Source organism: Streptomyces sp. NRRL S-646, from assembly GCF_000720765.1.
Lineage (GTDB): Bacteria > Actinomycetota > Actinomycetes > Streptomycetales > Streptomycetaceae > Streptomyces.
Genome location: NZ_JODC01000004.1, coordinates 1 through 227512 on the forward strand (window position 1 = coordinate 1; position 227512 = coordinate 227512).

The 227512-nt window shown below is 71.1% G+C and carries 204 protein-coding genes, 5 pseudogenes and 1 riboswitch (1 of these 210 cut by a window edge); of the genes and pseudogenes, 109 read left to right on the top strand and 100 right to left on the bottom strand.

Features of this window, described 5'->3' with window-relative positions; translation table 11 throughout:
• Positions 1–93: 93 nt before the first annotated feature.
• Positions 94–1032: a substrate-binding periplasmic protein gene (locus IH68_RS0108260; RefSeq protein WP_234341275.1), complete on the bottom strand. Its 939-nt coding sequence runs from the start codon at positions 1030–1032 to the stop codon at positions 94–96.
• Positions 1033–1232: 200 nt separating this feature from the next.
• Between IH68_RS0108260 and IH68_RS0108265 the strand changes: the two genes are divergently transcribed.
• On the top strand, positions 1233–2414 hold the full coding sequence (locus tag IH68_RS0108265) for a CdaR family transcriptional regulator (protein ID WP_037884660.1): 1182 nt from the start codon (positions 1233–1235) through the stop codon (positions 2412–2414).
• Between the two features lie 104 nt (positions 2415–2518).
• Positions 2519–3691: a flavin-dependent monooxygenase gene (locus IH68_RS0108270; protein WP_030930717.1), complete on the top strand. Its 1173-nt coding sequence runs from the start codon at positions 2519–2521 to the stop codon at positions 3689–3691.
• An 18-nt stretch (positions 3692–3709) separates the two neighbouring features.
• On the opposite strand, the gene IH68_RS0108275 is transcribed toward IH68_RS0108270, so the two are convergent.
• Together IH68_RS0108275 and IH68_RS0108280 are read right to left on the bottom strand one after the other, a co-directional pair.
• Positions 3710–4552 (bottom strand): SMP-30/gluconolactonase/LRE family protein, encoded by an 843-nt coding sequence (locus IH68_RS0108275; RefSeq protein ID WP_030930720.1) that lies wholly within the window; start codon positions 4550–4552, stop codon positions 3710–3712.
• 117 nt (positions 4553–4669) lie between these two features.
• Positions 4670–5482, bottom strand: coding sequence for an SAM-dependent methyltransferase (locus IH68_RS0108280; RefSeq protein WP_030930723.1), 813 nt, complete (start codon positions 5480–5482; stop codon positions 4670–4672).
• Positions 5483–5527: 45 nt separating this feature from the next.
• Between IH68_RS0108280 and IH68_RS0108285 the strand changes: the two genes are divergently transcribed.
• Entirely contained in the window at positions 5528–6970 is a 1443-nt protein-coding gene (locus tag IH68_RS0108285; RefSeq protein WP_030930727.1) for a SpoIIE family protein phosphatase, read from the top strand.
• A 21-nt stretch (positions 6971–6991) separates the two neighbouring features.
• On the opposite strand, the gene IH68_RS0108290 is transcribed toward IH68_RS0108285, so the two are convergent.
• Positions 6992–7432: an ATP-binding protein gene (locus IH68_RS0108290; RefSeq protein ID WP_030930730.1), complete on the bottom strand. Its 441-nt coding sequence runs from the start codon at positions 7430–7432 to the stop codon at positions 6992–6994.
• 191 nt (positions 7433–7623) lie between these two features.
• On the opposite strand from IH68_RS0108290, the gene IH68_RS0108295 reads away from it, so the two are divergent.
• Genes IH68_RS0108295 through IH68_RS0108305 form a run of 3 tightly spaced genes read left to right on the top strand, consistent with a single transcriptional unit; the run spans position 7624 to position 9595 of the window.
• Positions 7624–8502, top strand: coding sequence for a helix-turn-helix domain-containing protein (locus IH68_RS0108295; protein WP_030930733.1), 879 nt, complete (start codon positions 7624–7626; stop codon positions 8500–8502).
• The gene (locus IH68_RS0108300; RefSeq protein ID WP_037884663.1) at positions 8499–8792 is read left to right on the top strand and encodes a DUF397 domain-containing protein; all 294 of its coding nucleotides are present in this window, start codon (positions 8499–8501) and stop codon (positions 8790–8792) included. The genes IH68_RS0108295 and IH68_RS0108300 overlap by 4 nt, the downstream gene beginning before the upstream one ends.
• The gene (locus IH68_RS0108305) at positions 8789–9595 is read left to right on the top strand and encodes an SAM-dependent methyltransferase (RefSeq protein ID WP_030930739.1); all 807 of its coding nucleotides are present in this window, start codon (positions 8789–8791) and stop codon (positions 9593–9595) included. The genes IH68_RS0108300 and IH68_RS0108305 overlap by 4 nt, the downstream gene beginning before the upstream one ends.
• A 73-nt stretch (positions 9596–9668) precedes the next feature.
• On the opposite strand, the gene IH68_RS0108310 is transcribed toward IH68_RS0108305, so the two are convergent.
• Positions 9669–10721 carry a glycoside hydrolase family 5 protein gene (locus tag IH68_RS0108310; protein ID WP_030930743.1) on the bottom strand — a complete coding sequence of 351 codons (1053 nt, stop codon included), beginning with the start codon at positions 10719–10721 and terminating at the stop codon, positions 9669–9671.
• Positions 10722–10913: 192 nt separating this feature from the next.
• Between IH68_RS0108310 and IH68_RS0108315 the strand changes: the two genes are divergently transcribed.
• Both IH68_RS0108315 and IH68_RS0108320 read left to right on the top strand, forming a co-directional pair.
• Positions 10914–11969: a LacI family DNA-binding transcriptional regulator gene (locus IH68_RS0108315; RefSeq protein ID WP_030930745.1), complete on the top strand. Its 1056-nt coding sequence runs from the start codon at positions 10914–10916 to the stop codon at positions 11967–11969.
• Between the two features lie 80 nt (positions 11970–12049).
• A complete protein-coding gene (locus IH68_RS0108320) occupies positions 12050–12784 on the top strand; it encodes a YqjF family protein (RefSeq protein WP_030930748.1) in 735 nt (244 codons plus the stop codon).
• A 43-nt stretch (positions 12785–12827) separates the two neighbouring features.
• On the opposite strand, the gene IH68_RS0108325 is transcribed toward IH68_RS0108320, so the two are convergent.
• Positions 12828–13331 carry a hypothetical protein gene (locus IH68_RS0108325; protein ID WP_030930751.1) on the bottom strand — a complete coding sequence of 168 codons (504 nt, stop codon included), beginning with the start codon at positions 13329–13331 and terminating at the stop codon, positions 12828–12830.
• Between the two features lie 160 nt (positions 13332–13491).
• Here IH68_RS0108325 and IH68_RS0108330 point away from each other — a divergent pair, with 160 nt between their 5' ends.
• The 7 genes from IH68_RS0108330 (at position 13492) to IH68_RS0108360 (ending at position 23446) form a co-directional block, all read left to right on the top strand.
• Positions 13492–14754, top strand: a complete 1263-nt coding sequence (locus tag IH68_RS0108330) for an MFS transporter (RefSeq protein ID WP_234341277.1) — start codon at positions 13492–13494, stop codon at positions 14752–14754.
• A gap of 54 nt (positions 14755–14808) precedes the next feature.
• Positions 14809–17190 (top strand): ATP-binding cassette domain-containing protein, encoded by a 2382-nt coding sequence (locus IH68_RS0108335; protein ID WP_030930757.1) that lies wholly within the window; start codon positions 14809–14811, stop codon positions 17188–17190.
• Between the two features lie 63 nt (positions 17191–17253).
• The gene (locus IH68_RS0108340; RefSeq protein WP_030930760.1) at positions 17254–17898 is read left to right on the top strand and encodes a class I SAM-dependent methyltransferase; all 645 of its coding nucleotides are present in this window, start codon (positions 17254–17256) and stop codon (positions 17896–17898) included.
• A gap of 140 nt (positions 17899–18038) precedes the next feature.
• Positions 18039–20321 carry a glycosyl hydrolase family 95 catalytic domain-containing protein gene (locus IH68_RS0108345; protein WP_030930762.1) on the top strand — a complete coding sequence of 761 codons (2283 nt, stop codon included), beginning with the start codon at positions 18039–18041 and terminating at the stop codon, positions 20319–20321.
• A 92-nt stretch (positions 20322–20413) separates the two neighbouring features.
• Positions 20414–21268 (top strand): AraC family transcriptional regulator, encoded by an 855-nt coding sequence (locus tag IH68_RS0108350; RefSeq protein WP_030930765.1) that lies wholly within the window; start codon positions 20414–20416, stop codon positions 21266–21268.
• Between the two features lie 64 nt (positions 21269–21332).
• The gene (locus tag IH68_RS0108355) at positions 21333–21761 is read left to right on the top strand and encodes a VOC family protein (RefSeq protein ID WP_030930772.1); all 429 of its coding nucleotides are present in this window, start codon (positions 21333–21335) and stop codon (positions 21759–21761) included.
• A gap of 128 nt (positions 21762–21889) precedes the next feature.
• On the top strand, positions 21890–23446 hold the full coding sequence (locus IH68_RS0108360) for a purple acid phosphatase family protein (RefSeq protein WP_051833299.1): 1557 nt from the start codon (positions 21890–21892) through the stop codon (positions 23444–23446).
• Positions 23447–23555: 109 nt separating this feature from the next.
• Here the strand turns inward: IH68_RS0108360 and IH68_RS0108365 are convergent, their stop codons facing one another.
• The 5 genes from IH68_RS0108365 to IH68_RS0108385 are packed head-to-tail and all read right to left on the bottom strand — an operon-like array spanning position 23556 to position 28226.
• Complete coding sequence (locus tag IH68_RS0108365) at positions 23556–24149, bottom strand: hypothetical protein (protein WP_030930777.1); 594 nt, start codon at positions 24147–24149, stop codon at positions 23556–23558.
• A 5-nt stretch (positions 24150–24154) separates the two neighbouring features.
• Positions 24155–25015 carry a carbohydrate ABC transporter permease gene (locus tag IH68_RS0108370; protein ID WP_030930779.1) on the bottom strand — a complete coding sequence of 287 codons (861 nt, stop codon included), beginning with the start codon at positions 25013–25015 and terminating at the stop codon, positions 24155–24157.
• Entirely contained in the window at positions 25012–25956 is a 945-nt protein-coding gene (locus IH68_RS0108375; protein WP_030930782.1) for a carbohydrate ABC transporter permease, read from the bottom strand. Before IH68_RS0108375 ends, IH68_RS0108370 begins: the two co-directional genes overlap by 4 nt.
• Positions 25953–27236, bottom strand: a complete 1284-nt coding sequence (locus IH68_RS0108380; RefSeq protein WP_030930784.1) for an ABC transporter substrate-binding protein — start codon at positions 27234–27236, stop codon at positions 25953–25955. The genes IH68_RS0108375 and IH68_RS0108380 overlap by 4 nt, the downstream gene beginning before the upstream one ends.
• A gap of 54 nt (positions 27237–27290) precedes the next feature.
• Positions 27291–28226, bottom strand: coding sequence for a PmoA family protein (locus IH68_RS0108385; protein ID WP_030930786.1), 936 nt, complete (start codon positions 28224–28226; stop codon positions 27291–27293).
• 308 nt (positions 28227–28534) lie between these two features.
• Between IH68_RS0108385 and IH68_RS0108390 the strand changes: the two genes are divergently transcribed.
• Positions 28535–29668, top strand: coding sequence for a S1 family peptidase (locus tag IH68_RS0108390; protein ID WP_078912371.1), 1134 nt, complete (start codon positions 28535–28537; stop codon positions 29666–29668).
• A 78-nt stretch (positions 29669–29746) separates the two neighbouring features.
• Here IH68_RS0108390 and IH68_RS0108395 read toward each other — a convergent pair whose 3' ends face one another.
• A complete protein-coding gene (locus tag IH68_RS0108395) occupies positions 29747–30592 on the bottom strand; it encodes an NAD(P)H-binding protein (protein WP_030930792.1) in 846 nt (281 codons plus the stop codon).
• A gap of 147 nt (positions 30593–30739) precedes the next feature.
• Here IH68_RS0108395 and IH68_RS0108400 point away from each other — a divergent pair, with 147 nt between their 5' ends.
• Entirely contained in the window at positions 30740–31129 is a 390-nt protein-coding gene (locus tag IH68_RS0108400; RefSeq protein WP_037884684.1) for a winged helix-turn-helix transcriptional regulator, read from the top strand.
• A 25-nt stretch (positions 31130–31154) separates the two neighbouring features.
• On the opposite strand, the gene IH68_RS0108405 is transcribed toward IH68_RS0108400, so the two are convergent.
• Entirely contained in the window at positions 31155–31595 is a 441-nt protein-coding gene (locus IH68_RS0108405) for a helix-turn-helix domain-containing protein (protein WP_030930797.1), read from the bottom strand.
• A gap of 74 nt (positions 31596–31669) precedes the next feature.
• Between IH68_RS0108405 and IH68_RS0108410 the strand changes: the two genes are divergently transcribed.
• From IH68_RS0108410 to IH68_RS0108420, 3 genes are all read left to right on the top strand, one after another.
• Positions 31670–32533, top strand: coding sequence for a class I SAM-dependent methyltransferase (locus IH68_RS0108410; protein WP_030930800.1), 864 nt, complete (start codon positions 31670–31672; stop codon positions 32531–32533).
• A gap of 123 nt (positions 32534–32656) precedes the next feature.
• Positions 32657–33367, top strand: coding sequence for a ThuA domain-containing protein (locus tag IH68_RS0108415; protein WP_030930802.1), 711 nt, complete (start codon positions 32657–32659; stop codon positions 33365–33367).
• Positions 33337–34464: a Gfo/Idh/MocA family protein gene (locus IH68_RS0108420; protein ID WP_030930805.1), complete on the top strand. Its 1128-nt coding sequence runs from the start codon at positions 33337–33339 to the stop codon at positions 34462–34464. Before IH68_RS0108415 ends, IH68_RS0108420 begins: the two co-directional genes overlap by 31 nt.
• Before the next feature lie 24 nt (positions 34465–34488).
• On the opposite strand, the gene IH68_RS0108425 is transcribed toward IH68_RS0108420, so the two are convergent.
• Positions 34489–35649, bottom strand: coding sequence for a PP2C family protein-serine/threonine phosphatase (locus IH68_RS0108425; RefSeq protein ID WP_078912372.1), 1161 nt, complete (start codon positions 35647–35649; stop codon positions 34489–34491).
• A gap of 114 nt (positions 35650–35763) precedes the next feature.
• Positions 35764–36522 carry an IclR family transcriptional regulator gene (locus IH68_RS0108430; protein ID WP_030930811.1) on the bottom strand — a complete coding sequence of 253 codons (759 nt, stop codon included), beginning with the start codon at positions 36520–36522 and terminating at the stop codon, positions 35764–35766.
• Between the two features lie 254 nt (positions 36523–36776).
• Here IH68_RS0108430 and IH68_RS0108435 point away from each other — a divergent pair, with 254 nt between their 5' ends.
• A complete protein-coding gene (locus IH68_RS0108435; RefSeq protein WP_030930814.1) occupies positions 36777–37058 on the top strand; it encodes a hypothetical protein in 282 nt (93 codons plus the stop codon).
• Between the two features lie 402 nt (positions 37059–37460).
• Here the strand turns inward: IH68_RS0108435 and IH68_RS0108440 are convergent, their stop codons facing one another.
• From IH68_RS0108440 to IH68_RS0108475, 7 genes are all read right to left on the bottom strand, one after another.
• A complete protein-coding gene (locus IH68_RS0108440; protein WP_030930816.1) occupies positions 37461–37724 on the bottom strand; it encodes a hypothetical protein in 264 nt (87 codons plus the stop codon).
• A gap of 207 nt (positions 37725–37931) precedes the next feature.
• Positions 37932–39899, bottom strand: a complete 1968-nt coding sequence (locus tag IH68_RS0108445) for a collagenase (protein WP_037884666.1) — start codon at positions 39897–39899, stop codon at positions 37932–37934.
• Between the two features lie 158 nt (positions 39900–40057).
• Positions 40058–41017, bottom strand: a complete 960-nt coding sequence (locus tag IH68_RS0108450; RefSeq protein WP_030930822.1) for a LysR family transcriptional regulator — start codon at positions 41015–41017, stop codon at positions 40058–40060.
• 297 nt (positions 41018–41314) lie between these two features.
• Entirely contained in the window at positions 41315–41596 is a 282-nt protein-coding gene (locus IH68_RS59705) for a hypothetical protein (protein WP_030930825.1), read from the bottom strand.
• Between the two features lie 53 nt (positions 41597–41649).
• Positions 41650–42561, bottom strand: a complete 912-nt coding sequence (locus IH68_RS0108465) for a YceI family protein (RefSeq protein ID WP_030930828.1) — start codon at positions 42559–42561, stop codon at positions 41650–41652.
• Positions 42562–42566: 5 nt separating this feature from the next.
• Positions 42567–43466, bottom strand: a complete 900-nt coding sequence (locus IH68_RS0108470; protein WP_030930831.1) for an intradiol ring-cleavage dioxygenase — start codon at positions 43464–43466, stop codon at positions 42567–42569.
• 16 nt (positions 43467–43482) lie between these two features.
• On the bottom strand, positions 43483–45240 hold the full coding sequence (locus tag IH68_RS0108475; protein WP_030930834.1) for an FAD-dependent oxidoreductase: 1758 nt from the start codon (positions 45238–45240) through the stop codon (positions 43483–43485).
• A 159-nt stretch (positions 45241–45399) separates the two neighbouring features.
• On the opposite strand from IH68_RS0108475, the gene IH68_RS0108480 reads away from it, so the two are divergent.
• Both IH68_RS0108480 and IH68_RS52850 read left to right on the top strand, forming a co-directional pair.
• A complete protein-coding gene (locus IH68_RS0108480) occupies positions 45400–47202 on the top strand; it encodes a helix-turn-helix domain-containing protein (protein WP_030930837.1) in 1803 nt (600 codons plus the stop codon).
• Between the two features lie 120 nt (positions 47203–47322).
• Positions 47323–47463 (top strand): annotated as a pseudogene (locus IH68_RS52850) (NAD(P)-binding protein); the annotation flags it as partial.
• Positions 47464–47577: 114 nt separating this feature from the next.
• Here the strand turns inward: IH68_RS52850 and IH68_RS0108485 are convergent.
• Complete coding sequence (locus tag IH68_RS0108485; protein WP_030930840.1) at positions 47578–49056, bottom strand: glutamate-cysteine ligase family protein; 1479 nt, start codon at positions 49054–49056, stop codon at positions 47578–47580.
• Positions 49057–49227: 171 nt separating this feature from the next.
• Between IH68_RS0108485 and IH68_RS0108490 the strand changes: the two genes are divergently transcribed.
• Positions 49228–49569: a cupin domain-containing protein gene (locus IH68_RS0108490; RefSeq protein WP_030930843.1), complete on the top strand. Its 342-nt coding sequence runs from the start codon at positions 49228–49230 to the stop codon at positions 49567–49569.
• 118 nt (positions 49570–49687) lie between these two features.
• Entirely contained in the window at positions 49688–50707 is a 1020-nt protein-coding gene (locus tag IH68_RS0108495; RefSeq protein WP_030930846.1) for a LacI family DNA-binding transcriptional regulator, read from the top strand.
• Here IH68_RS0108495 and IH68_RS0108500 read toward each other — a convergent pair.
• The gene (locus tag IH68_RS0108500) at positions 50690–54652 is read right to left on the bottom strand and encodes a glycosyl hydrolase (RefSeq protein ID WP_030930849.1); all 3963 of its coding nucleotides are present in this window, start codon (positions 54650–54652) and stop codon (positions 50690–50692) included. The two genes, IH68_RS0108495 and IH68_RS0108500, sit on opposite strands and share 18 nt — an antisense overlap.
• Positions 54653–54900: 248 nt before the next feature.
• Between IH68_RS0108500 and IH68_RS0108505 the strand changes: the two genes are divergently transcribed.
• From IH68_RS0108505 to IH68_RS0108515, 3 genes are all read left to right on the top strand, one after another.
• Complete coding sequence (locus IH68_RS0108505; RefSeq protein ID WP_030930852.1) at positions 54901–56199, top strand: MFS transporter; 1299 nt, start codon at positions 54901–54903, stop codon at positions 56197–56199.
• 59 nt (positions 56200–56258) lie between these two features.
• Positions 56259–57707: an L-fucose/L-arabinose isomerase family protein gene (locus IH68_RS0108510; protein WP_030930855.1), complete on the top strand. Its 1449-nt coding sequence runs from the start codon at positions 56259–56261 to the stop codon at positions 57705–57707.
• Between the two features lie 164 nt (positions 57708–57871).
• The gene (locus IH68_RS0108515) at positions 57872–60043 is read left to right on the top strand and encodes a GH92 family glycosyl hydrolase (protein WP_030930858.1); all 2172 of its coding nucleotides are present in this window, start codon (positions 57872–57874) and stop codon (positions 60041–60043) included.
• Positions 60044–60047: 4 nt separating this feature from the next.
• Here the strand turns inward: IH68_RS0108515 and IH68_RS0108520 are convergent, their stop codons facing one another.
• Together IH68_RS0108520 and IH68_RS0108525 are read right to left on the bottom strand one after the other, a co-directional pair.
• Positions 60048–61331 (bottom strand): cytochrome P450, encoded by a 1284-nt coding sequence (locus tag IH68_RS0108520; protein ID WP_030930861.1) that lies wholly within the window; start codon positions 61329–61331, stop codon positions 60048–60050.
• Between the two features lie 16 nt (positions 61332–61347).
• Positions 61348–62703 carry a glutamine synthetase family protein gene (locus tag IH68_RS0108525; protein ID WP_030930864.1) on the bottom strand — a complete coding sequence of 452 codons (1356 nt, stop codon included), beginning with the start codon at positions 62701–62703 and terminating at the stop codon, positions 61348–61350.
• Positions 62704–62873: 170 nt separating this feature from the next.
• Here IH68_RS0108525 and IH68_RS0108530 point away from each other — a divergent pair, with 170 nt between their 5' ends.
• The 10 genes from IH68_RS0108530 to IH68_RS0108575 all read left to right on the top strand — a co-directional run bounded on the left by IH68_RS0108530 (position 62874) and on the right by IH68_RS0108575 (position 72863).
• The gene (locus IH68_RS0108530) at positions 62874–63062 is read left to right on the top strand and encodes a ferredoxin (RefSeq protein ID WP_030930867.1); all 189 of its coding nucleotides are present in this window, start codon (positions 62874–62876) and stop codon (positions 63060–63062) included.
• 2 nt (positions 63063–63064) lie between these two features.
• The gene (locus tag IH68_RS0108535; RefSeq protein ID WP_030930870.1) at positions 63065–64285 is read left to right on the top strand and encodes an NAD(P)/FAD-dependent oxidoreductase; all 1221 of its coding nucleotides are present in this window, start codon (positions 63065–63067) and stop codon (positions 64283–64285) included.
• Between the two features lie 2 nt (positions 64286–64287).
• Positions 64288–65094, top strand: coding sequence for an acetoacetate decarboxylase family protein (locus IH68_RS0108540; protein ID WP_030930873.1), 807 nt, complete (start codon positions 64288–64290; stop codon positions 65092–65094).
• 34 nt (positions 65095–65128) lie between these two features.
• Entirely contained in the window at positions 65129–66592 is a 1464-nt protein-coding gene (locus IH68_RS0108545) for an aldehyde dehydrogenase (protein WP_030930876.1), read from the top strand.
• Complete coding sequence (locus IH68_RS0108550; protein WP_030930879.1) at positions 66585–67520, top strand: 3,4-dihydroxyphenylacetate 2,3-dioxygenase; 936 nt, start codon at positions 66585–66587, stop codon at positions 67518–67520. Before IH68_RS0108545 ends, IH68_RS0108550 begins: the two co-directional genes overlap by 8 nt.
• 10 nt (positions 67521–67530) lie before the next feature.
• A complete protein-coding gene (locus IH68_RS0108555) occupies positions 67531–68376 on the top strand; it encodes a fumarylacetoacetate hydrolase family protein (RefSeq protein WP_030930882.1) in 846 nt (281 codons plus the stop codon).
• A gap of 41 nt (positions 68377–68417) precedes the next feature.
• Positions 68418–69020, top strand: a complete 603-nt coding sequence (locus IH68_RS0108560; RefSeq protein ID WP_030930885.1) for a TetR/AcrR family transcriptional regulator — start codon at positions 68418–68420, stop codon at positions 69018–69020.
• 164 nt (positions 69021–69184) lie between these two features.
• The gene (locus IH68_RS0108565; RefSeq protein WP_037884669.1) at positions 69185–70675 is read left to right on the top strand and encodes an APC family permease; all 1491 of its coding nucleotides are present in this window, start codon (positions 69185–69187) and stop codon (positions 70673–70675) included.
• Positions 70675–72165 (top strand): aldehyde dehydrogenase, encoded by a 1491-nt coding sequence (locus tag IH68_RS0108570; RefSeq protein ID WP_030930891.1) that lies wholly within the window; start codon positions 70675–70677, stop codon positions 72163–72165. Before IH68_RS0108565 ends, IH68_RS0108570 begins: the two co-directional genes overlap by 1 nt.
• The gene (locus IH68_RS0108575; protein ID WP_030930894.1) at positions 72162–72863 is read left to right on the top strand and encodes a gamma-glutamyl-gamma-aminobutyrate hydrolase family protein; all 702 of its coding nucleotides are present in this window, start codon (positions 72162–72164) and stop codon (positions 72861–72863) included. The genes IH68_RS0108570 and IH68_RS0108575 overlap by 4 nt, the downstream gene beginning before the upstream one ends.
• Before the next feature lie 2 nt (positions 72864–72865).
• On the opposite strand, the gene IH68_RS0108580 is transcribed toward IH68_RS0108575, so the two are convergent.
• The 5 genes from IH68_RS0108580 to IH68_RS0108600 form a co-directional block, all read right to left on the bottom strand.
• Entirely contained in the window at positions 72866–73693 is an 828-nt protein-coding gene (locus tag IH68_RS0108580) for a carbohydrate ABC transporter permease (RefSeq protein ID WP_030930897.1), read from the bottom strand.
• Positions 73694–73709: 16 nt separating this feature from the next.
• Complete coding sequence (locus tag IH68_RS0108585; RefSeq protein WP_030930900.1) at positions 73710–74630, bottom strand: carbohydrate ABC transporter permease; 921 nt, start codon at positions 74628–74630, stop codon at positions 73710–73712.
• Entirely contained in the window at positions 74627–75871 is a 1245-nt protein-coding gene (locus tag IH68_RS0108590) for an ABC transporter substrate-binding protein (RefSeq protein WP_030930902.1), read from the bottom strand. The genes IH68_RS0108585 and IH68_RS0108590 overlap by 4 nt, the downstream gene beginning before the upstream one ends.
• A 67-nt stretch (positions 75872–75938) precedes the next feature.
• Positions 75939–76883, bottom strand: coding sequence for a LacI family DNA-binding transcriptional regulator (locus IH68_RS0108595; protein WP_051833300.1), 945 nt, complete (start codon positions 76881–76883; stop codon positions 75939–75941).
• Between the two features lie 2 nt (positions 76884–76885).
• Complete coding sequence (locus tag IH68_RS0108600) at positions 76886–79312, bottom strand: ATP-binding SpoIIE family protein phosphatase (RefSeq protein ID WP_030930907.1); 2427 nt, start codon at positions 79310–79312, stop codon at positions 76886–76888.
• 58 nt (positions 79313–79370) lie between these two features.
• Here IH68_RS0108600 and IH68_RS52855 point away from each other — a divergent pair.
• Positions 79371–79616, top strand: a pseudogene (locus IH68_RS52855) (LysR family transcriptional regulator); the annotation flags it as partial.
• A gap of 12 nt (positions 79617–79628) precedes the next feature.
• Here the strand turns inward: IH68_RS52855 and IH68_RS0108610 are convergent.
• The gene (locus IH68_RS0108610) at positions 79629–81044 is read right to left on the bottom strand and encodes a phytoene desaturase family protein (RefSeq protein ID WP_030930911.1); all 1416 of its coding nucleotides are present in this window, start codon (positions 81042–81044) and stop codon (positions 79629–79631) included.
• A gap of 200 nt (positions 81045–81244) precedes the next feature.
• Here IH68_RS0108610 and IH68_RS0108615 point away from each other — a divergent pair, with 200 nt between their 5' ends.
• On the top strand, positions 81245–86458 hold the full coding sequence (locus tag IH68_RS0108615) for a family 43 glycosylhydrolase (RefSeq protein WP_030930913.1): 5214 nt from the start codon (positions 81245–81247) through the stop codon (positions 86456–86458).
• A 202-nt stretch (positions 86459–86660) separates the two neighbouring features.
• Positions 86661–87785, top strand: coding sequence for a glycoside hydrolase family 53 protein (locus tag IH68_RS0108620; RefSeq protein WP_234341278.1), 1125 nt, complete (start codon positions 86661–86663; stop codon positions 87783–87785).
• Between the two features lie 23 nt (positions 87786–87808).
• Here IH68_RS0108620 and IH68_RS0108625 read toward each other — a convergent pair whose 3' ends face one another.
• Both IH68_RS0108625 and IH68_RS0108630 read right to left on the bottom strand, forming a co-directional pair.
• Complete coding sequence (locus IH68_RS0108625; RefSeq protein WP_030930927.1) at positions 87809–88891, bottom strand: sugar ABC transporter substrate-binding protein; 1083 nt, start codon at positions 88889–88891, stop codon at positions 87809–87811.
• The gene (locus IH68_RS0108630) at positions 88888–91422 is read right to left on the bottom strand and encodes a SpoIIE family protein phosphatase (protein WP_037884671.1); all 2535 of its coding nucleotides are present in this window, start codon (positions 91420–91422) and stop codon (positions 88888–88890) included. Before IH68_RS0108630 ends, IH68_RS0108625 begins: the two co-directional genes overlap by 4 nt.
• A 252-nt stretch (positions 91423–91674) precedes the next feature.
• Between IH68_RS0108630 and IH68_RS0108635 the strand changes: the two genes are divergently transcribed.
• The 4 genes and pseudogenes from IH68_RS0108635 to IH68_RS57890 form a co-directional block, all read left to right on the top strand.
• Positions 91675–92763, top strand: a complete 1089-nt coding sequence (locus IH68_RS0108635) for a substrate-binding domain-containing protein (RefSeq protein ID WP_030930930.1) — start codon at positions 91675–91677, stop codon at positions 92761–92763.
• A 38-nt stretch (positions 92764–92801) separates the two neighbouring features.
• Positions 92802–93581: an ATP-binding cassette domain-containing protein gene (locus IH68_RS0108640; RefSeq protein WP_030930931.1), complete on the top strand. Its 780-nt coding sequence runs from the start codon at positions 92802–92804 to the stop codon at positions 93579–93581.
• A 5-nt stretch (positions 93582–93586) separates the two neighbouring features.
• Positions 93587–94855, top strand: a complete 1269-nt coding sequence (locus IH68_RS0108645) for a sugar ABC transporter permease (protein WP_030930934.1) — start codon at positions 93587–93589, stop codon at positions 94853–94855.
• 152 nt (positions 94856–95007) lie between these two features.
• Positions 95008–95103, top strand: a pseudogene (locus IH68_RS57890) (IS5/IS1182 family transposase); the annotation flags it as partial.
• A gap of 234 nt (positions 95104–95337) precedes the next feature.
• Here IH68_RS57890 and IH68_RS0108650 read toward each other — a convergent pair.
• Together IH68_RS0108650 and IH68_RS0108655 are read right to left on the bottom strand one after the other, a co-directional pair.
• Complete coding sequence (locus IH68_RS0108650; protein ID WP_030930937.1) at positions 95338–96120, bottom strand: VOC family protein; 783 nt, start codon at positions 96118–96120, stop codon at positions 95338–95340.
• A gap of 144 nt (positions 96121–96264) precedes the next feature.
• Complete coding sequence (locus tag IH68_RS0108655) at positions 96265–97803, bottom strand: CYTH and CHAD domain-containing protein (protein WP_030930940.1); 1539 nt, start codon at positions 97801–97803, stop codon at positions 96265–96267.
• 167 nt (positions 97804–97970) lie between these two features.
• Between IH68_RS0108655 and IH68_RS0108660 the strand changes: the two genes are divergently transcribed.
• Entirely contained in the window at positions 97971–99152 is a 1182-nt protein-coding gene (locus IH68_RS0108660; RefSeq protein WP_030930945.1) for an MFS transporter, read from the top strand.
• A gap of 29 nt (positions 99153–99181) precedes the next feature.
• Here the strand turns inward: IH68_RS0108660 and IH68_RS0108665 are convergent, their stop codons facing one another.
• Complete coding sequence (locus IH68_RS0108665) at positions 99182–100234, bottom strand: alpha-hydroxy acid oxidase (RefSeq protein ID WP_030930948.1); 1053 nt, start codon at positions 100232–100234, stop codon at positions 99182–99184.
• Positions 100235–100407: 173 nt separating this feature from the next.
• Here IH68_RS0108665 and IH68_RS0108670 point away from each other — a divergent pair, with 173 nt between their 5' ends.
• The 3 genes from IH68_RS0108670 to IH68_RS0108680 all read left to right on the top strand — a co-directional run bounded on the left by IH68_RS0108670 (position 100408) and on the right by IH68_RS0108680 (position 103699).
• Positions 100408–101598 (top strand): L,D-transpeptidase, encoded by a 1191-nt coding sequence (locus IH68_RS0108670; protein ID WP_051833303.1) that lies wholly within the window; start codon positions 100408–100410, stop codon positions 101596–101598.
• A gap of 92 nt (positions 101599–101690) precedes the next feature.
• Entirely contained in the window at positions 101691–102239 is a 549-nt protein-coding gene (locus tag IH68_RS57895) for a hypothetical protein (RefSeq protein ID WP_234341279.1), read from the top strand.
• A 119-nt stretch (positions 102240–102358) separates the two neighbouring features.
• The gene (locus IH68_RS0108680; RefSeq protein WP_030930957.1) at positions 102359–103699 is read left to right on the top strand and encodes a jacalin-like lectin; all 1341 of its coding nucleotides are present in this window, start codon (positions 102359–102361) and stop codon (positions 103697–103699) included.
• An 80-nt stretch (positions 103700–103779) separates the two neighbouring features.
• Here IH68_RS0108680 and IH68_RS0108685 read toward each other — a convergent pair whose 3' ends face one another.
• On the bottom strand, positions 103780–104541 hold the full coding sequence (locus IH68_RS0108685) for an SDR family NAD(P)-dependent oxidoreductase (RefSeq protein WP_030930960.1): 762 nt from the start codon (positions 104539–104541) through the stop codon (positions 103780–103782).
• Between the two features lie 134 nt (positions 104542–104675).
• On the opposite strand from IH68_RS0108685, the gene IH68_RS0108690 reads away from it, so the two are divergent.
• Both IH68_RS0108690 and IH68_RS0108695 read left to right on the top strand, forming a co-directional pair.
• A complete protein-coding gene (locus IH68_RS0108690) occupies positions 104676–105284 on the top strand; it encodes a TetR/AcrR family transcriptional regulator (protein ID WP_078912373.1) in 609 nt (202 codons plus the stop codon).
• A 528-nt stretch (positions 105285–105812) separates the two neighbouring features.
• A complete protein-coding gene (locus tag IH68_RS0108695) occupies positions 105813–106553 on the top strand; it encodes a maleylpyruvate isomerase family mycothiol-dependent enzyme (protein WP_030930966.1) in 741 nt (246 codons plus the stop codon).
• On the opposite strand, the gene IH68_RS0108700 is transcribed toward IH68_RS0108695, so the two are convergent.
• A complete protein-coding gene (locus IH68_RS0108700; RefSeq protein WP_030930969.1) occupies positions 106540–106932 on the bottom strand; it encodes a MarR family winged helix-turn-helix transcriptional regulator in 393 nt (130 codons plus the stop codon). The genes IH68_RS0108695 and IH68_RS0108700 overlap by 14 nt on opposite strands.
• 86 nt (positions 106933–107018) lie before the next feature.
• Here IH68_RS0108700 and IH68_RS0108705 point away from each other — a divergent pair, with 86 nt between their 5' ends.
• Positions 107019–108503 carry an MFS transporter gene (locus IH68_RS0108705; protein ID WP_030930972.1) on the top strand — a complete coding sequence of 495 codons (1485 nt, stop codon included), beginning with the start codon at positions 107019–107021 and terminating at the stop codon, positions 108501–108503.
• 201 nt (positions 108504–108704) lie between these two features.
• Positions 108705–108989 carry a DUF6332 family protein gene (locus IH68_RS0108710; RefSeq protein WP_030930975.1) on the top strand — a complete coding sequence of 95 codons (285 nt, stop codon included), beginning with the start codon at positions 108705–108707 and terminating at the stop codon, positions 108987–108989.
• Here the strand turns inward: IH68_RS0108710 and IH68_RS0108715 are convergent.
• The 3 genes from IH68_RS0108715 to IH68_RS0108725 form a co-directional block, all read right to left on the bottom strand.
• Entirely contained in the window at positions 108950–109615 is a 666-nt protein-coding gene (locus IH68_RS0108715) for a response regulator (RefSeq protein ID WP_030930976.1), read from the bottom strand. The two genes, IH68_RS0108710 and IH68_RS0108715, sit on opposite strands and share 40 nt — an antisense overlap.
• Entirely contained in the window at positions 109612–110847 is a 1236-nt protein-coding gene (locus IH68_RS0108720; protein ID WP_107057428.1) for a sensor histidine kinase, read from the bottom strand. The genes IH68_RS0108715 and IH68_RS0108720 overlap by 4 nt, the downstream gene beginning before the upstream one ends.
• 93 nt (positions 110848–110940) lie before the next feature.
• Entirely contained in the window at positions 110941–111627 is a 687-nt protein-coding gene (locus IH68_RS0108725) for a TetR/AcrR family transcriptional regulator (protein ID WP_030930982.1), read from the bottom strand.
• A gap of 170 nt (positions 111628–111797) precedes the next feature.
• Here IH68_RS0108725 and IH68_RS0108730 point away from each other — a divergent pair, with 170 nt between their 5' ends.
• Positions 111798–112247, top strand: coding sequence for a nitroreductase family deazaflavin-dependent oxidoreductase (locus IH68_RS0108730; RefSeq protein ID WP_030930985.1), 450 nt, complete (start codon positions 111798–111800; stop codon positions 112245–112247).
• Here IH68_RS0108730 and IH68_RS0108735 read toward each other — a convergent pair.
• Positions 112237–113472 (bottom strand): geranylgeranyl reductase family protein, encoded by a 1236-nt coding sequence (locus IH68_RS0108735; protein ID WP_030930988.1) that lies wholly within the window; start codon positions 113470–113472, stop codon positions 112237–112239. The two genes, IH68_RS0108730 and IH68_RS0108735, sit on opposite strands and share 11 nt — an antisense overlap.
• A 132-nt stretch (positions 113473–113604) precedes the next feature.
• On the opposite strand from IH68_RS0108735, the gene IH68_RS0108740 reads away from it, so the two are divergent.
• The gene (locus IH68_RS0108740) at positions 113605–114960 is read left to right on the top strand and encodes a dipeptidase (protein WP_030930991.1); all 1356 of its coding nucleotides are present in this window, start codon (positions 113605–113607) and stop codon (positions 114958–114960) included.
• Positions 114961–115090: 130 nt separating this feature from the next.
• On the opposite strand, the gene IH68_RS0108745 is transcribed toward IH68_RS0108740, so the two are convergent.
• Both IH68_RS0108745 and IH68_RS0108750 read right to left on the bottom strand, forming a co-directional pair.
• Positions 115091–115666 carry a HutD family protein gene (locus IH68_RS0108745; RefSeq protein ID WP_030930994.1) on the bottom strand — a complete coding sequence of 192 codons (576 nt, stop codon included), beginning with the start codon at positions 115664–115666 and terminating at the stop codon, positions 115091–115093.
• Between the two features lie 191 nt (positions 115667–115857).
• Complete coding sequence (locus IH68_RS0108750; protein WP_234341281.1) at positions 115858–116184, bottom strand: hypothetical protein; 327 nt, start codon at positions 116182–116184, stop codon at positions 115858–115860.
• Positions 116185–116564: 380 nt separating this feature from the next.
• Between IH68_RS0108750 and IH68_RS0108760 the strand changes: the two genes are divergently transcribed.
• Positions 116565–117620: a hypothetical protein gene (locus IH68_RS0108760; RefSeq protein WP_030931002.1), complete on the top strand. Its 1056-nt coding sequence runs from the start codon at positions 116565–116567 to the stop codon at positions 117618–117620.
• Here the strand turns inward: IH68_RS0108760 and IH68_RS59110 are convergent.
• From IH68_RS59110 to IH68_RS0108780, 4 genes are all read right to left on the bottom strand, one after another.
• Positions 117593–117721, bottom strand: a complete 129-nt coding sequence (locus tag IH68_RS59110) for a hypothetical protein (protein WP_267883722.1) — start codon at positions 117719–117721, stop codon at positions 117593–117595. The genes IH68_RS0108760 and IH68_RS59110 overlap by 28 nt on opposite strands.
• 64 nt (positions 117722–117785) lie before the next feature.
• Complete coding sequence (locus tag IH68_RS0108770) at positions 117786–118829, bottom strand: NUDIX hydrolase (RefSeq protein ID WP_030931006.1); 1044 nt, start codon at positions 118827–118829, stop codon at positions 117786–117788.
• A 147-nt stretch (positions 118830–118976) separates the two neighbouring features.
• Positions 118977–119183 carry a hypothetical protein gene (locus IH68_RS0108775; RefSeq protein WP_030931008.1) on the bottom strand — a complete coding sequence of 69 codons (207 nt, stop codon included), beginning with the start codon at positions 119181–119183 and terminating at the stop codon, positions 118977–118979.
• Entirely contained in the window at positions 119180–120163 is a 984-nt protein-coding gene (locus IH68_RS0108780) for a TIGR01777 family oxidoreductase (RefSeq protein ID WP_030931011.1), read from the bottom strand. Before IH68_RS0108780 ends, IH68_RS0108775 begins: the two co-directional genes overlap by 4 nt.
• A 280-nt stretch (positions 120164–120443) precedes the next feature.
• On the opposite strand from IH68_RS0108780, the gene IH68_RS0108785 reads away from it, so the two are divergent.
• Positions 120444–122465 (top strand): NPCBM/NEW2 domain-containing protein, encoded by a 2022-nt coding sequence (locus IH68_RS0108785; RefSeq protein ID WP_199931859.1) that lies wholly within the window; start codon positions 120444–120446, stop codon positions 122463–122465.
• A 54-nt stretch (positions 122466–122519) separates the two neighbouring features.
• On the opposite strand, the gene IH68_RS0108790 is transcribed toward IH68_RS0108785, so the two are convergent.
• Positions 122520–123467, bottom strand: a complete 948-nt coding sequence (locus tag IH68_RS0108790; protein ID WP_030931018.1) for an ROK family protein — start codon at positions 123465–123467, stop codon at positions 122520–122522.
• 262 nt (positions 123468–123729) lie between these two features.
• Here IH68_RS0108790 and IH68_RS0108795 point away from each other — a divergent pair, with 262 nt between their 5' ends.
• Together IH68_RS0108795 and IH68_RS0108800 are read left to right on the top strand one after the other, a co-directional pair.
• The gene (locus IH68_RS0108795) at positions 123730–124779 is read left to right on the top strand and encodes a LacI family DNA-binding transcriptional regulator (RefSeq protein WP_030931020.1); all 1050 of its coding nucleotides are present in this window, start codon (positions 123730–123732) and stop codon (positions 124777–124779) included.
• A 7-nt stretch (positions 124780–124786) separates the two neighbouring features.
• Positions 124787–125542, top strand: a complete 756-nt coding sequence (locus tag IH68_RS0108800) for a hypothetical protein (protein ID WP_030931022.1) — start codon at positions 124787–124789, stop codon at positions 125540–125542.
• Positions 125543–125554: 12 nt separating this feature from the next.
• Here IH68_RS0108800 and IH68_RS0108805 read toward each other — a convergent pair whose 3' ends face one another.
• Positions 125555–127450 carry a serine/threonine-protein kinase gene (locus tag IH68_RS0108805; protein WP_030931024.1) on the bottom strand — a complete coding sequence of 632 codons (1896 nt, stop codon included), beginning with the start codon at positions 127448–127450 and terminating at the stop codon, positions 125555–125557.
• A 96-nt stretch (positions 127451–127546) separates the two neighbouring features.
• Positions 127547–128851, bottom strand: a complete 1305-nt coding sequence (locus IH68_RS0108810; protein ID WP_030931027.1) for a DUF6986 family protein — start codon at positions 128849–128851, stop codon at positions 127547–127549.
• A gap of 210 nt (positions 128852–129061) precedes the next feature.
• Here IH68_RS0108810 and IH68_RS0108815 point away from each other — a divergent pair, with 210 nt between their 5' ends.
• Entirely contained in the window at positions 129062–129991 is a 930-nt protein-coding gene (locus IH68_RS0108815; protein ID WP_030931030.1) for an endonuclease/exonuclease/phosphatase family protein, read from the top strand.
• A gap of 58 nt (positions 129992–130049) precedes the next feature.
• Here the strand turns inward: IH68_RS0108815 and IH68_RS0108820 are convergent, their stop codons facing one another.
• From IH68_RS0108820 to IH68_RS49680, 4 genes are all read right to left on the bottom strand, one after another.
• Complete coding sequence (locus IH68_RS0108820; RefSeq protein ID WP_030931033.1) at positions 130050–131012, bottom strand: electron transfer flavoprotein subunit alpha/FixB family protein; 963 nt, start codon at positions 131010–131012, stop codon at positions 130050–130052.
• A 73-nt stretch (positions 131013–131085) separates the two neighbouring features.
• A complete protein-coding gene (locus tag IH68_RS0108825; protein WP_030931036.1) occupies positions 131086–131874 on the bottom strand; it encodes an electron transfer flavoprotein subunit beta/FixA family protein in 789 nt (262 codons plus the stop codon).
• A gap of 220 nt (positions 131875–132094) precedes the next feature.
• Positions 132095–132610, bottom strand: a complete 516-nt coding sequence (locus tag IH68_RS0108830; protein ID WP_030931039.1) for a flavin reductase family protein — start codon at positions 132608–132610, stop codon at positions 132095–132097.
• Between the two features lie 208 nt (positions 132611–132818).
• Entirely contained in the window at positions 132819–133232 is a 414-nt protein-coding gene (locus IH68_RS49680; RefSeq protein WP_030931043.1) for a thioredoxin family protein, read from the bottom strand.
• A gap of 75 nt (positions 133233–133307) precedes the next feature.
• On the opposite strand from IH68_RS49680, the gene IH68_RS0108840 reads away from it, so the two are divergent.
• Both IH68_RS0108840 and IH68_RS0108845 read left to right on the top strand, forming a co-directional pair.
• Positions 133308–133724: a DUF4395 domain-containing protein gene (locus IH68_RS0108840; RefSeq protein WP_030931046.1), complete on the top strand. Its 417-nt coding sequence runs from the start codon at positions 133308–133310 to the stop codon at positions 133722–133724.
• A gap of 184 nt (positions 133725–133908) precedes the next feature.
• On the top strand, positions 133909–134637 hold the full coding sequence (locus tag IH68_RS0108845) for a lysophospholipid acyltransferase family protein (RefSeq protein ID WP_030931049.1): 729 nt from the start codon (positions 133909–133911) through the stop codon (positions 134635–134637).
• 213 nt (positions 134638–134850) lie between these two features.
• Here the strand turns inward: IH68_RS0108845 and IH68_RS0108850 are convergent, their stop codons facing one another.
• The 6 genes from IH68_RS0108850 to IH68_RS0108875 all read right to left on the bottom strand — a co-directional run bounded on the left by IH68_RS0108850 (position 134851) and on the right by IH68_RS0108875 (position 139978).
• Positions 134851–135543: a B3/4 domain-containing protein gene (locus IH68_RS0108850; RefSeq protein WP_030931051.1), complete on the bottom strand. Its 693-nt coding sequence runs from the start codon at positions 135541–135543 to the stop codon at positions 134851–134853.
• A gap of 8 nt (positions 135544–135551) precedes the next feature.
• Complete coding sequence (locus IH68_RS0108855) at positions 135552–136145, bottom strand: transglutaminase-like domain-containing protein (RefSeq protein WP_030931054.1); 594 nt, start codon at positions 136143–136145, stop codon at positions 135552–135554.
• Between the two features lie 86 nt (positions 136146–136231).
• On the bottom strand, positions 136232–136660 hold the full coding sequence (locus IH68_RS0108860) for a PH domain-containing protein (protein ID WP_030931057.1): 429 nt from the start codon (positions 136658–136660) through the stop codon (positions 136232–136234).
• Positions 136661–136722: 62 nt separating this feature from the next.
• Positions 136723–137793 carry a threonine aldolase family protein gene (locus IH68_RS0108865; protein WP_030931060.1) on the bottom strand — a complete coding sequence of 357 codons (1071 nt, stop codon included), beginning with the start codon at positions 137791–137793 and terminating at the stop codon, positions 136723–136725.
• Positions 137790–138539 (bottom strand): SDR family NAD(P)-dependent oxidoreductase, encoded by a 750-nt coding sequence (locus IH68_RS0108870; protein ID WP_037884691.1) that lies wholly within the window; start codon positions 138537–138539, stop codon positions 137790–137792. The genes IH68_RS0108865 and IH68_RS0108870 overlap by 4 nt, the downstream gene beginning before the upstream one ends.
• 41 nt (positions 138540–138580) lie before the next feature.
• Positions 138581–139978, bottom strand: coding sequence for a DUF6421 family protein (locus IH68_RS0108875; RefSeq protein ID WP_030931066.1), 1398 nt, complete (start codon positions 139976–139978; stop codon positions 138581–138583).
• Positions 139979–140372: 394 nt separating this feature from the next.
• On the opposite strand from IH68_RS0108875, the gene IH68_RS0108880 reads away from it, so the two are divergent.
• On the top strand, positions 140373–141056 hold the full coding sequence (locus IH68_RS0108880) for a glycerophosphodiester phosphodiesterase (RefSeq protein WP_030931069.1): 684 nt from the start codon (positions 140373–140375) through the stop codon (positions 141054–141056).
• A 3-nt stretch (positions 141057–141059) separates the two neighbouring features.
• On the opposite strand, the gene IH68_RS0108885 is transcribed toward IH68_RS0108880, so the two are convergent.
• Positions 141060–141599 carry a GNAT family N-acetyltransferase gene (locus IH68_RS0108885; protein ID WP_030931073.1) on the bottom strand — a complete coding sequence of 180 codons (540 nt, stop codon included), beginning with the start codon at positions 141597–141599 and terminating at the stop codon, positions 141060–141062.
• A gap of 70 nt (positions 141600–141669) precedes the next feature.
• Between IH68_RS0108885 and IH68_RS0108890 the strand changes: the two genes are divergently transcribed.
• The 5 genes from IH68_RS0108890 (at position 141670) to IH68_RS0108910 (ending at position 148640) form a co-directional block, all read left to right on the top strand.
• Positions 141670–142062, top strand: coding sequence for a VOC family protein (locus IH68_RS0108890; protein ID WP_030931075.1), 393 nt, complete (start codon positions 141670–141672; stop codon positions 142060–142062).
• A gap of 205 nt (positions 142063–142267) precedes the next feature.
• A complete protein-coding gene (gene lanKC, locus IH68_RS0108895) occupies positions 142268–144895 on the top strand; it encodes a class III lanthionine synthetase LanKC (RefSeq protein ID WP_324607670.1) in 2628 nt (875 codons plus the stop codon).
• Positions 144882–145022, top strand: coding sequence for a SapB/AmfS family lanthipeptide (locus IH68_RS55125; protein ID WP_107057424.1), 141 nt, complete (start codon positions 144882–144884; stop codon positions 145020–145022). Before lanKC ends, IH68_RS55125 begins: the two co-directional genes overlap by 14 nt.
• Positions 145023–145083: 61 nt before the next feature.
• Entirely contained in the window at positions 145084–146808 is a 1725-nt protein-coding gene (locus IH68_RS0108905; protein ID WP_030931079.1) for an ABC transporter ATP-binding protein, read from the top strand.
• Positions 146805–148640 carry an ATP-binding cassette domain-containing protein gene (locus tag IH68_RS0108910; RefSeq protein ID WP_078912374.1) on the top strand — a complete coding sequence of 612 codons (1836 nt, stop codon included), beginning with the start codon at positions 146805–146807 and terminating at the stop codon, positions 148638–148640. Before IH68_RS0108905 ends, IH68_RS0108910 begins: the two co-directional genes overlap by 4 nt.
• Here the strand turns inward: IH68_RS0108910 and IH68_RS0108915 are convergent.
• Together IH68_RS0108915 and IH68_RS0108920 are read right to left on the bottom strand one after the other, a co-directional pair.
• Entirely contained in the window at positions 148570–149166 is a 597-nt protein-coding gene (locus IH68_RS0108915; RefSeq protein WP_234341283.1) for a response regulator transcription factor, read from the bottom strand. The two genes, IH68_RS0108910 and IH68_RS0108915, sit on opposite strands and share 71 nt — an antisense overlap.
• A 94-nt stretch (positions 149167–149260) precedes the next feature.
• Positions 149261–150175, bottom strand: coding sequence for a GNAT family N-acetyltransferase (locus IH68_RS0108920; protein WP_030931096.1), 915 nt, complete (start codon positions 150173–150175; stop codon positions 149261–149263).
• Between the two features lie 178 nt (positions 150176–150353).
• On the opposite strand from IH68_RS0108920, the gene IH68_RS0108925 reads away from it, so the two are divergent.
• Positions 150354–151118: a VOC family protein gene (locus IH68_RS0108925; RefSeq protein WP_030931099.1), complete on the top strand. Its 765-nt coding sequence runs from the start codon at positions 150354–150356 to the stop codon at positions 151116–151118.
• Here the strand turns inward: IH68_RS0108925 and IH68_RS0108930 are convergent, their stop codons facing one another.
• The 4 genes from IH68_RS0108930 to IH68_RS0108945 form a co-directional block, all read right to left on the bottom strand.
• Positions 151119–151412: a DUF1905 domain-containing protein gene (locus tag IH68_RS0108930; RefSeq protein ID WP_030931102.1), complete on the bottom strand. Its 294-nt coding sequence runs from the start codon at positions 151410–151412 to the stop codon at positions 151119–151121. It lies immediately after the preceding gene.
• Between the two features lie 24 nt (positions 151413–151436).
• Positions 151437–154001, bottom strand: a complete 2565-nt coding sequence (locus tag IH68_RS0108935) for a cellulosome protein (RefSeq protein WP_030931105.1) — start codon at positions 153999–154001, stop codon at positions 151437–151439.
• A 127-nt stretch (positions 154002–154128) separates the two neighbouring features.
• The gene (locus tag IH68_RS0108940) at positions 154129–154671 is read right to left on the bottom strand and encodes a MarR family winged helix-turn-helix transcriptional regulator (protein WP_030931107.1); all 543 of its coding nucleotides are present in this window, start codon (positions 154669–154671) and stop codon (positions 154129–154131) included.
• A 137-nt stretch (positions 154672–154808) separates the two neighbouring features.
• Positions 154809–156434, bottom strand: a complete 1626-nt coding sequence (locus tag IH68_RS0108945; RefSeq protein WP_030931109.1) for an FUSC family protein — start codon at positions 156432–156434, stop codon at positions 154809–154811.
• A 165-nt stretch (positions 156435–156599) separates the two neighbouring features.
• Between IH68_RS0108945 and IH68_RS0108950 the strand changes: the two genes are divergently transcribed.
• The 3 genes from IH68_RS0108950 to IH68_RS0108960 all read left to right on the top strand — a co-directional run bounded on the left by IH68_RS0108950 (position 156600) and on the right by IH68_RS0108960 (position 158590).
• Positions 156600–157148: a DUF5134 domain-containing protein gene (locus IH68_RS0108950; protein WP_030931111.1), complete on the top strand. Its 549-nt coding sequence runs from the start codon at positions 156600–156602 to the stop codon at positions 157146–157148.
• A gap of 81 nt (positions 157149–157229) precedes the next feature.
• On the top strand, positions 157230–157904 hold the full coding sequence (locus tag IH68_RS0108955; RefSeq protein ID WP_030931114.1) for a phosphatase PAP2 family protein: 675 nt from the start codon (positions 157230–157232) through the stop codon (positions 157902–157904).
• Positions 157901–158590 carry an HAD family hydrolase gene (locus IH68_RS0108960; protein WP_030931117.1) on the top strand — a complete coding sequence of 230 codons (690 nt, stop codon included), beginning with the start codon at positions 157901–157903 and terminating at the stop codon, positions 158588–158590. The genes IH68_RS0108955 and IH68_RS0108960 overlap by 4 nt, the downstream gene beginning before the upstream one ends.
• A gap of 18 nt (positions 158591–158608) precedes the next feature.
• On the opposite strand, the pseudogene IH68_RS52860 reads toward IH68_RS0108960, so the two are convergent.
• Positions 158609–158746: pseudogene (locus IH68_RS52860) on the bottom strand (DUF2630 family protein); the annotation flags it as partial.
• A gap of 171 nt (positions 158747–158917) precedes the next feature.
• Between IH68_RS52860 and IH68_RS0108970 the strand changes: the two are divergent.
• A complete protein-coding gene (locus IH68_RS0108970) occupies positions 158918–159574 on the top strand; it encodes a TetR/AcrR family transcriptional regulator (RefSeq protein ID WP_030931120.1) in 657 nt (218 codons plus the stop codon).
• 17 nt (positions 159575–159591) lie between these two features.
• Here the strand turns inward: IH68_RS0108970 and IH68_RS0108975 are convergent, their stop codons facing one another.
• Entirely contained in the window at positions 159592–160059 is a 468-nt protein-coding gene (locus IH68_RS0108975) for a DUF6214 family protein (protein WP_030931123.1), read from the bottom strand.
• Positions 160060–160249: 190 nt separating this feature from the next.
• Between IH68_RS0108975 and IH68_RS0108980 the strand changes: the two genes are divergently transcribed.
• Both IH68_RS0108980 and IH68_RS0108985 read left to right on the top strand, forming a co-directional pair.
• Entirely contained in the window at positions 160250–161605 is a 1356-nt protein-coding gene (locus IH68_RS0108980; protein ID WP_030931126.1) for an FAD-dependent oxidoreductase, read from the top strand.
• Positions 161606–161734: 129 nt separating this feature from the next.
• The gene (locus IH68_RS0108985) at positions 161735–163132 is read left to right on the top strand and encodes a nucleobase:cation symporter-2 family protein (protein WP_030931129.1); all 1398 of its coding nucleotides are present in this window, start codon (positions 161735–161737) and stop codon (positions 163130–163132) included.
• Here IH68_RS0108985 and IH68_RS0108990 read toward each other — a convergent pair.
• On the bottom strand, positions 163055–163420 hold the full coding sequence (locus IH68_RS0108990; protein WP_030931131.1) for an ArsR/SmtB family transcription factor: 366 nt from the start codon (positions 163418–163420) through the stop codon (positions 163055–163057). The two genes, IH68_RS0108985 and IH68_RS0108990, sit on opposite strands and share 78 nt — an antisense overlap.
• A 92-nt stretch (positions 163421–163512) precedes the next feature.
• On the opposite strand from IH68_RS0108990, the gene IH68_RS0108995 reads away from it, so the two are divergent.
• Positions 163513–164592 (top strand): NADH:flavin oxidoreductase/NADH oxidase, encoded by a 1080-nt coding sequence (locus tag IH68_RS0108995; protein WP_030931134.1) that lies wholly within the window; start codon positions 163513–163515, stop codon positions 164590–164592.
• 9 nt (positions 164593–164601) lie between these two features.
• Here IH68_RS0108995 and IH68_RS0109000 read toward each other — a convergent pair whose 3' ends face one another.
• Positions 164602–164979, bottom strand: coding sequence for a cation transporting ATPase C-terminal domain-containing protein (locus IH68_RS0109000; RefSeq protein WP_030931137.1), 378 nt, complete (start codon positions 164977–164979; stop codon positions 164602–164604).
• Positions 164980–165273: 294 nt separating this feature from the next.
• The gene (locus IH68_RS0109005; protein WP_030931140.1) at positions 165274–166587 is read right to left on the bottom strand and encodes a PHB depolymerase family esterase; all 1314 of its coding nucleotides are present in this window, start codon (positions 166585–166587) and stop codon (positions 165274–165276) included.
• 344 nt (positions 166588–166931) lie between these two features.
• On the opposite strand from IH68_RS0109005, the gene IH68_RS0109010 reads away from it, so the two are divergent.
• Together IH68_RS0109010 and IH68_RS0109015 are read left to right on the top strand one after the other, a co-directional pair.
• Positions 166932–167909 (top strand): pectate lyase family protein, encoded by a 978-nt coding sequence (locus IH68_RS0109010; protein ID WP_030931143.1) that lies wholly within the window; start codon positions 166932–166934, stop codon positions 167907–167909.
• A 32-nt stretch (positions 167910–167941) separates the two neighbouring features.
• Positions 167942–168745 carry a pectate lyase gene (locus IH68_RS0109015; protein WP_030931146.1) on the top strand — a complete coding sequence of 268 codons (804 nt, stop codon included), beginning with the start codon at positions 167942–167944 and terminating at the stop codon, positions 168743–168745.
• Between the two features lie 82 nt (positions 168746–168827).
• Here IH68_RS0109015 and IH68_RS0109020 read toward each other — a convergent pair whose 3' ends face one another.
• Positions 168828–169571, bottom strand: coding sequence for a PaaX family transcriptional regulator C-terminal domain-containing protein (locus tag IH68_RS0109020; RefSeq protein ID WP_030931151.1), 744 nt, complete (start codon positions 169569–169571; stop codon positions 168828–168830).
• A 72-nt stretch (positions 169572–169643) separates the two neighbouring features.
• Here IH68_RS0109020 and IH68_RS0109025 point away from each other — a divergent pair, with 72 nt between their 5' ends.
• The 5 genes from IH68_RS0109025 (at position 169644) to IH68_RS0109045 (ending at position 176196) form a co-directional block, all read left to right on the top strand.
• Positions 169644–171311: a DNA alkylation response protein gene (locus tag IH68_RS0109025; protein ID WP_030931154.1), complete on the top strand. Its 1668-nt coding sequence runs from the start codon at positions 169644–169646 to the stop codon at positions 171309–171311.
• 212 nt (positions 171312–171523) lie between these two features.
• A complete protein-coding gene (locus tag IH68_RS0109030) occupies positions 171524–172753 on the top strand; it encodes an EfeM/EfeO family lipoprotein (RefSeq protein WP_030931157.1) in 1230 nt (409 codons plus the stop codon).
• Positions 172750–172887 (top strand): hypothetical protein, encoded by a 138-nt coding sequence (locus IH68_RS56310; RefSeq protein WP_159403656.1) that lies wholly within the window; start codon positions 172750–172752, stop codon positions 172885–172887. Before IH68_RS0109030 ends, IH68_RS56310 begins: the two co-directional genes overlap by 4 nt.
• Positions 172884–174107: an iron uptake transporter deferrochelatase/peroxidase subunit gene (gene efeB / locus IH68_RS0109040; protein WP_030931160.1), complete on the top strand. Its 1224-nt coding sequence runs from the start codon at positions 172884–172886 to the stop codon at positions 174105–174107. Before IH68_RS56310 ends, efeB begins: the two co-directional genes overlap by 4 nt.
• 205 nt (positions 174108–174312) lie before the next feature.
• On the top strand, positions 174313–176196 hold the full coding sequence (locus IH68_RS0109045) for a phospholipase C (protein WP_030931163.1): 1884 nt from the start codon (positions 174313–174315) through the stop codon (positions 176194–176196).
• 52 nt (positions 176197–176248) lie between these two features.
• Here the strand turns inward: IH68_RS0109045 and IH68_RS0109050 are convergent, their stop codons facing one another.
• The 3 genes from IH68_RS0109050 to IH68_RS0109060 all read right to left on the bottom strand — a co-directional run bounded on the left by IH68_RS0109050 (position 176249) and on the right by IH68_RS0109060 (position 179263).
• Positions 176249–177472 carry an MFS transporter gene (locus tag IH68_RS0109050; protein ID WP_078912377.1) on the bottom strand — a complete coding sequence of 408 codons (1224 nt, stop codon included), beginning with the start codon at positions 177470–177472 and terminating at the stop codon, positions 176249–176251.
• Between the two features lie 160 nt (positions 177473–177632).
• Positions 177633–178460 carry an MIP/aquaporin family protein gene (locus tag IH68_RS0109055; RefSeq protein ID WP_030931169.1) on the bottom strand — a complete coding sequence of 276 codons (828 nt, stop codon included), beginning with the start codon at positions 178458–178460 and terminating at the stop codon, positions 177633–177635.
• Positions 178461–178678: 218 nt separating this feature from the next.
• On the bottom strand, positions 178679–179263 hold the full coding sequence (locus IH68_RS0109060; RefSeq protein ID WP_030931172.1) for a hypothetical protein: 585 nt from the start codon (positions 179261–179263) through the stop codon (positions 178679–178681).
• A 281-nt stretch (positions 179264–179544) separates the two neighbouring features.
• On the opposite strand from IH68_RS0109060, the gene IH68_RS0109065 reads away from it, so the two are divergent.
• The 4 genes from IH68_RS0109065 to IH68_RS0109080 all read left to right on the top strand — a co-directional run bounded on the left by IH68_RS0109065 (position 179545) and on the right by IH68_RS0109080 (position 183449).
• Positions 179545–180627, top strand: a complete 1083-nt coding sequence (locus IH68_RS0109065) for a WD40/YVTN/BNR-like repeat-containing protein (RefSeq protein WP_030931175.1) — start codon at positions 179545–179547, stop codon at positions 180625–180627.
• Positions 180628–180703: 76 nt separating this feature from the next.
• Positions 180704–181381 carry a uracil-DNA glycosylase gene (locus IH68_RS0109070; protein ID WP_030931178.1) on the top strand — a complete coding sequence of 226 codons (678 nt, stop codon included), beginning with the start codon at positions 180704–180706 and terminating at the stop codon, positions 181379–181381.
• The gene (locus IH68_RS0109075; RefSeq protein ID WP_078912378.1) at positions 181378–182406 is read left to right on the top strand and encodes a BadF/BadG/BcrA/BcrD ATPase family protein; all 1029 of its coding nucleotides are present in this window, start codon (positions 181378–181380) and stop codon (positions 182404–182406) included. The genes IH68_RS0109070 and IH68_RS0109075 overlap by 4 nt, the downstream gene beginning before the upstream one ends.
• 119 nt (positions 182407–182525) lie before the next feature.
• A complete protein-coding gene (locus tag IH68_RS0109080) occupies positions 182526–183449 on the top strand; it encodes a sirohydrochlorin chelatase (RefSeq protein WP_030931184.1) in 924 nt (307 codons plus the stop codon).
• A 174-nt stretch (positions 183450–183623) separates the two neighbouring features.
• On the opposite strand, the gene IH68_RS0109085 is transcribed toward IH68_RS0109080, so the two are convergent.
• On the bottom strand, positions 183624–184658 hold the full coding sequence (locus IH68_RS0109085) for a lactonase family protein (RefSeq protein WP_030931187.1): 1035 nt from the start codon (positions 184656–184658) through the stop codon (positions 183624–183626).
• Positions 184659–184810: 152 nt separating this feature from the next.
• Entirely contained in the window at positions 184811–186304 is a 1494-nt protein-coding gene (locus tag IH68_RS0109090) for an FUSC family protein (RefSeq protein WP_030931190.1), read from the bottom strand.
• Between the two features lie 195 nt (positions 186305–186499).
• Here IH68_RS0109090 and IH68_RS0109095 point away from each other — a divergent pair, with 195 nt between their 5' ends.
• Complete coding sequence (locus tag IH68_RS0109095) at positions 186500–186976, top strand: Lrp/AsnC family transcriptional regulator (RefSeq protein WP_030931193.1); 477 nt, start codon at positions 186500–186502, stop codon at positions 186974–186976.
• A gap of 31 nt (positions 186977–187007) precedes the next feature.
• Positions 187008–187703 carry an HAD family hydrolase gene (locus IH68_RS0109100; protein ID WP_030931196.1) on the top strand — a complete coding sequence of 232 codons (696 nt, stop codon included), beginning with the start codon at positions 187008–187010 and terminating at the stop codon, positions 187701–187703.
• Here IH68_RS0109100 and IH68_RS0109105 read toward each other — a convergent pair.
• From IH68_RS0109105 to IH68_RS0109110, 3 genes are read right to left on the bottom strand one after another with little or no spacing between them, the layout of a single operon-like run.
• Complete coding sequence (locus IH68_RS0109105; protein WP_030931198.1) at positions 187651–187896, bottom strand: AMP-binding enzyme; 246 nt, start codon at positions 187894–187896, stop codon at positions 187651–187653. The genes IH68_RS0109100 and IH68_RS0109105 overlap by 53 nt on opposite strands.
• The gene (locus IH68_RS59710; RefSeq protein WP_078912379.1) at positions 187806–188171 is read right to left on the bottom strand and encodes an AMP-binding protein; all 366 of its coding nucleotides are present in this window, start codon (positions 188169–188171) and stop codon (positions 187806–187808) included. Before IH68_RS59710 ends, IH68_RS0109105 begins: the two co-directional genes overlap by 91 nt.
• A 7-nt stretch (positions 188172–188178) precedes the next feature.
• Entirely contained in the window at positions 188179–188811 is a 633-nt protein-coding gene (locus IH68_RS0109110; RefSeq protein ID WP_030931200.1) for a TetR/AcrR family transcriptional regulator, read from the bottom strand.
• A 92-nt stretch (positions 188812–188903) separates the two neighbouring features.
• Between IH68_RS0109110 and IH68_RS0109115 the strand changes: the two genes are divergently transcribed.
• Positions 188904–192005 carry an acetyl-CoA carboxylase family protein gene (locus tag IH68_RS0109115; RefSeq protein WP_030931202.1) on the top strand — a complete coding sequence of 1034 codons (3102 nt, stop codon included), beginning with the start codon at positions 188904–188906 and terminating at the stop codon, positions 192003–192005.
• A 61-nt stretch (positions 192006–192066) separates the two neighbouring features.
• On the opposite strand, the gene IH68_RS0109120 is transcribed toward IH68_RS0109115, so the two are convergent.
• Together IH68_RS0109120 and IH68_RS0109125 are read right to left on the bottom strand one after the other, a co-directional pair.
• Positions 192067–193455, bottom strand: a complete 1389-nt coding sequence (locus IH68_RS0109120) for an FAD-binding oxidoreductase (RefSeq protein ID WP_030931204.1) — start codon at positions 193453–193455, stop codon at positions 192067–192069.
• 106 nt (positions 193456–193561) lie between these two features.
• Complete coding sequence (locus tag IH68_RS0109125) at positions 193562–196162, bottom strand: helix-turn-helix transcriptional regulator (RefSeq protein WP_030931206.1); 2601 nt, start codon at positions 196160–196162, stop codon at positions 193562–193564.
• Between the two features lie 120 nt (positions 196163–196282).
• On the opposite strand from IH68_RS0109125, the gene IH68_RS0109130 reads away from it, so the two are divergent.
• From IH68_RS0109130 to IH68_RS56315, 3 genes are read left to right on the top strand one after another with little or no spacing between them, the layout of a single operon-like run.
• Positions 196283–197161 carry an alpha/beta fold hydrolase gene (locus IH68_RS0109130; protein ID WP_030931208.1) on the top strand — a complete coding sequence of 293 codons (879 nt, stop codon included), beginning with the start codon at positions 196283–196285 and terminating at the stop codon, positions 197159–197161.
• Positions 197162–197208: 47 nt separating this feature from the next.
• Positions 197209–197442, top strand: a complete 234-nt coding sequence (locus tag IH68_RS59715; RefSeq protein WP_420718979.1) for a hypothetical protein — start codon at positions 197209–197211, stop codon at positions 197440–197442.
• A 5-nt stretch (positions 197443–197447) separates the two neighbouring features.
• On the top strand, positions 197448–197597 hold the full coding sequence (locus IH68_RS56315; protein WP_159403657.1) for a hypothetical protein: 150 nt from the start codon (positions 197448–197450) through the stop codon (positions 197595–197597).
• A gap of 13 nt (positions 197598–197610) precedes the next feature.
• Here the strand turns inward: IH68_RS56315 and IH68_RS0109140 are convergent, their stop codons facing one another.
• Positions 197611–198339, bottom strand: coding sequence for a TIGR03943 family putative permease subunit (locus IH68_RS0109140; RefSeq protein WP_030931210.1), 729 nt, complete (start codon positions 198337–198339; stop codon positions 197611–197613).
• The gene (locus tag IH68_RS0109145) at positions 198336–199370 is read right to left on the bottom strand and encodes a permease (RefSeq protein ID WP_030931213.1); all 1035 of its coding nucleotides are present in this window, start codon (positions 199368–199370) and stop codon (positions 198336–198338) included. The genes IH68_RS0109140 and IH68_RS0109145 overlap by 4 nt, the downstream gene beginning before the upstream one ends.
• Before the next feature lie 127 nt (positions 199371–199497).
• On the opposite strand from IH68_RS0109145, the gene IH68_RS0109150 reads away from it, so the two are divergent.
• Positions 199498–200070, top strand: coding sequence for a TerD family protein (locus tag IH68_RS0109150; protein ID WP_037884695.1), 573 nt, complete (start codon positions 199498–199500; stop codon positions 200068–200070).
• A gap of 27 nt (positions 200071–200097) precedes the next feature.
• Here IH68_RS0109150 and IH68_RS0109155 read toward each other — a convergent pair whose 3' ends face one another.
• The gene (locus IH68_RS0109155) at positions 200098–200925 is read right to left on the bottom strand and encodes a hypothetical protein (protein WP_420718977.1); all 828 of its coding nucleotides are present in this window, start codon (positions 200923–200925) and stop codon (positions 200098–200100) included.
• 105 nt (positions 200926–201030) lie between these two features.
• Entirely contained in the window at positions 201031–201828 is a 798-nt protein-coding gene (locus tag IH68_RS0109160; RefSeq protein ID WP_030931222.1) for a LysR family transcriptional regulator substrate-binding protein, read from the bottom strand.
• A gap of 58 nt (positions 201829–201886) precedes the next feature.
• Between IH68_RS0109160 and IH68_RS0109165 the strand changes: the two genes are divergently transcribed.
• From IH68_RS0109165 to IH68_RS59395, 4 genes are all read left to right on the top strand, one after another.
• Positions 201887–202291, top strand: coding sequence for a DUF5997 family protein (locus IH68_RS0109165; protein WP_030931224.1), 405 nt, complete (start codon positions 201887–201889; stop codon positions 202289–202291).
• 191 nt (positions 202292–202482) lie between these two features.
• Positions 202483–202657, top strand: a riboswitch (cyclic di-AMP (ydaO/yuaA leader).
• Between the two features lie 56 nt (positions 202658–202713).
• On the top strand, positions 202714–204168 hold the full coding sequence (locus IH68_RS57905; protein ID WP_030931228.1) for a C40 family peptidase: 1455 nt from the start codon (positions 202714–202716) through the stop codon (positions 204166–204168).
• 353 nt (positions 204169–204521) lie between these two features.
• Positions 204522–205043, top strand: coding sequence for an extracellular solute-binding protein (locus IH68_RS57910; protein ID WP_234341285.1), 522 nt, complete (start codon positions 204522–204524; stop codon positions 205041–205043).
• A gap of 54 nt (positions 205044–205097) precedes the next feature.
• Positions 205098–206723 carry a LuxR C-terminal-related transcriptional regulator gene (locus IH68_RS59395; RefSeq protein WP_324607665.1) on the top strand — a complete coding sequence of 542 codons (1626 nt, stop codon included), beginning with the start codon at positions 205098–205100 and terminating at the stop codon, positions 206721–206723.
• Here the strand turns inward: IH68_RS59395 and IH68_RS49695 are convergent.
• Positions 206645–207166 (bottom strand): hypothetical protein, encoded by a 522-nt coding sequence (locus IH68_RS49695; RefSeq protein WP_234341287.1) that lies wholly within the window; start codon positions 207164–207166, stop codon positions 206645–206647. The two genes, IH68_RS59395 and IH68_RS49695, sit on opposite strands and share 79 nt — an antisense overlap.
• A 264-nt stretch (positions 207167–207430) precedes the next feature.
• Between IH68_RS49695 and IH68_RS0109190 the strand changes: the two genes are divergently transcribed.
• Positions 207431–207862 (top strand): VOC family protein, encoded by a 432-nt coding sequence (locus tag IH68_RS0109190; protein ID WP_030931230.1) that lies wholly within the window; start codon positions 207431–207433, stop codon positions 207860–207862.
• A gap of 24 nt (positions 207863–207886) precedes the next feature.
• On the opposite strand, the gene IH68_RS0109195 is transcribed toward IH68_RS0109190, so the two are convergent.
• The 3 genes from IH68_RS0109195 to IH68_RS0109205 form a co-directional block, all read right to left on the bottom strand.
• Positions 207887–209440 carry an MFS transporter gene (locus IH68_RS0109195; RefSeq protein WP_030931233.1) on the bottom strand — a complete coding sequence of 518 codons (1554 nt, stop codon included), beginning with the start codon at positions 209438–209440 and terminating at the stop codon, positions 207887–207889.
• Positions 209441–209576: 136 nt separating this feature from the next.
• Positions 209577–210506: a carbohydrate kinase family protein gene (locus IH68_RS0109200; protein WP_030931235.1), complete on the bottom strand. Its 930-nt coding sequence runs from the start codon at positions 210504–210506 to the stop codon at positions 209577–209579.
• Positions 210503–211189 (bottom strand): class II aldolase/adducin family protein, encoded by a 687-nt coding sequence (locus IH68_RS0109205; RefSeq protein ID WP_030931238.1) that lies wholly within the window; start codon positions 211187–211189, stop codon positions 210503–210505. The genes IH68_RS0109200 and IH68_RS0109205 overlap by 4 nt, the downstream gene beginning before the upstream one ends.
• Positions 211190–211246: 57 nt before the next feature.
• Between IH68_RS0109205 and IH68_RS0109210 the strand changes: the two genes are divergently transcribed.
• A complete protein-coding gene (locus tag IH68_RS0109210; RefSeq protein ID WP_030931241.1) occupies positions 211247–211897 on the top strand; it encodes a TetR/AcrR family transcriptional regulator in 651 nt (216 codons plus the stop codon).
• Positions 211898–212193: 296 nt separating this feature from the next.
• Positions 212194–212553 (top strand): annotated as a pseudogene (locus IH68_RS0109215) (EamA family transporter); the annotation flags it as partial.
• Positions 212554–212557: 4 nt separating this feature from the next.
• Here the strand turns inward: IH68_RS0109215 and IH68_RS0109220 are convergent.
• From IH68_RS0109220 to IH68_RS0109230, 3 genes are read right to left on the bottom strand one after another with little or no spacing between them, the layout of a single operon-like run.
• A complete protein-coding gene (locus tag IH68_RS0109220; RefSeq protein ID WP_030931246.1) occupies positions 212558–214087 on the bottom strand; it encodes an aldehyde dehydrogenase family protein in 1530 nt (509 codons plus the stop codon).
• Between the two features lie 37 nt (positions 214088–214124).
• Positions 214125–214526, bottom strand: coding sequence for a 2-oxoadipate dioxygenase/decarboxylase family protein (locus IH68_RS0109225; RefSeq protein WP_420718978.1), 402 nt, complete (start codon positions 214524–214526; stop codon positions 214125–214127).
• Positions 214527–214547: 21 nt separating this feature from the next.
• Positions 214548–215723 carry an NAD(P)/FAD-dependent oxidoreductase gene (locus IH68_RS0109230; RefSeq protein WP_030931252.1) on the bottom strand — a complete coding sequence of 392 codons (1176 nt, stop codon included), beginning with the start codon at positions 215721–215723 and terminating at the stop codon, positions 214548–214550.
• A gap of 133 nt (positions 215724–215856) precedes the next feature.
• Between IH68_RS0109230 and IH68_RS0109235 the strand changes: the two genes are divergently transcribed.
• The gene (locus IH68_RS0109235) at positions 215857–216768 is read left to right on the top strand and encodes a LysR family transcriptional regulator (RefSeq protein ID WP_030931255.1); all 912 of its coding nucleotides are present in this window, start codon (positions 215857–215859) and stop codon (positions 216766–216768) included.
• Positions 216769–216934: 166 nt separating this feature from the next.
• Positions 216935–217825 (top strand): ornithine cyclodeaminase family protein, encoded by an 891-nt coding sequence (locus tag IH68_RS0109240; RefSeq protein WP_030931257.1) that lies wholly within the window; start codon positions 216935–216937, stop codon positions 217823–217825.
• Between the two features lie 211 nt (positions 217826–218036).
• Here the strand turns inward: IH68_RS0109240 and IH68_RS0109245 are convergent, their stop codons facing one another.
• Complete coding sequence (locus tag IH68_RS0109245; RefSeq protein WP_030931260.1) at positions 218037–218633, bottom strand: short chain dehydrogenase; 597 nt, start codon at positions 218631–218633, stop codon at positions 218037–218039.
• 70 nt (positions 218634–218703) lie between these two features.
• On the opposite strand from IH68_RS0109245, the gene IH68_RS0109250 reads away from it, so the two are divergent.
• The 4 genes from IH68_RS0109250 to IH68_RS0109265 all read left to right on the top strand — a co-directional run bounded on the left by IH68_RS0109250 (position 218704) and on the right by IH68_RS0109265 (position 222992).
• Positions 218704–219567 (top strand): LysR family transcriptional regulator, encoded by an 864-nt coding sequence (locus IH68_RS0109250; RefSeq protein ID WP_030931263.1) that lies wholly within the window; start codon positions 218704–218706, stop codon positions 219565–219567.
• A 226-nt stretch (positions 219568–219793) separates the two neighbouring features.
• Positions 219794–220684 carry an alkaline phosphatase family protein gene (locus tag IH68_RS0109255; protein WP_030931266.1) on the top strand — a complete coding sequence of 297 codons (891 nt, stop codon included), beginning with the start codon at positions 219794–219796 and terminating at the stop codon, positions 220682–220684.
• A gap of 5 nt (positions 220685–220689) precedes the next feature.
• Positions 220690–221973, top strand: a complete 1284-nt coding sequence (locus tag IH68_RS0109260; RefSeq protein WP_030931269.1) for an MFS transporter — start codon at positions 220690–220692, stop codon at positions 221971–221973.
• Positions 221970–222992 (top strand): TolB family protein, encoded by a 1023-nt coding sequence (locus IH68_RS0109265; RefSeq protein WP_030931272.1) that lies wholly within the window; start codon positions 221970–221972, stop codon positions 222990–222992. Before IH68_RS0109260 ends, IH68_RS0109265 begins: the two co-directional genes overlap by 4 nt.
• Before the next feature lie 7 nt (positions 222993–222999).
• Here IH68_RS0109265 and IH68_RS0109270 read toward each other — a convergent pair whose 3' ends face one another.
• Positions 223000–223548: a GNAT family protein gene (locus IH68_RS0109270; RefSeq protein WP_324607666.1), complete on the bottom strand. Its 549-nt coding sequence runs from the start codon at positions 223546–223548 to the stop codon at positions 223000–223002.
• Between the two features lie 175 nt (positions 223549–223723).
• Here IH68_RS0109270 and IH68_RS0109275 point away from each other — a divergent pair, with 175 nt between their 5' ends.
• Positions 223724–224524, top strand: a complete 801-nt coding sequence (locus tag IH68_RS0109275) for a transglutaminase domain-containing protein (protein ID WP_030931278.1) — start codon at positions 223724–223726, stop codon at positions 224522–224524.
• An 8-nt stretch (positions 224525–224532) separates the two neighbouring features.
• On the opposite strand, the gene IH68_RS0109280 is transcribed toward IH68_RS0109275, so the two are convergent.
• Positions 224533–225354 carry a TIGR01777 family oxidoreductase gene (locus tag IH68_RS0109280; RefSeq protein WP_234341289.1) on the bottom strand — a complete coding sequence of 274 codons (822 nt, stop codon included), beginning with the start codon at positions 225352–225354 and terminating at the stop codon, positions 224533–224535.
• A 159-nt stretch (positions 225355–225513) separates the two neighbouring features.
• Positions 225514–226719: a cysteine desulfurase-like protein gene (locus IH68_RS0109290; RefSeq protein ID WP_030931284.1), complete on the bottom strand. Its 1206-nt coding sequence runs from the start codon at positions 226717–226719 to the stop codon at positions 225514–225516.
• 85 nt (positions 226720–226804) lie between these two features.
• Between IH68_RS0109290 and dmpG the strand changes: the two genes are divergently transcribed.
• Positions 226805–227512, top strand: the 5' portion of a protein-coding gene (gene dmpG / locus IH68_RS0109295; protein ID WP_030931287.1) for a 4-hydroxy-2-oxovalerate aldolase. It continues 294 nt past the right edge of the window; 708 of the gene's 1002 nt are visible here — the first part of the coding sequence; its start codon is at positions 226805–226807; its stop codon lies beyond the right edge, outside the window.

Below are 227512 nucleotides of genomic sequence, written 5' to 3' on the forward strand. Positions count from 1 at the left end.
GGGTGTAGGAGACGGTGCGCCAGAGCGCGTCGAGGAGGTCGGACCGGTAGTCGGACCAGGGGACTTGGAAGAGGCCGGACATGTTCGCTCCCCTCACTGTCCGATGGACGGCGGCGTCCAGTTGCCCGGCCGGTCGACGCCACGGCGCGCGGTGGCGACGTCGGCGGCCGGCTTGAGGAACTGCTCCGGGTCGCCGCCGTACTTCTTCACGAGCCCGGCCATCTCGCCGTTGGTGTACATGGCGTCGATCTGTGCGGAGATCGCCTTCTCCAGCCTGGTGGCCTTCTTGGGGAGGTAGAAGCCGGTCTGGTACGGCTGGAAGTACGCGTAGGCGGGCCTGGCCTTGACCTCGGCGGCGGTCGGCGGTGTCAGGTACTCCGTCTTGATCTTCAGTTCCGGGCGTTGTTTCTGCGCCGCGATGATGATCAGCGGGTCGAGGAAGCCGACGTCGACGCGGCCCGCGCCGAGGTCGTCGAAGACGCCGGTGGCGTCCGGGTAGGCGTGCAGCTTGGCGCCGGGCACGGACTGGATGGACTTGACCCAGACGTAGCCCTCGACGGTGCCGAGGCTGAGGCCCTTGAGGTCGTCGACGGTCCTGTAGGTCTTTCCGCTGCCCACGGCCATCGCCGGGGGCGAGTAGTAGGGCGGATCGGTGAACAGACCCTGCTTCTGCCGGTCGGCGGTCCAGGCGACGCCGCCGATGGTGATGTCCACCCGGCGGGACTGCACTCCGGCGAGCATGCCGGCGAAGTCGGTCACCTGCGGCCTGATTTGGAGGCCGAGCTTCTTGGCCACGTAGGTGAGGATGTCGCCGTCCAGGCCGACGACTTTCCCGCCCTGGACGGTGGTGTAGGGCGCGTACGGCTGGACGGCGACCTTGATGACGCCGGGGGTGAGCGTGCCCAGGGCGGCGGTCTTGGCGGACACGTTCTTCGGGGTGTCGTCGCCGTCCGAACCGCAGGCGGCGACCGTGGAAATCATCAGCATCGTGGTCAGGGTGACGGCGAGTGAGCGCACACGGATCATCGGCATGGGCCTTCCGTATCGGCACTGAAGGAGCCCGCCGTTCACCGCGCTGTGCCCTCGGCGGGGCTATCGATTGGGCCCATACGCTAGAGATCGGCCCAGCCGGTCGTCACCGTTCACTTCGTACGAAGTTATGGCCGGAATCCTGCGATGCCCTGTACGGTGCGTCCAGCCCGCGACCCGTTCGCTCGACGGGAGGAACAGTCGTGCTCAGCCCGTCACTCGCCCAGGAGATCGCCGGGGACACCTCCGCCGTCATCGGCTTCAACGTGCTGATCACCGATGCGGAGGGCATGGTCATCGGCAGCGGCGACAGCAGCCGGGTGGGGTCCTTCCACGAGGCGTCGGTGGAGGTCGTGCGCACCCAGGAACCCGCCACGCACAACGCCTCGCAGGCCCAGCAGCTGCGCGGGGTACGCCCCGGCGTCACCCTGCCGCTGGTCGCGGGCGGCCAGGCGGTCGGCACCGTCGGGATCACCGGCACCCCTGCCCAAGTGCGCCGCTTCGGACTGCTGGTGAAGCGCCAGACGGAGATCCTGCTGAGGGAGTCCGTGATGCTGCGCTCCCGGCTGCTCTCGGAGCGGGCGGCGGAGAAGCTGCTCGCCGACATCGCCTCCTACGATCCCCAGGTCGTCGAGGGCGACTTCCTCGTGTTCCGTGCCGCCGAACTCGGCTTCGACCTGCGGCTGCAGCGGGTCGCGGTGGCCATCGAGGTGACCGTGCCCGAGGGGACCGCCCGGCGCCGGGGCGGCGGGCCCGCTCAGGATGTGGCACTGGTCCGCACGGAACTGCTGCGCACCGTCCGCGAGGTCTTTGCCGACCCGCAGGACATCGTCGCCGGCGCGGCGCCCGGGTGGATCGGTGTCCTGCACCGTGTTCCGGCCCGCCGCCGCACGGAGTCCCTGGTCGGCGACTGCCGGCGGGTCGTCGACGTCATCGCCGCGCAGGACGGTCTCATCGCCCGGGTGGGCATCGGCGAGCCCGCCTCCTCGGTGGGTGGTCTGCACGACTCGTACCAGGACGCCTGCGACGCGCTGCGCCTGGGCGGGCGTTCGGCAGGGGACTCCCCCGTCCAGCTGATCGCCGATCTGCGGGTCCACCAGGTCCTGGCCGCGGTGAACCAGTCCGCCCGCAACCGCCTGGTCGACCTCACCACCGCGGATCTGCGCGCCCAGCCGGACTGGCCGGCGCTCCGCGACACGATCACCGCCTGGTGCGAGAGCGGATTCAACCTCGTACGGGCCTCCGCGGCCCTGCACATCCACCGCAACACAGTCGTCTACCGCATGAACAAGATCGAGCAGCTCACCGGCCGGCCGCTGCGCGACCACCGCACCACCATGGCCCTCTACCTCGCCTGTCTGGCCGACCAGATGGGCAGTGGCTGACGCGCCGTTCCGTTCAACTCCACTCCCCACAGGCGCCGTTGACAGTGCACACGATCCGGGTCACGGTGAGGACCCGTCGTGCCCGGAGTGCCCGGAGGTCGTCCATGGCTCCGTCGTCAGCACCACGTTCCGATGCCGGCATCGTCGAACGCGCACGCGCGATCGCTCCGCTCATCCGCGAGCACGCACTCCGTACCGAGCAGGAGAGGAGCGTGCCGAGCGAGGTCGTCGCGGCGCTGACGGACGCCGGGATCTACCGGATGAACGTCCCCCGACGCTACGGCGGTTACCAGACCCCGCTGCGCACCCAGGTCGACACGCTGACCGAGATCGCCGCCGCGTGCGGCTCGACCGCCTTCACGGCCCTGATCCAGGCCGGCTGCGCATTCATCGCGGCGCTCTTCCCCGACGAGGCCCAGGACGAGATCTTCACCAGTCCCGACGTACGGGTCGGCGGCACCCTGATCCCGGACGCCACCGCCCTCGCCACGGCCGGCGGCTATGTCGTCAACGGCACCTCAGGCTTCGCCACCGGCTGCCGGCACGCCGACTGGCACCTGCTGACCGTTCGCGTGGAATCCGGCGAGGGGCCGCCCGAGGTGCTGTGGACCGCCGTACCGATGGCCGAGCTGGAGATCCTCGACGACTGGCATGTCTCCGGACTGGCGGGAAGCGGCAGCAACAGCCTGGTCGCCCGTGACGTGTTCGTGCCCGCGCACCGGGTGCTGCCGGTCGGGCCCCTGCTCAACGGCGAGTTCCCCTCCAAGTCCAACGCCGACGACCCCTTCTACCGGATGCCCGTCCTGCTGATGTTCTGCGCCTGGACGGCACCGAACGCACTGGGCCTGGCGCGGGCGGCGCTGGAGGAGTTCACCGGGCGGATCCATCGGCGGGGCATCACCTACACGTTCCACCAGCGGCAGAACGAGGCGACCGTCACTCATCTCCAGGCGGCCGAAGCGGCGCTGAAGATCTCCTGTGCCGAGTTGCTGACCAGCGACTTCGTCGCCCGTATCGAGGCCGGTGAACCGTACACACTCGAGGAGCGCGCCAGGATACGCGCACAGAGCGGCTATGTGGCCCGGCTGTGCAAGGAGGCCGTCGACCTGATCGCCTCCGCCTCCGGGGCGTCCTCGCTGCACCGGGAGGTGCCCATCCAGCGGGCGGTGCGCGATGTGCAGGCCCTGAATCTGCACTCCTTCGTCAATCCCGCGACCAATCTGGAGATCTACGGCCGGGTCCTGTCGGGGCTCGATGCGGGCACGCCGTTCCTGTGAGGCGCAGTCGGCACGCTTCTACGGCCGGCCTGCTCCCGGTACCTCGACCGGCACCGCGAGTACCTGGCCGCTTCCCGGTGCCACCATCTCGGTCTCGGTCATGCCCTGCCAGCGTGCCGCGGTGATGAACAGCGTGCTGCGGTCGGGTCCGCCGAGCACGCAGGCGAAGGCTCCGCGGTCCAGCGGCACGGTCTGCAGGACGGTCCCGCCTTCCGCGACGCGCACGCACCGCCGGTTGGGCACGTCCGCGTACCAGACGGCGTTCTCCGCGTCGATGCAGATTCCGTCGGGGGTGCCCTCGCCCAGCTCGGCCCAGACCCGTCGGTGCGAAAGGGTGCCGTCGGCCTCGATGTCGAAGGCGAGCAGTTGGTGGCGGTAGGAGTCGGCGACGATCAGGGTGGAGTCGTCGGCGGTCACCGCCATGCCGTTGGGAAAGGCGATGTCGTCGGCCACCTCGCGCACCGAGCCGTCGGGCGCGGCCAGGTGGACGGAACCGGGTTTGGCGTCCTCTCCTGCCATCGGGTCGAAGTGGGCGCGGTTGACGTAGGTGTTGCCGCGGCCGTCCGACACGATGTCGTTCCAGCCCGGGATGCCTAGATCCGCGTACTCGACCAGGCTGCCGTCGGGCTCGCGGCGCAGCAGCCGCCCTTCCCCGGACGAGACGACCAGCAGCCGGCCGTCGGGCAGCCAGGCAGTGCACAGGGGCAGCGACGGCACTCGCGCGACGACCTCGCTGCGGCCGTCCCGGTCGACGGCGAGGACCTCGCCCGCGGTCCAGTCGGAGAAGTACAGCCGGTCGCCGTGCCAGCGGGGTGACTCGACCAGGCCTCGGCCGGTGAGCAGCGTGGATACGTGGGTCATCGTCCTCACAGCCCTGCGCTCGGGCCGGCCCGGTGCCGGCCTCTCGACCTCTACACGAACGAGGGCCCGCCGAATCGACAGCGCGCGGCGACTGGTGTCGGGACACTGCGGGCCCGGCTATGCGCCCTTGCGGCCGACTCCCGCATACACCCAGTACTCCGACGGCTTGTCCGGGATCCGGTCGCCGGGGTCCGGGCGCCACAGGGGGAGGTAGACCAGGCCTGGTTCTACGAGGTCGAAGCCGGTGAAGAGTTCGAGGATCTCGTCATGGGAGCGGGTGATGACCGGCGAGGTGGCCCTGGACCGGTACAACTGGCCCACCGCGGCGGCCGTGTCCGGGCGGTCCTGGTTCGTGCCGTGCGACATCGCCAGATAGCTGCCCTCCGGCAGCACGTCCCAGAAGGCGGCCACAAGACCGACGGGGTCCTCCTCTGCTGTGACGAAGTGCAGGATCGCATTCATGAGTACGGCGACCGGCTGCTCGAAGTCGATCAGCTTGCGCACCTGCGGCGAGGCCAGGATGTCGGCCGGCCGCCGGATGTCGGCGTCGACGATGTCCGCGTCCGGGTTGTTGGCGAGCAGCGACGTGCTGTGCGCCACGGCCACCGGGTCGTTGTCCACGTAGACCACCCGGGCTCCCGGGCTGACCGCCTGCGCCACCTCGTGGACATTGCCCTGGGTGGGGATGCCCGAGCCGAGGTCGAGGAACTGCCGTACCCCGGACTCGACCAGGAAGCGCACGGCCCGGCCGAGGAAAGCGCGGTTGGCCCGGGCCAGGGTGCGCGCCTGGGGCTCGATGGCCGTGATGGCCGCCACCGCCTCCCGGTCAATGGCGAAGTGGTGTTCCCCGCCCAGCAAGGCGTCGTACACACGGGCGACGCTCGCCCTGTCCGGATCGGTCCCCGGCGGGAAACCTTCACTCTCGGGCACTACAACTCCCTTTCCGACCAGGGGTCTTGACGCGACATCATATAGTTGCCGACGACGCACGGCGAGCCACCCTCATCGCCGTGCGCCCGGAGCCCCCCACCCGGAAAGGCACGACCCCTGCGGAACGAACCGCGCAGCCGCACCGACGCACCCCCCGCCGCACTGCCCTCGCCCCGCCGGTCGGCCTTCTCCCCCGCCGCCGACGCCATCGGCTCGGAACTCGACCTGGGGCTGACCGGCACTCATGTCGTGCACGCGCTGACCCCCGGCTTCTGCGATGCGGCATCGATCTATCTGCTGGAGCGCTGGCTGCGCGACGAGAACGCGTACGCCGTCGCGGACCCGCCCCAGATAGAGGCGCGCCGTCTGGCGCTGCGTATCGGCACGGACGCGGTCGAGGACTGGGAGGGTGTGCTGCCGGTCGGCGAGGTGATCGTCTTCCCGCGCGAGACGCCGTACGCGCGTGCGCTCGCCGCCGGGCACGCGCAGTTGCTCGACACGGTCGACCCGCACACCTCCCAGCGGCTGGTGGCCTCCGCGGGCGGCGACGCGCGGATCGAGGACCTGCTGCGCGTGTCGTCCTTCCTCGTCGTCCCGCTTCAACTGCGGGGCACCGCGGTCGGCTTCGTCGCCTGCTCACGCGGGCCGGACCGGGCCCCGTTCCGGCCCGCGGACGTCGTGGCCGCGGACGCGCTGGCTGCACGAGCCGCCACGGCCCTGGACAACGCGCGCCGTTACGAGCGCGAGCGCCGCACCGCCCTGGCCATCCGGAACAGCCTGCTGCCCGGCACGGCACAGGAGGTCGAGGGCTGCCGCATCGCCCACGGCTGCCTGCCCGCCGGGCAGGGCAGCATCATCGGCGGGGACTGGTTCGACGTGCTGAGACGGCCGGGTGACCGGGTCAGTCTCGTCGTCGGGGACGCCATGGGGCACGGCCCGGAGTCCGCCGTCGCGATGATCCAGCTGCGCACCGCCGTCCGCACCCTGGCCACCCTCGACATCCCTCCGGCCGAACTCATACGCCGCCTCGACGCACTCGCCTGCGACACCCCGGGAGCCTCGTTCGCGACCTGTATCTACGCCGAGTGGGACGCCCGGCAGCGCACCTGCACCCTGGTGGGGGCCGGTCACCCGCCCCCGCTGCTGCGCGGCGCCGACGGCCGGACCGCGCCGGTCGCTCTCACCAGTCCGGGCCTGCCCCTGGGGCTGGGCACGGGCAGCTACGAGGCGACCGTGCTGACCCTGGACGAACCCGCTCTGCTCGTGCTCTACAGCGACGGCCTGGTCGAGTCCCGGGACGCCGACATCGACCAGGAGATCACCCGCCTCGCCCGCGCCCTGGACACGGCAGCCGTCGACCCCGCGGCCGCCGGCGCACAGGACCCGCTGCAGTCCCTGTGCCGACGGCTGCTGAGCTCCCCTTCCGCCGCGGCCGCCGCCGACGACCGCACCCTGCTGCTCGCCCAGTTGACGCCCCGGAAGGACTGAACGGCCCTCCCCGGCAGGTTCTCAGGCCGTCAGGTGCGCCCACACGGCGTTGCCGCCGGTGAGTCTGGACCGGTCGACTCCCCAGCTGTCCGCGATCTCCTCCACGATGAGCAGTCCGCGGCCGCTCTCGTCGTCGGGGTCCGGCTCGCAGCGGGGCAGGCCGCGGTCCGTGCGGTCGTGGTCGTGGACCTCGAGGCGCAGGCACTGGTCGGTGATGAGCCCGATGCCGCACAGAATCCGGGCGCTCAGCGTGTGCCGTACGGCGTTGGTGGCCAGTTCGGACACGAGCAGGACGGCGTCCGCGCACAGGTCGCCCGGCAGGCGCCAGGCGCTCAGCCGCGCACCGATGGAGCGGCGGGCGACTCTGATGCTGGAGCGGTGCGGCGGCAGTTCGAGCCAGTGGGTTCGCTCCTGGTTCGGGGCGTCTAACAGCTGCGGGGAGGAAGTCGTGTGGGGGGACACGCAGTTGCCTTCCGTGGGGAACGGGACGCGCAGTGAACGTCGAAACGATTCACACAAGTAACTATGCTCACAGGGCAGTTCAAGCTGCAACCAGCTGCCTGATAATTTCATGGAGCCGGTATCTGTCCGTCCGCTCAGCCAAGTCGCTTCCGTCGGCTGTGCGGTGACGGCCATTCAGGAGGTAGTGCGTGGTGAACGAAGGTCGGTCGGGCGCGGGCAACAACCCCAGCGCACCCACCGTTCTCCGCATGATCCTCGGCCGGCGGCTGCAGGAGCGGCGCCAGGATGCGGGTCTGACGCTGGACGACGCGGCCAGGGCCCTGCGGGTGACCTCCTTGACCATCCGCCGACTGGAGAAGGCGGAGGTCGGCCTCAAGCCCCTCTACGTGGACAAGCTGCTCGAGACGTACGGAGCCGACCGGCAGGAGATCGACGAGTTCGTCACCCTGGCCGAGCGGGCCAACGAGCCCGGCTGGTGGCATGTGTACCGCGATGTGCTGCCGAGCTGGTTCAGCGGCTACGTGAGCCTGGAGGCCGGGGCGACGACGCTGCGCACCTACGAGCCGCACTACGTGACGGGACTGCTGCAGACCCACGACTACGCGCGCGAGGTCCTGCGCGGCGGTTTCCCGGGCGGCAGCGAGGAGGAGCTGGAGCGGCGGGTGGATCTGCGGCTGCGCCGCCAGAGCCTGCTGGAGAGACCCGACGCGCCCACGCTGTGGGTGGTGCTCGAGGAAACGGTGCTGCACCGGGTGGTGGGCGGCACCGAGGTGATGCGGGAGCAGATCGACCGGCTCCTGGAGGTCTCCGAGCTGGAGCACGTCAGCGTCGACGTCGTGCCGTTCTCCGCGGGCGCCCACGTCGGCGCGTGCGCCCCCTTCACCTACTTCCGGTTCAAGGAGCCGGAGCTGCCCGACATCGTCTACAGCGAGATCCTCTCCGGCGCCATGTACCTGGACCAGCGCTCGGACGTCGCGGCCCATCTCGAGGCCCACAACCGCATGTCCCTGCTGACCTCGGACACGGACAGCAGGGCACTCCTGAACCGCATGCGAAAGGAGTACTCATGACCAGCGCCGACAGCGTTGTCAGCGGCGTCTACAACGGCATGCCGGCGTCGGACCTCGGTGAACAGGGCTGGGAGTCTCCGTGGAGCGGCCCCAACGGGGGCCAGTGCGTGCAGACGAAACAGCTCTCCGACGGCCGTGTGGCCCTGCGGCAGTCGACCGATCCGGCCGGCCCCGCGCTGATCTACACCCCGGAGGAGATCACCGCGTTCGTCGCGGGAGTCAAACGAGGTCTCGCCGATCATCTGACGGCCCTTTACCCCCCACGCACCCCACCGAAAGGGACAGCATGACCAACTCGCACGCGGCTCGGGACATCGACACCAGCCGGCCCCACTCCGCCCGGATGTACGACTACTACCTCGGCGGCAAGGACCACTTCGAGGTGGACAAGCTGGCCGCGGAGACCGTCGCTTCGGCCTACCCGGCCATCTTCGTGTGCGCCCGTGAGAACCGGGCGTTCATGCATCGCGCCACCCGCGTGCTCGCCCAGGAGCACGGCATCCGCCAGTGGCTGGACATCGGCACCGGCATCCCCACCGAGCCGAACCTGCACCAGGTGGCCCAGTCCGTGGTTCCCGAAGCCAGGGTGGTCTACGCGGACAACGACCCGCTCGTCCTCAAGTACGCCGAGCGCCTGATGCGCAGCACGGCTCAGGGCCGCACCACGTACATCGAGGCGGATGTCAACGACCCGGCCGCGCTGCTGGAGTCCCCCGCACTGGCCGAGGTCCTGAACCTGGACCAGCCCGTGGCCCTGTCCCTCAACGCCCTGATGCACTTCGTGACGGACGCGCAGGACCCGTACGGCATCGTGGACCGTCTGCTGGCCGTCCTCCCCTCGGGCAGCGCGCTGGCCCTGAGTCACTGCACGCCCGACTTCGACCCGGCCACCTGGCAGAAGGTCACCGACATCTACACCAGTGCGGGCACGCCGGTGCAGTTCCGCTCGAAGGACGACGTCGCCCGGTTCTTCAGCGGACTCGACCTGCTCGACCCCGGAATCGCGGTCGGGCACCGCTGGCGCCCGGACGGCGACTGCGACGCCACGGACGCCGAGGTCAGCCTCTGGACCGGGGTGGGCATCAAGCCCTAGCCGCTGCTTCGTGGGGTGCCGGACGGCCCCGGGCCCGAGTGGCTCCGGGGCCGTCCGGCGGCTGTGGCACGGGTCAGGGCTGGACGGGCCGGCCGCGTCCCCAGGCCCAGGCGAGGCGGTCGGCGCCGGACTGGTTGGTGGTGGCCAGCCAGGGGCGGGAGGCGTCGCCGACGAGCTTCTGCATCGAGTAGATGTCGTCGGTGCGCAGGCCCGGCCAGTACACCGAGCCCATCTTCAGCTCGCGGGCGGTGTCGGTCTCGGCCTGGATGAAGTTGACGTAGTTGTCGTCGGGCGCCGGCTTGTTGTAGTTCAGTCCGGTGGTCATGGGGGCGCCGAACTCGTCGATGACCGTACGGCTCGCGCAGTCGCCGATGCGCTCCTTGAGGTCGGCGGTCCACTGGTCGTAGGTGGCGTAGGACTTCCAGAAGCCGTAGTGGTGCAGGGACAGATAGGTGCCCTTCAGCCGCGGGTCGGCGCAGACCGAGGTGACGTGGTCGTTGTAGCCGGCGCCGCTGACGAAGACGCGGCCCCGCGGGACGGACCCGTACGTCGAAAGCCACTTGGCGGCTATGTCGGCCCACTGGGTGTCGGTGTAGCCGTGCGGCTCGTTCATCGGCTCGAAGTAGACCTTCGAGTTGCCCTTGTAGGCCTTGACGACAGTGTTCCACATCGGCCAGTAGGTGGCCTCGTCGTCGATGAAGCCGTCCTTCTGGGCGTCCGTGCCCTCCCAGTACGACAGGATCACCTTGAAGCCCTTGTCCGTCGCCGCGTCGATCACGCCGCGGTACGACTTCCAGTAGGAGCCGTTGACGGTGTACGGGTTGATGGGCAGACGGACGGTGTTGGCGCCGAGGTTGGCGCGGAAGGCGGAAATGACCCGGCTCGCCTTGGTGTACGTCTGGGCGTAGGTGTCGGAGAGCGACAGTCCGGACAGGACGACGGGGTCGTTGGCGTAGTTGTCGCGGGGGTCGGCCCAGTTGACGCCCTTGAACTGGGTCGTGTCCGTTTTCGGCGAGGCAGAGGCGGGGCTGCCGGTGAGGGAGGCGCCGCCGACCGCGGCGATCGCGACCGCCGCACAGGCGGCACGCAGCCGGGGAGCGAGGCGGTTGGTGGGGGTCTTGCGCATCGACGTGGCCTTTCAGGAGGTGGCGGCTCGGCGCCCCGCATGTTTACGTAAACATGCGCTGTCGTCGCAACGGATGTTTACGTAAACTCGGCGGCGCCGGAATCGTGGCATCCGCCTCAGCGGCCGTCAAGGCTCCTCACGCGTAACATCCGGTGCGTCGCGCAACAGGTCGGGCACCCGAGGGAGGCACCAGTGGTGGAACGGGGCAGCACCGGCGTTCCGGGCGGACGCCGCAAGCAGCGGGTCTCCATGGCCGATGTCGCCAAGCTCGCCGGAGTCTCGTCCCAGACGGTCTCGCGGGTCTCCAACGGCTACCCCGGAGTGATCGGCGCGACCCGGGAGCAGGTGCTCACGGCGATGCGGGAACTGGGCTACCGGCCCAACAGCGCGGCGCGCGCCCTGCGCTACGGCCAGTTCAACACCATCGGCGTGATCCTCTTCAGCCTGTCCTCCACGGGCAACAGCCGCACCGTGGAGGCGATCGCCACCCATGCCGCGGCCGAGGGCTACGCGATCACCCTGATCCCCATCGACGTACCCACCCAGGACAACGTGCTGGGGGCGTTCACGCGGATGGGAGAGCTGGCCGTCGACGCCGTCATCGTCATCATGGAGATCCATCTGCTGGACACCGGCACGGTGCAGCTGCCGCCCGGCGTGCACGTCGTCGTCGTGGACTCCGACGCCGGCGACCGCTACAGCGTGGTCGACACCGACCAGGCCGACGGCACCCGCAAGGCCGTCAGCCACCTGCTCGACCTGGGGCACCGCACCGTGTGGCACGTGACCGGCCCGGAGACGTCCTTCGCCGGGCAGCGCCGCACCCAGGCCTGGCGCGCCGTCCTCCAGGAGGCGGGACGCCCGGTGCCGCCGCCGTTGCACGGCGACTGGTCGGCCGAGTCCGGCTACGCGGCCGGTCTCGCGCTCGCCGAACAGCCGGACTGCACCGCCGTGTTCGCCTCCAACGACCAGATGGCGCTCGGGCTGCTGCGCGCCTTCCACGAGCGCGGCCTGAGGGTGCCCGCGGACATCAGCGTCGTCGGCTTCGACGACATCCCCGACGCCGCCTTCTTCGTCCCGCCGCTGACCACGGTCCACCAGGACTTCGCGGAGGTCGGCCGCCGCTGTGTGCAGGACGCCCTCCAGCAGATCCGCACCCGCGGCGACTCGAAGCCCGGCACCGATCTCGTCCCGACCAGTCTGGTGGTCAGGCACAGCACCGCGCCCCCGCCGGACCGTCACCGATGACTGTGCCGTTGCGCACAACGCCGGCGAACCCGGGCCCGTTCGAGCAGCCCGGCCGCTGCTCGCGTGCTACAAGGCTGGGCATGGAGATCGAACCGGTCACGGCGTCCACCCCGCGGCCCGTACGCCGGCCGACGCTGGTGCAGGGCTGGCATGAACTGACCTTCCTGCACTGGCCGGTGGAGCCGGAGCGGGTGGCCGCTCTGCTGCCTTCCGGGACCCGACCGGACACTCTCGACGGGGTCACCTACGTCGGCCTGGTGCCGTTCCTGATGCGCGGCGTGGGCCTCGGCCCGGGGCCCGGTCTGCCGTATCTCGGAACGTTCTGCGAGACGAACGTACGGCTGTACTCGGTGGACGAGCGGGGCCGCCGCGGTGTCGTGTTCCGCTCCCTGGACGCGACCCGTCTGCTGCCCGTGCTGGTGGGGCGGCTGGGCGTGCGGCTGCCCTATGTGTGGTCCGCGATGCACCTGCACCGCGAGGGCGGCAGGCTCACCTACACCTGCCGTCGCGGACGGTCCGCAGGCCGCGGCCCCAGCAGCCGGGTCGTGGTGCGCCCTGGCGCGCCCATAGCGCAGCCCACACCGCTGGAGCTGTTCCTCACCGCCCGCTGGGGCATGCACGTCCCGTGGCACGGCCGCACGGTGCACCTCCCGAACGAGCACGCACCCTGGCCGCTGCACCGGGCCGAACTGCTCGATCTGGACGACGAGTTGATCACGGCGGCCGGACTGCCACGGATGACGGACCCGCCGGTCAGCGTGCTCTACTCACCCGGCGTCTCGGTCCGGTTCGGGACACCGTCCGCCGCCCGCTGAAGGCCCCGGGAACAGCCGCCCGCCAGAGGACCGGGGGCAGGCGTCACGACGAACCCGGCTGCGGTGTCGGTCCCGCAACGCCCAGTTGCCTGATGGTCCCGCCGAGCCTGGGCCGGAACCGCTCCAGCATCTTCGGCTGCGCGCTGACCACCCAGCGGGTGCCCACGAGGTACTTGCCCCCGTACATGGCGGCGCTGTCGAGCCAGACCTGCTGGAACTCGTCCTGGGGGAAGGTGGTGATGAGGTAGTCGGCCTTCTTTGTGTGGCAGACACCCTGGCGCAGTTCCTCCGCCTCCACCCGGATCCTGGCCTTGCAGCCGGTCAGTGCGGCGATGACCTCGACCTTCGCCGGTGCGACAACTCCGGCCTCCGGGGCTGCAGTTACGGCCGTCCTGGTGGCCCTTGACCGTTCGGAGGTGTCGTCCTCTCCCCCGCTGCAGGCCGCGGCCAGGGGAAGGAGTGCCAGAGTGCCGGCCAGTGTCGCGCCGCGTACGAGCCGGGTCGTGGGCGGGACGCGTGTAGTGCGTCCTCGCGTCGGGTGCGGCAACACGTGCGTCTCCCTCTCGGCGCTGTTCAACCCCGCCCCGGACTGGCGGGCGTACCACAGGGGTACGCATGATCACCGGCCGCTGTTCAGCGACGACCGCTGCCAGAGCGATCAGGAATCGAGAAGCGCCGCCCCACCGGCCCCGCCTAGCGTGTCCGGGGTGATCCGACGCTTCGTTCCCTCCACGTACCGGCCGGTCCTCGCCCACCGGCTGTTCCGGCGGCTGATCCTCGGCTTCGCGGTCTCCTGCCTCGGCGACGGCATGAGCTTCGTCGCGGTGGCGTGGCTCGCCATCGAGCTCGCGCCGCAGGCCGGGGCGGGGCTGTGGGTCGGCGGCGCGGTCGCCGCATACACCCTGCCGGGCGTGGTCGGCGCGCTCGTGCTCGGCCGCCGGCTGCGCCGGGTTCCGGCCAGACGGCTGCTGATCGCCGACAGCGTGGTGCGCGGTGTGTTCCTGGGTGCCGTGCCGCTCGCCTGGTTCGCCGGGGCTCTTTCGCCGTCGCTGTACATCGTGCTGCTCGCGGTCTCGTCACTGCTGCACGCCTGGGGCAGCGCGGGCAAGTACACCCTGCTCGCCGAGCTGCTGCCGGACGAGCAGCGGCTCGGCGCGAACACCCTCGTCGGCTCGCTCGACTTCGCCGCCACGATCGCCGGGCCCGCCCTCGCGGGAGTGCTGGTCACGTACGCGAGCTCCGCGCTCGTACTGGGCCTGGACGCGCTCACCTATGCCTTCCTCGCCGTGCTCGTCGCACGCACGCGGCTGCCGGAGTCGGGGCAGGTCTCCCCCGTCGACGGGGCGGCGGCCCGCGGCGGGCTCGCGCTGCTGCGGTCGCGTCCCGAGCTGCTCGGGCTGCTGGCCCTCACCTGGCTCTTCAACCTGCTCTACGGTCCGGTCGAGGTCGCCCTGCCGCTGCACGTGACCGAGGACCTGCACGCACCCGGCACCCTGCTCGGCCTGTACTGGATGCTGTTCGGCTTCGGAGCTGTGCTCGGCTCGCTGGCGGTCGGCGCGCTGCGGCGGCTGCCGCTGTGGCCCGTGACGGTCGGCATCGTGACGGCCTGGGGGCTCATGCTGATGCCGTTCGGGGCCGGCGCACCGACGGCCGTGACCGTCGCGTGCTTCACGCTCGGCGGCGCGATCTACGGCCCGTTCGTGGCGCTCTCGGTGACGCTGGTGCAGGCGAAGTCGCCCCCGCAGCACCTGGCCGCGATGCTCGCGGCCCGCAGCGCGGTGCTGCTCACCGCATCGCCTCTCGGCACGGCGCTCGGCGGACCGCTCACCACGGCGCTGGGCCCGCGCGCGACGCTCGGCGGCTCGGGGCTCGCCACCGTGGCGCTCGGCGCGCTCGCATGCGTCCTGCTGCTGGTCCGGCGCAGCAACCGATCAGGAATCGAGAAGCGCGCTCTCGTGAGCCGCGGCTAACGTGACCGCAGAACGACGACTCCCGCACCCGCCGGCCCGACCCATGGAGAGACGATGACCACGGCGAAGAGGACGAACGCGCAGGTGCCCGCGCTGCATGCCGCCGACAGCCACGACATGATCCGCGTGCACGGAGCGCGCGAGAACAACCTCAAGGACGTCAGCATCGAGATCCCGAAGCGCCGGCTGACGGTCTTCACGGGTGTCTCCGGCTCGGGCAAGAGCTCGCTGGTCTTCGACACGATCGCCGCGGAGTCGCAGCGCCTGATCAACGAGACCTACAGCGCCTTCGTACAGGGCTTCATGCCCAGCCTGTCGCGGCCGGAGGTCGACGTCCTGGACGGTCTGACCACCGCGATCAGCGTCGACCAGCAGCGGATGGGCGCCGACCCGCGCTCCACGGTCGGCACCGCCACCGACGCCAACGCGATGCTGCGGATCCTGTTCAGCCGGCTCGGCAAGCCCTACGTCGGGCCGCCCGGGGCGTTCGCCTTCAACGTGCCCTCGGTCTCGGCGGCCGGTGCGATCTCGGTGGGCGGCGGCGCCAAGCAGAAGGTCACCTTCAACAAGGTGGGCGGCATGTGCCCGCGCTGCGAGGGCCGCGGGTCGGTCTCCGACCTGGACCTGACCCAGCTCTACGACGACAGCAAGTCGATCAACGAGGGTGCGTTCACCATCCCCGGCTACACCGGCGGCGGCTGGAACTCCCGGCTGTACGCGGAGTCCGGCTTCTTCGACCCGGACAAGCCGATCAGCAGGTTCACGAAGAAGGAGCTGCACGACCTTCTGCACCGCGAGCCGACCCGGATGAAGATCGCAGGCATCAACATGACCTACGAGGGTCTGATCCCGCGTCTCCAGAAGTCGATGCTGTCCAAGGACAAGGAGGCGATGCAGCCGCACATCCGGGCCTTCGTGGAGCGTGCGGTCACCTTCACCGTCTGTCCCGAGTGCGAGGGCACCCGGCTCGCCGAGCACGCCCGCTCCTCGAAGATCAAGAAGATCTCGATCGCGGACGCCTGCGCGATGGAGATCAGGGACCTGGCCGACTGGGTGCGCGCACTCGCGGAGCCGTCGGTGGCGCCGCTGCTCACCTCGCTGCAGCAGACCCTCGACTCGTTCGTCGAGATCGGTCTCGGCTACCTCTCGCTGAACCGGCCCGCCGGCACGCTCTCCGGTGGTGAGGCGCAGCGCGTCAAGATGATCCGCCACCTCGGCTCCTCGCTCACCGACGTCACGTACGTCTTCGACGAGCCGACCGCGGGCCTGCACCCGCACGACATCCAGCGGATGAACGGTCTGCTGCTGCGGCTGCGGGACAAGGGCAACACGGTGCTCGTCGTGGAGCACAAGCCGGAGGTCATCGCGATCGCCGACCACGTGGTCGACCTCGGCCCCGGCGCCGGCACGGCGGGCGGCACCGTCTGCTACGAGGGCACGCTCGACGGGCTGCGCGGCAGCGACACCGTCACCGGGCGCCACCTCGACGACCGCTCGAAGCTCAAGGACGGGGTGCGCAGGTCCACCGGCACCCTGGAGATCCGCGGCGCCACGGCGAACAACCTGCGGGACGTCGACGTGGACATCCCGCTCGGTGTGCTCGCCGTGATCACCGGTGTCGCGGGGTCCGGCAAGAGCTCGCTCGTGCACGGGTCGGTCCCCGAGGAACTCGGGGTCGTCTCCGTCGACCAGAGCCCGATCCGGGGTTCGCGTCGCAGCAACCCGGCGACCTACACCGGTCTCCTCGAACCGATCCGCAAGGCGTTCGCCAAGGCCAACGGCGTCAAGCCGGCGCTGTTCAGCGCGAACTCCGAGGGTGCCTGCCCGACGTGCAACGGTGCGGGCGTCATCTACACCGACCTGGGGATGATGGCCGGGGTCGCCAGCACCTGCGAGGACTGCGAGGGCAAGCGGTTCGACGCCTCGGTCCTGGAGTACCGGCTCGGCGGCCGGGACATCTCCGAGGTGCTCGCGATGCCGGTCTCGGAGGCCCTGGAGTTCTTCGCCGACGGGGAGGCCCGCACCCCGGCCGCGCACAAGATCCTGGAGCGCCTGGCGGACGTCGGGCTCGGCTATCTCACCCTCGGCCAGCCGCTGACCACGCTCTCCGGCGGTGAGCGCCAGCGCCTGAAGCTGGCCACGCACATGGGGGACAAGGGCGGCGTCTACGTCCTCGACGAGCCGACCACCGGCCTCCACCTCGCCGACGTGGAGCAACTCCTCGGTCTGCTGGACCGGTTGGTCGACTCCGGCAAGTCCGTGATCGTCATCGAGCACCACCAGGCGGTCATGGCGCACGCCGACTGGATCATCGACCTCGGCCCCGGCGCAGGCCACGACGGCGGCCGCATCGTCTTCGAGGGCACCCCGGCCGATCTGGTCGCCGCCCGCTCCACCCTCACCGGCGAGCACCTCGCGCAGTACGTCGGCGCCTGACCGGGGCGCCCCACGTCCGGTCGGCCTTGACCCTGCCCAAGGGGCAGGGCCGACCGTGGCGGTATGGATGACGACGCACTGCTGGCCGAGCAGTTGGCCTACTACCGGGCGGGCGCGGCCGAGTACGACCGGCCCTATTCGGAGCTCGCGGACCTGCGGGAACTGCCGGCCTGCGTCGACGGTCTCCCGATTGCCGGAGATGTACTGGAGTTGGCCTGCGGAACGGGCCGGTGGACCCGGCTGCTCGGCGCGCGGGCGCGCTCGGTGACGGCCGTCGACGCAGCAGCCGAGGTGCTGGCCCTCGCTCGTGCGCGCACTGCCGCCTCCACCGTCGAGTTCGTCGAGGCCGACCTGTTCGCGTGGCAGCCGCCGCGGCGCTACGACACCGTGTTCTTCGCCTTCTGGCTCTCGCATGTCCCGCCCGCGCGCCTGCCCCGCTTCTGGAGCACCGTCGCCGACGCACTCGCCCCGGGCGGCAAAGTGGTCTTCATCGACGACGGGCCTGCCGGGGCCGCGTCGGAGGAAGTGCTCGCGGATCATCCCGTCCCGGCGGCGGTGCGGCGGCTCGACGACGGCAGCAAGTACCGCATCGTGAAGGTCTTCCACGACGCCCGGACGCTCACGAGCGACCTCAGCGCGCTGGGGTGGTCGGCCCGCATCCGCACGGTGGCCGGGCAGTTCATCGGGATCGCAGAACGGGCGAATTGACGCCCGCACATCGGATCAATCTTCAGCATGTTGAGGCCGTTGACGTCTAATCACGCCAGATCTACGCTTCGCCGGGAACATAGATCCGATGAATCGAACCCGTCAGAAACCGTCCGTTCGCATCGTGGAGGCACCCCGCAATGACCTCTAGACGAACCGTGCTCGGCTCAGCGCTCGGCGCCACGACGGCCGCGGCCTTACCCGGCGTTGCCGCTGCCGCCACCGCTCCCCCGGAAGGCTCCGAGCCCGGCGGCCGCTGGCGGCTCCGCAACCGGATGGACTCCGACGGCGCGTGGGCCGGTTTCCTGCGTGGGCAGGATCTGGTGTGGCACCGGATGCCCACGGTCTGGTACGAGGGCCCGTTCCTCGGCGACGGGCGCCTGGGCAGCATGGTCTACCGGGAGCCGGGCGCGAACAGCATCCGCTTCACCGTGCAACACGGCGAAGTGCAGGACCACCGGCCCGAGTTCGGCAGCGGCTGGGGCACCGCCCGGCTGCCCGTGGGGCACCTGACCCTCGACCCGGCCGGCACCATCGCCTCCGTCGACTGGCGACTGAGCCTGTGGAACGCCGAGCTCACCGGCACGGTCACCACGGACAAAGGCACCCTGACGCTCTCCGCACTCGTCCACGACGGGATCCTCGCCGCACGCGTGACGGCCGACGGCGAGGAGCAGGTCCGCTGGACCTTCCACCCCGAGGAGGCCATCAGCCCCCGCAAGATCCAGGAGGAGCCACCGGCGGGATACGTCGCCAACCCGCCCTGGACCACCCAGACCACCGGCGACGTCGAACAGATCCTCCAGCCGCTCGTCGGCGGCGGCCAGACCGCGACGGCCCACCGCCGCTCGGGCGACACCCTCCTCCTCAGCGTGGCCCACAGCCACCCCTCCGACACCCGGGCCGGAGAGATCTCGCTCGGGAAGATCCAGCGCGCCGGTTCCTATGGTGAGCTCCGCTCGCAGCACACCCGTTGGTGGCACGCGTTCTACCGCAAGAGCTTTGTCTCGATCCCCGACCAGCGGCTGCAGAGCTTCCACTGGATCCAGCTGTACAAGGTCGCGTCGGCGAGCCGCGCCGGCGGACCCGTGATGGCCACCTCCGGGCCGTGGCTGGAACCGACGCCCTGGCCCGCCGTGTGGTGGAACCTCAACGTCCAGCTCGAGTACTGGCTCATCCACGGCTCCAACCACCTCGAACTCGACTCGCTCGCCAGCACGTTGAGGCAGAGCCAGGAGCAGCTGGTCGCCAACGTGCCCTCCGCCTACCGCCCGGACAGTGCCGGCATCGGCCGCAGCTCCGACATGTTCGGCGACCGCAGCGTCGGCACGCCCGGCACCGGTGCCGAAGCGGGCGACCTGACCTGGGCGTTGCACAACGCATGGCTGAGCTACCGGCACACCATGGACGAGTCCCTGCTGCGCGACACCATCTACCCGCTGCTGCGCCGCACGATCAACTACTACTGGCACTTCCTCCAGCCCGGCGACGACGGCAGGCTCCACCTGCCGTCGACACTCTCGCCTGAGTACCCGGTGGTCCCCCCGCGGGACACCAACTACGACCTGGCGCTGATCCGTTGGGGCTGCGCCACACTCCTGGACGCGACCGCACAGCTCGGGGTCGACGACCCGCTGAAGCAGCGCTGGCAGGAGATACTGGCCAAACTGACCCCGTACCCGGTCGACGAGAACGGCTTCATGATCGGCGCGGAGACTCCGTACGCCCAGTCCCACCGCCACTACTCGCATCTGCTCATGGTCTATCCGCTCTACCTCGTCAACTGGGACCAGCCCGAGCAGCGGGAGCTGATAGAGAAGACGGTGGTGCGTTGGCACGCGCTGACCGGGGCGCACCGCGGCTACAGCTACACGGGCGCCGCGTCGATGTACGCGATGATGGGCCGCGGCGACACGGCGCTGACGTATCTGAAGAAGTTCTTCGACCCCACCACGCGCTACCCCTGCCGGGCCAACACCCACTACACCGAGGCCGGTCCGGTCATCGAGACACCGCTGTCGGCCTCGCAGTCCCTGCACGACATGCTGTGCCAGAGCTGGGGCGGCGTCGTCCGGGTCTTCCCTGCCGTCCCCTCCTCCTGGCCGGACGTCACCCTGCACGACTTCCGCACCCAGGGCGCCTTCCTGGTCAGCGCGGTCCGCACCAACGGGGTCACCCGCTTCGTGCGCGTCCGCAGCCTGGCGGGCGAACCGCTCGAACTGCGCCACGGGCTGCCCGCCGGCCGGCTGACCGCCGTCCTCGACGACGGCCGCCCCGCGCACACCCGGACCACCTCCGACGGCACCCTCGCCGTGGACCTCCCCAAGGGCCGCGAGGTCCTGCTGTACACCGGCGAACGGCCCGATCTCGTCATCGCTCCCGTGACTGCGAGCGAGCCCGGCGAGGCGTGGGGCCTGCCGTAGCGCTCCGCCGGTGGCACGGTGATGCGTCCCTTACGGGGTGCGCTTCCGAGGCCGTGTGGCGCTACCCGTGTCCGGCGCAGGACAATGACCGCATGGGCGGCGAGCTCGTGGACGAGGCGGTGCGGGCGGTGCCTGCGCCGCCGCTGCGCGGGCTGGTCGGCCGGTACTCCGGCTACCGTCAGCGCGGCATCCCGCACGGCCGGCACCGGGGGCTGCCCTCGCCGTGGCTGACCCTGATCATCACCCTGGACGAGCCGCTCAGCATGGCCGCCCATCCCGATCCGGGCGCCGCCCCCGGCGACTACCCCACCCTGCTGGGCGGCCTGCACCTGACGCCCGCGCTGATCGACATCCCGGGGCGGCAGTCCGGCATCCAGGTCGCGATCAGCCCGCTCGGCGCCCGCGTCCTGCTGGGGCTGCCCGCGGGAGAGCTGGCCGGGACCGATGTGCACGCCGACGACGTGCTGGGCGCGGGCGTACGCGAGGTCCACGACAAGGTGCGCGAGGCACCGGACTGGGCCGCCCGGTTCGCCGCCGTCGACGCCTGGCTGCTGCACCTCATGGTCCAGCGCGACGGTGTGGGGACGGTCCCCGCCTCCCCGGTGGCGGACGCCTGGCAGCGGCTGCTGTCCGCCGGCGGTCGCCTGCGCATCGACAAGCTGGCCGCCGACACCGGATTCAGCGAGCGGCACCTGCGCAACCGCTTCCGCGCCGAGATCGGTCTCACCCCCAAGGCCGCCGCCCGGGTCATCCGCTTCGACCTGGCACGACGCCGCCTGGCCATGCGCCCCGGCCTGCCCGATCTCGCGGGACTGGCCGCCGACTGCGGCTATGCGGACCAGTCCCACCTCGACCGCGAGTTCGCCGCGCTGGCCTCCTGCACGCCGAGCGCCTGGCTGGCGCAGGAGTTCCGAAACATCCAATCCGGGCACCATCCGCCCGCGTGACCCTGGTGAGACCCGCCGGGCACTCCGGCAGGCTCCCGGTTCCGCGAAACGGAGGCACATCGCCATGACGACCAGTACGCCCGACACCGCCAAGCAGCCGCCCGCTCCGCAGGTCTGGCCCACGCTGCGCGCCCACGACGCCCGCGCGCTCATCCGGTTCCTCGTCGACGCCTTCGGCTTCGAGGAGACCGTGGTCCACGGAGACGGCGACCTGGTCCAGCACGCCCAGCTCAGCTGGCCCGAGGGCGGCGGCGTCATGCTGGGCTCCGTGCGCGAGGAAAAGGAGCCCGGCACCGGTCCGACGCCGCCCGGTGCCTTCAGCGCCTACGTCGTCACCGCCGACCCGGACGCCGTCCACGCCCGCGCCAAGGCCGCCGGCGCCGAGATCACCGCGGATCTGCACGTCACCGACTACGGCTCCCGCGACTTCGCCGCCCGCGACCCCGAAGGCAACCGGTGGTACTTCGGTACATATCGGGGCGAACCTCGCTGATCATCATGAGGTGAGCATTCTCACCCGGACCGGTCGCAGGCGGGCCGACCTGGGAATTGTCGCCTTCCGTCCCCTGTCCCGCCGTCCACATCACTGTCGTCGTTCACTGCGGGCGGGCACACTTGGGCATGCGCTGCTGCCTGTCCGCTCCCCTCGCCGCTCTCTCGGCCCTGCCCGACCCCTGTCAGATCCTGCGTTCCGGCGCCCTTCTCACCCCCGCCCTGCTGCGGACCGCCGCCGATGCCCTGCGCGGCCCCGCGGGCAGGAGCAGGCACAGCCACCGCGACGGCCTGGCCGCCGTCCATCTGGAACTGGTCACCCTGACCGAGGACCGCGCCGTCATCACCTGGTACACCGGCGTGCCCGGCACCGACGACGGCTTCGGCCACATGCTCCCCGCGGCCACGGAGGGCGAGGTCGTCTACGGGACCCATCCCGGCCGCCTCACCCGCGTCGCGGCGGAGGACGGTCCGGTGGCGCACCACTACGTGGAGCTCACGGACCTGGAGCCCGGGCAGACGTACTACTACCAGGCCCGCTCTCGGGGCGTGGCCGCGACGCCGACGCCGCTGCATCTCGTGCGCGGCAACGCCGTCGGCACCAATCGCCACGGGCTCGGCTCGGCCGGAGGCCCGTACTCCTTCACGACGCCGCAGCCGCCGCCGGGGCGGCACCTGCTGTCGATCGCGCTCTGCAACGACCTGCACCTGGGCGAGACCACCGCCGGCCTGGTGACCGGCATGCCCCTGATGCGCGGGATCACGCAGGAACACGGCCGCGCGCCGTATCCCGAGATCATGAGCCGGGCCGTGGTCGAGGAGGCCCGACGGCGAGGAGCGGACGTGCTGCTGGCCGCCGGCGACATCTCGGCCGGCGGGGCGGCCAAGGACCTGGCCGAGGCCAAGCAGATCCTGGACGGTTTCGGCACCCACGGTCAGGACTACTTCGTCGTACGTGGAAACCACGACCGGCCCGGGCATGGCAACTGCCGCTCCTGTGACGGCGGTTGCGGGGACTCCTTCCGGGACGGGTTCCTCGGCGGTGACGGGCCCGCGTACTTCGCGCGCGACCTCGGAGGGCTGCGGATCGTCGGACTCGACACCTACGAGAAGGACGGCAACGGCGCCGACTCCGGGGGCCTCGGCGCCGAGCAACTGGCGTGGTTCCGGGCCCGGTTGAGGGAGAACAAGGACCAGCCCACGGTGGTGTTCGGGCACCATCCGCTGGCCGTGCGGGACTCCGTTTTCCCGGTGACCGGCGGGCAGCGCCTCGGCCGCCGTCAGGCCCGCTCCATCCTCGACGCCTACGCGAACGCACCCGGCGTCTTCCTCCATCACGCGGGCCACACCCACCGCAACAAGCGCACGGTGCTGCCGCAGGCCCCGCACGTCACGATGCAGGAGGTCAGCGCGGTCAAGGACTATCCCGGCGGCTTCTGTCTGCTGCGGATCCACTCGGGCGGGTACGCCGTGAACCACTACAAGGCCGGCAGCGCCGCGGCCCGCGAATGGACCGAGCGCAGCCGCCGGGTGGCCGCAGGACTGTGGCCGCACCACGCCCTGGGCCGCTCGGTCACGGACCGCAACAGCATGACCGCCCGCGACCTGTCCGGCATCACCCGCCCGGCACCGGCGATCCCCTCCCAGCGCCGGCCCGAGGCGTATGCGGTGCGTCCACAGCAGTAACACAGCTGGAGCCGGCGGGCCGGAGGCCGGGTATGCGAGCCCGGGCATCCACGCATGCCCACTCCCCGGCCTGCTACCGCGCCCGGCTCATCACAGTCCACGTATCCGATCAGGGACGGGCGGCCCACCGCACATCAACGGCAGTGAGCGCCAACGCCAACGGCCCCGGCGCCAGAAACGCCAGCGGCACCAGCACCCAGGCACACACGGCGGCCGTCGCCACCGCGAGCAGCACCAGGCCGCTGCCGCCCACGTCCCGTACCGCGTCCCGGGCGGCCTCGCGCAGGGCGGCCGGCCAGTCGTCGAGGGACTCAGGGCGCGCGCAGGCCCTGAGGGCGACCACGGTGGCGCAGGCGCCGATCGCGGCGGCGGTCACCGCGAACAACGGTGCCCCCGGCAGTCCCGCACCTGCCAGCGCCAGGTCCGCGGCGAACAGCAGCGCACCCGCCAGGGCGGCGGCACCCACGACCAGGTCGCCCGCCCGCAGGCGCCACCGCAGCAGGGCGAAGTAGCGGCCGGCGGTGACGGGTTGGTCCTCCCTCGCGCCTCGCAGCACCGCGCAGGCCGTCGACAGCGCGGCCGGGGCGGTCAACAGCGGCAGGCAGGCCGCGGCCGTGGCGAGGCCGACGCTCAGCATGTCGGCGAACAGGGTCATGCGCGGCCCGAAGACCTCGCCCGGCTCCCGCGTACGCGCATCGCTCATCCCGCTCACCCCTTCAGTCCGGAGCTGGCCATGCCCTCCACCAGGAACCGCTGGAAGGCGAGGAAGAACAGCACGATCGGCAGCAGCGCGATCACCGACATCGCGAACATCGGGCCGAACGCCGACTGGCTGGAGGCGTCCACGAACGAGCGCAGCGCGAGCGTGAGTGTGAACTTGTCCGGGTCGAAGAGGTAGATCAGCTGGGTGAAGAAGTCGTTCCACGTCCAGATGAACGTGAAGATCGCCGTGGTGATCAGCGCGGGGCGGGTGAGCGGCAGGATCACCTGGAAGAAGCTGCGGAACGGGCCACAGCCGTCGATGCGCGCCGCCTCCTCCAGCTCCCTCGGCAGTCCGCGCATGAACTGCACGATCAGGAAGACGAAGAACGCCTCGGTCGCTAGGAACTTCGGCAGGATCAGCGGCCAGTACGTGTTCACCATGCCGAGCTTGTTGAAGATGATGTACTGCGGGATCAGCACCGCATGGTGCGGCAGCATGATCGTCGCGATCATGAAGGCGAACATCGGCCCGCGGAAGCGGAAGCGCAGCCGGGCGAAGGCATAGGCCGCGAGCGAGCAGCTGATGACGTTGCCGACGACCGCACCGCCCGCGATCAGCAGCGAGTTGCCGAGCAGCCGCCAGACGGACACGTCGTTCACGCCGTCCAGGGCGGTCTTGTAGTTCGACCACTCCAGGTGGCTGGGCAGGAGGTTGAGGCTCGCGATGACCTCGTCCGCCGGTTTCAGGGACGTGGCGAGCAGCCAGGCCAGCGGGTAGAGCATGACCAGCAGGGCGGCCAGACAGCCGAGGTGCACGGCGATGCGGCCCCAGCGAACCGGCTTGCGGGCTACGGCAGTTGTGGTCATCGCTCCCCCTCGGAGGCGTAGAAGACCCAGGAGCGCGAGGTGCGGAACAGCACCGCGGTGACGGCGCCGATGACGAGCAGCAGCACCCAGGCCATGGCGGAGGCGTAGCCCATGTGGGAGGCGACGAAGCCACGGTCGTAGAGGTAGAGGGTGTAGACGAGGGTCGAGTCGGCGGGACCGCCCTTGCCGCCGCTCACCGCGAAGGCGGGAGTGAACACCTGGAACGCCTGGATGGTCTGCAGCACCAGGTTGAAGAAGAGCACCGGCGACAGCATCGGCACGGTGACGGACCGGAACTGCCGCCACCTGCCCGCCCCGTCCACGGCGGCCGCCTCGTACAGCTCGGCCGGTATCTGCTGCAGGCCCGCCAGGAAGATGACCATCGGCGCGCCGAACTGCCACACCGTCAGCAGTGCTACGGCGACCAGTGCCCAGCCGGGTTTGTTGACCCAGCCGCCGGTGCCGAAGAGGTTGTCCACGGTTCCGCCGTCGTTGAAGACCGCACGCCAGACAAGGGCGACGGACATGGACGCGCCGAGCAGCGAGGGGGCGTAGAAGGCGGAGCGGTAGAAGCCCTTGCCGCGCTTCATGGTCTTCAGGGCCAGCGCGACCACGAGGGCGAGAGCCAGTTGCAGGGGCACCGCGATCACGACGTACGTCAGGGTCGTGGTGACCGACCGCCAGTAGCGCGGGTCCTCGGTGAACATCTGCGTGTAGTTGCGCAGGCCAACCCAGTGCGGCGGGTTGAACAGGTCGTAGTCGGTGAAGGAGAGATACAGCGACACCGCCATCGGCAGCAGCGTGAGGACCGTCGCGCCGAGCACCCACGGGGACAGGAACACCCAGGCGGCGCCCTCGCGTTCGCGTTTCGGGCGGCGCCCGGCGGCGGGCGCGGAACGGGGCGGGCGTGCGGTGGGTGCGGGGATGTCTGTGGTGGTCATGACCTCAGCTCCGCCTTCGCCTCGGTGACATAGTTCTCGGCCGCCTGGCGCGGCGACATGCGCTCGTACGACACCTGGTCGTAGTCGCGCTGGAAGGTGGTCTGCAGGGCGTTGTCGCCGGAGGGCGGGGCCTGCGGCGGGTCCTTGAGGGAGCCTTCGAGCGAGGACTGGTAGTCGGCGACGGTCTTGTCGAAGTCCTTGAGCTGCCCGGCGGTCTGCTCTCGGACGGTCTCGTTGACGGGGATGCCGCGGGTCGCGCCGAGGATCTTCGCCGCCTGCTGGTCGTTGAGGAGGAAGTCGATCAGTGCGGCGGCCTCCTTGCGGTGGCCGGTGTGCGCTCCTATGCCGAGGAACATGGACGGTTTGAAGTACTGGCCGGGTGTGCCGTCCTCGCCGGACGGCATCGGCGCCGGCGCGACGCCGCCCTTGACGAGCGCGAGGTAACCACTGGAGGGGGCGTCCCAGTTGAAGTCGGCGGTGGCCTTGCCCCGGCCGAGCGGGGTGTTCTCGACGGAGCCGTCGAGCTGGGTGGTCTGTTCCGCCGGGGAGACGGCGCCCTCCCGGCGGAGCCCGTCGGTGAAGGTCCACCAGCGGGCGAGGTCGTCGGCGGTGAAGCCGAGGCCGCCGGACTTGGTGTAGAGGGCCTTGCCCTGCCCGCGCAGCCACACCTCGAAGGCGTCCTCGCTCTGGCCGGGGTCGGTGGAGCCCGGCTTGCCGGTCTTCTTGGCCAACGCCCGCATGTCGTCGGCCCATTGGCTCCAGGTCCAGCCCTTGCCCGGGAGGGTCACCCCGGACGCCTTCCAGGCCTTGACGTCGTAGACGACGGTCTCGGTGCCGCGGCCCTGCGGGATGGCGTACTGGGCGCCGTTCACCCGGCCGGTGGCCAGCAGACCCGGGTCGATCTCGGCCGTGCCCAGGACGTCCTCGACCTTGCCGAGGTCGAGCAGGACATGTCCGGAGGCGTACTGATCGATCTGGCGGTAGTCGAGCTGCATCACATCGGGTGCGTCACCGCCCGTGGCCTGGATGGCGAGCTTCTGCTTGTAGGCGTCGTAACCCGAGAACGACGTCTGCACCCGCACGTTCGGATGCTGTTTCTCGAACAGGGCGACGGCCTGCTCGGTACGTGCCGCGCGGTCGGGGTTGCCCCACCACGTGTAGCGCAGCACGACCTTGCCGCCGCCGGCCGACTCCCCGGATCCCCCGCAGCCGGCCAGCACCGCACTGAGCGCAAGTGCGGCGGCCGCTGCGCAGAACCCCTTTGTCCTGTGTCCGGGCATGCCGAGGTCACCTCTTTTCCTTCCTCACAGCTGCTTGCTCTCAGGGCCGGTCGGTCACCACGCCAGACCCGCCAGGTGGCCGGCGACGCGGTCGCGGTCCCAGGCGCCGTCGGCGACGACAAGCCGGTAGCGGTAGGCGAAGGACTCGCCGGGCGGCAGCTCGAACTCCTCGAAGAACGCCCAGGAGAACGCGACCGTGGGAATCGGTTCCGAGCGCACGAACCAGTGCGAGTCGTGGATCGCGGACTGCGCGTCGAGGTTCTCGGGTGCGTGGGCGAAGACGAGTGTGGAGTGCGCGTCGATGTCGTCGTGCTCGGTGGTGAAGGCCAGCCAAGGGCTCTGGGTGCCCATCAGCTTGCCGGCGTCCGCGCCCGCTCCTCCGTCGAGGTCGGCGGCGAAGGCGGTGCCGCCGGTGAAGTCGCGGGGGCCGCGCCACTGCAGCCCGGTGTAGCCGGCCAGCTCGCGGCCCTCGGTGGTGGGCGAGCCGAAGGCCAGGGGTTCGTCGCGGAGGTTGGTCAGGTGGATCGACCAGTCCAGTGCCCAGGCGCCGGCTTCCTCGTCGACCGAGTGGACGGTGAGGCCGCGCTCCTCGCGCGCCCACTCGGCGCCGCCGTTCTCCACCCAGGTGAGGGCCTCGGTGAAGGCGAGCCGGTCGTCCTCGACCGTGAACTCGGGGAAGCCGTCGTGTCGCATCGAGCCGATGCGGTCGGGCAGCGGCAGATAACCGCGGCCGTGGACATAGCAGTTGCCGCCCCAGAAGTTCTGCCCGGAGAGATGACTCGCCGTCATCTGCAGGCCCTTGTGCCAGCGGTGGTCGCTGGGGCGGTAGCCGGTGACGGTGCGTCCGGAGAGGGTGCGCACCGGGTGCGCGTAGGGCTTGCGCGCCTCGAAGGCCTCGGGGTCGGCACGGTAGACGTAGCGGAGGATCTCGGTGCCGTCGGCCGCCACGGCGATGTGGTCGCCGTATGCGTGGCTGACTCGGATGCTCATGCGTGCTCCTTGCAGGCCAGTGGGGTGGTCGCCGGGCATGACCGGGCACAAGGAGTGGGGAAAGCGCTTGCACCCGAAGGCGACCCTAGGGGCGGGGGAATGTCAGGACAACCCCCATGCAGCGAAGTCCCGCAGCTCAGGAGCAGCCAAGGCGCACCGCCAGCCTTCCGCCGATTGGTATGGACCTGCCAAGGAGGTTTCGCTATGCTCTGCCGCGCATGAAGTGAGAGCGCTCTCAACGTTCTGCTGTTCCACCCCCACCCCGTTGGAACAACGAAGGGACCACTCCCTTGAGACGCACAACAGCCATGCGCACCGGCCTGTCCGCACTCCTCCTGCTGGGCAGCTGGGCCACCGCGAGTGCCGTGCCGGCCTCCGCCGCCGACTCCCCCTCGCGCTCCACCGAAGCACCGGCCTCCGCCCCCCTCCTCTCCGCCATGCAGCACGACCTGGGCCTGACGAAGAGTCAGGCGGAAGCGCGGCTGGCCGCCGAGAAGAAGGCGACGGCCGTGGAACGGAAGGCGAAGCGTGCCGCCGGGTCGTCGTACGGCGGCTCCTGGTTCGACGCCGCAAGCGGCAGACTGACCGTCGCCGTCACCCGTGGCGCGGACACGGAGGCCGTGCGGGCGACCGGCGCGACCGTACGCCTCGTGCAGCGCAGCGCGCGGCAGCTGGACGCGGCGAAGGCACGCATCGACGCACTCTCCGCGCCCGCAGGTATCGGCAGTTGGTACGTCGACGCGAAGACCAACAAGGTCGTCGTGAACGTCGTCGCCGCACACCGCCATGACAACGATGTCCGCACCTTCCTGGCCCGGGCCAGCCAGACCGGCCCGGTCACGGTGCAGCAGACCGCCGAAGCACCGCAGACCTTCGCCGCCGGCACCGTGGGCGGCGACCCGTACTACACCGGCAACGTCCGCTGCTCCATAGGTTTCTCGGTGTACGGCGGCTTCGTCACCGCCGGGCACTGCGACCAGCACACGGGCGCGGTGTACGGCTGGGACGGCTCCTACGTCGGCAACTTCCAGGGCTCGTCGTTCCCGGACAACGACTACGCCTGGGTGAACGTCGGCAGCGGCTGGTGGACCGTGCCGGTGGTGCTCGGCTGGGGCACGGTCTCGGACCAGCTCGTGCGCGGTTCCGCCGAAGCCCCCGTCGGTGCCTCCATCTGCCGCTCCGGCTCCACCTCGCACTGGCACTGCGGCACCGTCCTGGCCAAGAACGAGACCGTCAACTACAGCCAGGGCGCCGTCCATGAGCTGACGAAGACGAGCGTCTGCGCCGAGCCCGGCGACTCCGGCGGCTCCTTCATCAGCGGCGACCAGGCACAGGGCGTCACCTCCGGCGGCTGGGGCAACTGCAGCTCCGGGGGCGAGACTTGGTACCAGCCGGTCAACGAGATCCTCAACCGGTACGGGCTGACGCTGCAGACGGCCTGAGTCTGCGCTGCCGTGGCCGAGCGGGCTTCGCCGGGAACCAGCCGGCGGAGCCCGCTCGGGCAGCCTGGGGCGAAAGGCTTATCGGAACGCGGCGACGTGGCTCTGCGCCCAGTCGGCGAACGTGCGGGGCGCGCGGCCGAGAACCTGCTCGACGTCGGGGCTGATGCGCTGCTCGGCAGGTGTGGGCTCGCCGAGAATGTCGAGCGTCGTGTCGACCACGGGCTCGGGCAGGAACTGCAGCATCTGTGCGCGGGCCTCGTCCCGGGTCTGCTCGATGAAACGCACCGGTTCGCCGAGCGCTGCGCCGATCTCCTCGGCCTGCTGCCGGGGGGTGGTGAGGGCGGGCCCGGTCAGCTCGTAGGTCTGTCCGGCGTGGCGGTCCTCGCGCAGTGCCGCGGCGGCGACCTCGGCGATGTCGTCGGGGTCGATGGTGGGCAGGCCGATGTCGGCGAACGGCGCGGCGATCGCCCGTCGGGTGCGGACCGACTCGGCCCAGGCGTAGGTGTTGGAGTTGAAGCCGCCGGGTCGCAGGATCGTCCAGTCCAGACCCGACTGTCGTACGGCGTCCTCGATGGCGCGTGCAACACCCCCGTGCGCGGCCGACTCCGGCCGGGTCGCGACCCCTTGGGTGGACAGCAGCACCACGCGTCCGATGCCGTCGGCCTTGGCGACGTCGAGGATGTCCTGCGGGCTGAGCAGGTGCGCGCTGGGGCCTCCGTTCTGCAGGAAGAGCGCCTCGGCGCCGTCGAACACGGGCCGCAGGCTCTCCGGATCGGTCAGGTCCGCCTGTCGGTGCCGGACGCCGTGCGGGGCGTCCGCGGCCGAGACGGCCCGGGATGTCGCGGTCACCTGCGTACCCGTGGCTGCGAGGGTCTGCACGAGCGATCGGCCGACGTTGCCAGTCGCCCCCGTTACTACGATCACGGTCAACTCCCCTGTTGATGCGGTGTGTTGTCGATTCCCGAGCGGGCGAGAACGCCGCGGAGTGCTGTTCTCCGGGCGCCTTGTGGACGCTAACACCGCCGGTATAGTAGGTACCTAGAGGAAAGTGACTATCCCGGAGGGATGCGCATGGCGGTCAAGGGCATGCGGGCGGCAACTGCCGGGACCGACCCGGAAGTCGCCTGTCCGATCGGCCCGGTCGTGGACATCGTGTTCAGCCGGTGGACCACACCGATCCTGTGGAGCCTGCACACGCACGGCCGCCAGCGGTTCGTCGAGTTGGAGCGGCGCATCGCCCGGATCACGCCGAAGGTCCTGACCCAGCGGCTGAGGCAGCTGGAACGCGACGGTCTCGTGGTGCGCACATACCACCCGGAGGTCCCGCCTCGCGTCGAGTACGAGATCAGCGAACTCGGCCGCAGCCTCGCCCCGCTCTTCGCGCATCTCGCCGAATGGTCCGCCGACAACCTGGAAAAGGTCGAGCAGTCCCGGCACGACTACGACGCCGATTCGGCCTGAGGGCGCTGTCGGGCCGCAGAATCCGTCAGCGCTCCTTCGGTGACCGCGGGGCCCGCTTCCTCGGTGCGGCGACAGTGCCGGAGGCGGCGGCCTTGAGGAGGCGGCGGAAGGTGGGGCATTCCATGTGGCTCGGCGCGGGGCAGGCGGCGGCGTGCCGCAGGGAGTCGCGCAGGACGCCGAGTTCGCGGATCGTGCGGTCCAGCTCCTCCGCCTTGGCCGCCAGCACCTGACGGTCGATGCGCGGCTGCCCGTCCGGCGCGAACATGCGCGCGATCTCGTCGAGCGAGAACCCGGCGGTGCGCCCCATCGCGATCAGCGCCAGGCGCTCCAGTACGGCGGGGTCGTACTGACGGCGCAGACCCCGTCGGCCACTCGCGGCGATCAGCCCCTTCTCCTCGTAGAACCGCAGTGTGGAGGCGGGGACTCCGGCGCGCTGCACCACCTCGGCGATGTCCAGGTCTGTCATCCTCTTTACCTCAACTCGACTTGAAGTGGCACGGTGTCATCTCGACCGGACGAAGGCAAGCGGAGGAGGCGTTCATGGACGTCACGCGCAGGAGCGATGACGATCAGGCGGCCCGTTGGAAGGGGCCCGGCGGCAATGCCTGGGTCGAGCTGCAGGCGGTGCTGGACGAGATGTTCAAGCCCTTCGAAGACCTGCTGGTCGATGCCGTGGCCCCCGGACACGCGGGCCGTGTGCTCGATGTCGGCTGCGGTACCGGCGCCATCACGCGGGCCGTCGCGCGCCGGCTCGGTCCGGGGGGCCGCAGTGTCGGCGTCGACATCTCCGAACCGGTGATCGCGGCCGCCCGGGCGGGCGCCGAACGGGAGGGCACACCGGCGTCCTTCGTCCTCGGCGACGCCCAGGACCACTCCTTCGAGCCCGCCACCTTCGACGCCGTCATCTCACGCTTCGGCGTCATGTTCTTCAGCGACTCCGTGCGGGCGTTCGCGAACCTCCGGCGTGCCGCGACGGACGAGGCCCGGCTGCGGTTCGTCGCTTGGCGCGGCCCTGCGGAGAACCCGTTCATGACGACGGCCGAACGTGCCGCGGCACCGCTGCTGCCCGACCTGCCCGTCCGCCGCCCGGACGAGCCGGGCCAGTTCGCCTTCGCGGACCCGGACCGGATCCGCCGCATCCTGGCGGACAGCGGCTGGACCGGGATCGGCATCCGGCCGGTCGACGTGGCCTGCGCCCTGCCCGAGAGCGAGTTGGTGCACTACCTCACCCGGCTCGGTCCGGTCGGTCTGGCCCTGGGCGGAGTCGACGAGCAGACCCGCGCCCGCGTCATCGACACGGTCCGCGCCGCGTTCGACCCCTTTGTGCAGGGCACGGAGGTCCGCTTCACCGCCGCCTGCTGGCTGGTCGACGCCCACGCGCCGGCCGCATCGGCCGCCCGCTGACCCGGGAGGAAGTTGCGGTCGGCGGGTAGGGGACGGCTGCGAAACTTTCGCGCATCCGGCAGCCCGTTGCCGGGCGCGGGTGACTGGCGCATAGTGAGGGCTCCGAACGGGTGAAGGAACGCGATGCAGCCGAAGAAAGCCCTGGTGGTCCGAGGCGGATGGGAGGGGCACCGGCCGGTCCAGGCCACGGAGTTGTTCCTGCCCTTCCTCGAAAGCAGCGGTTTCACGGTCCGGGTCGAGGAGTCGACCGATGTCTACGCCGATGCCGGTGAGATGGCGCGCACCGACCTGGTGGTGCAGTGCATCTCGATGTCGGAGATCAGCGCCGAGCAGGTGGCGGGACTGAGCGCGGCGGTCGCGGCCGGCACCGGTTTCACCGGCTGGCACGGCGGCATCGCCGACTCGTTCCGTGCCTCCTCCGACTATCTCCAGCTGGTGGGAGGCCAGTTCGCGTGCCACCCGGGCAAGGAGCCGTGCGAGCGTCGAGGCGAGGCGGAGGACAACTTCCTGCCGCACACCATCGACATCACCGACCTCGGGCGCAAGCACCCCGTCACCGAGGGACTCGACGACTTCGAGCTGTGCACCGAGCAGTACTGGGTGCTCCACGACGACCTGATCGACGTCCTGGCCACCACCACGCACCCCGCCCGCTCCTGGCAGCCCTGGCAGCGGCCCGTCACCTCTCCGGCGATCTGGACCCGGCAGTGGGGCGCCGGGCGGATCGTGGTGACGACGCCGGGGCACAGCCTGGACGTACTGGAGAACCCGAACGTCCGCACCGTCATCGAGAGGGGCATGCTGTGGGCGACGCGCACCGCATCGGCGTCGTAGGTCTCGGCGTCATCTCCCGCGCGTATCTGGACACGCTCCTCGGCCATCCCGCCGTGCGCGTCACCGCGGTCGCCGACCTCGACGCCGCGCGGTCGGCCGCGGTCGCCGCCGAGCTGCCCGCCGCCCGGGCGCTGACCGTCGAGGAGTTGCTGAGCAGCCCGGACGTGGACACGGTGCTGAACCTGACCGTCCCCGCCGCCCACGCCGAGATCGCCCTCGGCGCCATCGGCCACGGGAAGAACGTCTACGGGGAGAAGCCACTGGCCGCCACCCTCGGCGACGCCCAGGCCGTCATGGAAGCCGCCGGGAAAGCGGGAGTCGGCGTGGGATGCGCCCCGGACACCGTCCTGGGCACCGGAGTCCAGACGGCACGGGCGGCCGTGGAGGCGGGGAGCATCGGGCGCCCCCAGTTCGCCTCGGCCGTCATGGTCACCCCCGGGCACGAGCGCTGGCATCCCCACCCCGACTTCTACTACACCGCCGGGGGCGGCCCGCTGCTCGACATGGGGCCGTACTACCTCGCGTCCCTGGTGCATCTGCTGGGTCCGGTGCGTGCCGTGATCGGGGCGGCCGGCCGGCTGCGCACCGAGCGCGTGATCGGTTCCGGCCCGCGTGCGGGCGAGCGGATTCCGGTCGAGGTGGACAGCCACGTCTCCGGTGTGCTCGAGCACGTGGGCGGCGCCCTGACCACGATCACGACGAGCTTCGACGGCGTGGCCACCACGGCCGCCCCGATCGAGGTCCACGGTGAGAGCGGCACGCTCACGGTGCCGGATCCGAACCACTTCGACGGCGAGGTGCGGCTCTTCGAACTCGGCGGCACCCAGTGGCGAACACTCCCGCCGTCGGCGGGGTACGTCGACGGCGCCCGCGGCCTCGGTCTGCTCGACTTCATCACCGCCGACGGGCGGCGGGCGCCCCGCGCGAGCGGCGATCTCGCCCTGCACGTCCTGGAGACGATGACCGCCCTCCTCCGCTCGTCGGCCGAGGGACGCCGCATCGAACTGACGACCTCGGCCCTGCCACCGGACCTGGTTCCGCTCACTGCCGCCGAGGCGTGGAGAGCACCGGCCGCCGACCGAACCGCCGCACGGTGAAGCCGGCAGCGGGCCACACACTCGTCACGCAGCTTCGGAGGCGAGGTCCCGGCCGCCCGGCTCGGCCTCGGCGGCGGGCTCACTGAGGGCCGGTTTGCGGATCAGGAGCAGAGCCGCGTCGTCGTGGAGGCGGCCGCCGACATGTGCCAGCAGCTCGTCATGGAGCGCCCCGAGGGTACGGGCCGGGTCGTCGGACACATGGCGTGCCAGGCCCTCGTCGAGCGGATAGAACGCGCGGCCGCGGTCGCGGGCCTCGGTGACGCCGTCGGTGTAGAGCAGCAACTGGTCCCTGTCGGCGAAGGGCAGCACCTGGAGGCCGGGGGTGTGATCGGTGAGCGCGCGCAGTCCGAGGGGCGGGGCGGGGTGCGTGGACTCCACCGCCGTGACGCTGCCGTCCCCGCGCACCAGCAGCGGTGGCGCGTGTCCGCAGTTCACCACCTCCAGCTGTCCGGCCCTCGGGTATCCGGCGACCACGGCGGTGACGAAGTCGTCGCTGCCGAGATTGCGCGCGAGGCTCCGCTCGATCCGGTCGACGACGGCGAGGAGATCGGGCTCGTCGTAAGCGGCCTCGCGGAAGATTCCGAGTACCAGCGCGGCGGTTCCCACGGCCGGAAGCCCCTTGCCGCGCACGTCGCCGACGATCAGCCGTACCCCGTACGGGGTGGGAATCAGCGCATAGAGATCGCCGCCGATACGGGCCTCGGCCGCCGCGGCGCTGTAGCGGACGGCCACCTGGAACGGGCCGACGGTCGCCGGGACGGGCGTGAGCAGCGCGTGCTGGGCGGTCTCCGCGACGGAGCGGACGGCGGCGAGCACCCGTTCACGGCGTCCCCGCAGCGCGCTGGCCAGACTGCTGGCCAGGGTGACGGCGGCCAGAGCGGACAGTACGGCCGCCAGCTCGCTGCCCGGGACGCCGTTGCGGGTGCCGAGCGTGGCGCCCAGCGCCGCGGCGAGGAGGCCGACGCACAGGACACCGCGCGGGCCGTTGGTGGTGGCGGCCAGGGCGGGCCCGGCCGCGAGCATCGGCAGCCAGGTGATCCCCGCGCCGCCGGCCAGGTCGGCGAGCACGATCACGGAGACGATCAGTACGGGCAGAACGCATGCCCCCGCGGCCAGTTGCGCGCAGGCACGCCTGAACGACCGTATAGGCCAGTGGCCGCCGCCATGGTCTCGGGCCTGACTCATCTTGTGTCTGCATTCCTCACCTGTGTGGGGCACATCGGTCCGGGAGCCCACCGATGAAATGTCTGTTTCATCCAGGAAACGCGGTCGAGCCGGGCCGTCACAAGCAGAGGATTTTCAGATAGTGAGCGACAGGCCCCTGGTCACGCGGTCCGCCGTCGGGAGCAGCCGTGCCAGGATCTCCGGCAGCCGGGAGAGCCGATCCGCCGACATCGAGACGCCGAGCGAGCCGAGGGTGTCGCCGCTGTAGACGGGGACGGCGACGCAGACCGTGCCCAGGGTGTACTCCTCCAGGTCCGTGACGGCCGGGGCCACGGGTGAGGCGTCCAGTCGCCGCAGCAGCTCCGGCCGGCTGGTGATCGTCCGGGGGGTGAGGTCCGCGAGGTGATGCCGGGAGAGGTAGTCCTTGCGGGCCTCGTCGTCCAGTTCCCGCAGCACGGACTTGCCGAGCGCGGTGGCGTGCCCCGCGTCCTCGAACCCCACCCACAGGTCGACGCGGGGTGCCCGGGCGCTGTCGACGATCTCGGCGACCCGGATCTCGCCGTCCTCGTAGAAGGTGAGGTAGGCGGCGGTCGCGAATTCGTCCCGCAGTGCCGCGAGCGTGGGGCGGACGCGGCTGAGCAGTGCCTGTCCTCGGCCCGTGGTCTGCAGCGTCTGCAGTCTGTCGCCGAGCACGAAGCTGCCGTCGCCCAGCTTGCGCAGGTATCCGTCGTGGACCAGCGTCCGCAGCAGGTGATAGGCGGTGGCCAGGGGCAGCCCCGTCTCACGTGCCAGCTGTTTCGCCGGCGCGCCGTTCTCGTGCGCGCTCGCCACCTCCAGCAGCCGGAAGGCCCGCTGGACGGAAGTGATCAGCGTGGGGCCGTCGCGCTCACCCATGTGACCAGCGTGCGTCAGGCGCACAAGGCACGCAACAACTCGCCCGGCGTCCGGCCAAGTTGGCGGGCCCCCAATATCTGCCTGCCTGGCGATTCACTCACAGGGCTCAATTCCCGGCCATCGACCAGGGTAGTGAGTGATTCCCCGAATTCGGCGCGCCGCCGGATGTTCCGGGGATATTTCTTATTAACCTCCACAACTGCACGAAGTCGATCTATCGCAGGTCGCGTCCACTTCACTCCACCGGAGATGACATGCACCAGCTTCGCAAGGCTGCCGTCCTGGTCGCCGCCGTCAGCGTCGGCCTCCTGGGTGCCGGCACCGCTCAGGCCCACGATGGCGGAGACAAGGGCGGCAGCACCGTCCTGCAGAGCACCACCTGCAGGTCACACGACCTGAACCTGGACATCCTCGGCCAGGTCGGCCTGCTCAACGGCCTGCTGGGCGGCGCTCTGAACGGCGAGGGCAACGAGGGCGCACAGTCGACCTCGCTCGGCTCGTCGATGGGCTGCAACAACAGCGTCGGCGGTAAGTAGGACAAAAGCTCACCCCGGTGCCCCGGCCGCAAGCCGGGGCACCGGGGTTTTCGCATGCCCGGAAAACCCGGTCGACCGCCGGACCTCAGAAAGCCGAAATGCCGGAACGGGAACCAGGACCGGCCCGGCATTCGTGAATACAGATGATTGTTTTCCCTTGACGGAGGTCTTTATATGACGGCTCTCCCACCGACAGGACGTGTGCTTGTTCCGCGCACGATCGAGGCCCGGCTGCCGCGCCGTCGACCGGCGCGCACCCGGGCCTTGGAGAAAGCGGAAATGGCAGCAGCCCAGCCGCGCACCCTGAAGGGTCTCTGCGCGTCCGGGCTGCCTGTGCTGCTCTGACGGATGTGGGCCGGCCGGGGTGCGGACTACGGAGCCGCTCGCCCCCTTGGCGCCTGGCTACTTCTCGGTCGATTCCTTGGAGGCCGGGGCGACGAACGCATCGATGAACCGATTGAGATCCAACTCCGGCACGGTGTATCTGGGCGTCTGCTCCGGCGTCGCCTTCTTGGAAGTGTCCGGCGCGAAGTGCCACTGCGGGGAAACCACCTCGGCGCCTCCCCGCGGCCCGTCGCCGGCGTCGGCGAAACCGACGCCGACACCGGCGATGGACAGCCCCGCCACCGCTGCGGCTACGACCGCAGCGCGCTGAAACTTGCGCATGGTTGACCCTTTCTCACCTGGGCGCGAAGCCCTGGATTGACTACTTAATGTGAGCATATACATGCACTAAGTAGTAATTTGGGATCTAGGGCGCGCCTATACTCCATTTCGGCCCGCAACGCATCCGCAGGAGTCCGGCGCCACGACCCGGGTTCCGCGTCCGGCACGGCCGCTCGCGCTCCAGCACAGGCCTCAGCCCCGTCCGGCTTACCACACCGATGCGCTACGCCTTCCGGGGGCGGGCGTGTCGGAGCAGGCGCCGGCGGCGCATGCCGTGAGCCACTGGTCGAAGTCGGCGTCGTAGCGGGTACCGATGTCGGAGTTGTAGACGGCGTATCCGCCCGCGTAGTCGCCGGCCCGGAAGCGGGCGAGCATGCGCTGGATGTCCGCCGGGTGGTTCTCGAACATGTAGCGGACGGCGAGATAGCCCCAGGGGTAGGTGCGGATCACGTCGCTGTTCGCGTAGGTGTTCTGGAACAGCGTGCTCAGCCGGTAGGTGTGTTTGCCCGCCTCGCCGACCGCCTGCTCGTCGGTGATGCCTCGGTAGCCGTAGGAGACGTATTCGGCCAGGCCCTCGATCCACCAGACGTCCGGCACCGACGTCTGCCGGGTGAAGTCGCCCTTCATGTCGTAGCGGGCGTCGAGGATGTGCGTGTACTCGTGGTTGAGGTTCCAGATGCGGGCCGTGAAGCCGTCGTCGGAGGCCTTCTGGTACATGATCGAGAGCGGCTGGTTGGCGGGATCGGCCGGGTCCCCGGTCAGCGTGATGCCGCCGTTGTCCGTACTGACGCCGTAGATCGCCCCGGCGTAGGTCTGGTAGTCCGCGCGGGTGGCGAAGACGACGAACTGCGCCGTCGACAGGTGCTGGCCCGGTATGGGGCCGTCGTCCTTGACGAGGTCGTCGAAGTAGGGGTCCTGGGCGCTGAGGTTGGCGCATACGGCGTCGAGCTCGGCGGAGGTGAGCGCCTGGGCCCGTACGGTGTGGGTCGCGTCGCAGGTGTGGGTGAGGGGCAGGGCCGCGTCGGTCAGGCGGGCGGGCAGGTCGCAGATGTCGTAGTACGAGCAGTCGGGGCGGTCGTAGTAGTCGGCCTGTGTCGCCACGGCGACCCAGAGTCCAGCTGTGGGACCGGTGATCTTCGAGGCGTTCAGCAGGTCCTTGGCCAGCGGCTGGACCGTGGCGCGCAGCGCGGTGTGTTCGACGTAACGGGCAACGTTCATCCCGGCGTTGGAGTCCAGGTAGGCACGGTCGGTGCCGAGCAGGTCCAGGTGCTTGAGGGCGAACCCGTGCAGGGTCCGGACGACGCCCGGGTCGGCGGTCACCGCGTTGACATAGTCGGGGTTCCAGTTGCCGCGCCAGAGCGGGGTGTAGACGTCGTTGACGGCGGCGACCATGCTGGGGACCGCGTCGTAGGAGCTGTCGTAGGCGTTGAGCAGGCGCTGATAGGCCGTCAGGTAGCGGGCCTGCTGGTCGGCACTGTCGGTGAGGACGACGGTCTCGCCCAGCACGTCTCCGTTCGCCGCGGCGACGTCCCGGGAGTGCGGGTTGGCGAAGAAGGCGTCCAGGCCGCGGGTGGTGGCCTGGGCCAGGGGTGCGCCGTAGGGGCCGACGTCGGACGGGTTGTTGAACTGGACGTAGTAGCCGGCCCGCAGGAACAGAACGAGCTGCCACACCCCGGAGGAGTTGTCGCCCCGATAGCGTTGCGCCTCTCGGGTGAAGGCCTTCGCCACGGTGACCATCTGGGACTGGCGGAAGATGTCGCGGGCGTTGGTGCCGGTCACTGCGAACAGGGTGTTGATGCAGCCTGTGGTCGAGGCTTCGACGAAGGCGACGAGCGCGGGGCCGGTCCTGCGGGCGAAGTCGGCCGGGGTGCACGAGACCGGCTTCGGTCCGGTCGCCGTGGCGGGCCGGGTCCGGGAGGGGGTCGGCTTCAACGGGGGCAGCTGGGACGTGGTGAACGGGCGGGCCTGCACGGCCGGTTGGTCTGTGGCGGTGGCAGTGGCGGTCGAGCCGGAAGGCGGCGGGGGTGGCGTCGCCTTCCGCGCCACTGTCGTGGGGGTGGCGCCGTGCCGAGCGGAGGGTGCCGCGAGCGCCGGCACCGACAGCAGGCCCGCGAGGGTGATGCAGACGGCGAGGGTGACGGCGGCGCGTCTGGGCAGCGCGAAGAGGTAGCGCATCTCTGGACTCCTCTGCGGAGGGATGCGCCTCGGTACGAGTGTTGAGGCGCGTGAGGCACCATCTCAGCGCCGGATGCCTCCAACAATGGAATGTGACATAGCACTGAGCGCCGCCCGCCCATAACACCCGGCCGACCTGGGACCCTGCCCGATCCCGCCTACACCCCACTCCCCTTCCAAGTGCGCGCGGCCCATGCCCTCAAGTGCGGTGATCGCCCGGCGAGTTCGCGATATGCGGAAGCGGCGGACTGGAACAGTTCCTCCACCACCTCCTCGGCAACTGCGTCCCGCCGCCAGGCCAGCACATAACGGCACCACAGCGGCGTACCGATCAGCGGTTTGATGACCACGTCCGGGATCGGCCGCAGCGTCGCCTGTACGACGGACACTCCGAGGCCGTCGGCGATCATGCTCTGCAACTGCAGCTGGTCACCCAGGAATTCATGGACGGCGACCGGCGAGAAACCGGCCGCCGCGCAGGCCGTGTAGAAGACCCCCGGCCAGCCCGCTCCGTCGTCCGGCGTCAGGAACCAGGCATCCTCGGCCAGGTCGGCGAGCGAGACCTGAGCGCGGCGTCCGAGGCGATGACGGATGGGCAGCGCCACGAATGTGGGCTCGGTGACGATTCCTCGGTGGGTCACCGTGTCGGCATGTTTCAGTTCCATCCCGGGGTAGTCCGCGGCGACGGCCGCGTCCACCTCGCCGTCCTCCAGCAGTTCGACGATCCGCGAGGAGGCGTACACGCTGCTGACTGCGAGCGTGACGTCCGGCAGCCGGGCCCGGATCCGCGAGACCATGCCGGACAGCACCGGCGAGTTGGTGGCCGCGACGCGCAGGGTCCTACGGGTGCCCGTGGCGCCGGCGGCCGTACGGCACCCGATCGCTGCGGCGCGGGCCAGGACGTCGCGGGCCTGGGCGACGACCTCGACGCCGTACCGTGTCGGTCTGACTCCTGTCGCCCCGCGCTCGAACAGCGGCTGGCCGAAGTAGCGCTCGATCCGCCGGAGTTGGGTGCTCATGGCGGGTTGCGAGTAGCCGAGGTCCGCGGCGGCGCGGCCCACGCTCCCGGCATCCGAGATCGCGCACAGGACACGCAGATGCCGAAGCTCCAGGTCCATGCGTACGCCCCCCTGCCGCCGTGGACAGGAAGCGTTCCATCACGCCGCCCCGTACACAAGGTCGCAGGTCAGCCACCCTCCGCGCCAGGGAGGGCGACCGGCGCGCTACGTCGGCGGCGGCTGCGTTCCAGCAGTCGCATCCTCCTCGCCGGCGCCAGGAGCCGTCGGGGCCTCCTCACGCTGCTTCTTCAGGGCGAGTTCCCTGGCCGTCTTTTCCGAGTGCAGCCTCATCTCCGCCTCTGTCCGAAGATCGAACACCGCCGCCTCCTTTGCCGTACCGCGAATGTTTCTTTGCCTTTAGATTACCCTATGGATGAGGTCGGAGTCACGGTCGAATTGGCGTTGTGCCGTTGGTGGTTGAGCCGTCACCAGCTGACCCTGCAGGCCGATGTGGACGAAGGTCAGATGGCGCAGGAGTTGTTCCACCGCACCCGGCACCAGGTGCTCGCCGGCGCGCAGCGCGGCCGGCTGGTCGCGGGGGCGCAGGAGTGCGACGACGCCGAGGGAGAGCATGCTCGCGGTCGTCTCGCCGTGGCTGCCGCGGATGCCGGAGGGGTTCAAGGGCGCGTCCTCGCTCATCTTGGTATCCGGCAGATGGAGTGCGTGTCGACGCTCGGGTGCGCGGCCCGCCGCTACTCCGGGGGCGTCGGTGTGTCATGCGTGCGGTACATCGCCTGGACGTCCAGTTCCAGTTGGACCGTGGGGCCGACCACCGCGATGCCGCGGGCCAGCATGGTCCGCCAGTTGAGGGTGTAGTCCTCACGGTGCAGTTCCGCCTTGGCGAGGGCGGCGCAGCGCAACTCCTCGCCGTAGCCGCCGTTGACCATGCCCAGGTACGTCGTGTCCAGCGACACCGAGCGGCTCACTCCGTGCATGGTCAGCGTGCCCAGCAGCGACCACTTGCTGCCGCCGCGGTAGGCGAAGCGGGTGCTCCTGAAGTCGATGTACGGAAAGCGGTCGACGTCCAGGAAGTCGGCGGAACGCAGGTGCGTGTCCCGGGTGTTGTTGCCAGTGGTGATGCTCGATGCGTCGATGCGCACGTGGACCCGGGAGTCGGACACGTCCGGGGTGACCTGGATACCGCCCTCGAAACGCTCGAAACGGCCGTGCACATGAGCCATGCCGACGTGCTTGGCGATGAAGCGGATCGCCGTGTGCGGCGGGTCGAAGAGCCAGGTTCCGGGGACCGGGAGGTCGGCCTGCCGGGCCGGCTGCAGCCACACCCGCTGCGAGGACGGGCCGGCGTCGGCGACCACCTCGACGGTCTCACGGTGCGGTTCCAGCCCTTCGGCCGACACCATCAGGCTGTAAGTGCCCGGCGGCAGAGCTGCCATGAACAGTCCGTACGGATCCGTGGTGCCGCGCACCGCAACCTGGTGGCTGCGCAGCTCCGTCACCGTCACATCGGCGGCGCCCAGGGGCTGGTTCACCGGATCCAGGACCTCGCGGACGACGACGCCCGCGCCGGCCGGGACGGGAAGCGTGAGGCCCGCGGCGCTTCCGGGGGCGTTCCTGAATCGCCGCCGGAGCAGTCCGAGGGGCATGGATTTCACCTTTCAGTTCGGTCTTCGGGCCGGGTTCGGGCCGGGTTGAGTACGAGGTCAAAGCGGGCGTGGCGGAACGGGTTCGGGATGCCGAACTCCCGTGCCAGGGACGGGTCGTCGCTCTCGGTGAAGTCCTTCACGAGGCTTGCCTTGACCGCGAACACGGCGTCCGAGTCGAGATGGTCGCTGCCCGCCACGAAGATGTGCGTGGTGACCGGCGTATGCTCCACGGCGGAGGCGATGAAGTGGATGTGGGCCGGGCGGTAGGGGTGCCGTCCGGTCGCGCGCAGAAGGTCGCCGACCGGGCCGTCCGTGGGGATCGGGTAGGGGCTCGGCACACAGGTGCGGAACCAGAAGCGGCCCTCCGCGTCCGTGGTGAACAGCCCGCGCCCGTTGCCTGCCGGCTGGACCTCGGGCTGCTGGACGTCGTAGTAGCCCTCGGCGTTCGCCTGCCAGACGTCGAGGACCGCGCCGGGCAACGAGGTGCCGTCCCGGGACAGGACCCGGCCGCTGACCACGCACGGCTCCCCGCCGCCCACCAGGTCGATGTCCGCGCCGAGTTCACGGATCGGGGACTCGGTCATGTGGAAGGGGCCGAGCACCGTGGACTCGGTCGACGTTCCGCGGCCGTCGCTGTTGATCGTCTCCACGAGCATCGAGACGCCGAGCACGTCCGACAGGAGGACGAACTCCTGCCGGGTGCCCGTACACGTCTGACCGGTCGCCGTCAGGAAGCCGATCGCCTGCTCCCACTCCTCCTGAGTCAGCCGCGTCTCGCGCGCAAAGGCATGCAGGTGGCGGGTGAGGGCGGCGAGCAGCTCGCGCAGCCGGGGTTCGGTGGTGCCCTCGAGGCTGTCGACGACGGCCTCGGTGAGACGGGTGGTGGAGGTGGATTCGATGGTCATGTCCTGCGCCTTCCGGTCAGGCATGCCCGAGGATCCGCCGCACCGCCCCGTTCAGCAGCCCCTCGGCGTCCTCGCCGGAGGCAGCCGCCGTGGGGTGCCGGAAAGCGACGTAGCCGTCCGGCCGTACGAGGAGGGCTCCCCCGTCGGCCACCTCGCTCAGGCGCGCCCAGTCGCCGTACGGGTCCTCGTACTCCTGGCCGGGGCCGATGACGACGGTGGCGATCTCCAGGGGCTGGGCCTCGGCCGCGCGTATCCAGTCCGCGCCGCCGATACCGGTGATCAGGGTGAACCGGCCCTGGCCGACGGTGTCGAGGGTGGACAGGGTGCGGCTGCCCGAGGTGATCCAGGCGTGCGGGAGCTTGGCGCCGGGGCGGGAGGTGGGCTGGTGGTACAGCTCGGGGTCGCGGTCGAAACCGGGGTCGGGGGTGCCGTCGGGGACGATGGCCGCGGAGGTGTAGCGCTGGTTGAGGTCGACGCCGTGTGCGTTGAACTCGTACACCTTGAAGGCGATCGCCTCACGGAGCTTCGCGCGCTGCTTCTGCGCGGCCTCGCTGTCGTCCTTGCGGGCGGCGATGTTCGCCCACAGCTGCTCGGGGGTCTGCGGCGACAGGCCGTCGAGTGCCTCGAAGACGGGGGCCGTCTCACCGATGGACTTGTTGGCCCGCGTGACGATCTGCCGGCCGATCGGGGCGCGTTCCGCGGTGTAGGTGTCCAGGAGCCTGGGTGACGCGGTGCCGTCGAGGACCAGCTTGAGCTTCCAGGCCAGGTTGTAGGAGTCCTGGATGGAGGTGTTGGAGCCGAGGCCGTTGGACGGCGGGTGGCGGTGCGTGGCGTCGCCGGCGCAGAACACGCGGCCGTTGGAGTAGGTCTCCGCGTACATCTCGTTGACGGTCCAGGCCGAGGACGACCTGATGGTCACCGGGATGTCGTCGTCGCCGATCAGTTGGCGTACAACGGACTCGGCGTACTCGGTGGTCAGGTCGGGGGCGCCGGCGGTGACGTCGTAGCCCCAGACGATCAGCCACTCGTTCCAGGGCCGGACGCAGCGCACCAGGCCCGCGCCGATGCCGCCGACGGTGGCGCCGGGCGCCAGCACCCAGTAAAGGGTGGAGGGGCGATGCGCGGTGTACTTGCTCAGATCCGCGTCGAAGACGATGTTGATGCTTCCGGCGACCCCCATCTGGCCGCCCATCGGCAGCCCGGCGTCCTCGGCCACCTGGCTGCGGCCGCCGTCGGCACCGATCAGGTACTTGGCGCGGATGGTGTATTCGTCGCCGCGCAGCCGGTCCTCGACGGTGACCGTCACGCCGAAGGCGTCCTGGACGAAGGACTTGTAGACGGTGCTGAAGCGCAGCTGCGTGCCGCGTGCGACGGCGGCGTCGATGAGCACGGGCTCCATGAGGTGCTGCGGCATGTCGCACATGCGGGTCGGGCTGGCGAGTTCGTGCGCGGCCTGTACGAGGGGGTCGTTGCCCCAGGAGCGGACCCGGCCGAGTTCCTCGCCGGCGAGGCTGGTGCAGAAGGTCGTGTTGCCCATGAGGTGCTGCGGGGTGGCCTTGGCGACGACCTCCTGTTCCACGCCGAGGTCACGCAGCACCTCCATGGTGCGCTGGTTGGTGATGTGCGCGCGGGGCGTGTCGGCGAGGCTCGCGTAGCGGGTGACGACGATGTTCGGTACGCCATAGGTGCTCAGGGCGAGCGCGGCCGAGGCGCCCGCTGGGCCACTGCCGACGATCAGTACGTCGGTCACGACATCGGGCTCGACGGTGTGCACGGGGAAACGCTCCAGGAAATCCAGAATGAGGACAGGCGTCGACTGCTCATGATCATGTAGGGAGACGAGTGAAGCCGGGTGTCTCAATACGAGACAGTTCCCCGGCCGACACCACAGGTTGTTGCGCGTTCAACCGTCCCCGATAGGGTGAGTCGTGCCGTGACCACCGCAGAACGCCCCGCCGTCCACCCTGCTCTCGCCTCGCTGCGCAGGGCCCGCGAGCTGTTCCTGCTGGGGCGGCAACTGCCGGACGGGGTGCCGCAGGACGTCGTCGCCGCCTGGAAGCGAGCCCGTTTCTTCGGCGTACGGCACGACGCGAAGACCCCGGCGCCGGAGGTGCCCCGCCTTTCCGTACGGGCACCGGAGCCCCCTCTGCTCACCGCGGCACGGCCCGTACTCGAACGGATCGCCCCCGCGCTCGGCACCGGGCAGACCTCGTTGGTGCTGACGGACGAGCGACTGCGGGTGCTGTGGGCAGCCGGGCTCGGGCCCGGCGACCCCTGCCACGACCTCTCCGAACAGGTCGTCGGCCACAACAGCGCGGCCCTCGCGCTGCACACCCGGCGCCGTGCCGAGGTGCACGGCCCCGAGCACTTCCTCGACCTGTGGCAGGACGTCTGCGCGGTCAGTGTGCCGGTGCGGGAGCCGGAGACGGGACGGGTGCTGGGCACGGTGACGGCCTCCTGCGGACTGTGCGCCGAGTGCGGGCCGCATCCGGGCGCCCCGCTGGCCGAGGCCACGGCGGTCGCGGTCGAGGCGGAACTCCTGTCCCGGTCGCGAGCGGCCGAACGGGTGCTGCTGGACGCGTACTTGAAAGTCGCGGGCGAGCTGGGGCGCACCGTGGTCGCCCTCGACGGTCGTAACCGGCTCGTCAGTGAGGCGGCCGGACAGCTGCTGTCGCCGGAGGCGCTGGAGGTGCTGGAGCGGGAGGTGGTGGCCCTGCTGTGGGAGGGGGGCCGTCGCCGTGGCGCGCAGGAGGAGCCCGACTCGGCCTCCGGCGCCGCCGGCGTCTCCGAGGCGTCGACCGCTGCGGCGTCTTCGGTCTCGTACCGCCTCCGGCTTCCGGTCGGGACGGGGTGTACGGCGATGCTCATCCCTGTGACGCACGAGGGCTCGGTCGTCGGGGCGGTTGCCGTGCTTGAGCCGGTGGGGAACACAGGGGCGGCGTCCACCGCGCGGCCCGCGGTGGGACTGGCCGGGCGTTCGGCGCCGTGGCGGCATGCGGTCGGCCGCGCCGTCGAGCTGGCGGCAACTCCGGAGCCGCTGCTCCTCGTGGGCGAGCGCGGCACGGGGAAGTCCTCGCTCGCACGGCACCTCGCACGGCAACACCTGGTGACCATGGATGCGGCCGAGGGGGAACTCACCCTTCAGCGCGATGAGTTGGCGAATGGCCGTCCTCTGCTCATCCGGCATGCCGAGCGTCTCACGCAGCCCGGCACGGCGGTCCTCAACTCGCTGCTCGAATCGCACCCGGGCGCGCGTCTGCTGATCACCTACACGCCCGGAGTGCCGCCGGGGCCGTGTCTCCAACGGCTCCTGGACACCCTGGCCGCACGCTCGGTCACCCTGCCGGCCTTGCGGGAACGGCCCGATGACATCAGGGAGTTGCTCACCGCCCTGGCTCCCCGCCCGGCGCCGGGACGACCCCCGCTCACCTGGACGCTGGACGCGTTGCGTGCTCTGGAACAGCACCCTTGGCCCGGCAATGTCACCGAACTCGCACATCTGGTACGAGCGTTGGCCGAGCAGCGCCGTGCCGCCGGCCCGGTCCGGCGCAGTGAGCTGCCGGACCCCGTGCGCGAGGGTCCCGCAAACCGCCGGCTGAGCCCGATGGAGCACGCCGAGCGCGCCGCCATCCTGGAGGCCCTGCGCCTGCACGACGGCAACAAGGCCCGGGCAGCGGCGGCCCTGGGCATCGCCCGCGCCACGCTGTACCGGAAGCTGCGGGGTTACCGAGGCTGACCTCGGCATCGGCGGCCGACCCCCGTCTTACCGGAAAGGCCTTGTACAGCGGCGGAGTTCTGCTCGATAGCCTGTTGCGACCATGCAGGGCCCGCGAGTCCGTCGAAGTGAGGTCGTGCCATGAGAGCGATCGTCGTGGGGGCGGGCATCGGGGGCCTCGCCGCGACGCTGAGTCTGCGCCACGCCGGTCACGAGGTCACGCTCCTCGAACAGACACCGCAGTTCACCGGGGTCGGAGCCGGGATCCAGCTCGCCCCCAACGAACGCCCGGATGGCGGCGTACGCGGCCGAGCACAGGTTCATGCCCGTGGCGACCGCGTGGGGGGGTCGACGTCCTCGACGAGCAGTATTGACAGCACAACGAACGTCGACCGGTCAGTCCACGGGCCATGTGTGCACGGGTGCGTTCAGGTGCATGTAGTCCATGTACGTGGTGGTCATCCGGCGCAGCGCCTCCTGGCGGTCGGAGACACCGGACTTCTCCAGGTGGTGCACCGTCTCCGCCTGCCACAGGGCGCCGTTGCGGGCCGTGACGCAGCGCTGCTCGATGATGCCGAGCAGGGGTTCGCGCCAGGTCGCATCCATGCCGGCCAGTTCGAGGCCCCGGTGGGCCAGAGGCAGCAGGCGCCGCAACACCAGTTCCGTGACCGGGACTTCGCCCACGCCGGGCCAGTACAGGCGGGCGTCGATGCCGTCGCGAGCGGCGGCGTGCAGATTCTCCTCGGCGACCGCGAAGGACATCCGCGTCCACACCGGCCGGTCCTCGTCGACCAGGGCGCGGGTCAGGCCGTAGTAGAGGGCGCCGTTGGCGATGATGTCGGCCACGGTGGGGCCCGCGGGCAGGACACGGTTCTCGATGCGCAGGTGCGGGCCGCTGTCGGTGACGGCGTACACGGGGCGGTTCCAGCGGTAGATCGTGCCGTTGTGCAGCGTCAGTTCGCCCAGCTGCGGGACGCCGCCGCTGTCGAGCGTCGCCTGCGGGTCCTCCTCGTCGCACAGCGGCAGCAGGGCCGGGAAGTAGCGCACGTTCTCCTCGAAGAGGTCGAAGACGCTGGTGATCCACCGCTCGCCGAACCACACCCGCGGCCGTACGCCTTGAGCCTTGATCTCCTGCGGGCGAGTGTCGGTGGCCTGCTCGAACAGGGGGATGCGGGTCTCGCGCCACAGCTCCCGGCCGAAGAGGAAGGGCGAGTTGGCGGCCAGGGCGATCTGTACGCCCGCGACGGCCTGGGCTGCGTTCCAGTAGGGCGCGAACTCCTTCGGGTCGACCTGCAGATGGAACTGGGTGCTGGTGCAGGCCGCCTCGGGGGTGATGGCGTCGGCGTACATGGAAAGGCGCTCCACGCCGTCCACCCGGATCCGCAGGTCCTCGCCGCGTGCCGCGAAGATCTGCTCGTTGAGCAGCTTGTACCGCGGATCGCCGGACAGGGCGGACTCGCCCACGTCCGACTCCCCCAGCGTGGGCAGGATGCCGATCATGATCATGTGTGCGCCCACGGCGGAGGCGCGTTCCTCGGCGTGGTTGAGGGCATCGCGGATGGCCTGCTCCCAGGCACCGGGACCGCCGGCCGTCAGCTGCCGGGGCGGGATGTTGATCTCCAGGTTGAAGCGGCCGAGCTCGCTCGACCAGGCGGGGTCGGCGATCGCCTGGAGCACCTCGGTGTTCCGCATCGCGGGCCGTCCGTCGCCGTCCACCAGGTTGAGCTCGATCTCCAGCCCGACCTGGGGGCGCTCGCTCTCGAAGCCCGACTCGCGCAGCATCTGCGCCAGCACGTCGAGACAGGTGTGCATCTTGTCCCGGTAGCGGCGGCGGTCCTCCCGTGTGAACACCAGGGCAGGTACGTCACGTCCCATCGGGCCCTCCCGAGTGCCCTCGGCGGATACCTCTCGTCCCAGCGTCCCACCTCGAGGGGGTCCAGCACAGTCGGCGACCTGCCGATCACGGGAAGTGCCGGACGGTACGACAGAGGGTGAATGGCGCGGCGCCTGTGCTGAACTCGGTCGACACAGTGAGGAGCGTCGCCGATGAGCAGACCGCAGTCCGAGTTCCATCCTCCCGAAGCACCCTGGCTGCGGCCGCCCGGGTCGGCAGACGGCGTGTGGGAGCAGGTGCTGGCCGAGGATCCGCAGACCGGGGACGCCACCGTGCTGCAACGGTACGAGCCGGGGACGGACACCAGCGCGCAGGGCAGCGTCCGGCACGACTACTTCGAGGAGGTGTACCTCCTCGAAGGCTCGCTGACCGACCTGCGCCTCGGCGAGACGTTCACCGCAGGGATGTACGCCTACCGGCATCCGGGCATGGAGCACGGGCCGTGGACGAGCGCGGAGGGCGTGCTGATGCTCGTCGGACGACGGCTCGTATGAGGGTGCCGAACCGGCGGTCCTCCGGACTGAAAAACGTTTTAGCCACCGTCGGGGTAGACTTGCGTCGCCCATTGAGGACCACGTCGTGCCTGGTCGCACGGCTGTCACAGCGAGGGGGGTGGACGCCATTCCGGTTCGCCCCGCCCGGATCCAGGACGTCGCAGCCGCCGCCGGAGTCTCGGTGTCGACGGTGTCGAACGTGCTGAACCGCCCGGAGCGCGTCAACGCGGCCACGGCCGAGCGGGTCCGCGACGCCGTCGCGGCGCTCGACTACGTGCCCCACCCGGGCGCCGCGGGACTGCGCACGGGCCACACGTCCTCGATCGGTCTGGTCCTGCCCGACGTGACCAACTCCTTCTACGCACGCATCGCGCGGGGCGCCGCCGACGCCGCGTACGACCACGGCTATTCGCTGGTGCTCTGTCACAGCGGGGACGCCCCGGAGCGCGAGCAGGGCTACTTCACCATGCTCGTCGAACAGCGGTCCGTCGGCGCCGTCGTCGTCCCGCTCAGCGCCGACCCCACCCGGCTCACACGGCTGCGCGAGCGGGGCATCCCGCTGGTGCTGGCGGACCGTGCGATGCCCGCTCAGGACGGCTGCTCCGTCTCCGTGGACGACATCGCCGGCGGCCGTATCGCCGTGCAGCACCTCCTGGAGTGCGGGGCGCGCGACATCCTCGTCGTGAACGGGGAACGCTCGATACGGCAGTGCGCCGACCGCTACCAGGGCGCCCGGCAGGCCGTGCGGACCCGGCGCGAGGCACGGCTGGGCCAGGTGCTCGCCGAGGAGATGACGGTGGCGTACGGCACGCAGATCGCCCAGGGGCTCGACGAGCTGCCCGACGGGGTGTTCTGCACCAACGACTTCCTCGCCGCCGGACTGTGCCGGGGCCTGGCCGAGCGGGGTGTGAAGGTCCCCGAGGACGTGCAGGTGGTGGGGTACGGCGACCTCGACATCGCAAGCTTCGTCGGGACGACCCTGACGACGGTCCGGCAGCCCGTCGAGGACCTCGGCCGGGCCGCCGTGGAGATGCTGCTCGACGAGGTGGAGGCCCGCGCCGAACACGCCCACGAGACAAGGGTGTTCGCCCCCGGCCTCGTCCTGCGGGACTCCACCCGGTCACTCACCGGAGGCTGACTCCCGGACCCGCAGCGTCACCGGTCCCAGCAGCCCGGACGTCAACTGGGAGGGGAAGGCCCAGGCGGTCGGGGTGGCTTCGGCGAGATACGGGGCAAGGGTGTTGTGGACGGTCACGTCAATGCGTACGGTGCGCCCGGCGGCACCGCGCAGCTCGAAACGGTACGGCGCGCAGAACGCCTCGCCGACCGGCTCCCCGTCGAGAAGTACGGCGACGCTCCCCCGCACCCGCCCCAGGTCGAGCACCGGGTCCGGCCCGGCAGGCACCTCCACGTCACGCGAGTACGTCACACCGCCGCTCCAACCGCCAAGGCCCAGCGACCCCCAGTCCCCGAGGGGCAGCGGCGCCGGCACGGTACGGACGCGCACCGGCCCGCACCAGGCGGAGCCGCCCCGCAGCACGGCAGTCGGTTCGGTGACCACCTCGAACTCCGTTGGCTCAAGGAGAGGTTGAGTCAGCGTCAGCACCCGTCCGTCGAACCGGAATTCCGCACCGTCTTCTGTCCTCACCCGTGCGGCCGGCGCCAGCGGCAGGTCGAGCGACACTGTGCCCGGCGGAGCGGTGAAGCGGAAACGCTGTGCGCACGCGCGTACTTCGTCGGTGGACCGCAGCGGCAGTACGGCGGTCCCGAGTACCGGTTTGCCGGTCAGCCACTCGGTGTCCGGCAGGGGGTGCGGTCGTACGGCGGCGTGGCAGTGCTGCAGCTCCCCCCACCTGCCCTCGTGTTCGACGGTGCGCCCGCGCCACTGTCCCGTCTCGGCCTCCCAGCCGGCTCCGCTGACCAGCGCGGTGACACCGGTTCCCGCGACGAGGTCGACGAACACGGCATCCCGTGCGCGGACGCCGTCGGCCACCACGTCGAGCACGTGATCGCCCGCCGAGAGGGTCAGTTCGTGGCGGAAGAACATCGGTACCGCGCCCCAGTCGGACTCGTAGTACTCGACCTTCTCCTGCCGCGCCACGACCGCGCCGTCGAGCAGCACGGTGACTCCCGCCGCGGCGCCCACCACGAGCACCGCCCGCGCCCCGCCGTCGGAGAGACTCAGACGGCCCCGGTAGGTGACCCCACCGTCCGGCCGTACACCGTCGGGCAGACACATGAACTGCGGACGCGGCACGAACCCGTCCGGAGGAGCCAGACAGAAGTAACTGCCCAACGGTGCCTGGGACTTCGCCGAGATCATCGAGGGGCGGTCCTCCGCGTCCGACAGCTCGTACTCCAGGACGTTGCGGGGCCGGTCCACCTCCACCGGGGCGGACGCAAGGTATCCGCGGCCCGTGGGCAGCCTCTCGCCGTTCCACCACACCCGCTTGGCCGCTGCCGCGCCGACGTGCAGCTCGGCGGGACCGCGGTGGTCGGTCTCGACGATGGACCGGACCCGGGCGACGCTTCCGGGGCCCGGCACCGGGACGCGTACGAACTCCTCGGTCACCAGACCCTTGTTGCCCAGCAGCCCGTCCGGATCAGGGATCCCGCGGCTCGACGAGAACAGCGCCACGGCCCAGCTCTCGTCCCAGGGCACAAGGGGCAGTTCTCCGGCCAGGACCCGTGCGACGCAGGCCTGGTCGAGCGGGTCGGGGGCCTTCGCGGCGGGCACCGGGGGCAGGACGCGTGCCCGGTTGCCGTACGTCGCCCGGATCTGCTCCCAGCGTGCGGCGCGGGCGTCGCTCTCGGTCCACCGCATGGTCCAGATCTGCGGTTCCTCGACGGACGCCCCGGCGGGCAGCGCAAGGTCGCCCCACGTGTTGTCCATGGTGGGCGCCAGGCGGCCCTCCCAGCCGCCGGATACGTCGATGGTCCGGGCCGGCTCGGGCGGTGGTGCGGGTGCCGGGGTCGCCGGGGTGCCTTCCCGCCATACGACGAGGGCGGCGGGGGCGCCTTCCAGCGGCACCTCGATGGTCGAGACGCCGTCGGTGACGGTGACGCGCACGGCGCGTCGGGCACCGTTCGCCGGGTTCCAGACCTCGGCCTCGGCGACCGGGGCGCGCACGGTGAGGGACCTGGCGGGGGCGTAGCGGGCCGGGTCGACGTCATGGTTGCCCCTGGGCGGATGCGCGCGGGCGTCGGGGAAGGCCCCCGTCACCAGGGCGACCGCGTCCTTGCCCTGCCGGCGCACGAGCAGCGGCACGTCACCGGTCGCGTACCCGGCAGAGTCCGCCACGGCCGCCGCGCCTGCCTCGGCGTCACTCGCCCGCTCCAGCCTGGGATGAGCGCACAGCGCCGCTACGACGGCGTCGTCACCGGCAAGGCCTGCCGCAGCCACCGGCGGGCGGCCCACGGCCACCACCCGTCCGCCGGCGTCGAGCAGTTCGGTCAGGCGTCGTGCCGTCTCCTGCTCCAGGACGCTCGCCGAGGGCAGCAGCACCGCCGTGTACGCCAGGTCTGCGACTCGCAGGGCACCGTCGGCGGGCGTGGCCCGCTGCACCGAGGCGTCGTCGATGACGTCGTAGGAGACGCCGTGCCGGTCCAGTGCGCCGATGTGGGGCCGCAGCCAGTTGTTGGTGCCGCACAGGTCGAGGTAGTGGCGCTGGGTCTCGTCGGCCTCGGCGTGGCTCTCGCCGAGGCGGCCGTCGCCGAAGTGCTTGACGGGGGCGTCGAGTGGGATGAGGGACTGCATGGTGGTGGTGGGGTGCAGGACCGCGACGTCGGCGCTGTAGGTGCCCCAGGAGAGGATCGAGCAGATGCGGGCGACGGCCCGGGAGAAGGCCGGGTACTGCGGCCAGTAGGGCTGGCGCCAGTCGGTGGACGGCGGCGCCCACTCGAACCAGCCGCCCGCGGTGCCGAAGTAGCTGGCGTGCGGGTTGTACAGGTTGGCGCCGCTGCGCAGGAACGGCAGGAGCCAGTCGTAGGTGTCCTCCAGGGTGCCGCCCCAGCCGGAGGAGTGGAACGCCTCGATCCAGACACGCTCGTGGCCGTAGAGGTGCGCCATGGAGGAGTGGACCTTGGAGTCCCCGTGGTGGTCGCTGCCCGCGGCGCCGTACCAGCGGTGGGTGCGGAAGTAGTCCGTGTAGATCTGCGTGGACTGGGCCGGGAAGCCGGAGCGGGCGGGGTGGCTCTGGTCGCAGCCCAGCAGCATGCCGCGTTCGTCGTGCCAGGCGGCGAGGGGTTGGAACAGGGCCTCTTCGGTGAGTTCGGCGCGGATCGCGTAGTAGTCGGCGCGGATCTTCGCGGCCTGCTTGTCGTCGGGGGTGTCGTGGAAGAGGGCAGGCAGGTGGTCGAGCAGGTCGTAGCCGCGACGGGCGAGGAACTCCTCTGGGAAACGGTGGCTCCAGGCGTTGGTGCCGGGCAGTTCGTCCTGGAAGCTTCCGGCGATGACATTGCCCAGGTACTCGGGGACGCGGCGGTCGTACTCGTGGTGCACGGCGTCCAGGAGCAGGCCGACGGCGCCGGGGTCCAGGTAGTCGAAGGCCGTGGGCACGGCGGTCACGAGCCGCACCTGGCTGCCGTCGGCGGCCGCGATCCGCGCCGTGCCGGTGACGGGCAGGCGCCCGCCCTCCGCGGAGTACGCGCCCATCAGGGTCTCCGAACTCCGCAGGGAGACGGCCCCGTTGGAGACGCTCGCGGTCCGGCAGCGCAGGGCGAGGCCGGCCGCCTCGGGATGCCGGCGGGTCACTCCGCCCTGGATGTTGGCGCCGGAGAACCCGATCTGGTCGTAGAACCACAGGCGCATGCCCAGGTCCCGGGCGATCTCGCAGGCGTCTGTGAAGCGTGCCCACCACTCCTCGCCGAACCACGGCGGTTCGTCGGCGCGGGCGCCGAAGCTCGGGCCGGCCGGCGCCAGGTTGATCACCACGAGGTTGTGGAGGCCGCCGTCCGCGAACCTGCGCATCTGCCAGGCGAGGCGCTCACGGGTGACCCTCGCACCCGACCACCACCACAGCGGAGTGGGGCCGAAGTCCCGGGGCGGCTCGTCGAACAGCTGCTGCAGCGCGGAGGAGATCACGGACACGGTCCTTCCGGGAACGGCTGGGCACCCTCGCGGATCAAAACGTTTTACATGGGTCTGGTCGCCGACAACCTGGAATGTTGGCACCGGATCCCCGAGGCGGGAAGGACGTAGGCGCGTCTTCCTGCAAATGGGCGCATGAGGGGTTGTTGGAACGTTTTTCCGACCCTATATTCACTGCACTCGGCCTCAGAGCCGCGACGTCCCCCTCCGCTCGGCCCATCCCCAGACGACGGAGTCGCATCATGGTCCGAACCCCGACCGCTCCCGAACGCTCGGAACAACCCATCCCCTGGCGGCTGTGGAAGGTGGCGGCCCTGTCGGGCATGGCCTCCTACCTCGACGCCGCTCTCATCGTCAGCATCGCCGTCAACCTGGCCATCTACCGTGACAGTTACGACATGGGCGTGTGGATGGCGGGCGCGATCAGCGCGATCGTCACCGGCTGCATCGCGGTCGGCTCCCTGGTCGGCGGGCGGCTGGCCGACATGTTCGGGCGCCGCCGTGTCTACAACTGGGACATCTTCTGCTTCGCGCTGGGCGCGGTCGTCATCACGCTCGCGCCGAACGACATCGTGCTCTTCACCGGTGTGCTCGTGGCAGGGCTTGCGGCCGGTGCCGATCTGCCGACCTCCCTGGCCGTGGTCTCGGACGCCGCACCCGCCGACGGCCGGGCGCGTCTGGTGTCCTTCACACAGGTCATGTGGGTGGCGGGCATCGTCGTCGTCATCTTCCTCGGCTATCTGCTGTCGGACACGGGCATGACCGGGGCGCGACTGATCACCGGTCATCTGGCCGTCGCCGCGCTGGTCACCTGGCAGCTGCGCTCCCGGCTCGACCTGGCCGACGAGCCGTCGGACACGGAGCTGGCCCAGGAGGCGGCCGCGCTGGCCGCCCCGCGCGGCATCGAGCTGAAGAACGTGTGGACCCGTGCCGCGCTGCTGCCGATGGCCGCGACCTTCGCCTACTACGTCACCTGGGGCATCGGCGCCAACACGTTCGGCCAGTTCGGCACGTATCTGCTGGTCACGGTCAGCGGCGCCTCGCAGAGCCTGGCCACCGGGATCAACCTGGCCTTCCTCCCCATCGCGCTGGTGCTGACCTTCGTCTTCGTCCGACTCGCCGACACTGCCTGGCGCGACCGGCTGTTCTATGTGTTCACCGTCGTGCAGATCGTCGCGTTCTGCATCGCTTCCCTCACCGCCGGCGCCCTGGTCGGGATGCTGGTCTTCTTCGTGCTCTACCAGATCTCCAACCCCTTCGCGGGGGAGGCCAGCTACAAGGTGTGGTCGCAGCTCACGCTGCCGCCGGACACCCGCGGTACCACCCAGGGGCTCACCTACGCCGTGTCGCGGGGAGTCTTCGCGGGCGTCGCCTTCGTCACGCCCGCCCTGATGGAGTACAGCGCCTCCGTGCTGCTCTGGTCGATCACCGCCTGCATGGCGGCGTCGGCGGTCGCGGGCGTGTACATCGTCCGTGTCCTCATCCAGCGCTCGCCAGGTGCCGCCGCCGCTCCTGCGGATCTGGGAGTGGCCCGGGCGTAGGGAGTGGCCCGGCCACGCGCTGAATCCGACCGTGACCTCCGAAGGAGCTGTCCCAAGCCATGGCAACTGCCGAACACTCCATGTCCCTGCAGGAGTTGCTGCCGCCAGTGCACCGGCGCCGTCCCCGTATCGGCCTGGTCTCGGGTGGACTCGGCACCTACTGGCCCCAGTTTCCCGGGCTGCTGCCGCAGTTGAAGGAGTCGGCCGCCCATGTCGCCGAGCGGCTCGGACAGCTGGACGCGGAGGTCACGGACGTCGGTTTCATCTCCGACGCGCAGGAGGGCGCCGTTGCCGCCGAGGAGCTGCGCCGGGCCGACTGCGACCTGATCGTGCTGTTCCTGACGACGTATCTGACCTCGTCGATGGTGCTGCCGATCGCCCGGCGCTCGCACACCCCGGTACTGGTCGTCGACCTCCAGCCGTCCGAGCGGATGGACCACGCCACCTTCGACACGGGCGCCTGGCTGGGGTACTGCGCGCAGTGCTCGGTGCCCGAGGTCGGCAATGTCTTCCGCCGGGCCGGCATCCCCTTCCGGTCGGTGTCGGGCTGGCTGCGCCAGGAGTCCGCCTGGCGGCGCATCGAGCAGTGGATCCGTGCGGCCCATGTCCGCGCGGCGCTGCGGTACGCCCGGCACGGCCTGATGGGGCATCTGTATCCCGGCATGCTGGACGTGTCGACGGATCTGACCCTGCTGCCCGCGACGTTCGGCTCGCACGTGGAGGTACTGGAGTTCGACGACCTGCGGCATCGGGTGGAGCAGGTGAGCGAGGCGGAGACCCGCGACCGCATGGCGCTGGCCCGCCAGGTCTTCACCCTCGACGGCAGCGTGGCGGACGAGGACTTCTCCTGGGGCGCGAAGGTGTCCGTCGCGCTGGACCGGCTGGTCGAGGACTTCGGCCTCGACACACTCGCCTACTACCACCGCGGCCTCGACGGCGAACTGCACGAACGGCTCGGCGCGGGCATGATCCTGGGCGCCTCCCTGCTCACCGCCCGCGGCGTGCCCGCGGCCGGCGAGTACGAACTGCGCACCAGCGTCGCCCAGTTGGCCTCGCAGAGCGTCGGCGCCGGAGGCTCCTTCACCGAGATCCAGGCCCTCGACTTCGAGGACGGCGTGGTGGAGATGGGCCACGACGGGCCCGCCCACCTCGCCGTGAGCGCCCGGGACCCGCTGCTGAGGGGGCTGGGCGTCTACCACGGAAAGCGCGGCTGGGGCGTCAGCGTGGAGTTCGACGTCCGGCACGGCCCGGTCACCCTCCTGGGCCTCGGCCAGGACGCCGACCGCAGCCTGTCGTTCATCACCTCCGAGGGCACCGTCGTGCCCGGGCCGCTGCTGGAGATCGGCAACACCACCAGCCGTGTCGACTTCGGCCGCGACCCCGGCGAATGGGTCGACGCATGGAGCGCGACGGGCGTCGGCCATCACTGGTCCCTCGCCGTCGGCAGGCACAGCGCCGATTTCCGGGCCGCGGCGAGCCTGCTGGGCATCGACCACCGGGAGGTGTGAGCTCTCCTCCTGCGCGCCCTTGTTCACTCCGGTGCATTGCGCCGTGAGCCTGATCCGCGCGCGTTCCACGGCAAGGCGCCGCGCAACCACGCCGTTAGGCCGGGAAGGTGGGCAGTCCGTCGTCGTACGCCACCGCGACGTCCCACCGTCTCGAGGAGAGCTTCTTGCGCCTGCACCCTGTCGCGGCTGCCCTGACCTCGGCCGTGCTGCTGGCCTCGCCGCTCCCGGCGGCGTCCGCCACCCCGGCCACGGCCGATGCCGCACGCGCCACGGACGATCCCGCCGGCTACGTCAATCCGTTCGTCGGCACCGCTCCGGGCGGCACCGACTTCGGCCACGGCGGAGGCGCCGGGAACACCTTCCCCGGCGCCACGGCCGCGTTGGGCGGGATCCAGTGGAGCCCCGACACGGTCACCCGCCAGCACGGCGGGTACGCGTACAAGGACAACCGGATCCGGGGCTTCAGCCTGACCCACATCTCCGGCGCGGGCTGCAGCGACTACGGCAACGTGCCGTTCATGCCGCTCACCGGCCGCCCGGACCCGGACCCCGCCGCGCGCCACGCCACCTTCTCCCACGCCAACGAAGAGGCGTCGCCCGGCAGTTACGGGGTCCGGTTCGACAACGGCATCCGTACGCAGATCTCCGTCACCCAGCGCTCCGGCATCGCCCGCTTCACCTACCCCGCCAACGACGCGCGGCCCGCCGGGCTGACGGTGGACGCGGGACGGGCCTTCAACAAGGCCACCGGGAAGATCAGCATCGGGTCGCGCACCCTGTCCGGCTACACCGACAGCGGTGGCTTCTGCCACTCCTCGAACCGCTACCGGCTCTACTTCCACGCCGTCTTCGACCGCCCCTTCGCACACACCGAGCCCCTGGACGGAAAGACCTCCGGGGCGTACGTCTCCTTCGCGCCCGGGACCCGTGCGGTGACCGCGCGGGTCGGGGTGTCCTTCGTGGACGTCGCCGCCGCCCGCCAGAACGCCACCGTGGAGCAGGGCGGCCGCGCCTACGGCCTGCTCCACCGTGCCGCCCGTGACCGCTGGAACGAGTGGCTGGGCAGGATCGCCGTGCGCGGCGGCACCGAGAGCCAGCGCCGGGTGTTCTACACGGCGCTGTATCACGCGCTGCTGCACCCCAGCGCCTTCAGCGACACCGACGGCCGCTACCGGGGGATGGACGGCCGGGTCCACCGCACCCGGCCGGGGCATGTGCAGTACGCGGACTTCTCCGGCTGGGACGTCTACCGTTCGCAGGGCCAGCTGCTGGCTCTGATCGCGCCGCACGAGGCGTCCGACGTCGCCCAGTCGATCCTCAACCAGGGCCGCCAGGCAGGCTATTTCGACCGCTGGACAGTGGCCAACGGCGGCACCCGTGTCATGGTCGGCGACCCCCTGCCGGCCATGGCCGCCTCGATCCACGCCTTCGGCGGCACCGACTTCGACGCCCGGGGACTGCTGCGGGCGGCCGTGGCGGGGCGGCAGGACGACCGGCAGCGACCGGGGCACCGGCAGTACGACACCCTGGGCTACATCCCGGCCGGCACCAAGGGCGTCTGGGGCAGCGCGGCCACCACACTGGAGTACGCCATCGCCGACGCCGCACTGGCGCACCTGGCCGGACGCCTCGGCGACACGAAAACCCAGGCGGTCCTCACCCGCGCCTCCGGCAACTGGCGCAATCTGTTCAACCCGGTGAGCGGCTACATCCAGCCCCGCAATGCCGACGGAAGCTGGCCGTCCTTCTCCCCCACCCAGCACGGGGAGTACGTGGAGGGCAACGCCGCGCAGTACACCTGGCTGGTGCCGCACGACCTGCCCGGTCTGTTCACCGCCATGGGCGGCGACGCCGCGGCCGCCTCCCGTCTCGACACCTTCTTCACCCAGCTCAACGCGGGCGCCGACAAGCCGTACGCCTATCTCGGCAACGAACCGTCCTTCAACATCCCCTGGGCGTACGACTACGCGGGCCGCCCCGACCGCACGGAGGACATCGTGCGGCGGGCCCTCACCACTCTGTTCACCGACCGGCCCGACGGTCTCGTCGGCAACGACGACCTGGGCGAGATGTCGTCGTGGGCGGTCTGGGCATGTCTGGGCATGTATCCCCAGGTGCCGGGCAGCCCCCAACTCGCCCTGGCCGGCCCGCTGTTCCCGTCCGCCACCGTGCGCCGCGGCAACGGGGTCACCCTCACTCTCCTCGCCCCGGACGCATCGGCCACGAACACCCACGTACGGTCACTGAGACTGAACGGGCTGCCCGTCAACGGCCCCTTCCTTCCGGAAGGGGTCCTGACCTCGGGTGGTGTGCTCCACTACGGGATGACGTCGTGATCTCTCAGGCCAGGGTCACCTCGACGGGCAGCTTCTTGATGCCGTTGACGAAGTTGGACCGTACGCGCGGCACATCGCCGGTCAGGCGGATGTCCGCCAGGCGGGGGATCAGTTCCTCGAACATGATGCGGATCTCGGTGCGGGCGAGCAGGTTGCCCAGGCAGAGATGAGGGCTGCCCTTGCCGAAGGTGACGTGGTCGTTGTGGGGCCGGGTGACGTCGAAGTCGTACGGGTTGCCGAAGATTTCCTCGTCGCGGTTGCCGGAGGCGAACCACATGACGACCTTGTCGCCCTCCCTGACCTGCTTGCCGCCCAGCTCCACGTCCCGGGTCGCCGTGCGGCGGAAGTGGTAGACGGGGGACGCCCAGCGCAGGAACTCCTCGACGGCGACCGGGATCAGGGATGGGTCCTGCTGCAGGCGGGCGAGCTGTTCGGGGTGCTGCAGCAGGGCCAGCATCGAGTGGGTGATGGTGTGCCGGGTGGTCTCGTTTCCGGCCACCACCAGCAGCAGGAAGTAGTTGTCGAAGTCCCGCTCGGAGAGCGGGATCCCGTCACGCGGTGTGGTGTTGACGAGTCGTGAGACCAGGTCGGTGCCGTCGCCGCCGCGCCGCTGCCGGGCCAGCTCGCGGCCGTAGTCGAAGACTTCGAGCGAGGCGGGTGAGCGGAAGGGCAGGTCGCGGTACTTCTCGCTCTCCGCGCTGTGCAGCAGCACGTCCGCGTAGTCGGGGTCGGTGTTGCCGATGATCCGGTTGCCCCAGTCGATGAGCTTCTGGTTGTCCTCCGGCGGCACGTCCAGCAGCCGGGCGAGGACGTTGATGGGGAAGTCGGCGGAGACGTCGGCGACGAAGTCGAAGCTGCCCTTCGCCAGGGCCGCGTCCAGCGTGGTGGCTGTCAGACCGCGCAGGAAGTCCGTGTAACCGTTGATCACGCTCGCGCCGAACTGCCGCTGGATCACGCTGCGCAGGGCCCGGTGCCGTACACCGTCCATTTCCAGGATGGAGGCCCGCTTCTTGATCTGGTCGTCGTCGACCTCCTCCAGGTTGACGAACCTGGTCGAGGTGAAGGTCTCCGCGTCGCGGTCGACGCGGGCGATGTCCGCGTGCCGGGTCACCGCCCAGAAACCGGAGTTGGGCGCCTCCTCCGGCTGCCAGTGCACCGGGTCCTGGTGGCGCAGGGTGTGGAACATCCGCCAGGGCGTCACCCCGTCGGTGAAGTTGTCGAGGTCGGCGAGGTCGACGTCCGCGAGCGGCATCGGTTCGTTCGAGGCGGCGGTCAGGGTCTCGGTCATGGGTGGCTCCCAAACGTCACAGGTGGTAGGCGTACTCGGTGAACTCCCAGTCGGTGACGTGCCGTCCGAAGCGTTCGACCTCGTTGCGCTTGTAGCTGAGGTATGAGGTGGTGAAGTCCTTGCCGAGCACCTCGGCCAGGGCGGTGTCCGCCTCCAGCGCGTCGAGGGCGGCGGGCAGGCTCGTCGGCAGCACGGCGGCGCGTGCGGTGTCGTAGCCGTAGCCCTCCAGCGGGGCGGGCGGCTCCTCCCCCGCCCGGACGCCGAGCAGTGCGGCGGCGATCGTGCCGGCCAGCAGCAGGTAGGGGTTGGCGCTCGCGTCGCCGAGCCGCAGTTCCAGGCGGGCGCCGGAGCCGCGCTCGGGCGGGATGCGGACCATGGCGCTGCGGTTGTCGAGGCCCCAGTCGATCAGCCAGGGCGCGAGGGTGTCCGGGCCGAAGCGTTTGTACGAGTTGATGGTCGGGTTGGCCAGGGCGGCGAGGGCCGGGGCGTGGGCGAGGACGCCGGCGAGGGCGTGGCGGGCGGTGGCCGAGAGGCCATGGGCGCCCGCCGGGTCGTCGAAGGCGTTGCGTCCACGGTCGTCCTCGCAGGAGAGGTGGAGGTGGAAGCCGGAGCCGCCGGCGTCGTTGAAGGGTTTGGCCATGAAGGTGGCGAGTCGGCCCTCCTTGCGTGCGAGTTCCTTGACGGCGGCCTTGAAGCGGAAGGCGCGGTCGGCGGCCGACAGGGCCTCGGAGTGGGTGAGGTTGATCTCGAACTGCCCGCCGTCGAATTCGTGGTTGCCGTTGGTGACGCCGATGCGGAGGTCGCGGAGCAGGCGCAGGGTGCGCAGCAGATGGTTGTCGGGGTCGGCGCGCAGGCCGGCCGTGTAGACGACTCCGGGGGCTGCGGAGTACCGCTTCCAGCCGCTCGGGGATCCCGGGTCCTCATCGCAGAGGAAGTACTCGAGTTCGGGTCCGGCGACAGGGCTCAGTCCCTGCTCGGCGCACCGGGCGAGGACCGAGCGCAGCAGGTCACGGGGCGATTCGGGTGCTGGTGCCCCGGTCGCCGGGTCGATGACGTCCCCCAGGCACGCGGCGACCCCCGGCTCCCAGGGCAGCGCGACCAGGGTGTCGAGGTCCGGGCGCACGGTGATGTCGGGCAGGCCCGCGTCGAGGCCGCCGGTCACGGGGACCACGTCCCCCTGGGGTGAGGTGTGGTACACGGCCCGGCAGAAGGCGAGCCCGTGCTCGCACGCGGTCGGCAACTGGTCGAGCAGGACGTCGCGGGCCCGGTCGGTACCGATGAGATCGGGATAGGTCACCCGGACCACGTCGATGCCCTCGGCGGCGAGCCGCTCCTGGTACTGACGGACGTCCGGTGTTTCGGATGCGCTCACCGTTGTCTCCTCGGCGGCCGGCATGTTGTTTGATGCCAAACGATAAGAACGGTTCCAACCGCCCACAAGGGGGTGGCACCAAAAAATTATCCACCTGGACAGGTATTGACCAGGGGTGGGCGGCTTCCTATGTTGTTTGACATCAAACGAGCTCATCGGGAGGACCGGCCATGAAGGTCGTCGTCGACATGAACAAGTGCCAGGACCACGGCCAGTGCGTTTTCGCGGCCCCCGACGTCTTCCAGCTCGACGGGAACGGGCGGCTGGGCTACGTCAGCGACCCCGACGACGCGCTGCGCGACGAGGTCGAGGAAGCCGCCGACGTCTGCCCGCTGCAGGCCATCCGGATCGAGGCCTGAGCATGAAAGCACGCATCGTCGTGGCCGGGGCCTCCATGGCCGGTCTGCGTGCCGCGGAACAGCTGCGCGCCGCCGGATGGACCGGGACGATCACGCTCGTCGGCGACGAACCGCACATGCCCTACAACCGGCCCCCGCTCTCCAAGGAGGTACTGGCCGGCAAGGCACCCTTCGCATCGCTGGCCTTCCGCCCCCGCGCGAGCGTGGCCGACGTGGAATGGCGCCTCGGCACGAAGATCGTCGCCTCCCGGCTCTCCGAGCGGAGCGTCGAGCTCGACGACGGTTCGACTCTCTCGTACGACGGGCTCGTCGTCGCCACCGGCATGCGGCCCCGTCGGCTGCGCTGCCCCGGCCCGCTCGCCGGCCGCCACACGGTCCGCACACTGGCCGACGCCCAGGCCCTGCGGGACGAACTGACCCGGCCCGGCGCCCGGTTGGTCGTGGTCGGCGCCGGGTTCATCGGCTGCGAGGTGGCCGCCACCGCCGTAGGACTCGGGGTCCGCGAGGTGACGGTCGTCGATCCGCTGCCGTTGCCCATGGTCGGCCCGCTCGGTGAATTGCTCGGGCGGGCACTGCTGCAACGGCACGAAGAGCGCGGGGTGCGTTTCGCACTCGGCACGACAGTCGCCGGTTTCGAGGGCGGGGACCGGGTCTCGGGCGTGGTGCTCGGCGACGGAACCGTGCTGCCCGCCGATGTGGTGGTGGAGTCGGTCGGTTCGCTCGCCAACACCGAATGGCTGGAGGGCAACGGCCTCGACCTGACCGACGGGGTGCTCACGGACGAGCATCTGCGGGTCGGCGGCCGGCCGGAGGTGGTCGCGGTGGGCGACGTGGCACGTTTCCCCAACGCCCGCTACGACGGCGTACCGCGCCGGGTCGAGCACTGGTGCATTCCCACCGACACGGCCAAGCACGCGGCGAAGGTGCTGGTGGGCCAGCTCACCGGCGCCGACGCCGAGCCCGCTCCCTTCGCTCCGCTGCCCACCTTCTGGAGCGACCAGCACGACTTCCGGCTGCAGTCCTTCGGCGCGCCCGCGCTCGGCGTCGGCGACGTGCGGGTCCTGGACGGCGACCCGGCCGAGGACGTCCTGGTCGGCTACCACCACGACGGCCGACTGGTCGGTGTCGTGGCGCTCGGCGGCCCGGCCGCCGGGGCCGCCGCAGCCCGCCACCGCGCCGAACTGCTCAAGCAGCCCGCCCTCACCGCCCAAGGAAGCTCCTGACCATGACCACCGTCCGTGGATACCTCCACCCCAAGACGGCGACGGGCACCTCGTCGCTGATCCCCTCCCCACCCTGGCGCTACTCCGGTGACCTGCTCACCGTCGAGTACCGCACCGATCCCGCACGCATCCGCGAACTGCTGCCCGAACCACTGGAGTTGGCGGACGAGGACCCGGGCGCGGTCGCGTTGATCTGGGCCGACTGGCAGTCCTGCTCGGCCTCGGGCGCGGAGCTGCTCGACCCGGTGCTGTCCCAGTACAAGGAGGCCTTCGCGGTCGTCCGCTGCCAGTACCGCGGGCAGACGTACTCGCGCTGCGTGTACATCTGGGTCGACAAGGACTTCGCAATCGCCCGCGGCCTGCACCAGGGCTACCCCAAGAAGCTCGGCTCGATCCACCAGACCCGCCCGCACCCGTACGGTCCCGCGCCGCGGATCGAGGCGGGCGCACGGTTCGGGGCGACCCTTGCCGCGGCCGACCGGAGGCTGGCGCAGGCCGTGGTGACGCTGCGAGAGCCGTCGGAGACGAACGGGTTCGTCAACGGCCACCCCATGGCGCACCACCGCTGGCTGCCGTCCATCGAGAAGGGCAAGGGCCTGGCGCTGGACGAGCTGATCGAGACGGGGGCCGCGTCCTTCGAGGCCGGGCAGCCATGGATCGGGGACGCCGAGCTGGAGCTGTTCGAGGCGCCCACCGAGGAGCTGGCCCGCCTGGAGATCCACGAGCCGATCGCCGCCTACTACCGCCAGGTCGGCGTCGTCTGGGACGGCGGGCGACTGCTGGAGTCCGGCACGTCCGGAGCCGAGTAACCACCGTACACATCAAGGGACTTGGAGACCGGACATGAACGAGCACCGCATCACTGTCGCCGGGGTCGCCGTCGACACCCGGCACTGGATCGGCGGTGAGCGCATCGCCTCTGCCGGCACCTTCACCGACGTATCGCCGATCGACGGCAGTGCACTCGGCGAGATCGCGCGCGGCGGACCCGCCGAGGCCGCCGCCGCAGTCGCCGCCGCCAAGGCCGCCTTCCCCGGCTGGGCCGCCACCCCCCGCGCCGAACGCGCCCGCATACTGCATGCCATCGCCGACGGCGTCGAGAAGCGCATCGAAGAGCTCGCCATCGTCGAGACCACCGACAACGGCGCCCTGCTGCGCTCGCACCGCCGGGGCGTGATGCCCCGCGTGGCACACAACTTCCGTTTCTTCGCCGACTGGCTGCTGACGCTGGATCACGAGGACTTCGGGACGCGCGGCCACACGAACCATGTGAGCTGGGACCCGGCGGGTCCCTGTGTCCTGATCACCCCGTGGAACGCGCCGCTGATGCTGGCGACCTGGAAGGTGGCGCCCGCGCTGGCCGCGGGCAACACCGTGGTGCTGAAGCCCGCCGAGTGGTCTCCGCTGACCGCCTCGCTGCTGGCCGACATCGCGGCCGAGGCGGGGCTGCCGGCGGGCGTCCTCAACGTCGTGCAGGGCCACGGCTCGGAGATCGGCGACGCTCTCACGTCGAACCCGGACGTGCGCCGGATCAGCTTCACCGGTTCCGTTCCCACCGCCCGGCGCATCGCGGAGTCGGCTGCCGCCAACCTCACTCCGCTCAGCCTCGAACTGGGCGGCAAATCACCGCTGCTGGTGTTCGCCGACACCGATCTCGACCTCGCCGTCGACCTCGCGGTGGAGCAGTACGACAACGCCGGGCAGGTGTGTCTGGCAGCGACGCGCCTCCTCGTCGAGGAGTCGGTGGCCGAGGAGTTCACCCGCCGTTTTGTCGACAGGGCCACCGCACTGAAGCAGGGCGACCCGCGCGACGAGGCCACCGACATCGGGCCCAACATCCACTCCCGCCAGCTGGAGAAGATCGACGGATTCGTGCAGCGGGCGCTCGCATCGGGAGCCCGCGCGGTCATCGGCGGACACCGGGGGGACGGCCGGTACTACGCGCCGACCCTGCTCACCGATGTCCGGCAGGACAGCGAGATCGTCCAGGAGGAGGTCTTCGGGCCGGTCCTGACGCTCCAGACCTTCACCGACGAGGACGAGGCGATCCGGCTCGCCAATGACACCCGCTTCGGGCTGGCCGCCACCGTGGCCACCGGTTCGCGCGAGCGCGCCGAGCGCGTCACCGCCCGGCTCGTCGCGGGCACGGTGTGGGTGAACTGCTTCTTCGTACGCGATCTGCAGGCCCCGTTCGGCGGCTCGCGCCTCTCCGGCGTCGGCCGCGAGGGCGGCACCTGGAGCTTCGATTTCTACTGCGACCTGAAGAACACCGTGACCGCCCCGAACGGATGGAAGAACCATGGGTGAGATCGTCGGGGCGGGCCTGCTCGCCCACGTCCCCACCATCGTGCTCCCCGAGGCCGACCGGCTGGAGCTCAACGAGGGCAAGGAGATCACCCTCGTCACCGGCCTGCAGCAGCTGCGCAGGGACGTCTTCGAGCGCGACGACTACGACACCGTCGTCGTCCTCGACTCCCACTGGGCGACCACGGTCGAGTTCGTCGTCACCGCGCAGACGCGCCGGGCGGGGCTCTTCACCTCCGAAGAGCTGCCGCGCGGCATGTGCCGGATGCCGTACGACTTTCCCGGAGACCCCGAACTCGCCCGCAGCATCGAGAAGTTCGCCGACAGGCACGGTACCTGGATCACCGCGATCGACGACGACCACCTGCCGATCTACTACGCCACCACCAACCTCTGGAAGTTCCTCGGCGAAGGGCTGCCGGACAAGCGGTGGGTGACCATCGGCGTCTGCCAGACCGGCGACATGGAGGATCACCTGCGGCTCGGGCGCGCCCTCGCGGACGGGATCGCCGCCACGCCCGGCCGGCGCGTCCTGCTGATCGCCTCCGGTGCTCTGTCGCACACCTTCTGGCCGCTGCGCGAGATCCGCGACCACGAGGCCAGCGACCCCGCGCACATCTTCACGCCCGAGGCCCGCGCCGCCGACCTCGAGCGCATCGGCTGGTTCAAGGAGGGCCGGCACGACAAGGTCCTCGACACCATGGACGAGTTCTGGAAGTTCAAGCCGGAGGCGAAGTTCTTCCACTACCTGATGATGGCGGGCGCGCTCGGCGAGCAGGCCTGCACCGCCAGGGCCCGCCAGTACGGCGAGTACGAGAACGCCGTCGGCACCGGCCAGGTCCACCTGTGGTTCGACCGCCCGGCCGACGGCTGGACGGGCACGGGAGCACCCGTGACAGCCGCGCCCCACCACCCGCACCGTCGCCCTTAGGAAGGCCGCCATGCCCGAATACCGCCGCATCCTCCTCGACGGCGCCGCCGTCCAGGTCACCGTCGACGGGGACGAACTCGTCGCCGGGGACGGCCGCCGCATCAAGACCGAGGAGGCGCAGCACCTGCCGCCGGTCGTGCCGTCGAAGGTGATCGCCGTCCACCTCAACCACCGCAGCCGCGTCGACGAGTTCCAGATCGACCTCCCGGACACGCCCACGTACTTCCACAAGCCGACCTCGGCCCTCAACTCCCACCAGGGCGCGATCGTCCGGCCCGAGGGCTGCAAGTGGCTCAACTACGAGGGCGAGGTCGCCATCGTCATCGGCAGGACCGCCCGCAACATCTCCCCGGCCGAGGCGGGCGAGTACATCGCCGGCTACACCGTCGCCAACGACTACGGCCTGCACGACTTCCGCGACACCGACGCCGGTTCCATGCTCCGCGTCAAGGGCTCCGACACGCTGTGCCCGCTCGGCCCCGGGCTGGTCACCGACTGGGACTTCCACGGCAAGAGCCTGCGGACGTACGTCAACGGCGAGGTCGTACAGGACGGTTCGACCGACGAGATGAAGTGGGACATGCACTATCTCGTCGCCGACATCGCCCGCACCATCACCCTGTGTCCGGGGGATGTGCTGCTGTCCGGCACCCCGGCCAACTCCCGCCCCGTACAGCCCGGCGACGTCGTCGAGGTCGAGGTCGAGGGCCTGGGCCGACTCACCAACCACATCGTCACCGGGCCGGCCCCGATCCGCTCCGACGTAGGCGCCCAGCCCACCGAATCGGAGGAGGTGCTGTCCACCGCGCTCGGCGGCGACTGGGAGTTCCGCGGCATCCGGCCGCCCCGGCGCTGATGCCGAAGGGCCTGCTCAGCGATACCGGTAGGGTCACCGGCATGACCGAGTCCGCAGACGCCCCGAAGGGCCGACAGCCACGCAAGCGCCTGCAGTACGGCGAGGGGCGCGAGGCCCTGCTGAACGCGGCCGTACGCGTGGTGGCGAGGGGCGGTCTGCGCAAGCTCACCTACCGGGCCGTCGCGGAGGAGGCCGGGGTCACCCACGGGCTCGTCGTGCACCACTTCGGTTCGCGCGACACGCTGATCGAGGAGGCCCTCGCCCACACGATCCGCACCTCGCTGAGCACCAGCGCCCTCGAACCGGGCACCGGCAAGGTCGCGGACTTCTCGACCGGGCTCTCCGACATGGTCACGGCGGATCCGGGCACCCAGGCGTTCCAGTACGAGCTGCTGCTCGAGGCGCGCCGCAGGCCGGAGCTGCTGCCGCAGCTGCGCGCGCTGTACGACGAGTACTTCGATGCCACCCGGCGCGAGCTGAACCGTATGCTGCCGGCCGGCGCGGACCAGGCGATGACCCGGTTGGTCTTCGCCGCGCTCGACGGCCTGGTGCTGCACCAGCTCGTCTTCGGCGAGCCGGAGGTCACGGACGCCGCCCTGGAGCAGTTGCGCGCCCTGCTGAGACTCCTCGACGCGGACTCCTGAGCTGCAGTTTTTCAAGGCCCCGGGGCGTTTCCCGGGGCCTTTTCCGGTTGCGGAGAAAACTCCGGCCACCCCCTTGCCAAACGGATAGTTCCAGCACACCATGAAGCAACTCGTTTGGCCCTAAACGAACCACCATCCCTCCCCGTCCCCGACAGGTGATCCGAGTGGACAGTCAGACGGCGGTATCCCCGCACAGCGCGCAGGATTCATCCATGACCGGCAGGCTCAAGCCCGATTCCCTCGGTGTCCTGGGCATCCTCTTCTTCGTCCTTTCCGCCCAGGCACCGCTGACCGGCATCGCCGGAGCCGTCCCCATCGCCGTCGCCATCGGCAACGGCGCCGGCACCCCCGCCGCGTATCTCGCGGCCGGGCTCGTGGTCCTGCTGTTCTCCATCGGCTTCGTCGCCATGGGCCGCCACGTCGTGGACGCCGGCGCCTTCTACATGTACATCGGCAAGGGCCTGGGCCGCTCGACCGGTTCCGGCAGCGCCGGCGTCGCCCTCCTCGCCTACTGCTCCGTCCAGGCCGCCATGTACGGGCTCTACGGCGCGACGGTGAGCGGACTCATCCAGCACTACGCGGACGTACACGTCGCCTGGTGGGTCTGCACGCTGGTCACCATGGCGCTCGTCCAGGTCCTCGGTGCCGCCGGGATCGAGATGGGCGCCAAGGTCCTGGCCGTGTTCGTCCTGGCGGAGTTCAGCATCCTGACCGTCTTCGCCCTCGTCACCTTCTTCAAGGGCGGCGGCCCCGAGGGGCTCGGCTTCGGTGACAGCTTCTCTCCGCACGCCGCGCTCCAGGGCGCCCCCGGCGTGGCGCTGATGTTCGCCGTGGCGTCGATGATCGGCTTCGAAGCCACCGCCATCTACGGCGAGGAGGCCCGGGAGCCCCGGAAGACGGTCCCACGCGCCACCTACCTGGCGGTCGCGGTGATCACCTGCTTCTTCACCTTCACCTCGTGGATGCTGATCTCCGCGCACGGCGCGTCCAGGGCGACCGCCGAGGCCGGCAAGGCGCTGGCATCGGGCGACGCCACGTCCTTCGTCTTCGCGCCCATCTCCGCGCAGTTCGGCGCGTGGACCGGCGATGTGCTGCCCGTCCTGCTGGCCACCTCGCTGTTCGCCGGCATCCTGGCGTTCCACAACTCCGCCAACCGCTACCTGTTCTCCCTGGGCCGCGAAGGACTGCTGCCGCACCGGCTGACCTCGCTGAACCGGCGCCACTCCCCCTGGGCGGCCGGGATCGTCCAGACGGTGGTCGCGGTGGCCCTGGTCATGCCGTTCGCAGCGCTGGGCAAGGACCCGGTGCTGACGCTCTTCTCCTGGTTCAGCGGCGTCGCCGTCCTGGGGATCATGCTCCTGTACTTCCTGACCTCCGTCTCCGTGGTCGTCTTCTTCCGTCGCTCACGGGCCGACACCCGGACCTGGAACACCCTGGTCGCACCGGTTCTGGGCGCACTCGGCATCGCCGGCGGTATCTGGCTGATCATCGCGAACTTCACCACGCTCATCGGCGGCGACCAGGCCACCGCCGTCTGGCTCCAGCTCACCGTCCCGGCAGTGCTGGTCCTGGGGCTGGTCGCAGCGCACCTGACCCGGCACCGGCATCGATCCGAACCATCCGGAAACCTCCAGGACCAGGGAGCGGACAGCTGATGCCGGCCCTCGCCCACGACGATCTGCTGCGTCGCGCCAAGGTTCTGGAGCTGCCCACCCGGCACCACATCGACGGGGTGGACGAACCGGGCGGCGGCCCCGCATTCGCCGTCGTCTCGCCTCGCGACGGACAGGTCCTCGCCGAGATCGCCGACGCCCGGCCCGCCGAGGTCGACCTGGCCGTGGCCGCCGCGCGCCGGGCCTTCGACTCCGGCCCCTGGCCACGTCTCGCGCCCGCCGACCGCGGCCGGATTCTGCTGCGCATCGCCGAACTCCTCGAAGAGCAGCGGGAGAAGCTCGCGCTGACCATCAGCCTGGAGATGGGCAAGCCGATCACGGACGCGCACGACATCGAACTGCGCGCCGCCATCAACACCTTCCGCTGGTACGGGCAGCTGGCGGACAAACTCACCGACGAGTCCCCGCACACCGCCCCGGACGCCCTCGCCCTGGTCACCCGTGAGCCGGCGGGCGTCGTGGGCGCCGTCGTGCCGTGGAACTTCCCCCTGACACTGGCGAGTTGGAAGGTCGCCCCGGCGCTGGCCGCGGGCTGCACGGTCGTACTGAAGCCGTCCGAGAACTCACCCCTGTCAGCCCTGCTGCTGGGGCGGCTCGCCACCGAGGCCGGGTTGCCGCCGGGCGTGCTCAACGTCGTGACCGGCGACGGGCCGGTGGCCGGCCGGGCGCTCGGCCTGCACCCCGACGTGGACGTCCTGGCGTTCACCGGATCCACGGCGGTGGGCCGCCACTTCCTGCGCTACGCGGCCGACTCCAACCTCAAGCGGGTCTGGCTGGAACTGGGCGGCAAGTCACCGAACATCATCCTCCCCGACGCCCCCGACCTGGAGAAGGCCGCCGCCACCGCCGCCTGGGGCATCTTCTTCAACCAGGGCGAGATGTGCACCGCACCCTCCCGGCTGCTGGTGCACTCCTCCGTCGCCGAACGCGTCACCGATGCGATCGTGGCCCGGGCCCGCGCACTGCGGGTCGGCGACCCCCTGGACCCGGCGACCGAGATGGGCGCCCTGGTCGGCGAAGGCCATCTGGAGCGCGTCCTCGACCACATCGCCACCGGCCGCGAGGAAGGCGCGCGACTGCGCACGGGCGGCTCCCGCACCCTCACCGACACCGGCGGCAGCTTCCTGGAACCGACCGTCTTCGAGCAGGTGGCCCCCGGCATGCGACTGGCCCGCGAGGAGATCTTCGGCCCGGTCCTGTCCGTCCTCACCTTCGACGACCTGGACGAGGCGGTACGACTCGCCAACGCCACGGAGTACGGCCTGGCAGCCGGTCTGTGGACCTCCGACCTGCCCACCGCCCACAAGGCCTCCCGGGCGCTGAAGGCCGGCACGGTCTGGGTCAACTGCTATGAGGAGGGCGACCTGACCGTGCCCTTCGGCGGCATGAAGCAGTCGGGCAACGGGCGTGACAAGTCCGTGCACGCCATCGAGAAGTACACCGAGCTCAAGACGACCTGGATCCAGCTGTGACGCGGCCCTTGATAGCGATCCCCGCGCGCTTCTCCGCCACGACCTCAGCCCTGCGGTACGCCGCCGAGGTCAACGCCCGCGCGCTCATCGAGGCGGTGTGGCGCGCGGGCGGCGAACCGGTCGGCATCCACCCCGCGCACTCCGAGGTCGCCGCCCGTCTCGCCCGCTTCGACGGCGTCCTGCTCCCCGGAGGCGGCGATCTGGCCCCGCACCGCTATGGCGCCACCGACATCCACGACACCGTGTACGACGTCGACGACCTCCAGGACGCCTTCGACCTCGAACTCGCCCGTACGACCCTGGACTCGGGCCTGCCCCTGCTGGCGGTCTGCCGCGGCCTCCAGGTCGTCAACGTCGCCCTCGGCGGCACCCTGCACCAGGACATGGGCGGTCCGGAACGCGCGCACCGGCACGTCGTGCACCCGGTGGCCGTCCAGGCCGGCACCCTTTTGGAGCGGGCCACGAGCGTGCAGAAGGTGGAGGCGTCCTGCTACCACCACCAGCGGGTGGACCGCCCCGGCACGGGGCTCACGGTCACCGCGCGCGCCGCGGACGGCACGGTGGAGGGACTCGAACTCACCGGTTCCTACGGTTGGTTCACGGCCGTTCAATGGCACCCGGAGGACACCGCCCACGAGGACGCCGCGCAGCAGGGCCTCTTCGACGCCCTGGTACGAGCGGCCCGGAACGGGCACTGACGTCAGCCCCGCACGCTGCCCGCGGTCAGTCCGCCGACGATGAAGCGCTGGAAGAGGGAGAAAACGCAGACCACCGGGATGCTGACGAGCGTGGCCGTGGCCATCAGGGCACCCCAAGACGTTCCGTGCTGCCCGACGAAGGAGTTGAGCAGGACGGTGACGGGCTGGACGTCGGGTCCCTGGGTGAGCGTGAGGCCGAACAGGAACTCGCCCCAGGCGATCAGGAAGGACAGCCCCGCCGCCGCGACCACTCCGGGCACCATGAGCGGAAGGACGACACGGAGCAGTACGCCCGGCAGTCCGCAGCCGTCGATCTGGGCGGCCTCCTCCAACTCTGGCGGCACACTGCGCAGTACGGGACGCAGCACGATCACCGTGAAGGGGAGTGTGAGCGTCGTGTCGGCGAGGATCAGGCCCAGGTAGGTGTCGGCGAGACCGGCCCGGCGTTCCAGGATGAACAGGGGTGCCGCCAGCACGATGGCGGGCGGGAGTTGGGCGACCAGGAGCGCGAGCACCATCGCCCCCGAACCGCGCATCCGGATCCGGGCGAGCGCGTAGGCGAGCGGAACGCCCAGCAGCAGGGTCAGCGCCACCACCCCGCAGGAGATGACCAGGCTGTTGAGCAGGGCCCGGGTCAACCCCGAATAGCCCAGTGCCGTCGAGTAGTTCTCGCCGGTGACGGGAGCGGGCACCCACTGCGGGGTGGGCGCCTCGATGCGGTCCGGCCGGGTGAGGCTGGTCTTCGCCATCCAGTACACCGGCAGCAGGAAGGCCGCCGTGATCACCGTGGCGATCGCGGTGAACAGCCAAGGGTGGCGTGGCGGCTTCATACGGCGCCCGCCGCGTTCATACGGCACCGCCCGCCGACGCCGCTTCCTCGCGCCGCAGCCGTCGTACGTAGAACACGCCCGCGAGCAGCGGTACGACGAGCAGCAGCAGACCGGCGGCAGCGCCCCGGCCGAACCGGAAGAACGTGAAGAAGACCTCGTAGACGTAGAGGGAGAGCACGCGGGTGGCGTCGACGGGGCCGCCGCCCGTCATCACGAAGACGAGGTCGAAGACCTTGAAGGTGTAGACGAGGCCGAGGAGCAGGACGGTCACCGCGACCGGCCGCATCAGCGGGAGCGTGATGTGACGGAAGCGCCGCCCGGCACCCGCGCCGTCGAGGGCGGCGGCCTCATGGAGTTCGGGGTCGATGGTGTGCAGTCCGACCAGGAGCAGCAGCATGTTGAAGGGCACCCCGACCCAGATGTTGGCGAACACGACACCGGCCAGGGAGGTGGAGGGGTCGGTGAGCCAGTCGTGGGACAGGGCGCCCAGGCCGACCGCTTCTAGCAGGGCGTTGTAGGCGCCGGACTCCGCGTCCAGCAGCCAGCGGAAGAGGGTGCCGCTGACCACGGGCGGAAGCAGCCAGGCCACCAGCAGGAGCGACCGCAGCAGCCCGCCCAGCGGGAAGGGGCGGGCGAAGAGCAGGGCCAGGGCGAAGCCGATGCTGAACTGGAGCAGCAGCGAGCCCCCTGTGAAGATCAGCGAGAGGCGTACGGAGTGCCAGAAGGCCGGGTCGCGGGCCACGGTCCGGTAGTTGTCGAGGCCATTGAACCGCGCGGCCCCGCCCAGCAGTTGGCCCAGGTCGACGTCGTGGACGGACGTCCACACGTTGTAGAGGAGCGGGTAGGCCAGGAAGAGGGCGAGGAAGGCCATTCCCGGGAGGCAGAACAGGTAGCCCTCGCGTCGGAGGCGTGCGGAGGGAGACGGGGTCCGGCTCATCGGTTGCCCAGCGCCTTGTCGATCTTGGCGGCCGCGGTCCTGGCCGCGGCGGAGGGGGACGCGGACCCGGCGAGCACCGCCTGCTCCGCCTCCGCGACCGCCTGCGAGGCCTCTGCGTAGTGCGCGCCGTACTGGCGCGGGCGGGCCAGCGGCAGCTGGCTGAGGAAGAGCCGCAGAGCGGGGTCGGATGCCCAAGTGCCCTGGTCGGCAAGGTCCTTGCGGGAGGGCAGGTCGCCGAACGACACCAGGTAGGGCACCAGCACCGACGGGCGCTGCGTGTACTGAAGGACCTCCCATGCCTTGTCCACGTGTTTGCTGCTCGCCATCACGACCCAGTTCTCCCCGCCCAGGCAGGTGGCGGCCGCCTTGTCCCGGGGCAGGGCGACCACGTTCCAGTCGAAGGCGGCCTTCTTCAGGGTGGGGACCTGCCAGGGGCCGTTGATCTGCATGGCGGCGCGCTGGTTGAGAAACCGGGTGTTGGCGTCCTGCTGGGTCCAGCCCACGCACTGTTCGGACAGGGACCCCTTGGTGATCAGTTCGTCGAGGAACGACAGCGCGGTGGCACCGTATGTGCTGAAGGTGTCCAGGTCGCCGCCCGCCTGCCACAGGAACGGCAGGAACTGGAAGACGCCTTCCTCGGTCTTGATCGCGCTCAGGGCCAGGCCGTAGCGGTCGCCGCTGGTCAGCCGGTGGGCGGCGGAGGCCAGTTCGTCCCAGGTGGTGGGGGGTTTCACACCGGCGGACTTGAGCATCGCGGTGTTGCAGTACAGGGCGAGGCAGTTGCTGTTGTTGGGGATGCCGAGGGTCTTGCCGCCGACCTGACAGCCGGACCAGGGGCCCTTGTAGTACCGGTCGGCCTGTCCCCATTTCTCGACCATGGTGGTGAGGTCGGCGAGCAGATGGCTGCCGCCGAGGGTGTTCATGGCGACGTTGTCGACGATGGCGATGTCCGGCAGGTCGCCGGAGATGGCGGCCAGGGCGATCTGCCGGTCGAGTTCGGCGAACGGGAAGGTCCGCCGCTCGATCTTCACGTCGGGGACGCCGGCCTCGATGTCCTTGATCAGGCGGTTCATTCCGGGCTGGAAGTTGTCCAGGGTGAAGTAGTCCCACCAGGTGAGGGTGACCGGGCCCGAGGTGCCCGGGCTGCAGGAGGTCAGGGCGCCGCCGAGGCCGAGGGCAGCCGCCGTTGCTGCGGTGCCCGAGGTGCGCAGAAAACCGCGGCGGTCGAGGGGGTACGACATGGACAGCTCCCGGAGATGGTCGGACGTCGGTTTCTGGCACGAAGCCGACGTGCCGGAAACCGACGTATCAGAATTCCATGCCGAATTCGGGGAAATCGGGGAATTCCGCCTCGGGTTCCGAGCCCGGCACCGGACGGCACCGTCCTGTGCTGGCACGCAGGGTGATCAGGGGTTTCAGCAGGACGTGCCGGGGCGGCGAGTCGGGTGAGCGCAGCCGCTGCATCATCAGGTCGACGGCGACCCTGGTCATCTCCTTGGCGGGGATCCCCGCGGCGGTGAGCGCCGGGGTCACCTGCTCGGCCCAGGGGCTGGCCGCCACGCCGACGACGGAGAAGTCGCGCGGCACGCTGCGGCCGTGCCGGGTGAGGCCGCGGTAGACGCCCTCCAGGGCCGCCTCGTTCAGGGTGACCAGGGAAGTGGTCAGCGGGTCGTCCAGCAGGATTCTTTCCACGACCTGCTCCCCCGAGGCGAGGTCGTCGCCGCAGAGGTATGCGCGCGGGGTGAGCAGGAGTTTCTTCATCGCTTCGGTGTAGCCCTCGTCGCCGAACCGCGCGAACCCGTACCCGCTGTCGAACAACTGCTCGGACCGGTTGGCGAAGGCGATCCTGGTGTGGCCCAGGTCGGCGAGGTGCTGGACACAGGCCCCGGCCAGACCGGCGAAGTCCAGGTCGACCCAGCCGGACACGTCGGTCCGGTGGTTGCGCCCGATGGCCACGAAGGGGAAACCCTCCTCGGCCAGCCGCTCGACGCGGTCGTCCTCCCGGCGGATCTCCATGACGATCACGCCGTCGACCCGCCGGTCGCTGATCATCCGCAGGAACGAGGGGTCGTCGTGCCGGTCGGCCGGCGACAGCAGCAGGTCGTAGCCGTGGGCGGTGGCCGCTTCGGCGATCCCTCCGACGAAGGCGAGCTGCATGGTGGTGTAGTCGCGGTGGCGTCCGGCCGGCGGGTACAGCAGTCCGAGCGTGCGGGTTCCGCCGCCGCGACCCTCGTCTGTGACGGGCGCGGCCATGGTCAGCCGGCCGGGAGGGTTTGCTCGGCCCAGATGGTCTTGCCCACGGAGGTCTGCCGGGTGCCCCAGCCCTGAGTGAGCTGGGCGACCATGTGCAGCCCCCGCCCGCCCTCGTCGTAGGTGCGGGCCCGGCGCAGGTGCGGGGCGGTGTTGCTGGCGTCGGACACCTCGCAGATCAGGGTCCGGTCCCGGATCAGCCGCAGGCCGATCGGTACGGCCCCGTAGCGGATGGCGTTGGTGACCAGTTCGCTGACCACCAGCTCGGTGACGAACGCGGCGTCCTCCAGCCCCCAGGCGGCGAGCTGGCGGGAGGTCTGGGCACGGGCGTCGGCCACGATCGCAGGGTCGGACGGCAGGGACCAGGCGGCGACCTGGTCGGCGTGCAGGGCACGGGTGCGGGCCAGGAGCAGGGCCACGTCGTCGGCGGGAGACTCCGGCAGCAGGGCCTTGAGGATGGTGTCGCAGGTGACCTCCAGGGAGGGGACGGGAGCAGCCAGCGCCTCGCAGAGCCGTTCGAGCCCGAGGCCGACATCGCGGTCGCGCGCCTCGATCAGACCGTCGGTGCAGAAGGCGAGCAGGCTGCCCTCGGGCAGCTCCAGTTCGGTGGCCTCGAAGGGCAGCCCGCCGACGCCGAGCAGCGGACCGGGGGTGAGGCGGACGACGCTGACCGTGCCGTCGGGGAGCAGCACGGCGGGCGGGACATGGCCCGCGCTGGCGAAGGTGCAGATACGGGAGACGGGGTCGTAGACGGCGTAGAGGCAGGTCGCACCGATCTCGCCACTGGCCACGTACGACTCGCCCGGGGAAATGTCCTCCCTGTCCGTGGAGAGATGGATGACCAGGTCGTCGAGGTGGGTGAGGAGTTCGTCCGGCGGCAGGTCCACGTCGGCGAGGGTGCGCACCGCGGTGCGCAGCCGTCCCATGGTGGCGGAGGCGTGGATGCCGTGCCCGACCACATCGCCGACGACGAGGGCGACACGGGTGCCGGACAGGGGCACGACGTCGAACCAGTCGCCACCCACTCCCGCACCTCGGCCGGCCGGCAGATACCGGTACGCCACCTCGACGGCCGCCTGTTTGGGCAGGTCGCGGGGGAGCAGACTGCGCTGGAGGGTGAGGGCGTTGGTGCGCTCCCGGGTGTAGCGGCGCGCGTTGTCGACGCCGACGGCCGCCCGGCCGGCGAGTTCCTCGGCGAGCATCAGATCGTCCTGTTCGAAGGGTGGCGAGCCTTCGGTCCGGACGAAGACCGCGACGCCGAGGGTGCTGCCGCGGGCGCGCAGCGGGGTCGCGATGGCGGAGTGGATTCCGTACGTCTCGACCGCCGCGGTGCGCGACTCACGCCCGGCGGTCCAGCGGACGAAGTCGGGATCGTCGGCCCCGCTCAGCAGCGGTCGCCCGCTGGTCAGGCAGCGGGCGGGGGGCGAGAACGGCGGGTAGTCGTCGATCTCGCCGAGGTCGACGGCGGCGTCGGGCACCACGTCGCCGCGGGTGGCGGACCGGTGGGCGACCCTGCGCAGCACCACGGTCGCGTCGACCGGGCCGGGTACCGGTTCCTCCCCGCGCAGCACGGAGTCGAGCAGGTCCACGCTGGCGAAGTCGGCGAGCCGCGGCACGGCGAGAGCGGCGAGCTCCTTGGCGGTGCGGGTCACATTGAGGGTGGTGCCGATACTGGTGCCGGCCTCTTGCAGCAGGGCCAGCCGCTGCCGCGCGGAATGCTGGTCACTGCTGTCGAACGCGGCGGTGCCCACACCGACGACCTCGCCGCTGGCGGGATCCCGCACCGGCCACAGCTCGATGATCCAGGCCGGCTGACGAGCCGGGACGGGTGCGGAGGACGGCTGCGGGGCGGAGCGCTCATAGCGCATCGGCGTGGCCTCGTCGGCGACCCGCCCGACGCAGCGGAGGAAGCCTTCCTCTGCGAGGGCTGACCCGGGCTGCTCCGGGCCCGCGTCGGAGATGGGCTCGCCGCGCTCGGCGGCCGCGTTGAGATGCCATGAGCGGGAGGCGGTGGAATAGGCGGCGAGCGCGATCGAGGACTGCGCGAAGGCCCACTCCACCATCGCCCGGTCGGGCCGGGAATCGGCGGAAGGGACGGTGACGGCGACGACGAACCCCTGGGGTGTGCCGTCGCCGCCCAGCGACGGATGGGCGTGCAGGGTCACTTCGACGCGGTGACCGTCCCGATGCTGCAGCGCCGCCGTGCCGCTCCATTCCTGGGAGCCGGTGAGGGCGAACCCCGCCGCCTGGGGAGCCTCGCGGCCGAGGAGCAGATCGGCCGCGGCACGTCCTACGACGTCCGGGGCGCGGTGGCCGAGCAGCCGCCGAGCGCCCTCGCTCCATCCCGTGACGATGCCGTCCATGCTGACGGTGACCGTCGCGACCTCGGCTGACCACCCGCGGTGACCGTCTCCCTGATCGTAAGTGGCCATTCTTGCTCTATTCGCGCGGTGAGGGTCCTCACAGACCCAGGGTGCGCGTCGGGCAGGAATCGGACAAGTCAGATCGGGCCACCGCGGCACCCTCGCGGCCGTCGCCGCCGCCCTGTCCTACGCCCCCTCGTCGGTCTCCCAGCAGCTGTCCCAGCTGGAAGCCGAAGTGGGTGTCCCGCTGCTGGAACCGGTCGGACGGCGGGTGCGGCCGACCGCACAGGCCGAGATCCTCGTTGCCCACACCGAAGCGGTCCTCGAACGCCTGGAGCGTGCGGAGGCGGACATCGCCACCTCCCTGACCGAGGCCGTCGAGGCGTCACGCGCGCAGCCGCCGCAGGGCTCGGGCCGCGGCATGGGCTCCGCACATTCCATGGGCGCCGGCGCCGGGCGGGGTGGCCGCGGAGCACAGATAGTGGCCGGGGACTCCGGTGTCGTAGGGCTGCAGGGTGGGGCGTGTTCCGAGGAGGAGCTGGGGGATGTCCGTGGCGCCGGTCATGATGTTGCCGCCGACGTAGTTGGGGTTGTACTCGGCGAAGCCGGGCGTGGTGCGCACCGCGGTGCCGATGATGCGGTCCCGGAAGCCGGGTGCGAACCGCTCGATCTGGGCGGTGATCGCCTCGGTGGCGTCGCCGGTGTAGCCGTTCGGGACGTGGGCGTACGACCACACGGGGTGGATGTCGCCGGCCGACCGTGACGGGTCGGCCAGGTACTGCTGCCCGACCAGGACGAACGGCCGCCGAGGCATCCGCCCGGCGTGGATGTCCCGCTCCGTCGCCGCGATCTCGGCGTAGGTGCCGCCGACATGCACCGTGCCGGCCCGCCGTGCCGCCTCCGCCCGCCAGGGGACGCCGCCCTCGACCGCGAAGTCGACCTTGAACGCTCCCGGTCCGTAGCGGTAGCGCCGGTAGGCGCGGGCGATCCGGGGCGGCAGCAGATCGCCGAGGATGTCGGCCAGGGCGGTGGGCGCCACGTCCCACAAGGTCACGTCCGCGTGCGGGAGTTGGGCGACCGACCGCACCCGTACCCCGGTCGCGATCGTCCCCCCGAGTTCACGCAGCAGCGCCGCCATGGCGTCGGTGATGCGGCGCGATCCCCCTTCGGCCACGGCCCAGCCGTAGCAGTGGCCGGCGGTGACGATGCCCAGCCCGATGCTTGCGGTCAGCGGCCGTTCCAGGGGGTGGAAGGCGTGCGCGGCGACCCCGCCCCACAGGCCCCTGGCCTCCTCGGTCCTGAACGCCTTCGCCAGCAGGGAGGCGGGGGCGAGCGCGGGAGCACCGAAGCGGGCGAGGCGGATCGGGTGCCGGGGCAGGCGCAGGAGCGGGCCCATGATGTCGTCGCCGAAGGTGTCGTACGCCGCCGACGGCCCCTCGAACAGCCGCCGCCAGGTCCGGCCGTCGGCGCCGAGACCGGCGGCGGTCGCGGTCACCGAGCGGTGCAGCACCCCGGCCGTGCCGCCGTCGAGCGGATGCACGCAGTCGATCTCCGGCCACGCCCACCGCAACCCGTACCGATCGAGGCCGAGTTCGTTCAGGAACGACGAGCCGACGGCCATGGGGTGGATGGCGGAGCAGAAATCGTGCAGCAGCCCCGGCACGATCGCCTCGCCGGAGCGGGTGCCGCCGCCGATCCGGTCGGCCGCCTCCAGCACCGTGACCCGCAGGCCGGCCCGGGCCAGGGCGACGGCGGCGGCCAGACCGTTGGGCCCGGCACCGACGACGGTCGCCGTACTCATCCCGACTCCTTTCGTTCGACCTGTCGCACATCGTTCGAAACCTCTTGACGCCCCACAGGACGCCGATTGAAACTCTCGCAACACGACGTCACCTCCACGTAACACCAGGCCTGCGGCGAACGCGCTGTCGGCCGGCTCCCGCTTGCTCGCATCCCGCCTTTCTCCCCGTCATCAGCCATGTCTCAGCAGGGAATCCCGACATGACGCACAGCGCACGACTTCCCGGCCGCGCGAGACGCCTGGCGGGCCATCTCGCCGGACTGACCGCCGCCGCGATGCTCCTGACCCTCGCCGGTCCCGCCCTCCCCGCACAGGCGGCCCAGACGGCCGAAGCCTCGGACCTCACCGACGGTCTGGCCCTGTGGTACAAACTCGACGCCGGATCCGGGACCACCGTGAGCGACGCCTCCGGCAACGGCCGCGACGGCACGGTGAGCGGCACCGCCGACTGGTCGGCGTCCGGTAAGGGGCTCGCCTTCAACGGGTCCGACACCTACATCAAGGTGCCGGACGACGTCATGAAGGGCATGGACTCGATCACCGTCTCCCTGGACGTGCTCCTCGACTCCGCGCAGACCACGCCGTACTTCCTCTACGGCTTCGGCAACTCCAGCGGCGGCAACGGCAACGGCTACCTGTTCACCACCGGCAACTCCCTGCGCACCTCGGTGGCGACCGGCAACTGGTCGACGGAACAGACCACGAAGCCGTCCGACTCCCACAACCTCACCCGCGCGGTCTGGAAGCACCTCGCCTACACCCAGACCGGCACCACGGGCGTGCTCTACGAGGACGGCGTCGAGGTGGGCCGCAACACGTCGGTGACCATCACCCCCGGCGCGATCGGCTCCGGCACCACCACCGCCAACTACATAGGCAAGTCCGTGTACTCCGGCGACAAGCTCTTCAAGGGCCGGATCCGCGACTTCCGCGTATACGACCGCGCACTGGCCGGCTCGGAGGTCGAGCAACTCGCCCTCCCCGTCGACACACAGGGCGTCGCGGACGACAAGGCGGCCCTGAACCTCGGTGACACCAGCGCCGTCACCGCCGACCTGGACCTGCCGAAGACCGGTACGGCCGGCGGCTCCACGATCAGCTGGGCCAGCGACAACACCGCGGTCGTCTCGGACTCCGGCAAGGTCGCCCGCCCCGCCGCCGGTTCACCGGACGGCCACGCCACGCTGACGGCGACCCTGAAGAAGGGCACGGTCACCGACACCCGGACCTTCGAAGTGACGGTCCTGCCCGACTTCGACGACGCCACCGCCACCCGGCAGGCCGCCGACGCGCTGACCGTCCACAACCTCGACGACGCACGCGGCAACCTCACCCTCCCGGCAAGCGGTTCCTACGACACGAAGGTCGCCTGGTCCTCCGCGAAGGCGGACGTCGTCTCCGCCGATGGTGTGGTCCACCGCCCCGCGCACGGCGACGGCGCCGCCACCGTCGAGCTGACCGCCACCGTGACCAAGGGCGAGGCGACCGCCACCCGCACCTTCACCGCGCACGTGCCCGAACTGCCCGCCAAGGCAGCCCTCAAGGGCTACATGTTCAGCTACTTCACCGGCGAGGGCACCGCGGACGGCGAACAGATCTACAACGCCCTCAGCAAGGGCAACGACCCCCTGCACTGGCGGGAGTTGAACGACGGCAAGCCCGTCCTCACCTCCACGCTCGGCGAGAAGGGCCTGCGCGACCCGTTCATCATCCGCTCCCCCGAGGGCGACAAGTTCTACCAGATCGCCACCGACCTCAGGATCTACGGCAACGGCGACTGGGATGCCGCCCAGCGCACCGGCAGCAAGTCGATCATGATCTGGGAGTCCACCGACCTGGTGCACTGGACGAACCAGCGGCTGGTGAAGATCTCCCCCGACAGCGCCGGCAACACCTGGGCACCTGAAGCGTTCTACGACGCGAAGCGCGGCGAGTACGTGGTCTTCTGGGCGTCGAAGCTGTACGACAACGCCGACCACGGCGGCGACACGTACAACCGCATGATGTACGCCACCACCCGCGATTTCTACACCTTCAGCGAGCCCAAGGTGTGGATCGACCGCGGCTACTCGGTCATCGACTCCACGATGATCCAGCACGACGGGACGTACTACCGCCTGTCCAAGGACGAGCGGAACAACACCTCCTCCACCCCCAACAGCAAGTTCATCTTCGAGGAGAAGAGCGACTCGATCCTGGGCTCCTGGGACCCGGTCGCCGAGGGCATCGGCAAGGGCGCGATGAGCGCGGCCGAGGGGCCGCTGGTGTTCAAGTCCAACACCGAGGACAAGTGGTACGCCTTCCTCGACGAGTTCGGCGGCCGCGGCTACATCCCCTTCGAGACGACGGACCTGGCCTCCGGCAACTGGACCCCGTCCACCGGCTACGACCTGCCGGCCAGGCCCCGCCACGGCACCGTTCTGCCCGTCACCCAGGCCGAGTACGACCGTCTGCTGCGCGCCTACCAGCCCGACCAGCTGGTGGAGAGCGTCGAGGGCGTGAAGGTGAGGACGAAGACCGGTCAGGCGCCGGTCCTGCCGGCCACCGTGATCGCCAAGTACGCCGACGGGGTCGACCGGCCCACCGCCGTCACCTGGGACGACGTCCCGGCCTCGGCCTACGCGGCCCCCGGAACCTTCACCGTGACCGGCAGTCTGCCGGACGGCTCGGCCCTCCCCGTCCAGGCCGAGGTCACGGTGTCGGAGGAGGGCGCCGACGTCCCGGCCGACCTGCTCCTGCACTACGACTTCGACGAGACGGGCGGCAACATCGCCCGCGACTCCAGCGGCCACGGCTACCATGGCACCTACGTCCACACGCCCGACTTCGGCACGGGTGTGCAGGGCGGCTCGTTCAAGATGTCGGGGGACGCGTCGAGTTCGCCGTATGTGAAGATCCCGAACGGGGTGCTGAAGAACGCCGACAGCGTGACCGTGTCGACGTACGCGAAGTGGAAGGGCGGCAGCAGCTTCCAGTGGCTGTTCGGGCTGGGCCCCGACAGCAACAAGTACCTCTTCGCCACCCCCTCCAACGGCGGCTCCAGCCTCTACTCGGCGATCACGAAGGCCAGTTGGTCGGCGGAGTCGAAGCTGACGGCCGGCTCGCAGCTCACGCCCGGTGAGTGGCGGCACGTCACCGTCACCCTCGACGGCTCGACCGGCACGATGGTCCTCTACGTCGACGGCATCGAGGCGGCGCGCACCACTACCACCATCAAGCCGTCCGAGCTGTACGACGCGAACAAGGACTACAGCGGCTACATCGGCCGTTCCCTGTACTCGGCCGACCCGTACTTCGGCGGCGAGGTCGACGACTTCCGGATCTATGACCGGGCCCTGTCGGCCGCGGAGGTCATGGAGCTCAGCGGCAACACGGCGGGCATCGCGAAGGCCACGCACCCTGATCTGAAGGTCGACGCCATCATCGACAACGCCGACAGCAAGATCACCCTCCCGCTCGAGGAAGGCACCGATCTCACCTCACTGGCACCGGAGTTCACCCTGGCCCACGGCGCGGCGATCAGCCCCGCCTCCGGCAGCGTCCAGGACTTCAGCAAGCCGGTGACGTACGAGGTGACGGGCTCCGACGGCAAGAAGCGCACCTGGACCGTGTCGGCGCTCATCATGAAGAGCCCGGTGCTGCCCGGCCTGAACGCCGACCCGAACATCGTCCGATTCGGCGACACCTTCTACATGTACCCGACGACCGACGGCTTCGAGGGCTGGAGCGGTACGCAGTTCAAGGCGTACTCCTCGACCGATCTGGTCCACTGGAAGGACCACGGCGTCATCCTCGACCTGGGCCCGGACGTCTCCTGGGCGGACAGCAGGGCCTGGGCGCCGACCATCGCCGAGAAGGACGGGAAGTACTACTTCTACTTCTGCGCCGACGCGAACATCGGTGTCGCGGTCTCAGACTCGCCGACGGGCCCGTTCAAGGACGCGCTCGGCAAGCCGCTCCTGAAGGCGGGGGCCTTCAGCGGCCAGATGATCGACCCCGCGGTCTTCACCGACGACGACGGCCAGTCGTACCTGTACTTCGGCAACGGCCACGCGTACGTGGTGCCATTGGGCGCCGACATGACCTCCATCGACACCTCGAAGGTCAAGGACATCACCCCGAGCGGTTACAACGAGGGCTCCTTCGTCATCAAGCGCAAGGGCACCTACTACTTCATGTGGTCGGAGAACGACACCCGGGACGAGAACTACCGGGTCGCCTACGCCACCGGCCCTTCCCCCACCGGCCCCTGGACCAAGCGGGGCGTGATCCTCTCGAAGGACCTCTCCCAGGGCATCAAGGGCACCGGCCACCACAGCGTCGTACACGTGCCCGACACCGACGACTGGTACATCGCCTACCACCGCTTCGCCATCCCCGGCGGAGACGGCACCCACCGTGAAACCACCATCGACAAGATGGAGTTCGACTCCGACGGCCTGATCGAGAGGGTCGTCCCGACGCTCACGAGCATCGACCCGGTCACCATCGTCCACGCGGGTCCGGACGCCACCGGCACCGAGGGCGAGGCCATTCCGCTCGCCGGCACGATCTCCGGCGCCGGTACGCCCAGGTGGACGGTCGAGGAAGGTGCCCCGTGCACCGTCACCGACGCCAACTCGGCCCGGACCACGGTCACTTGCACCGACAACGGCACCTTCAAGCTGACCCTGACCGGCGGCCGCAGCACCGACACCACCACGGTCACGGTTTCCAACGCCGCCCCGTCGATCACCTCGGCGACAGGCCCGGTGACCCCGACTCCCGTTGGGAAAGCGGTGGTTGTCACCGCTGCCTTCACCGATCCGGGCACGTCCGACAGCCACACCTGCACGATCGACTGGAAGGACGGCACCAAACCGACATCGGGCCGACTCACCGGCTCCGGCGACGCCTGCCGTGCCGAGCACGTCTACGGCGCCGCAGGCATCCACCGCCCGGTGATCACCGTCTCGGACGACGACGGGGGCACGGACAGCACAACGCTGCCCGAGGTGATCGTCTACGACCGTGCCGCCGGTCCGGCGTTCGGCGCCGGCACGATCACGTCACCGGCCGGCGCCTACCCGGCCAGGCCGGAGCTGACCGGCAAGGCGGCGTTCACCTTCGGCGCCCGCTACCACAAGGGGGCCGCCACCCCCACCGGGGAGGCCGTGTTCGTCTTCGGCGCCGCCCGGCTCAACTTCCGCTCCACCGGCTCCGACTGGCTCGTGATCACCGGCTCCCGGGCCGTCTACCAGGGCTCCGGCACGGTCGACGGCCACGGCGGCTACGGGTTCCGTCTCACCGCCACCGACAGGCCGGACACGTACCGCATCAGGATCTGGAAGAAGACCACCGGCGACGTCGTCTACGACAACCAGGACGGTACGAGGACCACCGGCACCGTCACCGTCGGAAGCCACCGGCACTAGAACCCCCACCACGCACACCGCTGAGCCGTGCCCGGCACACCCCGGGCACGGCTCTCTGCTGACGGGCACCCATGTGTGCACGTTCCCAGTTCGTCCCATCCGCCTTGCGCTTTGCATTGCCCATGACAACAACGTCCCTTACTGTGCACGTTCTCAGCAGTTGGCGTCTCGTCAACTCGACGCCGGGTCAAAGGAGATCGGGATGTCCGTGCACGGCTCCAGGCGCACCATGAAGGTCGCCGCCCTGCTCGCAGTGGCCGCCGCGCTGCCGGCGGCCATGCTCACCACGCCGACGAGCGCCTCCGCCGCGGGCTCGCTCAGCATGCTCGGCGCCGATGTCTCGACGGCACAGCGGGCACTCGACCTGGGCGCCAAGTACTACGACGCGAACGGCAACGCCAAGGACCCGCTGGACATCCTCAAGGGCGCCGGCGTGAACTACGTCCGCCTGCGGATCTGGAACAACCCGGCCGGCGGCTACAACAACAAGGCCAAGGTCCTGGCGTACGCGAAGACGGTCAAGGCGAAGGGCCTCAAACTGCTGGTGGACTTCCACTACTCGGACACCTGGGCGGATCCGGGCAAGCAGTACAAGCCCGCGGCCTGGTCCGGGCACGGCATCAGCCGGTTGCAGACCGACGTCTACAACTACACGTACGACGTCTGCAACAGCCTCAAGGCCCAGGGCACGACTCCGGACAGCGTGCAGATCGGCAACGAGATCAACGTCGGCATGCTGTGGGACGACGGCAAGGTGATCAACAACGACTTCACCAACCTCAGCCTCCTGCTCAAGTCCGGCTACAACGCGACCAAGGCATGCAACAGCGGTACCAAGGTGGTCATTCACACGGCGGACGCGGACAGCGACGCTCACGCCCGCTGGTTCTACGACGGCATCAGGGCCAAGGGCGTCAACTGGGACATCACCGGGCTGTCCTACTACTGCATGTGGCACGGCACGCCGGCCAACATGGGCAGCGTCGTGTCCGACATGAAGTCCCGGTACGGCAAGGACGTGATCATCGCCGAGACGGCGTACCCGTTCACCGCGGGCAACGCGGACGGCACGGCCAACTCGGTCACCTCCGGCTGCTCGGGCTACCCCCTCACCTGGCAGGGCCAGGCGGCCAACTTCACGGCCGTGCAGAACACGGCCCGCACTGCGGGCGCGATCGGCGTCTTCTACTGGGAGCCGACCTGGTACGCGGTCCCCGGCAACGGATGGGATCCCGCCGACATCAACAACAGCGGAGACGGCTGGGACAACATGGCCGCCTTCAACTGGACCGGCCACGTGAACCCGAACATCAAGTGGACTCCGTGACGAGGACCGCGCGTTGACGGTGCCTAGCCCGCGAGCCCGGCCTTGCGGCAGGCGGGCCGGAGCGCGCGGGTGCAGATCTCGTCGATGGTGTACACGCCGTCCTTGACGAGCGTCTGCTCGATGGTGCGGGCCGTCACAGGCCTCGGTGTGAGCAGCACTGACGGGATACGGCTGGTGGTGGGGCTGTCGGTCGTCGTGGGGGCGACGTTGCGGGGATCGTCGCCACGCCCCAGCGCCACGGCCATGGCGGCGGCCGCATCCGCCTCCGCGCGGAACGGTTTGTAGACCGTCATGTACTGCTCTCCCACGACGATCCGCCGTACGGCGTCGAGGTCCGCGTCCTGACCGGTGACCGGGGGAAGTGGCCTGACGCCGGCGCGCTTGAGGGCGGAGACGGCGCCCGCGGCTATCGCGTCGTTGGCCGCCAGGACCCCGCCGATCCGGTCCGGGCCCAGGGCCGCGACGGCGGCGGACATCTGGGCGTGGGCGTCGTCCGTGCTCCAGCCCTGGATGGCGTACGACCTGCCGATCCTGACCTTGCCCGCCAGGACGGACAGGGCGCCCTTTCTGAACCAGGCCGCGTTGGGGCTGGTCGGATCGCCGTTCAGCATGACGACCTGCCTGCTCTTCGCCCGCCCGTCCATCGCCTTCAGGAGCGCCTCGCCCTGGAGCCTGCCGACCTGCCCTCCGTCGAAGCTGACGTAGCCGGAGACCGGGCCTTCCGCGAGCCGGTCGTAGGCGACGACCGGTACGTCCGCCCGGTGGGCTTCGAGGATGGAGGAACGGAGCGCCCTCGCGTCGGCGGCGTCGAGGATCAGGACCCGGACCCCCTTGGTGATCATGGAGGTCAGCTGTTGCCGCTGTCGGTCCGCGTCGTCCTCGGCGTTGGCGTACTCCACGCTGCAGCGCGGACACAGCTCCTTCAGCCGCTTCTCGATCAGCGGTCTGTCGGAGTGCTCCCAGCGGGGGACCGACCGGCTCGGGAGCAGCAGGCCGACGGTGAAGCTGTCCGAGCCCGTCCCCTTGTCGCCTCCGCAGGCGGTCTGGGGCATCGTCATGAGTCCCACCACGAGGGCGGCGGCCACGTGCCACAGGCGGGTTCTCACCGTCGGCCCCCTCGTTCCGTCCCCGGATCCGAGGCGGTCGGCGCCGGTGCTCGTCCCGGCAGGACGATTTCGCTCCACACCTGTTTGCCGCCGGCCACCGGCATCGAGCCGAACGACTCCGACATCGCCTCGACCAGGAGCAGGCCCCTGCCGCCGGTCGACTCCCAGTCCACGATCACCGGCTTGGCGGGGGCGCGGGGCGAGGAGTCCCCCACACAGACCCGTACCCGGTCACCCCGGAGCATGAGGTCGAGGCGGACCGGGCCCTGTGTGTGGACCAGGGCGTTGGTGACGAGTTCGGACACGACCAGCAGGACCGCGTCGGCCACGTCGTCGGCCTGCCAGTTGCGCAGCGTGCGGGCGGTGAAGCGGCGGGCGTGCATGACGGCGTCGGGCAGCCGCCACACCACCCAGCCGGCCCTGATCGGCCGGGTCCCCATGCCGTCGTAGCGCAGCAGCAGCACCGCGACGTCGTCCTCGCGGCGGCCGACGTCGCCGAGGAGTTGGTCGGCCATGCGCCCCAGATCCGCCGGATCGGCCGCGGCGAGCGCCGTGCGTGTCTGGCGCATGCCCTCGTCGAGGGGCAGCCCGGCGGCCTCGACCAGGCCGTCGGTGACCAGGGCGAGGACCGTGCCGGGAGACAGCTCCACCGCCGTCATGGGGAATTCCGCCTCTTGGAGGATGCCCAGCGGGAGCCCGCCCTCGACCTCGATCTCCTCGGTGCTGCCGTCGGGGTGGCGCACCAGGGGGGCGAGGTGCCCGGCCCGCACGAAGAGGGTGTTGCCCTGCTCCAGGTCCAGTTCGGCGTAGCAGCAGGTGGCGAAGAGGTCGGTCTCCATGCCGACGAGCAGGCGGTTGGCGTGGGAGACGACCACGTCGGGCGGGTGGCCCTCCACGGCGTAGGCCCTGACGGCGGTACGCATCTGGCCCATGATGGTCGCGGCTCCCGCGCTGTGCCCCTGCACGTCGCCGATCACCAGGGCCACCCGGTCCTCGGACAGGGCGATGACGTCGTACCAGTCGCCGCCCACCTGCAGGCCACGCCTGGCGGGCAGATACCGGGCCACGGCCGTTCCGCCGGGCAGGTTCGGGAGACGCCGGGGCAGCAGGCTGCGCTGCAGCATCGTGGCGAGTTCCTGCTCGGCGTCGTGCTCGTGCGCCCGTTTGAGGGCCTGTCCGACCAGCGCCGCGGTGGCGGTCAGCAGGGACCGTTCGTCGGGGGCGAACTCGTGCGGCTGGTCCCAGCCGACCAGGCAGACGCCGGTGACCCGGCCCCTGGCGGGCAGCGGCAGGACGGCCAGGCCTCCGTTGCCGATGCCCGCGAGGTTCGGTTCGAAGGCCGTGCCGGCCGGCCACAGGTCCAACCGCCCGTCGCGCAGGGCAAGTTGAAGAGTGGGCAGGGCGCTGACGGGTGCGTCGGGCCACTCGGTACGCCACTCGGCACGCCAGGCCTCCGGCCAGGCGGCGGGCTGCGGCGGATCGAGCACGGTCACCATCAGCCGGTCGCCCTGCAGCTCCGCAAGGGCCACCCGGTCGGCGCCCAGCGGCTCCCGCAGCGCGGTGACCACGACGCGGCCGACGTCACGGACCGTGGTGGCGTCGTCGAGTGCGGCGGTCAGCCACTGGATCCTGGAGACGTCGTCGGGGCCCCGGCGCAGCACCGAGGTCGCCGTCACCACGCCCAGAACCTGCTCGGGACGGTCGTCGGTGCCCGCCACGACCCGGCAGCTCAGCCTCAGCCAGCGCATCTCCCCCGTCGGTCCGCGCACCCGGAACTCCAGCTCCCGCCGGCCGAACGCCTGAGGGGCCGGCTCCAGGACCGACACCAGCGCGTGCATGTCCTCGGGCAGGGCGTGCGCAAGCAGGGTGTCCGCCTTGCCGTCGAAGTCGGCCGGCGTGATACCGAGGAGTTCGAGCAGGGCGTCGTCCGCGTCGATCAGGCCGGTGTCGGGCACCAGCACGAACGAGCCGACGCGCAGGCTCCGCAGGGCGGGACCCAGCAGCGGCGACGGCGGGGACCGGCCGGCAGCGGCCAGCAGAAGACCCGCGACGGCATCGGCGTACCGCTCCAGGAAGCGGCGCTGCTCGTCCTCGAAGCCGTCCGCGGAGCCCCCCAGGACGACCAGGCAGCCGAGCCGGCTGCCGTCCGCCTCCAGCGGCAGGGCGCCGAGCGAGGCCTCCGTGTGCGGCGGTGTGGGCGCGCCCTCGGAGTAGGCGGCCAGTTCCGCGGGACTGAGCCACAGCGACCGGTCGGTGCGGAAGGCGTGCGCGGCGGGTGAGCCCCCCGACAGGGACAGACACTCGGGCAGCCGGTAGTCGGAAACGGCCCAGCGGGCCGTCTCCGCCAGTCGGAGCTCGTCCTTGTCCCCGGCGGGCACATAGACGGCTGCCATGGCCGCTCCGGCGAAGGTCAGAGCGCGCTCGTCCGCTGCCGCCTCCGGCACCGCGGGCAGCCCACCCGCGTCCGCGGCATCGGCTCCGGATGCCCGCAGCTGAGAGACTCCGGCCCGGGCACCGCCGTCTTCAGGCATGTCCGCAACCTACCTCCCGTCCGTGCCGCGGATGCGGCTGAGATCGGGCGTCCCCACAACAGAATCGCATATCGGAGCAAAGCGCCACTGCATTCGCAGATCGCCGTAGCCGGTGCCACACTGACGGCATGGTCGTCTTGCCGCTCACGTGAGAGGGCCAGGTGTCGCCGCGTGCGGGCAGCGACCAGTGCTCTTGTGGATCTCCATGCCAGGCGTGACCGCCCGACCCGCGCACGGAGGGAGGTCTCGCACATGAAGGCCTGCATACGGGGCGCGGCCATCGTCATGACCGCGGTCTCGACGGCCGTTGCTGTGCCGGCCTGCGGGGCGGGCACCGGAAGCGACTCCGACGGGGGGAACTCACCGAAGATCGCGCTGCTGCTGCCGGACGCCACCACGGCCCGCTGGGAGACACAGGACAGGCCCTTGCTCGAGAAGAAGATCATGCAGCTGTGCCGGCACTGCACGATCGAGTACGCCAACGCCAAGGGCGATGTGGCCTTCCAGCAGGAGCAGATGGACTCGATGATCACCAAGGGCGTCGATGCGATCTTGCTGGTGGCGGTGGACGCCAGATCGCTCGGCGCGTCAGTGCAGGAGGCGGCCCGGGCGGACATCCCGGTGATCGCCTACGACCGCCTCGCGCAGGGCCCGATCTCGGGTTACGTCTCGTTCGACGGCGAGGAGGTCGGCAGGCTCCAGGGCAGGGCACTGCTGAAGGCCATGGGCAACCACGGCCCCACGCCCCAGATCGTCATGATGAACGGCGATCCCAGCGACCCCAATGCGGTGTCGTTCAAGAAGGGCGCACTGTCCGTGCTCACGGGGAGGGTGAAGATCGGCAAGGCGTACGACACGCCGCAGTGGCGGCCGGAGATCGCGAACACGAACATGTCCGGCGCGATCGCCGCCCTGGGCGTGGCCCATATCCAGGGGGTCTACTCCGCCAACGACGGCCTCGCCGGGGCCAGCATCTCCGCCCTCAAGGCGAACAAGGTCGACCCGCTGCCCCCGGTCACCGGGCAGGACGCCGAACTCGGAGCCGTGCAGCGCATCGTCGCCGGCGATCAGTACATGACCGTCTACAAGCCCTTCGGCCCCGAGGCGTCCGCCGGCGCCGCCATGACCGTGGCCGCGGCGCGCCGGACCGCCCTCGAGAAGGTCGCCAAGGACAAGGTGAGGCCCGGCGGTGGGAAGACCGTTCCGGCCGTTCTGCTCACCCCCGTGTCCGTGACCGCCGCCAACATCAAGGACACCTTGGTCAAGGACGGCTTCTACACCGTCCAACAGATCTGCGTCCCCCGACTCGAGGCCGCCTGCAGCAGGTCCGGACTGACCTGAAGAACCGGCTTCGACCGAGTCCGAGCCCCGGGAAGGAGATGGTCTTCGTGCCGGATTCTCCCTTGCTGGCGCTGCACGGCGTGTGCAGACGCTTCGGTGCCGTCGAGGTCCTCAAAGACGTCGAGCTGGAGATCCATGCCGGCCAGGTCGTCGCCCTGCTCGGCGACAACGGTGCCGGCAAGTCCACCCTCGTCAAAGTGATCTCCGGCGTCGCCCCCGCGGACAAGGGCGTCATCGAGTGGGAGGGCCGCACGGTGCACATCAGGCGCCCGCACGACGCCCGGGACCTCGGCATCGCCACCGTCTACCAGGACCTCTCGCTGTGCGGGAACCTCGACGTGGTCGGCAATCTCTTCCTCGGCCGGGAGATCCGCAGGTTCGGGTTCCTCGACGAGATGGCGATGGAGAGCCGCACCATCGAGCTGCTCAAACGCCTCACCAGGAACGTCCCCGAACTGCGCGCCCCGGTCGTCTCCCTGTCCAGCGGCCAGCGCCAGACGGTCGCCATCGCACGGTCGCTCCTCGGCGAGCCCCGGGTCCTCCTCCTGGACGAACCGACCGCGGCGCTGGGCTTCGAGCAGACCACCGAGGTCCTGGACCTCGTCGACGCGCTGCGCGACCGCGGCATGGGAGTGCTGCTCATCAGCCACAACATGGGGGACGTCAAAGCACTCGCGGACCGGGCCGCGGTGCTGCGGCTCGGCCGCAACAACGGCTTCTTCAACGTGAACACCGCGTCCCAGGAACAGATCATCTCCTCCATCACCGGTGCCACGGAGAACGTGCCCCGCCGGCCGGCCACCCACGAGGCGTGGTGAAAGGGATGCGCCGTATGACGGACAACACGCGGGCCGAAGAGGCCACCGCCGCAGATTCCCGTGGGCCGCACGGCCGGGAGGCTGTCGCCCTCGCCCTGAAGGACGGGGCCGATCTCCTGCGGCGCAGGTTCCGCGCCGGTGAACTGGGCTCGCTGCCCGTGGCCCTCGTTCTCGCCACGGTCTGGATCATCTTCCAGTCCCTCAACGACAACTTCCTCTCACCCCGGAACCTGTCGAATCTCAGCGTGGACATCGTGGGGACCGGCCTGATCGCGGTCGGCATCGTCTTCGTGCTGCTGCTCGGTGAACTCGACCTGTCGGTGGGCTCGATCAGCGGCTTCGCCGCGGCCATCTTCGCCGTGCTGAACGTGAACAACGGCGTGCCCGAATGGATCGCCCTCATCCTCGCGGTGCTCGCGGGCACCGCGGCGGGAGCCGTCCAGGGCTTCTCCTGCGCCAAGACCCGGGTACCGGCCTTCGTCGTCACACTGGCGGGGCTGCTCACCTGGAACGGCCTGATGCTCTACGTCCTCGGCACCAGCGGCACGGTCAACCTCGACGAGAACGGGCTGGTCGCCGAGTTGACCAGTTACTACTTCACCAATGACGCCGTCGCCTACGGCCTGGCGGCGCTCTGCGCCGGCATCGTCTTCCTGATGTCGTACCTGGACCGGCGCCGCCGCGTGGCCGCCGGCATGCCGCACCGCTCGCTGCGGGAGATCGCCGTGCGCACGGGAGGACTCGCGGTGGTCGCGTTCACCACGGCGTATCTGCTCAACCGGTTCCAGGGCCTGCCGCTGGCCCTTCTGATCTTCCTCGTGGTGGTGGCCGGCCTCGACATCGTCCTGCGCCACACGCACTACGGCCGGCAGGTCTACGCGCTGGGCGGCGGCGTCGAGGCGGCCCGTCGCGCCAGCCTCAATGTGACGGGCATCCAGACCGCGGTGCTCGCGGTCTCCGGGACGATGGCCGCGATCGGCGGCCTGTTCCTCGCCTCGCGCATCACCTCGGTCAGCCAGAGCTCGGGATCGGGAGTCCTGCTGCTCAACGCCATCGCGGCGGCCGTCATCGGCGGCACCAGCCTGTTCGGAGGACGCGGTACGACCTGGTCCGCGGTGCTCGGCATGCTGGTCATCCAGTCGATCGCCTCCGGCATGGCGATCACGGACACCCCCACGGCCATCCAGTTCGTCATCACGGGCGGGGTGCTCTTCGCGGCCGTGGTCATCGACGCACTGTCGCGGCGCTCGCAGGAGGCGCACGGGCGGGCCTGACACATCGACCTTCTTGTCGATACGTCCTGACAAACTGGTGACCACTCGCGAAGTGGCGTCCTGACCTCAGCAAAGGCATCAACCATCCGCACTGTCACGGGTGTTCACGGGACGGCCGCTCGGCCGCCGAAACCAGGTGCGCGGCGGGACGACACAAGATCCTTCGCGACTGCCGACAGCACGGCGACGGCCTCCACCACGCAGTCCAGGCCGTCGCGGACCTGCACAACCTCGCCCCGGCCGCGTGATCAGCACAGCCGTAAGCGGGCCCTGACCTGCAAACTCACGGCCTTCTGCAACGCACTTTACGGACAGAACAGCATCTCGGCGCCGCCGGGCGTGACGGTGCGACCGGTGGCGCGGGAGGGATCCCCCACCACCGGCCAGGACGCCTTTCGACCGTCGGCACGCTCAGCGTGATCTGCAGAGTGGAGCAGCCTCCGGCGGCCTCTGCACACCTCCGACACCCGACCGAGACTCTGTCATGCCTGCCGCGGGTTCGGCTTCAGCACGGCGAACACCGCCTGGCCCGGGTCGGCCAGCCAGGCGATCCGGCCGACGTCCGGCACATCCGAGGCAGGCATGAGCACCGACCCGCCGTTCTCCTGCACCTTCGTCGCGATGACATCGGCGTCGGCCACGGCGAAGTACGGCACCCAGCGCGTCTCCTCGCCTTCGCCCTGGAGTGGGGCAACACCGCCGAAGGAGCCCTCCTGCTGGTCTCCGTCCTTGATGCTGAGCACCCGGTACGTCATCCCGGGTGCCTGCATCTCCTGGGAACGCCAGCCGAACAGCCCGGCGTAGAAGAGGATCGCCGCCTCCGGGTCCCCGACGTGCAGTTCCACCCACACCAGCGTGTTGTCCTCCGAGGCCTTCTCCAGGCCCTTCGTCCTCGCGGGCTGCCATACGGCGAACTGCGCACCCTGGGGATCGGTGAACTGGGCCATCCAGCCCTCACCCATGACGTCCATGGGCTCGACGCGCACGGCGCCCCCGCCGGCCACCACGTCGCGGGCGGTGGCCTGGATGTCGTCGCTCTGGAAGTACGTCGTCCAGGCCGAACCGGCGCCCTCCTCGCTCAGCGGTCCGACGGCTCCGACGGTCTTCCCGTCCTTCTGGAAGAACCCGTACCCGCCGGCGTCGGGCCCGGCGGACGCGAACTGCCACCCGAAGACGGCGCCGTAGAAGGCGGCGGCCGCGCCCGTGTCGGGGCTGCCGAGGTCGATCCAGTTGGGTGATCCGGTGCGGAAGTCGGTGCCGAGCATGCGTGTCCTCCTACGAAGTCCAGTGTCGAGACTCCGCCACGATGCCGCCCCCATGGACGGGGCTCGGTGCACCCGCCCGGAGACCCAGGGGGTTTCACCCGGGCGGGCGTCCCGCATCCGTCCGGACCCTGCGCAGGGCAGATGTCAGGAGACGAGCGACTTCCGCAGGCCGGGCTTCGACGCATCGGCCCATGCGGCCGGCAGTTCCCGTTCGCGCTCCCTGGCCACGCCCTGTTCCTGCCCGTAGAACAGGCCCCAGGTGAAACCGGGCTCCCCCGCGGCGTGCGCCGCCAGGGCCAGCTTCCGCAGGGCGTCCCGGGCCACGACGCTGTCCTGATGGTCCCCGAGCACCTTCTGTACGGCCTTCACACGCTTCCCGAGCCGTTTCGCCGGCTTGCCGAGCGAGGCACGCGCCGGTTCGGTGGCGTAGCGCGTCTTCTTGGCCGACTTGCGGGCCTCGTGGAGGGCCGTGTCGCGTTCCGGTCCGGGCGAGAGCTCCAGTGCGTGTGCCACCCGACCGGCCAACCGGTCGTACTCCTTGAAGATCCCCTTGGTCATCACCTTGTCCGGTTTGCGGGTGGCCTTGCGACGGAGAGGCGGCTGCTCGGTCAGCGCGGCCAGGGAATCCAGCAGAGCCAGATAGCGAGGTGTGTGCAGTGCCTCCAGGGTGCGCCGGCGCGCCTCGTCGGTGTTGGCGACGTTCCACGCCTTCAACCGGGCCGCGACAGGCCCGAGGACGAGCTCTCCGGGCAGGGCCTCGATATGCGAACCGAGCCGTTCCATGAGGACCTCCTGGTCGCGTTCCGCACCCAGCTCGCCGCCCAGCCACTTGAGGTCGTCGCGGATCGGATCGGTGACCTCACGATCCAGCACCGACCGGTAGGAACGCAGGATGCTGCGCAGTCGGCGGCAGGTGACGCGCATCTGGTGCACGGAGTCGGGCACGTCACGGCGCACCGCGGGATCCAGACGCACCAGGGCGTGCACCTGTTCGTCCACGTACCTGAGGACATCGTCGCCGGCCGAGCCGGGTACGACGGCCTCGGCACGGGAATCCGGCAGGCGCGGCCCGCCCACTCCTGTCTCCTCCAGGGCCCGGGCCAGCTTGGACGGATTGGCCGCACGGTCGATGCCGTTCTTGCGCAGCGTCTTGTCCACGACATCCAGAAGTGCCGGATCGGCGTCGTCGGCGAGCTCGACCTCCATCTCCGTCCAGGCAGCCAGTCTGGTCGTACCGCGCAGGGATTCGGCGCGGACCTCGTCGACGGTCAGCTCGGCGAGGACCGCGCCTTGGGAATCGACGAGGTGCCGCGTGGCGCGGGTGGACCTGATGCGGACGACCGGCGTCAGTTCTGCCCCGCGAGTACGGGAAAGGGCGAGGTCACGCAGGGTGTCCGGAATCGTCTCGGACAGCGGGGACTGCACCTCCTCCCGACTGTCCTGCGACAGGGGCAGCTTCAGGTGCCATCCGGCATCGGGCCCGCCCCTCCTGCGCCGTAGCGTGGCCGACGCGCCGGCCAGCCGCAGGTCCTCGGTGTCGTGGTACACCGCATCCAGCTCATCGGTGCCCTGCTCCACGACCGACACGATGCCGTCCACGCCGGTGAGCTCCGGGAGCCACGAGGTGTCATCGGCCGACGGAGCATCGTACTTTCGCTCTGTCTCACGCTTCGACTGGGTCATACCGGTCGCGTACACGCCTCAGCGCGGCTCAAACACAGGTGGGGCCCCCAAACAGGCCCTTGCCACCGAGCCACCCGTGCGGGCGGGGCAAATCCCTTGCCCTGCTCCCTGCATCCCCCTAGCGTGGTTTTGTGCCGCAAATAAACAAACCCCGAACGCACAACGTCGTGCCGGGCAGCAACAACACCGACCTCACCCGGCTCCGCATCGCTCTCACCGTCTTCTTCGCCCTCGACGGCTTCATCTTCGCCGGCTGGGTCGTCCGCATCCCGGCGATCAAGGAACAGACCGGCGCCTCCGCCAGCGCCCTCGGGCTCGCCCTGCTGGGTGTGTCCGCCGGCGCGGTGATCACGATGATGCTCACCGGACGCCTGTGCCGCCGCTACGGGAGCCACGCCGTCACCGTGATCTGCGGCATCCTGCTGTCGCTGAGTGTCGCCCTGCCGCCGCTGACCCACTCCGTGGTCGCACTGGGCGCCGTCCTCCTGGTCTTCGGCGCCGCCTACGGCGGCATCAACGTCGCCTTCAACAGCGCGGCAGTCGACCTCGTCGCCGCCCTGCGGCGGCCGGTCATGCCGAGCTTCCACGCCGCTTTCAGCCTGGGCGGCATGCTCGGTGCCGGGCTCGGCGGGATGGTCGCCGGGCAGCTCTCCCCCACCCGGCATCTCCTCGGCCTGACCTTCGTCGGGCTTGTCGTGACGGCCGTGGCGGGACGTTCGCTGCTGCGTCAGCAGCCACCGAAGCCGCCCGTGCCCGCAGCCGGAGCCGGAACCGGGCAGGACGGTCCACACCGCCTCGACGGTCGTCGCCGCGGGCTTGTTGCCGTCTTCGGGCTGATCGCCCTGTGCACGGCATACGGTGAGGGGGCCATGGCCGACTGGGGTGCACTGCACCTCGAACAGGACCTGGGCGCCTCCGCCGGAGCCGCGGCCCTGGGGTACTCCTGTTTCGCGCTCGCCATGACCGTCGGCCGGCTGATGGGAACAACCCTGCTCGAACGTCTCGGCCGTACCCGCACCGTGATCGCGGGCGGCACGACCGCCGCACTCGGCATGCTGGCCGGCTCCCTGGCGCCCTCGCTGTGGTTGGCTCTGATCGGCTTCGCCGTCACGGGACTTGGCCTCGCCAACCTCTTCCCGGTCGCCGTCGAACGCGCCGGGATGCTCGCCGGCCCGAGCGGTGTCGCGACCGCCTCCACCCTCGGTTACGGCGGCATGCTCCTCGGCCCGCCCGCGATCGGTTTCATGGCCGACTGGTTCTCCCTGCCCACCGCCCTCACCAGCGTCGCGGTGCTGGCAGCGATCGCCGCGCTCGTCGGGCTGGTGACGCGCCGTGCGACCACCGGATGACCCGGCCCGGCGCGCGCCGCACTCTCAGCTCAGAGGTGGGGCCCCGTCCAGAGCAGATCGCGTGCCACCCGGTCCATGGACGACGTGCCGGTCAGGCGCATCGCCTCGGCGAGCTCGCCGGTGAGTTCGTCGAGCAACCGGGCGACTCCGGCGTCCCCGGCGACCGTCAGTGCCCACAGCACCGGCCGTCCGACGAACACCGCGCGGGCGCCGAGCGCGAGAGCGGCCAGGATGTGCGTGCCACGGCGCAGCCCGCCGTCGACGTAGACCTCCGTGCCGGTGCCGGCCACCGCCTCGACGACTTCCGGGAGCGCCCAGGCGGTCGGCACCAGCCCGTCCAGCTGCCGGCCGCCGTGGTTGGAGACCAGCAGGCCCGAGGCCCCGGCTGCCGCGAACTCGCGCGCGTCGTCGCCGCGTAGCACGCCTTTGACCACGACGGGCAGCCCTGTCTGCTCGCGCAGCCAGCCGATCACGTGCGGGGTGAGGTCGGGCGCGTGCTCGGCCGCCTCCCGGGCGGGGATGCCGGTGATGTTGCCGTAAAGGTCCTCCGGTCCGACGAAGTCCGCCACATGGGCTCCGGGCCTACCGTGCGAGCCGATGACCGGGGTGTCGACCGTGAGCACGACCGCCCGGGCTCCGGCGGACTTGGCCCGCTCCAGCACCTCCACGGTCAAGGACCGGTCCCGAGCCACATAGACCTGCACCCACCACGGTGCCCCACTCGCCCGCAGGGCGGAGAAGGGGATCGCCGTGTTGGAGGTGACCGCCAGCAGCGATCCGGCGCGGGCAACACCGCGCGCGGTGGCCGCCTCGCCCTCCGCATCCGCGCGGCGCTGCAGGGTACTCGGGGCGACAAGGACGGGCGTGCCGACCGGTGTGCCCAGCACTGTGGTCGAGGTGTCGCAGACGGAGACGTCGCGCAGCACATGGGGCCGCAGTCGCAGCCGGTCCCAACTGGTGGCCGCCTCGGCCGCGCTGAGGCCCTGACCGGCGCCTCTGCGGAAGTAGCCGTAGATCTCAGGTGGCAGAGCGCGGGCGGCCTGTTCCTCCAGTCCGTCGGTCCAGCGGCCGATCTCCGTCACAACGCCCCCCGAATCACGGCCCACGGAGGGCGCAGGTGGCGCCCACCTTAAGCGGTCGCCTTGGGCAGTCACCCGATGGGCCGGTCGGCGGGGTGCCTTCCCGGGGTACCAGGAAAGCGACAAAGCAACGCACCAAGAAACGCAAGTAAGCCCTTGGGGAAGGGGAGAGTCCCATGCCACAGCGCCTGCCGGCACCGTGGGGCCGCCGGACCGCGCCTCCGCTCGCGTTCGCTTCGGCCGCCGCCGTCCTTCTCGCCGCGTGCAGCTCCGGTGGCGATGCGGACGGTGGGGACAAGGGGGGACCGCCCGCGATAGTCGTGCAGCCCGACGCCGGCAGTGCGAAGGTGCCGGTCGGGCGGAAGGTGACGGTGCACGCGCGGGGCGGATCCCTGATCTCCGTCGAGGTCGGTTCCCCCGGCCCGGGCCGGATCTCCGGCACCTGGTCCGAGGACAGGTCCGTGTGGACCTCGACCACGCCGCTCGCCCCGGGCGCCACCTACACGGTGAAGGCGCACGGCAAGGCGGACGGCGGGTCGGCTCTCGACAGGACCGCCTCCTTCACCACCGAGACGCCGAAGAACGCCTTCGTCGGCGAGTACCACCCCGACAGGGGCACGACGGTCGGCATCGCCATGCCGGTCTCGATCACCTTCAACAAGCCGATCCGCGACAAGGCGGCGGTCGAGCGGAAGCTCCAGGTCACCGCCTCCCCCGCAGTCCAGGGCGCCTGGAGCTGGATGCGGGACCGCGACGGCAAGGACCGTATCGACTACCGCCCGGCGAACTACTGGCAGCCGGGCACCCGTGTCACGCTGCGCATGGACCTGGCAGGCGTGAACGCGGGCAACGGGCTCTACGGCACCCAGGAACGCGTCGTGAGCTTCCGCATCGGGGACGCCGTGACCAGCACGGTGAACGTCACGACGAAAACGATGACGGTGAGGAAGAACGGGCGGACGCTGCGGACCCTGAAGGTCTCCAGCGGCAAGAAGGGCTACGAGACCTGGAACGGCACCATGGTCGTCCTGGGCAAGGTGCCGACCATCCGCATGAACTCCTCGACCGTGCGGATCTTCGGCCCCGAGGCGTACGACCTGGGCGCGGTCAAGTGGGACGTCCAGCTCACCCCGTCCGGCACCTACGTGCACGCGGCACCCTGGAACGCGGGCAAGTTCGGCGTGGTCAACGGCAGCCACGGCTGCATCGGCATGAGCACCGCCGACGCGCAGTGGTTCTACGGCCGGGTCCACCTCGGCGACCCGGTCACGGTCGTCCACTCCGTCGACACCGTGGCGACCAACAACGGCTACGGCGACTGGAACGTCCCCTGGGCCACCTGGAAGAAGGGCAGCGCTCTCAACTAGAACCCTGCTGTGAAACCTGGCGGCGGCCCGCTGCTGTCGGGCGGGTTCCGCGGGATGCTGTGTTCGGTACGAGCGGGTCGGGAGGTGCTGGGATGCGGTGGTGGTCCGGGGTGTGGATGATCGCCGGGATGGTCGTCCTGGCGGCGTGCGGCACATCGGCGGGCGGCGGATCCACGGGACCGGCGTCGCCGTCCGGGAGCGGCTCGGCGCGACCGTCCTCCACCGCACCGACGGGCGCGCCCGCGTCCCCTTCCGGAGGGAGCCCGAGCACGTCGGCCACGGCACCCTCGACTCCGGCACGCCACTGCGCCGCCGGACATACGGAGATCAGCGTCGCCCCCGGTGACGCGGTCGAGCAGCGGCTGTGCGTGCGGCCGGGGACTGTGGTGTCCCTGGTCCTGCGGCCCCGGGCGGACGACAAGCGGTGGAAGGCCGTGCACACTTCCGCACCGGCCCTCGTCCTGGCCTCCGGATGGCGGCTGGACGCCGACGGAACGGCCCACGCCGCACTGCGGTGCGCCGGCACCCGCGGCGGCGAGGCCGAGGTCACCGCGCTGGCGAAGGTCCCGGACGTGGCGGGCGCGGCACGCGCTGTCTTCACGCTGCACGTGAGCGTGGTGCCGTACACCACGCAGGGATGAGTCCGAAGCGACAACTCCTGTGAAAGAGCGCCCAAACACTCGACAGGGCTGTAGTAACCGGCGGTAACTTCTGTCACGCTCACGCCGAAACCGCTTTCCCTCCACAGGAGACACACCCCATGCGCAGACTCCTCGCCTGCCTGGCGGCGGCCACCGCCGTCCTCGGCGGGCTCACCGCCGCCGCGCCCTCCGCGGCGGCGGCCGACTCGGGCAGCTTCAACGTCCTCAGCTACAACGTGGCCGGCCTGCCCGCGGCGGTCAACAGCGCGCCGACGCCCCGCGAGTCCAGCACCACGGCGATCGGGCAGCGGATAGCCCCGTACGACATCGTCCACGTCGAGGAGGACTTCAACTACCACTCCTACCTCTACGCCGCCGACACCGCGCACGCCTATCGCACCCCCACCAGCGGCGGCGCGGGCATCGGCAGCGGCCTCAACACCCTGTCGAAAATCCCCTATGACACGGACGACTTCGAGCGCGTCCACTGGAACTCCTGCCAGGTCGACTCCGGTGACTGCCTGACCCCCAAGGGCTTCACCTTCATGCGCGAGCGCCTCGCCGAGGGCGTCTACGTCGACTTCTACAACCTGCACACCAACGCGGGCACCAACGACGGCGACGAGGCCTCCCGCGCCGACAACCTCAACCAGCTCACCGCCTTCATCAACACCCACTCCGCGGGCAACGCCGTCGTGGTCATGGGTGACACCAACACCCGCTACACCCGCTCGGCCGACACCATCGCCGAGTTCGCGGCGGCCAACGGACTCACCGACGCCTGGGTGCAGCTGATACGGGGCGGCACCCCGCCGGCGAAGGGCAGCGACGCCCTGGTCTGCGACCAGTCCGGGGCGACCGTGCCCAACACCTGCGAGGTCGTCGACAAGGTCCTCTACCGCAGCAGCAGGCTCGTCTCGCTCAACGCGACCTCGTACAACAACGAGCACGCCAAGTTCCTCACCGACGACGGGAAGATGCTCTCCGACCACGACCCGATCACCGTCGGCTTCAACTGGTCGCGCAACTCGGCCTACCAGTTCAGCGACCAGTTCGGCGGCCCGCACCGCGACTACTACAACGACATCAACAGCGTGCCCGCCGGCGCCCGCGCCACCACCGTTGCGTTGCGCTCCGGCTCCCGGGTCGACCAGATGAGCCTCAGCCTCGCGAACGGCACCACGCTCACGCACGGCGGGACGGGCGGCACCGCGTCCTCCCTCACCCTCGGCAGCGGCGAGTACGTCACCGCCGCCTCCCTCTGCCAGGGCGTGAAGGACGACCACACGCGGATCTTCTACGCCAAGTTCACGACCAACCTGGGCCGCACCCTCGCCGGCGGCACCACGACCTCCGACTGCGTGACCCGCACCGCCCCCTCCGGCTGGCAGATCGCGGGCTTCCACGGGCGCACGGGCGACGAAGTCGACAAGGTGGGCTTCATCTACACCCAGCGATAAGGCAGTTGACGCACACTCAGGGGCGGCTTCACGCCGGCCGCCCCTGAGCAGGGCCCTCTCGGAGTCGGCCTCGGGTCCGGTCAGGCCTGCTCGGTGGGCCGTACGAGGAGCTCGGCCACGGCGACATGGCGAGGGCGGGTGACGATGTAGCCGACGGTGTCGGCGATGTCCTGGCTCTGCAGCCGCTCGATGTCGCCCAGGGCGGCGACGATGTGCTGCTGGATGACGTCCGGGTTGTGCGTGCGCAGTTCGGTGTCGACGCTTCCCGGTTCGACGACGGACACGCGGACGTGACGGCCGGCCAGTTCCTGGCGCAGAGCCTCACTGAACGCGCCGACGCCGAACTTGGTGGCGCTGTACACGGCGGACATGGCGTAGGCGTTGCGGCCGGCCAGCGAGCCGATGTTGACGATGTCGGCGACCCGCCGCGGCTCCTCGGCCGCGGCCTTGACCAGGTGCGGGACGGCCGCATGCGCCGTGTACATCAGGCCCATCAGATTGATGTCGATCATGCGCCGCCAGTCGTTCAGGTCCGCGGCGGGGGCGGGCCCGAGGAGCATGAGACCGGCATTGTTGACCAGGGTGTCCAGGCGGCCCAGGTTCTCGACGGTCCGATCGACCGCCTCCGCGGCGGCCTCGGCCGTGGTGATGTCGGCAGGCACCACCAGGGCCTTGCCGTCGGCCTTGGAGATCTCGGTGGCGAGCTCGGTGAGCCGGTCCTCGCGCCGGCCGACCAGGGCCACGGCCGCGCCCTCGCGGGCCAGCTCCAGGGCGGTGGCACGGCCGATGCCGCTGGAGGCCCCGGTGACCAGGGCGACGGTTCCTTCAAGACGACGAGTCATCGTTCAAGCCTTTCGATACACAGCACGGCCGCCCTTGCTGCGGGCCGTGCGGGACAGGGGGGTACGGTCCTGCTGATGGAGGGCCGTACGGGGGTGGAGGCCGCTCAGGGCCGGGCCGCGGGCACAATGGCCGAGTGAGCATCACTGGGCAGAAGACGACCGACACCGCACGTCACGGCACCGGGGCCGAAAAGGACCTGCCGCCTCGCGAACGCCTGGTGCGGGCCGCGTCGCGGCTGTTCTACTACGAGGGCGTGCGCGCGATCGGCGTGGAGCGGCTGATCGCCGAGGCCGGAGTGACCAAGGCGACCTTCTACCGGCACTTCGCCGCCAAGGACGACCTGGTCGTGGCCTATCTGCAGACCAAGGACGCCTACTACCGGCAAGTGGCCGAGCCGCTGGCCGCCGCGCACCCGCCCGCCGAGGCGATCGACCTGATCTTCGAGGCGATCGCCGAGCACGCCCGCGAGCGCGGCTTTCGCGGATCGCCGTTCATGAACGCGGCCGCCGAGTACCCGGACGCCGACCACCCGGTCCGCGCCCTGGTGACCTCCCACCGGGACTGGATCCGCGGCCTCTTCCGGGAGCAGCTGACCCGGCTCGGCCACGCCGATCCTGCATCGGCCGCCGGTGCGCTGCTGATGCTGTACGACGGCGCGATGGCCGCCGGCTACCTCGACGACCAGGCCGCCGCCCACAAGACCCTGCTGGACGCCGTCCGGCTGATCCGGTCGGAAGGCTGATCCTGCCTCCGTGGAGGCCGCCCTTCCTCTGGAACGCATTGGCTTCATGGAGCTCTTTCATCCCTGTTCGACTTGCCGGAGAAACGCCGAAAGGCCCCCGCCAGGGAGGTAGGAAGACCGGTCGGTCTACCTGGCGACAATAGCCCCGCCGACGCGCTCGCGCCAGCGGGGGGCTCGTTTGTGGGGTGCCTCACCGACCGTCGGCGGCAGGCATTCGCCCTCAGGCGAACACCGACAACAGCAGCGCCATGACCAGCCCCAGAACGACTCCTTCACCAGCAAGAACCCGGCATGGTTGACGCGGTTGAGGCCGAGGGATGCGGCGCCGATCACCACCTTCCGCCGCCAAGCAGGCGATCAGAGCGGTCGACGAGCCGCGGCCCGACCTGGTCCTGCTGGACCTGTATCTGCCGGACATGTTCGGCCTGGAGGTCATCCAACCGCCGGCCGCCCGGAACGCCGTTACAGCCGGCGGGCGTAGCCGCCCGCTCTTGTCTTCGACCGCACTCCATCAGGCACACTCGCCCCATGGAGACAGCCGAGTTCGTGGAGATCCTGGAGCGGGAGGGCAGATTGCTGGCCGCGGCCGCCGAGGAGGCCGGGACCGGTGCCAAGGTGCCGACCTGCCCGGACTGGCAGGTGAGGGACCTGGTGCGGCACATCGGGATGGTGCACCGGTGGGCGGCCGCCTTCGTCGCCGAGGGGCACACGTCCTATCACCCCGACGGCGGGCTGCCCGACCTCGACGGCGACGAACTGCTGGCCTGGTTCCGCGACGGGCACCGGTATCTCGTCGACACCCTCGCCTCCGCCCCGCCCGACGTGCAGTGCTGGCACTTCCTGCCGGCGCCGTCACCGCTCGCGTTCTGGAGCCGGCGGCAGGCGCACGAGACCACCGTGCACCGGATCGACGCGGAGTCGGCGAGGGGCGGAGTGCCGAGCGGGATCGACCCCGCCTTCGCGGCGGACGGTATCGACGAGTTGCTGCGCGGCTTCCACGCCCGTCCCAGGAGCAAGGTCCGCAGCGACGAGCCCCGGGTGCTGCGGGTACGGGCGACGGACAGGGACGGCGCGGTGTGGACCGTACGGCTGTCTCAGCAGCCGCCGGTGGCCGTGCGGGACGCGGCGGGCGATGCCGACTGCGAAGTGGCCGGGCCCGCCGCACAGTTGCACTCGGCGCTGTGGAACCGGCTGCCGTTCCCGTCCGTGACCGGGGACAGCGCGGTCGCCGCGCTGTGGCACGAGAAGTCGGCCGTCACCTGGAGCTGAGGTCGCCCGCCAGCATCCGGGCCAGCACGGCACGCTGCACCGGCAGTACCTCGCCGTGCAGCGTGCGCCCCTTCGCCGTGAGGGCCACGCGGACACCCCGCCGGTCCTCCGCGCACATGGCGCGCTCGACGAGGCCGTCCTTCTCCAGCCGGGCGATCAGCCGCGACAGCGCGCTCTGACTGAGATGGACCCGCTCGGAGATCTCCTGCACGCGGTAGTTGCACGAGTCGCCGGACAGCACATCCAGCACCTCGAAGTCGCTGGCACACAGGCCGTGTTGATGCAGTGCGCGGTCGAGTTCGCACTGGGTGCGGGCATGCAGGGCGAGCATGTCCCGCCACTGGTCCACGAGCGCCTGTTCGGCCTTCTTCGCCACCATCCGCGCACCGTAGCAGAGGCACCGTTTTTTTGCATCGGAATTAAATGCATTTGCATTCGATGCATGCGCATGTAGTGTCTGTGTCCATGACCTCTCCGCTCTCCACCCCTGCGGCCCCGTCCTCGGCCGCTCGCTGGACTCCCCGGCTGTGGGGCACCCTGCTGGTGCTGTGCGCCGCGATGTTCCTGGACGCGCTCGATGTGTCGATGGTCGGCGTCGCGCTGCCGTCCATCGGCTCCGACCTCGATCTGTCCACCTCGGCGCTGCAATGGATCGTCAGCGGCTACATCCTGGGCTACGGCGGTCTGCTGCTGCTCGGCGGACGCACCGCCGACCTGCTCGGCAGGCGCCAGGTCTTCCTGATCGCCCTGGGCGTGTTCGCGCTCGCCTCACTGCTCGGCGGGCTCGTCGACTCGGGTCCGCTGCTGATCGCCAGCCGCTTCATCAAGGGCCTGAGCGCCGCCTTCACCGCGCCCGCCGGCCTGTCCATCATCACCACGACCTTCGCCGAGGGCCCGCTGCGCAACCGGGCCCTGTCCATCTACACCACCTGCGCGGCCACCGGTTTCTCGATGGGTCTGGTGCTCTCCGGCCTGCTCACCGAGGCCAGCTGGCGCCTGACCATGCTGCTGCCCGCGCCGATCGCCCTGATCGCCCTGGTGGCGGGCCTGAAGCTGCTGCCGCGCAGCGAACGCGAGAAGGACCACAACGGCTACGACATCCCCGGCGCCGTCATCGGCACCGCCTCGATGCTGCTGCTCGTCTTCACCGTCGTACAGGCACCGCAGGTCGGCTGGGCGTCGGCCCGCACGCTGCTGTCCTTCCTGGCCGTCGCCGTACTGCTGACCGTGTTCGTACTCGTCGAACGGCGCTCGGCGGGTCCGCTGATCCGGCTCGGCGTGCTCCGTTCCGGCAGCCAGATCCGCGCCCAGCTCGGCGCGATGGCCTTCTTCGGGTCCTACGTAGGCTTCCAGTTCTTGGTCACCCTGTACATGCAGTCGCTGCTCGGCTGGTCGGCGCTGCACACGGCGCTCGCCTTCCTGCCGGCCGGCGCGCTGGTGGCGGTGTCCTCGACGAAGGTCGGCTCGATCGTCGACCGGTTCGGCACCCAGCGGCTGATCGCGGCGGGCTTCGCGCTGATGGTCGTCGGGTACGCGCTGTTCTTGCGCGTGAGCCTCGACCCCGTGTACGCCGCCGTCATCCTGCCGTCGATGCTGCTGATCGGCGCGGCCTGCGCGCTGGTCTTCCCCTCGCTCAACATCCAGGCCACCAACGGTGTCGAGGACCACGAGCAGGGCATGGTCTCCGGTCTGCTGAACACCTCGGTGCAGGTGGGCGGCGCGATCTTCCTGGCCGTCGTGACCGCGGTGGTGACCGCCGGAGCCCCCGAACACGCCACCCCGCAGGCCGTGCTGGACAGCTACCGGCCCGGGCTGGTGGTGGTGACGGGCATCGCCGTCGCCGGGCTGCTGATCACGCTCACGGGTCTGCGGACGCAACGTACGCAGCAGTCCGTCGTGGTCGCCAAGTCCACCTCGCTGGAGGCGGAGCGCGTACCGGTGCGCGACTAGGCGCTCCGCGGGCTGCATTCGATCTACGGCTCCGCCGCGGGGCCGCGATGGACCGTCGATCGTCTGGCGGCCCGTCGTGGCTGATCGCGCCCACGCGGCGGAGCCGCATGTGTCACAGCGCCGCGCCCCTTTGGGGCGCGGCCGCGCGCGCCCGGCGGGGCCTGCTTGTCCCGCCGGGCGCATCGCCGTGAGACTGGGTGCATGGACGGATACGGGGGTCGGCGCCACAAGGCCGAGCAGGACGCGATGACCGTCGAGATCGGTTACGCGCTCGTCAGTGCGATGTTCGCGGCCGCGGTGGTCTTCGGGGCCGTCGCCGGACCGGCGTTGCTCTTCGACCTGCCGGACCTACTGTCCAGGCTGATGCTGTGGGTGGGCCTGACGCTCGCCCCGATCGTGTTCGTCGTGCGGGCCGTGAGCGTCGTGGTGCGCTTCCGGCGGGGAGCTCAGCCCAGCCAGCCCGGCCGCACCAGCCCCGACTCGTAGGCCAGGACGACCAGTTGAGCCCGGTCCCGGGCGCCCAGTTTGACCATGGTGCGGCTGACGTGGGTCTTCGCAGTGAGGGGGCTGACGACCAGACGCCGGGCGATCTCCTCGTTGGACAGGCCGATGCCGACCAGGGCCATCACCTCCCGTTCCCGCTCGGTGAGTTCGGCGAGGGCGTCGGCGGCCGCGGGCTCCTTGGAGCGGGCGGCGAACTCGGCGATCAGACGGCGGGTCACGCCGGGTGAGAGCAGTGCGTCGCCCTCGACCACCGCCCTGACGGCGCGCAGGAGTTCGTCCGGTTCGGTGTCCTTGACCAGAAAGCCTGAAGCGCCGGAACGGATCGCCTCGAAGACGTACTCGTCGAGCTCGAAGGTGGTGAGCATGACCACCTTGACGCCCTGCAGGGCCTCGTCGTCGGTGATCCGGCGGGTCGCCGCCAGGCCGTCCAGCAGCGGCATGCGGATGTCCATCAGCACGACGTCCGGGCGCAGTTCGCGCACCTTGCGCACTGCCTCCTCACCGTCTGCCGCCTCCCCGGCCACCTCGATGTCCGGCTGCGCGTCGAGCAGCGCCTTGAAGCCGGCCCGCACCAGTGACTGATCGTCGGCGAGCAGTACACGGATCACCGGTCGTCCTCCTTGGCCTTGACCTTGAGCGGCAGTACGGCGAGCACCCGGAAGCCGCCGTCCGTGCGCGTACCCGCCTCGATCGTGCCACCCAGCGCCGCGGCACGCTCCCGCATTCCGGCCAGACCGTTGCCGCTGCCGCCCGCGTCGGCGCCGGTCGCGGGCCCGTCGTCGTCGATGCGCAGCCGTAGCGTCTGCTCGTCGTGGTCGAGGTGCACGCGCGCGTGGCGTGAGCCCGAGTGCCGTACGACGTTGGTGAGGGCCTCCTGGACGATACGGAAGGCGGCGAGGTCGGTGCCGGGCGCGAGGAGGGGAGGTTCGCCTTCGACGTCCACCGTGAGGCCCGCGCTCGCCGCCTGTTCCACCAGCTCGGGCAGCCGGTCGAGACCGGGTGCCGGAGCGCGCGGGGCGTCTCCTGGTGTGCGGAGCGTGTCGAGGACCTGGCGGACCTCGCCGAGCGCCTCCTTGCTGGCGGCCTTGATGGTGGTGAGCGCGGTGCGCGCCTGTTCGGGGTCGGTGTCGAGGAGGGCGAGGCCGACGCCCGCCTGCACATTGATCACCGAGATGCTGTGGGCGAGGACGTCGTGCAGCTCCCGGGCGATCCGCAGCCGCTCCTCGTCGGCCCGCCGCCGCGCCGCCTGCGCCCGCTCGGCGCGCTCTCTGGCCCACTGCTCGCGCCGGATCCGGGCCAGCTCCGCCACCGCCACGATCGCCGCGACCCATGCGGCGATCACGGCCTCCTGCGCCCAGGGGGCCGCCGGGTCCCGCGACGGCGGCAGCCAGCGGTAGAGCCAGTGGGCCACCAGCATGTGCCCGGCCCACAGCATCGCCACCGCGCCCCAGGCGGCCCGCCGATGTCCCGAGACGATCGCACTGAAGCAGGCCACCACCACGGTGAAGAAGACCGGCCCGTACGCGTACCCGGCCCCCAGGTAGACCATCGCGGCGGCCGCGGTGCCGTACACGACGAGCACCGGATGGCGCCGCCGCCACAGCAGCAGTCCCGAGCCCACCAGCAGCAGCACGCGCGCGAAGACGTCGAGGGCGGCCCGCTTGCCCTCCTGCTGATGCGCCGCGTAGTGGGAGCCGGCGAGCACGAAGACGGTGAGCAGCACGGTGGAACGCCACGGCCACCGGGCCTGCTGGTGCTCGTCGCCCCAGCGGTTCATCCACGGCGGCCCGTGCCGCCACCACTGGGGCGGCCCGCCCCCGTGCACACGCTGCTCGTCCATGACCGCCACGCTAGACGTGGCCGGGCATGCGGGGCGTCCGCCGGGCGTGGTGATCAGCTGTACTCCCCGGGAAGTACCACCCCGCGCCTCGGCTCATGTCAGCCCGACGCCGAAGGCGAGCTGCTCCGCCGCATGCCGGAAGAACGCCGCCCGGTCCTCCACGACCCGGTGGAACTGGCCGAACAGCTCGAACCCGATCAGCCCGAAGAGCTGGGCCCAGGCCGCGACGAGGGCCGGGGCTACGGCGGGCGGCAGGTCGGAGGCGAAGTCGGCCGCCATCCGCTCGGCCTCGGGAACCAGTTCGGCGGGGAGAACGGGCAGGGTCAGGCCGGGGCCCAGCCGGGCGTCGCGGACGATGCCGATCAGGACGAGGCCGACGCGGGCGGCGGCCGGGACGGTGGTGTCGGGGGCCTTGTAGCCGGGCACCGGCGAACCGTAGATCAGCGCGTACTCGTGGGGGTGCGCGAGGGCCCACTCGCGTACGGCCTCGCACACGGTGGTCCAGCGCTGCACGGCTCCGGCGTCGGCCGCGGCGGTGTGCGCCGCCTCGGCCGCCGCGCCCACGGAGTCGTACGCGTCGATGATGAGGGCGGTCAGCAGGTCGTCGCGGCTCGGGAAGTAGCGGTAGAGCGCGGAGGAGGCCATGCCGAGCTCGCGTGCCACGGCGCGCAGCGAGAGCTTGGCGGCGCCCTCGGCCGCGAGCTGTCTGCGCGCCTCTTCCTTGATGGCAGCGGTGACCTCGATCCTGGCTCGGGCGCGGGCGCCTTGTGCGGTGTTCATGGGGAGCAGTCTCCCATGAAACGAGAGCAGTGCACACAACCGAGAGCGGCGAACAAAAAAGAGAGCACCGCTCTTGCTTTCGGACACCGATCCCATGCAGACTGTTCATCAAGCGAGAGCAGCGCTCATAAAAGTGAGCGGCGATCTCTCAGTCACCGTTGGGGGTCCTCATGTCCACACACGTCAAGAAGCCCGGCTGGTTCACCGTCAACGTCTTCAATCGCGCCGTGGCGTGGATGACCCGCCGGGGCATCAGCATCTGGGGCTCACGGGTCCTGGCGGTCCGAGGACGCAAGAGCGGCGAGTGGCGCACCACCCCCGTGAACCTGCTGACGGTGGAGGGGCAGCAGTATCTGCTCGCCCCGCGCGGTCACGTCCAGTGGACGCACAACATGCGGGCGGCGGGCGGCGGCGAGCTGCGCCTCGGCAAGAACGTCGACGTGTTCACCGCGACCGAGGTCGCCGACGACGACAAGGTCCCGCTGCTGCGCGCCTACCTCAAGCGCTGGAAGGCCGAGGTCGGGGTCTTCTTCAACGGGGTCGGCCCCGACTCCCCCGATGCCGATCTGCGCCGCATCGCCCCGGATCACCCGGTCTTCCTGATCACGGTCAGGAGCTGACCTCACCGCCGGCCACCGGGCGCCTGTCGAGCGCGGTCAGCGCCCGCTGGGCCATCGGATGGGTGCGCACGATCTCGGCGAGGGACGTCGAGCCGCGTGTGATGTCCCTGAACGCGTTCCACGCGGGCCTGAACCCGGTCAGCGCCGCGTGGAACAGGCCCGGCCGGCGCTCGAACGCCGTCATCAGACGCTTGCCGACGCTCATCTCGACGCCGAGTCCCGCCTTGATCGCGAACGCGTAGTTCAGGGCCTGGCGCCGGGTGTCCACCGCGTCGTTCGCCTCGGCGATCCGTACCGCCCACTCCCCCGCGAGCCGCCCCGAGCGCAGCGCGAACGAGATGCCCTCGCGGGTCCACGGCTCCAGCAGCCCCGCCGCGTCCCCGCACACCAGCACCCGCCCCCGGGACAGCGGCGAGTCGTCGGCCCGGCACCGGGTCAGGTGGCCGGAGGAGACGCTCGGTTCGAACCCGGCGAGACCGAGTCGTCCGACGAACTCCTCCAAGTACCGCTTGGTGGCTGCGCCTTCACCGCGTGCCGAGATCACCCCGACCGTGAGCGTGTCCCCCTTGGGGAACACCCATCCGTAACTGCCGGGGATCGGGCCCCAGTCGATGAGCACCCGCCCCTTCCAGTCCTCGGCGACGGTCTCCGGCACCGGGATCTCTGCCTCCAGGCCGAGGTCCACCTGGTCGAGCTTCACCCCGACGTGCGCCCCTATCCGGCTGGCGCTGCCGTCCGCGCCCACCACCGCCCGCGCGAGCAGTGTCTCGCCGCCTTGCAGGAACACGGCGACCGTACGCCGGTCCGGCACCGCCGAGCCGTGCTGCTCCACGCGCTGCACGGTGACGCCGGTGCGCAGCTCGGCGCCGGCCTTCTGCGCGTGCTCGACGAGCTGCTGGTCGAACTCGGGCCGGTTGATCAGCCCGAACAGCATCTGCCTGGAGCGCCGGGTGCGAGTGAAGCGCCCGTTGTTCGAGAACGTCACCGCGTGCACCCTGTCCCGCAGCGGCAGCTCGAAGCCGGGCGGCAGAGCGTCGCGCGAGGGGCCGATGATCCCGCCGCCGCACGTCTTGTAGCGCGGCAGCTCCGCCTTCTCCAGCAGCAGCACGCTGCGTCCCGCGACCGCCGCCGCGTAGGCGGCCGAGGCCCCCGCGGGTCCCGCCCCCACCACGACGACGTCCCACACCCGCTGCACGTCGTCCGCCGAAGAGTTCTCGCTGCTCACGATGGTCTACTGCTCCCGATCAAGCCGCTGCCGCACCTGTCCCCCGCATCCTACGGCGGACATCGCCGCAGGCCGCTGTGGGAGGATCCCGATATCCACACGTACAACGTCGCACCCACAAGGAGCGTGCCCATGTCGTCGAATCCGGTCGCCGAGACCGTCGCCTCGCTGATACCGCGGGCGCAGACGGAGCTCGCCGAACTGGTGGCTTTCAAGTCAGTGGCGGACTTCGACCAGTTCCCCAGGAGCGAGAGCGAGGGCGCCGCGAACTGGGTCGCCGACGCACTGACCGCCGAGGGATTCCAGGACGTCGCCCTCCTCGACACCCCCGACGGCACGCAGTCCGTGTACGGCTACCTGCCCGGCCCCGAGGGCGCCAGGACCGTCCTGCTCTACGCCCACTACGACGTCCAGCCGCCGCTGGACGAGGCCGCCTGGACGACCCCGCCCTTCGAGCTGACGGAGCGCGACGGCCGCTGGTACGGGCGCGGCGCCGCCGACTGCAAGGGCGGCGTGATCATGCATCTGCTCGCGCTGCGCGCCCTGAAGGCCAACGGCGGCGTGCCCGTGCACATCAAGGTCATCGCCGAGGGCTCGGAGGAGATGGGCACGGGCGGTCTGGAGCGCTACGCCGAGGCCCACCCAGACCTCCTGGCGGCCGACACCATCGTCATCGGCGACGCGGGGAACTTCCGCGTGGGCCTGCCGACGGTCACCTCCACGCTGCGCGGCATGACCCTGGTCCGCATCCAGATCGACACCCTCCGCGGCAACCTCCACTCCGGCCAGTTCGGCGGCGCCGCCCCCGACGCCCTGGCCGCGCTCATCCGCGTACTGGACTCGCTGCGTGCGGAGGACGGTTCGACCACCGTCGACGGGCTCACCCCCGAAACCCGCTGGGAGGGCCTGCAGTACGACGAGGAGCAGTTCCGCCAGGACGCCAAGGTGCTGGACGGCGTGCAGCTGATCGGCTCCGGCTCGGTCGCCGACCGTATCTGGGCGCGCCCGGCCGTCACGGTCCTCGGCATCGACTGCCCGCCCGTCGTCGGCGCCACTCCGTCGGTGCAGGCGGGTGCCCGCGCCCTGGTCAGCCTGCGGGTGCCCCCGGGCGTCGACGCGGCCGAGGCCACGAAGCTGCTGCAGGCCCACCTGGAGGCGCACACCCCGTGGGGTGCCCGGGTGCGCACCGAACAGGTAGGTCAGGGCCAGCCGTTCAGCGCCGACACCACCAGCCCGGCGTATGCGGCGATGGCCGAGGCGATGGCGGTCGCCTACCCCGGCCAGGAGATGCAGTACGCCGGCCAGGGCGGCTCGATCCCCCTGTGCAACACCCTCGCCGCCCTCTACCCGCAGGCGGAAATCCTCCTGATCGGCCTGAGCGAGCCGGAGGCCCAGATCCACGCGGTGAACGAGAGCGTCTCGCCCGAGGAACTGGAACGGCTGTCGGTGGCGGAGGCCCTGTTCCTCCAGAACTACGCCGCGAACTGACGGCTCTGCAACGCGGAAAGGGCCCTCGTCCACGGACGGGGGCCCTTCTGCGTCCGCCGCCTTGGGCGCAGCCCGCGAGGACCGGCCTTCCCCCGGCTCCGGCCCGGCCGCGGGTCGTACCCGACCTGAACTATCCCTCTGCGGCTGCGCCGGTGAGAGTGACGAGCGCTGCGATGCCGGTCACCTCGAGGGCCTCCTCGCGGGCGTCGGTGATCAGGGCCCCGTCGAAGCGGTCGAGGACCAGGCCGGACGCCTCGAAGACCGCGGAGCCGTCCAGTACGACCACGAGCAGCGTCGTCTCAGCGAGAGCGGAGAGCACCACCCGGTCCCGTACGATCTCGACCTGTGCGCCGGCCCGTCCGCGCCGGACCATCACGTTGAAATCGACGAGCGGACCGCCCAGCAGCCGGCAGCCGGTGGCGGCCTCCCCGGGGAAGAGGAAGGGGACGTACCGCTCGGCCACGGTGTGCGAGGTGCCGTCGACGGTCAGCACCATGCCGGGGCCGTCGACCAGGGTGATGATCCGGTCGACACCTTCGAAGCGGGAGAACGGTCCCGGCTCGGCCACGTCGGCGAGACTCACCCGCCACACAAAGTCCGACATCCCTGCCTGGCTCGGGAAAGAGGCGACCTCGCGGGTCAGTCCGCCCCCGTTCTTCCACGGCACGGCGGGGCGCTCGTCCGCTCTCAGCACGCGCACCGTCATCTCACACTCCTACTCGTCCAAGAGCCGCTTCGGCGGCCACGCGCGGCGGGCACGTCTGCGCTGATCACCTGGCCCGGCACCAGGATAGGCAAGCCCAAGGAGCACCACTTCGGCACCGCAGGGCATCGGGCGCGTGGGGCCCCGGCCTCGGCCAGGACCCCACCTTCAAGGCGACGCCGTCGCCTACCGGGTCATTCGAGTTCTCGCGGTTTCGCCGTACCGGCCTCAAGTTCGCGCTGCCTGGCGGCCAGTGCCCTCGCCAGCATCTTCGCCCGGTAGGGGTTCGCCGTGCTGAGGGCCTTCGCCACGTCCACGGCCTCGTCCAGCAGGGCCAGCCGCCGCTCGGGCAACTCCCGCACCAGGGGTGAGCCGCTCTCCTCCACCAGGACGTACGCCAGCTTCGATCCGTACACCTCCGGCTCGACCTGCGTCAGCAGTCGGTAGATCCACAGGCCCTCGGCACCCCGCACCACCCGCCGGTTGGCACTGAGCAGCCGGACTTTTGCCAGCACAACCATGTCCCGGTCCATCGATCCCCTTCGTCCCGTCCCTCCCCGACCGGTGCGTGTCACACGGCGAGACAGCACGGCGAACGCACCGGCAGCCGATGACGGTTGCCGGCACGTGGGCCGGAGAGTGGATGACGACGAGTGTGCGGGTGCGGCACCACCCTGCACAAGGTCGAACGGGCGTGCGCTACGTCCTAGCGAAAGCATCTCCGACCAGGCATGATGGACCTGACACTCGCTCAAACCCCACCCAACAAGCGGCGGTCACGACCGAGGTGCCCTGGGTGATTACGACGATCGCAAGCGCGGCCACCAGGAACCGGTGGTCCGACACGACGGCTTCGCCGATCGGCAGACACGCACCCGCCATCACCCTGACCATGGAGGTCATGTCCTCCACCGTGCGCCGCGCCGCCCACACCGACATCGCCATCTCCCTGGGCCTGCTCAGCGACCACGAGCTGGCGGGCCTCCTGGCCTCGGGAACCCCCGCGGGGGTCGGCATCGGCGGGCGTTACCTGCTGGTCGAGGTGGACGGCAGGCAGGTCTTCGTGAAGCGCATACCGCTCACGGACTTCGAGTTGCTGCCCGAGAACACGCGGTCCACGGCGAACCTGTTCGAGCTGCCGCCCTTCTGCCATTACGGCACCGGACGCAGCCCGGGCTTCGGCGCCTGGCGCGAGCTGGCCGTACATACGATGACGACGAACTGGGTGCTCTCCGACCGCTTCACCGGCTTCCCCCTGATGCACCACTGGCGGGTGCTGCCGGACACCGTCCAGGCACTTCCCGATGAACTGGCCGACGTGGAAGAGACGGTGGCCTACTGCGGCGGCTCCCCACAGGTCCGTGGGCGCCTCGATGCCCTGCGGACTTCGTCCGCGAGCCTGACCCTGTTCCTGGAGTACTTCCCGTACACCCTCCACGACTGGCTCGACACACAGGTGCGCACCGCCGACTCGGACGGGATCTGCACGCAGCTGGACGAGTGGCTGGCCGCGCTCACCGGCTTCCTCCGCGAACGCCAACTCCTGCACTTCGACGCCCACTTCCAGAACGTCCTCACAGACGGCAAGGAGTTCTTCCTGGCGGACTACGGGCTCGCGTTCAGTTCCCGGTTCCGGCTCTCCCGACAGGAGCGCGCCTTCTTCGACCGGCATCGCGACTACGACCTCGTCTACTCCCGCGCCCACTTGGTCAACTGGCTCGTCACCGCCCTGTACGGGTACGACCGGCGCGAGCGGGAGGCGTTCGTGCGCGCCTGCGCGATCGGCGCGCACCCCGACGGCATCCCCGGGGCCGCCGCCGCGATCATCAACCGCGATGCGACTCTTACCGCCGTCGTCAACGGCTTCCTCGGCCGGCTGCGCACGGAGAGCAGGCAGACCCCCTACCCGTACGAGGAACTTCGGCTCGCCTACAACAGCTCGACGCTCTCCGCGTAGTGGCAGGCGACCGGGTTGCCGCCGCCCCGGTCGATCAGCGCGGGCACCTCCTGGATGCAGGTCTCGCGCTCGCTCGCCGTCAGCCGGTTCGCGCCGGGCAAAGTCGCCCGACAACCACTCAGAAGCCACAGAAGTCACGTCGGCATCACGGGGGTTCGGCCGAGGTCAGCCGACCGGGACGCCCGCTTCCAGATACAGCGCCGCTCCGCGCTCGCGCGCCCGCAGGGCCCAGCGCAAGCGCTCGTAGCGCACCGGCGGCAGCAGGTCCGCGGCCTCCTCCTCGGAGGCGAACCGCCAGTCCCGCAGCTCGGGTCCGGGCAGCAGGAGCCGTGCGGCTTCGGTGGCGTCGAGGCGGCCGCCGTCGAAGAGGAGGCGCAGTCCGCCGTAGCCGGGCGGTGCGGGGGCCTCCCAGTCGACGACCAGAAGGCGGGGGACCTCGTCGAGGTGGATGCCGGTCTCCTCCGCGACCTCGCGCATGCCGGCCCGGGCGGGGGCCTCGCCGGGTTCGACGACACCGCCGGGGAACTCCCAGCCGGCCTTGTAGGTGGGGTCCACGAGGAGGACGCGGTCCTGCTCGTCGAAGAGGAGGACGCCTGCGGCGAGCGTCTCGGCGGTGGGTTCGGGGGTTTGTACTATGTCACATACCACCACCTCCCCCGTGCTGACGGCCTCAGCGATACGGAGCGCACTCTCATACGGAGTGAGGGCCCCCGTGTCGACGGGATAGGCATCGGCAGTGAGCCAGGACGCGAGGGCAGCTCGGTAGGGCTCGATGTGGTCGTACGACCACTGCCGTACCCGTATCTCGCCGTCCGGCAGGTCCGGCGGCACCTCGCGGCTGGCTATTCGCTCCCGCAGGATCGTTTCCGCCGGGGCGAGGAGGACATGCTGGACGGAGATACGGCGTGCTGCGAGGCCGCCGAAGATCTCGTCGCGGTACTCCTGGCGCAGCAAGGTCATCGGAACCACCAGGGTTCCGCCCAGTTCGGCGAGCATTGCGGCCGCCGTGTCGATCACGAGACGTCGCCAGATCGGCAGGTCCTGGTAGTCACCGACCTCGGCGAGGTGTTTGGGCGGCAGCAGGTGCGTGAGTGCAGCGCCGATCACCTCGGGGTCGAAGAGCGTGCTGTTCGGGATCAGCTCGATCAGTTCCCGTGCGGTGGTGGTCTTCCCCGCACCGAACGCGCCGTTGATCCAGACGACGGTCACAGGTCCCCCTCTTCTATTGGCCCCCTGAGGCTTGCCCGCTCCACCCTGCCACGGAAACCAGCTCCAGTTGAGGGCGCACAAAAGGGGGCGCCGGTACCCCTGCTGCAGGGGCACCGGCGCCACGATCCGGCCTCGAAGGTGTCGGTGTTACTGGCCGAGGGTCTTGCCGGGGCCGGTGAGGCCCTCGTCCCCGGTCGTGTGGGTGACCGTGCCGACGGTGTCCTCGACGCCCAGGTCGCCGAGCGTCTGGTGATCACCGACCACCTGGTGGTCGGCGTGTTGCGAGGGGCTGATGGCGGCGACGACGAACCCGGTGGCGAGGGAGGCGATGGCGAGCATGCTGCGCTTCTTCATGCCCGGTTCAACTGGGAAACCGCCCGCGGGTCACGCCCTCGTCCGTCACGCACCTGACGCACCAGGTCGGCGGCCGCCTCGGGCCATCGGGCGTACTCGAAGGCGAACCCCGCTTCGAGCAGACGGCCGGGGACGACCCGGCGGCTCTTCAGCAGGAGTTCGGTGTCCGAGCGCAGGGCGAACGCGCCGAGCTCCGCCATCCAGCGCGTGGCGGGCAGCCCGACCGGCATGCCCCAGGCGGTGCGCAGGGCCCGCATGAAGGCGCGGTGCGGCAGCGGTCCGGGAGCGGCGAGGTTCACCGGCCCGGCGAGGTCGTCCCGGTCGACGAGGAACTCGACCGCGCGGACGAAGTCGTGCTCGTGGATCCAGGACACGTACTGCGCACCGCCCGCGACCGGGCCGCCCAGGCCGAGCCGCGCCAACCGCAGCAGCACGTCGAGGACTCCGCCGCGATCGGGGCTCATCACCATGGCGGAGCGCAGGGCGACCTTGCGGGTGCGGTGCGTGTCGGTGTCCTCCTGCGCCCGTTCCCAGTTCTTGGCGATCTCCACGCTGTAGGCCCAGTAGCCGGGGACGCCGGGCTCGCTGCCGCCGATCACGCCGGCCGTCTCGTCGTTGGCCGCGTCGAAGCGATGTGCGTACACCGTGGCGGTACTCATCTGGAGCCAGACGCGGGGCGGCTGCGCAGCGGACGCGATCGCCTCGCCGACGACCCGGGCGGAGTTCACCCGGGAGTCCATCATGGCCTTCAGGTTGGCCGGGGTGTACCGGCAACTGACGCTGCGCCCCGCCAGGTTGATCACCACGTCGCTGCCGGTGATCTCCTCGACCCAAGGGCCCAGGTTCTCGCCGTCCCAGCACACCTCGCCCGCGTGCAGCGGCCGTCGGGTGAGGATCACGACCTCGTGACCGGCGGTCGTCAGCGCGCGCCTCAGGATCGCGCCGACCTGCCCCGTCCCACCGGGAATGACGATCTTCATCAGGCTTCCCCCTTCGTATGACGGAAGCCTAACCGAAAAACTTGAACACGTTCAAAACCGCTTGACCTTCACCAGGACATCCGATGACCTGCCGCAGCCCTGGACTGGACCAACGGACCGAACGCCAACGTGCGACCCCTACACCAAGAGCCCTGTCACAATGTCGAACAACCATTACCTACTCTCTTCCGACACAGTCCGACACGTCCTACCGTAAACGCGCAGCGATGACGCGGACATGACGTCATCCCACCTTTCGTGTGCTCGGAGGAACGTAACGATGCGTCACCTTCCCACCCGCACAACCCGTCGAAGAGTGGTCGGAGCGCTCGCCGCAGGACTGCTGGGCGCGGCGGGACTCGCCGCGCCCGCCGTGGCGGCGCCCACCACCGCGCCCGTCGCCCCCACCCTGGCCGACGGCCTCGCCCTCACCCCTCCGATGGGCTTCAACAACTGGAACTCCACGCACTGCCGCGCCGAGTTCAACGAGTCCATGGTCAAGGGAATCGCGGACATCTTCGTCGAGAAAGGCCTCAAGGACGCCGGATACCAGTACGTCAACCTCGACGACTGCTGGGCGCTGCCGACCCGGGACGCGGACGGCAAACTCGTACCCGATCCGGTCCGCTTCCCGAACGGGATCAAGGCCGTCGCCGACTACGTCCACGCCAAGGGGCTCAAACTCGGCATCTACACCAGCGCGGGCACGAAGACCTGCAACAGCGCCGGATTCCCGGGCGCGCTCGGTCACGAGTACAGCGACGCCCGGCAGTTCGCCGACTGGGGCGTGGACTACGTCAAGTACGACAACTGCAATAACCAAGGCGTGGACGCAAAGTTGCGCTACACGACCATGCGTGACGCGCTCAAGGCGACCGGTCGCCCGATCGTCTACAGCATCTGTGAATGGGGCGAGAACAAACCCTGGGAATGGGCGGCCGACGTGGGCCACCTGTGGCGCACGACGGGTGACATCAGCGACAACTGGGGTTCGATGCTGTCCATCCTGAAGAAGAACCTTCCGCTCGCCCCGTACGCGGGCCCCGGGCACTGGAACGACCCCGACATGCTGGAGGTCGGCAACGGCGGCATGACGGACACCGAGTACCGCTCGCACTTCTCGATGTGGTCGATCATGGCCGCGCCGCTCCTGATCGGCTCCGACCTGCGCAAGGCCTCCCAGGCGACCTTCGACATCCTCGACAACAAGGAGGTCGTCGCCGTCGACCAGGACCCGCTGGGCAAGCAGGGCACGGTCGTCTCCTCCCAGGGCGGGCGCTGGGTCGTCGCCAAGGAGATGAAGGACGGCAGCCGCGCGGTGGCCCTCTTCAACGAGTCCGGAACCGCCCAGCACATCAGCACGACCGCGAAGGCCGTGGGCCTGCCCGCCGCCGACGCCTACACCCTGCGCGACCTGTGGCAGCACAGGAGCTACAACACGGCCGGCACCGTCTCGGCGACCGTACCGGCGCACGGCACGGTCCTGGTACGCGTCTTTGCCGACCCCAAGTGGGCCGTGCACCCGCCCGCCATTGAACTCGGCCTGGACGGCAGCCCGTTGGTCGAGGCCGGCAAGGCGGCCGGGCTGACGTCGACCGTCACCGACCTGGGCCGTACGCCCGCCGAGCGCGTTTCTGTCTCGCTGACCGGGCCCCGGGGCTGGGCGGTCCAGGCGACCTCACGGACCACGGCCGCCTCCCTCCCGACCGGCCGCTCCCTGCGCACCAAGTGGTCGCTGACCGCCCCGGCGGGAACACCGACAGGGTCGTACGACCTGACACTCAAGGCGAGTTACCGCTCGGTGAGCGGTGACCGCGTCGACAGCACGGTCCCGCTGACCGCGTCCGTCGTCGTGCCACCGCCCTCGGGGACGTCCGGACTCGGCGATCTGCCGTGGCTGTCGGCCACGAACGGCTATGGACCGGTCGAACGCAACAGCAGCAACGGGGAGAGCGCCGCGGGCGACGGCCATCCGATCACCATCGGCGCAGTGGTGTATGACATAGGACTCGGCGTCCACGCCGAGAGCGCCGTCGAGTACTACACCGGCAAAGCCTGCAAAACGGTCACCGCCGACGTCGGCGTCGACGACGAGAAGGGCGCGAACGGCACCGTCGCCTTCGAGGTCTGGGCCGACGGCACCAAGGTCGCCTCGACCGGAGTCCTGAGCAATGCGATGCCCGCCCAGCCGCTCACCGCTGATGTGACCGGCGCCCAGGTGGTCCGCCTCGTCGTCACCGACGGCGGCGACGGCATCGACTCGGACCATGCGGACTGGGCGAACGCGCAGCTGACCTGCTGAGCCCGCTTCGGAGAGCCCAGCAGCGCACGTGAACGTTCCTGCTGTGCACGCCCCTCAGACCGCGGCCGCGTCCGCCCGTTTGGCGAGCGCGGCCGCTGCCGCCCCGACCAGCCCGGCGTCCGTGCCCATCTGGGCGGGGGTGATCTCCAGGCGCTGCACGAAGGACAGCGTCGCGTAGTCGCTGAGGGCCTTGCGCAGCGGGGTGAACAGCACGTCGCCCGCCTTGCCCACGCCCCCGCCGATCACCGCGATGTCGATCTCGACGAGCGTGGCGGTGGCCGCGATGCCGGCGGCCAGTGCCTGGGCTGCGCGCTCGAAGGAAGCGAGAGCGACCGGGTCACCGGCGCGGGCGGCGGCGGCCACCGCCGCCGCGGAGGTGTCGCCGTCGAGGCCGGGCTGCCAGCCGTCCTCCAGGGCGCGGCGGGCGATGTTGGGGCCGCTCGCGATGCGTTCCACGCAGCCGCGCGAGCCGCACGGGCAGGCGTCGCCGTCGAGATCGACGCTGATGTGGCCGATGTGGCCCGCGTTGCCGGTGGGGCCGGGGTGCAGCTGGCCGTTGAGGACCAGGCCGCCGCCGACGCCGGTGGAGACCACCATGCACAGCGCGTTGTCGTGACCGCGGGCGGCGCCCTGCCAGTGCTCGGCCGCCGTGATCGCCACGCCGTCACCGATCAGCTCGACCGGCAGTCCTCCGGCCGCGTCCTGGACCCGCCGGACAAGGGGGTAGTCGCGCCAGCCCGGCACGTTCACCGGGCTCACCGTGCCCGCGGAGGCGTCCACCGGGCCGGCGCTGCCGATACCGAGGGCCGTGGCGCGGCCCCACAGGGGCGCGGCGGTCAGCTCGCCGAGGACCTCCTGCACGGCACCCATCACGGTCTCGCCGTCCTGCTGCGCGGGTGTCGCACGCTGAGCGCGCACCACGATCTGGCCGTGGCCGTCCACCAGCGCCCCGGCGATCTTGGTACCGCCGATGTCGAGCGCTGCCACGAGGTCGGTGTGCATCAGTGTCGGATCTCCCCGAAAACAAGTCGGATCCCCGTCGACCAGGGGAAAGTTCCCCCTTCAACTACGGAGACGGGCGGGCCGGTCTGGCGGTGGGGGCGCAGGCCGGAGATTGCGATGGACAGTCTCTCGTGCATATGACAACGTTGTCCAGGCTCTATGCTCGACGCCACATCCTCATACAAACTCATGGTCTGACGCATCCCCGTGGACGAGACCCGCGGACGAGACCCGTGGACGAGACAGGACAGGACAGCGCATCGTGCCCGAGACCGCTCGCCGAACAGCCCCCCTCTCCGCAACGCGTTATGGCAACCGTCCCACCATGAAGGACGTGGCGGCGCGCGCCGGAGTGGGCCTGAAGACCGTCTCCCGCGTGGTCAACGGCGAGCCCGGCGTCACCCCCGAGACCGAGCGCCGCGTCCAGGAGGCCATCGACGCACTCGGCTTCCGCCGCAACGACAGCGCGCGCGTGCTGCGCAAGGGCCGCACCGCCAGCATCGGCCTGGTCCTCGAAGACCTCGCCGACCCGTTCTACGGCCCACTCAGCCGGGCCGTCGAGGAGGTGGCCCGCGCGCACGGCGCCCTGCTGATCAACGGCTCCAGCGCGGAAGACCCCGATCGCGAGCAGGAGCTGGCGCTGGCCCTGTGTGCGCGAAGGGTGGACGGCCTGGTGATCATTCCGGCCGGTGACGACCACCGCTATCTCGAACCCGAGATCAGGGCGGGCGTCGCCACGGTGTTCGTCGACCGGCCCGCCGGGAAGATCGACGCCGATGTCGTCCTGTCCGACAGCTACGGCGGCGCCCGCGACGGCGTCGCCCACCTCATCGCCCACGGCCACCGCCGGATCGGCTTCATCGGCGACATGCCCCGTATCCACACGGCCGCCGAGCGGCTGCGGGGCTACCGGGCCGCCATGGAGGACGCGGGCATCCCGGTCGAGGACTCCTGGATGTCCCTTGGCGTCACGGACCCCCAGCGGGTGCGCCGGGCCGCCGAGGAGATGCTCCTGGGCCCCGCTCCGGTCACCGCGGTCTTCGCGGGCAACAACCGCGTGACGGTCACCGTGGTCCGTGTCCTCGCCGAGCAGCCCCGCCGGGTCGCCCTGGTCGGCTTCGACGACTTCGAGCTCGCCGATCTGCTGCAGCCGGGTGTCACCGTCGTCGCCCAGGACGCGGCGGCCCTCGGCCGCACCGCCGCCGACCGCCTTTTCCGCCAGCTGGACGGCGCCCTGCTCACCCCGGAGCGCATCGAGCTGCCGACCCGGCTGATCACCCGTGGCTCGGGCGAGCTGCCGCCGACGGACTGAGCCGCCCGTGGACGGTCAAGCAGACCACAGCCTCGAAGCGTTGGACCTCGCGGTGGCCCCGTGTGACCATCCGCTGCTCTACCCGGGGGCCTGGCCCGCGCGGTCCGGGCTCCTCGACGGCGACCTGTTCCTGCCCCTCGACCGCCTGGTGCACGAGGACCGCGTCCCCGTGGTGGCGGTCGGCTCCAACGCCTGCCCGGGCCAACTGCGCCGCAAAATGGACGAGTCGGGGATCACCTCGCCCATCCCGATGGTGCGCACCCGGGTCACCGGCATCGACGTGGGCGTCTCCGCGCACGTCAGCCGCCTGGGCTATGTGTCCGCGTCACCGGTCGAGGCGCCCGGCACCGTACGGGAGTTGTTCGTGACCTGGCTGGACGCCGCGCAGCTCGCGGTGATCGACGCGAGCGAGGGCGTGCCGCTGCGCTACGGCAACTTCCGGCGCGCCTGGCTGCAGGAGCCGGAGGTGCGGATCGAGTTGGAGGACGGGACGCCGCTGCCCGGTGCGTACATCTACGTCAACCGCCGCGGGGTCCTGCGCAACGGTTCGAGGGCGCCGCGCGGGCATCCCGGTCAGCGGGCGCTGATCACCGAACTCCTCGTCGGTTCGGCCCGGTTGAGGGAGCTGTTCGGTGTCACACCCGAGGAGTTCTGCAGGCGGGCGCGTGCCGACGCGGAGCTGTGCGAGCGGGGCACCCGGGTGTTCGCCGTGGAGAAGCTGGTGACGGAGTCGGGGCTGGAACGGTACGTGGCGGACGGGTGAGCGTGGCGGGTGTCAGCAGACCGGGAGTCCCGGGATCGGCTGGTCGTTGTCGCCGCCCTTGATGTAGACGTCGCTGATGTAGACGTTCGTGTTGCCGCTGTCGTCGTCCGTCTTCGCCCACCAGACGTTGGTCCACTGGCCGTACGTCTCGCGCCGGCCCAGGTTCTGCTGGCAGTAGAAGTAGTTGGTGCCCGCGCCGAGGACACCGGCCTCGGCGCCGGAGGCGGTGTAGGACTTGGCGGTGCGCCAGACCGTGCAGTTGTACTTGCCGCCGCCTATGGAGGTGCAGGCCGGTGCCGGGGTGGTCGCGCCCCCTCCGCCCGTCGTACCGCCGCTGCCGCCCCCGGTGGTACCGCCCGATGTCGTACCGCCCGTGGTACCTCCCCCGGTGGTGCCCCCGCCCGGGGACTTCGCCGTGGACGAGGACGAGGCCCGGCTCGTGGGTGTGGCCCCGCCCTTGTTGCCGGCGGTCTTCTTCGGCGTCGGGGTCTTCTTGTCGCCCTGTTCCGTCGACTTGGGGCCGTCCGAGTGGTCGGCGTCGGTGCGGTCGGAGACGGACTCGGACGCCTGGGCATCCGAATGGGACGCGGAGGGGCGCGTGTTCGCTTCCGTGTTCCGCGCGTTCAGCAGGGCGACGGTGCCGCCGGCCGCCGCGAGGACGACGGTGACGGCCGCGGCGGCGAGCAGGGCGCGGCCCCTGTGGCGCGGGGAGGCCGAGGGGGATATGGGCCCGGTGGGGGCCGTCGCCAGGTCCGGTGCCGGGTTGTGCGGAGCGGGCGGGCCGAAGCCCGGCGTCGCGGGTGCGGCGTACGGCGCGGGGTTGGGGCCGGGCGTCGCCTGGCCGTGCTGTCCGGCCGGGTCGGGGGCGGGCGCCGCCGGCCCGCGCTGCTCGGTGGGAGCGGAACCCTGCGCCGCCGGCGCCGGTCCCTGCGCGGCCCCCGGCATGAGGAACCCGGGAGGCAGCGAAGGGAGGTCGGGCTCCGTCTCCGCCCTCGGCGCCGTGTGATCGCGCAGGGTGGTCGTCGGCGTGTCCGTGCCGTCCGCGTCCGCCACCGCCTGCAGCAGAGCGCGCCCCTGCTCGGCCTCCGGGCGGGTCTCGGGCCGCTTGTCCAGCAGCTGATGGAGTACGGGGGTGAGCGGGCCCGCACGCTCCGGCTCCGGGAGGGGCTCGGCGACGATCGCGGTGAGCGTGGAGTATGTCGAGGTGCGGCGGAACGGCGAGGAGCCCTCGACGGCCGCGTACAGCGTGGCTCCCAGGGCCCAGACGTCGGAGGCCGCGCTCGCCTCGGCGCCCTGGGCCCGCTCGGGCGCGAGGTAGTCCAGGGAGCCGACGAGCGCACCGCTGCGGGTCAGGTGGGTGGCCGCGCCGTCGCCCGGGTCGTCCATGGCCGCGATGCCGAAGTCCGTCAGGACGACGCGGCCGGACCCCTCGAGCAGGATGTTGCCGGGCTTCACGTCACGGTGCAGGACGCCGGCCCGGTGGGCGGCCGCCAGCGCGTCCATCACCTTGGCGCCGATGCCGGCGGCCTCGACCGGGTCGAGGCGGCCGCGCTCGCGCAACACCTGTTCCAGGGACGGCCCGTCGACGAGCTCCATGACGATGAGCGGGCGGCCGTCGACCTCGGTCACGTCGTGAACGGCGACGACTCCGGGGTGCCGCACCCGGGCCGCCGCGCGCGCCTCGCGCTGCATCCGCAGCCGCAGGTCGGCGAGTTCGGGCCCGTCGGCGTCGGTGTAGGTGCGCAGCTCCTTGACGGCGACCTCACGGCCCAGCACCTCGTCGACGGCTCTCCAGACGACGCCCATGCCGCCGCGGCCGAGTTGGGCCACGACGCGATAGCGCCCCGCCAGCACGCGACCGGTCCCGTCGCCCTTGTTGTTCCCGCCTGAGGTCTCCCCCGAAGACACCGCCCGCCCCGTTCCTGTGACCCGTCAATGCGTGCGGTACAGACTACGGGGCGGGGGTGACAACGCCGGCCGGTGGTGACTGCTGTGACGGGTCTGCTACTTGGCGGACGCGGTGAGGTCGCCGCGCCGGGGTGCCGCAAAGCCCTCCAGATCGGCCCGGGTCAGACCGGTCACCCGGGCGACCTCGGCGATGTCCAGCGCGCCGCAGTCCAGACCCCGCAGCAGATAGCCACTGAGGGCCTTGGCGGTCGCGGGCTCGTCCATGACATCGCCGCCGGCCCGGTTCGCGTACCGCGCGAGGCGGGCGGCGGCCTGCTCGAAGCCCTCGCGGTAGAAGGCGAAGACGGCCGCGTACCGAGTGGGGATGTGGCCGGGGTGCATGTCCCAGCCCTGGTAGTAGGCGCGGGCGAGCGCGCGCCGGGTGAGGCCGTAGTGCAGGCGCCACGCGTCGTGGACCTTCCCGGTCGGGCCCACGGGCAGCACGTTCGTCGAGCCGTCCGACACCCGGACACCCGTCCCCGCGGCCGCGACCTGCATGATCGCCTTGGCGTGGTCGGCGGCCGGGTGGTCGCTGGCCTGGTAGGCGGCCGAGACGCCTAGGCAGGCGCTGTAGTCGAAGGTGCCGTAGTGCAGTCCGGTGGCTCGGCCCTCGGCGGCCTGGATCATGCGCGCGACGGTGGCGGTGCCGTCGGTCGCGAGGATGGACTGGCTGGTCTCGATCTGGATCTCGAAGCCGATCCGGCCGGGCTCGAGCCCGCGCGCCTTCTCGAAGGCCTCCAGCAGCCGCACCATGGCGGTGACCTGTTCGGCGTACGTCACCTTGGGCAGCGTCAGCACCAGTCCCTCGGGCAGACCGCCGGCCTCCATCAGGCCGCTGAGGAAGATGTCGAGGGTGCGGATGCCCCGGTCGCGCACCGGTGCCTCCATGCACTTCATGCGGACGCCCATGTACGGGGCCGCGGTCCCCTTCGCGTAAGCCTCTGCGATCAGCCGGGCCGCGCGGGCCGCCGCCCCGTCCTCCTCGGCGTCCGGGCGGGGGCCGTAGCCGTCCTCGAAGTCGACGCGCAGGTCCTCGATGGGCTCACGCTCCAGCTTGGCGCGCACGCGCGCGTAGACAGGCTCGGCAAGCTCGTCGGACAGGCCGAGGACGGCGGCGAAGGAGGCGGCGTCCGGGGCGTGTTCGTCGAGGGCCGCGAGGGCCTGGTCGCCCCAGGAGCGGATGGTGTCGGCGGCGAAGACGTCACCGGGGACGTAGACAGTGTGGACGGGCTGACGGGTGCCGGGGTCCCCGGGGTAGCGGCGCTCCAGTTCGGCGTCGACCGGGGCGAGGGAGGCACTGATCTCCTCGCTGATCGCGCCTGCGAGGCTCGTCGCCACCTTCTCCTGCTGGCCCTGACCCATCCCATACCCTCCTGTTTTCCACTGTGCGGAATCAACAATCCGTAGAATGAAGTTATCTGGGCACCTTCCGGTGGTCAACACCATGTCCACGGGGAGCAACGCCGTGATCTCGGCATGTTCACGCCCATCTCACACCCGGGTATGACACTTCCCTACGCACGACTCGCCCCTCGCACGACACGTCCGGCTGCCGCCATCGAAGGAGCCTCCGTGCCGCACCATCGCCGAGTCACCCGCCGTCTGGGCCTCAAGGCCGCCTTGGCCGCGGCGGTCACCCTGCCGCTCTCCAGCGCCGCGATCTCCTCCTCGTCGGCGTCCGTCGCGCCCGCGCCGCCCTCCTCGACCGAGGCGCACCGGGCTCCCCGTCTCGAGGTCATGACCTTCAACTTACGCTTCGCAAGCACGAAGGAACCCAACAGCTGGAGCGACCGCAGACCGGTGATGCGTGAACTGCTGCGTCGCGCCCACCCCCATGTCATCGGCACACAGGAGGGCCTCTACCAGCAGCTGCGCGACATCCACTCCGACCTCGGCCCGTCCTACGACTGGATCGGCACCGGCCGCGAGGGCGGCAGCCGCGACGAGTCCACGGCGATCTTCTACGACACCCGGCGCCTGGCCCCCGTCGAGCACTACACCTTCTGGCTCTCCGACACCCCGGAAGTCATCCGCTCGAACACCTGGGGCGCCGCCTTCCCCCGCATCGTCACCTGGGTCCGCTTCCGCGATCTCGCCGACGGCGGACGGGAGTTCTATGTCCTCAACACCCACTTCGACCACGCGAGCCAGTACGCACGCGAGCGCAGCGCCACGCTGATGATCCAGCGCATCGCCCAGCTCGACCGTTCGCTTCCGGCCGTGGTGACCGGCGACTTCAACGCCGCCGCGCACCGGAACCCGGTCTACGACACGCTGGTGGGCTCGGGGCTCCTCGACACCTGGGACGCGGCGGCGCACCGCAGTGCCCCGTACGGGACCTTCCACGGCTACAAGGGGCTCATCCCGAACGGCGACCGCATCGACTGGATCCTCACCACGCCCTGGGTGACGACGCACCGAGCGTCGGTCGACACCTTCTCCGCCGACGGCCGGTTCCCGAGCGACCATCTGCCCGTGCAGGCCTCGCTCAGTCTGGAATGAGCCGAGGCCCCCGCGACTGTTCGTGCAGTCGCGGGGGCCTCGGCCGGCCTTCGGGTGATCAGCCCTTGCGGGCGTTGATCTCCTCGGTGAGCTGCGGGACGACGTCGAAGAGGTCGCCGACCACGCCGTAGTCGACCAGGTCGAAGATCGGGGCCTCGGCGTCCTTGTTGACAGCCACGATCGTCTTCGAGGTCTGCATGCCGGCGCGGTGCTGGATCGCGCCGGAGATGCCGTTGGCGATGTACAGCTGCGGGGAGACGGACTTGCCGGTCTGGCCGACCTGGTTGGTGTGCGGGTACCAGCCCGCGTCCACCGCCGCCCGCGACGCGCCGACGGCCGCGCCGAGCGAGTCGGCCAGCGCCTCGATGATCGGGAAGTTCTCGGCGCCGTTGACGCCACGGCCGCCGGAGACCACGATCGCGGCCTCGGTCAGCTCCGGACGCCCGGTCGACTCCCGCGGCGTGCGGGCGGTGACCTTGGTGCCGGCCGCCTGCTCCGAGAAGGTGACGGCGAGGGCCTCGACGGCGCCCGCGGCCGGGGCGGCCTCCACCGCGGCGGAGTTGGGCTTGACCGTGATGACCGGCGTGCCCTTGCTGATACGGGACTTGGTGGTGAAGGAGGCGGCGAACACCGACTGGGTGGCCACCGGGCCCTCGTCCGAGGCCTCCAGGTCGACGGCGTCGGTGACGATGCCCGAGCCGATGCGCAGTGCCAGCCGCGCGGCGATCTCCTTGCCCTCCGCCGAGGACGGCACCAGCACCGCGGCCGGGGAGACGGCCTCGTAGGCGGCCTGCAGCGCGTCGACCTTGGGGACGACCAGGTAGTCGGCGTACTCGGCGGCCTCGTGCGTGAGGACCTTGACGGCGCCGTGCTCGGCCAGCGCGGCGGCGGTGTCACCGGCGCCGGCACCCAGCGCGACGGCGACCGGCTCGCCGATGCGGCGGGCCAGCGTCAGCAGCTCCAGGGTGGGCTTGCGGACGGCACCGTCCACGTGGTCGACGTAGACGAGAACTTCAGCCATGGGATTGCTCTCCTGCGGGATACGAAGTCTGAGGGGCGGTAAGGGAGTTGAGCCTCGAAGGGGCCAGGGGCCCTTAGATGAACTTCTGGCTCGCGAGGAACTCGGCGAGCTGCTTGCCGCCCTCGCCCTCGTCCTTGACGATCGTGCCCGCGGTGCGGGCCGGACGCTCGGCCGCCGACTCGACCTTCGTCCAGGCACCCGCCAGACCGACCTCTTCGGCGTCGATCTCCAGGTCGGACAGGTCCCACGACTCGACCGGCTTCTTCTTGGCCGCCATGATCCCCTTGAAGGACGGATAGCGCGCCTCACCCGACTGGTCGGTCACCGACACGACCGCCGGAAGCTGCGCCTCCAGCTGCTCGGACGCGGCATCCCCGTCGCGGCGGCCCTTGACCGTGCCGTCCTCGACGTTCACCTCGGACAGCAGCGTCACCTGCGGCACGCCGAGCCGCTCGGCGAGCAGCGCGGGCACGATGCCGGCGGTGCCGTCGGTGGAGGCCATCCCGGACACCACCAGGTCGTAGCCGGCCTTCTCGATCGCCTTGGCCAGCACCAGCGAGGTGCCGATCGCGTCGGTGCCGTGCAGGTCGTCGTCCTCGACGTGGATGGCCTTGTCGGCGCCCATGGACAGCGCCTTGCGCAGCGCGTCCTTCGCGTCCTCGGGCCCGACGGTCAGGACGGTGATCTCCACGTCGTCGTCGGAGTTCTCGGAGATCTGCAGCGCCTGCTCGACCGCGTACTCGTCCAGCTCGGAGAGCAGACCGTCCACGTCGTCCCGGTCGACGGTCAGGTCATCGGCGAAGTGCCGGTCGCCAGTGGCGTCGGGCACGTACTTCACAGTGACAACGATCCTCAAGCTCACGCCGGCTCTCCTACTGCAATCGTCATTTCGGTGCTGCCTACTTTCAGGCAGCATAGGCGCCTCAAGCGGCCGATCCCGATCGGGGCGACCCGCGCTCCGAGCGAAATATTACTCGTCAGTACACCCAGTTCGTTCCCGCTAAGCAAGCGCTTTGAACTGTGACCTTTGCAACGCAGCGTAACCGGAACTCGACCGCTTCGCAGGTGGAGCCGACCGGCGGTCAGTCGCGCAGACCGTTGAACTGCCCCTGGTGGTAGACGAGCGGGCGGCCGGGGCCCGTGGGGTCGCCGAGCACGACCTCGGCCAGCACGATGCGGTGGTCCCCGGCGGGGACACGGCCGACGATCCGGCACACCAGCCAGGCGAGGACGTCGTCGAGGACCGGAACGCCTTCGGGGCCCGTACGCCAGGCGGTGGGCGCGCCGAAGCGGTCGGCGCCGCTCCTGGCGAAGGTGGCCGCCAGGTCCTGCTGATGCTCGCCGAGTATGTGGACGCCGATGTGGTCGGTCGCCGATATCGCCGGCCAGCTGGAGGCGCCGGTGCTGATCCCGAAGGACAGCAGCGGCGGTTCGGCGGAGACGGAGGTGAGCGAGGTGGCGGTGAAGCCGACCGGGCCGGCGTCGCCCCGCGCGGTGATCACGGCGACTCCCGCCGCGTGCCGCCGGAAGACGGAGCGCAGCAGGTCGGGAGAGGCGAGCTGAGGGGTACGGGTGCCGAGGTCGGGCGTGGCCGTCATGGAGTTGTCCTTCTACGAGGAGGGGTGAGCGATGTCGTGGCTGCTCAACAGCTCGGACAGCGCGCGCTCGCAGTGCGGGCGAGGTCGACGTGCACCCGCCCGTAGAGAAGGAGTTCCGTAGGCATACGGTCAGGCTGACGATAGGTGGTGCGCACAGTCAAGTACGTTCCGGCATCTGGGAGATGCCTCACCGTCCGCGTCACGGCCGTCAGACCGCCTCCCCCAGTGCGGCGATGACGTCGGCCTTGCGCGGCAGGCCGGTGGCGCGCCTCACGACCCGGCCGTCGGCGTCCAGGACCAGCACGGTGGGGGTCTTGAGGATGTCGAGTTCGCGCACCAGGCCCAGGTGGTCCTCGGCGTCGATCTCGACGTGGGTCACGCCCGGGACCATGCCGGCCACTTCGCCGAGCACGCGCCGGGTGGCCCGGCAGGGCGCGCAGAAGGCGCTGGAGAACTGCACGAGCGTGGCGCGTTCACCGAGTTCCTCGCCCAACTCGGCCGCCCCGAGCCGCTTCCCGCCGTCGCCCCCACGCACGCGCACCCTCCCGCTTCGCTGCCGATGAATCACTCCGTAGGCGCTCGCCGCCACGAGCACCACTGCGCACACCACAAGTCCGGTCATCACCTGCACAAGCATTCACGAGACTGCAAAGATTCCCGCCTCCCCGGATCTTTTCCCATGCGGAATGCTTGCTTCATGGACATTGACGTGAGGGGGCCCCGCTTCGGGGCAGCCGTGACGACCGTCGTGCTGGCGGCCGTGCTGATCACCGGGAGCGCCTGGCTGCTGGCCTGGCAGACGCTGGCGTTCGCGCTGGGCGCGGCGGGCGGGGTGGGCCGTTCGCCGTACGGCTGGCTGTTCCGGAAGGTGGTACGTCCGCGGCTCGGGCCGCCGAGCGAGTTCGAGTCGCCGGAGCCGCCGCGGTTCGCGCAGGCGGTGGGGCTGGTCTTCGCCGGCGTGGGGCTGGTCGGTTTTGCGCTGGGCCCGGCCTGGCTGGGGCTCGCGGCGACCGCCGCCGCGCTCGCCGCCGCTTTCCTCAATGCCGCGTTCGGGTACTGCCTGGGCTGCGAGATGTACCTGCTCGTAAGGCGGGTGACGGTCCGTACGGAGTAAAGGCGGCTTAAAAGTCCGAGGTGGATCAATTGCCGGACGTGACGAGGATCTCGCCGTTCTGCGGCGCCAGGACTGGCCACCCGTTCGTTCTTGGGGCACGATCTGCGCAATGCCGTAAACCTACGGCTGCGTAACTTCCCGCCGGGAGAACCCATCCAGGCAGAGAGAAGGGTCCACCCCGTCCATGGCTGAGCTTGTCTACCGTCCCGTCGTCGGTCTCGCCCAAACGTTGTTCAAGGCCTGGGACCTCAAGATCGACTGCAGGGGGTCGGAGAACATTCCGCGGTCGGGCGGCGCCGTGCTGGTGAGCAATCACATCAGCTATCTGGACTTCATCTTCGACGGTCTGGCCGCCCTGCCGCAGAAGCGCCTGGTGCGTTTCATGGCGAAGGAGTCGGTGTTCCGGCACAAGATCTCCGGTCCGCTGATGCGCGGCATGAAGCACATCCCGGTGGACCGCAAGAACGGCGAGGCGGCCTACCAGCACGCGCTGCAGTCGCTGCGTTCCGGCGAGATCGTGGGCGTCTTCCCCGAGGCGACCATCTCGCAGTCCTTCACCCTGAAGAGCTTCAAGTCGGGTGCCGCGCGCATGGCCCAGGAGGCCGGCGTGCCGCTCATCCCGATGGCACTGTGGGGCACCCAGCGGCTGTGGACCAAGGGCCACCCGCGCAACTTCAAGCGCAGCCACACGCCGATCACCATCCGGGTGGGCGAGCCGGTGGAGGCCCCCCAGGACCAGTACGCGGGCGCCATCACCCGGCGGCTGCGCGAGCGCGTCCAGGAGCTCCTGGAGGCGGCGCAGCGCGCCTATCCCGTACGGCCCAAGGGCCCGGACGACACGTGGTGGATGCCCGCCCATCTCGGCGGCACGGCGCCGACCCCCGAAGAGGTGAAGGCGGCCGAGGCCCGCTGAATCGACACGCCGGGGCGCGGACGGCGATCTGCACTCCGGGCTGAAACGTCGCCGGCAGCACCCGCCGGTTCGACACGGCCTCGACCGCCACCGGCGTACAGCGCTTGGTCACCCAGTACTTGGCGGCCGGCACCCAGTTCGAAGCCGAGCCCGTCCACCCGCCCCAACGGCATCCACCCCGAACGGGCCAGGCAGCCGAGGCCCGCTGAATCGTCACTCCGGGGCGCGGACGGTGATCCGTGCCCCGGGGCTGAACTTCTCCAGCAGTTCGGCGAGTTCCGCACCTGCCCTCTCGACCTCGTCGACCGGCATCGGGGTCAGGCTCTCCAGCAGGAAGATGCCCGCGACGGTGTCCTCGGTGAGGCGGGTGCGCGGGCCCTGGCGCCAGTTCCAGCGGCGGCAGGTCACGCCGGCGTCGTCGCGCCAGACGACCTCGCCCGCGTCGGGGTGTTCGACGACCTCCTCGCCACCGGCCACGGTCACGAAGTCCTCGTCGCCGGTGGCCCGTACGAGCCTCATGCCGCCCCGGATCCGGTCGGTGTCCTCGCCTCCGACGGGGATCAGATGGGCGACGCTGATGGCGTTGTAGAGGTCGACGAGCAGATTGATGCGAGGCAGTCCGGCGTCCGACAGAGCCCTTTTCGCCAGCGCCTCGGCCGAATTGCGGGTGCGCGAGGGCTTGGAGCCGAACGCCGTGTAGATCTCGCGCCAGGCCGCCATGTGCGGGTCCTCGTGCGGGGCGCGCCCGTCCAGGCGGGTGGCGAGGCGGGCGGCCGCCTCGTCCAGGAGGGCCGAACTCTCCTCGGTGCTGGGCCCGTTGACGAGGCCGTGCGCCTCGACGGCGACATGGGTGAATCCGGGGGCAAGAGCGCGTACCTCGTCGGACACGGTCAGGGAAAGCGTCATGGTCTGCCTCAGAGTGCGGTGGGGAGCGTCTTCCACAGATGGGGCCTGTCGGGGGCGGCCTTGAGGGCCTCGATGACCGCCGGATGTGGTTCAGCGTACAGGACTGGGTAGTCCACCTCACTGGACTCCGGATCGGGGATCCAGGCCAGGTGCTCACCCTCGAGGGAGAACTGGGCATCGACACCCGGTTTGTTGCCGCGGGGATCCTGCCGATGCCAGGCGCCGTTGAAGCGGACGGCGATCAGACCGTGCACGGCATGGCCGCCGCCGTCGTCGTGCGCCAGCCTCTGGTAGCAGAGCGCCGCGGGGATGTCCTCGGCCCGCAGCAGGGCGGCGAGGGCGTGGGCCTTGGCGTAGCAGATGCCGGTGCCCAGCCGCAGCACGTCGGAGGCCCGCCAGGTGACATGCAGATCGCCCGAGTCCTGGGAGTGCGGGATGGTGTCACGTACGTACTCGAAGGCAGCCCGCGCATAGGCATACGAGTCCGGTACGTCCCGGGCGAGACGGGCAGCCGTCTCCCGCACCACTGGATGGTCGTGGTCGATGACCTCGTCAGCAGCCAAGTAGGCGGACAAGTCGGGGATGTTCTGGATCAGCTCCATGCCCGCAGAGCATAGGAATACGATCAGCCGTCAGTCAATCAATTTACGGAGTAATGCATATTCATGCATCGCTCACCACTCACCGCTCACCTCTCGTCGCACATCCTGTTCAGCTCCTTCGCGATCCGATCGACTCGTGACTCGCCCTCGCTGCGCAACCCGTGCACGCCCGTGAGGCTCACGACGCTCCCGTCGAAGAGGACCGCCACCGGGCACTCCCACAGGGTGCCGTTCGTCCACCAGTCGATCCCGCTCTCGACCACCACCAGGTCGTCCCACGCCACGAACCGGGTCCGCCACAGTCCACGGCTGCGGATGCCGTCGTGTGACACCCGCAGCCGACTGGAGAGAGCGCGCCAGGCCAGCCATGTCACAGCCACCGCCGGCACGGGGCAGAGCAAGAGCCCGAAAGGTTCCGGAGCCTCCGTGACGAGGCCGAGGACCACTGCGCCGAACATCAGGAGCCCGGCGCACCTCAGCCCGTTCGTCCACGGGTTGCGGATGGTCGTGTCCATGCCTCAGGCATACCGCCGGTCATTCTGCGCCGACACTGCCGCCGCGGAGGCTTGACGGAGACCTAACGCGCCATCTCCTCCTTGAGCGCCGCCACGAAGGCGTCCACGTCGTCCTCGGTGGTGTCGAAGGCGCACATCCAGCGCACGACGCCCGCGGCCTCGTCCCAGAAGTAGAAGCGGAACCGCTTCTGCAGCCGCTCGCTCACGTCGTGCGGGAGCCTGGCGAACACCCCGTTGGCCTGGACCGGGTAGAGGATCTCCACGCCGTGCACGGCGCGCACGCCCTCGGCCAGGCGCTGGGCCATCTCATTGGAGTGGCGGGCGTTGCGCAGCCACAGGTCCTTGGCGAGCAGGGCCTCCAACTGCACCGACACGAACCGCATCTTGGAGGCGAGCTGCATGGACAGCTTGCGCAGGTGCTTCATGTGGCTGACGGCGTCCTGATTGATGACGACGACCGCCTCGCCGAACAGGGCGCCGTTCTTCGTCCCGCCCAGGGAGAGGATGTCGACGCCGACCGCGTTGGTGAACGTCCGCATCGGGACGTCCAGGGACGCGGCCGCATTGGCTATGCGGGAGCCGTCCAGGTGCACCTTCATTCCGTGCGCCTGAGCGTGCTCACAGATCGCGCGGATCTCGTCGGGCGTGTAGAGCGTGCCGAGCTCCGTGCTCTGGGTGATCGAGACGACCTGCGGCATCGCCCGGTGCTCGTCGTCCCAGCCGTACGCCTGCCTGTCGATCAGTTCGGGGGTGAGCTTGCCGTCCGGCGTCGGGACGGTGAGCAGCTTCAGGCCGCCCATGCGCTCCGGCGCCCCGCCCTCGTCGACGTTGATGTGCGCGCTCTCGGCGCAGATCACCGCGCCCCAGCGGTCGGTTACGGCCTGGAGCGCGACGACGTTCGCGCCGGTGCCGTTGAAGACCGGGAAGGCCTCGGCCGTGGCCCCGAAGTGGCTGCGGATGATGCTCTGGAGGTTGTCGGTGTAGTCGTCCTCGCCGTACGCGACCTGGTGCCCGCCGTTGGCCATGGCCAGGGCGGCGAGCACCTCCGGGTGGGCCCCGGCGTAGTTGTCGCTGGCGAAGCCGCGGACCTCCGGGTCGTGATGGCGACGCGCGTCGGTCCTCGGGGGGTTCACGGCTTCTCGGTCAGCCACAGACGCTTTCCGTTCACTTCGGCGGCGGGCTTGCTCCAGACGTCGGCGATGGCCTCGGCGAGGTCCGTGACGTCCGTGAAGCCCGCGAACTTCGCGTTGGGGCGATCGGCGCGCATCGCGTCGTGCACCAACGCCTTCACCACCAGGATCGCAGCCGCCGAGGTCGGCCCCTCGGGGCCCCCGGCCTTGCGGAAGTAGTCGGCCATGGCCAGGGTCCACGCCTCGGACGCGGCCTTGGCAGCGGCGTACGCGGCGTTGCCCGCGGTGGGCTTGGTCGCGCCCGCGGCGCTGATCAGCACGTACCGTCCACGCTCGCTGCGCTGCAGCGCCTCGGAGAAGGCGAGGGAGGTGTGCTGCACGGTGCGGATGAGCAGCAGCTCCAGGAAGTCCCAGTCGTCGAGGCTGGTCTTGATGAAGGTCTCGCTGCCGCGCCAGCCGCCGACGAGGTGGACCAGGCCGTCGACGCGGCCGAACTCCTTCTCGATGTGCGTGGCCCACTCCCGGGTGGACTCCAGGTCCAGCAGGTCGACGGGCTCACCGGTCACGGTGGCGCCCCCGGACGCGTAACGGGCCGCGTCCACGGCCTCCGCGAGCCGCTCGGGATCGTTGTCCGCGGCGACGACGGTCGCGCCCGCCTCCGCGAGCCGGACCAGTGCCGCGCGCCCGGCGGGTCCGCCCGCGCCGGCCACCGCGATCACCGCACCGCTGAGAGCTCCGTTCCCCGCCATGGTCTTCGCCTCCTGAGCAGTGGTGATGGTGTTGCGGTCGCTCACGCGGCGACTCGCTCGGCGCTCTCCGCCGTGATGCCCCTGGTGGAGGCGATCACGTTCTTCAGCTTCTTGGAGAGGGCCTCATAGAACATGCTCAGGGGAAACTCGTCCGGAAGCACGTCATCGACGAGCTTCCGCGGCGGTCGGCTCAGGTCGAGGGCGTCGGGGCCCTTGGCCCAGCGGGAGCCGGGGTGCGGGGCGAGGTACTGCGACACCAGGTCGTACGCGGCGAACCAGTGGACCAGCTTCGGGCGGTCGATGCCGGCCCGGTAGAGGTCCTCGATCTCGGCGCACAGCTGGTTGGTGACCTGCGGGGCGCGCTGCCAGTCGATGTGCAGCTTGTTGTCGGTCCAGCGGATCACGTCGTGCTTGTGCAGGTAGGCGAAGAGGAGCTGACCGCCGAGACCGTCGTAGTTGCGCACGCGCTCGCCGGTGACCGGGAAGCGGAACATGCGGTCGAAGAGCACCGCGTACTGCACGTCACGGGCCTGCGGGACGCCGTCGGCCTGCAGCTTCACGGCCTCCTTGAAGGCGGTGAGGTCGCAGCGCAGCTCTTCGAGGCCGTACATCCAGAACGGCTGGCGCTGCTTGATCATGAACGGGTCGAAGGGCAGGTCGCCGTGGCTGTGGGTGCGGTCGTGGACCATGTCCCAGAGCACGAAGGCCTCCTCGCAGCGCTTCTGGTCGTGGACCATCGCGGCGATGTCCTCGGGCAGCTCGAGGCCCAGGATGTCGACGGCGGCGTCGGTGACGCGCCGGAAGCGTGCGGCCTCACGGTCACAGAAGATGCCACCCCAGGAGAAACGTTCCGGCGCCTCGCGCACGGCTATGGTCTCCGGGAAGAGGACGGCCGAGTTGGTGTCGTAGCCGGCTGTGAAGTCCTCGAACTTGATGCCGCAGAACAGCGGGTTGTCGTAGCGGGTGCGCTCCAGCTCGGCCAGCCAGTCCGGCCAGACCATGCGCAGCACGACCGCCTCCAGGTTGCGGTCCGGATTGCCGTTCTGCGTGTACATCGGGAAGACGACCAGGTGCTGCAGGTCGTCCGCGCGGTTCGCGGCGGGCTGGAAGGCCAGCAGCGAGTCGAGGAAGTCGGGCACCTCGAAGCCGCCCTCGGCCCACCGCAGCAGGTCCTTGGCCAGCGCCTCGTGGTAGTCGGCGTCGTGCGGGAGCAGCGGGGAGAGCTCCTCCACGGCCGCCACGACACGCCGTACGGCCGCCTCGGCGTCCGCGCGCTCGGGTGCGCCTTCGGCCTCGAGGTCGATCGATCCGTCCTTGGCCTGCCATGGCCGGATCTGCTCCACGGCATTCTTGAGCACGGCCCAGGCCGGGTGCTCCACCACCCTGGTCACGGGAGGAACCTGCTCCTCCGAAGCCGCCTGCACAAGAATTTCCGTCATGTCCCATCCTCCACGGGAGAAGCTCACGTATGGAGACCGTATACATACGGACTTCCTCTCAGCAAGAGGAGTCTCGGGAGATTATCCTGCGCCTCTCCATGGTCACCGAACTTTTTCCTGCCGGAAACCGGTCCGGCAGACATTTGGGTATCGCGTGGCTACCCGGCGCCGGAGCGCCGAAACCGGCCACCGGTCAATGCCGGAAGGACTCGCCCACGCCAGGGTGATCGCCCGACGAGTACAGGCCAGGCCTGCCCCAGGCGGCGCCCCGATCCTCCGTGTACGCGCGGGCTCATCGCCGGGCCGGGCCGTTAGGCTGCGGCTCTGCCCGCGCGGCCGTCCGCTCCGGTCCGCGCGCGGAGCCGAGCCGCCGTCGACGGAAGCGAGTTGAACCTTGAACTTCCTTACCATCGGTCATCGCGGAGTCATGGGTACCGAGCCCGAGAACACCCTCCGTTCCTTCGTCGCCGCCCAGCACGCCGGGCTCGACATGATCGAACTCGATCTGCATCTGAGCAAGGACGGCGCCCTCGTCGTCATGCACGACACCGACGTGGACCGCACGACCGACGGCACCGGCCCGATCGCCGAGAAGACCCTCGCCGAGCTGCGCGCCCTGGACGCGGGCCGCGGGGAGCGCGTCCCGGTCTTCGAGGAGGTCCTCGAAGCCGTGCGGGCACCGCTGCAGGCCGAGATCAAGGACATCGCGGCGGCACGCGCGCTGGCCGAGGTCATGCTCAAACGGGACCTGGTCGCCCGGGTCGAGGTGTCCTCGTTCCACGACGAGGCGATCGCCGAGGTCACCCGCCTGGTGCCCGGCGTACGGACCGCGCTGATCGGCAGCCGCTACGGCACCGACATCGTGGAACGCGCCGTGGAAGCCGGTGCCGCGACCGTCTGCCTCAACATCCGCCGCCTCACCCTGGAGGTCGTGGAGCAGGCCCGCAAGGCCGACCTGCGGATCATCGGCTGGGTGGTGAACACGCAGGACCATCTGCGCCTCGTCCGGGCGCTGCAGCTGGACGGCGCGACCACCGACTACCCGGAGATCAAGCGCACCGGCCGCTTCACGGCCTGAGCCTCAGACCAGCTCCTTGACCAGCAGCTCGAACTGCAGGTCGGCGCGGAGCGGAATACCGAAGCGCTCGTCGCCGTACGGGAACGGGGTCATCCGGCCCGTACGGCGGTAGCCGCGGCGCTCGTACCAGGCGATGAGGTCGTTGCGCACGGAGATCACGGTCATGTGCATCTCGCGCACGCCCCAGCTCTCGCGAACCGTGCGCTCCGCCTCCGTGATGATCAGCTTGCCGAGGCCCGCGCCCTGCAGTTGCGGGCTGACGGCGAACATCCCGAAGTAGGCGTGTTCACCGCGGTGTTCGAGCTGGCAGCAGGCAACGACCGCGCCGTCCCGCTCGACCGTCAGCAGACGGCTGTCGGGCGACTTGACGACGGCGAGCACGCCCTCCGGGTCGGTTCGCTGCCCTTGCAGGATGTCCGCCTCGGTGGTCCACCCGGCCCGGCTGGAGTCCCCGCGGTACGCCGACTCGATCAGCGCGACCAGCACGTCGACGTCGGCGTCGGTGGCGTCGCGGAAGGTCAGTCCGGCGGCAGTGGTCTCCATGGGCGGCACTCCGGTTTCTGGCTCGGCACGGGCAGGGACGAGGGTAACCCTGCCACTAGGCTCCGGATGCATGGTGCACGTTCTCAGCAGCCGGACCCTTCTCCACCCGAGCGATCCCGAGCGCTCCCGCACGTTCTACGGCGAGCAGTTGGGCCTCGCCGTCTACCGCGAGTTCGGCACGGGGCCGCAGCGCGGCACCGTCTACTTCCTGGGTGGCGGCTTCCTGGAGGTCTCGGGCCGCTCCGAGACCCCGCCCTCCCCCGCCGTCCGGTTGTGGCTGCAGGTCGAGGACGCGGCCGCGGCGCACGAGGAGCTGCGGGCCAAGGGCGTCGAGATCGTCCGGGCGCCGGTGAAGGAGCCGTGGGGGCTGGTCGAGATGTGGATCGCGGATCCGGACGGAACACGGATCGTGCTGGTCGAGGTGCCGGCGGACCATCCGATCCGCTACCGGCCGGGCATCTGACGGCCCGGAACGAACCTGCCCGGACCGCCGGTTCTCCCGGTCCGCAGGGAGGGGTTCACGGTCCGGGGAGACAACTTCACGCCGTACGCGTGATGAACAGTGGTATGCCACGGCGGCCGACTCTGGAATGCTCGTGAGTGATCCCGGGTGAACGTTCCCCACAACGCCAGATTGCTCTACGAACCGCAGGAGCAACCCCGTGGACATGCGTTACGAGGCGTACTGCCTCCTGGATCCCCACTTCTACGAAACGCCCACCCGTGCCCGGGAACAGCGCAGTGACTTCGCTCAGACCCGCCGTCCGGCGCCTGACGGGTGGCAGCGCTCCGGGTTCGGCGAGTGGGTGGTCTTCAGTCCGGACGGTGTCGAACTCCCCCCGCAGGGCTGGAAGATCCATGTGTCGGCGTGCCTCGACAACGCGCAGGACATCCTCACCGTCGTATGGGACTACTGCGTCCCCCGCCGCATCGCCTTCAAGTTCCTCCCGAGCGCGGACCATCTCCTGGTCGCCAACGCCAAGTACGCGGCGCGGGGATCGAGCGGAAAGTTCGTGACGATCTACCCGGCCGACGAGGACCGGCTCGCGGTGGTCCTCGACGAGCTGGGGGCCCGTCTGGAGGGACGGCAGGGGCCGTACATCCTCAGCGACCTGCGCTGGGGAGAGGGCCCGCTGTATGTCCGCTACGGCGGATTCGCCTACCGGACGTGCATCTCGCCCGACGGGCAGACGGTGACGGCGATCGAGGACGCCTCCGGCCGGCTCGTGCCCGATGTGCGCGGCCCGACGTTCCGCCCTCCCGACTGGGTGCCGCTGCCCGCCGTTCTCGAACCCCATCTGGCTGCCCGGGCGGGCACGACCGTCGCCGACCTGCCGTACCGGATCGAGGGCGCCCTGCACTTCTCCAACGGCGGCGGCCTGTACCACGGTCGCGACGAGCGGACGGGGCAGCGGGTCGTGCTCAAGGAGGCCCGGCCGTACGCGGGGCTCACCATGGACGGCGCGGACGCGGTCACCAGGCAGCGCCACGAGTGGGAGGCCCTCGAGCGGATGCGCGGGCTCGACTGCGTGCCCGCCCTGCTCGACCACTTCGTCCTGGGCGGCCACCACTTCCTCGTCGAGGAGTACGTCGAGGGGCGGACCCTCAGCAGCCTCTTCGTCGAGCGGTATCCCCTGGTCCACCCGCAGTCCGACGAGGCGGAACTCGCCGACTACACCGCGTGGGCGCTGGACATGGCGGCCCGGATCGAGCACGCCGTCGCCGCCGTGCACGACCGCGGCATGGTCGTCGGCGATCTGCACACCGACAACGTGCTGGTCCGGCCCGACGGCCGGGTGGTGCTGATCGACTTCGAGGGCGCGATGGACGCCACCGAGCACCGCAAGCAGCGCCTGGCCGCCGTGGGCTTCGCGGCCCCGCCCGACCGGACCGGGACCGCCATCGACAAATACGCGCTCGCCTGCCTGCGGATCTCCCTGTTCATGCCCCTGACCGGCCTGTTCGGGCTCGACGACGGCAAGGCACGGCAACTCGCCGAGGAGGCCGCCCGCTCCTTCCCGGTCCCCCGCGCGTTCCTGGCCGAGGCGGTGGAGGTGATCAACGGGGACGGCGGCACGAGGACGCGGCCGCAGCGGCCCCGTCCCCAGGAGCTGCGGGTGGAACCGGACCGCCCGGGCTGGCTGCGCGCCCGAGCCTCCATGACCGCCGCCATCCTGGCCGCCGCCACACCGGAGCGCGACGACCGGCTCTTCCCGGGCGACATACGGCAGTTCGGCGCCCCCGGAGGGGGCCTGGGCATCGCCTACGGCGCGGCCGGGGTGCTGTACGCGCTCGACGCCGTCGGCGCCGGCCGCCGTACCCGGCACGAGGAGTGGCTCGTACGGCGTGCACTGGACCCGCAACGGGGAACGCTCCTCGGCTTCTACGACGGCCTGCACGGCACCGCGTACGTCCTCGAGCACCTCGGCCATCACGATGCGGCGATGAAGCTGCTCGACCTGTGTCTGGGTGAGCGGTGGCAGCAGCTGGGACCGGATCTGCACGGCGGGCTGGCCGGCATCGGCCTGAACCTCCAGCACTTCGCGGCGGTGACCGGTGAACCCGCGCTGCGCGACGCGGCGTTCGAGGCCGCACGCCTCGTCGCCGACCGGCTGAGCACCCCCGCATACCCGTACGCCGGCCTGCTGCACGGCTCGACAGGGCCCGCCCTGATGTTCCTGCGGCTCTACGAGTCCACCGGCGAAGCGGAGTTCCTCGACCTGGCCGGCACGGCGCTGCGTCAGGACCTGGACCGCTGTGTCGTCCGCGAGGACGGGGCGCTGGAGGTGGACGAGGGCTGGCGGACCATGCCGTATCTCGCCGACGGCAGCGCGGGCATCGGCCTCGTCCTGGACGACTTCCTCACCCATCGCGAGGACGAACGGTTCCGCGAGGCGACCGCCGCGATCCGCACGGCGGCCTCAGGGCGGTTCTTCATCCAGCCGGGACTCTTCGCGGGCACGGCCGGAATGATCCTCTGTCTCAGCAGGCGCCATCCCCCCGGCACGGCCGCGCGGCGGGACCCGGTGGTCGCCGGGCATGTGCGCAGTCTGTCCTGGCACGCGCTCACCCACGGGGGCCATCTCATCTTTCCGGGCGAGCAGTTGCAGCGGCTCTCCACCGACCTGGCCACCGGCAGCGCGGGCGTGCTGCTGGCCGTCGGTTCGGCCCTGCACGACAGCCCCGTACGTCTGCCGTTCCTCGCCCCCACGGGCGAACGCGGCGGCCGCACGGACGCAGATCCCCGTCCCCACGAGGTAGTCAGGGAGGAGGTGAATCTCCATGTCACTGCTTGAACTGCAGGGATTCGACCCCGATGTCGTCGCGAACGGCGGCGGCGGAGGAGGCAGCCGCCTCAGCGCACTCGTCTGTGGTCACGCGCCGAGCAATCTCAGCCTGACCATCTGCGGAAGCATCAAGTGATCGATCGGGTGCTGGAACGCCCCGCGCGTTCCCGCACCCGCCAACGCGCCGGGAGGCCGCCATGCCTGTGCGTGAGGCAGACCGCCTGCTGCTGGCGGCGGCCCGGCGCGGCGGTGCCTGGGTGGGCGCCATCGTGCTCACCTCCCTCCTGCTCACGGGCGTGACCATCGCTCTGCCCGCGGTCATGGGCCGCACCCTCGACGCCGTCCTCAACGACCGCGGCACGGCGCAGTGGATGGCCCTGAGCGGTGCGTTGATCTTCGTTCTGGTGGCCTTCGACGCCGTGGACGACCTGGTCTCCGGGGTGGCCGAGGCCCGGTCGACCGCATGGCTGCGGCACACGTTGCTCGGACATGTGCTCGCCTCGGGCACCCGTGCCACCCGCCGGTTCACCGCAGGAGACCTGGTCAGCCGCATGGTCGGCAACACCGCACGGACGGGGAACTTCGCGTCGGGCGTGACCTGGGTCCTCGTCGGCCTCGTCCCTCCGCTCGGCGCGATCGTCGCCCTGGCCCTCATCGACTTCTGGCTGTGTCTCACCTTCCTGGTGGGCATGCCCCTCGTGGTGTTGCTTGCGCGGTCCTTCCTCCGGGACGTCTCGGGCGTCAACGAGGGGTATTTCCGCGTCCAGGGCACCATCGCCGCCCGGCTCTCCGACGCCCTGGGCGGCATCCGCACGATCGTCGCAGCAAGGACCGTCGACCGCGAGACGCGCCGTGTCCTTGAGCCGCTGCCCGAGCTGCACCGGCACGGCCTGGGCATGTGGCGGGCGGTCGCCCGGGTGTCGGCGCGCGGAGATCTCGTCGTCCCCCTGCTGGTGGTCGCCGTTCTGGCGGTGGCCGGACTGGAGCTCTCCCAGGAGCGCATCACTCCGGGAGACGTACTGGCGGCGAGCGAGTACGCCGCCATGGCGGTCGGCATCGCCGGCGTGTTGTCGTCGGTGAACCAGCTGGCCCAGGCCCGTACGACGGCGGGGCGGATCGCCGAAGTGCTGGCCGAACCCCCGGTGGCCTACGGCCACGAACGCCTCCCCGAAGGCCCCGGAAGGCTGGAGTTCCGGCAGGTGACCGTGCTGGGGACGGGTGGTCCCCTGCTCAGGGACCTGAGCCTGGTCGTCCCCGGCGGCGCTCTCGTCGCCGTCGTGGGACGCTCCGGGGCCGGTAAGTCGCTGCTGGCCGCGCTGGCCGGGCGCCTCGTCGACCCGGACGGGGGCGAGGTCCTGCTCGACGGCGTACCGTTGCGCCGCCTTCGCCGTGACGAGCTCAGGCGGGCGGTGGCATACGGCTTCGAACGCCCGGTGCTGCTCGGTGAGACCTTCGCCGACGCCATCGGCTTCGGGGCACGGACTCCGTGCGACGAGGAGCTGGTGGCGCGGGCCCGGGCGGCACGGGCCGACGCCTTCATCCGCCACATGCCGGCCGGTTACGCGAGCCGTGTCGCCGAGACCCCGGTCTCCGGCGGCGAGGCGCAGCGGGTCGGACTGGCCCGCGCGTTCCTCCAGGCCCGGCGGGTGCTTGTGCTCGACGACGTCGCGGCAAGCCTGGACACCGTGACCGAGCACCACATCAGCCAGGTGCTCACCGGGGCGCTCGCCGACCGTACGCGGCTCATCGTGACGCACCGGGCCTCCACGGCCGCTCGCGCGGACCTCGTGGTCTGGCTCGCGGACGGCGCGGTGCGGGCGCTGGGAACGCATCACACGCTGTGGGCGGATCCGGGCTACCGGTCCACGTTCCAGCCGCTCTCCACGGCCGGGGCGGCGGCCGGCGCCGGAGGTGCGCGGTGAAGCGGCGGGCCGTACAGATTCTCTGCTCCTCGCTCGGCCGCCGACGCCGGGAGTACCGGCGGCTCGTGGCCTGGTCGCTGGTGCAGGCCGTACCCGCCCTCCTGTCCGGATGGATCGTCGCCCGGGCCGTCGACCGCGGCTTCCTCGCCGACCGGCCCGCGACCGGTTTCCTCTGGCTGGGTGTGCTGGCGGTCGCCCATCTCGTCGGAGCCTGGGGCACCCGGCACGCCACCTTGGGGCTGGCCTCGCTCATCGAACCGTTCCGGGACGAGCTGGTCACCCTCGTGACCACAGGCACGCTGCACCGGTCCGCCCGGCTGGGCGGGCCCGCCGACACCGCCGGCGTGGCACGGCTCACCGAGCACGTCGAGCGGGCCCGGGACGCCTACGGCGCGATCGTCCTGTTCGTCCAGGGCTTCGTCGTCACGGCCGTGGCGGTGCTCGTGGGCCTGGCCGGTCTCGACCCCCTGCTGCTGGTCCTCGTCCTGCCGCCGCTCCTGATCGGCCTCGCACTCTTCCTCGCCGCGCTGCGGACCATGGCCGCACACCAGCGAGAGGTCATCCTGGCCGACGAGCGCATCGCCGAGGTCACCAGCGCGCTGACGGGAGGGCTGCGGGACGTGGTGGCCTGCGGCGCCGAGGACCGCGTACGGGCCGAGACCGCTGTGCAGGTCGACGCCGCGGCCCGGGCCGCCGTGTCACTGGCCCGGCTGACCGCGCTGCGCACGGCGGCCCTGGGCATCAGCGGCTGGGTACCCCTGCTGCTCATCCTGCTCGGAGCGCCCTGGCTGGTACGCAACGGTGTGACGGCGGGCGCGATCCTGGGCGCGGTGAGCTATGTGTCGCAGGCCCTCCAGCCGGCCCTGCAGGGGTTCGTCCGGGGACTGGGCAGCAGCGGGCTGTGGCTGATGGTCACCGTCGGCCGTATGGCCGAGATCGCGGTGGAGCCGGACCGGCACGAGACGGCCGAGGCCGGGAGCCGTACGGCGACGGCGCACATGCCGGTACGCCCCGGTGGCGCCCGTGTGGAGGCACGCGGTCTCACGTTCGGTTACGCCCGCTCCGCGGAGCCGGTGATCCGCGACCTGCACCTCGTTCTGCGACCGGGCGAGCACCTCGCCGTGGTGGGACCGAGCGGCGCCGGAAAGTCCACGCTCGCCGCGCTGATCGCGGGGGTGCTCGAACCGCAGGCAGGGCAGGTGCGCCTCGACGGTGTGCCGGTGCGCGCCCTGGGGAGCGGCGAAAGCCTGGCCCGGCTTCGGGTGCTCATCCCGCAGGAGGCGTACGTCTTCGCCGGCACGCTGCGGGAGAACCTCACCTACCTGGCACCCGGCGCTCCTTCCGCGGACGTGGAGTCGGCGGTCCGCTCCGTGGGTGCGGCGCCGCTCGTCGACCGCCTGGGCGGCTACGACGCGCCCTTGACCCCCGGGGACCTCTCGGCCGGCGAACGTCAGCTCCTCGCCCTGGCCCGCGCCCTGCTGCCGGCGCCCCGGCTGACCCTCCTGGACGAGGCCACCTGCCATCTGGATCCGGTCGCCGAGGCGATCGCCGAGGAGGCCTTCGCCCGCCGCCCCGGCACCCTGGTCGTCGTCGCCCACCGCATCAGCTCGGCGCTGCGGGCCGACCGGGTCCTGGTGATGGACGGCACACGGGTCGGCCTCGGCACACACCAGGAGCTGCTCACCGGGTCTGCGCTCTACCGGGACCTGGTCGGCCACTGGGGCGTGGCGCAGCCGTCCCCGGCACCGCTCGGGTCGATGGTCACACCCAGCCCGACTCCCTGGCGATCCGAATGGCATCGATCCGGGTCCGTCCCCCGATCTTCCTGGTGATCGCCGACAGGTGGTTGCGGACCGTGGCCACGGACAACGACAGCCGCTCGGCGACCTCCCGGGTGGGGATACCGTCGGCGGTCAGCCGCAGGATCTCCACGTCCCGCGGGGTCAGCGGGTTCGCTCCCGCGTCGAGCGCGGCCAGCGCGAACTCGGGGTCGATGAACCGCTGTCCCCTGACCAGCTTGCGGATGCCGTGGATCAGCCGGTCCGCCGGAGCGTTCGTACTGATCACCCCGGCGGCGCGCAGATCGAGCATCCGTCGCAGGCGCGCCGGTGTGGTCGAGGCCATCATCAGCATCACTCGGCAGTCGGGCAGCCGCCGCTTCAGCTCGCCCCGCGCGGCGAGTTCCTCGCCCTCCTTGGAGTCGACGTCGATCACGGCCACGTCGGGGCGGCACATCAGCGCCCGTGCGAGCACCTCGCCGTCGCCTGCGGCCTCCGCGACCACCTCGATGTCGTCCTCGCCGGAGAGAAGGGCGGCGAAGGCTCCCCGCACCAGGCGGGTGTTCTCGACGAGAAGCACGCGAATCAATGTCGCTCCACCCTCCGCAGACCTGGAAAAATTATCGACCCTTGTGTCCGGAATTTCAGTTCGGTGCTCTCGTCGCCCGACGGGTTCAGTGCGGGCGGTGTTCCCAGCGGCGGTCGGTGCGGGTGAGTTCCCGGAAACCCGCGGCGAGCAGGAGGTCGACGGCTGCCTTGTCGTCGGCCGGCTCGTAGGCGAAGAGACGGTCCGTGCCGCACAGGCCCAGCCAGTCGGCGGCCTGGGCGAGCAGCTGTCGCTCCAGGCCCTCGCCGTGGGAGGCCGGATCGATGTGCAGGTTGCCGATGTCGGCGAGGCCTGCCCCGCGTGCGTGGCGTTCGGGGCGGGTCAGGGCGGTGTCCACCTCGATGAAGCCCGCCACGCGTGTGTCGACGTAGGCAGTGAAACGGGTGCCGCACTCCCCGAGCGAGCGCTCGAACCTCACGCCCGGACGGGGTTCGCGGGCCGGCAGGTCGGCCACCCGCGCGATCAGGACCACCTCGGTGTCTCCGATGTGGCGGAAGCCCGACCGTTCGTAGACGGCGCGGATGTGCGGCCAGTTGCGGGGCAGGCCGTAGACGATCGGGGCCGGGACGGCGCCGTCGGCGTAGCGGACGCGTACGTCCCAGCGGGCGAACTGAGCCAGGCACGCGGCCATCAGCTGGTCCGCGGCTTCCTCGGCGTCGGGCCAGAAGGAAGCCGGCGGCCGGTACACGAACCAGTCGATCTCACCGGCGTCCCGGTAGTGCTCGCCGACCTCGGCGCCGGAGCGGTAGCGCAGCAGGTGTGCAGCGCCTACGACATGGTGGCGCTGCTCGGCGACGAAGGTGACGCGCTCGGCGACCCAGGGGTCGGTGATGAACTCGCCGGGCTGTCGCTCCAGGTCGCCGAGGACGGTGTTCACCGAGACCGAGACGCCGGGGACGACGGCGGCGACGTGTGCGTTGATCAGGTCGGTGAGCTGGTCGCGGTCGTCGCGGCGGAAGGGGCGCACGGTGGGCGCGGGCATGCGGAACCTCCGGAAGCGGAGAGGTGGGCTGGAGGCCGCCATGCGGTGCGGTACGTGGGCGAGGGTACGTCGGGGGCGGTGCCGGGCGCGAGGGGTTCGGCCGGATGGCCGGAGGGCGGGGCCGGGCTTGGCGTGCTGGAGGGGCCACTGTTCGCCCAAGGCTTCGGAAGGACACCCCATGAAGCTCGACAAGCCGGTGACCGGCGGGCCCTGCTGGACCGAGCTCGGGACCAGCGACCTGGCGGCGGCCAGGCGGTTCTACGCGGAGCTGTTCGGCTGGCGCAGCGAGACGGATCCGCGTCAGGAGGCGGGCGGATACACGGTCGCGCACCTCGGGGACGCCGCGGTCGCCGCGCTGACCCCGCTGTACCAGGAGTCGCAGCCCGTCGCATGGAACGTGTCGTTCGCGGTGGCGGACGCGGATGCCGCAGCCGCGCAGGTGACCGCGACCGGCGGGACGGTTCTGCTGGGCCCGATGGACGTGCTCGACGTGGGCCGCTTCGCGGTGGCGCTCGATCCGGCGGGTGCTGCTTTCCAGTTGTGGCAGGCGCGGGCCTTCCCGGGTGCCGGGCTGTTCAACGCGCCCGGCTCACTGGGGTGGGTGGAGCTGCTGACCCGTGCGCCCGAACGGGCCGAGAGCTTCTACACGACCGTGTTCGGCTGGAGCATCAGCGCTTCGGAGCACTACACGCAATGGGGCATCCACGGCGCGGACTTCGGCGGCATGGTGCGGATGGACGAGAAGTTCCCGCCCGAGGTGCCGCCGCACTGGCTGCCGTATTTCGCGGTGGCCGACGTGGACGCCTGCGCGGCCACGGCGACGGAGGCCGGCGGCACCGTCCTCATGGAGCCCACCTCGGTGCCGGACGGCCCGCGGATCGCGGTGCTGCGGGATCCGCAGGCGGCGATGTTCGGGGTGTACCGGGCGGGCGACGAGCACTGATCAGGGGTCCGGCCGGACGGTCATGTCGACGGTGATCTCGTCACCGACGGTGATCTGCCGGGGCCTGCGGACGGCGGCCTTCAGCGGCAGCAGGTAGCCGCCGTCCTTGGGGAACAGCGAGGTCTCGAAGTCGACCTCGCCGATCCGCGCGGCCACGGGGATCACGCCCCAGCCGTAGCTGGCCATCGCCGCGACCTCACGGATCTCCGCGGACTCCTCGTCGGGCACGGGCAGGTAGTAGTAGGGCGCCGGGCCGCGCCACTCGATCACCCGGCCGGCGAACGTGAATTCCAGCATCAGGCCCCTTTCTCGTGCCCGTCACGATAGGGCCCCTCGGGCCAGCGGTGTCACCGTCACCTGGTCGATGACCGGGGCGTACGCCGAGCGCTGGCCGTATGCGTTCTTGGTGTGGCCGTCGAAGTCGGGGAGTTCGTCGGCGGTGAAGGTGAGCGTGTTGGCGCCCTGGCCGAGGGTGACGGGGACGGAGAGGTTCCAGAAGTTGTTGAAGTGGAAGGTGGTGGGGAACAGGACGCGCTGCGGGGCGGCGCCGTTGACGGAGATGTCGGCGTGGCGGCAGACAGGGTCGGGGTTGTAGTGGGTGGCGGGTGCCTGCTCGCCGTTGGCGTAGCGGATGGTGAGCGCGTGGCGTCCGGCGCGTTCGGCCGTCACCGTCAGGGTGAGCGCGTTGCCGGGGCCGGCGCCGATGCCGTCGACCGCCTTGCCGCCGATGGCGTACGAGCGTCCCGTCACCCTTGCGGTGCCGGTCAGGATGCCTTCCTCGGCGGCGGACACGTACGTGGGCAGCAGTGAGCGGGAGGCGGCGACGCACAGCCGGTCCACGATCAGGCGGTCCGAAGTCCCGGTGACCGTGACCTTGTTGATGCCGCCGGCCAGGAAGAGCGGGACGGCGGCCCGCTGCACGGGTCCGAGCTCCTCGCCGTTGACCGTGAGCAGGCCCTCGCCGGGGCCCAGCAGGTCGACGGTGACCGTCGCCTCGCCGTCGTCGGCGGCGTGCACCCAGAAGGTGACGGTGCCGCCCCGGGGGAGGACGGCGGCGCCGGGTCCGGAGGCGCCGAGGTCGGCGTAGCTGACCCGTGCACCCGCGTCGAGGGTGGCGAACTCGGCTTCGTACAGGGCCTCCTGGTCGTCGCGCAGGACGAGGTCCAGCTTGTCGACGACCGCGTCCCCCTTGGTCGTGCCGAGGTCGGGGTCCTGCGCGGCGAGGGTGATCCGGTGCGGGCCGGCAGTCAGCTCGACCTCGGTGTCGGTGTGTCCCCACACCGCCCACTTGTAGCCGAGCGGCAGTCGCAGTTCGCGCGGGTCCTTGCCGTCGATGCGCAGGAAGACGTTGGTGGGGCCGTGCTCGCGCACCAGGTCGGCCAGGTTGTGGGAATTGGCAAAGACCCGCAGGTCGTACGTCCCGTCCTGCGGGGCCTCGACGTCGAAGGCGAGCACGCCGTCGGAGCCGGTGCGCAGGCCGCCGATGTGGTGGCCGCCGGAGGTCGCGAACTTGTCGACGTCGGAAGGGGATCCCTCGGGACCGTGCTTGACATAGCCGCCACCCGTGTACGTGGCGTCCTCGGCCTCGTAGGTCAGCCGCCGCCCCGCCGCGGGCGGCAGCAGCGTGGCGCCGTGACCGCCGGGGGCCAGGATCAGCTGGTAGGCGGACATCTCGTCGAGGTCGGTCAGGGGCAGTGTCACCCGGCCGTCCGTGACGGGCAGTTCGGCGTCGAGCAGCCGCAGGGGCTGGGCACTCGCGCCGACCTGGCCGCTCCAGGAGATCTCCTGGAGGCGTACATGGGCGGCCGTACCGAACACGTCCGGGTCGATGCCTTCGATGACGAGGTCCGCGGCGCCGCCCGCGCCGCCGAACAGGACGCGGGCCTGCCGCTTGAGCCGGTCGAGAGTGGCGATGCCCTGCAGCGTGTACTGGACGTTGGGGTGCGGTGCGATGACGCGGACGGTGTTGCCGGACAGCTGCCCGTAGGCGTTGAAGAGCCACCACTGGCCGTTGCCCTTGTTGGCCTCGACCGCCGAGTCGTTGAGATTGCCTGCGATGTTCCAGTACGCCATGTCGGCGTCGACCTTGGACTCCTCGATCGCGGCGATCCACTGGATCATCTGCCCGGGGACGGACAGATGGTAGTTGTGCGCGTACTCGTTGAGGTTGACGGGCAGCGGGACGATTCCCAACTCCCGTTCCAGCTCACGGTACTTGGCGACGTTCCTGCGGACCTCGTCCGGCGAGGACAGCTCGTGCCAGGTGATCACGTCGGGGAGCACACCGTGCTCGCGCGCGAACTCCAGAAAGCCGCGCACCTCCGGATAGAGGATGCAGGTGTTCGGGCCGGCGATGCGTGCCTCCGGGTCCAGGCCCTTGATGAGGTCGTACGCCTGCTGCCAGGCCGCGAAGTAGGGGCCGGGCTCGGCGTGCCAGGAGACCTGGTCGTAGCTCCACTCCCCCGTGCCGAACATGTTGCCCTCGGGCTCGTTGAACGGCACGTACACGACATGGGACTTGAGGGCGCCCAGCTTCTGCACCTGGGCGACCTGGCGGCGGATGCTCGCCAGGTAGGCGGTGAGCCGCTCCTCGCCGGTGGCGCCCGGCCACTCGTAGGGGAAACCGCGGTGGATGTCGGTCAGGTAGACGTAGACGTCCTTGCCGCCCGCCGCGACGAAGGACGGCAGGATCTCCAGGGCGTCGGCGCCGGGGTGCTGGATGCCGTCCTGCGCCTTTGTGGTGACCGTGCGGACGTACATGCCCTCGACGACGGCGCGGCTGGGCACGCCGTCGCCGTACAGGCCGTAGAGCGTGCCGCTCGCGCCGCCGTGGAAGGGGCCGGTCTCCGTGCCCAGGTCGACAGTGAGCGTTTCGGCTGTCACGGCATCGCCCTCTCGTTCGGCATGTCGTACGCCAGTCGGCGATCCGAACCGGCCTGGTCGAACGTAGGGAGCTGGTGTCGATCACGTCAACGGGCATACGGCCTCCGAAAGTTCCGGAGGCGGCCGTTCAGACGCGCAGCGCGCCGAGGCGGCCCTCGAGTCGGCCGAGCAACTCGCCCAGCAGGCCGGCCAGTTCACCCTGTCCCTGTGGATCGAGGACGGCCAGTACGGAGGTCTCGTAGGCCAGCTGTTCGGGGAGGATGCCGTCGACGAGCTCGCGGCCGGCGTCCGTGAGGCGGAGGTGGGCGACGCGGCGGTCGCGGGTGTCGCCGCGGCGCTCGACCAGGCCGCGCTCGGTGAGCTGTTTGAGGCGTTTGGTGACGGCGGCACCCGAGGAGAAGGTCTCGCGGGCGAGTTCGCCGGGGGTCAGTTCGTGGCCGGTGCGGCGCAGGGCGCCGAGCAGGTCGAACTCGGGGCGGCTGAGGCCGGCCCGGCGCAGCGGGGCGTCCTCGGCCTGCTGGAGGAGGGCGGCGCAGCGGTTGATACGGCCGATGATCTCCATGGGGCCGGTGTCGAGGTCGGGGTGGACGGCCTGCCACTGCCGGACGACCGCGGAGACGGTGTCCTCGCCCCTGGTCGCCCCCGCCTGCCGTCCGTTCGCTGCCGTCATGGCCGTACGCCCTCCGCTCTCGCGCTCCGGTGCAGTCCCTGGTCTCTCAGAGCCTGTGGCTGACCCCCGGCCGGGCGCCCGCCGCCTGGCACGCACGCTCGCACGCACCGGACGACGTGCGCTGATCCGGCCGGGGTTCAGCCACAGGCTCTTGCCGTCGCCGCGAGCGTACGGTGTCCGGCCTGCTCGGCGCGCACGACCCGCTCCTGGGGCAGGGCGCGCTGCCACCACTCGCCGGACGCGGCGTCGACCGTGGCGCGCAGGTCGGCCAGGGAGGCGGCGAGGGAGCGGCGGGCGGCCTCCAGATCGGCGGGTGCGGGGGCGGGCTCGGCCAGCAGGCGGGCGGCGTGCTCGCGGGCACGCTCGGCGGCGGACAGCGCGTGCTCGACACGGCTGCCTGCGCGGCGGTTGGTGACGGCGACGGCGGCGAGGAAGCCGACCAGGGCGCCGACGAGGGTGTCCACGACCCGCTCGGTGATCAGCTGCCCCGGCTCCTGGAATCGGGTGAACTCGGTGATGAGCAGGGCCATCGGGGTCACGCAGACGCTGCCGAGCCAGTAGTTGCGGCCCATCAGGGCCTCGGCGCCGAAGTTGAAGGCGAGGCAGCACAGCACGAGGGCCGCCGGGCCGAGGTGGGCGAGCGGGACGACGGCGGCGAAGAGCAGGACACCGACGAGGTTGCCGACGACGCGCTGGACACCCCGGCTCCAGGTCAGGGCGAGGTTGGCCTGGTAGAGGGAGGCGGCGGTGACCAGCGCCCAGTAGGGGCGGCCGATGCCGAGGGCGAGGGAGGCGTAGCCGGCGAGGGCACAGCCCAGGGCGGTGCGTACGGCGATGGGGGCGAGCGGGCAGAGTCGCCGCCACGACGGGCGGGGCGAAGCGGCGAGTTCGGCGTCCACGCCGAGGAGTTCGGCGGTGGCTGCCGGGTCGTGGACCTCCGGGACAGGTCCGGTCCCGGTCAGCTCGCGGGCCCAGGTGCGCAGCTGCTCGGGGTCGGTGTCCGCGGGGACGGCGAGGGCGACTTCGGCGCGGACGACAAGGCGTTCGAGGGCACGTCGGGTGCGGGTGTCGCCGGTGGCCAGAAGCGGCTGCCAGGCGGCCTGGACGGCGGCGGCCGCCGCGGCACGGGCCCGGGCGTGGCCGTCGCCGGTCCCGTGGGTGACGGCGTATGCGGCCGCGGCCCTCAGGGCGGCCGCCGTGGCCCGGCGCTCCGGTCCGTGCGGGCGCAGCAGCGCGGGGGCCATGCCGACCACCCAGGCCCAGCCGCCCGCGGCGAGCGCCAGCGCGAGGTGGGCGGGGACCTCGCCGAGGGTCTGCGGGGCGAAGAGGGACGCGGAGGTGATGAAGGTCAGGACGACGTTGCCGGGCGGGCCGATGCGGGTCGCGTCGCACAGCGCCTTCTGCAGGGCGGCCAGCAGCGCGCCGATCGTGACCAGCAGGACGGCACTGCCGGTGAGCGAGGCAGCGACCAGGGAGACGGCGAGACCGCCGACCATGCCGAGGACCACCCAGGCCAGGGCTCGGGCCCGGGCGGCGTAGGGGCGGTTGTGGGCATACAGCGCGCACAGCGACCCGGCCATCGTGTACATCGCCAGGTCGAGCCTGCCGAGCGCCAGCAGCGTCAGATTGGGCGGGGCGACCGAGGCGACCACGCTCAGCGCGGGCTTGAACCAGATGTCCGCGGGGCGGCCCACACGCAGCACGCCCGCCAGCGGGAGACGGCGGACACGTGGCATGGCGGAGGTGGGGGTCGCACGGTTCATGGGGCATGAGTTTAGCAGGTGTTTTACCAGTAAAGGATTATCCGTGGCACTCGCTCACCTGCTGTGCTCCCACGAATGCTCCCCGTGTACATCCTTGCGCTTGCGTGCGCGCCGCGTGCTGCGGGCAACCACCGACTGTCGACACCGTCGAGCAGGGAGGTGCGCGTGCACGGACCGGCTTCGCCCGGCTGGCTGCTGGTCGCGCTGTGCGCGGCGACCGGGGCCTACTGCCTGCTGCGGATGCGCAGCGCGGTCGAGGAGCAGCGCCGGGCCGCGGGCGGCGAGGCGCTCATGGGCTTCGGCATGGCCGCCATGGCCGTGCCGGCAGCGGCATTCAGCCCGCCGACATGGGCCTGGCCCGGCTACGCGGCCGTCTTCGGCGCCGCCGCGCTGCGCGCCCTGTGGGCGGCGCGGACGAACGCGCACCATCTGCACCACCTGGTGGGCGCCTCGGCCATGGTCTACATGGCGGTCGTGATGGCGGCCACCCCGGGCCACCATGCCGGGCACGGGGGTTCGGGCGGGGTCCCGCTGGTGACAGGGGTGCTGCTGCTCTACTTCACGGGATTCGTGCTGCTGGCAGGCGTCCGACTGATGCCCGTCGGGGCCACGGCCGGCGGCGGGTCGGTGGGCTGGGGCGACCGTCCGGAACTGGCGCGGGCGTGCCGGCTGTCGATGGGGATCGCGATGGTGGCGATGCTGATCACGCTCTGACGCGGGGCACGTACGCCGCCGGGGAGCGTGCATCGACCGGGGCATTGGCCTTGCACCCCGCCGGTCGGCGAGGATCAATGCATGCACCGCCCGCCCGTCGACTCCCCGCCCCGCCCGCCGGACCACCGCACCGCCACCCGCGCCGCGGTCGCGCTCACTCTGTGCTCCGCGCTGCTGCTCACCCTGGTCGCCGTCAAGTGGCACCCGATGATCACCGTCGACGGCGACATCGCCCGCACCACCCACCGCTGGGCCGTCGACGAATCCGGCCTCACCCACGCCTTCCGCATCCTGACGGACTGGGTCTGGGACCCCTTGACGATGCGCCTGGTGTGCGCGGCCGCCGTGGTGTGGCTGGTGTGGCGGCGCTCGGCATGGTGGACGGCACTGTGGCTGGCGGCCACCTGCGCCCTGGCCGGCCTGCTGCAACAGACCCTCAAGGCCGCGGTCGACCGCCCGCGCCCCGTCTGGCCCGACCCCGTCGACTCGGCGAGTTACGCGGCCTTCCCCTCGGGTCACGCGATGACCGCAACAGTCGTCTGCGGCCTGCTGCTGTGGCTCCTGCACCGCTACGGCCCCGGCCGCGCCGTGTGGCGTACGGCGCTGGCCGTGGGGGTGGTCTCCGTGCTCGGGGTGGGCCTCACGCGTGTATGGCTGGGCGTGCACTGGCCCTCCGACGTGGTGGGCGGCTGGCTCCTGGGGGCGATGCTGGTGGCGCTGGCCGTGGTGGTCCACCAACGTAAGATCCACTCATGACGGCTGTCCTGTTCGACTTCTCCGGCACCCTCTTCCGCATCGAGTCCACCGCGTCCTGGCTTCGTGCCGTGCTGGAGGACGCCGAAATCACGCTGCCGGAGCCGGAGTTGACGCAGGCGGCAAAGGCGCTGCACATGGCGGGTGCCCTGCCCGGCGGTGCGAATCCGGCGCAACTGCCCGAGGAACTCGCCGAGGTGTGGCGGATCCGGGACCAGAGCGCCGAACTGCACCGGGCCGCCTACACCGGGCTCTCCCGCCAAGTACCGCTCCCCGACCCGGGACTGCACGACGCGCTGTACGACCGGCACAAGACGCCGGCCGCGTGGACCCCGTACCCCGACGCAGCCGAGGTGCTGCACGCGCTGGCCGAGCGCGGGGTCGGCATCGGCGTGGTCAGCAACATCGGCTGGGATCTGCGTCCGGTCCTCCGCGAGCACGGTCTCGACCGGTACGTGGACGCCTACGTCCTGTCGTACGAGCACGGCATCCAGAAGCCCGACCCACGGCTGTTCGCGGTGGCCTGCGAGGCGCTGGAGGTCGATCCGCGCGAGACCCTGATGGTCGGCGACGACCGGCGGGCGGACGGCGGCGCGGCGGCCCTGGGCTGCCGGGTGCACCTGGTGGACCATCTGCCGGCGGCCGAGCGGCCGGACGGGCTGCTTCCAGTGCTGGAGCTGACAGGCTGACCGCCGCGGGCCGCCCGGTCAGCCCTGACAGCCCTCCACCTGCGAGGACGGCCGCACCTGCGCGTCGTCCGGATTCTCCCCGAACTCGGCCTTCGCGCGCCGCTGCCGCAACAGGTCCCGGCACTGGTCCAGTTCGCGTTCCAGCACACACGCGCGCCGGCCCGGAAAAGTAGCCTGAGGACACCTTCAGGGCGATGAGGCCGCCCGCCTCGGACGATCCCCCGCGTCGCCCGAAGCAGACGGCAGCCCTGACCAGCCCCTATGGAGCTCCGATCAGGACGTTCTGAGTATAGTTGGCTGGCAGCCAGTCAACGCAGGAGTTACAGCATGTCCCCGCGCAGCGCCTCGGTCAATGAAGAGTTGCGGAGACGTTCCCGGGAGCGGCTCCTGCAGGCGGCCGTCGAACTCGTCGGCGAGCACGGCTACGAGGCGACGACGCTGGGCGACATCGCCGACAGAGCGGGGTCGGCGCGCGGCCTCGTGTCGTACTACTTCCCGGGAAAACGCCAGCTCGTGCAGTCCGCGGTGCACCGGCTGATGCACCGCACGCTGGAGGAGGCGGTGGAGCGCGAGCCGCACACCGAGGACGGCCGGGAGCGGATGGCGCGGGCCATCGACGCGATTCTGCGTCTGGCCCGGGACCGGCCCGTGCTGATGCGCCAGCACATGGCCGGGCTGCTGCAGGCGGAGGGCTTCGTGCAGTGCCCGGAGCAGCAGCGCCTCGCCGAAGTGCTGCGGGACGTCGTCGCCCGGAACGGGTCGCAGGACGTCGACGTGGACTACCCCATGCTGCGTTCCCAGCTGATGGGTGCCGTCTACGCGATGGTACTGCCGAACGTGCCGATGCCGATCACGCCCCTGCGGGCCGAGCTGTTCCAGCGCTACCGGCTCGACTGGGAGATGGGCGTGCCGCCGGACACCGCGGCGGCCTCCGGCGCGACGTACGAGAAGGATCTTTCGCGGTTCTTCGCGACCGGTGAGTAGCCCGGGGCCCGGTCCGCTCAGCGACGCGCGTGACGAGGCGACAGAAAGCCCGAGTCGCGCGCCTGCGAGATCAGTCTGAGCGACTTGCGGCGACTGTGGCCGGTCGCGCACATCACCGCGAGAACGGGGTCGAAGCCCCCTTCCTGTGCCGCGCGGTACTCCTTGGCGACGAGCCAGCGGCCCTCGACGCCCGGGGGCCAGGCGGGGCGGGCCCGCCGGGGGACCACGGATCCCTCGCCCCCGGCGGCCGGATCCACCCCGGGGCCGCACGCCTCGAAGAGCGGCTCCTCGATCCACTCGGCGAGTTCCGCGAGGTCGTGCAGGGACAGGGCCGGCTGGGAGCGGACCTCCTCCAGCGAGGCACAGCCCTCGCAGACCACGGCGAGCGCGTCGATCCGGGCACCGTCGGTGAACGCAAGCCGGACGGTGAACCACGAGGTGGCGCGCTCGTCCTCCCGCACTTCCCACGCGGGCCATACGGACACCGTGCCGTCCGTCGGACAACGATCAGAAAGATTAAGAAAGGATGCGTCTAGCACACGCGGAACGTAACCACTTGATCACATTCAGCGAGGGGGGACACGCACGTCGGTACCGCGCCTGCACCCTGTCAGCGGAGCACCGGCGGTGCGATGCTGGAGCCGTCAGCGATCTCCTCTCGTAAGGAGTTCCGCCGTGTTGCGTGTCGCCGTCGTCGGTTCCGGGCCGAGCGGGGTCTACACCGCCCAGAACCTCGTCCAGCTGGACTCCGGGGTGCTCGTCGACGTCCTGGACAGGCTGCCGTGCCCCTACGGCCTGGTGCGCTACGGCGTCGCACCGGACCACGAGAAGATCAAGTCGCTGCAGAACAACCTGCGAACCGTGCTGGAGCACGAGCGGGTGCGGTTCCTCGGCGGCATCCAGGTCGGCCCCGGCGGGCTGCCGGCCGCCCGGCTGCGCGAGCTGTACCACGCGGTGGTGTACTGCGTGGGTGCCGCCACCGACCGCCATCTGGGGATCCCGGGCGAGGACCTGCCGGGCAGCTGGTCGGCGACGCAGTTCGTGTCCTGGTACAGCGCCCATCCGGACTCCGCCGACGACGGTTTCCTACGCGACGCCCGGTCGGCCGTGGTCATCGGCCTGGGGAACGTCGCGGTGGACGTCACGCGGATGCTGGCCCGGGGTCCGGCGGAACTGAGCCCGACCGACATGCCACAGGCGGCGCTCAGCTCGCTGGCTGCGAGCCGGGTGAGCGACATCCACATGGTGGGCCGCCGCGGCCCCTCCCAGGCCCGCTTCACGACCAAGGAACTGCGCGAGCTGGGCGGCCTCCCGGACACCGAACTCGCCGTGGAACCAGCGGAGTTGGAGCTGGATCCGGGTTACGCGGATCCCGCCGCGCTGCCGGCGGTCCAGCGCCGCAACGTGGACGTCCTGCGCGGCTGGGCCCAGGCGCCGCCCCAGGGCGCCCCGCGCCGCATCCGGCTGCGCTTCTTCCTGCGCCCGGTCGAACTGCTCGCCGACGGCGGGCGCGTGGGGGCGGTGCGCTTCGAGCGGACGGAGCCCGACGGGCAGGGCGGCGTGACGGGCACGGGACGCTACGAGGACATCGAGGCGCAGCTGGTGCTGCGTTCGGTGGGCTATCGCGGGGTGCCGCTGGAGGGGCTGCCGTTCGACGCGGCGAGCGGCACCGTGCCGCATCTGGCCGGACGCGTGCTGCGCGCGGGAGTGGTCGCGCCGGGCGAGTACGTGGCCGGCTGGATCAAGCGCGGCCCGACGGGCGTCATCGGCACCAACCGTCCGTGCGCCAAGGAGACGGTGCTGTCGCTGCTCGAGGACGCCCCCGTGCTCGTACGCAAGGAGGTTCCGGAGGATCCGCTGGCGGCGCTGCGCGCCGAGGGGATCGAACCGGTGTCGTGGGCGGGTTGGCAGGCCATCGAGCAGGCCGAGGCGGCCCTCGGGGCCTCCCTCGGGCGCAGTGTCGTGAAGCTGGCGGACTGGGAGTCGCTGCTGGCGGCGGCACGGGCGGCGGGCTCGCAGCAGGCGTCGTAGCAGAGTCGAACGGCGTCGAGTGGGCAGGACACACATCGGCAACAACCCGGCAATCAACAAACTGTTCAAGTGGCTTACGGTCTCGTGCTGTTCGGATGCCCCCCTCCCCGCCGCCGCTCTGGAGTGCCCATGGCTACGACCACCCCCGTCCATCCCGTCGACGAGGTCCCGCCCGTACGGCAGCTGGCCGCCTTCGGTCTGCAGCACGTGCTCGCGATGTATGCGGGCGCGGTGGCGGTGCCGCTGATCGTGGGCGGTGCGATGAAGCTGTCGCCCGCGGACCTGGCGTATCTGATCACCGCCGATCTGCTGGTGTGCGGCATCGCGACGCTGATCCAGTGCGTGGGCTTCTGGCGCTTCGGGGTGCGGCTGCCGATCATGCAGGGCTGTACGTTCGCGGCCGTGTCACCGATGGTGCTCATCGGGACGACGGGCGGCGGACTGCCTGCGATCTACGGGTCGGTGATCGTCGCGGGGCTCGCGATCGTGCTGCTCGCTCCGGTCTTCGGCAGGCTGTTGCGCTTCTTCCCGCCGCTGGTCACCGGAACCGTCATCCTGATCATCGGGGTGTCGCTGCTGCCGGTCGCGGGTAACTGGGCCGCGGGCGGCGTCGGTGCGAAGGACTTCGGGGAGCCGAAGAACCTGGCCCTGGCCGGGTTCGTGCTGGCGGTGGTGCTGGGTGTGCAGCGGTTCGCGCCGGCATTCCTGAGCCGGATCGCGGTGCTGATCGGCATCGCGGTGGGGCTGGCGGTGGCGGTTCCCTTCGGGTTCACGGACTTCAGCGGGGTCGGTGACGCCCACTGGCTGGGCATCAGCACGCCGTTCCACTTCGGGGCACCCAGCTTCCACACCTCGGCGATCATCTCGATGCTGGTCGTGGCGCTCGTGACGATGACCGAGACGACCGGTGACCTGATCGCGGTCGGCGGGATGACCGGACGGAAGGTCGAGCAGCGCTCGCTGGCGGACGGTCTGCGCGCCGACGGTCTGTCGACCGTGCTGGGCGGCGTGTTCAACACCTTCCCGTACACGGCGTATGCGCAGAACGTGGGCCTCGTCGGAATGACCCGGGTGCGCAGCCGCTGGGTGGTGGCCACCGCGGGCGGCATCCTCGTCCTGCTCGGCCTGCTGCCCAAGCTGGGCGCCGTGGTCGCGGCGATACCCGCGCCGGTGCTCGGCGGGGCGGGACTGGTGATGTTCGGGACGGTGGCCGCGAGCGGCCTCAGGACCCTCGCCCAGGTGGACTTCAAGGACAACCACAACCTCACGGTCGTGGCGGTGTCGGTGGCCGTGGGCATGCTGCCGGTCGGCGTGCCGACGGTCTACGCGAAGTTCCCGGACTGGTTCCAGACCGTGATGAACAGCGGCATCAGCGCGGGCTGTCTGACGGCGATCCTGCTGAACCTGCTCTTCAACCACCTTCCCTCGAAGGCGACTTCAGCGGCGACTTCAGCCGCCGAGGCGGACGGCCTGCCGAGCGGCGGCGGCGAGCAGGCTGTCGAGCAGCCCCGGGAAGAGATCGTCTAGGTCCTCCCGGCGCAGGCCGTTCATCTTGGCCGTGCCCCGGTAGCACTGCCGGAGGACCCCCGCCTCGCGCAGCACCCGGAAGTGGTGCGTGGACGTGGACTTGGTGACCGGCAGCTCGAACTGCGAACACGAGAGCTCGTCGCCGTCGGCGGCGAGCTCTCGCACGATCTGCAGCCGCATCGGGTCGGAGAGCGAGTGCAGCACGGCCTCCAACCGGATCTCGGCACGCGCGGGGTGCGGCAGATCACGGCCGGCGGCGGCAGGGGCGGTGGTACTCACGCCGTCCATTGTACGAGAGGCATCGTAGTTTGACACCTGCCGTACTACGATGCCTATCGTACGAACCGTCCTTCGGTCCCGCGAGAACGGAGCAGCTCCCCATGAGCGCCCTCTTCCAGCCCTTCACCCTGCGTGAGGTGACCATCCCGAACCGGGTCTGGATGCCCCCGATGTGCCAGTACTCGGCCGCCCCTCAGGGCCCGGAGACCGGCGCACCGAACGACTGGCACTTCGCGCACTACGCGGCCCGCGCGGCCGGCGGCACCGGGCTGATCATCGTCGAGGCCACCGGCGTCTCGCCCGAGGGCCGTATCTCGCCGTACGACCTGGGCATCTGGAACGACACCCAGGTCGAGGCCTTCCGCCGCATCACGCGCTTCCTCGTCTCGCAGGGCACGGTGCCGGGAATCCAGCTCGCACACGCCGGCCGCAAGGCCTCGACCGACCGGCCCTGGAAGGGCGGCGCGCCGGTCGGCACGGACGCACACGGGTGGCAGGCGCTCGCGCCGAGCGCGATCGCCTTCGACGACAAGCACCCGGTGCCGACCGAGCTGACCACTGATCAGATCCAGGAGGTCGTGGGCCAGTTCGCGGACGCCGCACGCCGGGCCCTGGCCGCCGGTTTCGAGGTCGCCGAGATCCACGGCGCCCACGGCTACCTGATCAACCAGTTCCTCTCCCCGCACTCCAACCACCGCACCGACGCCTACGGCGGCTCCTACGAGAACCGCACCCGCTTCGCCCTCGAAGTCGTGGACGCCGTACGGCAGGTGTGGCCGGAGGACAAGCCGCTGTTCTTCCGCATCTCGGCCACCGAATGGCTGGAGGACGGGGGCTGGACGGCCGACGACACCGTCCGCTTCGCCGCCGACCTCCACGCCCACGGCATCGATCTCGTCGACGTGTCCACCGGCGGCAACGCGTCGGGCGTCCGCATTCCCGTCGGCCCCGGCTACCAGGTTCCCTTCGCCGCCCGGGTGAAGGCCGAGACGACGATGCCGGTCGCCGCCGTCGGGCTCATCACCGATGCCGAGCAGGCGGAGAAGATCCTCGCCAACGGGGAGGCGGACGCCGTGCTGCTCGGGCGCGAACTGCTGCGCAATCCGTCCTGGGCACGGGCCGCCGCGCGGGAACTCGGCGGCGAGGTGCACGTGCCCGACCAGTACCACCGGTCGGTCTGAGCGACGCCCTCACCGCATCCCGGCCGGCACATGGCGGAGCACGGCCCGCTCCACGTGCGGCACCGCCCGCTGGCCGGCCACCGCGACCGCGATCGCCGCGGCGACACCGGTCCAGGCGAGCGGGCCGAGCGGGGTGCAGCCGAAGAGCCGGCTGAGGCCCGGGGTCTCCACCACGACGAACAGGGCGGCCGCCGAGCCGAGGGCGGTCGCGGCCACCAGCGGGCTGTTGCGGCGGTCGGCCAGTGTCCGGTCGAGCTTGGTGCCGACGAGGGCGCACAGCGCCATCGTGGCGGAGCGGCGGGCCGTGCCCGGTGTGATGCGGCCGAACAGCCAGGCCGTGGTCGCGCCCAGGGTGGTGGTGAGGGCGCGGTGGCGGATCTTGCGCATCAGAGGTGCGCCGAGGAGTGAGGTGCCCGGCGGCTCGGTCCTTCGGCAGCGTTCGCGCTTCCGGCGAGTCGGGGTGCGGGTCCCCCGCCGCTTCCGGTGTCACCGAGACCGCCATCGCCGGGAACATGTCCGTGAGCAGGTTCACCAGCAGCATCGCGAAATGCGAGGTCCCCCGCCCTAGCGGACCGACATTCCTGCCGGCCGCGAGGAGAGGCTGATCACTTCGGATCCATGTCGGGCCCGAAGATCACGTCGGCCGGAGCCGGGCGCCCCGGCCGTCGTCGTTGCCGGACCTCAACTGCTCGTGCAGGCCGTTCCGTTGAGTGTGAAGGCGGCCGGGGCCGCGCTGTTGCCCGTGTGGCTCGCCTGGTAACCGATGGTGACGCCCGCGCCCGGGGCGAGTGTGCCGTCGTACGAGGCGCTAGTGGCCGTCACCGCGCCGGTCGCCGGTGTGTAGGTGGCGCCCCAGCCGTTGGTGATGGCCTGACCGGCGGGCAGGGTGAAGCCGAGCTGCCAGCCGTTGATCGTCGTCGTACCGGTGTTGGTGATCGTCACGGAGGCGGTCAGGCCCGTGTTCCAGGCGTTGGTGGTGGCGGTCACCTTGCAGGCGGCGGGCTGGGGTTGCGGTGCGGGTCCGGCCGTGTCGAGGCCGAAGAAGGCCAGTGCGCGGGAGGCCATGCCGGAGCTGTAGAGGTTGTGGCCGACGCCCTGGAGGCTGATGGCCTCGACGGGGGCCTGGTCACCGGTGGAGCCGTAGCGGGTGCGGGTCCAGCCGGAGGCGGGCGAGTCCGTGGCGGCCGGGGTCTGGCCGACGCCCAGGACGTTGGTCCACTGCTTGATCTCCTCCCCGAAGTCGGGATAGCGCAGCGTCGCGTCCTCGGTGCCGTGCCACAACTGCATGCGGGGGCGATGGCCGGTGTAGCCGGGGTAGGCGCCGCGGACCAGGTCGCCCCATTCCTGCGGGGTGTGGGTGACGTTGCCGTTCGCGCACGCGCTGTTCCACTCGGAGCCGTCGGTGGTGGCGAAGCAGCCGAACGGCACGCCGGAGAAGGCGGCGCCGGCCGCGAACACGTCGGGGTAGTCGCCCAGCAGGACGTTCGTCATCATCGCCCCGGAGGAGATGCCGGTGGCGTAGATCTTGCTCTGGTCCGCGTGGTAGGTGCGGGTGACCCAGTCGATCATCGACTTGATGCCGACGGGGTCGCTGCCGCCGTTGCGTCTGAGGGCCTGGGGCGAGGAGACGTCGAAGCACTTGCCGGCGCGGGTGACCGACGGGTAGATCACCACGAAGCCGTGGGTGTCGGCGAGTTGGGCCCATTCGGTGCCGTTGTACATGGCCGGTCCGGAACCGGTGCAGTAGTGCACGGCGACCACGACCGCGGGGTGCGCCGTGACGCCGGCCGGCACGTACAGGTACATCTGCAGGTTGCTGGGGTTGGTGCCGAAGTCGGTGACCTCGGTGAGGGTCGCGGCGGGGACGGCGGTGCGTGCGGCGGCCGGGGGCGCGGTGAGGGTCACCGCGGCGAGTAACGGCACCAGCGCGGCGATCAGCGTCAGGAGCGCCGTCCGCAGGAGTCTCCCGGTGGAGGTGCGGGTGGGGGTGGGCACGTCGGGGTCCCTTTCTCGGCACGAGGTGTGGGCAGGGGGCGTTCTCAGGCAGGATCCGCCCGCATGGTGGCATGGACACGACCGCCATGGAAGCGCTCCCACGCGACTCTCCATGGCTCGCCCGCACAGTTCGAGACAACCCTTACTGCTCGCCGGGCCTTCCCTGATGCCTTCTGCGCAAAGCGTTGACTAGAAAGCGCTTGCCCTCTACGTTCCGTTCAGCAGTGTGACCGGCAGGCGCTCCCCACAGGCCCGCCTGGCGCTCTACTCGCGCGCGGAGTTCAGCATGACGTACGTCGTTCATGTACGCGATCAAGCAAGTCCTCCTGAAGGGACGCACCCGCATGCGTACTCACCCCCCACGTACACACGCGCAAAGGTCCGCCCTCGTGGTGGCCGTGGCGGCCGCCCTCGCGACGGTGTCCGCCCTGACGCTCCCCCAGCCGGCCGGGGCGGCGGAATCCTCGCCGGTCGGGTTCGGCGCCGGGACGACCGGCGGCGGCAGCGCCACGGCGGTGACCGTCTCGACGCTGAGCGCCTTCAAGTCGGCGGTCTCCGGCAGCACCGCGAAAGTCGTCAAGGTGAGCGGCCTGATCTCGCTGAGCGGTCAGGTCGACATCGGCTCCAACACCACGGTCCTGGGCGTCGGTCCGTCATCCGGGTTCACCGGCGGCGGACTGCGTCTGAAGAAGGTGTCCAACGTCGTCATCCGCAACCTGAACCTCAGCAAGGCGGTCAAGACGGACGCCATCACCGTCCAGGCCTCCACGAAGGTGTGGATCGACCACAACTCGCTGTCGTCCGACCGCGACCACGGCAAGGACTACTACGACGGCCTGGTCGACATCACGCACGCCTCCGACTACGTGACCGTGTCCTGGAACACCGTCAAGGACCACTACAAGGGCTCACTCGTCGGGCACAGCGACAACAACGCGAGCGAGGACACCGGGCATCTGCGGGTGACGTACCACCACAACTGGTTCAACGACGTCAACTCCCGCATCCCCAGCCTGCGGTTCGGGACCGGACACTTCTACAACAACTACGTCGTGGGCGCCGAGACCGCCGTGCACTCTCGCATGGGCGCCCAGATGTTCGTGCAGAACAACGTGTTCCGCGACACCCAGGTCGCCGTCACCACCAACCGCGACAGCGACGAGGACGGCTACGCCAACCTGAGCGGGAACGACCTCGGCGGAGCCGCGACCGAGATCTCGCGGGTCGGCGCCTTCACCAGCCCGCCCTACAGCTACAGCGCCGAGCCCGCCTCGTCCGTGGTCGCCTCGGTGACCGGCGGCGCGGGCGCCGGAAGGCTCTGACCACCACCCCCACCGGAGGAAGGCATCGGGACATGACTTCACCAGCACTTCCGCGCGCCCGCCGGCGCGCACTCGCCGGAGGCCTGGCCGCACTCGGACTCTCGGTTGGCATGATCATGACAGGCGGTGCATCGCCCGCGAGCGCCGCCACCTGGCCCACGGCGAACGGCAGCCAGGCCGTCACCGCCACCATCAAGCTCTCCGGCACCAAGGACTACGGGATGAAGCGCCTCTACGGCAGCGGAGACCTGGGCACCGGAGGCCAGAACGAGGACCAGGACCCGATCCTGGACCTGGCGGCCGGGACCGTCCTGAAGAACGTCATCATCGGCGCTCCCGCCGCGGACGGCATCCACTGCGAGGGCAGCTGCACGCTGCAGAACGTGTGGTGGGAGGACGTCGGCGAGGACGCGGCGACCTTCCGGGGCTCCTCTTCGTCCAACGTGTACACCGTTTCCGGCGGCGGCGCGAAGGAAGCCGGCGACAAGGTGTTCCAGTTCAACGGCGCCGGCACGCTGAACGTCTCCAACTTCGCGGTGCAGAACTTCGGCAAGCTGGTCCGCAGTTGCGGCAACTGCAAGACGCAGTACAAGCGGACGATCAACCTCAATACCATCGAGGCGACCTACAAGGGCAGCGCGCTGGTCGGGATCAACACCAACTACGGCGACAGCGCGACCCTGAAGAAGATCACCATCGTCGGGGACAGCAGCAAGAAGATCGTGCCCTGCCAGAAGTACATCGGGAACAACACGGGCGCCGAACCGCCCAAGAACGGCTCGGGCCCCGACGGCACGTACTGCAAGTACGCGAGCTCGGACATCACCTACAAGTAGGCCCCCCACGGTGAACCCGGCCGTACGAAGCGCACCCGCACGGCGCTTCGTACGGCCGCCGTCGTGTCGGTGCCCGAACGGTTCAGTGCCCGATCGACCGCGTGATCTCCCCCTGGTACGCCGCGTACGCGGCACGCAGCGTCGCGCCCGGCCAGTCCGCAGGCAGGAGCTCGGGCGGCAGCACGGGGTCGGCGAGCAGGTGGCGGACGACCGCGGCGAAGGCGGCGAAGCGGTCGGCCGGGCGGTGCGCCTCGGCCACATGGGCGAGCAGGGACCGGGCGGTGGCGGCCCAGGCGTCCAACGGCCACAGCTGCGCGGCCAGTTCACGCGCAGGCCGGTCGGGGCGGGCAGTGTAGGACTGGGCCACCTGTTCCAGGTCGTCCGGCAGGGAGCGGGTGAGGTTGGCGGGTCGCAGCCAGACGCCCTCGCGGAGGTCGGCCAGGCGCAGGGCTGTCAACCGGGTGCGCAGGTCGGCGCGTTCGGCGGGGCCGCGGCCCGTCGCCGTGATCACCACCATCTCCCAGTCGCCGTCCCACGCGCGCGTGCGGGCCTGAACCGCCTCGTCCTGGCGGCGCTGGCGGGCCAGCAGGCGGTCGCTGAGCCGGTAGACGGCATCGGTGCGCCGCAGGTCACCGGCGGCCACCATCCGGCTGAGCGCGGCACGCAGCGTGGAGCCGCCGACGCCGAAGGGCTCCACCGCGCGGACGAGCTCCTTCACCGGAAGCTCCGGAGGATGCGTGCCCAGCAGCAGGCTCAGCACGACCGACCGCGCGGACAGCGGCGGCAGGTCGACCTCACCGGGCTGCGCCGCCATGTTCATCCGCATGGGCAGGTACTTTACGTGCGAGCCTCTTGTTGCATCATTGCTGCGGCCGCAGTAAAGGTGCAACATGGCTGTATGGTCTCGACACCCGCGCCCGCGCAGCCCCGCCGGCAGTACGACACGCACGACGTCACCAACCAGCCGCCCGCTCTGACGCCGTACGACGCCTCCGAGGACACGGCCCTGCTGGAGGGGCTGCGCCGGGAGGGCGCCGGATGGGCCGAGGAGGACGTCCGGCAGATCGGCCTGCGGGCCGGTAGTGCCGAGGCGCAGGAGTGGGCCGAGCAGGCCAACGTGCACGAGCCGGTGCTGCGCACGCACGACCGCTACGGCAACCGGATCGACGAGGTCGACTTCCACCCCAGCTGGCACCATCTGATGCGGGCCGCGGTCGCCGAGGGGCTGGCCGCCACACCGTGGGCGGAGGACCGGCCCGGCGCCCATGTCGCCCGTACCGCGGGAGGGCTGGTGTGGGGGCACACCGACGCCGGACACGGCTGCCCCACCTCGATGACGTACGCGGCCGTACCCGCCCTGCGTGCCCAGCCCGAGCTCGCGAAGATCTACGAACCCCTGCTGACCAGCCGGGTGTACGAGCCGGGGCTGCGGGTGCCGACCGAGAAGCGCGGTCTGCTCGCCGGCATGGGGATGACCGAGAAGCAGGGCGGCTCAGACGTCCGTACGAACACGACCACGGCGTGGCCGACCGCTGAGCCGGGCGTGTACCAGCTGCGCGGGCACAAGTGGTTCACGTCGGCGCCGATGTGCGACGTCTTCCTGGTGCTGGCACAGGCCCCGGAGGGTCTGTCGTGCTTTCTGGTGCCGCGGATCCTGCCCGACGGGAGCCGTAACACCTTCCGCATCCAGCGGCTCAAGGACAAGCTGGGCAACCGGTCCAACGCCTCCTCGGAACCTGAGTTCGACGGGACGGTGGCCTGGCTGGTCGGGCCGGAGGGCCGTGGCGTCAAGACGATCATCGAGATGGTCAACTGCACCCGGCTCGACTGCGTGATGATGTCGGCCACCCTGATGCGCAAGACGCTCGTCGAGGCGGGGCACCATGTGCGGCACCGCAGCGCGTTCGGGGCGCGGCTGGTCGACGAGCCGCTGATGCGCAACGTGCTGGCGGACCTCGCGCTGGAGTCGGAGGCCGCAACGACGCTCACCCTGCGGCTGGCGGGCTCCGCGGACCGGGCGGTGCGCGGGGACGCGGGCGAGGCGGCGTTCCGGCGGATCGCGACCGCCGTCGGCAAGTACTGGGTCACCAAGCGGGGCCCGGCCTTCACCGCGGAGGCCCTGGAGTGCCTCGGCGGCAACGGCTATGTGGAGGAGTCGGGCATGCCCCGCCACTACCGCGAGGCTCCGCTGCTGTCGATCTGGGAGGGTTCCGGGAACGTCAACGCCCTTGATGTCCTGCGGGCGCTCCGGCGTGAGCCCGGCACCGCACAGGCCCTCTTCGACGAGCTCGCCCTGGCGCAGGGGGCGGACGCCCGCCTGGATGCCGCCGTGACCCGGCTCGAGGGCCTGCTCGCCACGGGGTCCGAGTCCGGCGCCCGACGCCTGGTGGAGCTGATGGCGCTGACCCTGCAGGCCTCCCTCCTGGTCCGGCACGCCCCGTCGGCCGTCGCCGACGCCTTCTGCGCGACCCGGCTGGGCGGCGACTGGGGACACGCCTTCGGCACGCTGCCGGACTCCGCCGATCTGGACGCCGTGCTGGACAGGGCGCTACCGGGCGGGAGTTGAGCGACGCGGGAGGCGGCGGCAGGACGGAGGCGCCGTGGACACGGGTTCTTCGCAGGTGAGACGCCGCCACGCTGCCGAACGGGCAGGTGAACCCTGGCCGAATTCTGGCCCTTCCTCCGGTCAGGAACCGGTCAGGAACGCTGTCGCGGTCCTCCGGCCTGCTTAGGATCATTCGGCGCCGACTCGTTCGTACGACTTCCAGGAGGGCCGGCATGCCCGAAACCGCATCCGGTCCACCCGCCCCCCGGGCCCGGCGGCGCACCGCGCTGCTCGCAGGTGGTGCCCTGGCGGCAGTGGCTGCGGTGGCGGCCGGGGCGGTGGCCGCCGGTGGTTCCGGCGGAGGGCGGCAGCAGGCGAGGCCGGCCGACGGGCTGCGGCACACCGCCGTCGAGGTCACGTCCGCCGCCTGTGGCCGCGGCTGGACCCGTCCCGCACCCGGCCGTCAGGTCTTCGACCTGCACAACACCTCCGGCACTGCGGCCGAGGTCTATCTGACGGACGCCAAGACGGGCGCGGTCTACGGAGAGGTCGAGGGGCTGGCCCCGGGGACCGAGCGCCCGATACGGGTGACGCTCGGCAAGGGCTCGTACGCCTTCAAGTGCCTGCCCGACGACGCCGACGCCGTCACCGGCCCCACCGTGCACATCACCGGCGGGAACGTGCGGAGCGGTCCGGCCGCCGTCCCGGTGACCCAGCAGCAGCTCATCCCGCCCACACTGGCCTACCAGAAGTGGATCGGGGCCCGCACGGTCGAGCTGGCGGACAAGACCGACGTGCTGCGCGACGCGATCGACCGCGGCGACCTCTCGGCCGCCCGCGCCGCGTGGCTTCCCGCGCACCTGGTGTACGAGCGGATGGGCGCCGCCTACGGCACCTTCGGCGACGCGGACTCGGCGATCAACGGGACCACGGCGGGACTGTCCGGCGGGGTTCACGACCCGGGCTTCACGGGCTTCCACCGGGTCGAGTACGGGCTGTGGCACGGCGAGTCGGCAAGCAGCCTGCGCGGGCCGGCGGGCCGGCTCGCCAAGGCCGTGCACTCCTTGCGGGACAGCTGGCCCGACCAGCGGATGGATCCGGCCGACGTCGGTCTGCGCGCGCACGAGATCCTGGAGAACACCGTGCAGTTCGAGCTGACGGGCCGTACCGACTACGGCAGCGGCACCAGCCTGGCCACCGCCCGCGCCAACCTCGACGGCACCCGCGTGCTGCTCGGCTGTCTGCGTCCGCTGCTGAAGACCCGCGACAAGGGCCTGTCCGGCCTGGACGCCTGGATGGCCCGGGCCCGGCGCACACTCGACGGCGCCGAGCACGACGGCCACTGGACACCCCTGGACCGCCTCCCCCGTGCCCAGCGGGAGAAGACCGACGCGGACCTGGGTGAACTGGTCGAGCGGCTCGCCGACGTGGCCGCCCTCACCGACGTACGGAGGACAGCGTGACCCCGCCGCCCGACATCGCACGCCGCGGCCTCCTCGCCGGTGCGGCCGCCGTAGCCGGGACCTGGCTCATGGCCGCCGACCACCAGGCCGCCTCCACCATGGCCACCCCCACCGACATACGGAGAGCCGCGTGACCCCGCCGCCCGACATCGCACGCCGCGGCCTCCTCGCCGGTGCGGCCGCCGTGGCCGGGGCCGGGCTCGTGGGCGCCGACCACCAGGTCGCCTCCGCCTCCGCGACGCGCCGCGAGGGTGCGCGTGTGGCGTTTCACGGTCGGCACCAGGCGGGCATCGTCACTCCTGCGCAGCGGGCCACGGCGTTCGTGGCCTTCGACGCGACCGCGGAGAACCGGGGCGAACTGGCGGATCTGTTGCGCACGTTGACGGACCGGGCCCGGTTCCTCACCTCCGGCGGCAGCCCGGAGGAGTTGGGCATCACCGGCCCGCCCGCCGACTCCGGCACCCTCGGCCCGGACGTCCCCGCGGACGCCCTGACCGTCACCGTGGGCGTCGGCGCCTCGCTCTTCGACGACCGTTACGGCCTGGGCTCCCGCAGGCCCCACCGGCTCACCACGATGCCGTCGTTCCCCGACGACGACCTGGATGCCGCCTGGTGCCACGGCGATCTGAGCGTGCAGCTGTGTGCGGCCGACCAGGACACGGTGCTGCACGCCCTGCGCGACCTCACCCGGCACACCCGCGGTGGAATGCAGGTGCGCTGGCGCATGGACGGCTTCATCAGCCCGCCCCGGCCTTCGGGCACGCCCCGCAACCACATGGGGTTCAAGGACGGCATCGCCAACCCCGACCGGCACGACGCCCGGGCCATGGACCGCCTGGTGTGGGTGGGCAGCGGCACGGGCGAGCCCGACTGGGCCGTGGGCGGGAGCTATCAGGTCGTACGGCTGATCCGCATGCTCGTGGAGTTCTGGGACCGTGTCTCGATCACCGAGCAGGAGAGGATGTTCGGCCGCGCCCGCGACACCGGCGCACCCCTGGACGGACGCCACGAGACCGACACCCCCAACTATCCGCAGGACCCCCAGGGCGACGTGATCCCCTTGGACAGCCACATCCGGCGGGCCAATCCGCGTACCGGCGCCACCGAGGACCAGCGCATCCTGCGGCGCGGCTACAACTACGACCGCGGCACGGACAGCAACGGCAACCTCGACATGGGCCTGCTGTTCTGCTGCTACCAGCAGGACCTTGGCCGCCAGTTCGAGACGGTGCAGAAGCGGCTGGCCGGCGAGCCGCTGGTCGACTACATCACCCCGTTCGGCGGCGGCTACTTCTTCGCCCTGCCCGGTGTCCGGGACGGCTCCGACTGGCTGGGGCGCACGCTGCTGGCCTGATCCCGCCCTGGCGATTCCGGTCAAGAGCACGCCAAAAGACAATGAGGATTTCCTGACCGAACATTCGCTGACGCGTCATTGCCCCTCCCCCGCCCCGCCGCCACCATTGCCCAGGATCCAGCCGTAGATGTCATGGCCACCGATCCCGTTGCAGTGGATTCGGTGGAATGCAGTGGAACTCGGTGCTCCCGGAAGGCGAGACAGCATGATCGGCACAGGTAGAACCCCAAGGGTGCGGCGGCAGTTGACGCGCATGGGCGCCCTGCTCGGTGCGGCGGCCCTGGCGAGCGCGGGCGGTGCCGTCCCCGCCTCGGCGGCCTCCGGCGTTCAGGCCCACTCCGGCGCCCACACCGCCACTCCGATCAAGCACCTGGTGGTGATCTACGACGAGAACATCTCGTTCGACCACTACTTCGCCACGTATCCGAAGGCCGCGAACACCGACGGCACCAAGTTCAAGGCGGCGACGCACACCCCGAAGGCGGACAACCTTCTCAACGCCGGGCTCCTGAAGAACAACCCGAACCTCTACAAGCCCAAGCGGCTGGCCAGTTCGCAGGCCATGACCTGCGACCAGAACCACTCCTACGGCCCCGAGCAGTACGCGGCCGACGGCGGCAAGGCCGACAAGTACGTCGAGAACACCGAGGTCAACAAGTGCAGCGGGCTCTTCGGCGAGCCCGGCCTGGTGATGGACTATTACGACGGCAACACCGTCACGGCGCTGTGGAACTACGCCCAGCACTACGCGCTCAACGACAAGTCGTTCAGCTCGGTCTACGGCCCTTCCACCCCCGGCGCGCTCAACCTGGTCTCCGGCCAGACCCACGGCGTGATCTCCGTCGACCCGGCCTCCGGCACGGAGAACCCCAAGCAGACCTCGACGCCGGACCCGTACACGGTGCTCTCCCCGAACGCCCGGGGCGTCGGCACGCTGGTCAACGACCCGGACCCCGCCTTCGACGACTGCTCGGACAAGGACCACACGTCGACCAACGCGCTGGCGGTCATGCAGGGCAAGAACATCGGTGACCTGCTCAACTCCAAGGATGTGAGCTGGGGTTGGTTCCAGGGCGGCTTCCGGCCCAGCACCGCCTGGGACGGCAAGCAGGGCGACTACGCCAAGTGCGGCGGCACCACCCACGCCAACATCGGCGGCGCGGCCTCGGAGGACTACAGCCCGCACCACTCGCCGTTCGAGTACTACAAGTCGACGTCCAACCCGCACCACCTGGCCCCCAAGAGCGTCGCCGAGATCGGTCACGGCGGCCGGGCCAACCACAACTACGACCTGACGGACTTCGACGCGGCCCTCAAGGCCGGCAATCTGCCCGCGGTGAGCTTCCTGAAGGCCGCCGAGTACCAGGACGGTCACGCCGGCTACTCGGACCCGACGGACGAGCAGCACTTCCTGATCAAGGAGATCAACGCGCTGCAGCAGTCGCCGCAGTGGAAGTCCACCGCGGTCGTTCTCGCCTACGACGACTCCGACGGCTGGTACGACCACGTGGCCGCCCAGGTGCTCAACGGCTCCAAGGACTCCACCGTCGGCTCCAACGGCAAGGCCCTGGACAGCCCCGCCTGCCAGTCCGGCCCGGCCGCGGCCGGCGGCTACGCGGACCGCTGCGGCCCCGGCACCCGCCAGCCGCTGCTGGTCATCTCGCCCTACAGCAGGGTCAACTCGGTCGACCACACCGCCACCGAGCAGGCGTCGATCACCAGGTTCATCGAGAACAACTGGCACACCGGCCGCATCGGTGACGCCTCCTTCGACCGGCGCTCCGGCTCCCTGAGCGGCCTGTTCGACTTCAAGCACCCCAACAACAAGCAGGTGCTGCTGAACACGGACGGCTCGGTCAAGTCCGTGAAGGGCATCCCGCACCACAGCGGGACGGTCACCGCCGCCGCCGCCCAGGGCGCCTACCCGCCCTACGTCCAGGACCTGAAGGCGCAGAACGTCGCCGACACCGGCTCGGCATCGACGGCGCTGCCGATAGCCGTCGCCGCGGGTCTGCTCACCGCCGGTGCCACCGGCACCGCGTTCGCCCTGTACCGCCGCAAGCGGCGCATCGGGCACGCCGCCCTCTAGGGGTCTGCACCGGACGGTCCGCGGGCACTGGCCCGCGGACCGTCCGCGCATTTCAGGACGGACGCCCCGGACGGGTGACGGCGAGCAGAACGAGCGCCAGGGCCTGGATGGCCACGGTGACGATGATCAGTGCCGGGATCGAGCGGGCGTACAGGGCTCCCGCGAGAATGCCGCCGACCAGCGTGGCCGCGCCCGTCACGGCGGCGAACAGGCCGTACGCGGTGGCGCGGCGCCCCGGCGGCACGAGGTCGGCGACGGTGGCCCGCAGGGTCGACTCCTGTACGCCCATGGCGGCGCCCCACAGCAGTGTGCCCGCGACGGTCAGGGCGACGGTGTCGGTGAAGGCGAGCAGGGGCACGCCGGCGGCAAGGAAGGGCAGTACGGCCAGGGTGCGGGCGCCGTACCGGTCGTAGGCCCAGCCGGTGGCCAGCGCGGCGAGCGCGTCGACGCCCATGGCAGCGGCATACAGCACCGGCACCGCGGCGGTGGGCAGCAGATGCCGCTCGACCAGGTGGTAGGAGAGCACGCCGAAGGTCGCGAACCCGGCCAGTGTCGCGGCCGTGAAGGCGGCATACACCCAGAAGATGCGCGGCAGCCGCGCCCGTGCGGCCTGCCCCACGGCGGCCGTGGCTTCCGGCTCCGGTTCGTAGGCGGCGGGATCCCGCACCCGGTGACGCAGCCACACCAGCAGGGCCAGTACGGCGACTCCCGGGGCGGCCAGGACGCCCAGCGCGGGCGCGTAGTCGTCGCCGGTCGCGGCCAGCACCCCGGCCACCACCAGTGGGCCGATCAGCGCTCCGACCTGGTCCATCGCCTCGTGGACGGCGAAGCCGCGGCCGCGCCCGGTGGCGGCGGTGGCGTGCGACAGGAGCGTGTCCTTGGCCGGAGAGCGCACCGCCTTGCCCACGCGTTCGGCGATCACCAGCGCGCTCGCCACCCACAGCACTCCGGTCAGACCGAGCACCGGCACGGAGACCACCGTGAGCGTGTAGCCGGCGATCGTCCACGTCCAGAAGCGGCGGGTGCGGTCGGTCAGCGGCCCGGAGGCCAGCCGCAGCACCAGCGCGGCGGCCTCGCCGACGCCGGTGACCACGCCGACCACCAGGGCGGACGCACCGAGCGAGGCGAGGAGGGGGCCGGTGACGGAGCGGGCACCCTCGTAGACGAAATCGGCCAGCAGGCTGATGGTGCCGAACGTGACGACGAACCGCCACGGCCGCATCCCGGGCCCGGCCGCCGCGGCCGTCAGTGTGGTCCTGCTGCCCCTGCCGGCCATGCCGTGGCGCTCCTCGCCCGGCGTGCGGCACGTCGTCGCCCTGTGCGAACGGGCGCACACCGCTGCGTACGACGGTAACGGCACTCGTCAGGCCGAGAGCGGCCGGACGGGTGACGGGCCTGCTGTGAAGGCCGACGCCCGCCCGGCTCGATGGGCCCCGCTAGTCCGTGTGTTCGCCGTCCGGCGTCGGGATCCGGCCCGGCTCCTGTTCCTCCTCGCCGGTCAGATACGGCGAGATGAACACCTTGTAGATGGCGGCACCGACCACGCCGCCGACCAGGGGCCCGACGATCGGCACCCAGAAGTAGATGTTGCCGTACTGGTCCCGCCAGGCGGTCCCGTACCCGGTGATGTAGCTGGCGAGCCGCGGCCCGAAGTCGCGGGCCGGGTTGATGGCATAGCCGGCGTCGGTGCCCCAGGCCATGCCGATCGCCACCACCAGGAGACCGATGATGAGCGGGGCCAGGTTGGCGCCGGGCGGGGTGTTGAGCAGGTCGGTGATGGCGAAGATGACCAGGACCAGGATGGCGGTGCCGATCACCTGGTCGCGCAGGGCGCCGAGTTCGCTCACTGGTAGGGCGCCGTTGCCCGGGAGGGTGGAGAAGACACCCTGTGTCTTGATGGTGTGGCCGGGGTCGGTCTTGGCGAGGACCTCGGTGTAGTTCCAGCGCACCAGCAGCGCGGCGACGAATGCGCCCGCCGTCTGCGCCACGATGTACGGCCCGACCTTCTTCCACTCGAAGCCCTTGAAGCAGGCCAGGGCCACGGTGACTGCCGGGTTGATGTGAGCGCCGCTGAGCCGGGCGGCGACGTAGACGCCCATCGTGACGCCGAGGCCCCAGGCCCAGGCGATGCTGTCGTGGTCGCCGATCCCGGCGGCCACGACCTGGGCGACCACACCACATCCGAAGAGGATCAGGATCATGGTGCCCAGGAACTCCGCCGACAGTTCGCCGACCAGTTCCCTTCTGGAAGTCTGCTCCGCCATGAGGCACCGCCTTCCGCCAGAAATGGTTGTGTCCGCGAGGGTAGTTGTCCGACGCGAGGCGTCCAGGGGCCCAGCATCAACTGGAGTAACCGCCACCACTTCTGCCCTGAGGCAACGCTTGCATGCGCCGCCTCGAGGGCGTCACCTACGACGATGGCACAGAGACCCTCAACCCGCAGCGCGACGCCCTCCCGCGGCCCCGTCGGCAGGCGTTCTCGTCAGCTCGTCTTGCGCCCCCACAGCGGCCCGAAGCGGGCCCACTCCGTGTCCCACTGGGACATGCGGCGGCGTTCCAGGCGGCCGCACAGGACGCGGCCGCCGATGAAGGGCACCGCTGCGGCGCTCATGCCCACCAGGGCGCCGATCAGCGAGGACCGCAGCTGTGCCTGGGAGGCGGTGGCGGGCCGGGAGACCAGGTGGCCCTGCGGGTCGGTCCAGATGGTGACCGCCGTGCCGGCGCTGCTGCCGGGGCCGACCCGGACCTGCCCGGTGTGCGTGGTGCCGTCCTGGGCGGTCCAGCGCACGTTTCCCCACACCTTGTCGCCGCTGGAGGTGGAGGGGTGGTCGGAGGCAGTTCCGGGCGCCTTCTCCGTCAGCCGCGCCGCGACCTGCCGCCACTCGACGCGCTCGCGGGCCAGACCGTCCTCGACGGACCTGGTGGCCGTCAGACCGGCGAGCACGCCGGCCAGGACGGTGACCAGCCAGGCACCGAGCACGACCCACGCCTCCACCGCGTCGGCGCGACGCCTGAGCGGGTTGCGCCGCCAGCGCCACAGCCACACCTTCGGACCACGGAACGCCATCGAAGGCATCCTCCTCATGAGCGCACGATCATCCGGAACCTCCCTCCCATACGGGCAAAGGCCGCCGGATGCTCAGGTCGACTCCACCGACTCGACGGTCGCATGCGTCACCCCGCCCGCGCAGGCGTCTTCGCAAAACGGGGCCGGTTATCGCCCCTCGGGCCGGCGACACCTCTCTGACCTGCGGCGATGGCGATTCCAGAGGTGACTGTCAGTGGCGGGGTGCAGACTGGCCGATGTCTGGGACAGAGCCGTCACAGACACAGCGGAGGTGATTCGGCATGACCGAGGTACTGCTCGCCGTGGGCACGCGCAAAGGCCTGTTCATCGGGCGTCGGCGCGGTGGCGCATGGGAGTTCGACGAGACTCCTTACTTCAACGCGCAGGCCGTGTACTCGGTCGCGGTCGACACCCGGGGCGACCGTCCGCGGCTGCTGGCCGGCGGCGACAGCGCCCACTGGGGCCCGTCCGTGTTCCACTCCGACGACCTGGGCCGCACCTGGACGGAACCGGCCCGGCCGGCCGTCAGGTTCCCGAAGGACACGGGGGCTTCGCTGGAGCGGGTGTGGCAGCTGCACCCGGCGGCCGCGGAACAGGACGTGGTGTACGCGGGCACGGAGCCGGCCGCGCTGTACCGCTCCGAGGACCGCGGGGAGACCTTCGAGCTGGTGCGTCCCCTGTGGGAGCACCCCACCCGCTCGAAGTGGGTGCCGGGAGGCGGCGGTGAGGGCCTGCACACCGTGCTCACCGACAAGCGCGACCCGCAGGCCGTGACGGTCGCCGTGTCCACGGCCGGGGTGTTCAAGACCACTGACGGCGGGGCGAGTTGGGCCCCGTCCAACTCCGGTGTCTCCGCGGTGTTCCTGCCCGATCCGAACCCGGAGTTCGGGCAGTGCGTGCACAAGGTCGCGCGGGACGCGGCCAACCCGGACCGCCTGTATCTGCAGAACCACTGGGGCGTGTACCGCAGCGACGACGCGGGCGCCCACTGGAACGACATCGGCGAAGGGCTGCCGTCCACCTTCGGCTTCGCCGCGGCCACCCACCCGCGGCGCGGCGACACGGCGTACGTGTTCCCGATCAACGCGGACGCGGACCGGGTGCCCGCCGGCCACCGCTGCCGGGTCTTCCGCACGGCCGACGCGGGCAAGAGCTGGGAGCCGCTGTCGGCGGGCCTGCCGCAGGAGGACCACTACGGCACGGTGCTGCGCGACGCACTGTGCACCGACGGCGCGGACCCTGCGGGGGTGTACTTCGGCAACCGCAACGGCGAGGTGTACGCATCGGCCGACGACGGCGACAGCTGGCGGCAGTTGGCCTCGCATCTGCCGGATGTGCTGTGCGTGCGGGCCGCGGTGATCTGATGAGCGCCGCGGGGGGATCGCACGGCCTTGGCCACCGGTTGATCTCCGCTGCCCGTACGGCAGTAGGGTGACGCGCGTGGCACCACGACCATTGCATGAAATCGTCGAAGCGGGCTGGGCGAAGGCCCTGGAACCGGTGGCCGGACGGATCGCCGAGATGGGGGACTTCCTGCGCGCGGAGATCACCGCGGGGCGCACCTATCTTCCGGCCGGACCGAATGTTCTGCGGGCCTTCCAGCAACCCTTCGACGACGTACGCGTCCTGATCGTCGGGCAGGATCCCTATCCCACGCCGGGGCACGCCGTGGGGCTGTCGTTCTCGGTGGCGCCCGAGGTGCGTCCGCTGCCGGGCAGTCTCATCAACATCTACCGGGAGTTGAACACCGACCTGGGCCTGCCCCAGCCGTCCAACGGCGATCTGACGCCGTGGACGCAGCAGGGCGTGCTGTTGCTCAACAGGGCGCTCACCACCGCCCCGCGCAAGCCGGGTGCGCACCGCGGCAAGGGCTGGGAGGAGGTCACCGAGCAGGCCATCCGCGCCCTGGCCGGACGCGGCAAGCCGCTGGTGTCCATCCTCTGGGGCCGGGACGCCCGCAATCTGCGCCCGCTGCTCGGCAGCCTGCCGTCGGTGGAGTCCTCCCACCCGTCCCCGATGTCGGCCGACCGCGGCTTCTTCGGCTCGCGTCCCTTCAGCCGGGCCAACGACCTGCTGATCAGACAGGGCGGACAGCCGGTGGACTGGCGCCTGCCGTGAGCGGTGCGGGGGACGGGTCGAGGACTGACGCGGCGGAGCACGAGGCGCGGGCGGGCACGACCGGGATCCTCGCGGTCGACTCGGGGGGCTCGGGTCTGCGGGTAGTCGTCAAGCGCACGGACGGCGGTCCGCCGGCCCAGGGGGAGTCCCGGGAGCCGGTGCGCACCGGAGCCCGGGGGCTCGATCCGGAGCATCTCATGACTCAACTCGTGCCGATGGTGCGGGAGTTGACGGCCGAGACCGGTGTCTTTGCGCTGACCGCGGCGGTGGTGGGTGCCGCCGGGCTCGCCTCCCTCGGCGATGCCCTGCGTGCCGAACTCCCCGGTGCCCTGGGGCGGGAGTTCGGCATCCGCTCCGTCGCCCTCGTCGCCGACGCCGTCACCGCCTATGTCGGCGCCCTCGGGCCACGCCCGGGTGCCGTGGTCGCGGCCGGGACGGGCCTGATCGCCATCGGTACGGACCTGACGCGCTGGCGCCGCGCGGACGGCTGGGGGCATCTGCTGGGTGACTGTGGCAGCGGCGCCTGGATCGGGCGGGCCGGGCTGGAGGGGGCCCTGCGCGCGTACGACGGAAGACCCGGCGGTTCGGCCGGGCTGCTGGCCCGCGCCGAGGAGATGTTCGGTCCGATGCCGGGGCTGCCGGGCCGGCTCTACCCCCGCCAGGACCGGCCCGCCGTGCTCGCCTCCTTCGCACCCCAGGTGGCCGCCTGCGCCGACCGTGACCCCGTTGCCGCGGGCATTCTGCGCGCGGCGGCCCGGCACATGGCGGAGTCCGCGGCCGCGGTCTGCCCGACCGCGGGAGGGGCCCAAGTGGCCCTCACAGGCGGCCTGCTCAAGATGGGGGACCCTCTGCTCGTCCCGCTGACGGAAGAGCTGTCGCAGCGGCTGCCGCACGCGCCGCTGGTGCCGGCCGCCGGTGATCCGCTGGCGGGCTCGGTGCGTATCGCCGACGATCTCGCCGCGGGAACCCTCACTCTCCCGAGTGATGAGGCGATGCTGAGCGTCATGACCGGCGCAGGGGGCTGATCCTCTTACGCCGCAAGCCTCTGATCCGTATGTAACTCATCAGACAAAATGGGACAGAAACCGCTCACCTGCACCCTCCCCGAACAGGGGAGCCCAGGAAGCCAGTAACATGCGTCGCCATGAGCTCCCCCACTGGGCCCGCGTCCGGCCTGCCAGTACGAATGCCGCGACCTCGCCAGCCCGGGCGGCACCGCCGACCCGAGCCGCTGGCGGCTCCTGAGGGCGCGCCCGCGCTCGTCCTCGCGGTGCCGGGCACTCCCGGCGCTCCCACGCGCAGCCTCGCCGAGGAGGTCGTGAGCATCGCCCGCTCCGAGCTGCCCGGCCTCGATGCGCGGATCGGGTACCTGGACGGGGACGAGGCGGAGTTCCCCACGCTGCAGGTTGTGCTCGCGCACGCCGCCGAGGAGCGCGCGGCCCGCTTCGAGCACGCGCGCGCCGCCGGCCTGGACGTCAAGGAGCCGGACGGCCCCGTCGCGGTCGTCGTGCCGCTGCTGGCCGGCCCCGACGGCGCGCTGCTGCGCCGTATCCGCCAGGCCGTGATGGACAGCCGCGTCGCTGCCGACCTGACGGACGTGCTGGGCCCCCACCCGCTGCTCGCCGAGGCGCTGCACGTGCGCCTGTCGGAGGCCGGTCTGGCCCGCGCCGACCGCGCCCGCCTGTTCACCGTGGCGACCGCGGCGGACGGCATCATCCTGGCCTCGGTGGGCGGTGACGAAGCTGTTCAGGCGGCCGGGATCACCGGCATGCTGCTCGCCGCGCGCCTCGCCGTGCCGGTGATGGCGGCGGCTCTGGACCAGGACGGCTCGATCGCTGCCGTCGCCGAGCAGCTGCGCGGCTCGGGCTCGCAGCAGCTGGCGCTCGCGCCGTACCTGATAGGGCCGGAGATCGACCCGGGCCTGATCGAGGAGGCGGCCAAGGAGGCGGGCTGCTCCGCCGCCGAGGCGCTCGGCCCCTACCCGGCGATCGGCAAGCTCGCGCTGGCCAAGTACACGACGGCCCTGGGCATCGCGCCGCCGCAGCCGCAGGGCACGCCGGTCCGCTGAGGCACGCGGCAGCACCGCACGCAGGCACCGAAGGGTCCGCTCCATGCACCGGAGCGGACCCTTCGTCGTACAGCGGCGGAGCCGCACCTCCATACAGCCCCGCGCCCCTTCAGGGCGCTGCCCACCCGTATCCGACTTCGCCGAGGCCGCTTTACCTGCGGCTCGCCCCCGCTCTCAGCCGAAGACCACGCAGGACGCGGCGGGGACCGCCAAGGAGCCCTCGTAGCGCGGCAGGCCCGTGGTCGGGTCGAGTGCGAACCAGGTCACGTCGCCGGAGCGTTCGTTGGCGACGTAGAGGAATCCTCCCGACTCGGCGATCGCGCGGGGCCAGTGGCCTCCGCAGGGCACCGTGCCGATCAGCCGCAGTTCGTCTCCCTCGACGGCGAACGTGGACAGGACGTCCTCGCCGCGGGTGGCGGTCCACACGAAGCGGCCGTCGGGGGAGGTGACGATGCCGGACGGGTAGGCGTCGCCGGTCGGGGCGCCGGGCAGCACCTGCCGCTCGGTCAGCGGTTCCAGGGAGCCGCCCACGGCGTCCCAGTAGCAGACGGTGACGGTCGGCGTCAGTTCGTTGAGGACGTACGCGCGCATGCCGTCCGGATGGAAGGCCAGGTGGCGCGGTCCGCAGCCGGGCCGCAGGGCGATCTCCCGGTGCAGTTCGAGGCGACCGCCGGTCAGCGTGCACACCCGGACCGAGTCCGTACCGAGGTCGACGCTGACGGCCCACCGCCCGCTCGGGTCGGGCTGCACCTGGTGGGCGTGCGGCCCCTGCTGGCGCAGGGTGTGCGGGCCCGAGCCCTTGTGCTGGAGGACATCGGACGCGGCGCCTGCGAGGGTGCCGTCGGGGCGGACGGGCACGGCGGTGACGCTGCCGGAGCCGTAGTTGGCGGTCAGGACGTGGCCGCCGAACACGCTGAGGTGCGTGGGGCTGTTCCCGCCGACCGGGACCGGCGCGCCTGCCTTCTCCGGCCGGTCCCCCGTCACCCGGTACGCGGCCACCGCGCCCTCGGCGGTCTCGCTGACCGCGTAGAGGGTCCGCCCGTCCGGCGCCGGTACCAGATAGGAGGGGTCGGGTACGCCGTCCACGCTACTCAGTCCGGTCAGCGCCCCGCTGTCCGGGGCCACGGCCGCAGTCACGATCCCGGGGCCTCCCGCCGCCGTGAACGACCCGATGAAGGCCCGCCGTCGCCGCCCGCCGCCGTCTGTCACCGCTGTCCCCTCTCGGTCCTGTGCCGTCGGGGCGACGTTAGCAGTCGATCACCAGCGGTCTAGACCATACGCGGAGTATTTGACCGTCCGAGATGGTCGGAGGCGGGACAGGACAACCTCTGGCCCCCGGCAGAAAGCCGAGCCGGCGTCGGTCACGCACCGACCAAGGGCGAGCCGGGCGGCGTCCGCAGAGGTGTGGCCAGCTCCGCGAGGGCCCGTTCCAGGCCGTGCAGGTGGGCCAGGGCGGGTTCCGTGGCCGGTGCCTCGGCGGCGGCCGTGACATGGGCGCGGTCGCCGCCGGTGAGCGCCTCGACCGCCGCCTCCACGCGCCAGCAGGCGGCTGCCAGCCGGGCGTCGTGGGAGGCCTCCGGGTCGGCGGCGACGGCGACCAGGCCGCGGGTCTCGCGGGCGCAGTCGTCGAGCAGGGCCAGCACCCGGCGGGCGCGCCGCTTGCGGCCCAGCATCGGGTTGAGCGGGTGCACGAGGGGTGCGACGGACAGCCGTACGCGGCCGAGGAGTTGCTCCAGTTCTGCGATCCGTCGCGCCGGGTCGGCGGCCGTGGAGCCGGCGAGGCGCGCGGCGGCCTCAGCCGTGCACGCATGGACGCAGCGCAGGGCGCGCTGGATCCAGGCGTCGGTGATGGTGTGCGTGGTGACGGGCAGAACGAAGAGCACCGCGAGTACGGCGCCGAGCGCGCCGACGCCGGTCTCCGCGAGGCGCAGGGCGAGCAGGCCCGGGTGCAGCACGCCCAAGAGGCCGTAGAGGAGCTCGGCGAGAAGGGTGACCCAGAGCATCATCCAGGTGTACGACACCGCGGCCGTGTAGAAGATGCCGAAGACGCAGACGGCGAGGAGTACGGCCGTGGGGACGGGCGCTCCGTGCACGGGGACGGCGATCAGCAGGCCGAGGCCGATGCCGATCACCGTGCCGAGGACCCGGCGGAAGCCGCGGACCAGGGTCTCGCCGCGCGAGGCGGTGTTGACGAAGATCCACCAGGTGGCGCCGACGGCCCAGTACCAGCGCTGCCCGGACACCAGCTGGCCCACGACGAGCGCGAAGCCCGCGCCGGCGGTCGCCTGGACGGCCTGGCGGGTGGTGACGCGGGCCAGGCCGGTGCCGGCGGGCGGGGCGGGCACGGGTGCCGGGGGCAGCTTGGTCTCGTAGCACCACAGGCCGAAGCGGACCGCGGATGCGCTGAGCACGGACAGGAGGACGGCGGCGTACAGCTCGGGCAGCCGGTCCGTGGTCGCGTGCAGGAACTGCGCCACGAAGAAGGTCATGAACGCGAACACACCCAGGCTGTGCCCGCGCGGCCCGAAGCGGCGCGCGTACACGCCCGCGCCGATGACGGCGAGGAAGGTCAGGTCGCGCGCCACGGGATTGTCGTGCAGCTCGGCCGCGGCGGCGAGCACCGGCAGCCCGACGGCGGGCAGCAGCGCGGTGGTGACGGCCTGCCCGCGGACCGTGGCGTCCGTGACGGTGAACAGGGCGAGCAGGGCGGCCAGCCCGCCGGTGACTGCGCCGACGAGGGAGAGTCCGGCCAGAGAGCAGACGACGACCGCGAGCCCGATGCCGAGGACCGCCCGCGCGGCGAAGCGCAGCCGTATCCGCCCCGGATCCGGCGCCACGAACACCCTCTTCAGCACTGCTTCCCACCCCTCGACATCACCGGCATGAAAAAGGCGCCGCGGGGTCCGCAGCGCCATCGACGAGAACATTGCAGCACCAAGGCGTCGGCTGGCTCAAGTGACCTCCAATATGCTGGACCATTGGCACAGACATATCTGTCCGTCGGCAGCCATGAGCGAGCCAACGGACCACGTATGAGGAGGCCGGGCACCATGGCCGTCGACGAGCTCGACACCCGCATCCTGCGGCTGCTGATGGAGCAGCCGCGCACGAGCGTGCGCGAGTACGCCCGGATCCTGGGCGTCGCCCGCGGCACCCTGCAGGCCCGCCTCGACCGGCTGGAACGCGACGGCGTGATCACCGGCACGGGCCCGACGCTCTCCCCCGCCGCGCTCGGCCACCCGGTGCTCGCGTTCGTACACATCGAGGTCACTCAGGGACATCTGGACGACGTGGGTGAGGCGCTGGCCTCCGTGCCGGAGATCGTCGAGGCCTTCTCGATCACGGGCGGCGGCGATCTGCTCACCCGGGTCGTGGCGCGCGACAACGCGCATCTGGAGGACGTGATCCAGAAGCTGATCAGCCTGCCCGGCGTCGTCCGCACCCGCACCGAGGTCGCCCTGCGCGAGCGCGTGCCGCAGCGGCTGCTGCCACTGGTCGAGTCGATCGGCCGTGCGGCCCGCAAATGAACGTGCCATGGTGCGCTGCCATGCTGGAGCCATGAGCAAGCTCGGCGCCACTTCGGTCATCTTCGATCTCGACGGAACGCTCGTGGACAGCGAGCCGAACTACTACGAGGCGGGCCGTCAGACCCTCGCCGAGCACGGCGTCCCGGACTTCACCTGGACCGAGCACGAGCGGTACGTCGGCGTCAGCACCCAGGAGACGGCCGCCTTGTGGAAGCAGGAGTACATGCTCGCGGCCCCCGTGGACGAGCTCCTCGCCGACACCAACCGCCGCTATCTGGCGCTGGCCCGCGCCGCCACGCGCGCGTACCCGGAGATGCGGAAGTTCGTGGAGCTCCTCGCGACCGAGGGCGTACCGATGGCCGTGGCCTCGGGGTCCTCACCGGAGGCGATCGAGGCGATCCTGGCGGGTACCGGCCTGGACGCGTATCTGCGCACCGTCGTGTCGGCCGACGAGGTGCCCCGCGGCAAGCCGGCCCCGGACGTCTTCCTGGAGGCGGCCCGCCGTCTCGGCGCGGCCCCGGCCGACTGTGTGGTCCTGGAGGACGCCGCCCCCGGCGCCGCTGCAGCGCACGCCGCCGGTATGCGCTGCATCGCGATCCCGTACGTCGCCGCCCAGGCCGACGCCCCGGAGTTCGCCACCGCGGACCTGCTGCTGCGCGGCGGTCAGGGGGAGTTCACGGCGCGGGGCGCGCACGACTGGCTCGTGCGCACAGCTCCGTCTTCCTGATCTTTCCGGTCGGGGTGAGGGGCAGTTCGGGCACGATCTCGACCAGCGGCACCTTGTACGTCGCCATCGCCCCCTTCGCCCAGGTGCGCAGCTCGTCGGCGGTCAGCGCCGAACCGGGTGCGGTCCGCACGAAGGCGTACGGCAGCTGTCCGCTGTGCTCGTCCTCGACGGCGACGACGGCTGCCGCGAGCACACGGCCACACGGTCACCTGGGCGCACGCCCCGGCTCTCCAGCCACCCGGCCAAGCGGTCGGTGGCCTCGTCGAGTTCGCGGTAGGTGAGCGCCTGTCCGTGGGCGACGAACGCGGGCCGGTCGGGTGTCTGGCGCGCCCAGTGTCGTACATACCCCGGCACCGTCCGCTCGCCGGCGCGGTGGGTCGTGGTGCCGGGCTGCCTGCCCCGCCTCGCCTTCGCCCAGCGGGCGCGCAGGTCGGCGAGGTATGCGTCGGTGCGTGGCGTTGGCGTCATGGTGCGGCTACTCCTGACGATTCGGTACGGCTCCGAGCAGGTGCAGATACATGGCGGTGACCTCGCGTACGGCGTCCTCGTACGTGTCGGGGTGCGCGGCGACGCGGCGGGCGAACTCGACACACATGCCGCCCACCGCGCGGGCCAGTGCAAGGGGTTCGGCGGCCGGGGCGGCCAGGCCTCGTTCGGTGAGGCGGCGGATGTAGCGGGCGTGGCGGTGCACGGGCCGTTCGCGGATCTCGTCCCACAACTGGGCCATGGCGGGGTCGGTGCGCGCCTGCTGCTCCAACAGGCCCAGCAGCGGCTGGTGTCGGGCGTAGGCGGCGATGAAGGCGCCGATGGACGCCTCGGCGACGGCGTGCGGGTCGTCCGTGTCGACGCCGGGCACCTCCTGCGCGGCGAGGAACGCGTCCCGTACGCGTACCGCCAGGACGCGGAAGATGTCCTCCTTGGAGGCGAAGTACACGTAGAAGCCCGCCCGGGAGACCTCCGCCTCCGTGGTGATGTCGGCGACGGTGGCGGGGCCGAGGCCGAGCCGCGCGAAGACGGCCTCGGCGGCGTCCAGGAGCCGGGCGCGGGCCGGGGCCTCGGTGCGGTCGCGGGCGGTGCGGACCGCCCAGGCCTTGTGTGTGCGTGCCACACGGCGAGCGTATTGACGTTGACGTCAATGTCAATGAGCATGGCGGGGCCGGTCGATGAGGTCCGCTGAGGTCCGTGTCCTGGAGGGCTCCCATGGGTAGTGCCGCCTTGCTCGTCGCCAACCGCGGGGAGATCGCCGTGCGCGTCCTGCGGGCCGCCTCGGAGGCCGGGCTGCGCTCGGTGGCGGTGTACGCCGAGGGCGACGACGCGCACGCCCGACTGGCCGACGAGGCCGTACCGTTGGACGACTATCTCGACGGCGGCGGACTGCTCGCCGCTGCGCGCGGCACCGGCTGCGACTTCCTGCACCCCGGGTACGGCTTTCTGAGCGAGGACGCGGACTTCGCGCGCCGCTGCGCCGCAGCCGGGATCACCTTCGTCGGGCCCACGCCCGAGGTGCTCGCGGTCTTCGGGGACAAGGCGCGGGCGCGTGAGTTCGCCGTCGGGGCGGGGGTTCCCGTGCTCGCCGGGGCCGACGGCCCGGACGGTGCGCGGGAACTGCTGGCCGCCGGACCCGTGATGATCAAAGCGGTGGGCGGGGGCGGCGGACGCGGGATGCGGGTCGTGCGGCGGGCCGAGGAGCTGCCCGAGGCGTGGGCGCGATGCGCCTCGGAGGCTCAACAGGGCTTCGGGCGGGGCGAGTTGTATGCGGAACGGCTGCTGGAGGGCGCCCGGCACATCGAGGTCCAGGTCGTCGGGGACACAACCGGAGCCGTCACGCATCTGTGGGACCGGGACTGCAGCGCGCAGCGCCGCCACCAGAAGGTGATCGAGATCGCGCCCGCCCCCGAACTCTCCGATGACACCAGGGAGCGGATCCTGGGCGCCGCACTGCGGATGGCCCGTGACGCCCGCTGTTCCAGCCTGGTCACCTTCGAATTCATGCTCCGGGGCGAGGAGTTCTGGTTCATCGAGGCCAATCCGCGGCTTCAGGTGGAGCACACGGTCACCGAGGAGGTGACGGGGGTCGACCTGGTCGCCGTCCAACTGCGCCTGGCAGCCGGGGCCACGCTCGCTGACGTGGGATTGTCGGGGCCGCCGGCTGCACCGCGCGGGTTCGCCGTGCAGGCGCGGGTCACTGCCGAGGGGGCGGGGCGGATCACCCGCTTCGACGTGCCGACCGGTCCCGGTGTGCGGGTCGACACGGCGATCCGGGCGGGGGCCGAAGTCGGTGTCCGGTACGACCCGTTGCTCGCCAAGGTGGTCGCGCACGTCCCGGCGGGCGATACGGAGGCGGCTTGTGCGCGGGCGCGGCGGGCGTTGGGCGAGTTCGCGGTGGAGGGGGTGCGAACGGGGATTCCGCTGCTGCGGGAGGTGCTGGCGCGGCCGCGTTTCTGGGAGCACACGGGGGTGGTGGCGGAACTGGCGCAGTCCCACGTCGTTCCGGAGGAGGCGGCCGGTGACGGCACGGTCGTCGCACCGCTCAGCGGCACCGTCGTCTCCGTCGACGTCTCCCCCGGTGAACCGGTGCGCCCCGGGCAGCAGTTGCTGGTGCTGGAGGCGATGAAGATGGAGCACGTGGTGCGGGCTCCCGGTTCCGCAGTGGTCCGGCTGCTGCACGCACGCGTGGGCGAAACGGTCGGCGAGGGCTCCCCGCTGGCCACCCTGGACGACCTCGCCGGCGTGCAGGGCGAGGGGCCCGCGGTGGAGCCGGTCGATCCGGATGCCGTGCGCGCGGACCTCGCCGAGGTCGTGCACCGGCACTCCTTCGGGCTCGACGAGAACCGACCGGAGGCGGTCGCGGGGCGGCACGCCCTCGGTCGGCGCACCGCCCGCGAGAACATCGAGGACCTGTGCGACACCGGAACCTTCACCGAGTTCGGCGCCCTCGCGATCGCCGCGCAGCACAGCCGCCGCTCGCTGGACGACCTGATCCGGTCGACGCCGGCCGACGGCATGGTCACCGGCACCGGGCGGATCAATGGCAGGCCGTGCGTGGCGATGTCGTACGACTACACGGTTCTCGCCGGTACCCAGGGGCTGCAGAACCACCGCAAGACCGACCGGATGCTGGAGATCGCCGAGGAGCGGCGGCTGCCCGTGGTGCTGTTCGCGGAGGGCGGCGGCGGGCGGCCCGGGGACACCGACACCACGGCTGTGGCGGGCCTCGACGTGACCACCTTCCGGCGGATGGGGCGGCTCAGCGGGCTGGTCCCGCTGGTCGGCATCGCCTCGGGGCGCTGTTTCGCCGGTAACGCGGCACTGCTGGGCTGCTGCGACGTCGTGATCGCCACACCCGACGCCACGATCGGGATGGGCGGGCCCGCAATGATCGAGGGCGGTGGCCTCGGGGTGTTCCGGCCGGAGGAGGTGGGGCCGCTGTCGGTACAGGTGCCCAACGGGGTGGTGGACCTCGCGGTCACCGACGAGGCGGAGGCCGTGCGGGTCGCGCGGCGGTATCTGTCGTACTTCCAAGGGGCGCAAGGCAGTTGGGAGGCGCCGGATCAGCGGCTGCTGCGGCAGATCGTGCCGGAGAACCGGCGGCGAGCCTACGACGTGCGGGCGGCGGTCACCGGGCTCGCGGACACGGACTCGATGCTGGAGCTGCGGCCGGAGTTCGGCGTGGGCGTGCTGACCTGTCTCGTACGGATCGAGGGACGGCCGATGGGGCTGCTGGCCAGCAACCCGGCACATCTGGGCGGGGCGATCGACCGGGATGCGGCCGACAAGGCGGCGCGGTTCCTGCAGTTGTGCGACGCGTTCGGGCTGCCGGTCGTCTCGCTGTGCGACACCCCGGGGTTCATGGTCGGCCCGGACGCCGAACGGACCGCCACCGTACGGCACTTCGCGCGGCTGTTCGTGACGGGCGCCAATCTGCGGGTGCCGCTGGTGAGTCTGGTGCTGCGCAAGGCGTACGGGCTGGGGGCGATGGCCATGATGGGCGGCTCGACGCGGGCTCCGCTGGCCACGGCGGCCTGGCCGAGCGGCGAGTTCGGCGGGATGGGTCTTGAGGGTGCGGTGCGGCTCGGATACCGCAGGGAGCTGGCGGCGATCACGGACCCGGCCGAGCGTGCGCGTGTCTTCGAGGAGCGGGTCGCCGAGTTGTACGAACGCGGGAAGGCGGTCAACGCGGCGGCCGCGCTGGAGATCGACGCGGTGATCGACCCGGCCGGGTCGCGGGCCTGGATTCTTGCGGCGCTGGAACGGTGCCCCGTGCCGGAGGCGGGGCACCGCCCGTTCGTCGACACCTGCTGAACCAAGGCCTGACGGTGTCCCGTCCCCCGCCCGGGGCACCGCCCGTTCATCGAAGCCTGGTTCAGCTGGGCCGGATGTTCTGGTTGAGGCGGAACACGTTGTCCGGGTCGCGGTCGGCCTTGACGCGGGCCAGACGATCGTAGTTGCCGCGGTAGCTGGCCCGGACGCGGTCCTGGCCCTCGTCCATCATCATGTTCACGTAGGCGCCGCCCGCCGAGTACGGGTGCAGGGCCTCGAAGTAGTCGACGGTCCAGCGCTTGACGAGTTCCGCGCCCGCCGGGTCGGGGTCGACTCCGGCGTAGACGGTGGACCACTGGGCGCCCCGGTAGGCCCAGGGTGTGTCGTCGGGACCGACGTCGTGGGCTGCGCCGTCGATCGGGTACAGGTGCATGGTCGACTGGACCGTCGGCACCTCGGCGCCGAACTTGGCGTGGAGTTCGACGGCCTCGTCGGGGATCTCGTTGACGAAGTCGGCGCGCCAGTACCACTGGTGGCCGGGCGGGTAGAGCCCGTCGAACATGGACTGCAGGTCGGGGTGGGGCATCGGTCCGACGGCGTGCAGCATCGGCGTCGGCAGGGCGTCCAGCAGCGGGGCCATCTCGCGTGCGGCGGCCTCGGGGTCCTCGCCCGCGTAGCACCAGACGACTCCGGCCGTCTTGCGCAGGTGGATGTCCTCGGGGAACGGCGGGGCGGGTGGGACGGTGCCGAACAGGAAGAAGGCGTTGAGTTCGCGCGGTGCGTTCGGGAGGAAGTCCCGGTAGGCGCTGAGAACTTCGGGGCTGATCTCGACGGGCCAGAAGGTCGGGCCGCCCACGACGGTGCCGACCTCGTGCAGCCGGAACAGGAAGGAGGTGACGACCCCGAAGTTGCCGCCGCCTCCGCGGACGGCCCAGAACAGGTCGGTGTTCTCGTCGGCGCTCGCGCGCACCTGCCGGCCGTCGGCCAGGACGATGTCGGCGGCGAGGAGGTTGTCGATGGTCAGTCCGCACTTGCGGGTCAGGTGGCCGAGCCCGCCGCCGAGGGTGAGGCCGCCGACTCCGGTGGTGGAGACGATGCCGCTGGGGGTGGCGAGGCCGTGCGGGTTGGTGGCGCGGTCCACCTCGCCCCAGACACAGCCGCCGCCGACGCGGACGGAGCGGGCCACGGGGTCGACGTGGATGTCCTTGAGGGGCGACAGGTCGGCCACCACACCGCCGTCGACGGTGCCGAGTCCGGCCCCGTGGTGGCCGCCGCCGCGGACGGCGAGGGGCAGGTCGTGCGCTCGGGCGAAGCCGATCACACGGGCCACTGCGTCCGCGTCGGCGCAGCGTGCGACGAGTGCCGGGCGCCGGTCGATCATCGCGTTGTAGACGGTGCGGGCCTGTTCGTAGCCGGAGTCCTCGGGTCCGATCAACTCCCCGGTGAAGTCGGCCAGTTCCCTGCGTGCCGCCTGGGCGGGTGTGCTGGACATACGGATTTCCCCCGTTTTTTCGGAGTCGGGTCGATCCGCCCGTTCTACTCGGGTTGCGCGGGTCCGGGTATCCGTGGGTGTCACCTAGCTCGGGCGCGCGTGGTACCTACGTTTCGCGGTCGGCGAGCAGTCCGAGCTCCGCGGCGCGGACGGCGGCGTGGCGCCGGGTGGGTGCGTCCAGTTTGTCGAGGACCGCGCGGACGTGGTTGTCGACGGTGCGGACGGAGACGACGAGCCGGGCGGCGATCTCGGAGTTGGTCAGGCCCTCGGCCAGCAGCCGTATGACCTGCAGCTGGCGTTCGGTGAGGCCGGCCGGGTTGCCGCGGGTGGCGGCGAGCGGACCGCGCGGGATGCGGCGCACGCCGAGCCCGCGCAGTTCGGCGCGGACCAGCCGGGCCAGCGGTTCGGCGCCCAGCGCGTCGAGCCGGGCGAGGGCGGTGAGTTTGTCGGCGGGCTCCGGGCTCTCGGCGAGGGCGGCGGCGTGTTCGTAGGGGCAGCCCGCCGTGTGCCAGAGGGCCGCGGCCCGCCGCCACTGCCCGCGGGCCTGCAGCGCGTACGGATGTCCCGAATCGTCCGCCGGGATCGGGTGTCCTGCCTTGGTGAGCCAGTAGCCGAGTTCGGCGCGGTAGGGGACGCCGGCCAGGTGGCGAGCCTGGGCGTGCACCGGGGCGACGGCCTCGACGACGGCGGCGTGGTCGCCGCGCAGCCAGGCAGCCTCCGCGAGCGCGGCGGCGACGGGGCCGGTGCGCTGGAGTTCCCGGGTCCGTACGGCGATCTCCCGGGCCTCGGCGAGAAGTGCGTCGGCGCCCGGACGGCCGCAGCGGGTGCGGATGCGGGCGAGGACGGTCAGGGCCGGGCAGCGCGCGGGCAGGAAGTCGTGGATGCCGAACTCGGCGTGCCGCTCGGCCTCGACCCAGTCGGCGGCGGCAAATCGGCGTATGGCCTGCTCGACATGGAGGTAGGTGAGGAAGCCGAGATGTTCGGCGCGGTCGGCCAGGTCCATGGCCGGGAGCAGGAATCGGTCGGCCTCCGCGTACTGCAGATGGTCGAGGAGCGTCCAGATGAGGTTGGCGTAGGCGCGGCAGGCGTGCTCGACCTCACCGGCGTCCAGGGCGACCTCGAGGCTCTCCTCCAACTGGTGCCGCCCGCCGGGGTCTCCGCCGCGCCAGCGGGCCGTGCCCATGTTGTTGAGGGCGTGCGAGAGGATCGCCGCGTCCTGCGTCTTCTGAGCGAGCACGATGGCCCGTTCGGCGTGTTCGACGGCCTCGGGGTAGCGGTCGGACAGCATCCGCAGCTGGGCGATGTTGCTGACGGCAAGAGCCAGCAGCCGGTCGTCGCCCGCGTGTTCCAGTACGGAGACGGCCTCGCGGGCGGCGTCCTGCGCCTCGTCGGCGTCCCCGGCCCACCAGTGGATACGGGAGAGCCAGCGCAGGTCGGCGCCGAGGGCGAGGGTGTCGCCGAGGGAGCGGCGCAGGGCGACCGCCTCGCGCTGGGCGGTGACGGCGGCGGCCGAGTCGGCGATGGTGTAGCTCTCCACGGCGTAGCGTTCGAGCAGGTCGGCCAGGTCTGGCCGGGGGTAGCGGTGCCGTTGCCGGAGCACGAGGCGCAGTTGGGCGGCGGCCTCGCGGTGGGCACCGGCGGAGGCTGCGTCGCCGGCGGCGTCGGGCCCGTAGCGGGCGATGGCGTCCTGGTCGCCGGCCTGGGCGGCGTGGTGGACGATGCGGGCGGCGTCCGATCCGGGCCGGGCGACGAGGGCCACGAGGACGTTGCGGTTGAGGTCGATGCGCCGGGCGGTGGGCACGGAGTCGGCGACCGCCCGCCGGATCAGCTCGTGCCGGAAGGACACCCGTTCCGGGGCCACGGCCAGCAGGCCGCGCTGTTCGGCCGCCGCGAGGACGGCCACCCCGCCGCCCAGCAGCGCGTCGACCAGCGGGCGTTCGACCGCCGAGGGGACGACGGCGAGCTGCTCCAGGGCGTCGACGGTGGCCGGTTCCAGTCCGCGCAGCCGGGCGAGCACGGCGTCGACGACGGTCGGAGGCACTCCCCCGGTGCCGCCGGCCGCGAGGACCTCGGCGACGAAGAAGGGGTTCCCGGACGTGACTTCGTAGACCTGAGCGGGGTCGAGCCGGCCGGCCGCGCTGAGCGTGCGGACGGCGTCGAGCGACAGCCTCGCCAGGGGAAGGCGGTGCACGCGAGGTGCCCGGGAGACCTGGCCGAGGAGATGGCGCAGGGGGTGCCCACGGCTCAACTCGTCGTCGCGGTAGGTGAGGACGAGCAGGGCGGGCAGCCGCTCCATGCGCCGGACGAGGAAACGCAGGGCGTCCAGGGATGCCTCGTCGGCCCAGTGCACGTCCTCGACGACGAGTACCGCAGGGTGCGGGGTCACGGCCAGCTCGCCGTGCAGGGCCTCGTAGACGCGGTGGCGGTCTCCGCCCTCGGTGACGGCGCGGGCGAGTGCGGCTCCGACGCTGCCGACGAGGTCGCGGAACGGGCCGAGGGGTCGCCGGGTGGCGAGGTCGTCGCACTGTCCGACCAGGACGCGGGCCTGCCCGGGAAGGTGCTCGGGCATGGCCCTGACCAGGCTCGACTTGCCGATTCCGGCCTCGCCGAAGACAAGCACCACCGAGCCGGCCCCGTCCGCCGCCTCCCGTGCGGCCGTGGCCAGCTGTGCCAGCTCGGGCTCGCGCTCGAGGATCCCCCGGTCCACGCCGCCGATTCTGCCACCGGGTCGGGGCGCGATGAGGTGTCCTGCCGGTCAGATGTCACACTCCGGGCCGCTCGGCCCTCTTGAGTGCGGACACATGGCGCAGACGCACGGGAGGCCTTCATGAACACCACTGCCCGCACTGCGGACACGTACGAGATCGAGCTGTCCGCGGGCACGGTCGCATACCAGGACAGCGGCGGCGACGGTCCCGTACTCGTACTGCTGCACGGCCTGATGATGGACGCCTCGCTGTGGGAGGGGCCGTCGGCCGACCTGGCCGCCGACCACCGGTGCATCGCCCCGACGCTGCCCCTGGGCGCGCACCGCCACCCGATGCGCGCGGACGCCGACCTGTCGCTGCCCGGGGTGGCACGGCTCGTCGCGGAGCTCCTGGAGCGGCTGGATCTGCGGGAGGTCACCCTGGTCGGCAACGACACGGGCGGGGTCCTCGTGCAGTTCCTGATGGCCGACGGGGAGGAGCGGGTGGGGCGGGCGGTGCTGGTGTCCTGCGATGCGTTCGACAACTTCCCACCGGGGCTGACGGGCCGGACCCTGGTTCTCACCGGTCGGCTCTCGCCGCGTCTGTTCGGGCTGTTCATGCAGCAGATGCGGGTGCGGGCGGTGCGCCGGCTGCCGATCGCGTTCGGCCGGCTGACCAAGCGGGGCGATGCGGCCACCGCGCGCTGGATGCGGCCGGTGCTGCGGCAGCCGGCCATCCGCCGTGACGCCGTACGCCTCCTCCGCAGCGCGAACGGGGCCACCCGCCGCCTGCTCGAAGCCACGGCGGATCGTCTCCCGCTCTTCGACCGGCCCGCGCTGGTGGTCTGGGCGCGCGAGGACCGGGTGATGCCGCCCGAGCACGGCCGTCGTCTTGTCGCGCTGCTGCCGCAGGGGCGGCTGGTCGAGGTGGACGACGGCTACACGCTGCTCCCCCTGGACCGGCCGGCGGAACTGGCGCGGATCATCCGGGAGTTCGTGCGCGCCACCCAGGTGCACTGACCGACCCGCCCCCTCGACAGGGTATCTGCCGGACCGAGGTCGAGGCCCTGACCAGTGCGTATCTGCGCGCCCGCGACGCGGTCCCGAAGTCGTCCTACAGGGACTTCGCCGCCGTCTCGCACCCGGTCGACGAGGAACTCGCCGAAGTGCTGGCCCATGTCGTCTGCGACGGCATCATCGCGCCGGGCCATGCGCCGGGCAGACTCGGCAGGAAGAACTGTAATGCCCCTCGCCGTACGGGATCCGCAACCGGGCGAAGCGGTCCTGCTGACCACCTGTGACTCCAATGGCGAACAGGTCTCGGTCGCCGTCCTGCCGAGGGACCGGGGTCCGCAGTTCGACGGTCTTCCTGAGCCGCCTGTCCGGGTGCCTGCTCACCGAGGCGGACGGGCGGCAGGTCGTGGGCGCGGCGGAGAAGGCCACGTACATGCCCTGATGCCGATGTTGCATCACGAGGGCGTGATCGGCAGGTCGTCCGTGTATGCGTTGACGGGCGGGGAGATGCGCTCGGTGCGGTGGACGTCGAGAGCGGCCGTCGCGGACTTCGTGCCGAGCGTGCCTTTGGGGTGCCAGGTTCCGGTGACGGCCACCCAGGTGTTGGCCGGCAGTACGGAAGTCCCGTACATGCGGACCTTGACCGACTGGGAGTCCGCCGCGCAGCAGGTGAAGATGATCCGGGTCAGATACCAGCCGCCGCCCTGGCCCGCCGGGGTGACGAATCCGGTCATGCGGATGCTGCGGCCTTTGATGGCCTGCTCGCCGTCCTGCTGGACCCGGGCGGTGAAGTCGGTGAGGGTCATCGGCAGCGGGACGGTCGCGGGCAGCGGATCGAACCGCTGCGCCTTCGGCACGGCCTTGTTGTTCGCGTGCGATGCCGTGTACGCGCCGAGGGCGGGCGGGGCGTAGAGGAGCAGGCTGAGCGCGGGCAGGAACAGCAGCCACGCGATGCGGGGTGCGGTGGAGTGGTCGTGGCCGTGTGCGTGCGCGTCGGCTTCGGGGGCCGCGCGGTCCAGTGCTGCTCCGGCCAGGCCCAGCAGCAGAAGCAGCACCCCGGAGGCGATCAGCAGGGGGCGCAGGCCTTCCTTGACGTAGCGCAGACAGAGGTCGCTGAACAGGGCGGCGTGCAGCAGGCCCAGGCCGGTCAGGACCAGCAGGAGGACTTGGGCGTGGCGCTTCACAGCAGTGCGCCTCCGATCAGGACGCCGGCGGCCACGGCCACCAGCGTCGTCGCGGTGGAGAAGCGGACTGCGAAGGACCGGCCGAACGTGCCCGCCTGAAGGGCGATCAGCTTCAGGTCGACCATGGGGCCGACCACCATGAACACCAGCCGCGCGGTGGGCGAGAACCCGGTGAGCGAGGCGGCGACGAAGGCGTCGGCCTCCGAGCAGACGGCGAGCAGGACGGCGAGCGCGGCCAGGAAGAGCACCGACAGCCAGGGCGAGCCGGAGAAGGTGTCGAGGACCGAGCGCGGCACGGCCACGTTGAAGGTGGCCGCGGCCATGGCGCCCAGCACCAGGAAGCCGCCGGCGTGCAGGAAGTCGTGCTGGAAGCCGAGGCGGAACTCCCGTCGGCGGCTGTGTCCCGACGAGTGGCCGGTGTGGCGGACGGACGGCCGCAGCCACTCCTCACGTCCCAGCCAGAGCCACAGCCAGCCCATCGCGGCCGCGGTGACGAGGGAGGCCAGCAGCCGGGCGGCGACCATGGCGGGGTTTCCCGGGAAGGCGACGGCCGTGGCGGTGAGCACGATCGGGTTGATCGCGGGCGCGGAGAGGAGGAAGGCGAACGCGGCGGACGGAGTGACACCGCGCCGGATCAGGCTGTTCGCGACCGGCACCGAGGCGCACTCGCAGCCCGGCAGGACGACCCCCGCGACGCCGGCCACCGGGACGGCGAGTGCGGGACTGCGGGGCAGGATCCGGGTGAACAGGTCGGCCGGCACGAAGGCGTTGATCGCCCCCGACAGGACCGTGCCCAGGAGGAGGAAGGGCAGCGCCTGGAGGGTGATGGCCAGACAGACCGTGCGCCAGGCCGCGACGGCGGGCTGGTTCAGCCATCCGACGCCGGTGAGAGAGAGGACCGCCACCGAGCCGACTGTGGTGACGATGACGACGGGCAGGGGCCGTGCGGTGACGCGGCGCCCCTGATGACCGGCCGGGGCGACGAGCGCCACTTCTTCCGCCACACCAACCAGCTCATCCGTTTTATTCATATTTACTCCGGATGTCAGATTTCGTGGCGAAGATAAGCCAGGATCACTCCCCTCACGGTGCGCACACGCCGCCGGAGGCGGATGAATGAACGGGACCGGGAACATACTTGACCTTGCGGGGGGGGGACTGTCCCGCGGTGGCCTGATCGGGAGGGGCAGCGTCCGGGTGAGTGGCGGCGGCAAGATACAGGGAAAGATCGAAGTGCGGCTCAAGTGGGATCCCAGCCCCTGGAACCGGCCCCCTCACCATCTGGACATCATGGCGACGACCTTCTCGGCGGATGCCCCGAACGGACGCCCGGTGTACGTCGTGCACACCGAGAGCCGCTCGCCGGACGGCACCATCAACATGAGCAGGCACAGCGAGACCGGCCTGGGCCTCGGGTTCGTCGAGGTGATGGTCCTGGAGCTCGATCGCCTGGCGCCCTCCTTCGCGCGGGTGGTCGTCGGTGTGGCGATCCATCAGAGCGGCGGCCCCAAGTCCTTCGGCGACGTATCGAACACGGGCGTGCTGGTCGTCGACGGGTACACGGAGCTGCTCAGGGACGACTTCGGGCAGGTCGCCGACGCCACCGCGGCGACGGTCGCCGAGTTCACCCGGGATGCCTCCGGCGCCTGGGAGTTCCACCAGATGGTCCGGGGGTTCGACAGCGACCCGACGGTCTTCGCGGCGGAGATGGGCGGCACCCCGCAGACGTGAACTGCGCCGAACGCGCGCCGAACGCGCTCACCCGACCGGGACGTGATCGTCCGGGCAGGGGCGCCCGGCCCTCGCCCCCGGCTCCGCCCGGCGTACGGGGAGGAGAGGCCGGGCGGACGCCCGCTTGCGGCCGCGTTCGTGGAACAGGGCCAGGACGATCGCGGTGCCGACCGCTATCAGGTGCTCGCGGCCGGCCAGATTGGGTACGGCAATCGACTCCCACACCATCGACCCGCCAGTGAGGGCGAACACGATGGGAGCACGCTGTACGACGGCGACATAGGTGAAGAGGCCCACGACGGCGGCGGACGGTCCGGTGTCCAGCACCTGCCCGACCTCACGCGACAGACCCAGCCCGCCCCAGCCCGGACCGAGCGCGATCATCACGCGCACCATGAGGGTGCCGGCGATTGTGGTCGCGTACGAGACGACGAGTGTCCTGGCCCGGCCGAGGATGAGTTCGGCCAGCGCGAAGGCGAGGGACAACGATGTGATCCCTCCCCACACGGGCAGATCCAGGGCCGGGACGTACAGCGAGACCGGCGTGCGCAGCAGGGCCAGCCACAGCGGCAGGTCGCCCTTGACGCCGCCGAGGACCCGCACCGCCACCGCGCCTGCCGGCCGCTGCGCCAGCGCATGGAAGAAGATGACACCGAAGGCGGCCAGGAACGCCAGGAACAGTGCGGGCAGCCCACGACGTCTGAGTTGCCGCACCGGATCCACGACGATGCCCTGCCACTCGCCCCGCAGCGTGCGCCCGACGAACGCCGCCACCCGCCACAGTCCGCCGCGCGGCCGCCCGTGCCCCTGACCAGCCAGATCGCCCCACAGCTTGTGGGCACGCAGCCGGTCCACGGCGCCACCTGCGCACCGTACCCCCTTGCGAAGCAAAACTTCCCCGCCTCCCGTCCATCGCCCCACCGGATGGATCGGAACGGGGCGAGGCCGCCCCGAGGGAGGCTATGCCCGGCGGCGGGGTTTCCTGCGCTTGGCGCCCTTGGAGACGTCGGATCCGGCCCGCGGGTTGCGCGCCGCCGACTTCCCTGCCGTCTTCCCGGTCGCCTTCCCCGCGGCGGGCTTGCGCCGGGCGCCTGCCACGTCGCCGGTCCTGCCGCCCGATTTGCCCTTCGGTTCAGGCGTCTGCGCCTTGCGGCCGCGGGAGCTGTTGGCCGTGCGGCCGCGGACGATTCCGATGAAGTCCTCGACCAGGTCCGTGGTCGCCTCCTCGGGCCACGCCAGGGCGACGCTCGACTCGGGGGCGTCCACCAGCGGGCGGTACGTGAGGTCCTTGCGGTGGTACAGACGGGCCAGCGACTGGGGGACGACCAGGAGGCCGACGCCCGCCGCGACGAGTTCCACGGCGTCCTCGGTGGTGGCGGGCCGCTCGAAGGCGAGCTCGCCCGGCGGCCGGTCCCAGTCGAAGACGTCGTCGAGGGGGTGGAAGAGGACCTCGTCCGCAAGATCCTCCACGGTCACCTCGTCCGCCGCCGTGATCACGTGGTCCTTGGGGACGACGACGACCGTCGTCTCGGTGTAGAGGGGGATCGCGCTGAAGAACGTACGGTCGACCGGCAGCCGTACGAGTCCCGCGTCGGCCTCACCCGCGCGCAACACCTCTGATGCCTCGGCGGCCGGTACGGCGAGGAGGTTCAGCGGGATGCCTGGCAGGCGCTCGTTCCAGATCCGCACCCACTTGGCGGGCGTCACCCCCGGGACGTACGCAAGCCGGAACGCGTGGGATTCTTCCGAGCCTGTCACCAGACCAGGCTACCGGCCGTGGTCAGAGGTCTCGAACATGCTCGATACCCTGGACGGCATGAAGTCGCACCAGAGCACCCAGACGATGAAGCCCGCGACCGCGGCGAAGAAGCTGGGTGTGTACCTCGAGGCCACCCCCGCCGAGTTCCGGGAGGGTGTCGTCTCACGAGCCGAGCTCGACCAGCTCCAGGCCGAGCCGCCCGAGTGGCTGCGCGAGCTGCGGGCGAACGGTCCGCACCCCCGTCCGGTGGTCGCGGCGAAGCTGGGCGTCTCCATCGCGGGTCTCGCCCGCGGCGGGATCACCGAGGCGCTCACCACCGAGCAGATCGAGGCACTGAAGCAGGAAGAACCCGAGTGGCTGCAGAAGGAACGCGCCACACAGGCCGAGGTCCGCAAGGAGGCGGCGCGCATCAAGAAGCGCAATGCCGAGCGCGAGGCCGGCGGCGACGGCCCGCGTCCCTGACGCGCCCTGCTCGCCACGGTCGGTCGCCGTCCGGATCCGCTGCGTGCACAACACACGGATCTGACGGTCCATCACGACGAAGGTCACAAAAGCGTATCGGACATTCCGACCTTCAACCTTCACACGGGGCGCACAAGTTGGCTAGCGTGGCTTTAGGCCGCACGAGTTCCTCCGGCGAACCCCGCCGGGACGCGTGGCCTCCGCCGAGTCCGGTGCGCCCTCGTGGCAGCCGGAGCCGGGGACCCAACCGAACGACGGGGTGAATCGGCCCAACTGCCCGCCCGGGCAGGGGCCGTAGGGCATGCCTTCCGGAACCGACCGCCCGAACCCGACAGCTAACTCGGTAGGCGGAGTACGGAAGGAGTACGGCTCCCATGGCGCCGGATCGACCATCGCGCACCGGAGGCTTGGGCCTGCCCGGTATGCGCAATTCCGCTCTCGCGACGGCCGCCCTCACCTCGGTGGCCCTGTTCTCGCAGACCGCCGACGCCGCACCGACGACGGGGGACGAGGGCCCGAGCCGCGAAGCCGTCCGGCAGCGGGTGAGCAGCCTCTACGACCAGGCCGAGTCCGATACCGGCAACTTCAACTTCACCCGGGCCCAGTTGATGGGGACGCGGCCGCCCGCGGCGCCGGCCCGCGAGCGTGGCCGCTCGGACCCGGCACTCGACTCGGTGTCCCGGCGTTGGTTCGACGGAGTGCGTGCGTCGCTGGGTCCGACGGTGCCTGCGGTGCTGCCGGCCGACCGTACGTCGGCCCGCCAGGCCGAGCCGCGACCCCCGCGCCCGGCGGACAGCCGTACCTCCGCCCTTGAGCTGGAGGCGACCGTCCGGCCCGTGGCGGAGCTGCCCTCCGCGGGGTCCCGTCCGGTGGCCGAATTGACCGCCGGACCCACGGCCGCACTCCCCGCCGTCCCGCAGCCCCGCCAGGAGGCCGCCCCCGCGCTGCCCGCGGCGGCCCCCGAGTCGAAGCAGACCTCCCTGCGCAGGTCCAAGGAGCAGAGCCAGCGCAAGATCGCGGCGGCCAGCGAGCTGCTGTACCGGTACACCGCGCGGCAGACCTCCGCACCGCGCCCGGCTGTTGAGGCCATGCCGGCCCAGCTTCCCTGGCAGGACCAGGCGGAACAGACCCCCCGGGCGAACGAGGAGGCCTGGCGGCTGCAGCAGCCGACGGTCCTCGACACGGGCGCGCCCCCGGCCGGGGAGCAGCGCATACAGCCGTCCGTCCTCAACTCCGGCGTAACCCCGGCCGGGGATTGGCGCACCCAGCCTTCCGCTCTCGACACCGGCGTACCCGCGGTCGGGGAACAGTTCATGCAGCCGTCCGTGCTCGACACCGGGGTACCCGCGGTCGAGGAGTGGCGTATGCAGCCGTCCGTCCTCAACTCCGGCGTAACCCCGGCCGGGGATTGGCGCACCCAGCCGTCCGTCCTCGACACCGGCATACCCCAGGCCGGGGGATGGACCATGCAGCCCTCCGCCCTGGACACGGGTGTGCCCGCCGTCGGTACCTCCGCCGTCACCAAGGCCGACAGGGCGATCGACTTCGCCCGTGCACAGATCGGCAGGCCGTGCCTGTGGGGTGCGGTCGGGCCGGAGTCGTACGACAACGCCGGGCTCACCCAGGCCGCCTGGCGGGCTGCCGGGGTCACCCTGCCACGCACCACGTACGAGCAGGCGAGCGCCGGCACGGTGATTCCGCTCGCGGAGAGCCGCCCCGGAGACCTGATCTTCTTCAACGACAACTTCAGCCACGTCGGCATCTGCACCGGCAACGGTTTGATGATTCACGCGCCCGGCCCGGGCGCGGTCATCCGCGAGGACTCGGTCCACTACGCCGGCGAAGCCGCCGTCCGTATCGCCGTACGTCCCGCGTGAGATCAGGGACGCCGGACGAGGCGTGACACCAACAGCTCGATGAACTGCGAGGCCGCCGACGGAAGTCGGCGGCCTCCTCGTTGTTCGTCACGGGCACCCTCCTCATCTCGGCCCGGGGCACGGTCCCTGCGCGCCGCCCGCCGACATCACGGCATCCAGTGACGCATGCACGGGCTCGGTGAAATGTTTCAGCCATGCCCTGACATGCCGATGAAACGATTCGTAGCTTGAGCCGTCCCATTTAGAGTCGCCGCCTGGCCGCCGCCCTCGCCGCCGCAGGGATCGCATTCGGAACGGCCGCCTGTGGCTCCGGTTCCGGGGGCGCCGGTTCCTGCGACCCGAACACGCTCGAAGTGTGGACCCGGAGCAATCCGGACGACGCCGCCACCTACGACCGTGTCTTCGCCACCTTCACCAGGAAGACCGGCATCAAGATCGACTACCAGCCGGTCATCACCTTCGACCAGCAGCTCCAGGCGCGTGCCTCCACCAGGGACCTGCCGGACGTGATGATCAACGACACGGCGCTGATGGGCAGTTACCAGAGCCAGGGCCTCCTCAAGCCGATCGACCCCGCCTCGATCGCGGGCCACGAGCAGATCAGCGACCGGTCCTGGGCCTCCACCGTGGGCCTGGACGGCAAGCACTACGGCATCCCGTACTCCCGCCAGGCGCAGACCCTGATGATCCGCACGGACTGGCTGAAGAAGCTGGGCCTGCAAGCGCCGAAGACCTGGCAGCAGATGCTCGCCGTCGCCAAGGCCTTCGCCGACCGCGACCCCGACGGGGACGGCAAGAAGGACACCTACGGCATCGTCGCCCCCGGCAGCGCACAGAACGGCTACGCCGCCTGGTGGGGCGCCAGTTTCCTGTGACAGGGCGGCGCGCAGATCATCGAGCGCGACGGCAGGGGCGGCTACCGCCCCGCGATGGACTCGGCGGCCGCCGTACGGACCGTCACCTGGATGAAGGACAACCTCTTCTGCGGCGCCAAGGGCGTCCTGCAGCCCGGCGCCGTCAGCGCCATCACCGGCACCGCCACCAACTTCCAGGACGGCAACGCCGGGATGTACATGACCGGCCCGTACAACATGACCACCTTCGACCAGACGGTCGGCAAGGACAAGTACGAGGTCGTCCCCGCACCCGCGGGCCCGGCCGGCTCCGACGTACTGGCCGACGGCGAGAACGTGTACTTCGGCGCCAGGACCGGAAAGAGCAGGCAGGAGAAGGCACTTGCCGCCTTCCTCGTCTCCGCCGAGGGCCAGCGGATCGCCATGACCAGCGTCGACGGCCACCGGCCCGTCGTCCGCATCCCCACCAACACCACGCTGGATGCGGCCAGGGTGCGCGGCGACGCGCGCTGGAGTGTCGTACAGAAGGCGTACGAGAGGGCGTCGCAGCAGTTCCCCAACGCGCCCGACTTCGCACCGATCAAGCAGGACACCGCAGACACCCTCAACGCCCTCTTCACGTACTGCACGGTGGCGTCAAGTCGATCTCGGATGCTATGCGTACGGATCCGCCCGCGTCGGACTGAGCCGTGCGGGGCCGCCGGTCCCCCGCGCCGGCGGCCCCGCACGGTGTGGGGATCCCGGCGTCCTCCCCAAGCGCCGGGACTCCCCCGCTGCGGCTGCCGTGGCGCCGATGTGCTGGAGTACATCCGAGAACGTCGTTGTTGCTCCCCAGAGTGCTCGAATGCAGTCTGGAGCAGCGAGCGGCGTCGCCGGTATGGGTACAACTGCGTACGCGGCGGACGAGCGGAGAAGAACGTGGCACAGGTGCCGGGCGGGGCCCACGAACGCATGCTGTCGGTGGCCGTCGCCGCCCTCAACGAGCGTGAGCCGGAGCGGCTGTGGCCGCTGCTGGCCAGCGCCCTGCCCGGCCTGTGCGGCGGCGAGACCCTGATCTACAAGCTCGACGACTGGAACGAGGCCGAGGGCACCGTCGGCATGCCGTCCGAGGTCGCCGTCGAGTTCGACGGGCTCGGGGAGGAGGACCTCGGACTTCTGCGCGCGGGTTTTCCGTTCGCGGACCACTACGCGGGCGGGCGGGACAGGACTCCCCTCACGGCGCGCGGGGCCGCCGGCGCCGCATGGTCCACGAGCCCGACCGCGCGGCTGATCGGCGACATCATGGACGCGGACCACGTGCTGGCGATTCCGCTGCCCGAGACGACCACGCCGATCACCGGATGCATGGTCTACCGCTCCGGTGGGGACTTCACCGACGACCATGTCCGCCTGGCCCGGCAGTTGCAGCCGCTGCTGGCGGCGGTGGAGCAGCAACGGCAGCTCCTGGAGCGCTGGAAGCGGACGGCCGCCCCGGAATCCGCCGGCGGACCGGCAGTGGACTGCCCTCTCACTCCCCGGGAGATGACCGTCCTGCTCCTGCTCACGGACGCCCTGACCGCGGCCGCGATCGGCCGACGGCTCGGCATATCGGACCGTACGGTCCACAAGCACGTCGAGAAGATCTACCGCAAACTCGGCACCCGTGACCGCATCAGCACGGTCCTGCGGGCCCAGCAGCTGGGGCTGGTCCCCACGCCGTGACCCGCGGCGGCGCGGTCAGGGCTGTCGCGCGCGGTACAGGTCGCACAGCAGTGGGATCTCGGCCGGGGTGCAGTACTTCCGACCGTGTCGAGCGCCGCGTCGCCGCTGGTCAGCAGTGCCTTGCGCCAGGCCGTGACACCGGCGTCGAAGGCGGCGACGGCCGCTGCCGCGTCCCCGCCGACGAGGTGGGCGTCCCGGGTGAGGCTGTGGCCGCCTGCCGTGTGGTCGGCACGGAGGGTCAGCATCTCGCTCAGGTGGCTCAGCCGCCACGCGATGGTGGTGAAGGGCGGCGGCCAGGGATGCGGATACGACGCCGCGTCACGTCCCCAGTCCCCGTCCGCGGCGCCGGCCAGCAGGGTGGCGCGCGGCCCCGGCCCGTCCGCCCGCCGCCGGACCGACCAGCCGTCCGGCACCGGCTCCCACAGATACTCCTCATCGGTCATGGGCCCGACCTCGGTGTCCGAGCCGTCTCCGCTGTCCATCACCGGCCCGGTCAGGCGGGCGGCAGACGCCCGCAGGCGAAGTCGAACCGCTCCAGCAACGAAGCCGGGCGAGACGCGGTCACCGACACTCCCATGGCGGACTCGTGGACGCACGGCGCAGGCATGAACCGACCGGCTAGCCTGGCACGACCGGCGCACCTCCGGCCTCTCCTTTTCTGAGGGCAGGTTCTGCGGCGACAGGTTCCCGATGACAGGGAGTCGGCCATGAAGCCGAACCGCTCCATCCCTTCCGCGACTGTCATCCCCGTCCTGATCTACCCCGATGTACGCGCGGCGGTCGCCTGGCTCAATGCGGCCTTCGGGTTCGTGGAACGGGTACGGATCGGCGAGCACCACCGCGCCCAGCTCAGCTTCGGTGACGGCGCCGTGATCGTCGGGGACACCCGCAAGGACCGCCGTCCCCCGCGCCCCGGCGAGGTCACGCACTCGGTGACGGTGCGCGTCGACGACGTCCGCGCCCACTGCGCGCAGGCCCGGGCACACGGCGCACGCATCGTCATGGAACCGACCGACTTCGAGTACGGGGAACGCCAGTACACGGCCGAGGACCTCGCGGGCCATCAGTGGACGTTCTCGCAGACGCTCGCGGACATCGCGCCGGAGGAGTGGGGCGGGCAGACGGTCTCGGCCGACTGAGGACCCCGGCCCGGCCGAGGAGCGTCAGCCCGGCCCCGGCCCCATCCCGCCCTTGAGGCGTTCCAGGTCGGAGGGGCGGACCTGGATGACGATCAGGGCGATCAGGGCGGCGACGACGGTGAAGATCGCTGCCATGATGAAGGCCGCGGAGATCCCGGACGTGAGCACGTGGTCGGACCAGGGGCTCGGGAGCTGTCCGGTGTGCTTGAAGCGCAGGCGTTCGGCCGGGGTAGCCTGGGCCAGGAAGCGCGGTATCTGCTTGTGGGCCTCGTTGGTGCTGGCCGTGCCGAACATGGTGACCAGGATGGACAGACCGAGTGAACCGCCCACCTGCTGGGTGGCGTTGAGGAGCCCGGAGGCCGCGCCGGTCTCCTGGACGGGGACGTTGGACAGCGCCATGAGGGTCAGCGAGACGAACTCCATGCCCATGCCCAGGCCGAAGACGCAGATCGGGCCGAGGATGCTGCCCGCATACGTGGAGTGGACGTCGGTCAGCGTCAGCCAGGCCAGCCCGGCGGCGGCGAGAACGGCGCCGACCACCATGAAGGGTTTGGGTCCGAACCTCGGCAGGAACCGCGAGGCGAGCGCCGCGCCCACGGCGATGACCACGCTGACCGGCAGGAACGCGAGCCCGGCCTGCAGCGGGCTGAAGCCCAGGACGTCCTGCACGAACAGCGTGAGGAAGAAGAACATGCCGAAGATCGCAGCGGCCAGGCTCAGCATGATGCCGTACGTGCCCGCGCGGTTGCGGTCGGCGAACATGTGCAGCGGGGTGATGGGCTGCCGGGATCCCCGCTCGACGAGAATGAACACCGCGAGGACCACGATGGCCGCGGCGAACGAGGCCACTGTGAGGGCGTCCCGCCAGCCCTCCTGGGCGGCTCTGATGAAGCCGTACACCAGCAGCACCATGCCCACGGTGGAGGTCAGCGCGCCGGCGATGTCGAAGTGGCCGGGGTGGCGTTCGGATTCCTTGATCCAGCGGGGTGCGGCGAGGGCGATGAGCAGGCCGATCGGGACGTTCACGAACAGCACCCAGCGCCAGTTCAGCCACTCGACGATCATCCCGCCGGCGAGCAGCCCGATGGCGCCGCCGCCCGAGGAGACCGCGGCGAAGACCCCGAAGGCCCGGTTGCGTTCCGGGCCTTCGCGGAAGGTCGTGCTGATCAGGGCGAGGGAGGTCGGGGAGGCGATGGCGCCGCCGACTCCCTGGAGGGCGCGGGCGGCGAGGAGTTCACCGGAGTTCTGGGCGAGCCCGCCCAGCAGCGAGGCGAGCGCGAACAGCAGCACCCCGAAGACGAACATCCGCCGCCTGCCGAGGATGTCGCCGGTACGCCCGCCGAGCAGCAGCAGGCCGCCGAAGGTGAGGGTATAGGCGTTGACCACCCAGGACAGGCTGGTGGTGGAAAAGTTCAGGGCGCTCTGGATGTGCGGCAGTGCGATGTTCACGATGGTGATGTCCAGGACCACCATCAGCTGGCACGACGCGATGACCAGCAGCGCCATGCCGTTTCCGCCGCCGCCCGGTTCGCGGGTGGCGGCCTGTGATGCGGAGGTCGGCTGCGGGCTGCTGCTCATAGCGTGTCGCACTCGGCGTCAGTGAACGGTTCCGTCCACTGTGGCGTCTACCGTTCGACCGTACGCCCCTGTCGTGACCGTCACCACTTGATTGACTCGGTGACGGTTTACACCGGTTTACCGCGAGTCGAGCGGCTCAGGAGCGGGTCTTGTGGGTCATGGCGAACTCGTCGGCCTCCGGCAGGTCGAACTCCCCGTGGTCGCTGCCCAGCCCCTGCGCCACCAGTGCGGCCGCGGCGCTGCCCAGTACGGCGGCCTCGCGCGGGGTGCGGCCGAGGCTGATGCCGCGTATGAATCCTGCCGAGAACGCATCGCCGCAGCCGGTGGTGTCGACGACGTCGACCTCGAAGGCGGACACCGTTTCCGTGCCCTCTGCGGTCACCAGGAGCGCGCCGTCGCCGCCGCAGGTGACGGCGACGAGGCCCGCCCCGGCGGCAAGGAGCTTCTTCGCGCCGGTCACGAGATCCTGCTCCTCGCTGAAGCCGAGGACCTGGTCGTCGTTGGGGAGCAGATAGTCGACGTGCGGGAGCAGCGGTTCGATCTGGTCGAAGGTGCCCAGCTCGCCGGGGGCGAGGAGGTCCACGGAGGTGACGACGTCGTGTTCCTTGGCGTGCGCCAGGATGCGTGCGGCGACATCGGCGCCGATCAGCTCGGGGCCGCCCAGGTGGAGGTGGCCGGCCTCGGCCACCTCGTCCCAGGGCACGTCGTCGAGGCCGTAGGTGATGTTGGCGCCGAGCAGATGGAGCGAGGGGCGGTCGCCGTTGGGGCGGATGGGCAGCACGCTCGCGGAGGTCGAGGTGTCGACACGGCGGACGAGCAGCCCGGTGTCGATGCCTGCCCTGTTGAGGAGCTGGACGAGCATGTCGCCGGTCGGGTCGGCGCCGATCGCACCGGCGGTGCGCACCGAGGCGCCCAGCTTGGCGAGGGTGAGGGCGGTGCCGCCGGCCGTCCCGGCGGCGGTCATCCGGATGTCGTCGACGAGGGTCGCGCCCTGACCCTCGGGTATCTCCTCCACCGGCCGTACCAGTACGTCCAGTACATGCACGCCCATCGTGACGACCTTCATCGCTCTTCCTCCTGCGCGGATGGTACGGGGTGGGTGGTGCCGTAGTTGCGGGCGATCGCGGCCTCGATGACTGCGAGTTGCTGCTGTTCGTCCAGGGCGCGGGGCGCACGGAGCGCGGCCGCGTGCTGGTACACACCGCAGGCCCACTCCAGCAGCAGGGCGTGCTCCACCGCCTTGTCGAGGGTCGGCGCGTGGGTGAGCGCGCCGTGGTTGGCCATCAGTGCGGCGCTGCGGCCCTCCAGCGCGGCGAGCACCGACTCGGCGAGTTCGGGGGTGCCGAAGGTGGCGTACGGCGCGACGCGGACGGTGCCGCCGAGAGCGAGCAACTGGTAGTGGACGCACGGCAGTTCGTCGAGGACCAAGGAGAGCGCGGTGGCCATCGGTGCGTGGGTGTGGACGACCGCGCCGGTGCCGTAGCGCCGGTAGACGCCGAGGTGCAGGTCCAACTCCGAGGTCGGCTCCAGGGTTCCGCCGACGATTCTCCCGTCCAGGTCGACCAACGTCACCTGGTCCGCGGTGAGTTCGGCGAGCACCGCCCCGGTCGCGGTGATCGCGACCCGCTCCCCCACGCGCACGCTCACGTTCCCTGCCGTACCGATGAGCAGGCCCTCGGCCCCCAGGCGGCGGCAGGCGTCCGCCACGGCGGCCCGCTCCCGCCCGAGCGCCGTGCTTGAGTCGGTCATGTGCGGGACCGTAACCTAAAGGTGAAACAAAGTCACGTTCAGGTTCGGAGGTTGTTCGTGGGAGAGCCGACCGCGGAGGTCAGCGGGGCCGCTTCCCTGCGCCGTACCCCCCAACAGGCGCGCAGCAAGGCGCGCTTGGCGCGGGTCCTGGAGGCCGCCGAGCGCGTGATGATCGGTGAGGGCGTCGAGGCTCTGACCACCACCCGGGTCGCTGCGGAGGCCAAGGTGTCGGTCGGCTCGCTGTACCAGTACCTGCCCGACCGCGACGCGATCATCGATGCCCTGGCGGCCGGCTACTTCACGAAACTCGAAGCCGCCATGGACGGCCTCGTCCAGGCCGCCACGGCGGAGCGCTGGGAGGACCCGGTGGGCGTGCTCGTCGACGCGTTCGCCGGGATCTACCGCACCGAACACGGCTTCCGTGCCCTCTGGTTCGGCAGCGGCCTGACCGAGCGGACCCGCGCCGCGGACCGCGCGCACAAGCGCCGTATGGCCGAGGGAATCCGCCGCGTCCTGCTCGCGCTCGGCATGGCGCACGACCACGAGACCCTCGCCGCCGCCTGCCACGCCGCGGTCCTCGCGGCCGACGCGCTGGCGCAGGAGGCGTTCCGGCGTGACGCCGAGGGCGACGTGGAACTCCTCGACGAGGCCAAGGTCATGCTGCGCGGCTACCTCGCGGACGTCACCGCACGCCATCGACGCCGCTGACCGGCTCGCGGGCAGCGGGGTGGGGCTGTCCCCCGCACGGTTACGGCACTGCACGCCATCGCGGCCAACCGGCCCCTCCAGCAGGCTCGTTGCGGATCCCAGGGCGGGGCAGTGACGGGTGGTACGGGGGCGGGGACGGGACGCGTGCAGCGGGCGCTGGTGACGGCGGTGACGGCTTTGGCGGCGATGGCGGTATCGGCCGCCGCCTCTGCCGCCTCGGGCGGCGCGGACACGGATCGCGACGCGTTGCAGCAACAGCTGGACGACATCGTGGCCGTCGGCGCGGTGGGCGCGCTCGCACCGTGGGCCGCCGTATCCCCGGTGCCGCGGGGTCCGCGGCGGCCGCCGACCTCTCGGCCCTGATGTTCCTGCCGATCGGTGTCGCCCTCGTGCTGCGGCATCCGCCGGCCGCTGCGGCGGTGGGGTGCGCCGTGGCGGCCGGGGTGCTCTCCTCTGCGGTGCCGTATCTCGCGGACCTGTTCAGTCTGCGTCGGGTGCCCGCTCAGGCGTTCGGTCCGCTCATGAGCGTGAACCCCGTCCTCGCCGCCGTCGTCGGGTGGATCGGCCTCGGTCAGAACCAGGGCTGGACGGAGTGGGTGAGCATCGGCGCCATCGTGGCCGCCAACACTCTGAGCATGCTCGCGCGGCGCGGGTGACCCGCTAGAGGAAGCTGACGTTCTGGGCCAGGGCGAGTCGGCCGGAGTAGTTGATGGTGTTGGTGGCCGACCGCATGTACGCGCGCCAGGCGTCGGAGCCCGACTCGCGGCCGCCGCCCGTCTCCTTCTCCCCGCCGAAGGCGCCCCCGATCTCCGCGCCGGAGGTGCCGATGTTGACGTTGGCGATGCCGCAGTCGGAGCCCTCGGCGGAGAGGAAGAGCTCTGCTTCCTGCTGGTCGCGGGTGAAGATGCTGGAGGACAGGCCCTGCGGGACGTCGTTGTGCAGGGCGATGGCCTCCTCCAGCGTGTCGTAGGTCAGGACGTAGAGGATCGGCGCGAAGGTCTCCTCCCGTACCACGTCGGTCTGTTCGTCGACGCGGACGATGGCCGGTTCGGCGTAGGCGGCGCGGGGTGCGGCGTCGGCCAGTCGGCGCGCACCGCCGACCAGGACCTTGCCGCCCTGCGCCTGGACGCGGGTGACGGCGTCCTGCATGCCGTCGAGGGCCTTGGTGGAGATGAGCGGTCCGACGAGGGTGTTCTCGTCGAAGGGGTCGCCGATGGGCAGCTTGGCGTACGCGGCCGTGAGCCGTGCGACGAGCGTGTCGGCGATGTCGCGGTGCACGATGAGGCGGCGCAGGGTCGTACAGCGCTGCCCGGCCGTGCCGGCCGCGGCGAAGACGATGCCCTGGACAGCGAGGTCGAGGTCGGCCGAGGGCGCCACGACGGCGGCATTGTTGCCGCCGAGCTCCAGCAGGCTGCGGCCGAACCGTGCGGCGACGCGGGGGCCGACCTCGCGGCCCATGCGGGTGGAGCCGGTGGCGCTGACGAGGGCGACGCGCGGGTCGTCCACGAGCTTCTCGCCGACGGTGCGGTCACCGAGCAGGAGGCGGTGTACGTCCCGTGGTGCGCCGGTCTCCTCGGCGGCCTGCGCCAGCAAGCGGTCGCAGGCGAGAGAGATCAGCGGGGTGAGCTCGGACGGCTTCCAGATCACTGTGTCGCCGCAGGCCAGGGCCACGGCGGTGTTCCAGGACCACACGGCGGCCGGGAAGTTGAACGCGGAGATCACGCCGACCACGCCCAGCGGGTGCCAGGTCTCGGCCAGGCGGTGGCCGGGGCGCTCGGAGGCAATGGTGCGGCCGTAGAGCTGACGGGACAGGCCGACCGCGAAGTCGCAGATGTCGATCATCTCCTGGACCTCGCCGAGCGCCTCCGAGCGGATCTTGCCCGCTTCGATGGTGATGAGGTCCGCCAGGTCGCTCTTGTGGTCCCGCAGCAACTCGCCCAGTCGGCGTACGAGTTCACCGCGCCGCGGGGCCGGTGTGGTGCGCCAGGTGAGGAAGGCCTCGCGGGCGGCCGTGACGGCCTCCTCGGTGTCGGCGGCGGTGGCGGCCGTGAGGCCGAGGAGGTCCTCGCCGGTGATCGGCGTACGTGCCTGGAAGTCGGCGCCTTCGGGGACGATGACGCCGATGCGCTCCAGGCTCGTACGGGCGCGGGCGCGCAGGTCCTCGGTGCTGGGCAGGGCGGTGCTCGTCATGATGCATCCTCGGGGTTCGGTGAGTGGGAAAGGGCGGTCAGCCGAGCGGGCCGTCGAGTTGCAGCCCCGGGCGACCTGGGCGAGGGGGCGGGGACTTCGCGGTCGATACGACGGACCGCGCGGGAGGCGGCTTCGCGCAGGCCGTGAAAGCCCACCGGGCGCATGTCCTGGGCGCCGAAGACACGGGCGACCTGGTGCAGTTCGGGGGGCCGATGCAGATGGCACCGTGGCGTTCGGCGGTCACGCGGCTGTGGGAGCCCAGGCGTTCGGCGTCGGCGCCCTGTGCGCGCAGGACCTCCTCGTCGACCTTGCGCGGGACGTCCACGAGCGTGGTGCGGGCGGGGGCCGCCTCCCGGCCGTACATGCCCAGGAGCCGGGCGGCGAAGGCGTCGCGCAGCTGCCACTGGCTGATCATCGAAGCCTTTCGATCGGGGTTCACGCCGCATGGGCTTCGGGGGATTCACACCACGTGCGCTTCGGGGCGGCTCTCGGCTCCGGAGTGGAAGCGGTCTGCGCTGAGGGGGGAGATGTCGGTGAAGGGTGTTCGGTCGAGGTGGAGGTCGCGCAGGATCTCGCCGACGGCAGGGGCCTGCAGGAAGCCGTGGCCCGAAAACCCGGTGGCGTAGAGGAAGTTGACCAGTTCCCCGGAGCGGCCGATGAGGGCGTTGTGGTCGGGGGTGACCTCGTAGAGGCCGGCCCAGCCGCCGACGGTCCTCATGTCGGCGAGTTCGGGGGCCCGGCTGCGTACGGCGTCCCGGAACAGTTCGAGCCACTGGGGGGTCCAGGTGGTGTCGAAGCCGTCGGGCTGGCGGGGGTCGGCGAGGCCGAACAGCAGGCCGTCGTCGCTGTTGTGGAAGTAGGCCGACGAGGCGAAGTCGATGGTGAAGGGGATACGGGGCGCCGGGGGCACGAGCGGTTCGGTGAAGGCGAGTTGGCGGCGTACCGGCCGGACCGGGAGGTCGATGCCGACCATGTCGCCGATCAGGCCCGACCACGCGCCCGCCGTACAGATGACGGTGTTGCAGTCGATGCGTCCGTGGTCTGTATGGACGGCGGTGACCTGGTCGCCTGCGGTGTCGATGCCGGTCACGGTGGTGTGGGTGGCGAAGGTGGCGCCGGCGCGGGCGGCCGCGTCGGCGTATCCGTTCACGACCAGGCCGGGGCGGGCGTGGCCGTCGGCGGGCGAGTAGGCGGCGGCCAAGAGTCCGTCGGTACTGACGTAGGGACAGAGGCTGCGGGCCTCCTCCGGGGCGATCATGCGGGTGGGGACGCCGAGGGCGTTCTGGGTCCTGGCGCTTGCCTCGAAGTCCGCGGCCTGCCGGTCGGTGGTGAGCAGGAAGAGGTAGCCGACGGTGTCCAGGCGGATGTCGGCGCCGGGGCGGTGCGGGAAGTTCTCGTAGGCGCGCAGGCTCCGGCTGCCCAGCTCGATGTTGAGGGGGTCGGAGAACTGGGCGCGTACGCCGCCGATCGGTTTGCCCGAGCTGCCGCAGGCCAGCTCGCCGCGCTCGACGACGACGATGTCGGTCACCCCCGCTTCGGCGAGGTGGAACGCGGCACTGGCGCCCATCACTCCCCCGCCGATGATCACGACGTCTGCGGTCGGCGGAACGGAGCGGAAGGCGGATGTTGAGGACAAGGGGCCGTCCCTTCCGGAGGCCGGCGCCCGGCCGGGGGCAAGACGCTGATCAGCTGTCTGCCCGTCATCGTGACGCAACCCGACCTTTGACGTCCATGAACAGTTACTGCGCCCGATCTATTAGTGTTCCTATATGGACTGGACGAGCTCCCAGCTTCGTTCCCTCGTGGAGCTGACCAGGCGCGGAACCATCACCGCGGTGGCTCAGGCACTGGGGTACACCCCCGGCGGGGTCTCTCAGCAGATCGCCGCGCTGGAGAAGGCGACGGGCATGGAGCTGTTGCAGCGCGTGGGCCGACGGGTGGAGCTGACCGACGCCGGGATGACGCTGGCCCGGCACGCCGAGCGGATCCTGTCGACGGAGGCCGAGGCGGTCGAGGCGCTGGAGCGCAGCCGGGGCGAGGTCTCCGGGGTGCTGGTGGTGGGGCTGTTCGCCACGGCGGCCGCCGAGATCCTGCCGCCGGCCCTGCAGCGGGTGCGCGAGACGCATCCCGGGCTCGCCGTGCACAGCCGCGACATGGACGTGGACGAGGTGTACGACGCCGTCGCCTCCGGCGCGGTGGACCTGGCGCTCGGCCTGGACTACCCCGACGTGCCCATCCCACGTGATCCGGCGCTGCGGGTGACGCAGCTGGACCGGGAGCGGTTCTCCCTCGCCGTGCCCACCGGGTGGCTGGAGGGTCGCGAGGAGGTCGCCCTGGCCGACACGCAGAACCTGGGCTGGATCCTGCCCTCCCCCCACAGCTACTACGGCCGCGCCGTGCGCACCGCCTGCCGGCGGGCCGGCATCGAACCCGACGTCCGGCACGAGGTGACCGACACCGCGGCCACGCTGGCGCTGGTCGAGGCCGGCATCGGCATCAGCACGGTGACGGAGCTGATGCTCAGGCTGCGCGCCTCCCGCTTCGACGTGGTGCGGCTGCGGGAGGTTGTCGAGCGGCACATCGTGGTCGTGTTCCGCTCGTCCGCGGAGCACCGGCCGACGGTGGGGGCGCTTGTGGACGTTCTGCGGGCGGTGACCGGAGGCCGGGCGCTTCGCGGGTAGTGCCGCGTTGTGCCGTCGGTCGGCTGCGGAACGCAGTGCGGCTGGTCGCGCCCACCCGGCGGAGCCGCAATTCAACCCAGCCCCGCGCCCCTTTCAGGGGCGCTGCCGCACCGTAAGAAGTGGAACCGGTCGGGAGACGACTGGTGAGCAAGGAGGGATTCCCACTGTGATCACTGTTCTGGAGGGTGCGCCGCCCATGGAGGCGGCCATCGGCGCGCTGCGGGCAAGCCTGCTCGGCGGGCTCGACCCGGAGGCCGGTCCGCCGCGTTCGGCCGTCCCGGTGCCGCGGGGGCAGCTCCTGCTCATGCCCGCCCACTGGGGCTCCTACGCCGGGGTCAAGGTGGTGACCGTGGCACCGGACAACCCGGCGCGGGAACTGCCTCGGATCCAGGGCAACTACCTGCTGCTGGACGGCGAGACCCTCACCCCGCTGGCCCTGCTGGACGGGATCGCGCTCACCAACGTACGTACCGCCGCGGTGTCGGCCGTGGCTGCCGACGCGCTCGCCGAACCGGACGCGAGCCGACTGGTGCTGTTCGGGACGGGACCGCAGGCACGGTCGCATGTCGAGGCCCTGCGGTGCGTCCGGCCGATCCGGGACGTCGTGGTCGTCGGCCGGGACGCCGAGCGCACCCGCGCGTTCGCCGAAGACGTCGAGGCGCGGGTCGGCAGTGCGGACGAGGTGGCGGACGCGGACGTCGTGGCCTGCTGCACCACGGCGCGCACACCGTTGTTCGACGGCTCGCTGCTGCCAGCGCATGCGACCGTGGTGGCCGTCGGATCGCACGAGCCGGACGCCAGGGAGGTCGACGAGACGGCTGTCGGGCGTTCGACAGTGGTGGTGGAGGCGGTTTCGGCGGCGCTGCGTGAAGCGGGCGACATCGTGCTGGCCGTGCAGGCAGGGGCCCTCGATCCCGGCACACTGGTCGGCCTCGCCGATCTCGTGCGGGGCCGGTCCCCACTACCGCCCGAGCGCCCGCGGTTGTTCAAGAGCGTGGGCATGGCCTGGCAGGACCTGGTGGTCGCCGCGGCCCACTTCGAGGCGGGACGGGCATGACGACGACGGTCCGGAGTACCGACGGCCCCGACGCGGCGACGGCGGTCCCGGGGCAGCCTCGCCGAGCTTCGAGACGGTCTCGACGAGGCTGCGGGCCGCCACGGTCACCGGGAGCATCACCCCGCATCCCGTGGGCCGCCCCCTGACCGAGGAGCGGGTCCGCACGGCGAGGCGGAGCAAGGGCCGCCTGCCCTGGACAGGGCTCAGCCGGCTACAGGGCATAGACCTGCCCGGTCTGCGCGCCCTCGACGGACCGTACGTACGCCTGCGTGACGTCGGCGAGATCGACCGGCGGCATGCCCGGGAAGTAGTCCCCGTACTTGGCGAGGCTCTCGGTGAAGACCGTGGGGCTGACCGCGTTGATGCGCTGCGGGGCGATCTCGATGGCGGCGGCCCGGACGAATGCCTCCAGCGCGCCGTTGGCCATGGACGCCGCACTGCCCGTGGGGATCGGCTCGCGGGCGAGCACACCGGTGATGAGGGTGAAGGAGCCGCGCTCGGCGATCCGCGGGATGCCCTGGCGCACCAGGTCGATCTGGCTGAGCACCTTGCCGTGGAAGGCAGCCAGATAGTCCTCGGGGGTCAGCTCGGTGACCGGCTTGTACGGCACGTGCCCGGCGGCGCTGACCACGGCGTCCACCCGGCCGGCGCGGTCGTAGAGTTCGGCGACCTGCGCGGGGTCGGTGATGTCGTGGCGCAGGTCGCCGCCGCTGCGTCCCACGCTCAGGACCTCGTGGCCGCGGGTGTCGAGTGTCTTGTGGAGGGCCGCGCCGAGTGTGCCGGTGGCGCCGATGAGCAGAATCTTCATGACTGCGACGCTAGGTCCGGCCCCCGGCGGGAGGGAAATACCTTCTGGGGAGCACTTATGCTTCAGAGTTATGAATGTGGAGCTACGGCATCTGCGGGCGCTCGCCGCGATCGGCGACGAGGGCACCATCACCGGCGCGGCGGCTGTGCTCCACATCAGCCAGCCCGCCCTCTCGCGCACCCTGGAGCAGCTGGAGAGCCGGGTCGGCGTGCGGCTGGTGGACCGTACCACCCGCGCCCTTTCCCTCACGGATGCCGGTCAACGGCTGCACGAGAGAGCCCATTTGATCCTCCGTCAGCTGGACGACGCGCTGACGGAGGCCGCGGCGGGGGTGCGGCCCCTGCGGATCGGTTTCGCCTGGGCGGCGCTCGGCGACCTGACCGTGCCGCTGCTGCGCACCTGGCGGGAGGCGCACCCCGGGACCCCGGTGCAGGTGTACCGGCGCGACGATCCGGAGGTGGCGCTGCGCCGCGGGGAGATCGACGCGGCACTGTTGCGCACCGCGCCCGCGCCCGGCGCCGGGCTGGAGGTCCGCTCGCTGTACCGGGAGCGGCGCATGGCCGCCGTACCCGACAGCGACCCGCTGGCGACCCGCCCGTCGGTGCGGCTGACGGATCTCGCCGACCGTCCGGTGGTGCTGTGCGCCACCGCCGCGACCACCGCCGAGCTGTGGCCCGAGGGGCGGCGACCCCGCACGTTCGAGGTGGCCAACGTCGACGAATGGCTCACCGTGATCGCCACGGGGGAGGCGGTCGGGGTCACCGCGGAGGCGACGAAACAGAGCCATCCGCACCCCGGGGTCCGCTATCTGGCCCTGGCGGACGTACCGCCCGTAACGGTCCGCATGGCCTGGCCGCGCACTCCCACGCACCCGGCCACGCTCGCCTTTCTCGGCCATCTACAGTCCATGACTTCCGCACATCTGCAGGCCTGACCTGCGCTGTTGTCCGGGTCGCGGAGATCGGGGTACGTGGGTCGTATGTCGCGGCGACGATGAGCCCAGACAGTGCATGACCTGTACATGACCTGTATGTCGTGCGATGTTTGCCCATCGGGGTCCGGCGTTCGTCTGGGCTTCACGCAGTACCGGTCTCAGGCTCCTATGGTTTGCGGCGCCGCCTCCCCCGCACGTGCCCGTCACTTCTGTCCGGAGGACAGTCATGACCGCCGTAAAGGCTTCCCAGCGCACCCGACGCCCCCTCACCGCACTCGCCGGGGCTGTCGCCCTGACCGCAACGTCGATCGGTGTGTGGGCTGCAACGACCTCAGCCGCTCAGGCCGCCGGTCTCCCCACCCCCGACCACGTGGTGGTCGTGGTGATGGAGAACCACGCCTACTCGCAGGTGATCGGAAGCTCCAGCGCCCCGTACATCAACAACACCCTCAAGGCGGGTGGCGCCAACCTCACCCAGTCGTACGGTCTCACCCACCCCAGTGAGCCGAACTACTACATGCTCTTCTCGGGCTCCAACCAGGGCCGCACCGACGACAGTTGTGTGGGCGTCGGGTCCATCTCCGCGCCGAACCTGGCCTCCGAGCTGATCGCCGCGGGCAAGACCTGGAAGAGCTACAACGAGTCGCTGCCCAGCCAGGGTTCGACGACCTGCAGCAGCGGCAACTACGCGCAGAAGCACAACCCGTGGTTCGGCTTCTCCAACGTGCCGACGAACACCGCGATGACCTTCGCGCAGTTCCCGACCGACTACACGACCCTGCCGAAGGTCTCCTTCGTCGTGCCGAACCTGTGCAGCGACATGCACGACTGCTCGGTCTCCACGGGCGACACCTGGATCAAGAACAACCTGGGTGCGTACGCCACTTGGGCCCAGACGCACAACAGCATCCTCGCCGTCACCTTCGACGAGGACAACAAGCTGTCCGGCAACCGCATCCCGACCGTCCTGTACGGGCAGCACGTCGCCGCCGGCAGCTCCAGCTCCACCACCTACAACCACTACAACGTCCTGCGCACGGTGGAGGACCTGGCCGGTCTGACCAGCCACGCGGGCAACGCCGCGTCGGCGTCCGACATCACCGGCATCTGGAACTGACGCCCGTGTATCTCGCGGACTCCCGCAGCACCAAGGCCGCCGTCGCCCCGGACACCCGTCCGGGGCGGCGGCCGGCCGCTGTGCCCGGCACCGTGCTGGCCCTGGGTGCGGTCAGCCTGATCACCGACGTCTCCTCGGAGATGGTCACCGCCGTGCTGCCGCTCTATGTGGTCGCCGGCCTCGGCCTGTCCCCGCTCGGCTTCGGTCTCCTCGACGGCATCAACAACGGCGTGGGGGCGCTGGTCCGGCTGGCCGGCGGTCACCTCGCCGACCGGGGCGGCCGCCGGCACAAGGTCGTGGCGGGCCTCGGCTACGGTCTGTCGGCGCTGTGCAAGCCGCTGCTGCTGCTCGCCCACACGCTTCCCGTCATCAGCGCCGTGCTCGCGGCCGACCGCACCGGCAAGGGGCTGCGCACCGCTCCCCGGGACGCGATGATCTCGCTGGCCACCGAACCCGCGTACCGGGGGCGGGCGTTCGGGGTGCACCGCGCCATGGACACCACGGGCGCGCTGCTCGGCCCGCTGGTCGCGTTCGCCGTGCTGCGGGCCACCGTCGACGGCTACGACGCGGTCTTCGCCGTCAGCGGCTGCATCGCGGTGCTCGGCGTCCTGGTGCTGGTGCTGTTCGTGCCCCGCCGCATCGCGCCTGCCGGTCCCGTGCAGCTGCCCGAGCCGGTCCGGCCTGCCCTGCGCGACTCGCTGGGCCTGCTGCGCCGCCCGGAGCTGCGCCGGCTCACCCTCTGCGCGGCCCTGCTGGGTCTCACCACCGTCAGCGACTCCTTCCTGTACCTGCTGCTCCAGCGCGAGGGGGACCTGTCCGCCGACCTGTTCCCGCTGCTGCCCCTGGGCACCGCCGCTGTCTTCCTGCTGCTCGCCGTGCCGCTCGGCGCACTCGCCGACCGTCTCGACCGCCGCCGGCTGTTCCTGGCCGGCCACGGCGTCCTGCTGCTCGGCTACGGCCTGGTGCTCTCCCCCTGGCACGGCATTCCCGCCGTGGTCGCCGTCCTCGTACTGCACGGCACCTTCTACGCGGCCACCGACGGAGTCCTCGCGGCCGCCACCGCCGGAGCTGTACCGGCACAGCACCAGGGTGCCGGGCAGGCACTGGTGGGCACCGGCCAGGCGCTGGCCCGGTTCGCCTGCTCGCTCGCCTTCGGCGCGGCCTGGAGCCTGTGGGGCGGGCGCACCGCGCTCGCCGTCACCACCGCCTCGCTGGCCGTCAGCGCCGTCGTGGCCGCGTTCGTCCTTCGTCCCACCGCCGACGTGTCCCCCGCCGAGGTGTCCGCATGACCCGAACCACCCGCCTGGCGATCCTGCTGGCCGCCGTCCTGCTGCTCGGCGGCGTCGGCACCGGGGCGGTGCTGTATGCCGCGCACCGCTCGGGCATGCGGGACGAGCAGCAGGCGAACGGTCCGACCGTCAGGACGGGTACCGTCTCGCTCCGGCCAACGGCCGAACGCCGGCTGCTGGTGCGCAACCTGGCCTGGGGCCCGCACCGCGACGAGATCGCCACCGTGCCCGCCGACGATCCGCAGGGGCCGCGCACCGCCTCGGGCGTCAAGTGCCTGCGCTTCCACGCGGCCGCCGGAACCGGCATCTGCCTGCAGGCCGTGCACGGCACGCTCAGGGACACCTACCGGGCGGTGGTCCTCGACGCGCACCTGCACGAGCGGCACCGCTTCCCGGCCGCGGGCATCCCCACCCGGGCCCGCGTCTCACCCTCCGGCCACCTGGTGGCCTGGACGGTCTTCGTCAGCGGAGACTCCTACGCAGGAACCAAGTTCTCCACCCGCACCGCCGTCGTCGACACCCGCACCTGGAAGATCGACGACAACCTGGAGACCTTCCACATCATCAAGGACGGCCGGACCTACCGCGCCGCCGACACCAACATCTGGGGCGTCACCTTCGCCGACGACCACCGCTTCTACGCCACGCTGGCGACCGGCGGCAGAACCTACCTCGTACGAGGTGACGTCGGTGCACGCACCCTCACCACCCTGCACAGCAACGTCGAGTGCCCCTCCCTCTCACCCGACGGCACCCGCATCGCGTACAAGAAGCGCGTCAAGGGAGCCTCTCCCGACGCACCTTGGCGGCTGTACGTCCTCAACCTGCGCACCATGAAGGAGACCGCGACCGCCGAGCAGCGCAACATCGACGACCAGGCCCTGTGGGCCGACGACTCCACCCTCGTCTACGCCCTCCCGGGCGACTACGGCTCGGACCTGTGGACCGTCCCGGCCGACGGCTCCGGAGCGGCCCGCCGGCTGATGACCTCGGCCGTCGCTCCCGCCTACCTGGGCTGAGGGGTCCTCACAGGTCCCATGTCCTCGGGCGCCACAGCGTCTCCCACTCGGGGCGCAGCAGCGACAGCACCGCAACGTCGTGGCGGCGCCCCCGGTGCAGACACGCCGAGCGGCGCACACCCTCCCGTACGAACCCGGACTTGGCGAGGACCTTGAGGGCAGCGGCGTTCTCGGTGTGGGTGACTGCCTGGAGGCGGTGCAGGGGCAGTTCACCGAAGGCCAGGTCGACCATGGTGTCGAGGGCGTCCGCTCCGTGCCCTTCCCCGCGGTGTTCGGGAGCCAGCAGCATGACGACCTCCGCCGTACCGTCGGCCAGGTCCTGGTCGACGAGGGCGGTGCAACCGATCGGCGTCCCGTCGGGAAGCAGCACGAGGAAGTCGTCGCGTTCCGAGTCGTCGAGGTCGCGCTCCACACGCTCGCGGAGCCAGGACCGGGACCGGGGCCAGACGCCGATCTCGTGCGCGGCCACCGGGTCGGACCGCCACCGCTGCAGCATCTCGACGTCGTCGACCTCCAGAGGGGCGAGGGCGATCTTCCTCCCGCGCCGGCAAGCCACCCTTTCACTCCCCGCCGTCATTGCTTCCCGCCCGTTGTCGTCCACGAGCGGAGAGGCTAGAGGCCGGTGAGGGGTATCACCACGCATTTTCTGCAACCGCAGGAGAGTTGAACATGTTCAATTAATTGGCGATGATGTGTGTGGCCATCGGGGCGCCGGAGAGAGGACCACCGCCATGACGAGCTCGCTTCTCACGCCACGAGGCCGTTCTCGCGCCCACACGACGGCCGGAGGAACGGCGGTGGGGAGCACGGCCCCGACGCGGATCCTCGACTGGCGGCACCCGCAGGTCACTTCCCTGCTTCGGCAGATCGACACGGCAGCGGACGCGGGGGCGGCCATGACGCCCGACCTCAGGACAGCGGACCTGCGCCGGGCCCACCGGGTCATCGCCGCAGCCGTGCGGCCGGTGTACTCGGCGCAGGACGAGCGGCCCGTGTCCGAGGTGCTGCGCCGCGGCCGGGGTTCGTGCAGCCAGCGGCTGGCCGTGCTGGAGGCGGTGGCGCGGGCATCCGGGGTGGCCACGCGGGTGCGCGGCCTGCTGGTCGACGGGGCTTTCTGGTATCCGCGCTTTCCCCGGCTGCGCCGGATCGTCCCGGACCAGGTTCTCCTCGCCTGGCCGGAATTCCGCCTCGACGTACCGTTGCCGACCGCCCACGCCGCCGGCGCCTGGCTGACCGTCTCGGAACTGTTCGGCAGCCTTGACGAGTTGAGCGACGGCCGGGGTGGCGGCTTCACCAACGCCGGTGCGGAGACGCTGTTCGAGGCGCTGTCCAGGACGGCGATCGACTGGGACGGGGTGACGCTCTGCCCGACCGACGGTGCCGCGTGCGACCTCTCGGCGTACGTCCTGGCGGACCTGGGCCACTTCGACTCGCGCGACGAACTCTTCGCCCGGCACGGCCAGACCCTCTGCCGGGCGGCGAGAGTGCTGACCGAGCCCGTCCTGGGTCGGCGACGCGCGGCGGGCGCCTGAGAGCACCGTCAGCGGACCGCCGAGCCCAGGGCGGCCTCGAAGGTCGGGTGCTCGAAGGTGAAGCCCGAGTCGAGGAGGCGTCCAGGCACCACCCGTTGGCTCATCAGGATGCCGTCGGCGAACTCCCCGAGCACCAGCCGCAGGGCGAAGCCGGGCACGGGCAGCACCGTGGGGCGGTGCAGGGCCCTGCCGATTGCGGCGGTGATGTCCCGGTTGGTGGCGGAGTGCGGGGTGGTCATGTCGACCGGTCCGCCGACCGAGTCGGTGTCGATGAGGTGGCGCAGGGCGCGGACCGTGTCGGGCAGGGAGATGTAGCTCCAGTACTGGCGGCCGCTGCCCAGCCGCCCGCCGAGCCCCGCCCGGGCCAGGGGGAGCAGGCGGCCCATCGCCCCGCCCGCGCCCGACACGACGATCCCGAAGCGGGTGGTGACAACCCGCGTTCCGGACGTCCGGGCGCGGTGGGCAACGGCTTCCCACTCCTGGCACACCCCGGCCAGGAAGTCCTGGCCGGGCCCGCCGGACTCGTCCACCACGGCCTGCCCGGTCTCGCCGTAGTAGCCGACGGCGGACCCCGACACGAACACCGGCGGCGGCTTCTCGCAGCCACCGATCGCCTCGGCGAGGGCGCCGGTGCCGCGCACCCGGCTCTCGCGGATCTCCTTCTTGTACGCGGCTGTCCACCGGCGGTCACCTACCCCGGCCCCGGCCGGCCCGACCACCGCGTCCGCGCCGTCGAGCACCGCCGGATCGACCGCTCCTGCGTCCGCCCGCGGGTCCCACCCCGCCTCGACGCTTCCGTCGGCCCGGGTCTGCGGCTCGCGCCGGACCAACCGGGCCGGACACAACGACGGAGCCAGGACTCCCCCGCAGTCCTGGCCCCGCCCCGGTCAGCGCGTCTGTCTCGCGGTGGTCACCAGATCGGCGACGACGGTTCCCAGCCGGGGCGCGTCCAGCGGCTCGAACGGCACTTTCAGGCGTCCGGCCGCTGCTCAGAGGCTGAGGAACTCGGACAGTCCGGTCAGCAGCCGGTCGACGTCCTCCGTGCTGTTGTAGGGCGCGAGGCCCATGCGGAGGCCGCCGGTGTCGCCGAGACCGAGCCGGCGGGAGGCCTCGATGGCGTAGAAGGATCCCGACGGGGCGTGGACGCCGCGCTCGGCGAGGAAGCGGTAGGCCTCCGTGGTGGAGCGGCCCTCGAACGTCAACAGCAGGGTGGGCGTGCGGTCGGCCGCCCTGGAGTGAACGGTGATGCCTTCGAGCGAGGACAGTCCCTTGTCGATCTGTGCGCGCAGGGCGTGTTCGTGTGCTTCAAGGGCCGCGAAGGCGGCGGTCAGGCGCTGTCGGCGGGTTCCCGTGGCGCTCGGGTCGAGGCGGGTGAGGAAGTCGACCGCGGCGGTGGTGCCCGCGAGGAACTCATAGGGCAGCGTGCCCAGTTCGAAGCGTTCGGGGACCGCGTCGGTGGAGGGCAGGAGCTTGTCCGGCCGCAGGGTCTCCAGCAACTCCGGCCGGGCGGCGAGGACTCCGTGGTGCGGGCCCAGGAACTTGTACGGGGAGCAGACGAAGAAGTCCGCGCCGAGCGCCTCCAGGTCGACCAGCGCGTGGGCGGCGTAGTGGACGCCGTCGACGTAGCTCAGCGCCCCCGCCTCGTGCGCCAGGTCGGAGATCGCGGCGACCGCGGGACGTGTGCCGATCAGGTTGGAGGCGGCGGTGACGGCGACCAGCCGGGTGCGTTCGGTGAGGACGGCGCGGATGTCGTCGAGGGTCAACTCCCCGGTGGCGGGGTCGAAGTCGGCCCAGCGTACGGTGACGCCGGCCTGGGCGGCGGCCTGGACCCAGGGGCGGATGTTGGCGTCGTGGTCGAGGCGGGTGACGACCAGCTCGTCACCGGGCCGCCAGGTCTTGGCGAGGGTGCGGGAGAACTCGTAGGTGAGCTGGGTGGCGCTGCGCCCGAAGACGATCCCCGCAGGGTCTGCGCCGAGCAGGTCGGCCATGGCCCGGCGTGCCCCGGCGACGATGGTGTCGGCGTTGCGTTCCCCCTCGGCCACCTGGCCCCGGTTCGACAGAGGGTTGGACAGTGCGTCGGCGATGGCCCGGATGACGGGCTGCGGGGTCTGGGTGCCGCCCGGGCCGTCGAAGTGCGCCGTTCCGGCGGTCAGGGCCGGGAACTGGGAGCGGATGGCGGTGATGTCGTACGTCACGAGAGAGCTCCTGTGAGTGCCGGGCCGGGGCAAAGATCCTCCGCGATCGCAGGCGGGCGTGGCAACAACCCCGTGTCAGCCGCCTGTGCGCAGGACGCGGGACAGACCCAGTGCCGCCGTCCGCCACCGCTACACCGTCGAACAGGCCCGCACCATCGCGGCCGCCCTGGACACGGCAGGCGTGGCCGCCGTCGAGATCGCCCACGGCGACGGCCTGGTCGGCTCCAGCATCAACTACGGCGTCGGCGCCCACACCGACTGGGAGTGGATCGAAGCCGTCACCGGCGCGGTACGGCAGGCGGTCCCCACCACCCTGCTGCTGCCGGGCATCGGCACGGTCCACGACCTCAAGCAGGCGCATGCACTCGGCATCCGCTCGGTCCGCGTCGCCACCCACTGCACCGAGGCCGACATCTCGGCGCAGCACATCGCCGCCGCCCGCGAGTTGGGCATGGACGTCGCCGGGTTCCTGATGATGTCCCACATGGCGGGGCCGGCGGAACTCGCCCGCCAGGCCAAGCTGATGGAGTCGTACGGCGCACACTGCGTCTATGTCACCGACTCCGGCGGCCGCCTGACCATGGACGGCGTGCGCGACCGCTTCCGCGCCTACCGCGAAGTCCTGTCCCCGGACACGGAGTTGGGCATCCACGCCCACCACAACCTCGCCCTCGGCGTGGCCAACTCCGTCGTCGCCGTCGAGAGCGGCGCGGTCCGCGTCGACGCCTCCCTCGCCGGGCAGGGCGCGGGAGCCGGCAACTGCCCGCTGGAGGCGTTCGTCGCGGTCGCCGAC

What these genes read in the sequence shown, in the direction of transcription:
- IH68_RS0108260 (WP_234341275.1), bottom strand. Translation starts at nt 1,032, where the DNA reads ATGCCGATGATCCGTGTGCGCTCACTCGCCGTCACCCTGACCACGATG.
- IH68_RS0108270 (WP_030930717.1), top strand. Translation starts at nt 2,519, where the DNA reads ATGGCTCCGTCGTCAGCACCACGTTCCGATGCCGGCATCGTCGAACGC.
- IH68_RS0108275 (WP_030930720.1), bottom strand. Translation starts at nt 4,552, where the DNA reads ATGACCCACGTATCCACGCTGCTCACCGGCCGAGGCCTGGTCGAGTCA.
- IH68_RS0108300 (WP_037884663.1), top strand. Translation starts at nt 8,499, where the DNA reads ATGACCAGCGCCGACAGCGTTGTCAGCGGCGTCTACAACGGCATGCCG.
- IH68_RS0108305 (WP_030930739.1), top strand. Translation starts at nt 8,789, where the DNA reads ATGACCAACTCGCACGCGGCTCGGGACATCGACACCAGCCGGCCCCAC.
- IH68_RS0108310 (WP_030930743.1), bottom strand. Translation starts at nt 10,721, where the DNA reads ATGCGCAAGACCCCCACCAACCGCCTCGCTCCCCGGCTGCGTGCCGCC.
- IH68_RS0108320 (WP_030930748.1), top strand. Translation starts at nt 12,050, where the DNA reads ATGGAGATCGAACCGGTCACGGCGTCCACCCCGCGGCCCGTACGCCGG.
- IH68_RS0108335 (WP_030930757.1), top strand. Translation starts at nt 14,809, where the DNA reads ATGACCACGGCGAAGAGGACGAACGCGCAGGTGCCCGCGCTGCATGCC.
- IH68_RS0108340 (WP_030930760.1), top strand. Translation starts at nt 17,254, where the DNA reads ATGGATGACGACGCACTGCTGGCCGAGCAGTTGGCCTACTACCGGGCG.
- IH68_RS0108345 (WP_030930762.1), top strand. Translation starts at nt 18,039, where the DNA reads ATGACCTCTAGACGAACCGTGCTCGGCTCAGCGCTCGGCGCCACGACG.
- IH68_RS0108350 (WP_030930765.1), top strand. Translation starts at nt 20,414, where the DNA reads ATGGGCGGCGAGCTCGTGGACGAGGCGGTGCGGGCGGTGCCTGCGCCG.
- IH68_RS0108355 (WP_030930772.1), top strand. Translation starts at nt 21,333, where the DNA reads ATGACGACCAGTACGCCCGACACCGCCAAGCAGCCGCCCGCTCCGCAG.
- IH68_RS0108360 (WP_051833299.1), top strand. Translation starts at nt 21,890, where the DNA reads ATGCGCTGCTGCCTGTCCGCTCCCCTCGCCGCTCTCTCGGCCCTGCCC.
- IH68_RS0108365 (WP_030930777.1), bottom strand. Translation starts at nt 24,149, where the DNA reads ATGAGCGATGCGCGTACGCGGGAGCCGGGCGAGGTCTTCGGGCCGCGC.
- IH68_RS0108370 (WP_030930779.1), bottom strand. Translation starts at nt 25,015, where the DNA reads ATGACCACAACTGCCGTAGCCCGCAAGCCGGTTCGCTGGGGCCGCATC.
- IH68_RS0108375 (WP_030930782.1), bottom strand. Translation starts at nt 25,956, where the DNA reads ATGACCACCACAGACATCCCCGCACCCACCGCACGCCCGCCCCGTTCC.
- IH68_RS0108380 (WP_030930784.1), bottom strand. Translation starts at nt 27,236, where the DNA reads ATGCCCGGACACAGGACAAAGGGGTTCTGCGCAGCGGCCGCCGCACTT.
- IH68_RS0108385 (WP_030930786.1), bottom strand. Translation starts at nt 28,226, where the DNA reads ATGAGCATCCGAGTCAGCCACGCATACGGCGACCACATCGCCGTGGCG.
- IH68_RS0108390 (WP_078912371.1), top strand. Translation starts at nt 28,535, where the DNA reads ATGCGCACCGGCCTGTCCGCACTCCTCCTGCTGGGCAGCTGGGCCACC.
- IH68_RS0108400 (WP_037884684.1), top strand. Translation starts at nt 30,740, where the DNA reads ATGGCGGTCAAGGGCATGCGGGCGGCAACTGCCGGGACCGACCCGGAA.
- IH68_RS0108405 (WP_030930797.1), bottom strand. Translation starts at nt 31,595, where the DNA reads ATGACAGACCTGGACATCGCCGAGGTGGTGCAGCGCGCCGGAGTCCCC.
- IH68_RS0108410 (WP_030930800.1), top strand. Translation starts at nt 31,670, where the DNA reads ATGGACGTCACGCGCAGGAGCGATGACGATCAGGCGGCCCGTTGGAAG.
- IH68_RS0108415 (WP_030930802.1), top strand. Translation starts at nt 32,657, where the DNA reads ATGCAGCCGAAGAAAGCCCTGGTGGTCCGAGGCGGATGGGAGGGGCAC.
- IH68_RS0108425 (WP_078912372.1), bottom strand. Translation starts at nt 35,649, where the DNA reads ATGAGTCAGGCCCGAGACCATGGCGGCGGCCACTGGCCTATACGGTCG.
- IH68_RS0108430 (WP_030930811.1), bottom strand. Translation starts at nt 36,522, where the DNA reads ATGGGTGAGCGCGACGGCCCCACGCTGATCACTTCCGTCCAGCGGGCC.
- IH68_RS0108435 (WP_030930814.1), top strand. Translation starts at nt 36,777, where the DNA reads ATGCACCAGCTTCGCAAGGCTGCCGTCCTGGTCGCCGCCGTCAGCGTC.
- IH68_RS0108440 (WP_030930816.1), bottom strand. Translation starts at nt 37,724, where the DNA reads ATGCGCAAGTTTCAGCGCGCTGCGGTCGTAGCCGCAGCGGTGGCGGGG.
- IH68_RS0108445 (WP_037884666.1), bottom strand. Translation starts at nt 39,899, where the DNA reads ATGCGCTACCTCTTCGCGCTGCCCAGACGCGCCGCCGTCACCCTCGCC.
- IH68_RS0108450 (WP_030930822.1), bottom strand. Translation starts at nt 41,017, where the DNA reads ATGGACCTGGAGCTTCGGCATCTGCGTGTCCTGTGCGCGATCTCGGAT.
- IH68_RS59705 (WP_030930825.1), bottom strand. Translation starts at nt 41,596, where the DNA reads ATGAGCGAGGACGCGCCCTTGAACCCCTCCGGCATCCGCGGCAGCCAC.
- IH68_RS0108465 (WP_030930828.1), bottom strand. Translation starts at nt 42,561, where the DNA reads ATGCCCCTCGGACTGCTCCGGCGGCGATTCAGGAACGCCCCCGGAAGC.
- IH68_RS0108470 (WP_030930831.1), bottom strand. Translation starts at nt 43,466, where the DNA reads ATGACCATCGAATCCACCTCCACCACCCGTCTCACCGAGGCCGTCGTC.
- IH68_RS0108485 (WP_030930840.1), bottom strand. Translation starts at nt 49,056, where the DNA reads ATGGGACGTGACGTACCTGCCCTGGTGTTCACACGGGAGGACCGCCGC.
- IH68_RS0108490 (WP_030930843.1), top strand. Translation starts at nt 49,228, where the DNA reads ATGAGCAGACCGCAGTCCGAGTTCCATCCTCCCGAAGCACCCTGGCTG.
- IH68_RS0108505 (WP_030930852.1), top strand. Translation starts at nt 54,901, where the DNA reads ATGGTCCGAACCCCGACCGCTCCCGAACGCTCGGAACAACCCATCCCC.
- IH68_RS0108510 (WP_030930855.1), top strand. Translation starts at nt 56,259, where the DNA reads ATGGCAACTGCCGAACACTCCATGTCCCTGCAGGAGTTGCTGCCGCCA.
- IH68_RS0108520 (WP_030930861.1), bottom strand. Translation starts at nt 61,331, where the DNA reads ATGACCGAGACCCTGACCGCCGCCTCGAACGAACCGATGCCGCTCGCG.
- IH68_RS0108530 (WP_030930867.1), top strand. Translation starts at nt 62,874, where the DNA reads ATGAAGGTCGTCGTCGACATGAACAAGTGCCAGGACCACGGCCAGTGC.
- IH68_RS0108535 (WP_030930870.1), top strand. Translation starts at nt 63,065, where the DNA reads ATGAAAGCACGCATCGTCGTGGCCGGGGCCTCCATGGCCGGTCTGCGT.
- IH68_RS0108540 (WP_030930873.1), top strand. Translation starts at nt 64,288, where the DNA reads ATGACCACCGTCCGTGGATACCTCCACCCCAAGACGGCGACGGGCACC.
- IH68_RS0108545 (WP_030930876.1), top strand. Translation starts at nt 65,129, where the DNA reads ATGAACGAGCACCGCATCACTGTCGCCGGGGTCGCCGTCGACACCCGG.
- IH68_RS0108550 (WP_030930879.1), top strand. Translation starts at nt 66,585, where the DNA reads ATGGGTGAGATCGTCGGGGCGGGCCTGCTCGCCCACGTCCCCACCATC.
- IH68_RS0108555 (WP_030930882.1), top strand. Translation starts at nt 67,531, where the DNA reads ATGCCCGAATACCGCCGCATCCTCCTCGACGGCGCCGCCGTCCAGGTC.
- IH68_RS0108560 (WP_030930885.1), top strand. Translation starts at nt 68,418, where the DNA reads ATGACCGAGTCCGCAGACGCCCCGAAGGGCCGACAGCCACGCAAGCGC.
- IH68_RS0108570 (WP_030930891.1), top strand. Translation starts at nt 70,675, where the DNA reads ATGCCGGCCCTCGCCCACGACGATCTGCTGCGTCGCGCCAAGGTTCTG.
- IH68_RS0108580 (WP_030930897.1), bottom strand. Translation starts at nt 73,693, where the DNA reads ATGAAGCCGCCACGCCACCCTTGGCTGTTCACCGCGATCGCCACGGTG.
- IH68_RS0108585 (WP_030930900.1), bottom strand. Translation starts at nt 74,630, where the DNA reads ATGAGCCGGACCCCGTCTCCCTCCGCACGCCTCCGACGCGAGGGCTAC.
- IH68_RS0108590 (WP_030930902.1), bottom strand. Translation starts at nt 75,871, where the DNA reads ATGTCGTACCCCCTCGACCGCCGCGGTTTTCTGCGCACCTCGGGCACC.
- IH68_RS0108595 (WP_051833300.1), bottom strand. Translation starts at nt 76,883, where the DNA reads ATGGCCGCGCCCGTCACAGACGAGGGTCGCGGCGGCGGAACCCGCACG.
- IH68_RS0108600 (WP_030930907.1), bottom strand. Translation starts at nt 79,312, where the DNA reads ATGGCCACTTACGATCAGGGAGACGGTCACCGCGGGTGGTCAGCCGAG.
- IH68_RS0108610 (WP_030930911.1), bottom strand. Translation starts at nt 81,044, where the DNA reads ATGAGTACGGCGACCGTCGTCGGTGCCGGGCCCAACGGTCTGGCCGCC.
- IH68_RS0108615 (WP_030930913.1), top strand. Translation starts at nt 81,245, where the DNA reads ATGACGCACAGCGCACGACTTCCCGGCCGCGCGAGACGCCTGGCGGGC.
- IH68_RS0108620 (WP_234341278.1), top strand. Translation starts at nt 86,661, where the DNA reads ATGTCCGTGCACGGCTCCAGGCGCACCATGAAGGTCGCCGCCCTGCTC.
- IH68_RS0108630 (WP_037884671.1), bottom strand. Translation starts at nt 91,422, where the DNA reads ATGCCTGAAGACGGCGGTGCCCGGGCCGGAGTCTCTCAGCTGCGGGCA.
- IH68_RS0108635 (WP_030930930.1), top strand. Translation starts at nt 91,675, where the DNA reads ATGAAGGCCTGCATACGGGGCGCGGCCATCGTCATGACCGCGGTCTCG.
- IH68_RS0108640 (WP_030930931.1), top strand. Translation starts at nt 92,802, where the DNA reads ATGGTCTTCGTGCCGGATTCTCCCTTGCTGGCGCTGCACGGCGTGTGC.
- IH68_RS0108645 (WP_030930934.1), top strand. Translation starts at nt 93,587, where the DNA reads ATGCGCCGTATGACGGACAACACGCGGGCCGAAGAGGCCACCGCCGCA.
- IH68_RS0108650 (WP_030930937.1), bottom strand. Translation starts at nt 96,120, where the DNA reads ATGCTCGGCACCGACTTCCGCACCGGATCACCCAACTGGATCGACCTC.
- IH68_RS0108655 (WP_030930940.1), bottom strand. Translation starts at nt 97,803, where the DNA reads ATGACCCAGTCGAAGCGTGAGACAGAGCGAAAGTACGATGCTCCGTCG.
- IH68_RS0108670 (WP_051833303.1), top strand. Translation starts at nt 100,408, where the DNA reads ATGCCACAGCGCCTGCCGGCACCGTGGGGCCGCCGGACCGCGCCTCCG.
- IH68_RS57895 (WP_234341279.1), top strand. Translation starts at nt 101,691, where the DNA reads ATGCGGTGGTGGTCCGGGGTGTGGATGATCGCCGGGATGGTCGTCCTG.
- IH68_RS0108680 (WP_030930957.1), top strand. Translation starts at nt 102,359, where the DNA reads ATGCGCAGACTCCTCGCCTGCCTGGCGGCGGCCACCGCCGTCCTCGGC.
- IH68_RS0108685 (WP_030930960.1), bottom strand. Translation starts at nt 104,541, where the DNA reads ATGACTCGTCGTCTTGAAGGAACCGTCGCCCTGGTCACCGGGGCCTCC.
- IH68_RS0108695 (WP_030930966.1), top strand. Translation starts at nt 105,813, where the DNA reads ATGGAGACAGCCGAGTTCGTGGAGATCCTGGAGCGGGAGGGCAGATTG.
- IH68_RS0108700 (WP_030930969.1), bottom strand. Translation starts at nt 106,932, where the DNA reads ATGGTGGCGAAGAAGGCCGAACAGGCGCTCGTGGACCAGTGGCGGGAC.
- IH68_RS0108705 (WP_030930972.1), top strand. Translation starts at nt 107,019, where the DNA reads ATGACCTCTCCGCTCTCCACCCCTGCGGCCCCGTCCTCGGCCGCTCGC.
- IH68_RS0108710 (WP_030930975.1), top strand. Translation starts at nt 108,705, where the DNA reads ATGGACGGATACGGGGGTCGGCGCCACAAGGCCGAGCAGGACGCGATG.
- IH68_RS0108720 (WP_107057428.1), bottom strand. Translation starts at nt 110,847, where the DNA reads ATGGACGAGCAGCGTGTGCACGGGGGCGGGCCGCCCCAGTGGTGGCGG.
- IH68_RS0108725 (WP_030930982.1), bottom strand. Translation starts at nt 111,627, where the DNA reads ATGAACACCGCACAAGGCGCCCGCGCCCGAGCCAGGATCGAGGTCACC.
- IH68_RS0108730 (WP_030930985.1), top strand. Translation starts at nt 111,798, where the DNA reads ATGTCCACACACGTCAAGAAGCCCGGCTGGTTCACCGTCAACGTCTTC.
- IH68_RS0108740 (WP_030930991.1), top strand. Translation starts at nt 113,605, where the DNA reads ATGTCGTCGAATCCGGTCGCCGAGACCGTCGCCTCGCTGATACCGCGG.
- IH68_RS0108745 (WP_030930994.1), bottom strand. Translation starts at nt 115,666, where the DNA reads ATGACGGTGCGCGTGCTGAGAGCGGACGAGCGCCCCGCCGTGCCGTGG.
- IH68_RS0108750 (WP_234341281.1), bottom strand. Translation starts at nt 116,184, where the DNA reads ATGGTTGTGCTGGCAAAAGTCCGGCTGCTCAGTGCCAACCGGCGGGTG.
- IH68_RS0108760 (WP_030931002.1), top strand. Translation starts at nt 116,565, where the DNA reads ATGTCCTCCACCGTGCGCCGCGCCGCCCACACCGACATCGCCATCTCC.
- IH68_RS0108775 (WP_030931008.1), bottom strand. Translation starts at nt 119,183, where the DNA reads ATGAAGAAGCGCAGCATGCTCGCCATCGCCTCCCTCGCCACCGGGTTC.
- IH68_RS0108780 (WP_030931011.1), bottom strand. Translation starts at nt 120,163, where the DNA reads ATGAAGATCGTCATTCCCGGTGGGACGGGGCAGGTCGGCGCGATCCTG.
- IH68_RS0108785 (WP_199931859.1), top strand. Translation starts at nt 120,444, where the DNA reads ATGCGTCACCTTCCCACCCGCACAACCCGTCGAAGAGTGGTCGGAGCG.
- IH68_RS0108790 (WP_030931018.1), bottom strand. Translation starts at nt 123,467, where the DNA reads ATGCACACCGACCTCGTGGCAGCGCTCGACATCGGCGGTACCAAGATC.
- IH68_RS0108810 (WP_030931027.1), bottom strand. Translation starts at nt 128,851, where the DNA reads ATGGGTCAGGGCCAGCAGGAGAAGGTGGCGACGAGCCTCGCAGGCGCG.
- IH68_RS0108820 (WP_030931033.1), bottom strand. Translation starts at nt 131,012, where the DNA reads ATGGCTGAAGTTCTCGTCTACGTCGACCACGTGGACGGTGCCGTCCGC.
- IH68_RS0108830 (WP_030931039.1), bottom strand. Translation starts at nt 132,610, where the DNA reads ATGACGGCCACGCCCGACCTCGGCACCCGTACCCCTCAGCTCGCCTCT.
- IH68_RS49680 (WP_030931043.1), bottom strand. Translation starts at nt 133,232, where the DNA reads ATGACCGGACTTGTGGTGTGCGCAGTGGTGCTCGTGGCGGCGAGCGCC.
- IH68_RS0108840 (WP_030931046.1), top strand. Translation starts at nt 133,308, where the DNA reads ATGGACATTGACGTGAGGGGGCCCCGCTTCGGGGCAGCCGTGACGACC.
- IH68_RS0108845 (WP_030931049.1), top strand. Translation starts at nt 133,909, where the DNA reads ATGGCTGAGCTTGTCTACCGTCCCGTCGTCGGTCTCGCCCAAACGTTG.
- IH68_RS0108850 (WP_030931051.1), bottom strand. Translation starts at nt 135,543, where the DNA reads ATGACGCTTTCCCTGACCGTGTCCGACGAGGTACGCGCTCTTGCCCCC.
- IH68_RS0108855 (WP_030931054.1), bottom strand. Translation starts at nt 136,145, where the DNA reads ATGGAGCTGATCCAGAACATCCCCGACTTGTCCGCCTACTTGGCTGCT.
- IH68_RS0108860 (WP_030931057.1), bottom strand. Translation starts at nt 136,660, where the DNA reads ATGGACACGACCATCCGCAACCCGTGGACGAACGGGCTGAGGTGCGCC.
- IH68_RS0108870 (WP_037884691.1), bottom strand. Translation starts at nt 138,539, where the DNA reads ATGGCGGGGAACGGAGCTCTCAGCGGTGCGGTGATCGCGGTGGCCGGC.
- IH68_RS0108875 (WP_030931066.1), bottom strand. Translation starts at nt 139,978, where the DNA reads ATGACGGAAATTCTTGTGCAGGCGGCTTCGGAGGAGCAGGTTCCTCCC.
- IH68_RS0108885 (WP_030931073.1), bottom strand. Translation starts at nt 141,599, where the DNA reads ATGGAGACCACTGCCGCCGGACTGACCTTCCGCGACGCCACCGACGCC.
- IH68_RS0108890 (WP_030931075.1), top strand. Translation starts at nt 141,670, where the DNA reads ATGGTGCACGTTCTCAGCAGCCGGACCCTTCTCCACCCGAGCGATCCC.
- lanKC (WP_324607670.1), top strand. Translation starts at nt 142,268, where the DNA reads ATGCGTTACGAGGCGTACTGCCTCCTGGATCCCCACTTCTACGAAACG.
- IH68_RS55125 (WP_107057424.1), top strand. Translation starts at nt 144,882, where the DNA reads ATGTCACTGCTTGAACTGCAGGGATTCGACCCCGATGTCGTCGCGAAC.
- IH68_RS0108905 (WP_030931079.1), top strand. Translation starts at nt 145,084, where the DNA reads ATGCCTGTGCGTGAGGCAGACCGCCTGCTGCTGGCGGCGGCCCGGCGC.
- IH68_RS0108920 (WP_030931096.1), bottom strand. Translation starts at nt 150,175, where the DNA reads ATGCCCGCGCCCACCGTGCGCCCCTTCCGCCGCGACGACCGCGACCAG.
- IH68_RS0108925 (WP_030931099.1), top strand. Translation starts at nt 150,354, where the DNA reads ATGAAGCTCGACAAGCCGGTGACCGGCGGGCCCTGCTGGACCGAGCTC.
- IH68_RS0108940 (WP_030931107.1), bottom strand. Translation starts at nt 154,671, where the DNA reads ATGACGGCAGCGAACGGACGGCAGGCGGGGGCGACCAGGGGCGAGGAC.
- IH68_RS0108945 (WP_030931109.1), bottom strand. Translation starts at nt 156,434, where the DNA reads ATGAACCGTGCGACCCCCACCTCCGCCATGCCACGTGTCCGCCGTCTC.
- IH68_RS0108955 (WP_030931114.1), top strand. Translation starts at nt 157,230, where the DNA reads ATGCACCGCCCGCCCGTCGACTCCCCGCCCCGCCCGCCGGACCACCGC.
- IH68_RS0108960 (WP_030931117.1), top strand. Translation starts at nt 157,901, where the DNA reads ATGACGGCTGTCCTGTTCGACTTCTCCGGCACCCTCTTCCGCATCGAG.
- IH68_RS0108970 (WP_030931120.1), top strand. Translation starts at nt 158,918, where the DNA reads ATGTCCCCGCGCAGCGCCTCGGTCAATGAAGAGTTGCGGAGACGTTCC.
- IH68_RS0108985 (WP_030931129.1), top strand. Translation starts at nt 161,735, where the DNA reads ATGGCTACGACCACCCCCGTCCATCCCGTCGACGAGGTCCCGCCCGTA.
- IH68_RS0108990 (WP_030931131.1), bottom strand. Translation starts at nt 163,420, where the DNA reads ATGGACGGCGTGAGTACCACCGCCCCTGCCGCCGCCGGCCGTGATCTG.
- IH68_RS0108995 (WP_030931134.1), top strand. Translation starts at nt 163,513, where the DNA reads ATGAGCGCCCTCTTCCAGCCCTTCACCCTGCGTGAGGTGACCATCCCG.
- IH68_RS0109000 (WP_030931137.1), bottom strand. Translation starts at nt 164,979, where the DNA reads ATGCGCAAGATCCGCCACCGCGCCCTCACCACCACCCTGGGCGCGACC.
- IH68_RS0109010 (WP_030931143.1), top strand. Translation starts at nt 166,932, where the DNA reads ATGCGTACTCACCCCCCACGTACACACGCGCAAAGGTCCGCCCTCGTG.
- IH68_RS0109015 (WP_030931146.1), top strand. Translation starts at nt 167,942, where the DNA reads ATGACTTCACCAGCACTTCCGCGCGCCCGCCGGCGCGCACTCGCCGGA.
- IH68_RS0109020 (WP_030931151.1), bottom strand. Translation starts at nt 169,571, where the DNA reads ATGCGGATGAACATGGCGGCGCAGCCCGGTGAGGTCGACCTGCCGCCG.
- IH68_RS0109025 (WP_030931154.1), top strand. Translation starts at nt 169,644, where the DNA reads ATGGTCTCGACACCCGCGCCCGCGCAGCCCCGCCGGCAGTACGACACG.
- IH68_RS0109030 (WP_030931157.1), top strand. Translation starts at nt 171,524, where the DNA reads ATGCCCGAAACCGCATCCGGTCCACCCGCCCCCCGGGCCCGGCGGCGC.
- IH68_RS0109045 (WP_030931163.1), top strand. Translation starts at nt 174,313, where the DNA reads ATGATCGGCACAGGTAGAACCCCAAGGGTGCGGCGGCAGTTGACGCGC.
- IH68_RS0109050 (WP_078912377.1), bottom strand. Translation starts at nt 177,472, where the DNA reads ATGGCCGGCAGGGGCAGCAGGACCACACTGACGGCCGCGGCGGCCGGG.
- IH68_RS0109055 (WP_030931169.1), bottom strand. Translation starts at nt 178,460, where the DNA reads ATGGCGGAGCAGACTTCCAGAAGGGAACTGGTCGGCGAACTGTCGGCG.
- IH68_RS0109060 (WP_030931172.1), bottom strand. Translation starts at nt 179,263, where the DNA reads ATGGCGTTCCGTGGTCCGAAGGTGTGGCTGTGGCGCTGGCGGCGCAAC.
- IH68_RS0109065 (WP_030931175.1), top strand. Translation starts at nt 179,545, where the DNA reads ATGACCGAGGTACTGCTCGCCGTGGGCACGCGCAAAGGCCTGTTCATC.
- IH68_RS0109080 (WP_030931184.1), top strand. Translation starts at nt 182,526, where the DNA reads ATGAGCTCCCCCACTGGGCCCGCGTCCGGCCTGCCAGTACGAATGCCG.
- IH68_RS0109095 (WP_030931193.1), top strand. Translation starts at nt 186,500, where the DNA reads ATGGCCGTCGACGAGCTCGACACCCGCATCCTGCGGCTGCTGATGGAG.
- IH68_RS0109100 (WP_030931196.1), top strand. Translation starts at nt 187,008, where the DNA reads ATGAGCAAGCTCGGCGCCACTTCGGTCATCTTCGATCTCGACGGAACG.
- IH68_RS59710 (WP_078912379.1), bottom strand. Translation starts at nt 188,171, where the DNA reads ATGACGCCAACGCCACGCACCGACGCATACCTCGCCGACCTGCGCGCC.
- IH68_RS0109115 (WP_030931202.1), top strand. Translation starts at nt 188,904, where the DNA reads ATGGGTAGTGCCGCCTTGCTCGTCGCCAACCGCGGGGAGATCGCCGTG.
- IH68_RS0109120 (WP_030931204.1), bottom strand. Translation starts at nt 193,455, where the DNA reads ATGTCCAGCACACCCGCCCAGGCGGCACGCAGGGAACTGGCCGACTTC.
- IH68_RS0109130 (WP_030931208.1), top strand. Translation starts at nt 196,283, where the DNA reads ATGAACACCACTGCCCGCACTGCGGACACGTACGAGATCGAGCTGTCC.
- IH68_RS56315 (WP_159403657.1), top strand. Translation starts at nt 197,448, where the DNA reads ATGGCGAACAGGTCTCGGTCGCCGTCCTGCCGAGGGACCGGGGTCCGC.
- IH68_RS0109145 (WP_030931213.1), bottom strand. Translation starts at nt 199,370, where the DNA reads ATGAATAAAACGGATGAGCTGGTTGGTGTGGCGGAAGAAGTGGCGCTC.
- IH68_RS0109165 (WP_030931224.1), top strand. Translation starts at nt 201,887, where the DNA reads ATGAAGTCGCACCAGAGCACCCAGACGATGAAGCCCGCGACCGCGGCG.
- IH68_RS57905 (WP_030931228.1), top strand. Translation starts at nt 202,714, where the DNA reads ATGCGCAATTCCGCTCTCGCGACGGCCGCCCTCACCTCGGTGGCCCTG.
- IH68_RS59395 (WP_324607665.1), top strand. Translation starts at nt 205,098, where the DNA reads ATGGACTCGGCGGCCGCCGTACGGACCGTCACCTGGATGAAGGACAAC.
- IH68_RS49695 (WP_234341287.1), bottom strand. Translation starts at nt 207,166, where the DNA reads ATGACCGATGAGGAGTATCTGTGGGAGCCGGTGCCGGACGGCTGGTCG.
- IH68_RS0109190 (WP_030931230.1), top strand. Translation starts at nt 207,431, where the DNA reads ATGAAGCCGAACCGCTCCATCCCTTCCGCGACTGTCATCCCCGTCCTG.
- IH68_RS0109195 (WP_030931233.1), bottom strand. Translation starts at nt 209,440, where the DNA reads ATGAGCAGCAGCCCGCAGCCGACCTCCGCATCACAGGCCGCCACCCGC.
- IH68_RS0109200 (WP_030931235.1), bottom strand. Translation starts at nt 210,506, where the DNA reads ATGAAGGTCGTCACGATGGGCGTGCATGTACTGGACGTACTGGTACGG.
- IH68_RS0109205 (WP_030931238.1), bottom strand. Translation starts at nt 211,189, where the DNA reads ATGACCGACTCAAGCACGGCGCTCGGGCGGGAGCGGGCCGCCGTGGCG.
- IH68_RS0109220 (WP_030931246.1), bottom strand. Translation starts at nt 214,087, where the DNA reads ATGACGAGCACCGCCCTGCCCAGCACCGAGGACCTGCGCGCCCGCGCC.
- IH68_RS0109235 (WP_030931255.1), top strand. Translation starts at nt 215,857, where the DNA reads ATGGACTGGACGAGCTCCCAGCTTCGTTCCCTCGTGGAGCTGACCAGG.
- IH68_RS0109245 (WP_030931260.1), bottom strand. Translation starts at nt 218,633, where the DNA reads ATGAAGATTCTGCTCATCGGCGCCACCGGCACACTCGGCGCGGCCCTC.
- IH68_RS0109250 (WP_030931263.1), top strand. Translation starts at nt 218,704, where the DNA reads ATGAATGTGGAGCTACGGCATCTGCGGGCGCTCGCCGCGATCGGCGAC.
- IH68_RS0109255 (WP_030931266.1), top strand. Translation starts at nt 219,794, where the DNA reads ATGACCGCCGTAAAGGCTTCCCAGCGCACCCGACGCCCCCTCACCGCA.
- IH68_RS0109265 (WP_030931272.1), top strand. Translation starts at nt 221,970, where the DNA reads ATGACCCGAACCACCCGCCTGGCGATCCTGCTGGCCGCCGTCCTGCTG.
- IH68_RS0109275 (WP_030931278.1), top strand. Translation starts at nt 223,724, where the DNA reads ATGACGAGCTCGCTTCTCACGCCACGAGGCCGTTCTCGCGCCCACACG.